Annotated in this window: 213 protein-coding genes, 2 tRNA genes and 2 pseudogenes (1 of these 217 running past the window's edge); 106 read left to right on the top strand and 111 right to left on the bottom strand. The window is 61.7% G+C overall.

What is annotated here, in order from left to right; all coding sequences use genetic code 11:
* On the bottom strand, positions 1–407 hold the 5' end (the start) of the coding sequence (locus AF337_RS34275; RefSeq protein WP_049735626.1) for an FAD-dependent oxidoreductase. The gene continues 1,096 nt to the left of window position 1, outside the view; only the first 407 of its 1,503 coding nucleotides appear in the window; it begins with the start codon at positions 405–407; its stop codon lies beyond the left edge, outside the window.
* A gap of 44 nt (positions 408–451) precedes the next feature.
* Between AF337_RS34275 and AF337_RS34270 the strand changes: the two genes are divergently transcribed.
* Positions 452–964: a MarR family winged helix-turn-helix transcriptional regulator gene (locus tag AF337_RS34270; protein WP_049735559.1), complete on the top strand. Its 513-nt coding sequence runs from the start codon at positions 452–454 to the stop codon at positions 962–964.
* 23 nt (positions 965–987) lie between these two features.
* Here the strand turns inward: AF337_RS34270 and AF337_RS34265 are convergent, their stop codons facing one another.
* From AF337_RS34265 to AF337_RS34235, 7 genes are all read right to left on the bottom strand, one after another.
* The gene (locus tag AF337_RS34265; protein ID WP_049735558.1) at positions 988–1,377 is read right to left on the bottom strand and encodes a RidA family protein; all 390 of its coding nucleotides are present in this window, start codon (positions 1,375–1,377) and stop codon (positions 988–990) included.
* A gap of 38 nt (positions 1,378–1,415) precedes the next feature.
* Positions 1,416–1,997, bottom strand: a complete 582-nt coding sequence (locus AF337_RS34260; RefSeq protein ID WP_049735557.1) for an NAD(P)H-dependent oxidoreductase — start codon at positions 1,995–1,997, stop codon at positions 1,416–1,418.
* Positions 1,997–3,403, bottom strand: coding sequence for an FAD-binding oxidoreductase (locus tag AF337_RS34255; protein ID WP_049735556.1), 1,407 nt, complete (start codon positions 3,401–3,403; stop codon positions 1,997–1,999). Before AF337_RS34255 ends, AF337_RS34260 begins: the two co-directional genes overlap by 1 nt.
* 1 nt (position 3,404) lies before the next feature.
* The gene (locus tag AF337_RS34250) at positions 3,405–4,718 is read right to left on the bottom strand and encodes a cytosine deaminase (RefSeq protein WP_049735555.1); all 1,314 of its coding nucleotides are present in this window, start codon (positions 4,716–4,718) and stop codon (positions 3,405–3,407) included.
* Positions 4,718–5,566: an ABC transporter permease gene (locus tag AF337_RS34245; protein ID WP_049735554.1), complete on the bottom strand. Its 849-nt coding sequence runs from the start codon at positions 5,564–5,566 to the stop codon at positions 4,718–4,720. Before AF337_RS34245 ends, AF337_RS34250 begins: the two co-directional genes overlap by 1 nt.
* Positions 5,566–6,390, bottom strand: a complete 825-nt coding sequence (locus AF337_RS34240) for an ABC transporter ATP-binding protein (protein WP_049735553.1) — start codon at positions 6,388–6,390, stop codon at positions 5,566–5,568. Before AF337_RS34240 ends, AF337_RS34245 begins: the two co-directional genes overlap by 1 nt.
* Positions 6,391–6,462: 72 nt before the next feature.
* Positions 6,463–7,479 (bottom strand): ABC transporter substrate-binding protein, encoded by a 1,017-nt coding sequence (locus AF337_RS34235; protein WP_049735552.1) that lies wholly within the window; start codon positions 7,477–7,479, stop codon positions 6,463–6,465.
* Between the two features lie 181 nt (positions 7,480–7,660).
* On the opposite strand from AF337_RS34235, the gene AF337_RS34230 reads away from it, so the two are divergent.
* Positions 7,661–8,611 (top strand): LysR family transcriptional regulator, encoded by a 951-nt coding sequence (locus AF337_RS34230; protein WP_049735551.1) that lies wholly within the window; start codon positions 7,661–7,663, stop codon positions 8,609–8,611.
* Between the two features lie 10 nt (positions 8,612–8,621).
* Here AF337_RS34230 and AF337_RS34225 read toward each other — a convergent pair whose 3' ends face one another.
* Positions 8,622–9,419 (bottom strand): creatininase family protein, encoded by a 798-nt coding sequence (locus AF337_RS34225; RefSeq protein ID WP_049735550.1) that lies wholly within the window; start codon positions 9,417–9,419, stop codon positions 8,622–8,624.
* 242 nt (positions 9,420–9,661) lie between these two features.
* Here AF337_RS34225 and AF337_RS34220 point away from each other — a divergent pair, with 242 nt between their 5' ends.
* A complete protein-coding gene (locus tag AF337_RS34220) occupies positions 9,662–10,141 on the top strand; it encodes a DUF2938 domain-containing protein (RefSeq protein WP_049735549.1) in 480 nt (159 codons plus the stop codon).
* A gap of 172 nt (positions 10,142–10,313) precedes the next feature.
* Here the strand turns inward: AF337_RS34220 and AF337_RS34215 are convergent, their stop codons facing one another.
* The 3 genes from AF337_RS34215 to AF337_RS34205 are packed head-to-tail and all read right to left on the bottom strand — an operon-like array spanning position 10,314 to position 13,307.
* Positions 10,314–10,955 carry a ThuA domain-containing protein gene (locus AF337_RS34215; protein WP_049735548.1) on the bottom strand — a complete coding sequence of 214 codons (642 nt, stop codon included), beginning with the start codon at positions 10,953–10,955 and terminating at the stop codon, positions 10,314–10,316.
* 17 nt (positions 10,956–10,972) lie between these two features.
* Positions 10,973–12,073 carry a Gfo/Idh/MocA family protein gene (locus tag AF337_RS34210; protein WP_049735547.1) on the bottom strand — a complete coding sequence of 367 codons (1,101 nt, stop codon included), beginning with the start codon at positions 12,071–12,073 and terminating at the stop codon, positions 10,973–10,975.
* A gap of 34 nt (positions 12,074–12,107) precedes the next feature.
* Entirely contained in the window at positions 12,108–13,307 is a 1,200-nt protein-coding gene (locus tag AF337_RS34205) for an ROK family transcriptional regulator (protein WP_049735546.1), read from the bottom strand.
* A 198-nt stretch (positions 13,308–13,505) separates the two neighbouring features.
* Between AF337_RS34205 and AF337_RS34200 the strand changes: the two genes are divergently transcribed.
* From AF337_RS34200 to AF337_RS34185, 4 genes are all read left to right on the top strand, one after another.
* Positions 13,506–14,810, top strand: coding sequence for an extracellular solute-binding protein (locus AF337_RS34200; protein WP_049735545.1), 1,305 nt, complete (start codon positions 13,506–13,508; stop codon positions 14,808–14,810).
* 79 nt (positions 14,811–14,889) lie between these two features.
* Entirely contained in the window at positions 14,890–15,828 is a 939-nt protein-coding gene (locus AF337_RS34195) for a carbohydrate ABC transporter permease (protein ID WP_049735544.1), read from the top strand.
* On the top strand, positions 15,821–16,669 hold the full coding sequence (locus AF337_RS34190; protein WP_049735543.1) for a carbohydrate ABC transporter permease: 849 nt from the start codon (positions 15,821–15,823) through the stop codon (positions 16,667–16,669). The genes AF337_RS34195 and AF337_RS34190 overlap by 8 nt, the downstream gene beginning before the upstream one ends.
* 23 nt (positions 16,670–16,692) lie before the next feature.
* Positions 16,693–17,766, top strand: coding sequence for an ABC transporter ATP-binding protein (locus tag AF337_RS34185; protein WP_049735542.1), 1,074 nt, complete (start codon positions 16,693–16,695; stop codon positions 17,764–17,766).
* A 385-nt stretch (positions 17,767–18,151) separates the two neighbouring features.
* On the opposite strand, the gene kdgD is transcribed toward AF337_RS34185, so the two are convergent.
* The 3 genes from kdgD to AF337_RS34170 form a co-directional block, all read right to left on the bottom strand.
* Entirely contained in the window at positions 18,152–19,078 is a 927-nt protein-coding gene (kdgD, locus tag AF337_RS34180; RefSeq protein WP_049735541.1) for a 5-dehydro-4-deoxyglucarate dehydratase, read from the bottom strand.
* A gap of 37 nt (positions 19,079–19,115) precedes the next feature.
* Positions 19,116–20,090: a mannonate dehydratase gene (locus AF337_RS34175; RefSeq protein ID WP_049735540.1), complete on the bottom strand. Its 975-nt coding sequence runs from the start codon at positions 20,088–20,090 to the stop codon at positions 19,116–19,118.
* A gap of 65 nt (positions 20,091–20,155) precedes the next feature.
* Entirely contained in the window at positions 20,156–20,866 is a 711-nt protein-coding gene (locus tag AF337_RS34170) for a FadR/GntR family transcriptional regulator (RefSeq protein WP_049735539.1), read from the bottom strand.
* Positions 20,867–21,000: 134 nt separating this feature from the next.
* Between AF337_RS34170 and AF337_RS34165 the strand changes: the two genes are divergently transcribed.
* From AF337_RS34165 to AF337_RS34145, 5 genes are read left to right on the top strand one after another with little or no spacing between them, the layout of a single operon-like run.
* Entirely contained in the window at positions 21,001–22,596 is a 1,596-nt protein-coding gene (locus AF337_RS34165) for an ABC transporter substrate-binding protein (RefSeq protein ID WP_049735538.1), read from the top strand.
* A 21-nt stretch (positions 22,597–22,617) separates the two neighbouring features.
* Entirely contained in the window at positions 22,618–23,646 is a 1,029-nt protein-coding gene (locus AF337_RS34160; RefSeq protein WP_049735537.1) for an ABC transporter permease, read from the top strand.
* Positions 23,643–24,545: an ABC transporter permease gene (locus AF337_RS34155; RefSeq protein WP_049735536.1), complete on the top strand. Its 903-nt coding sequence runs from the start codon at positions 23,643–23,645 to the stop codon at positions 24,543–24,545. The genes AF337_RS34160 and AF337_RS34155 overlap by 4 nt, the downstream gene beginning before the upstream one ends.
* A gap of 1 nt (position 24,546) precedes the next feature.
* On the top strand, positions 24,547–25,392 hold the full coding sequence (locus AF337_RS34150) for an ABC transporter ATP-binding protein (protein WP_049735535.1): 846 nt from the start codon (positions 24,547–24,549) through the stop codon (positions 25,390–25,392).
* Complete coding sequence (locus tag AF337_RS34145; protein ID WP_049735534.1) at positions 25,389–26,132, top strand: ABC transporter ATP-binding protein; 744 nt, start codon at positions 25,389–25,391, stop codon at positions 26,130–26,132. The genes AF337_RS34150 and AF337_RS34145 overlap by 4 nt, the downstream gene beginning before the upstream one ends.
* Here AF337_RS34145 and AF337_RS34140 read toward each other — a convergent pair.
* Entirely contained in the window at positions 26,119–27,177 is a 1,059-nt protein-coding gene (locus tag AF337_RS34140) for a LacI family DNA-binding transcriptional regulator (protein WP_049735533.1), read from the bottom strand. The two genes, AF337_RS34145 and AF337_RS34140, sit on opposite strands and share 14 nt — an antisense overlap.
* A 186-nt stretch (positions 27,178–27,363) precedes the next feature.
* Here AF337_RS34140 and AF337_RS34135 point away from each other — a divergent pair, with 186 nt between their 5' ends.
* The 5 genes from AF337_RS34135 (at position 27,364) to AF337_RS34115 (ending at position 34,513) form a co-directional block, all read left to right on the top strand.
* A complete protein-coding gene (locus AF337_RS34135; protein ID WP_049735532.1) occupies positions 27,364–29,883 on the top strand; it encodes a hypothetical protein in 2,520 nt (839 codons plus the stop codon).
* Between the two features lie 169 nt (positions 29,884–30,052).
* Positions 30,053–31,312: an ABC transporter substrate-binding protein gene (locus tag AF337_RS34130; RefSeq protein WP_049735531.1), complete on the top strand. Its 1,260-nt coding sequence runs from the start codon at positions 30,053–30,055 to the stop codon at positions 31,310–31,312.
* A gap of 11 nt (positions 31,313–31,323) precedes the next feature.
* Positions 31,324–32,361, top strand: a complete 1,038-nt coding sequence (locus tag AF337_RS34125) for a carbohydrate ABC transporter permease (protein WP_049735530.1) — start codon at positions 31,324–31,326, stop codon at positions 32,359–32,361.
* Positions 32,358–33,407, top strand: coding sequence for a carbohydrate ABC transporter permease (locus AF337_RS34120; protein WP_049735529.1), 1,050 nt, complete (start codon positions 32,358–32,360; stop codon positions 33,405–33,407). The genes AF337_RS34125 and AF337_RS34120 overlap by 4 nt, the downstream gene beginning before the upstream one ends.
* Positions 33,296–34,513, top strand: coding sequence for an ABC transporter ATP-binding protein (locus AF337_RS34115; protein WP_425287914.1), 1,218 nt, complete (start codon positions 33,296–33,298; stop codon positions 34,511–34,513). The genes AF337_RS34120 and AF337_RS34115 overlap by 112 nt, the downstream gene beginning before the upstream one ends.
* Before the next feature lie 62 nt (positions 34,514–34,575).
* Here the strand turns inward: AF337_RS34115 and AF337_RS41310 are convergent, their stop codons facing one another.
* Positions 34,576–34,758 carry a hypothetical protein gene (locus AF337_RS41310; protein ID WP_071086825.1) on the bottom strand — a complete coding sequence of 61 codons (183 nt, stop codon included), beginning with the start codon at positions 34,756–34,758 and terminating at the stop codon, positions 34,576–34,578.
* Positions 34,759–35,132: 374 nt separating this feature from the next.
* On the opposite strand from AF337_RS41310, the gene AF337_RS34105 reads away from it, so the two are divergent.
* The 6 genes from AF337_RS34105 (at position 35,133) to AF337_RS34080 (ending at position 40,144) form a co-directional block, all read left to right on the top strand.
* Positions 35,133–35,342 (top strand): hypothetical protein, encoded by a 210-nt coding sequence (locus AF337_RS34105; protein WP_003586528.1) that lies wholly within the window; start codon positions 35,133–35,135, stop codon positions 35,340–35,342.
* Between the two features lie 8 nt (positions 35,343–35,350).
* The gene (locus AF337_RS34100; RefSeq protein ID WP_049735526.1) at positions 35,351–35,725 is read left to right on the top strand and encodes a GFA family protein; all 375 of its coding nucleotides are present in this window, start codon (positions 35,351–35,353) and stop codon (positions 35,723–35,725) included.
* 157 nt (positions 35,726–35,882) lie between these two features.
* Positions 35,883–37,178, top strand: coding sequence for an efflux RND transporter periplasmic adaptor subunit (locus AF337_RS34095; RefSeq protein ID WP_049735525.1), 1,296 nt, complete (start codon positions 35,883–35,885; stop codon positions 37,176–37,178).
* 12 nt (positions 37,179–37,190) lie between these two features.
* Complete coding sequence (locus AF337_RS34090) at positions 37,191–37,907, top strand: ABC transporter ATP-binding protein (protein WP_049735524.1); 717 nt, start codon at positions 37,191–37,193, stop codon at positions 37,905–37,907.
* Positions 37,897–39,099 (top strand): ABC transporter permease, encoded by a 1,203-nt coding sequence (locus AF337_RS34085; protein WP_049735523.1) that lies wholly within the window; start codon positions 37,897–37,899, stop codon positions 39,097–39,099. Before AF337_RS34090 ends, AF337_RS34085 begins: the two co-directional genes overlap by 11 nt.
* A gap of 430 nt (positions 39,100–39,529) precedes the next feature.
* Complete coding sequence (locus AF337_RS34080; RefSeq protein ID WP_049735522.1) at positions 39,530–40,144, top strand: GntR family transcriptional regulator; 615 nt, start codon at positions 39,530–39,532, stop codon at positions 40,142–40,144.
* Positions 40,145–40,195: 51 nt separating this feature from the next.
* Here the strand turns inward: AF337_RS34080 and AF337_RS34075 are convergent, their stop codons facing one another.
* Entirely contained in the window at positions 40,196–41,008 is an 813-nt protein-coding gene (locus AF337_RS34075; protein WP_049735521.1) for a ferredoxin--NADP reductase, read from the bottom strand.
* 359 nt (positions 41,009–41,367) lie between these two features.
* Between AF337_RS34075 and pcsA the strand changes: the two genes are divergently transcribed.
* The 14 genes from pcsA to AF337_RS34005 all read left to right on the top strand — a co-directional run bounded on the left by pcsA (position 41,368) and on the right by AF337_RS34005 (position 57,733).
* Complete coding sequence (pcsA, locus tag AF337_RS34070) at positions 41,368–42,096, top strand: phosphatidylcholine synthase (protein WP_049735520.1); 729 nt, start codon at positions 41,368–41,370, stop codon at positions 42,094–42,096.
* A gap of 10 nt (positions 42,097–42,106) precedes the next feature.
* A complete protein-coding gene (locus AF337_RS34065) occupies positions 42,107–43,087 on the top strand; it encodes a quinone oxidoreductase family protein (protein WP_049735519.1) in 981 nt (326 codons plus the stop codon).
* A 39-nt stretch (positions 43,088–43,126) separates the two neighbouring features.
* The gene (locus tag AF337_RS34060; RefSeq protein ID WP_049735518.1) at positions 43,127–44,695 is read left to right on the top strand and encodes an ABC transporter ATP-binding protein; all 1,569 of its coding nucleotides are present in this window, start codon (positions 43,127–43,129) and stop codon (positions 44,693–44,695) included.
* Between the two features lie 11 nt (positions 44,696–44,706).
* Entirely contained in the window at positions 44,707–45,789 is a 1,083-nt protein-coding gene (locus AF337_RS34055; RefSeq protein WP_049735517.1) for an ABC transporter permease, read from the top strand.
* Positions 45,786–46,706: an ABC transporter permease gene (locus AF337_RS34050; protein WP_049735516.1), complete on the top strand. Its 921-nt coding sequence runs from the start codon at positions 45,786–45,788 to the stop codon at positions 46,704–46,706. The genes AF337_RS34055 and AF337_RS34050 overlap by 4 nt, the downstream gene beginning before the upstream one ends.
* 54 nt (positions 46,707–46,760) lie before the next feature.
* Positions 46,761–47,837, top strand: coding sequence for a BMP family ABC transporter substrate-binding protein (locus tag AF337_RS34045; protein ID WP_049735515.1), 1,077 nt, complete (start codon positions 46,761–46,763; stop codon positions 47,835–47,837).
* 144 nt (positions 47,838–47,981) lie between these two features.
* Entirely contained in the window at positions 47,982–48,944 is a 963-nt protein-coding gene (gene ytfQ / locus AF337_RS34040) for a galactofuranose ABC transporter, galactofuranose-binding protein YtfQ (RefSeq protein WP_049735514.1), read from the top strand.
* Between the two features lie 184 nt (positions 48,945–49,128).
* Entirely contained in the window at positions 49,129–50,652 is a 1,524-nt protein-coding gene (gene ytfR / locus AF337_RS34035) for a galactofuranose ABC transporter, ATP-binding protein YtfR (RefSeq protein ID WP_049735513.1), read from the top strand.
* Positions 50,649–51,662, top strand: a complete 1,014-nt coding sequence (locus AF337_RS34030; RefSeq protein ID WP_049735512.1) for an ABC transporter permease — start codon at positions 50,649–50,651, stop codon at positions 51,660–51,662. Before ytfR ends, AF337_RS34030 begins: the two co-directional genes overlap by 4 nt.
* Complete coding sequence (gene yjfF / locus AF337_RS34025) at positions 51,659–52,627, top strand: galactofuranose ABC transporter, permease protein YjfF (protein ID WP_049735511.1); 969 nt, start codon at positions 51,659–51,661, stop codon at positions 52,625–52,627. Before AF337_RS34030 ends, yjfF begins: the two co-directional genes overlap by 4 nt.
* Before the next feature lie 16 nt (positions 52,628–52,643).
* Positions 52,644–53,420, top strand: coding sequence for a FadR/GntR family transcriptional regulator (locus AF337_RS34020; protein WP_049735510.1), 777 nt, complete (start codon positions 52,644–52,646; stop codon positions 53,418–53,420).
* Positions 53,421–53,594: 174 nt separating this feature from the next.
* A complete protein-coding gene (gene glmU, locus AF337_RS34015; protein WP_049735509.1) occupies positions 53,595–54,956 on the top strand; it encodes a bifunctional UDP-N-acetylglucosamine diphosphorylase/glucosamine-1-phosphate N-acetyltransferase GlmU in 1,362 nt (453 codons plus the stop codon).
* A 108-nt stretch (positions 54,957–55,064) separates the two neighbouring features.
* A complete protein-coding gene (glmS, locus tag AF337_RS34010) occupies positions 55,065–56,891 on the top strand; it encodes a glutamine--fructose-6-phosphate transaminase (isomerizing) (protein WP_049735508.1) in 1,827 nt (608 codons plus the stop codon).
* 134 nt (positions 56,892–57,025) lie between these two features.
* A complete protein-coding gene (locus tag AF337_RS34005) occupies positions 57,026–57,733 on the top strand; it encodes a DUF502 domain-containing protein (protein WP_049735507.1) in 708 nt (235 codons plus the stop codon).
* Here the strand turns inward: AF337_RS34005 and recG are convergent.
* Positions 57,730–59,835, bottom strand: coding sequence for an ATP-dependent DNA helicase RecG (gene recG / locus AF337_RS34000; RefSeq protein ID WP_049735506.1), 2,106 nt, complete (start codon positions 59,833–59,835; stop codon positions 57,730–57,732). The genes AF337_RS34005 and recG overlap by 4 nt on opposite strands.
* A gap of 92 nt (positions 59,836–59,927) precedes the next feature.
* On the opposite strand from recG, the gene AF337_RS33995 reads away from it, so the two are divergent.
* From AF337_RS33995 to AF337_RS33985, 3 genes are all read left to right on the top strand, one after another.
* Positions 59,928–60,233, top strand: coding sequence for an FAD assembly factor SdhE (locus tag AF337_RS33995; protein ID WP_049735505.1), 306 nt, complete (start codon positions 59,928–59,930; stop codon positions 60,231–60,233).
* Positions 60,230–63,733, top strand: a complete 3,504-nt coding sequence (gene mfd, locus AF337_RS33990) for a transcription-repair coupling factor (RefSeq protein WP_049735504.1) — start codon at positions 60,230–60,232, stop codon at positions 63,731–63,733. The genes AF337_RS33995 and mfd overlap by 4 nt, the downstream gene beginning before the upstream one ends.
* Before the next feature lie 77 nt (positions 63,734–63,810).
* Entirely contained in the window at positions 63,811–64,278 is a 468-nt protein-coding gene (locus AF337_RS33985; protein WP_049735503.1) for an OsmC family protein, read from the top strand.
* A 32-nt stretch (positions 64,279–64,310) separates the two neighbouring features.
* Here the strand turns inward: AF337_RS33985 and AF337_RS33980 are convergent, their stop codons facing one another.
* Complete coding sequence (locus AF337_RS33980; protein ID WP_049735502.1) at positions 64,311–64,982, bottom strand: DsbA family oxidoreductase; 672 nt, start codon at positions 64,980–64,982, stop codon at positions 64,311–64,313.
* A gap of 65 nt (positions 64,983–65,047) precedes the next feature.
* Entirely contained in the window at positions 65,048–66,850 is a 1,803-nt protein-coding gene (locus AF337_RS33975; protein ID WP_049735501.1) for an extracellular solute-binding protein, read from the bottom strand.
* 283 nt (positions 66,851–67,133) lie between these two features.
* Between AF337_RS33975 and AF337_RS33970 the strand changes: the two genes are divergently transcribed.
* The gene (locus tag AF337_RS33970; protein WP_049735500.1) at positions 67,134–67,793 is read left to right on the top strand and encodes an invasion associated locus B family protein; all 660 of its coding nucleotides are present in this window, start codon (positions 67,134–67,136) and stop codon (positions 67,791–67,793) included.
* 335 nt (positions 67,794–68,128) lie between these two features.
* Here AF337_RS33970 and hspQ read toward each other — a convergent pair whose 3' ends face one another.
* The 3 genes from hspQ to AF337_RS33955 all read right to left on the bottom strand — a co-directional run bounded on the left by hspQ (position 68,129) and on the right by AF337_RS33955 (position 70,444).
* Entirely contained in the window at positions 68,129–68,458 is a 330-nt protein-coding gene (gene hspQ / locus AF337_RS33965) for a heat shock protein HspQ (protein ID WP_003539613.1), read from the bottom strand.
* 158 nt (positions 68,459–68,616) lie between these two features.
* Positions 68,617–70,026 carry a type I glutamate--ammonia ligase gene (gene glnA, locus AF337_RS33960; RefSeq protein ID WP_003559365.1) on the bottom strand — a complete coding sequence of 470 codons (1,410 nt, stop codon included), beginning with the start codon at positions 70,024–70,026 and terminating at the stop codon, positions 68,617–68,619.
* 79 nt (positions 70,027–70,105) lie between these two features.
* The gene (locus tag AF337_RS33955; protein WP_003539626.1) at positions 70,106–70,444 is read right to left on the bottom strand and encodes a P-II family nitrogen regulator; all 339 of its coding nucleotides are present in this window, start codon (positions 70,442–70,444) and stop codon (positions 70,106–70,108) included.
* Between the two features lie 343 nt (positions 70,445–70,787).
* Between AF337_RS33955 and AF337_RS33950 the strand changes: the two genes are divergently transcribed.
* On the top strand, positions 70,788–72,260 hold the full coding sequence (locus AF337_RS33950; RefSeq protein ID WP_049735499.1) for a bifunctional ADP-dependent NAD(P)H-hydrate dehydratase/NAD(P)H-hydrate epimerase: 1,473 nt from the start codon (positions 70,788–70,790) through the stop codon (positions 72,258–72,260).
* 6 nt (positions 72,261–72,266) lie between these two features.
* Here the strand turns inward: AF337_RS33950 and AF337_RS33945 are convergent, their stop codons facing one another.
* From AF337_RS33945 to uvrA, 3 genes are all read right to left on the bottom strand, one after another.
* Complete coding sequence (locus AF337_RS33945; RefSeq protein WP_049735498.1) at positions 72,267–73,073, bottom strand: DUF72 domain-containing protein; 807 nt, start codon at positions 73,071–73,073, stop codon at positions 72,267–72,269.
* Positions 73,074–73,164: 91 nt separating this feature from the next.
* Entirely contained in the window at positions 73,165–73,644 is a 480-nt protein-coding gene (locus AF337_RS33940) for a GNAT family N-acetyltransferase (protein WP_049735497.1), read from the bottom strand.
* The gene (gene uvrA, locus AF337_RS33935; protein ID WP_049735496.1) at positions 73,641–76,562 is read right to left on the bottom strand and encodes an excinuclease ABC subunit UvrA; all 2,922 of its coding nucleotides are present in this window, start codon (positions 76,560–76,562) and stop codon (positions 73,641–73,643) included. The genes AF337_RS33940 and uvrA overlap by 4 nt, the downstream gene beginning before the upstream one ends.
* Before the next feature lie 283 nt (positions 76,563–76,845).
* Here uvrA and AF337_RS33930 point away from each other — a divergent pair, with 283 nt between their 5' ends.
* Together AF337_RS33930 and AF337_RS33925 are read left to right on the top strand one after the other, a co-directional pair.
* Positions 76,846–77,355 carry a single-stranded DNA-binding protein gene (locus AF337_RS33930; protein WP_049735495.1) on the top strand — a complete coding sequence of 170 codons (510 nt, stop codon included), beginning with the start codon at positions 76,846–76,848 and terminating at the stop codon, positions 77,353–77,355.
* Positions 77,356–77,575: 220 nt separating this feature from the next.
* Entirely contained in the window at positions 77,576–78,142 is a 567-nt protein-coding gene (locus AF337_RS33925) for a DUF2569 family protein (protein WP_049735494.1), read from the top strand.
* A gap of 134 nt (positions 78,143–78,276) precedes the next feature.
* Here AF337_RS33925 and AF337_RS33920 read toward each other — a convergent pair whose 3' ends face one another.
* Positions 78,277–78,924: a MarC family protein gene (locus AF337_RS33920; RefSeq protein ID WP_049735493.1), complete on the bottom strand. Its 648-nt coding sequence runs from the start codon at positions 78,922–78,924 to the stop codon at positions 78,277–78,279.
* A gap of 248 nt (positions 78,925–79,172) precedes the next feature.
* Here AF337_RS33920 and gyrA point away from each other — a divergent pair, with 248 nt between their 5' ends.
* Complete coding sequence (gyrA, locus tag AF337_RS33915; protein WP_049735492.1) at positions 79,173–81,995, top strand: DNA gyrase subunit A; 2,823 nt, start codon at positions 79,173–79,175, stop codon at positions 81,993–81,995.
* 164 nt (positions 81,996–82,159) lie between these two features.
* Here gyrA and AF337_RS46150 read toward each other — a convergent pair whose 3' ends face one another.
* The 3 genes from AF337_RS46150 to AF337_RS46365 form a co-directional block, all read right to left on the bottom strand.
* Positions 82,160–82,294 (bottom strand): hypothetical protein, encoded by a 135-nt coding sequence (locus AF337_RS46150; protein WP_018445350.1) that lies wholly within the window; start codon positions 82,292–82,294, stop codon positions 82,160–82,162.
* A 36-nt stretch (positions 82,295–82,330) separates the two neighbouring features.
* Complete coding sequence (locus tag AF337_RS43875; protein WP_003586478.1) at positions 82,331–82,486, bottom strand: hypothetical protein; 156 nt, start codon at positions 82,484–82,486, stop codon at positions 82,331–82,333.
* A 142-nt stretch (positions 82,487–82,628) separates the two neighbouring features.
* Entirely contained in the window at positions 82,629–82,910 is a 282-nt protein-coding gene (locus AF337_RS46365; RefSeq protein ID WP_049735491.1) for a hypothetical protein, read from the bottom strand.
* A 90-nt stretch (positions 82,911–83,000) separates the two neighbouring features.
* Here AF337_RS46365 and coaD point away from each other — a divergent pair, with 90 nt between their 5' ends.
* The 5 genes from coaD to tgt all read left to right on the top strand — a co-directional run bounded on the left by coaD (position 83,001) and on the right by tgt (position 87,007).
* Complete coding sequence (coaD, locus tag AF337_RS33905) at positions 83,001–83,495, top strand: pantetheine-phosphate adenylyltransferase (RefSeq protein ID WP_049735490.1); 495 nt, start codon at positions 83,001–83,003, stop codon at positions 83,493–83,495.
* A gap of 58 nt (positions 83,496–83,553) precedes the next feature.
* Positions 83,554–84,126 carry a peptidylprolyl isomerase gene (locus tag AF337_RS33900; RefSeq protein WP_049735489.1) on the top strand — a complete coding sequence of 191 codons (573 nt, stop codon included), beginning with the start codon at positions 83,554–83,556 and terminating at the stop codon, positions 84,124–84,126.
* 28 nt (positions 84,127–84,154) lie between these two features.
* Entirely contained in the window at positions 84,155–84,664 is a 510-nt protein-coding gene (locus tag AF337_RS33895; RefSeq protein WP_003573154.1) for a peptidylprolyl isomerase, read from the top strand.
* Between the two features lie 76 nt (positions 84,665–84,740).
* Complete coding sequence (queA, locus tag AF337_RS33890; protein WP_049735488.1) at positions 84,741–85,880, top strand: tRNA preQ1(34) S-adenosylmethionine ribosyltransferase-isomerase QueA; 1,140 nt, start codon at positions 84,741–84,743, stop codon at positions 85,878–85,880.
* On the top strand, positions 85,877–87,007 hold the full coding sequence (gene tgt / locus AF337_RS33885) for a tRNA guanosine(34) transglycosylase Tgt (RefSeq protein WP_049735487.1): 1,131 nt from the start codon (positions 85,877–85,879) through the stop codon (positions 87,005–87,007). The genes queA and tgt overlap by 4 nt, the downstream gene beginning before the upstream one ends.
* On the opposite strand, the gene AF337_RS33880 is transcribed toward tgt, so the two are convergent.
* The 9 genes from AF337_RS33880 to AF337_RS33840 all read right to left on the bottom strand — a co-directional run bounded on the left by AF337_RS33880 (position 87,008) and on the right by AF337_RS33840 (position 96,420).
* Positions 87,008–87,436 (bottom strand): DUF4864 domain-containing protein, encoded by a 429-nt coding sequence (locus AF337_RS33880; protein WP_049735486.1) that lies wholly within the window; start codon positions 87,434–87,436, stop codon positions 87,008–87,010.
* An 80-nt stretch (positions 87,437–87,516) separates the two neighbouring features.
* Positions 87,517–88,782: a beta-ketoacyl-ACP synthase II gene (gene fabF / locus AF337_RS33875; protein WP_049735485.1), complete on the bottom strand. Its 1,266-nt coding sequence runs from the start codon at positions 88,780–88,782 to the stop codon at positions 87,517–87,519.
* Between the two features lie 13 nt (positions 88,783–88,795).
* Positions 88,796–89,302, bottom strand: coding sequence for a winged helix-turn-helix transcriptional regulator (locus tag AF337_RS33870; RefSeq protein WP_049735484.1), 507 nt, complete (start codon positions 89,300–89,302; stop codon positions 88,796–88,798).
* Positions 89,303–89,340: 38 nt separating this feature from the next.
* Positions 89,341–89,895: an NUDIX hydrolase gene (locus tag AF337_RS33865; RefSeq protein WP_049735483.1), complete on the bottom strand. Its 555-nt coding sequence runs from the start codon at positions 89,893–89,895 to the stop codon at positions 89,341–89,343.
* A 130-nt stretch (positions 89,896–90,025) separates the two neighbouring features.
* Complete coding sequence (locus AF337_RS33860) at positions 90,026–90,847, bottom strand: inositol monophosphatase family protein (RefSeq protein ID WP_049735482.1); 822 nt, start codon at positions 90,845–90,847, stop codon at positions 90,026–90,028.
* A 58-nt stretch (positions 90,848–90,905) separates the two neighbouring features.
* The gene (locus AF337_RS33855; RefSeq protein ID WP_049735481.1) at positions 90,906–91,967 is read right to left on the bottom strand and encodes an ABC transporter ATP-binding protein; all 1,062 of its coding nucleotides are present in this window, start codon (positions 91,965–91,967) and stop codon (positions 90,906–90,908) included.
* Complete coding sequence (locus tag AF337_RS33850) at positions 91,964–94,195, bottom strand: ABC transporter permease (protein WP_049735480.1); 2,232 nt, start codon at positions 94,193–94,195, stop codon at positions 91,964–91,966. Before AF337_RS33850 ends, AF337_RS33855 begins: the two co-directional genes overlap by 4 nt.
* A gap of 89 nt (positions 94,196–94,284) precedes the next feature.
* On the bottom strand, positions 94,285–95,310 hold the full coding sequence (locus AF337_RS33845; protein WP_049735479.1) for an ABC transporter substrate-binding protein: 1,026 nt from the start codon (positions 95,308–95,310) through the stop codon (positions 94,285–94,287).
* Positions 95,311–95,427: 117 nt separating this feature from the next.
* On the bottom strand, positions 95,428–96,420 hold the full coding sequence (locus AF337_RS33840; RefSeq protein WP_049735478.1) for an ABC transporter substrate-binding protein: 993 nt from the start codon (positions 96,418–96,420) through the stop codon (positions 95,428–95,430).
* Positions 96,421–96,655: 235 nt separating this feature from the next.
* Here AF337_RS33840 and AF337_RS33835 point away from each other — a divergent pair, with 235 nt between their 5' ends.
* Both AF337_RS33835 and AF337_RS33830 read left to right on the top strand, forming a co-directional pair.
* A complete protein-coding gene (locus tag AF337_RS33835; RefSeq protein ID WP_049735477.1) occupies positions 96,656–97,396 on the top strand; it encodes a response regulator transcription factor in 741 nt (246 codons plus the stop codon).
* Positions 97,393–99,477: an ATP-binding protein gene (locus AF337_RS33830; RefSeq protein ID WP_049735476.1), complete on the top strand. Its 2,085-nt coding sequence runs from the start codon at positions 97,393–97,395 to the stop codon at positions 99,475–99,477. The genes AF337_RS33835 and AF337_RS33830 overlap by 4 nt, the downstream gene beginning before the upstream one ends.
* Here the strand turns inward: AF337_RS33830 and AF337_RS33825 are convergent.
* The 3 genes from AF337_RS33825 to AF337_RS46600 form a co-directional block, all read right to left on the bottom strand.
* Positions 99,474–99,767 (bottom strand): hypothetical protein, encoded by a 294-nt coding sequence (locus AF337_RS33825; protein ID WP_049735475.1) that lies wholly within the window; start codon positions 99,765–99,767, stop codon positions 99,474–99,476. The genes AF337_RS33830 and AF337_RS33825 overlap by 4 nt on opposite strands.
* Before the next feature lie 127 nt (positions 99,768–99,894).
* Positions 99,895–101,349 (bottom strand): calcium-binding protein, encoded by a 1,455-nt coding sequence (locus AF337_RS33820; protein ID WP_425287913.1) that lies wholly within the window; start codon positions 101,347–101,349, stop codon positions 99,895–99,897.
* On the bottom strand, positions 101,334–102,020 hold the full coding sequence (locus AF337_RS46600) for a hypothetical protein (RefSeq protein WP_425287912.1): 687 nt from the start codon (positions 102,018–102,020) through the stop codon (positions 101,334–101,336). The genes AF337_RS33820 and AF337_RS46600 overlap by 16 nt, the downstream gene beginning before the upstream one ends.
* A 241-nt stretch (positions 102,021–102,261) precedes the next feature.
* Between AF337_RS46600 and AF337_RS45880 the strand changes: the two genes are divergently transcribed.
* On the top strand, positions 102,262–102,573 hold the full coding sequence (locus tag AF337_RS45880) for a hypothetical protein (protein ID WP_244471364.1): 312 nt from the start codon (positions 102,262–102,264) through the stop codon (positions 102,571–102,573).
* A 16-nt stretch (positions 102,574–102,589) separates the two neighbouring features.
* On the opposite strand, the gene AF337_RS33810 is transcribed toward AF337_RS45880, so the two are convergent.
* Positions 102,590–102,775 (bottom strand): hypothetical protein, encoded by a 186-nt coding sequence (locus tag AF337_RS33810; RefSeq protein WP_049735473.1) that lies wholly within the window; start codon positions 102,773–102,775, stop codon positions 102,590–102,592.
* Positions 102,776–102,983: 208 nt separating this feature from the next.
* Here AF337_RS33810 and AF337_RS33805 point away from each other — a divergent pair, with 208 nt between their 5' ends.
* From AF337_RS33805 to AF337_RS33780, 6 genes are all read left to right on the top strand, one after another.
* Positions 102,984–103,379: a hypothetical protein gene (locus AF337_RS33805; protein ID WP_049735472.1), complete on the top strand. Its 396-nt coding sequence runs from the start codon at positions 102,984–102,986 to the stop codon at positions 103,377–103,379.
* 199 nt (positions 103,380–103,578) lie between these two features.
* Entirely contained in the window at positions 103,579–104,409 is an 831-nt protein-coding gene (locus AF337_RS33800; protein ID WP_049735471.1) for a metallophosphoesterase family protein, read from the top strand.
* Positions 104,406–105,611, top strand: coding sequence for an ABC transporter ATP-binding protein (locus AF337_RS33795; RefSeq protein WP_049735470.1), 1,206 nt, complete (start codon positions 104,406–104,408; stop codon positions 105,609–105,611). Before AF337_RS33800 ends, AF337_RS33795 begins: the two co-directional genes overlap by 4 nt.
* A complete protein-coding gene (locus AF337_RS33790) occupies positions 105,604–106,527 on the top strand; it encodes a carbohydrate ABC transporter permease (protein WP_049735469.1) in 924 nt (307 codons plus the stop codon). Before AF337_RS33795 ends, AF337_RS33790 begins: the two co-directional genes overlap by 8 nt.
* A complete protein-coding gene (locus AF337_RS33785) occupies positions 106,524–107,360 on the top strand; it encodes a carbohydrate ABC transporter permease (protein ID WP_049735468.1) in 837 nt (278 codons plus the stop codon). The genes AF337_RS33790 and AF337_RS33785 overlap by 4 nt, the downstream gene beginning before the upstream one ends.
* A gap of 25 nt (positions 107,361–107,385) precedes the next feature.
* On the top strand, positions 107,386–108,651 hold the full coding sequence (locus AF337_RS33780; RefSeq protein WP_049735467.1) for an ABC transporter substrate-binding protein: 1,266 nt from the start codon (positions 107,386–107,388) through the stop codon (positions 108,649–108,651).
* Between the two features lie 70 nt (positions 108,652–108,721).
* Here the strand turns inward: AF337_RS33780 and AF337_RS33775 are convergent, their stop codons facing one another.
* Complete coding sequence (locus tag AF337_RS33775; protein WP_049735466.1) at positions 108,722–109,702, bottom strand: substrate-binding domain-containing protein; 981 nt, start codon at positions 109,700–109,702, stop codon at positions 108,722–108,724.
* Between the two features lie 196 nt (positions 109,703–109,898).
* Here AF337_RS33775 and AF337_RS33770 point away from each other — a divergent pair, with 196 nt between their 5' ends.
* The gene (locus tag AF337_RS33770; protein ID WP_049735625.1) at positions 109,899–112,742 is read left to right on the top strand and encodes a M16 family metallopeptidase; all 2,844 of its coding nucleotides are present in this window, start codon (positions 109,899–109,901) and stop codon (positions 112,740–112,742) included.
* A 33-nt stretch (positions 112,743–112,775) separates the two neighbouring features.
* Here AF337_RS33770 and AF337_RS41300 read toward each other — a convergent pair.
* A pseudogene (locus tag AF337_RS41300) lies at positions 112,776–112,982 on the bottom strand (GNAT family N-acetyltransferase); the annotation flags it as partial.
* Positions 112,983–113,178: 196 nt separating this feature from the next.
* Between AF337_RS41300 and AF337_RS33765 the strand changes: the two are divergent.
* Positions 113,179–114,090, top strand: coding sequence for an agmatinase (locus AF337_RS33765; RefSeq protein WP_049735624.1), 912 nt, complete (start codon positions 113,179–113,181; stop codon positions 114,088–114,090).
* Positions 114,091–114,138: 48 nt separating this feature from the next.
* Here the strand turns inward: AF337_RS33765 and plsY are convergent, their stop codons facing one another.
* From plsY to AF337_RS33740, 5 genes and pseudogenes are all read right to left on the bottom strand, one after another.
* On the bottom strand, positions 114,139–114,798 hold the full coding sequence (gene plsY, locus AF337_RS33760) for a glycerol-3-phosphate 1-O-acyltransferase PlsY (protein ID WP_049735465.1): 660 nt from the start codon (positions 114,796–114,798) through the stop codon (positions 114,139–114,141).
* 40 nt (positions 114,799–114,838) lie between these two features.
* A pseudogene (locus AF337_RS33755) lies at positions 114,839–116,046 on the bottom strand (MFS transporter).
* Positions 116,043–117,146, bottom strand: a complete 1,104-nt coding sequence (locus tag AF337_RS33750) for a flavin monoamine oxidase family protein (protein ID WP_049735464.1) — start codon at positions 117,144–117,146, stop codon at positions 116,043–116,045. The pseudogene AF337_RS33755 and the gene AF337_RS33750 overlap by 4 nt, the downstream one beginning before the upstream one ends.
* Positions 117,143–117,847, bottom strand: a complete 705-nt coding sequence (locus tag AF337_RS33745) for a cupin domain-containing protein (protein ID WP_049735463.1) — start codon at positions 117,845–117,847, stop codon at positions 117,143–117,145. Before AF337_RS33745 ends, AF337_RS33750 begins: the two co-directional genes overlap by 4 nt.
* Before the next feature lie 2 nt (positions 117,848–117,849).
* Positions 117,850–118,593, bottom strand: a complete 744-nt coding sequence (locus AF337_RS33740) for an SDR family oxidoreductase (protein WP_049735462.1) — start codon at positions 118,591–118,593, stop codon at positions 117,850–117,852.
* Positions 118,594–118,696: 103 nt separating this feature from the next.
* On the opposite strand from AF337_RS33740, the gene AF337_RS33735 reads away from it, so the two are divergent.
* Positions 118,697–119,602, top strand: coding sequence for a LysR substrate-binding domain-containing protein (locus AF337_RS33735; RefSeq protein WP_049735623.1), 906 nt, complete (start codon positions 118,697–118,699; stop codon positions 119,600–119,602).
* 38 nt (positions 119,603–119,640) lie between these two features.
* Here the strand turns inward: AF337_RS33735 and AF337_RS33730 are convergent, their stop codons facing one another.
* The 6 genes from AF337_RS33730 to AF337_RS33705 all read right to left on the bottom strand — a co-directional run bounded on the left by AF337_RS33730 (position 119,641) and on the right by AF337_RS33705 (position 126,820).
* A complete protein-coding gene (locus tag AF337_RS33730; protein ID WP_049735461.1) occupies positions 119,641–120,321 on the bottom strand; it encodes a peroxiredoxin-like family protein in 681 nt (226 codons plus the stop codon).
* A 73-nt stretch (positions 120,322–120,394) separates the two neighbouring features.
* Positions 120,395–123,640 carry an adenylate/guanylate cyclase domain-containing protein gene (locus tag AF337_RS33725; RefSeq protein ID WP_049735460.1) on the bottom strand — a complete coding sequence of 1,082 codons (3,246 nt, stop codon included), beginning with the start codon at positions 123,638–123,640 and terminating at the stop codon, positions 120,395–120,397.
* Between the two features lie 182 nt (positions 123,641–123,822).
* Entirely contained in the window at positions 123,823–124,626 is an 804-nt protein-coding gene (locus AF337_RS33720) for an ABC transporter ATP-binding protein (protein ID WP_049735459.1), read from the bottom strand.
* Positions 124,627–124,638: 12 nt separating this feature from the next.
* On the bottom strand, positions 124,639–125,337 hold the full coding sequence (locus tag AF337_RS33715) for an ABC transporter permease (protein ID WP_049735458.1): 699 nt from the start codon (positions 125,335–125,337) through the stop codon (positions 124,639–124,641).
* Positions 125,337–126,062, bottom strand: coding sequence for an ABC transporter permease (locus AF337_RS33710; RefSeq protein WP_049735457.1), 726 nt, complete (start codon positions 126,060–126,062; stop codon positions 125,337–125,339). The genes AF337_RS33715 and AF337_RS33710 overlap by 1 nt, the downstream gene beginning before the upstream one ends.
* A gap of 32 nt (positions 126,063–126,094) precedes the next feature.
* Positions 126,095–126,820, bottom strand: a complete 726-nt coding sequence (locus AF337_RS33705; RefSeq protein WP_049735456.1) for a GntR family transcriptional regulator — start codon at positions 126,818–126,820, stop codon at positions 126,095–126,097.
* Between the two features lie 151 nt (positions 126,821–126,971).
* Here AF337_RS33705 and speB point away from each other — a divergent pair, with 151 nt between their 5' ends.
* From speB to AF337_RS33680, 5 genes are all read left to right on the top strand, one after another.
* A complete protein-coding gene (gene speB / locus AF337_RS33700; RefSeq protein WP_049735455.1) occupies positions 126,972–128,018 on the top strand; it encodes an agmatinase in 1,047 nt (348 codons plus the stop codon).
* 75 nt (positions 128,019–128,093) lie between these two features.
* Positions 128,094–128,936 (top strand): lysine/arginine/ornithine ABC transporter substrate-binding protein, encoded by an 843-nt coding sequence (locus tag AF337_RS33695; RefSeq protein ID WP_049735454.1) that lies wholly within the window; start codon positions 128,094–128,096, stop codon positions 128,934–128,936.
* A gap of 122 nt (positions 128,937–129,058) precedes the next feature.
* Positions 129,059–130,441, top strand: coding sequence for an aspartate aminotransferase family protein (locus AF337_RS33690; RefSeq protein ID WP_049735453.1), 1,383 nt, complete (start codon positions 129,059–129,061; stop codon positions 130,439–130,441).
* 17 nt (positions 130,442–130,458) lie between these two features.
* Positions 130,459–132,051: a gamma-glutamyltransferase gene (gene ggt / locus AF337_RS33685; protein WP_049735452.1), complete on the top strand. Its 1,593-nt coding sequence runs from the start codon at positions 130,459–130,461 to the stop codon at positions 132,049–132,051.
* A gap of 17 nt (positions 132,052–132,068) precedes the next feature.
* Positions 132,069–133,502, top strand: a complete 1,434-nt coding sequence (locus tag AF337_RS33680) for an NAD-dependent succinate-semialdehyde dehydrogenase (RefSeq protein ID WP_049735451.1) — start codon at positions 132,069–132,071, stop codon at positions 133,500–133,502.
* Positions 133,503–133,510: 8 nt separating this feature from the next.
* On the opposite strand, the gene AF337_RS33675 is transcribed toward AF337_RS33680, so the two are convergent.
* Positions 133,511–135,769, bottom strand: a complete 2,259-nt coding sequence (locus AF337_RS33675; protein WP_049735450.1) for a bifunctional diguanylate cyclase/phosphodiesterase — start codon at positions 135,767–135,769, stop codon at positions 133,511–133,513.
* A gap of 417 nt (positions 135,770–136,186) precedes the next feature.
* On the bottom strand, positions 136,187–138,337 hold the full coding sequence (locus AF337_RS33665) for a mechanosensitive ion channel family protein (RefSeq protein WP_049735448.1): 2,151 nt from the start codon (positions 138,335–138,337) through the stop codon (positions 136,187–136,189).
* A 299-nt stretch (positions 138,338–138,636) separates the two neighbouring features.
* On the opposite strand from AF337_RS33665, the gene AF337_RS33660 reads away from it, so the two are divergent.
* The gene (locus tag AF337_RS33660; protein ID WP_049735447.1) at positions 138,637–139,158 is read left to right on the top strand and encodes a PAS domain-containing protein; all 522 of its coding nucleotides are present in this window, start codon (positions 138,637–138,639) and stop codon (positions 139,156–139,158) included.
* A gap of 67 nt (positions 139,159–139,225) precedes the next feature.
* Here AF337_RS33660 and AF337_RS33655 read toward each other — a convergent pair whose 3' ends face one another.
* Both AF337_RS33655 and AF337_RS33650 read right to left on the bottom strand, forming a co-directional pair.
* The gene (locus tag AF337_RS33655) at positions 139,226–139,603 is read right to left on the bottom strand and encodes a hypothetical protein (protein WP_049735446.1); all 378 of its coding nucleotides are present in this window, start codon (positions 139,601–139,603) and stop codon (positions 139,226–139,228) included.
* Positions 139,604–139,680: 77 nt separating this feature from the next.
* Positions 139,681–140,334, bottom strand: a complete 654-nt coding sequence (locus AF337_RS33650) for a hypothetical protein (RefSeq protein WP_049735445.1) — start codon at positions 140,332–140,334, stop codon at positions 139,681–139,683.
* A 284-nt stretch (positions 140,335–140,618) separates the two neighbouring features.
* On the opposite strand from AF337_RS33650, the gene AF337_RS33645 reads away from it, so the two are divergent.
* Positions 140,619–141,224: a TerC family protein gene (locus AF337_RS33645; protein ID WP_049735444.1), complete on the top strand. Its 606-nt coding sequence runs from the start codon at positions 140,619–140,621 to the stop codon at positions 141,222–141,224.
* A gap of 35 nt (positions 141,225–141,259) precedes the next feature.
* On the opposite strand, the gene AF337_RS33640 is transcribed toward AF337_RS33645, so the two are convergent.
* Genes AF337_RS33640 through metG form a run of 3 tightly spaced genes read right to left on the bottom strand, consistent with a single transcriptional unit; the run spans position 141,260 to position 144,426 of the window.
* Entirely contained in the window at positions 141,260–142,084 is an 825-nt protein-coding gene (locus tag AF337_RS33640) for an MBL fold metallo-hydrolase (RefSeq protein ID WP_049735443.1), read from the bottom strand.
* Positions 142,085–142,088: 4 nt separating this feature from the next.
* A complete protein-coding gene (locus AF337_RS33635; RefSeq protein WP_049735442.1) occupies positions 142,089–142,871 on the bottom strand; it encodes a TatD family hydrolase in 783 nt (260 codons plus the stop codon).
* A gap of 4 nt (positions 142,872–142,875) precedes the next feature.
* Positions 142,876–144,426: a methionine--tRNA ligase gene (gene metG / locus AF337_RS33630; protein ID WP_049735441.1), complete on the bottom strand. Its 1,551-nt coding sequence runs from the start codon at positions 144,424–144,426 to the stop codon at positions 142,876–142,878.
* 235 nt (positions 144,427–144,661) lie between these two features.
* Between metG and AF337_RS33625 the strand changes: the two genes are divergently transcribed.
* A complete protein-coding gene (locus AF337_RS33625; protein WP_049735440.1) occupies positions 144,662–145,450 on the top strand; it encodes a sulfite exporter TauE/SafE family protein in 789 nt (262 codons plus the stop codon).
* A gap of 10 nt (positions 145,451–145,460) precedes the next feature.
* Here the strand turns inward: AF337_RS33625 and AF337_RS33620 are convergent, their stop codons facing one another.
* The 5 genes from AF337_RS33620 to AF337_RS33600 form a co-directional block, all read right to left on the bottom strand.
* Entirely contained in the window at positions 145,461–146,486 is a 1,026-nt protein-coding gene (locus tag AF337_RS33620; RefSeq protein ID WP_049735439.1) for a DNA polymerase III subunit delta', read from the bottom strand.
* 24 nt (positions 146,487–146,510) lie between these two features.
* Positions 146,511–147,191, bottom strand: coding sequence for a dTMP kinase (tmk, locus tag AF337_RS33615; RefSeq protein WP_049735438.1), 681 nt, complete (start codon positions 147,189–147,191; stop codon positions 146,511–146,513).
* 132 nt (positions 147,192–147,323) lie between these two features.
* A complete protein-coding gene (locus AF337_RS33610) occupies positions 147,324–148,571 on the bottom strand; it encodes a D-alanyl-D-alanine carboxypeptidase family protein (RefSeq protein WP_425287911.1) in 1,248 nt (415 codons plus the stop codon).
* Positions 148,572–148,645: 74 nt separating this feature from the next.
* Positions 148,646–149,740, bottom strand: coding sequence for a septal ring lytic transglycosylase RlpA family protein (locus tag AF337_RS33605; protein ID WP_049735437.1), 1,095 nt, complete (start codon positions 149,738–149,740; stop codon positions 148,646–148,648).
* A gap of 465 nt (positions 149,741–150,205) precedes the next feature.
* Positions 150,206–150,532, bottom strand: coding sequence for a GYD domain-containing protein (locus tag AF337_RS33600; protein WP_049735436.1), 327 nt, complete (start codon positions 150,530–150,532; stop codon positions 150,206–150,208).
* Positions 150,533–150,793: 261 nt separating this feature from the next.
* On the opposite strand from AF337_RS33600, the gene AF337_RS33595 reads away from it, so the two are divergent.
* A tRNA-Ser gene (locus AF337_RS33595) sits at positions 150,794–150,883 on the top strand.
* A 445-nt stretch (positions 150,884–151,328) separates the two neighbouring features.
* Here AF337_RS33595 and AF337_RS33585 read toward each other — a convergent pair.
* Both AF337_RS33585 and AF337_RS43465 read right to left on the bottom strand, forming a co-directional pair.
* Positions 151,329–151,949: a hypothetical protein gene (locus AF337_RS33585; RefSeq protein ID WP_049735434.1), complete on the bottom strand. Its 621-nt coding sequence runs from the start codon at positions 151,947–151,949 to the stop codon at positions 151,329–151,331.
* Between the two features lie 629 nt (positions 151,950–152,578).
* A complete protein-coding gene (locus tag AF337_RS43465) occupies positions 152,579–152,719 on the bottom strand; it encodes a hypothetical protein (RefSeq protein ID WP_160320414.1) in 141 nt (46 codons plus the stop codon).
* Between the two features lie 69 nt (positions 152,720–152,788).
* Here AF337_RS43465 and AF337_RS33580 point away from each other — a divergent pair, with 69 nt between their 5' ends.
* Positions 152,789–153,382: a hypothetical protein gene (locus AF337_RS33580; protein ID WP_244471362.1), complete on the top strand. Its 594-nt coding sequence runs from the start codon at positions 152,789–152,791 to the stop codon at positions 153,380–153,382.
* Positions 153,383–153,424: 42 nt separating this feature from the next.
* On the opposite strand, the gene AF337_RS33575 is transcribed toward AF337_RS33580, so the two are convergent.
* Positions 153,425–154,852 (bottom strand): MFS transporter, encoded by a 1,428-nt coding sequence (locus tag AF337_RS33575; protein ID WP_049735620.1) that lies wholly within the window; start codon positions 154,850–154,852, stop codon positions 153,425–153,427.
* Positions 154,853–154,986: 134 nt separating this feature from the next.
* Between AF337_RS33575 and AF337_RS33570 the strand changes: the two genes are divergently transcribed.
* On the top strand, positions 154,987–155,880 hold the full coding sequence (locus tag AF337_RS33570; RefSeq protein WP_049735433.1) for a LysR family transcriptional regulator: 894 nt from the start codon (positions 154,987–154,989) through the stop codon (positions 155,878–155,880).
* A gap of 117 nt (positions 155,881–155,997) precedes the next feature.
* Complete coding sequence (locus AF337_RS33565) at positions 155,998–156,222, top strand: alkylphosphonate utilization protein (RefSeq protein ID WP_010035073.1); 225 nt, start codon at positions 155,998–156,000, stop codon at positions 156,220–156,222.
* Here AF337_RS33565 and AF337_RS33560 read toward each other — a convergent pair.
* The 3 genes from AF337_RS33560 to AF337_RS33550 all read right to left on the bottom strand — a co-directional run bounded on the left by AF337_RS33560 (position 156,209) and on the right by AF337_RS33550 (position 158,633).
* The gene (locus tag AF337_RS33560; RefSeq protein WP_049735432.1) at positions 156,209–157,051 is read right to left on the bottom strand and encodes a transglutaminase-like domain-containing protein; all 843 of its coding nucleotides are present in this window, start codon (positions 157,049–157,051) and stop codon (positions 156,209–156,211) included. The genes AF337_RS33565 and AF337_RS33560 overlap by 14 nt on opposite strands.
* Before the next feature lie 110 nt (positions 157,052–157,161).
* A complete protein-coding gene (locus AF337_RS33555) occupies positions 157,162–158,034 on the bottom strand; it encodes a transglutaminase family protein (RefSeq protein ID WP_049735431.1) in 873 nt (290 codons plus the stop codon).
* Between the two features lie 443 nt (positions 158,035–158,477).
* Positions 158,478–158,633 (bottom strand): hypothetical protein, encoded by a 156-nt coding sequence (locus AF337_RS33550; RefSeq protein WP_003573054.1) that lies wholly within the window; start codon positions 158,631–158,633, stop codon positions 158,478–158,480.
* A 695-nt stretch (positions 158,634–159,328) separates the two neighbouring features.
* On the opposite strand from AF337_RS33550, the gene AF337_RS33545 reads away from it, so the two are divergent.
* A complete protein-coding gene (locus AF337_RS33545) occupies positions 159,329–159,583 on the top strand; it encodes a GlsB/YeaQ/YmgE family stress response membrane protein (protein ID WP_049735430.1) in 255 nt (84 codons plus the stop codon).
* A gap of 76 nt (positions 159,584–159,659) precedes the next feature.
* On the opposite strand, the gene AF337_RS33540 is transcribed toward AF337_RS33545, so the two are convergent.
* Positions 159,660–159,941 (bottom strand): hypothetical protein, encoded by a 282-nt coding sequence (locus AF337_RS33540; RefSeq protein WP_003573046.1) that lies wholly within the window; start codon positions 159,939–159,941, stop codon positions 159,660–159,662.
* Between the two features lie 219 nt (positions 159,942–160,160).
* On the opposite strand from AF337_RS33540, the gene AF337_RS33535 reads away from it, so the two are divergent.
* Genes AF337_RS33535 through AF337_RS33515 form a run of 5 tightly spaced genes read left to right on the top strand, consistent with a single transcriptional unit; the run spans position 160,161 to position 165,619 of the window.
* Positions 160,161–162,053, top strand: coding sequence for a peptidylprolyl isomerase (locus tag AF337_RS33535; RefSeq protein ID WP_049735429.1), 1,893 nt, complete (start codon positions 160,161–160,163; stop codon positions 162,051–162,053).
* Between the two features lie 8 nt (positions 162,054–162,061).
* Complete coding sequence (trpD, locus tag AF337_RS33530) at positions 162,062–163,078, top strand: anthranilate phosphoribosyltransferase (protein WP_049735428.1); 1,017 nt, start codon at positions 162,062–162,064, stop codon at positions 163,076–163,078.
* A gap of 9 nt (positions 163,079–163,087) precedes the next feature.
* Positions 163,088–163,900, top strand: a complete 813-nt coding sequence (trpC, locus tag AF337_RS33525) for an indole-3-glycerol phosphate synthase TrpC (protein ID WP_049735427.1) — start codon at positions 163,088–163,090, stop codon at positions 163,898–163,900.
* A 1-nt stretch (position 163,901) separates the two neighbouring features.
* Positions 163,902–164,399 carry a cyclic pyranopterin monophosphate synthase MoaC gene (moaC, locus tag AF337_RS33520; RefSeq protein ID WP_049735426.1) on the top strand — a complete coding sequence of 166 codons (498 nt, stop codon included), beginning with the start codon at positions 163,902–163,904 and terminating at the stop codon, positions 164,397–164,399.
* A complete protein-coding gene (locus tag AF337_RS33515) occupies positions 164,396–165,619 on the top strand; it encodes a molybdopterin molybdotransferase MoeA (RefSeq protein ID WP_049735425.1) in 1,224 nt (407 codons plus the stop codon). The genes moaC and AF337_RS33515 overlap by 4 nt, the downstream gene beginning before the upstream one ends.
* An 18-nt stretch (positions 165,620–165,637) precedes the next feature.
* Here the strand turns inward: AF337_RS33515 and AF337_RS33510 are convergent, their stop codons facing one another.
* The 5 genes from AF337_RS33510 to AF337_RS33490 all read right to left on the bottom strand — a co-directional run bounded on the left by AF337_RS33510 (position 165,638) and on the right by AF337_RS33490 (position 172,198).
* On the bottom strand, positions 165,638–166,297 hold the full coding sequence (locus tag AF337_RS33510) for a class I SAM-dependent methyltransferase (RefSeq protein ID WP_049735424.1): 660 nt from the start codon (positions 166,295–166,297) through the stop codon (positions 165,638–165,640).
* A 150-nt stretch (positions 166,298–166,447) separates the two neighbouring features.
* Positions 166,448–168,448, bottom strand: a complete 2,001-nt coding sequence (locus AF337_RS33505) for a DEAD/DEAH box helicase (protein ID WP_049735619.1) — start codon at positions 168,446–168,448, stop codon at positions 166,448–166,450.
* Positions 168,449–168,547: 99 nt separating this feature from the next.
* Entirely contained in the window at positions 168,548–170,404 is a 1,857-nt protein-coding gene (locus tag AF337_RS33500) for a CHASE2 domain-containing protein (protein ID WP_049735423.1), read from the bottom strand.
* Positions 170,405–170,408: 4 nt separating this feature from the next.
* Positions 170,409–170,927: a FecR domain-containing protein gene (locus AF337_RS33495; protein ID WP_049735618.1), complete on the bottom strand. Its 519-nt coding sequence runs from the start codon at positions 170,925–170,927 to the stop codon at positions 170,409–170,411.
* Positions 170,928–171,052: 125 nt separating this feature from the next.
* Positions 171,053–172,198 carry a citrate synthase gene (locus AF337_RS33490; RefSeq protein ID WP_049735422.1) on the bottom strand — a complete coding sequence of 382 codons (1,146 nt, stop codon included), beginning with the start codon at positions 172,196–172,198 and terminating at the stop codon, positions 171,053–171,055.
* 83 nt (positions 172,199–172,281) lie between these two features.
* On the opposite strand from AF337_RS33490, the gene AF337_RS33485 reads away from it, so the two are divergent.
* Positions 172,282–173,370 (top strand): citrate synthase/methylcitrate synthase, encoded by a 1,089-nt coding sequence (locus tag AF337_RS33485; protein WP_049735421.1) that lies wholly within the window; start codon positions 172,282–172,284, stop codon positions 173,368–173,370.
* Positions 173,371–173,494: 124 nt separating this feature from the next.
* Here the strand turns inward: AF337_RS33485 and AF337_RS33480 are convergent, their stop codons facing one another.
* The 3 genes from AF337_RS33480 to AF337_RS33470 form a co-directional block, all read right to left on the bottom strand.
* The gene (locus AF337_RS33480; RefSeq protein WP_049735420.1) at positions 173,495–174,406 is read right to left on the bottom strand and encodes a formylglycine-generating enzyme family protein; all 912 of its coding nucleotides are present in this window, start codon (positions 174,404–174,406) and stop codon (positions 173,495–173,497) included.
* Positions 174,407–174,570: 164 nt separating this feature from the next.
* Entirely contained in the window at positions 174,571–175,575 is a 1,005-nt protein-coding gene (locus AF337_RS33475; RefSeq protein WP_049735419.1) for an HAD family hydrolase, read from the bottom strand.
* 85 nt (positions 175,576–175,660) lie between these two features.
* Complete coding sequence (locus AF337_RS33470; RefSeq protein ID WP_082336899.1) at positions 175,661–177,295, bottom strand: arylsulfatase; 1,635 nt, start codon at positions 177,293–177,295, stop codon at positions 175,661–175,663.
* Positions 177,296–177,798: 503 nt separating this feature from the next.
* Here AF337_RS33470 and AF337_RS33465 point away from each other — a divergent pair.
* Positions 177,799–178,776, top strand: coding sequence for an AraC family transcriptional regulator (locus AF337_RS33465; protein WP_160320413.1), 978 nt, complete (start codon positions 177,799–177,801; stop codon positions 178,774–178,776).
* A gap of 248 nt (positions 178,777–179,024) precedes the next feature.
* Here AF337_RS33465 and AF337_RS33460 read toward each other — a convergent pair whose 3' ends face one another.
* The 4 genes from AF337_RS33460 to AF337_RS33445 form a co-directional block, all read right to left on the bottom strand.
* Positions 179,025–180,653 (bottom strand): CTP synthase, encoded by a 1,629-nt coding sequence (locus tag AF337_RS33460; protein ID WP_012557733.1) that lies wholly within the window; start codon positions 180,651–180,653, stop codon positions 179,025–179,027.
* Positions 180,654–180,797: 144 nt separating this feature from the next.
* Positions 180,798–181,346 carry a preprotein translocase subunit SecG gene (secG, locus tag AF337_RS33455; RefSeq protein WP_049735416.1) on the bottom strand — a complete coding sequence of 183 codons (549 nt, stop codon included), beginning with the start codon at positions 181,344–181,346 and terminating at the stop codon, positions 180,798–180,800.
* 140 nt (positions 181,347–181,486) lie between these two features.
* On the bottom strand, positions 181,487–182,257 hold the full coding sequence (gene tpiA / locus AF337_RS33450; protein WP_049735415.1) for a triose-phosphate isomerase: 771 nt from the start codon (positions 182,255–182,257) through the stop codon (positions 181,487–181,489).
* Positions 182,258–182,382: 125 nt separating this feature from the next.
* Positions 182,383–183,282 (bottom strand): phospholipase, encoded by a 900-nt coding sequence (locus AF337_RS33445; protein ID WP_049735414.1) that lies wholly within the window; start codon positions 183,280–183,282, stop codon positions 182,383–182,385.
* Between the two features lie 219 nt (positions 183,283–183,501).
* Between AF337_RS33445 and parE the strand changes: the two genes are divergently transcribed.
* The 3 genes from parE (at position 183,502) to AF337_RS33430 (ending at position 188,256) form a co-directional block, all read left to right on the top strand.
* Positions 183,502–185,607, top strand: a complete 2,106-nt coding sequence (gene parE, locus AF337_RS33440; RefSeq protein WP_049735413.1) for a DNA topoisomerase IV subunit B — start codon at positions 183,502–183,504, stop codon at positions 185,605–185,607.
* 197 nt (positions 185,608–185,804) lie between these two features.
* A complete protein-coding gene (locus tag AF337_RS33435; RefSeq protein WP_049735412.1) occupies positions 185,805–186,944 on the top strand; it encodes an esterase-like activity of phytase family protein in 1,140 nt (379 codons plus the stop codon).
* Positions 186,945–187,059: 115 nt separating this feature from the next.
* A complete protein-coding gene (locus AF337_RS33430) occupies positions 187,060–188,256 on the top strand; it encodes an AI-2E family transporter (protein WP_049735411.1) in 1,197 nt (398 codons plus the stop codon).
* Between the two features lie 42 nt (positions 188,257–188,298).
* Here the strand turns inward: AF337_RS33430 and AF337_RS33425 are convergent, their stop codons facing one another.
* Positions 188,299–188,757, bottom strand: a complete 459-nt coding sequence (locus AF337_RS33425) for a GNAT family N-acetyltransferase (RefSeq protein ID WP_049735410.1) — start codon at positions 188,755–188,757, stop codon at positions 188,299–188,301.
* 126 nt (positions 188,758–188,883) lie between these two features.
* Between AF337_RS33425 and AF337_RS33420 the strand changes: the two genes are divergently transcribed.
* Positions 188,884–189,294: a hypothetical protein gene (locus AF337_RS33420; protein ID WP_049735409.1), complete on the top strand. Its 411-nt coding sequence runs from the start codon at positions 188,884–188,886 to the stop codon at positions 189,292–189,294.
* A gap of 19 nt (positions 189,295–189,313) precedes the next feature.
* Here AF337_RS33420 and AF337_RS41295 read toward each other — a convergent pair whose 3' ends face one another.
* From AF337_RS41295 to AF337_RS33395, 5 genes are all read right to left on the bottom strand, one after another.
* Positions 189,314–189,550 (bottom strand): type II toxin-antitoxin system RelE/ParE family toxin, encoded by a 237-nt coding sequence (locus AF337_RS41295; protein WP_244471370.1) that lies wholly within the window; start codon positions 189,548–189,550, stop codon positions 189,314–189,316.
* Positions 189,551–189,603: 53 nt separating this feature from the next.
* A complete protein-coding gene (locus tag AF337_RS33410; protein ID WP_049735407.1) occupies positions 189,604–189,912 on the bottom strand; it encodes a type II toxin-antitoxin system RelB/DinJ family antitoxin in 309 nt (102 codons plus the stop codon).
* Between the two features lie 108 nt (positions 189,913–190,020).
* Entirely contained in the window at positions 190,021–191,166 is a 1,146-nt protein-coding gene (locus tag AF337_RS33405; protein ID WP_049735406.1) for a DUF2336 domain-containing protein, read from the bottom strand.
* Between the two features lie 106 nt (positions 191,167–191,272).
* Positions 191,273–191,884, bottom strand: coding sequence for a flavin reductase family protein (locus AF337_RS33400; protein ID WP_049735405.1), 612 nt, complete (start codon positions 191,882–191,884; stop codon positions 191,273–191,275).
* Positions 191,884–192,468 carry a nitroreductase family protein gene (locus tag AF337_RS33395; protein WP_049735404.1) on the bottom strand — a complete coding sequence of 195 codons (585 nt, stop codon included), beginning with the start codon at positions 192,466–192,468 and terminating at the stop codon, positions 191,884–191,886. The genes AF337_RS33400 and AF337_RS33395 overlap by 1 nt, the downstream gene beginning before the upstream one ends.
* 113 nt (positions 192,469–192,581) lie before the next feature.
* Between AF337_RS33395 and AF337_RS33390 the strand changes: the two genes are divergently transcribed.
* A complete protein-coding gene (locus AF337_RS33390) occupies positions 192,582–193,682 on the top strand; it encodes a hypothetical protein (protein WP_049735617.1) in 1,101 nt (366 codons plus the stop codon).
* A gap of 255 nt (positions 193,683–193,937) precedes the next feature.
* Here the strand turns inward: AF337_RS33390 and thrS are convergent, their stop codons facing one another.
* The 5 genes from thrS to AF337_RS33365 all read right to left on the bottom strand — a co-directional run bounded on the left by thrS (position 193,938) and on the right by AF337_RS33365 (position 200,191).
* On the bottom strand, positions 193,938–195,944 hold the full coding sequence (thrS, locus tag AF337_RS33385; protein WP_049735403.1) for a threonine--tRNA ligase: 2,007 nt from the start codon (positions 195,942–195,944) through the stop codon (positions 193,938–193,940).
* 140 nt (positions 195,945–196,084) lie between these two features.
* Entirely contained in the window at positions 196,085–198,685 is a 2,601-nt protein-coding gene (locus AF337_RS33380; protein WP_049735402.1) for a tetratricopeptide repeat protein, read from the bottom strand.
* 116 nt (positions 198,686–198,801) lie between these two features.
* Positions 198,802–199,329, bottom strand: coding sequence for a DUF1697 domain-containing protein (locus AF337_RS33375; RefSeq protein ID WP_049735401.1), 528 nt, complete (start codon positions 199,327–199,329; stop codon positions 198,802–198,804).
* A 5-nt stretch (positions 199,330–199,334) separates the two neighbouring features.
* On the bottom strand, positions 199,335–199,739 hold the full coding sequence (yidD, locus tag AF337_RS33370; RefSeq protein WP_049735400.1) for a membrane protein insertion efficiency factor YidD: 405 nt from the start codon (positions 199,737–199,739) through the stop codon (positions 199,335–199,337).
* Positions 199,740–199,744: 5 nt separating this feature from the next.
* Positions 199,745–200,191: an iron-sulfur cluster assembly scaffold protein gene (locus AF337_RS33365; protein ID WP_049735399.1), complete on the bottom strand. Its 447-nt coding sequence runs from the start codon at positions 200,189–200,191 to the stop codon at positions 199,745–199,747.
* Positions 200,192–200,501: 310 nt separating this feature from the next.
* On the opposite strand from AF337_RS33365, the gene folE reads away from it, so the two are divergent.
* The 3 genes from folE to AF337_RS33350 all read left to right on the top strand — a co-directional run bounded on the left by folE (position 200,502) and on the right by AF337_RS33350 (position 202,686).
* Positions 200,502–201,116 (top strand): GTP cyclohydrolase I FolE, encoded by a 615-nt coding sequence (folE, locus tag AF337_RS33360; RefSeq protein ID WP_049735398.1) that lies wholly within the window; start codon positions 200,502–200,504, stop codon positions 201,114–201,116.
* A gap of 25 nt (positions 201,117–201,141) precedes the next feature.
* A complete protein-coding gene (gene hisI, locus AF337_RS33355; protein ID WP_049735397.1) occupies positions 201,142–201,594 on the top strand; it encodes a phosphoribosyl-AMP cyclohydrolase in 453 nt (150 codons plus the stop codon).
* A 129-nt stretch (positions 201,595–201,723) separates the two neighbouring features.
* Positions 201,724–202,686 (top strand): patatin-like phospholipase family protein, encoded by a 963-nt coding sequence (locus AF337_RS33350; protein ID WP_049735396.1) that lies wholly within the window; start codon positions 201,724–201,726, stop codon positions 202,684–202,686.
* A gap of 78 nt (positions 202,687–202,764) precedes the next feature.
* Here the strand turns inward: AF337_RS33350 and AF337_RS33345 are convergent, their stop codons facing one another.
* A complete protein-coding gene (locus AF337_RS33345; RefSeq protein ID WP_049735395.1) occupies positions 202,765–203,199 on the bottom strand; it encodes a CBS domain-containing protein in 435 nt (144 codons plus the stop codon).
* A 91-nt stretch (positions 203,200–203,290) separates the two neighbouring features.
* On the bottom strand, positions 203,291–204,082 hold the full coding sequence (locus AF337_RS33340; protein ID WP_049735394.1) for a rhomboid family intramembrane serine protease: 792 nt from the start codon (positions 204,080–204,082) through the stop codon (positions 203,291–203,293).
* Between the two features lie 292 nt (positions 204,083–204,374).
* Between AF337_RS33340 and AF337_RS33335 the strand changes: the two genes are divergently transcribed.
* From AF337_RS33335 to pip, 3 genes are all read left to right on the top strand, one after another.
* Entirely contained in the window at positions 204,375–204,992 is a 618-nt protein-coding gene (locus tag AF337_RS33335) for a PAS domain-containing protein (RefSeq protein WP_049735393.1), read from the top strand.
* A gap of 123 nt (positions 204,993–205,115) precedes the next feature.
* Positions 205,116–205,727 carry a PilZ domain-containing protein gene (locus AF337_RS33330; protein WP_049735392.1) on the top strand — a complete coding sequence of 204 codons (612 nt, stop codon included), beginning with the start codon at positions 205,116–205,118 and terminating at the stop codon, positions 205,725–205,727.
* Between the two features lie 203 nt (positions 205,728–205,930).
* Complete coding sequence (gene pip, locus AF337_RS33325) at positions 205,931–206,905, top strand: prolyl aminopeptidase (protein WP_049735391.1); 975 nt, start codon at positions 205,931–205,933, stop codon at positions 206,903–206,905.
* A 121-nt stretch (positions 206,906–207,026) separates the two neighbouring features.
* Here the strand turns inward: pip and AF337_RS42955 are convergent, their stop codons facing one another.
* Positions 207,027–207,242 carry a hypothetical protein gene (locus AF337_RS42955; protein ID WP_152971323.1) on the bottom strand — a complete coding sequence of 72 codons (216 nt, stop codon included), beginning with the start codon at positions 207,240–207,242 and terminating at the stop codon, positions 207,027–207,029.
* 28 nt (positions 207,243–207,270) lie between these two features.
* Here AF337_RS42955 and AF337_RS33320 point away from each other — a divergent pair, with 28 nt between their 5' ends.
* The 4 genes from AF337_RS33320 to AF337_RS33305 all read left to right on the top strand — a co-directional run bounded on the left by AF337_RS33320 (position 207,271) and on the right by AF337_RS33305 (position 210,975).
* Complete coding sequence (locus AF337_RS33320; RefSeq protein ID WP_049735390.1) at positions 207,271–207,876, top strand: transglutaminase-like cysteine peptidase; 606 nt, start codon at positions 207,271–207,273, stop codon at positions 207,874–207,876.
* Positions 207,877–208,089: 213 nt separating this feature from the next.
* A complete protein-coding gene (locus AF337_RS33315) occupies positions 208,090–208,875 on the top strand; it encodes a hypothetical protein (protein ID WP_049735389.1) in 786 nt (261 codons plus the stop codon).
* 136 nt (positions 208,876–209,011) lie between these two features.
* Entirely contained in the window at positions 209,012–210,586 is a 1,575-nt protein-coding gene (locus tag AF337_RS33310; RefSeq protein WP_049735388.1) for a D-alanyl-D-alanine carboxypeptidase, read from the top strand.
* Positions 210,587–210,699: 113 nt separating this feature from the next.
* Positions 210,700–210,975: a hypothetical protein gene (locus AF337_RS33305; RefSeq protein ID WP_003586322.1), complete on the top strand. Its 276-nt coding sequence runs from the start codon at positions 210,700–210,702 to the stop codon at positions 210,973–210,975.
* Between the two features lie 48 nt (positions 210,976–211,023).
* On the opposite strand, the gene AF337_RS33300 is transcribed toward AF337_RS33305, so the two are convergent.
* The 5 genes from AF337_RS33300 to AF337_RS33280 form a co-directional block, all read right to left on the bottom strand.
* On the bottom strand, positions 211,024–211,461 hold the full coding sequence (locus AF337_RS33300; RefSeq protein ID WP_049735616.1) for a DUF1489 family protein: 438 nt from the start codon (positions 211,459–211,461) through the stop codon (positions 211,024–211,026).
* Positions 211,462–211,644: 183 nt separating this feature from the next.
* Positions 211,645–213,048 carry an L-serine ammonia-lyase gene (locus AF337_RS33295; protein WP_049735387.1) on the bottom strand — a complete coding sequence of 468 codons (1,404 nt, stop codon included), beginning with the start codon at positions 213,046–213,048 and terminating at the stop codon, positions 211,645–211,647.
* Positions 213,049–213,455: 407 nt separating this feature from the next.
* Complete coding sequence (locus tag AF337_RS33290) at positions 213,456–213,866, bottom strand: YybH family protein (RefSeq protein ID WP_049735615.1); 411 nt, start codon at positions 213,864–213,866, stop codon at positions 213,456–213,458.
* A 257-nt stretch (positions 213,867–214,123) separates the two neighbouring features.
* Entirely contained in the window at positions 214,124–214,717 is a 594-nt protein-coding gene (locus tag AF337_RS33285) for an NADPH-dependent F420 reductase (protein WP_049735386.1), read from the bottom strand.
* Between the two features lie 57 nt (positions 214,718–214,774).
* Complete coding sequence (locus AF337_RS33280; protein ID WP_049735385.1) at positions 214,775–215,215, bottom strand: Rrf2 family transcriptional regulator; 441 nt, start codon at positions 215,213–215,215, stop codon at positions 214,775–214,777.
* A gap of 134 nt (positions 215,216–215,349) precedes the next feature.
* Here AF337_RS33280 and AF337_RS33275 point away from each other — a divergent pair, with 134 nt between their 5' ends.
* A complete protein-coding gene (locus AF337_RS33275) occupies positions 215,350–216,114 on the top strand; it encodes a DUF599 domain-containing protein (protein WP_049735384.1) in 765 nt (254 codons plus the stop codon).
* Entirely contained in the window at positions 216,114–217,124 is a 1,011-nt protein-coding gene (locus AF337_RS33270) for a heparan-alpha-glucosaminide N-acetyltransferase (RefSeq protein ID WP_049735383.1), read from the top strand. The genes AF337_RS33275 and AF337_RS33270 overlap by 1 nt, the downstream gene beginning before the upstream one ends.
* Here AF337_RS33270 and AF337_RS33265 read toward each other — a convergent pair whose 3' ends face one another.
* Positions 217,125–217,517: a MerR family transcriptional regulator gene (locus AF337_RS33265; protein ID WP_049735382.1), complete on the bottom strand. Its 393-nt coding sequence runs from the start codon at positions 217,515–217,517 to the stop codon at positions 217,125–217,127.
* 64 nt (positions 217,518–217,581) lie between these two features.
* A complete protein-coding gene (gene mgtE / locus AF337_RS33260; RefSeq protein ID WP_049735381.1) occupies positions 217,582–218,997 on the bottom strand; it encodes a magnesium transporter in 1,416 nt (471 codons plus the stop codon).
* Between the two features lie 242 nt (positions 218,998–219,239).
* On the opposite strand from mgtE, the gene AF337_RS33255 reads away from it, so the two are divergent.
* The 3 genes from AF337_RS33255 to AF337_RS33245 all read left to right on the top strand — a co-directional run bounded on the left by AF337_RS33255 (position 219,240) and on the right by AF337_RS33245 (position 221,056).
* Positions 219,240–219,734, top strand: coding sequence for a peptide deformylase (locus AF337_RS33255; protein ID WP_049735380.1), 495 nt, complete (start codon positions 219,240–219,242; stop codon positions 219,732–219,734).
* Positions 219,735–219,836: 102 nt separating this feature from the next.
* On the top strand, positions 219,837–220,367 hold the full coding sequence (locus AF337_RS33250) for a BON domain-containing protein (protein WP_049735379.1): 531 nt from the start codon (positions 219,837–219,839) through the stop codon (positions 220,365–220,367).
* 323 nt (positions 220,368–220,690) lie between these two features.
* Positions 220,691–221,056: a hypothetical protein gene (locus tag AF337_RS33245; RefSeq protein ID WP_049735378.1), complete on the top strand. Its 366-nt coding sequence runs from the start codon at positions 220,691–220,693 to the stop codon at positions 221,054–221,056.
* Between the two features lie 56 nt (positions 221,057–221,112).
* Here the strand turns inward: AF337_RS33245 and AF337_RS33240 are convergent, their stop codons facing one another.
* Entirely contained in the window at positions 221,113–221,757 is a 645-nt protein-coding gene (locus AF337_RS33240; protein ID WP_049735377.1) for a methyltransferase family protein, read from the bottom strand.
* Positions 221,758–221,913: 156 nt separating this feature from the next.
* The gene (lipB, locus tag AF337_RS33235; RefSeq protein WP_049735376.1) at positions 221,914–222,633 is read right to left on the bottom strand and encodes a lipoyl(octanoyl) transferase LipB; all 720 of its coding nucleotides are present in this window, start codon (positions 222,631–222,633) and stop codon (positions 221,914–221,916) included.
* A 182-nt stretch (positions 222,634–222,815) separates the two neighbouring features.
* Here lipB and AF337_RS33230 point away from each other — a divergent pair.
* The 4 genes from AF337_RS33230 (at position 222,816) to AF337_RS33215 (ending at position 226,858) form a co-directional block, all read left to right on the top strand.
* Positions 222,816–222,900, top strand: a tRNA-Leu gene (locus AF337_RS33230).
* 128 nt (positions 222,901–223,028) lie between these two features.
* The gene (locus AF337_RS33225; RefSeq protein WP_049735375.1) at positions 223,029–223,955 is read left to right on the top strand and encodes a DMT family transporter; all 927 of its coding nucleotides are present in this window, start codon (positions 223,029–223,031) and stop codon (positions 223,953–223,955) included.
* 97 nt (positions 223,956–224,052) lie between these two features.
* Complete coding sequence (locus AF337_RS33220) at positions 224,053–224,757, top strand: hypothetical protein (RefSeq protein ID WP_049735374.1); 705 nt, start codon at positions 224,053–224,055, stop codon at positions 224,755–224,757.
* A 91-nt stretch (positions 224,758–224,848) separates the two neighbouring features.
* On the top strand, positions 224,849–226,858 hold the full coding sequence (locus AF337_RS33215) for an acetyl-CoA carboxylase biotin carboxylase subunit (RefSeq protein ID WP_049735373.1): 2,010 nt from the start codon (positions 224,849–224,851) through the stop codon (positions 226,856–226,858).
* The last annotated feature ends 145 nt before the right edge of the window (positions 226,859–227,003 follow it).

Genomic DNA, 227,003 nt, shown 5'->3' with positions numbered 1-227,003 from the left:
ATGAGTTCACATCCGAAATCCGGGCGGTGCCCGAGTTCGAGCAGACGCTCGCGCATCACGCCCTCGGTCAGGAACTGCGGCACCATCAGCGGAAAATGGTAGGGTTCGGCGGGCGTCGGCTCCGCGCGCAGGACGGCGTCGGATTCACTGACGCTTCCATCGTCGCGATATTCCCGCTGCCGGGGATAGGCGCCGCCGAGCGCGACGATCCGGTCGAGGATGCCGAGATCCTCGAAGACCTCCTGCGTTCTTGGTTGGATGCCCTTGCCGCGCGATCCGCGGAACGGGTCGTTCAATTTCTCGATCAGGCGAAAGCTGACGCCGCGCCGCGCCAGCTCGATCGCCAGCGTCAGGCCGGCAGCACCAGCTCCTGATATCAGCACGTCGACTGCAGAATTCTGTGTCATCGTCATCTCCATATGTGTATTATGCACATAATTGGAGAATCGATATGGCGTCAAGAAAAAATGTGCAAAATACACATATGTCGGAGAAGCTGCGCGAGTTGCATGGGGCGTTGATCGAGATCGTCAGCGTCATGAACCGTCCGCAGCGCGACGAGCAGATGGTGCGCGAGGCGGGGATTTCGCTCGATCGCGCGCTGTTTCCGCTGCTGGTCACGGTGGAACGCCTCGGCCCGATCGGCGTGGTCGAGCTCGCCGACCGTGCCGGGCGCGACTACACCACCGTCAGCCGTCAGGTCGCCAAGCTCGAAAGCCTCGATCTGGTGGAGCGGCGCGGAAGTGCCGCCGACCGCCGCGTGCGCGAGGCGGTCATCAGCCCGAAAGGCAAGGCGATGACCGACCGCATCGACCTGGCGCGCGAAAGGGTCGGCCGCGCCATCTTCGAGCGCTGGGACGAGCACGACTTCAATGAGCTGGTGCGGCTGATGCGGAAGTTTGCGGAGGATATCGGCGATGATGCCGGCGGCGAGGTGGGAGAATCCCGGGGAGAGGGCGGCTGACGAGGGCGCGTCCCTGGCTCTCTTCAGCAAAACAGTTTGGCGGCGGTGACTTCCACTTCCACGAGGAATTCGGGGCGGGTGAAGCCGCTGACGATGATCAGCGTCGAGGCCGGCTTCGGATCGAGTGTATAGCGATCCCGCATGGCCATATAGGCGGGGAAATCCTCGCGCTTCGTCACAAAGCCTGAGATGCGGATGACGTCGGCAAAACTCATTTCCGCCTCGGCGAGAATTGCCTTGATGGCCTCGAAGCAAAGTTCTGCTTGCGCGCCGATATCCCCCGGCACTTTCTCGTCGAGACCGATGCCGAGCTGGCCGGAGGTCACGAGCAGCGAGGCGCCCGCCGGCACCAGCAGCCCGTGATTGTAATTTCCGAATGGACGGCGGACAGACGGGGGATTGAAAATCTTCATAGGCCTTTCCTAGGGTACAGCGAGGAAGATGCGGGCTCTCAAAACCGCTCCATCGCCGTCTTCACCTTCTCCAAAAAACTGGCCCGGCTTTCCGGCGTGCAATTGTTCATGTCGTAATGGGCAAGAAAGGTGACCGGCCGCAGCGGATTGATCTGCGCCCTCAGCACACGCTTGACGATTTTCTTCGGCGGGTTGCCGGCCGCGAAGGCGCGAAACGGCGTCGCGCCATATGTCAGCACGGCCGCGAGTTTCCTGATGTGGCGCAGCCGCGATTCCACCTTGCCGTCGACCAGTTCGAAGGAGACGCCGGGAAGCCAGACGCGGTCAAAATAGCCCTTCAGGATCGCCGGGAAGCCGAAATTCCAGATCGGCGTCACCAGCACTAGCGCTTCGGCCTGCTTCAGCCGATCGACATAAGATTTCACCAGCTCGGTATTGCCGGGATAATCGTGATAGGCGAGCCGGTCGTCTCGGGAGAGCACCGGATCGAAATTCTCGGCATAGAGATCGCACGCATCCACCTCGTGACCGGCCTCTTCCAGGCTTTCCAGCGTCTGTTTGTAGAGCGCCTTGCCGTAGCTTTCCTCGACCGGATGCGAGTGAAGAACGAGAACTCTCATCAGGCCTCCATGACGCTCGCCAGCCCCGGGAAGAGATAATTCTTGCCGGCATTGAAATCGAAATCGGGATTTTCCCAGGCGATCATCTTGCCGGGGTTCAACAGCCCCCTCGGGTCCGTTTCCTGTTTGAAGGCGAGGTGTACCTTGTCGGTGCGCTTCATGCCGCCTTCCTCTAGCGTGTAACGATGCGGATTGAAGATCGGGCAGCCGTGATCCTGGTGGATCTTGATGATCTCCTCGAGGCGCTCCTCCGTGCTATAGCGCACCAGCGGCAGGCCGGAGCATTGGATCTGCCCGTCGAACCTGATGAATTCGAGATGTCCAGGCACTTCGTCGCCGAAGATCTCGACCATCTTGGCGACCTTGGCGACGTGATCCGGGCCTGGATACTGAACCTGCAGATAGGTGAAGCCGGGATCGACCTTCAGCGCACGCAGCGTCGTGTGGTTCCAGGCAAGCTCGTAGGCATGCGGAATACCTTTCATGCTTTCGACCGTGTCGGAGCGGAAGATGATCTCGCCCTTGTGGGCGGCTGAAAAGGCGAGGAAGGCATCCATCGAATGCGGCGCGATCATCAGCACCACCACCGACTGGCCCTTGCGGATATAGGGTTTGTGGCGGGTGAAATAGTCGTGCGGGATCGGTGCCGCGATCGGGGCGATTTCCTTGACGAGGATGCCGTTGCATTTGGCCAGCGCATCGGAGAAGCGCACCGATGCCATGAAGTCGTCATGGCCGACAAGCACGTCGACCCAATCATAGGCAGGGGCGAGCGGCATTTCGATTTCGGTGATGATGCCGTTGGTGCCGTAGGCATGGCTCACCTTCTGCAGATCCCAGCCGGTCAGGTCGAGCACGCGCGGCTCGGCCTCCATGGTGACGACGCGCAGACGCAGAATATTGCCGAGATCGCGCAGTCCGCCCCAGGTGATCGAACCGACGCCGCCGGAGCCGCCGGCGACGAAGCCGCCGACCGTTGCCGTCTGCGCCGTCGACGGGTGGAAACGCAGTTCCTGGCCCGAATGCGCCTTGGTCTGCTTGTCGAGCTGAGCAATGACGATGCCCGGTTCACAGACCACCCGGCCGGGATGGATCTCCTTGATCCTGTTCATGGCGGCAAGGTTCAGCACAATCCCGCCGGAAAGCGGCATGGCCTGGCCGTAATTGCCGGTGCCGGCGCCGCGCGGCGTTACCGGCACGCCATGCGCGAAGGCGACCTTCAGCGTCCGGATGACCTCGTCCTCGTTTTTCGGCGTGACGACGAGATCGGCCGTCACATTGTCGAGCTGCGCCTTCAGGATCGGCGAATACCAGTAAAAATCGCGGCTCTTCTGGCGCACCAGCGCCGGATTGTCCTCGATGGCGATGCCCTCGAGTTCTTTTTTGATCGTTTGATAATCCGGCATGTCAGGCTCCAACGATGTTATCGAGTTCACGGTAATCCGGCAGGCTGCGGTCGATTACCTTGCCGCGGCGAAGCACGACGCGGTCGGACTGTGGACGGGAGAGAAATTCACTCCAGCGGCGGGCGCTGAAGAGCACGAGATCGGCCAGGGCGCCGGCGGCAATGCGCCCCTTGTCGGGCCGGCCGAGAATATCGGCAGGCGAGGTGGTGACGACGCGGGCCGCCGTGTCCAGCGGGTGATCGAGATGCAGTATGCGGACAGCTTCACGCAACACCTCGACCGGGTCGAGATCGCCATAGGCATAGAAGGGATCGCGCGTATTGTCGGAGGCCACCGCCGTCGCAACGCCGGCCGCTGCCAGTTCCTTGAACAGGGTGACGCCGCGCCAGCGCGGGGTCCGGCCGGGATATCGGTCCTGCAGATAGAGGTTGCACATCGGCAGCGAGACAATGGAGAGGCCGGCCTTTGCGACGATGTCGACCGTGCGTTTTGCCGTCTCCTCGTCCTGCCTGGCGAGCGAGCAGCAATGGCCCGCCGTCACCTTGCCGTCGAACCGGTTGCGCAGCACGGCTTGCGCGATCGCCTTCAGCGTCTCGGCGGCGGGATCGTCGCTTTCGTCGACATGAAGATCGACGTCGAGGCCGTTGTCGGCGGCAGCCCTGAAAAGTAGATCGAGCTGGCTGTCGAGATCGGGATTCATCCGGGTGACGCCGCCGATCAGCCCGCCTTTTTCGCGCACGACGGCGACCAGCTCGGCGAAATAGGCCGCGTCCACCATGTTTTCCAGCGGGAAGAGCGCCACCGCCTGCAGCGCGATCCTGTCTTTCCAGGCCTCGCGCATCTCGGCGAAAACCTCGAAGGAAATCCGGTGCTGAGGCGCCAGCGAATCGAGATGCGTGCGGATCAGGCTGGTGCCGTGCGCATAGGCCGAACGCAGTGAGAATTCCATGCGCTTGCCGACATCCGCCGTCGACCAGTACGCCTCCCGGTCCGTCCGCACAGCGTCCAGGGCGCCGATGAAGGTGCCGTCGGGATTGGCGTTGCGCGGCCAGATATGGCCCTTGTCGAGATGAGTGTGCATATCGGTGAAGCAGGGCCAGACCATGCCGTCCTTCAGATCGGACCGCGGCAATTCCACTGGTGCTGCACCCGCCGGCAGCAGCGCGGAGATGACACCATCGGCGATGACGATATCCGCCTTGACCAGCCCCTCGATCGCCGGCGCGTCAAATCCCTCGACGGCGACGGCAGGCAGCGTCGCATTGCTCAGCACGAAGCGGCCGGCATTGGGCGGCGAAATGAACGAATAGGTCATCAGTTTTCCCGTTTCAGGCTGCTCTCATGCCAACGGTGCAGGGCGAGCCAGGAAATGAACGAGGTGACGGCGAAGATCGCCACGCCAAGCAGGGAGAGCATCAGCAGCGCGGCGAAGAGGCGCGGAATGTTGAGCCGGTACTGTGCTTCGAGCAGCCGGAAGGCAAGGCCGGAGCCGGCGCCCGCCGAGCCGGCCGCAAATTCTGCGACGACGGCGGCAATCAGCGCCAGGCCGCCGCCGATCCTGAGGCCCGTCATGAAATAGGGCTGGGCGGCAGGCAGCTTGAGGAAGAGCAGCGTCTGCCAGCGCGAGGCGCCGTAAAGCTCGAAGAGATTGATGAGATTGTGGTCGACGCTCTTCAGCCCCTGAACCATATTCGAAAGGATCGGGAAGAAGGCGACGAGGAAGGCGCAGATCAGCAGCGCCACCTGGGTCGACGGCGCATAAATCAGGATCAGCGGCGAGATCGCCACCACAGGCGTCACCTGCAGGATGACGGCAAGCGGATAGAAGGCAAGCTCGATCCAGCGCGACTGCACCAGGAAGATCGCAAAGCCGACGCCGCCGACAAGGGCCAGCATCAGCGACAGCAAGGTGATCTTGGTGGTGACCCAAAGCGCTGGGGCAAGCGTATCCCAGTCCGTCACGAAAGCGTTTGCGACGGCGGCCGGACCCGGCAGGATATAGGGCGGCACGCCTGAGAGCTTCACATAGGCGTACCAGATCAGGACCAGCAGGCCGATAACGAGGAAGGGGACGGCGATGCGCAGCGCGAGATCGCGGCGTCTTGCGCCTGCGGCATTTACAGCAAGATGAAGGATCTGCGGCGTATCCGTTTCGTCACGCATCAATGCTCTCCCGCCGCGTTGATTGCCCCGATCAGCGAAAGGGAGACCGTCTCACAAGCCTTCCGGTATTCTTCCGAGGTGCGGTAATGCTCGTCGCGTTCCAGGCTGGTGGTCAGCGGAACATCGGCATGCACACGGCCGGGCCTTGCCTTCATCACCACGATGCGGTTCGAAAGATAGGCGGACTCATAGACCGAATGGGTGACGAAGATGACGGTGATGCCTGTCGTCTTCCAGAGCCGCAACACGTCGTCGTTCAGCTTCTGGCGGGTGATTTCGTCAAGTGCGGCGAAGGGCTCATCCATCAAAAGCAGCTTCGGTTTGGTCACCAGCGCGCGGGCGATCGAGACGCGCATCTTCATGCCGCCGGAAAGTTCGCGTGGATAGGCTTTGGCGAAATCCTGGAGGCCGACGGTGGTCAGCGCCTGCATGATCCCTTCATGCGCTGCCGCCTTCGAAACCCGCCTCAATCTCAGCGGCAGGTGGACATTGTCGAACACGTTCTTCCACGGCATCAGCGTCGGCTCCTGGAAGACGAAGCCGATATCGCCCTCCGGCAGGCCCCTGGAGTTGATGCGCGAACTCGGCCAGTCGATCGCCCCCGACGTCACGTCGCCAAGGCCGGCGATGATGCGCAGCGCCGTCGACTTGCCGCAGCCCGAAGGGCCGAGCAGGCTGACGAACTCGCCGCTTTCGACCGTAAGCGACATATCGGAAAGGGCGACGGTGCCGCTGGAAAAGACCTTCGAGACCGATTGCATCACGACCAGCGGCCGCTTGCGCGTCTCGTGCGGAGATAAGGCCTGGGCTTTTGCTAACGGCATTGCCTGTCTCATTCACCAGGGGAGGATGTGGTCCGCCACCTCAAGCGGACCATCGGACGACGTCGGAGGGGCTTACTTCTTCATCGCCATTCCCGTGCTCTTGCAAACGAATTTCGTCGTGAAGGCTTTGCTGTAGTCTGTCTCCGGCTTGAACACCTTGATATCAACCATCTCGTCGAAGAACGCTTTGTAATGTGCGTCGGTGATGCAGCCGATGCCCTTGTCCAGGCTGTCGCCGGATTCGATGATGCCGTATTCCTTCATCTTGGCGATCGAGTAGGCGATCTGGCCATCCGTCATTTCAGGATTGTCCTTCTTGATCAGCTCGTTCGCCTTGCTGTTGTCGCCGTAGAGGTAGTTGTACCAGCCCTCGATCGAGGCATCGACGAAACGTTGGACGACATCCGGTTTGCTGTCGATCATCGTCTGCGTGGTGGTGATCATCGTCGAATAGGGCGAATAGCCGTTGTCGGCGAGCAGGAAGACCTTCGGTTCGAAGCCGGCCTGCTTCTGGATCTCGTAGGGCTCGGAGGTGAGATAGCCCTGCTGGGCGGATTGCTTGTCGGCAAGGAAGGGAGCGGGGCTGAAATTATAAGGCTTGTACTGCTCGTCCTTGAAGCCCTTGAAGTTCGCCTTCATCCATTCGAAATAGGTGAGGTAACCGTCCTTGCCGAGAAACAGCGTCTTGAGCTTGGCAAGATCTTCGAATTTGTCGATCCCGGCGTCGGGGTGTGCGATCAGGACCTGCGGATCCTTCTGGAAGATCGCCGCGACATCGACGAGCGGGATGCCCTGTTCGACAGCCGAGATCTCGCCCTGCGGCCCACCCATGTAGAAATCGATCTTGCCGGAGATCAGCAGCGCGCTATTGGCCGCGTTCGGGCCACCCTGCACGATCGTGACGTCGAGGCCGTGTTTCGCATAGGTGCCGTCGGCGACTGCCTGGTAGAAGCCGCCGTGCTCGGCCTGCGCCAGCCAGTTCGTTCCGTAGCTTACCTTGTCGGCCGCATGCGCCGCGCCGGCAGCGGCGAGCGCGCCACCGAGACCCAGGAGAGCGGAAAAGACCGTATTCTTCAGTGCATTGGGCATGATCAGCGTTCCCCTTTTGAGTTCGCAACGCCTGTGATGACGTCGGATTTTCTTCATTGGAGCGATTGCTTTGCTCTTTGAAAAGCATCAAATTTCGTGCGCAACGATGCCTTTTTGGCATCTCAACGGCAGCCTGTGCCTAATTTGTGCGTCTGCTTTATTTTCATGCAACGAGGTTGCGATGCTGCACTCCCGAAAGCTCATCTACATCAACGAGATCGCCCGCACCGGTTCGATCCGCAAGGCGGCGGCGCGGCTGAATGTGGCGTCATCGGCGATCAACCGCCAGATTCTCGCACTGGAGGAGGAAATGGGTGCGCCGCTTTTCGAGCGGCTGCCGCGCGGCCTGCGGCTGACGGCAGCCGGCGAACTCTGCATCGAACATATTCGCGAAGTGCTGAAGAATTACGAGCGGCTGGAGGGGCGCATCCGCAGCCTGAAGATGCAGCAGGCCGGTAAGGTCCGCATCGTTACCACGGTTGGGCTTGCCGCGGGCCCGCTGCCTGACATCATCGCTCGGTTCCAGGCGGAGCATCCGCGCGTCTTCATGCAGCTGCGCAATGACGCGGGCACGATGACGGTCAATCCGGTGCTGTCGGGTGAGGTGGATATCGGCCTCGGCTTCAACATTCCGGCGACGCCGGGCATCCGGACGCTTGGCAGTTTCGACATCCCGATCGGCGTGGTGCTGCCGCCCGGCCATCACCTGATCGGTTCAGGCCCGATCAATCTGGCCGATATCGTCCAGGAGCGCCTGGTGCTGGCCCAGCAGGGCACCAGCCTGCGTGATGTGATCAATCTCGCCTTGGCGCGCCTCGACGTGCATGTCGAGCCGGTGCTTGAGACCAACGCATCCGAGATGCTGAAGAAGCTGGTCAAATCGGGGGCGGGGCTGACGATACTGAACCCGCTCGACGTCATCACCGAATGCCGGCAGGGCGAGCTCGTCTTCCGGGCGATCGCCGAACCGCATGCGCGCCAGCAGCCGATGAAGCTTTTTGCCCGCGCCCGCGCGCCGCTCGATTCCGCCACCAGCCTGTTCGTCGAATATCTGCTCGCCGAACTTGCCGGTCTCGTGCAGGAACTGCAGGCCAAAGGTCATATCGCGATGGAAAAGCCTGTCGGCCCTTAGATCGCCGGCGTTATCGTGAATAGAGGCTGGAAAGCGGATAGCGCTTCAGGTCGGACAGCAACTCGATGAAGCCCTTAACCTGATGGCGGCAGATCGCTTCGCCTTTCTCCACCGTTCCGCGCGAGGCGTCGCCAACGACGCCGTGCGGATTGAGGTCGTGGGCGATCCAGGCGAGCGAATGCGGCGGCAGCGGCTGGATATATCTCGATTGTCCGCGCATCCATTCGGCCTTGGAGGTGAAATTCTGCGCCTTGTCCATCCGCACCAGATCGGGGCGGAAATGGAGCATCAGCGAGGTCTCGACCTCGCCGCCATGGATGCCGTATTTTAACTCGTCTTCGCTGATCATGCCGTCGGGATGACCGAAGCGGCCCCATTGCGTCGAGATCACGGCCATCTGATAGCGAACGCGCAACTCGCGCGCGACGATGCTCATGATGTCGACATTGCCGCCATGCGAATTGACGATGACCAACTTGCGGATGCCGGCTTCGGCAACCTTGGCGCCGATCGCCGTCCAGACGGGAATGAGCAGCTCAGCACCGAGCGACAGCGTTCCCGGCCCGTAAATATGTTCGTTCGCCTTGCCGATCTCCTGCGTCGGCAGAACCAGGAAATCGAGGTCGTCGGGCTTCTGTTTCCGCAGTTCGGCCAGCATGCCGTTGGCGATCGCCACATCGGTCGCGATCGGCAGGTGCGGGCCGTGCTGTTCGGTCGAGGCGATCGGCAGGATGGCAATGGTCGCGTCGGGCGAAAGTCCGGCGAAATCGGAGCTGTTCAGTTCGTTCCAGTAAAATGGCATTGCCATCGCCGCGCCTCTCTTTGCCGTTTTGACAGTGAGTAGGAAATATCGCTGCACGCGAAAAGCATCAATTTGCGCCCGCACCGATGCCTTTTTGCGGATGATACAGCGATGCCGGCCGTGCAAAGGGCAGGGGGCCACCATTGCATGAGCTGGATGCGGCCAGGAATTCACTGAAGCCATTGCGCCGACGCGTCTGCAATGGTTTGCTGCCCCCTCTGCAATTCAACGCTCTCCGGTGATTCCCAATGTTCGATATTCTGTGGCGCGGCCTGGCGATCGGCGCCGGCGCAACCATCCTGATGGACCTCTGGGCGATCGTGCTCACCAAGTTTTTCGGTCAGACGGCGCCCAACTGGGCCCCGGTCGGCCGCTGGTTCTGGCATCTCCGCCGCGGCAAGGTCTTTCACGACAGCATCGCCGATGCCGAGCCCTATGAGCATGAACTGGCGCTCGGCTGGATCACCCATTACGCCGTCGGCATTCTCTATGGCGTGATCTTTGCGCTCATCATGGGGCAGGGCTGGCTTGCCGCTCCGACATTTCTGCCTGCCTGGATCTTCGGCATCGTCACCGTCGGGGCAGGGTGGTTCCTGCTGCAGCCGGGCCTCGGCATCGGCTGGGCGGCCTCCAAACATCCGACACCGAACAAGGTCCGGTGCTTCAATCTGCTGGCGCATACGGTGTTTGCATTGGGGCTTTACGGGACGGCGTTGATTCTGCGCTGAGATTGCGGCCTGCCCCTCATCCGCCTGCCTGCACCTTCTCCCCGCGCGCGGGGCGAAGGGGATATGCCGCGACCTCTCCGTTCCCCGCAGCCTCTCGCAGGGCACGTCCCCTCTCCCCGTTTTACGGGGAGAGGGTTAGGGTGAGGGGCATCTTTGGGGTCCAATTTTGCCCCTACCGCGCCGCCCAATTGGCGCCGCGGCGGAAAATCGTCTTCATCTCCGGCACGTCGAATTCCTTGGCCTGGTGGCCGAGCGAGGAATAGAAGACGCGGCCCTTGCCGTATTTGCGCTTCCAGACGACGGGCATGACGACGCCGTCGATCCAGTAGGCGTGCTCGCCGGTGAATTTGGTCGTCGCCAGAACCTCGTTCGAGGGGTCGACATGCATGTAATATTGCTCCGAAGTATAGGGGAAATCGGCAATACCCTCCATCAGCGGATCGTCAGGCCGGGTAATGTTGACGGTATAGTCGATGATGTTGCCCGGGTGGGCCACCCACTGGCCGCCGATGATGAACTGGTAGTCGACGGAGTCGCGGAAGGCATCGCCCGCGCCGCCGTGATAACCGGCGATGCCGACGCCGCTCTCGATGGCGGCGGCGAGGTTCTTGACCTCCTCCTTCTCGATCTTCGACATCGTCATGATCGGCACGACGAGGCTGAGATCGTGGACGGAAGGGTCGGCAAGCGCCTCGGTGCCGTGTTCGAGATAGACCTTGAAGCCGTCCTCCTCGAGCATGGTCTTGATGACTTCGGCACATTCCTGCGGCTCGTGGCCACTCCAGCCGCCCCAGACGATCAGTGCTTCACGCATAGTCTTTCCTCCTGAATTTATTTCGCCAGCCGTCCGTCGACGATGGATTGGGACAGAGGGGCAGGGCGCTCCACCGCCATTGAGATGGCCACCGTCCTGCCTGTCGCAGACGCCGTGTGGAACGCTTCCATGACCTCGAGCACATGCAGCGCCAGGTCGCCATTGGCGCGATGCGGCCGGTTGGAGCGGAGCGCATGCGCCATGTCGGCGACGCCGAGCGAGCGGTAATTGCCATCGGCATAGGGAGATGTGAGCGGCTGATCCTCGAATTGGCCGCCCTTCCGCAGATATTCGACAGGGCCTTCGAATTTGTTGGGATCGGGCACGATCAGGGTGCCCTCGGTGCCGTAGACCTCGAGCGGCACATGTTTGTGGCCGGCGACATCGAAGCTCATGGCGATCTGAACGACGGCGCCGCTCGCAAATGCCATCATCCCGGCGACATGGGTCGGCACATGCACGGGAATGCGCTCGCCGTTGCGCGGCTCGCTGGTGATCAACCGTTCGGCGCGCGGCGTCGTCGCAAAGCCCGCCACTTGAGCGACCGGCCCGAGAAGATTGACGAGATCGGTGATGTAATAGGGACCCATGTCGAGCATCGGCCCGCCGCCGACTTCGTAATAGAAGGCCGGGTTCGGATGCCAGCGCTCATGGCCCGGGCACATGAAGCTCGCCGAGCCGCCGACCGGCTGGCCGATGACGCCCTGATCAATCAGCGCACGCGCCGTCTGATGGCCGCCGCCGAGAAAGGTGTCGGGGGCAGCACCGATGCGGAGATTTCTGGCCTTGGCCGCCTCGGCCAATTTTTTCCCTTCTGCGAAATTAATCCCGAGCGGTTTTTCCGAATAGGTATGTTTGCCGGCCTCGAGCGCCTGCAGCGCCACTGCGACATGGGCCTTGGGGATCGTCAGATTGACGATGATCTCGACCTTCGGGTCGGCAAACAGCTCCTCGACCGTTTTGGCCGGAACGTTGAATTCCTTAGCCTTGGCTTCCGCCAGTTCCCGGTTGAGGTCGGCGACGCCGCGGATATCGAGAATGGGAAAGGATGCCATCGCCCTGAGATAGGCGCCCGAAATATTGCCGCATCCAATGATGCCGATACCAACTCTTTCCATGAGTTCCTCCATCTGATCGTGATTGTGACGCCCGTCAGAGCGCCGGCCCGGTCGTGCTCCAGGGCGATTCGTAGAGTTCGTAGAGCGCCACGGCAGCCGCACCCTGCGCCCAGAAGTCGTCGCTCGAATCGTCGAAGACGAGTTCGCTCACCCCCTTCAGCGAAGGCGGAATGGCGAGCGCATAGGCATCGCGCAGGCTGTTCAGGAATGGCTCGCCGAGCGCGAGACTCGATCCCACCAGGATGACGCGCGGTGGCGCAAACAGCGTGACGATATTGGCGATGGTCAGCCCCACCGCTTCGCCGGCGCGGATGGCGGCGCCGATCAGCCGGTCGTCATCGGCCTTGATCAGCGCCTGGGCATGGGTCATGCCGCGCCCGAGACGGATCGCTTCGGCAAAACGCCCGTCGGCCTGCTGTTCGCCGAGAATGGCGCTTTCGCCGGCCTGGCTGAAGAGCCGCACGACGCCGCTCGGCCCCATGCCGAGCACCAGGTCACCGAGATTATGGCTGAGGCCGCCGGCGCCGCGGAACAGGCGGTTGCCGTGCAGCACGCCGAGCCCCAGCGTCTGTTCCAACGAAATCAACACCATATCCTCGAGATCGCGCGCCCTCCCGAACCAGTGATGGCCGAGCGTGATGGCATGCGCGTCGCTTTCGACAATGGTCGGCGTCGACAGCCGCGTCGACATCTCGGCGGCGAAATCGACATTGGTGTCGCGGAAGATCGGGCTGCTTCTGATGTAACCGGTGCGGTGCTCGATGACCCCGGGAAAACCGAGGCAGACGCTGTCGACATCCTCAAGCGACAGCCCGGCATCGACGACGCAACGCCTGACCCCGTCCTCGACCAGATCGGCGATGACACCGATCGGCTGCCGGTCGAGGCGGATTGGCAAGGCGAGCTTCGACAGCACGTCGCCGCGGAAATTGGTGAGGACGAAGACCATCCGGTTCGCCGCAATCTTGCCGCCGACGACGCGGGCGGCGTCGGGATTTAGCTCGAGTGCCACGCGCGGCCGTCCGCGCACCGCCTCGTTACGGATGTCGCCTTCGTGGCGCGGCAGGATCAGCCCGTCGTCGAGCAGCGAAGCAGTAATGGCGGAAACGGTGGTTGTGGAAAGTTCGGTGCGTTCGCTGATCTCGATGCGCGAGATCGGACCATGGCGCCGGATGGTATCAAGCACGTTCAAGCGATTGATCGCGCGCATCAATTCTGGATCTGCGGTCTTCATGAAAAACTAGCCGGCATCGTTCGTTGGGCGGAACCCAATATTTTTAACGGGTTACGAAATAAATAGCAGGCAATCCCGTGAGGCTGTCAAGCGCTTTTGGGAAAAATAGCGGCAATTGGGTTGACATCCGGCGAAAGCTCCGTTGAATTAATCCGCATTGGGGAAAAATTGTGAGGATAGGTCCCCTGGGAGGAAATCATGAATTTTATGCTGAAGAACGCCGCTTTCGGCGGCAGGTGCATCGTATCCATGGCCGCGGCAGCCGGCATGTTGCTGGCAGGAGCCGGTGCTGCCTCGGCGACGACGGTGGTCAAGTGGCTGCATCTTGAGCTCGACCCGAAAAACGTCGCGGCTTGGGAAGACATCGTCAAGAAATACGAAGCCCAGCATCCCGACGTCGATATCCAGATGCAGTTCCTCGAAAACGAGGCTTTCAAGGCCAAGCTTCCCACGCTGCTGCAATCCGACGACGTGCCGGATTTCTTTTTCAGTTGGGGCGGCGGCGTGTTGAAGCAGCAGTCCGAGACCGGCGCGCTGCAGGATGTGACGGCAGCCCTCGATGCCGATGGCGGCAAGCTGCGCAAGGCCTATACCCCGGCTTCGGTCGATGGCCTGACCTTTGAGGGCAAGACCTGGGCCATTCCCTACAAGGTCGGTCTGGTCAGCTTTTTCTACAACAAGGCGCTATTCGCCAAGGCTGGCGTCAAGGCCGAAGACATCAAGAGCTGGACCGATTTTCTCGCCACAGTGAAGAAGATCAAGGCGGCCGGCATCGTGCCGATTGCCGGCGGCGGCGGCGAGAAATGGCCGATCCATTTTTACTGGAGCTATCTCGTCATGCGCGAAGGCGGCCAGAAGGTCTTCGAAGCGGCCAAGAACGGCGAGGGCGAAGGTTTCCTCGATCCCGCCATCATCAAAGCCGGTGACGACCTCGCCGAACTCGGCAAGCTCGAACCTTTCCAGCCCGGCTATCTCGGCGCGACCTGGCCGCAGACGCTCGGTGTCTTCGGCGACGGCAAGGCGGCGATGATCCTCGGCTTTGAAGCCACCGAGGCCAACCAGCGCAAGAATGCCGGCGACGGCAAGGGCCTGGCGCCCGACAATATCGGCCGTTTTGTCTTCCCGACCGTTGATGGCGGCGCCGGCAAGCCGACCGATACGCTCGGCGGTCTGAACGGCTGGGCCGTCACCAAGAAGGCTTCCAAGGAGGCGATCGATTTCCTCGCCTTCCTGACCAGCGCCGAGAACGAGCGGGCGATGGCCAAATCAGGCATGTTGCTTCCCGTTGCCGTCGGCGCCGATGACGGCGTCGTCAACCCGCTGCTTTCCGAATCGGCGAAACAGCTTGCCGGTTCGACCTGGCATCAGAACTTCTTCGACCAGGATCTCGGTGCGGCGGTCGGCCGTGTCGTCAACGACGTCTCGGTGGAAATCGTCTCCGGACAGATGAATTCCAAGGACGGCGCCCAGATGATCCAGGACGCTTTCGAGCTGGAACAATAACCAGCGCCCGCAGAGCTTTCCCGGCGCTCCCGATCAAGCGGAGCGCCGGCATTGCTGCCGACGAACGAAAGCAGGACCCATGGCCAATATTTCAGTTCCATCGATAACGACTTCCGCACGGCCGGCCCGAAGAGCGGCAAACAGCAGGAGCTCGGTCGCCCATGACCGGCTGAAGGTGCTCTTGCTCTTTCTGCCGCCGGCGCTGCTGCTCTTCACGCTTTTCGTCATCATGCCGATGGGCGAGGCGGCCTGGTACAGCCTCTACAAGTGGAACGGCTACGGCACGCCGACCGAATTCATCGCGCTCCGCAATTTCCAGGTTCTGTTCCGCAATGCGGCTTTCACCCAGGCGCTGCTCAATAACGGCCTGATTATCGTCATCTCGATCTGCATCCAGGTGCCGCTCGCCATCTGGCTTGCCACCATGCTCGCCCACCGCATTCCCGGCGTCGTCGGCTACCGCCTGATCTTCTTCCTGCCCTATGTACTGGCAGACGTTGCCGCCGGCCTGATCTGGCGCTTCGTCTATGACGGCGATTACGGGTTGTTTGCCGCCATTTCCAACTTCTTCGGCTTCGCCAATCCTTACGTGCTCGCCGACAAGGATGTGGCGATCTACGCCGTGCTCGGCGTCATCGTCTGGAAATATTTCGGCTTTCACATGATGCTGTTCATCGCCGGTCTGCAATCGGTCGACAAGAGCGTGCTCGAGGCGGCCGAAATCGACGGCGCCACCGGCTGGCAGAAGTTCCGCTACGTCACGCTGCCGCTGCTCGGCTCGACCTTGCGCCTGTCGATCTTCTTCGCCGTCGTCGGGTCGCTGCAGCTCTTCGACATGATCATGCCGCTGACCGGCGGCGGCCCGTCCAATTCGACGCAGACGATGGTCACCTTCCTCTACACCTATGGCGTCATGCGCATGCAGGTCGGTCTCGGCAGCGCCGTCGGCGTCGTGCTCTTCATCATCTGCGTCACGCTCGCCTTCGGTTACAAAAGGATCTTCATGCGCCATGACTGATATGAGCTCTTCCATCCGCATGCGCACCTCGACACGCATCTATCTCTATGTGTCGCTGAGCCTGATCGCCGCGATCGTGCTGATCCCGCTGCTGACGACGGCGCTTGGCGGCTTCAAGACGCTGGGCGACCTGCGCACCAATCCCTTCGGTCTGCCGACGGAGTGGCAGTGGGCGAATTATACCGACATCCTCTTCGGCGAACGCTACTGGCTGCAGATCGGCAATTCGCTGATCATTGCGGCGCTCACCGTGCTCCTGACGCTGATCGTCTCGTCGATGGCCGCCTTCGCCTTCGCCCATGTCCGCTTCTTCGGATCGTCCTTCCTGCTCAACTATTTCCTGCTCGGGCTGATGTTTCCGGCGGCGACCGCGATCCTGCCGCTGTTCATCCGCATCCGCGATCTCGGCCTGCTGAACACCTATTGGGGTGTGGTGCTGCCGCAGGTGGCCTTCGGCCTCGGCATGAGCATCCTTTTGTTTAGAAACTACTTTCGCAACCTTCCGGAAGAATTGTTTCAGGCGGCCTTCGTCGACGGCTGCGGTTATATGAGATTCTTCTGGCATATCTCGCTGCCGCTTTCGCGCCCGATCGTCGCCACCGTCAGCATCATCTCCTTCGTCGGCAGCTGGAACAGCTACATCCTGCCGCTGATCATGCTGAACTCGGAATCCAAATATCCCTGGCCGCTCGGCATCATGGTCTATCGCGGCGAATACGGCACGGAGTGGCAGCTAGTGCTGGCCTTCATCACGCTCACCATCCTGCCGACGATCATCGTCTTTTTCGTCGCCCAGCGGCACATCATCGCTGGCTTGACCGCCGGCGCCGTCAAGTCCTGAGCCCAACCCTTGGAGCTGCAATCATGGCATCCGTTTCACTGCACGATGTAACTAAGGCCTATGGCGCCGTTGACGTCATCCACGGCATTTCGCTTCATATCGAGGATGGGGAATTCGTCGCCCTCGTCGGCCCCTCCGGCTGCGGAAAATCGACGCTGCTGCGGATGATCGCCGGCCTCGAGGAGATCACCGACGGCGAGATCGCGATCGGCGGCAATATCGTCAACGCCATGACGCCGCGCGAGCGCAACATCGCCATGGTCTTCCAGTCCTATGCGCTCTATCCGCATATGACGGTCGCCGAAAACATGGGTTTCAACCTGAAGCTCGCCGGCGTCGCCAAGCCGCAGATCGAGATCCGCGTCGCCGAGGCCGCCCGCATGCTCGATCTCGCCCAGCTGCTCGACCGCAAGCCGGCCCAGCTTTCCGGCGGCCAGCGCCAGCGCGTCGCCATGGGCCGCGCCGTCGTGCGCAATCCGGCCGTCTTCCTGTTCGACGAGCCGCTCTCCAACCTCGATGCGAAACTCCGCGTGCAGATGCGCTCGGAGATCAAGACGCTGCACCAGAAGGTGAAGACGACCTCGATCTATGTCACCCATGACCAGATCGAAGCGATGACGCTCGCCGACCGCATCGTCGTGCTCAACCAGGGCAGGGTGGAGCAGCAGGGTACGCCGCTCGAACTTTACCGGAAGCCCGCCAATCTCTTCGTCGCCGCCTTCATCGGCTCGCCGGCGATGAATATGCTGGAGGGCACGGTGGAGGGTCAAAACGGCGAACCGGCCGCTCGCCTTGAAGACGGCACGGCAATCCGCATCGCGCCCGACCGCAGGGTCAGGCGCGGCCAGGCTGTCACCATCGGCCTGCGCCCCGAACATCTCGTTCCCGGCCTGTCGGCCGGCACGCCGCTCGCCGGCCGCACCATGCTGGTGGAACCCACAGGCGCCCAGACCCATGTCGTCTTCGATCTCGCCGGACAGCAGGTGACGGCGATCGTCGACGGCGAATACCCCGCCCGCTACGGCGCCGTGTTCGAGGCAAGCATCGCCAGCGACCAGGTGCATGTCTTCGACCGCGGCAGCGGGGTGGCGCTGTAGGCGCGGTTTAGTCTGCTAGAGCCTTTCCTGGTTAGATTGAAGCATTCTGTTGGCTCAAACGGAGTCGGATGGTCGACCGGCCGGCGCGCGTCGTAGCCCAGCTCTACGGCCAAGCCGGCCGGTCGATCAGCCGGCCCGTTTCAGCCAACCCAAAGGGCCGGGCATCTTTCCGCCAGGATCAGAGGCGATCGGCTCGGACGTACCAAGGGGTATGCCCTTCGCCAATCGCCTCTGCCCTGACGAAAACCTGCTCCGGCAGAATGCTTCAATCTAACCAGGAAAGGCTCTAGGGAACGGAGAGGGTGCGGCGCATCCTCTTCTCCCCGAGGGGAGAAGAGGGAATCGAGAGGGCGCAGCAGGCATTCCCGCGGTCCTCGGTCGGCGATTACTCCGCGGCGATCCGTTCGACACCGTTGGCCTGCACGATCTTCTCCAGCAGCGTCAGTTCCTCCTGGGTCAGATCCGTCAGCGGCGGACGAACCGGGCCGGGGTTCTGGCCGAGGACGCGCAGGCCCGCCTTGATGATCGAGACGGCATAGCCCTTCTTGCGGTTGCGCAGGGCGACGAAGGGGAAGAAGAAGCTCTTCAGGATCTCGTCGACGGTTGCTTGGTCGCCGGTGCGCAAGGCGCCGTAAAAGCGCTGGGCCAGCGCCGGCACGAAGTTGAAGACGGCCGAGGAATAGGTGGTTACGCCGGCGGCGAAATAGGCTTGGGCGTAGACTTCATGGGTCGGCATGCCGCCGACATAGACGAGACGGTCGCCAAGCAGAGTGGTGATCTCGATCACCTTGTCGACATCGCCGACGCCGTCCTTGAAACCGATCAGGTTCGGGCATTCCTCGGCGAGCCGCGCGATGCTTTCGGCCGTCAGGACGGCGTTGTCGCGGTTATAGACGATGACGCCGATGCCGACCGATTGGCACACCGCCTTGACATGGGCGACGAGGCCGGCCTGTTCGGCAAACATCAGGTAGGGCGGCAAAAGCAGCAGCCCGTCGGCGCCCGCCTTTTCGGCCGCCTTGGCGATTTCGATGGCGAGCGACGTGCCGTAGCCGGTGCCCGAGATGATCGGCGTCTTGCCGGCCGAGGCCTTGGCAGCGTGGACGACCTGCGGAATCTCGGCCGGATTGAGGGAGAAGAACTCCCCCGTGCCGCCAGCGGCAAACAGTGCGGCGGCATCATACCCCGAAAGCCATTCGACATGACGGCGGTACTTCGCCTCGTCGAATGTGAGCTGATCGTCGAAATGCGTCACAGGAAACGAGAGGAGACCACTACCGACGGCCTTCTTCAATTCAATCGGGTTCATCATGAAAGTCCTGTTCCTTAGCTGTTGGAAATTGGCCGTCTCAGGCGCTTTCGAGCGTCTGCAGAAGGGCAGCGATATAGCCGTAGCAGTAGGCAAAAGCGGTGGCGGAAGGGTCCTTGCCGCTGACGGTCGGCACGTGGTCGGGCATCAGCATGTATTTGAAGCCGACTTCCTTGTAGATCCTGGCCGAGCGGACCATGTCCATGTCGCCCTCGTCGGGGAAGGTCTCCATGAAGGAGAGCTTGCCGCCGCGGATGTTGCGGAAGTGAACATTGAAGATCTTGTTGCGCTCGCCGAACCAGCGAATGACGTCGTCGATCTCCTTGCCGGGATTTTCCAGCATCTCGCCGATCGAGCCCTGGCAGAAGTTGAGGCCGTGATAGGGGTTTTCCCGCATCAGCACGAATTTCTTCAGGCCTTCGACGGTGCCGAGCACGCGGGTTACGCCGCGAAAGCCCGGCGGCGTATAGGGATCGTGCGGATGGCAGGCGAGCCTGACGCGGTTGCTTGCAGCGACCGGCACGACGCGTTCGAGGAAATAGTCGATCCGTTCCCAATTTTCGTCTTCGGAGAGCACCCCGGCAAGACCGGGCGCGGCTTGCTGATCGGTCTTGTCCCAGCGGAAGCTGGCATTCATCGAGCCGCCGCGTCCCGGTTCATCGGGCGTGCGGGGAATGCCGATCAGGTTGAGATTATATTTGACCGCCGGAATGCCGGCCGCCGCGGTATCTTCGATCAGCTTGCAGACGGCGTCGATCTGCCTGTCGCGCTCGGGGCCGGCAAGCAATATATCCGGATAGGACGCTTTCTCGATCGGCTGCGAGGGCAGGGGCAGCTGGATCATGTCGAGGATCAGGCCGAAGCTTTCGACCTTGTCGCGATGGCGCTCGAGGTCGGAAAGCGTCCAACTGCTCGGTTCTCCCGGCGGGTCGGCGTTGATATGCTTCACACCCAGTTGCGCGAAGATGCGATAATCGTCGTCGTCCCGCGCGGCGACCTGTGTTCCCAGATACATTTGAGTCTCTTTCGAAATTACACAATGTCATATGACATAATATGAATTTTGAAGAGAGTCGAGCCCTATTGCTGCTCGGCGAGCATCCGGTAGCGGCGTTGGCTCGCCATCATATGCGCGCGCATCGCCTGGCGGGCGCGATCCGGATCCTGATCGGCGATGGCCGAGAGGATTTCGACATGTTCGGCATAGACCTTCTGCAGGTAGTCGCGGTCATTGGCTTCGGGCAGCGTCGGAAACTGGCCGCGGGGGATTGATTTGGGGCCGAATTGGCGCAGGACATCGACATAGAATCGGTTGTTGGTGGCGGCGGCGATCGCCATATGGAAGGCGTAATCCGCCTCCACCGTTTGCTGTCCGGTTTCGATCAGGTTCGCCATACGGCGGTTGGCCTCACGGATGGCGGCTTCCTGCTCGGCGGTGCGGCGATAGGCGGCAATCGCCGCTGCTTCACCCTCGGCCGCCATGCGAAACTCCAGCAATTCAAGGGTTTCGGGAATGCTTTTGATTTCCACCGGCGTCAACGGCAGCACCGATTGAGATTTCGGATCCGCGACAAACACCCCTTTGCCCTGGATCGGTTTGACGAAGCCGGCCGACCTCAGATCGGCGATCGCCTCGCGCACCACGGTGCGGCTGACGCCGAAGGTCGCTTCAAGCTGCGGCTCGGTCGGCAGCTGATCGCCGACGCGCAGCTTGCCCGTCTCGATCTGCGCCCGCAGCTGATCGATGACCTGCTGCGCCAGTCTTTCTCGCCCACGGCTGAGTGTCGTCATTTTTTCATTCCCCAATCCCTTTGCACTCAAGTCTCCCGCTCGGGCCTTGTCAACCGTATCAGACTTCGATAGATCATAATACGACATACGGGCGACATAATATGTCTTCTATAGTAATCCACGGAGGAGTGACAATGAAGCATTTTTCTAAAGGCCTGTTCGTCGGCGCCGTTTTCGGCGCCCTCACGATAGCAGCACCGCAGTTGCAGGCTGCGACGCCGCAGGACCAGCTGGTGATCGGGACGTCGCTGGCGCAGGTTCTGTCCCTCGATCCGCAACAGGCGACCGAAGGCAAAGCCGTCGAGATCATGTCGAATCTTTACGATCGGCTGGTCGCCAGCACGGCTGATGGTAAGATCCTTCCGCAGCTGGCGGAAAGCTGGAAGGTCGACGACAAGGGCATCACCTTCACGCTGCGCAAGGCCAATTTCGCCTCCGGCAACCCGGTCACCTCGAAGGACGTCGTCTATTCGCTGGCGCGGCTGTTGAAGATGGATCAGGCCGCAGCCGCCAACCTTAAGCGCGTCGGCTACGACAAGAACAATGTCGATAAGCTCGTCAAGGCTGTCGACGACCAGACGGTGCGCATCGATCTTTCCGACCAGGTGACGGCGGAGCTTCTGCTCTACCGGCTGACGACGACCACCACCAGCGTAGTCGACAGCGTCGAGGTCGAAAGCCACGCTGTCGATAATGACTACGGCAATGCCTGGATGCGGACGCATTCGGCCGGTTCCGGTCCGTTCACCCTCAACCGCTGGTCTCCGAACGAACTGGTCATTCTCGACGCCAACAAGGCCTATATGACCGGCGCGCCGAAGATGAAGCGCGTCATCGTTCGCCATGTGCCGGAAAGCCAGGTCGAGCGGCTGATGCTGGAGCGCGGCGATATCGATATTGCCAGTGCGCTCACGGCCTCCGATCTCGCGACATTCCAGGCCAAGCAGGGCTTCGCCATCCAACGTATTCCGACAGGCGGCTTCTACGTGCTGTCGATGAATGCCGGCAACCAGTACCTCTCCAACCCCAAGGTCCGCGAGGCAATTGCCTACGGCATCGACTACAAGGGCATCGAGAAGACGATCATGGGTCCTTACGGACGGGCGAGAACCGTTCCCGTTCCGGAGAACTTCGAATATGCGATCCCGAGCCCGGATTGGCAGCTCAACGTCGAAAAGTCCAAGCAGCTGCTGAGCGAGGCGGGTTTCAAGGACGGCTTCTCGCTGACGCTGAAGACCATTGCGCAAACGCCGCGCATCGATCTTGCCACCGCCATCCAGGCATCACTTGCCCAGGTGGGCATCAAGATCGACATCCAGCAGGGCAACGGCTCGGAAATCATCGCCGCCCATCGCGCCCGGGATTTCGACCTGCTGATCCCGCAGACCAGCGCCTACATGCCGAACGTGCTCGGCTCTATGGAGCAGTTTTCCTCCAATCCGGACAATTCGAAAGAGGCCAACAATGCCGGCAATTTCGTCTGGCGCTCGGCCTGGGACATTCCCGAGCTGACAGCCCTGACCGCAAAGGCATCGATGGAACCGGACGCCAAGAAGCGCGGCGAACTCTACGTTCAGATGCAGAAGCTGTTCGTCGAACAGAAGCCGGCGGTGCTGCCGATGTTCGAGCGCTTTGAGCCGATCGTGCTGACCGGCAGGGTCCAGGGATATGTCGGACATCCGTCTCAAATGACGCGTCTCGAGAACGTGACCAAGGTCGAAACCCAGTAAGACTCGAGAGGGCAGCCGATCATGAAGGAACTCTCCGTAGCCGAATTCGGCCGACGCCTGGCGCATTTGCTGGTCAGCCTGTTCATTCTCCTCTGCGTCACCTTCGTGATCGGCCGCGTTCTGCCCACCGATCCGGTCGGCGCGATCGTCGGTGAACTCGCCGATCCCGCCGCCTATGCGGCGATGCGGGCCCGCCTCGGGCTCGATCTGCCGATCTACCAGCAGTTTTTCCTCTATCTGAACGGGCTGGCGCATGGTGATTTCGGCACTGCCGTGCTCACCGGCAATCCGGTCTCGTCGGACCTCGCTCAGGCGTTTCCGGCGACATTCGAACTGGCGACGCTGGCGGTGATCATCTCGACATTCGTCGGCGTGCCGCTCGGCCTGGTCGCGGCTTTGTTTCGCGACAGCTTCATCGACAAGATAGCCCGGGTGGTGGCGCTCGTCGGGCATTCGATCCCCGTCTTCTGGTTCGGCATCGTCGGGCTCGTCATCTTCTATGCCGGCCTCAACTGGGTCGGCGGACCTGGAAGGATCGATGTCTTCTACGAAGGCCTCGTCACGCCGCAGACCGGCCTGCTGCTGATCGACAGCCTGCTGCAGGGCGAGACGGAAATCTTCTGGAATGCACTTGGCCACATCATTCTGCCGGCCATCATCCTCGCCTATGCGGCGATGGCCTATATCACCCGCATGACACGCAGCTTCACCCTGGAGCAGTTGAGCCAGGACTATGTCATCGCGGCCCGCGCCATGGGTGTCAGCCCTTTCGGCACGATCTGGCGTCACGTGCTGCCGAATATTGCGGTGCAGCTGATCACCATCCTCGCCATTTCCTATGGCGGGCTGCTTGAAGGCGCCGTCGTCACCGAGATCGTCTTCTCCTGGCCGGGCATCGGCCAATACATGACGAACGCCCTCATGATCGGCGACATGAACGCCATCGTGGCCGGCACCATCATCGTGGGATTCATCTTCATGCTGTTAAACTTCCTCGCCGACGTCGCTTACGCCGTCTTCGATCCGCGCATGCGGGAGGCGGCCCGATGAGCGACGCTATCCACGCCGACATTCAGATCCGCCCGCCAAGCGTGTCGACCCGCGTTGCGGCTTCGTTTGCGCGCGCCGGCCGCAAATTGGCGGCCGAGCCGCTCGGCCTTGCCGGCTTCGTCATCCTCGGCTTGCTCTGCCTGATCGCGATCTTCGCACCGCTTCTGGCGCCTTATGATCCGGTCGTGCAGTCGCTCGGCGATGCCCTGCAGGCCCCGAGCCTGGCGCATTGGGCCGGCACCGACGAATTCGGCCGCGACATTCTGAGCCGCCTGATCTTCGGCACGCGCATCACCATCCAGACCGTGCTGTCGATCTCGCTGATCGTCGGGCCGATCGGCCTGCTGATCGGTGTCGTCGCCGGCTTCTTCGGCGGGCGCACCGATGCGCTGCTGATGCGCGCCACCGATATCGTCCTGTCCTTCCCGTCGCTGATCCTGGCGCTGGCTTTTGCGGCAGCACTCGGCGCCGGCCTGACCACGGCAATCATCGCCATCTCGCTGACCGCATGGCCGCCGATTGCGAGACTCGCGCGCGCCGAGGCGCTTGTCGTCAGAAACGCCGACTATGTCGTCGCCGCCCGCCTTTACGGCGCTTCGCCGATCCGCATCCTTCTCCTCTATATCGCGCCGATGTGCGTTCCCTCGGTGATCGTTCGCCTGACCCTCAACATGGCCGGCATCATCCTGACGGCGGCCTCACTCGGTTTCCTCGGCCTCGGCGCGCAGCCGCCGGCGCCGGAATGGGGCGCGATGATCTCCAACGGCCGGAAATTCATGCTGGATTACTGGTGGGTCGCCGTCATGCCGGGTATCGCCATCCTTCTCACCAGCCTTGCCTTCAACATCGCCGGAGATGCTCTGCGCGACATTCTGGATCCCCGCCATGCCAGATCGTGAAATGAATGATCGTGATCTTCAACCCGTTCTCTCCGTCAAAGGATTGAGCGTCCGCTTCGGGCGCGGCGCCGTGCCCGCCGTCTCCAATGTCAGTTTCGACGTCGGGCGCGAAAGGGTCGGCATCGTCGGAGAATCCGGTTCCGGCAAATCGACGACGGGCCGCGCCATCATGCGGCTGCTGCCGCCGGCAGCGGTCGTCACCGCCGAACGCCTGGACCTCGGTGGCGATCCGTTGCTATCCAAGAGCGAGCGGCAGATGGGCGCGCTTCGCGGCAAGGACATCGCGCTGATCATGCAGGATCCGCGTTATTCGCTGAATCCGGTGCTCTCGATCGGCAAGCAGATCGCCGAGGCTGCACGTCTTCACCTCGGCCTTGGCAAGGCCCAAGCGCTCGATGCCGCCCGCGCCATGCTGGAGCGTGTGCGCATCAGTGATCCGGACCGGGTTATGGCGCTTTATCCCCACCAGATATCCGGCGGCATGGGCCAGCGCGTGATGATCGCGATGATGTTGCTGGCGCGGCCGAAGCTTGTCATTGCCGACGAACCGACTTCGGCGCTCGATGTCAGCGTCCGCAAGGACGTGCTGTTGCTGCTCGATGAACTGGTGCGCGAGAACAATTCCGGCCTGCTGCTGATCAGCCACGACATCCGCATGGTGGCGGCTTTCTGCGAGCGCATCATCGTCATGTATGCCGGCCGCATCGTCGAGACGCTCAGCAGCCTCGAAGAGGCCCGCCATCCCTATACCCGCGGGCTGATAGCCGCGCTGCCCGACCCGAAGAACCCGGTTCGCCGGCTGGCCGTTCTCGACAGGGCAAAACTCGATCTGGAGACGGCGCAATGATCAACGTTCGCGACCTCGATGTCGTCTTTGCCTCCGGCAAATCCAGCAACCATGTCGTCAAAGGCATCAGTTTTGAGGTCAGGCAGGGGGAGACGCTCGGCATTGTCGGCGAATCCGGCTGCGGCAAATCGACGGTGCTGCGTTGCCTTGCCGGAATGGAGGCCGGCTGGACCGGGCAGATCGAGCTTGGCGGCAGACCGATTGGCAAGCATCGCTCCCGCGAGGAGCTGAAATTTGCCCAGATGGTCTTTCAGGATCCCTACGGCTCCCTGCATCCGCGTCATCGCATCGGCACCGCGCTCGCCGAGCCGCTGCGCGCCATGCGTCATTCGGAGATCTGGTCGAAGGTCGAAAAGGCCTTGATCCAGGTCGGCCTGCCGGCAAGCTTCGCCAATCGTTTCCCGCATGAGCTTTCCGGCGGCCAGCGGCAGCGCGTGGCGATCGCCCGGGCGCTGATCCTGGCGCCGCCGATCCTGCTGCTCGACGAGCCGACATCGGCGCTCGACGTCTCCGTTCAGGCCGAAATCCTCAACCTGCTGGCCGATCAGCGCGAGGAAAAGGGGCTGACCTATCTGCTCGTCAGCCACGACCTCGCGGTTATCGCCCATATGTGTGACCGGGTGCTGATCATGAAGAACGGCGGCTTTGTCGACGAACTGACCAAACAGGATCTGCAGGCCGGCATCACCCATGATGCCTATGCACGCGAACTGTTCGAAGCGAGCTTCATCGAGGCCTGATATTTCCCGCTGTTGCGCCGCTGACCACCGCCACACTACCCCTTTCGACGAGATGGCAGGAAAGCTCCACACGCCGCCGCGGCGTGGCCAGGCCGAGCATCATGTCGCGCAAGAGATCGAGCGCGGTGGCGCCGAGTTCGCGCATCGGAATATGCACGGTCGACAGTGGCGGATTGAGAAAGGCCGATTGCGGCAGGTCGTCGATGCCCATGACGGAGATGTCCTGCGGCACGGCATAACCCATCGCCTGCAATCCGCGTACGGCGCCGCTGGCAAGGCTGTCGCCCGCCGTCAGGATACCGGTAAAGGAAAGGCCTTTGTCGCGGACGAGGCGGGTGATCGCCTCGGCGCCCAATTCCGGCAGCCAGTCGTCGACCTCGAGCACCAGATCGGCATCGGCCTTCAGCCCGTGATGCTGCAGGGCATCGCGCCAGCCCTCCAGGCGCCGCTCGATCGTTCGCCGTCCCGGCCGCAGCATGAACAGGATGCGTTCGTGCCCGGCCTGGATCAGGTGCTCGGCGGCGATGAAGGCGGCCGAACGGTTGCAGGGCGTCACGCTGGAAAGCCGCATATAGGGATCGTCGCTATTGACGAGCACCACGGGCTTTCCGAGACCGGCGGCGGCGGCCAGCATATCTTCCTCGTCGACGGTCAGGATCAGCATGCCGCCGAAGCTTGGATCATCCCGCATCTCGGCTATGACACGGGCTTCGTCGGCCTTGTCGGCGACCGGACGCATCGCCATCTCGATGCCGAGAGCGGCCGCGCGCGCATTCAATCCTTCGAGCACATAGAGCGTGAACTGGTTGCGGACATAATCGATCATCGCCGCGCCGGAGGCGACGAGCATGACCTTCTTGCCGGCGACGCTGGCCGGCAGGGCGTAGCTGACCGCACTTGCCGTTTCCAGCACCAGCTTGCGAATCTCGGGCCTCACACCCTTTTCGCCGGCGAGCGCCCGCGACACCGTGCTGATCGAGACGCCGCATCGGGCGGCGATATCGTCGAGACGCGTGCGCCTGCCTTTTTTCTCCTCCGCCACCATGTCGTTCTCCTCGCTCCCATGCCTTTATGCAAAAATCTTTCAGATTGCGCAAACGGAATGCCTATGCACAATTGGCCAAGAGGAGTCCGCGACAAGCGACAGAGCAGGGAGGCTTTGAAGATGCGGTTTGACGGCCAGTCCACGCGTCGGTGTTTCCGACATCTCGCGGCTCGAACGAGCTGAAGCATGACCGCTGAGAAATCCCATCTTCGCCGCGCCACCGGCAAGCAGAGCCCGATCGTCTATTGGCAGCTCGGCCACCTCTCGCAGGCGCGCTACGACGTCGCCGACCGGCCGATGGAAGGCAGGATGGATCCGTTTTTCTTCGTCACCAAGACGAAGAACTTCATCCCGCACGAATATCCCTGCCGCACCGAATTCAAAAAATCCTTCTCCGCCCAAAGACCGCAACCGACCGCCGAATTCGAGGCGGTCCGGTGGTGGCTGCCCTTTGCCTCGCCGCGTGTCGATCTCTCCGGCTTCTGGTTTCGCCCGACCCGCATCGGCTGCTGGGCGCGCACCTTCCTCGATGCCGGCTCGACCGGACCTGCCAGACTTCGCCTGTCGACCTGCGGCGGCGCGATCCTCTTCGTCAATGGCCGCGAGCAGGGCTTCATGGCGCCCTATGAGCGCAATCTGGAAGCCCAGCAGCTTTTCGAGGTCGAACTTTCGGCGGGCCTCAACGAGATCCGCATCTATTTCGACGATCTCGCCGAGCGCGACGCCCGCTTCTATTTCCAGCTGGATTACCTCGACGGGCCGGAGGTCGAAACATCGGTTCCGGTTCCGATCGCCGCTGATGCTGCGGATGGCCTGGAGGCGATCCTCGAAGGCATGCGCTTCGACCGCACCGCCTATCTCGGCGAAGACGTGACGATCCTGTTTCCCGCGCCGCTGCCGGTGGCGTTGACCTGCCATGTCGAGATCGAGGGCGACTTCATGTCGGTCGAGCGCTTCGATTATGACTTCGCGTTGGAGAAGGGCGCGACCAGGCTCGAACTCGGTACCTCGGCTGAAATGCCCGCCGATTTCCGCCATTTTCGCATCACCTTCAAAACAGGTGACCTTTCCGTCGGCCGCACCCTCGGTGTCGAGATCTGTCATCCCCAGCGCCAGGGGCCGGCACCGGCTGCGCTGGAAGACCGCGTCACCGAGGCGCTCGCCGAAGTCGCCGCCCATTCCGAGCCCGATACGGTCTGCGCTTTCGCGCGCCTCGCCTTGGGGCAGGGCGGCGAGCAGACCGAGGTGATGATCTCGGCGATGCTGCCCGTCATCGAGGATTGTCACGACTGCGCCGATTTCGTGCTGGTGCCGCTGCTGTTTGCCTATACCCGCTGGAGCGATCTGCTGTCGCAAGATCTGCGGCAGAGGATCGAGCATGCGGTTCTCAACTACCGCTACTGGATGGATGAGCCGGGCAACGACGTTCAGTGGTATTTTTCCGAAAACCACGCGCTGCTCTTCCACACCGCCGCCTATCTCGGCGGCAGGCTTTTCCCCAATTCCGTCTTCGTCCGCTCCGGCCGCACCGGCGCGGAGCAGATGAAGGTCGGCGAAGAGCGTGTCCGCGCCTGGCTCGATCATTTCGAGCGCTGGGAAATGGCCGAGTGGAATTCCGTTCCCTATTTCCCGATCGACCTCAAGGGCCTGACGGCGCTTGCGGCCTGCGCACCTGAGGAGACGATCCGCGCCCGGGCGAATGCCAGCATCGTCCGCCTGATGGAGATCGTCGCCCGCTCGGCCCATCACGGCATGCTGACCGGCAGCCAGGGCCGCTCCTATGAACACACGCTACGCCCCGGCCGCTCGGTCGAGCTGTCTGGTATCGCCCGGCTGCTCTGGGGCCGCGGCTGGTATGGCCGGCGCGTCCACGCTTTGCCGCAGCTTGCCGTCTGCATCCGCGATCACGGCCTGCAGTTCCCCAAGGCGCTTGCCGCGATTGCCGCGCATGACGCCGACGATGCGCAGGAGTGGACCTTTTCGCAAGGCGAAAACCGTTTTGCCGCCCTCTATCACTACAAGACACGCGATACCGCCCTCGGCACCATCGCCCATTATCGCCCCGGTGCCTGGGGATATCAGGAGACGGTGCTGCACTTGCGGCTCGGCGACCGGCCGGAAGCGCAGGTCTGGATCAACCATCCCGGCGAAACCATCCAGTTCGGTTACGGCCGGCCGAGTTTCTGGGGCGGCTGCGGAACGCTGCCGCGCGTCCATCAATATCGCGATCTCGCCATCCTCGATTTCGATATCCACGAGGGTCAGCCGGATTTCACCCATGCCTGGTTCCCGCTCGAAGCCTTCGACGACACGATGATCGAGGGCAATGTGGCGCTCGCCCGTTCCGGCAATGGCCTTGCGATGCTGATCGGCAACGGGCCGTTGGAGCCGGTGAAGCATGGCCCGACGACGGACGTCCAACTGCGCCTCGCCGGCCGCAAGGGCCGCTGGATCGTCCGTCTCTCCGATCGCGGGCGCGAAGGCGGCCTTGACGGCATGCGGGCACGTTTCGCTACGCTGGCAGCTAACCGCGGCAATGACGGCGCATTGATCGTCATCGATCCGGATTATGGCCAGCTCGTCTTCGAAGAGGACGGCACCGTGCGCGCCGAAGGCCGTATTCTTCGGCCGTCGGACTGGTCGGTGCGGGGAGACGCGGTACATCTTGAGATACCAGGCAGGCAGCTTCGACGCGCCGCTTCGTAGACGACGTGCCCGGGCAGGTGGAGGACCGACCGGGCCTACTGCATAATTCCTTAAATCGGAATCGATTTAGGGATAAAATTATGCAGCAATTCAAAGTGTTACAGCGTCCTTTGCGCGTCTGAAAAGACGCGCGGCGCTGTAGGACTTCATCGGTCAAGAGGAGGAGAAAATGACCAGAATGAAATCGATCGGCGCGGCCTTTGCCGCGGTTCTTTTGAGTTCCGTTGCCGCCCATGCCGGCGACGTGCGCATCATGTGGTATTCCGACGGCGGCGAAGGCGCTGTCGTCAAGGACCTGCTGGCGCGCTTCTCCAAGGCCAATCCCGATGTCAACGTCATCCTCGACGAGGTCTCCTACGACGTCGTCAAGGAACAGCTGCCGGTGCAGCTCGAAGCCGGGAAGGGGCCTGACATCGCCCGCGTCACCAATCTGAAGGCGCAGGCCCAGCACTGGCTCGATCTTCGCCCGCTGCTCGCCGATGCGAAATATTGGGACGACAATTTCGGCGCCCAGGCCGACTGGATGCGCCCCGACGGCTCGAACGCCATCACCGGCTTCATGACGCAGCTGACCCTGACCGGCGGCTTCGTCAACAAGACGCTGTTCGAGCAGGCCGGCGTCGAAATCCCCGGCCCGAAAGCCACCTGGGATGATTGGGCGGCGGCCGCCAGGAAGGTCGCCGACAGCCAGAAGGTCTTCGCCATGGCGATCGACCGCTCCGGCCACCGCGTCTCCGGCCCGAATATCTCATACGGCGCCAACTACATCGCCGCCGACGGCAAGCCGGCGCCGATCGATCAGGGCGCCAAGGAGTTCCTCAGCCGCTTCGTCAAGTGGAACGAGGACGGCACGATCAACAAGGATGTCTGGGTCAGTGCTGCCGGCACCACCTATCGCGCCGCCGCCGAAGACTTCATCAATGGCGGCCTTGCCTATTATTATTCGGGCAGCTGGCAGATCTCGGCCTTCGCCCAAAAGATCGGCGACAGTTTCGACTGGGTCATGGCGGGAAGCCCCTGCGGCACGGCCGCCTGCACCGGCTTGCAGGGCGGCGCCGGTCTCGTTGCCGTCAAATACACCAAGAACCCCAAGGATGTCGCCAAGGTGATGGATTACCTGGCGAGCGCCGACGCGCAGAAGGAATTTGCCGAGCGCAGCCTGTTTATTCCGGCGCATAAGGGCGTCGCCTCAGGCCAGATGGACTTCAAGACCGACAATCCGCATGTGCAGGCGGCGCTGAAGGCCTTCGTCGCGGCGGCCGGTGAGACGGCGGCGCCGGCGATGAAGCTGCCGGGCTGGAAGTGGTCGGACGCCTATTACAGCGCCATCGTTGCCCGCATCAGCCAGGTGATCGCCGGCGAAATGAAGCTCGACGACGCCTATGCCCGCATCGACGAGGACATCAAGGCCAAGGTCGGCGCCAACTGACGGACGTAGAGATGGCGGAGAAGACGGTTTCTTCCGAACCACCGGCAAAAGCCGGTCTGCGGCAGGCGCTCTCGGCACCTATCCGGCTCCTGATGGGGATCGTCGATATTCCCATGCGCGCCTGGCAGAAGCTGACGGGGCTGACCGGCATGGCGGGCGTCTTCCTGGCGCCCAACATGCTGATCTTCACCGTCTTCGTGCTGCTGCCGCTGGTCATCAACTTCATCTATTCGACGACGAGCGGCGGCGCCATCTTCCTGCCGAACAGAACCTATGTCGGCGCCGAGCAGTACCGCATCCTGTTCGATTGCGACTCCTACCTCGATCCCTCGACCTGCGCGGCCGACACCTTCTGGGCGGCCGTGCGCAACACCGCCGTCTTCGTCGTCTTCCAGGTGACGGCAATGCTGATCGCCGCACTGGCGACGGCTTTGATCCTCAACCGCGAGCTTTCCAATCGCGGCTTCTGGCGCGCCGTGTTCTTCTTTCCGGTGCTGCTGTCGCCCGTCGTCGTCGGCCTGATCTGGAAGTGGATCCTGCAGCGCCAGGGCCTGCTGAACTACGCGCTGAGCCCTTTCGGCTTCGAACCCTTCTCCTGGCTCAGCGATCGTTTCTGGGCCTTCTTCTTCGCCGTCTTCGTCTCGGTCTGGGCGCATATGGGCTTCTACGCGCTGATCCTGCTTGCCGGCCTGAAGGCGATCCCGCGGGATCTCTATGAGGCGGCGGCGATGGACAAGGCGAGCCCCACCCGCATCTTCCGGCGCATCACCCTGCCGCTCCTGATGCCGAACCTCATCGTCGTCCTGGTGCTGGCGCTGATCCGCGCTGTGCAGATCTTCGACGAGGTCTTTGTTCTCACTGGCGGCGGCCCGGGCACCAGCACCATGTACATCACCCAGTATATTTACGAGACCGGCTTTGCCAGTTCGCTGCGCAATCCGGGGCTTGCCTCGGCCGCCTCGATCCTGATGGGCATCGTGCTCGTCATTCTGACACTGATTCAGCTCGCCGCCAGCAGCCGCAACGAGAAGAAGGGAACACGCCAATGAGCGCTGTCGGCTCGTTCCTGCTGCGCCGCCGCGGCCGCGGCTGGCATTGGACGGACGTCGTCACCTGGATCTGGCTGATCTCGGGCGTCTTCCTGATGTTCGGCCCGGCCGTCTGGCTGGTTTTCTCCTCCTTCAAGACGCCGGCCGCCCTTGCCGAGTTCCCTCCGTCCTTGCTGCCCTATGTCACCGAACAGGCCGTCGTGCCGGGCTATGACAAGCCGCTGCCGCTCTATAACGTCACCATGCCGGATGGCAGCAGCCGCGTGCTCGCCGAAGTCCGCCGCATCGGCATCATCGGCCAGATGGTCGATCCGAAACAGCCTGGCGAAATCGTCAAGGCGAACATCAAGGATCGCACCCCGGTGCGCAAGGTCGAATTCGCCGCCGCCAATTACACCGAACCGTTCCAGCGTTTCGATTTCTTCCTGTTCCTGCGCAACTCCGTCTTCGTGACTGTCGTGGCGACGGCGATCACGCTGCTCGTCAATTCCATGGCCGCCTTCGCGCTGTCGAAATACCAGTTCCCCGGCCGCACCGCCGTCATGCTGATGATCCTGGCGACGCTGATGGTGCCGCTCTCGGTCATCGTCGTGCCGCTTTATTCCGTCATCGGCACCCTGAATCTCTTCGACAGCCTCTGGGGCGTCATCCTGCCGACGGTCGCCACCCCGACAGGCGTGTTCCTGCTGCGCCAATATATGCTGACCATCCCCGACGAGCTGATCGACGCCGCGCGCATGGACAAGGCCAGCGAATGGCAGATCTACTGGCGCATCATCCTGCCGCTGTCGGCGCCGGCGCTGGCGGTGCTGGCGATCTTCTCGGTCGTCTGGCGCTGGAACGACTTTCTCTGGCCGCTGATCGTGCTGTCGCGCAAGGAACTCTATACGCTGCAGGTCGGCCTCAACGTCTATGCCGGCGAGCTTAATGTGCAATGGCACTATATCCTCGCCATGACCGTCGTTTCGATGATCCCCGTCGTGCTGATCTTCGTCTTCCTGCAGCGCTTCATCACCACAGGCATCGCCGGCTCGGGCCTGAAATAGGCCAGGCTAAAAATACAGGAGAGTGCATGAGCGGGCTCGAGCTCAGGAACATCGTCAAGAATTTCGGCGCCGTCGAGGTCATCCGCGATGTCTCGCTTGAGGTCGAGGACGGCGAGTTCGTCGCCTTCGTCGGTCCGTCCGGCTGCGGGAAGTCGACGCTGCTGCGCCTGATCGCCGGCCTCGACAAGCCGACAGGCGGCAGCATCGCCATCGACGGCAAGGATGTCACCGAGATCGGCGCCGCCGACCGCGGCCTCGCCATGGTCTTCCAGTCCTATGCGCTTTATCCGCATATGAGCGTCAGGGAAAACCTGGCCTTTGGGCTCGAGAATACCAAAGTGGCCAAGGCCGAGATCGAAGCGCGCATCACCGACGCCGCCCGCATGCTGGAGATCGAGCCCTTCCTGCAGCGCCGTCCCGGCCAGCTCTCCGGCGGCCAGCGCCAGCGCGTCGCGATCGGCCGCGCCATTGTCCGCCGCCCGGATGCCTTCCTGCTCGACGAGCCATTGTCCAATCTCGACGCAGAGTTGAGAGTGAGCATGCGCGCCGAACTCGCCGCCCTTCACGCCCGCCTGAAGGCGACGATGATCTACGTCACCCATGATCAGGTCGAGGCGATGACGCTGGCAAACCGCATCGTGGTGCTGAGAGGCGGCCGGATCGAGCAGGTGGGAACGCCGCTGGAACTTTACAACAGGCCGGCCAACCGCTTCGTCGCCGGCTTCATCGGCGCCCCGCATATGAATTTCCTGGAAGGCGCGATTATCGGCCATGACGGCGATCTCACCGAGGTCGAAACCGTCGGCGGCCATCGTCTTTCCGTTATTGCCCGGGATTCACGCCCGATCGGCGAGAGGGTCAGCATCGGCATTCGCCCGCAGCACATCACCCTTGCCGATGGGACTGACGCTCGCAAGCTGGATACCCGCATCCTCCTCGTCGAGGAACTGGGCTCGGAGACCGTGGTCCACGCCGACGCATCGGGCAAGAAGCTGATCGCCGTCTTTGCCGGCCAGCAACGGATGAAATCTGGCGACAGCCTGCCGCTCCATCTCGATCCCGCCGTGCTGCACCTCTTCGGCGAGGATGGCCGGCGTCTGTCTTGAGAAGCCGAAAAAAGCCCGCGCCGGAATGGAGGCGCGGGCCGAATTTTCATATCAAGACAGCTTTAGTGGCTGTTCTTGTGGCTCTGTTGACCAGCTTTTACATGCTGTTCATGGCTGCCGCCGCGGGATCCGCTGGACTGCGCGTCGCGGCCACCTGAAGAGGAGCTGCGGGCATTGGCGTCGTTCTTGTGACTCTGCTGCCCGGCTTTGACGTGCTGTTCATGGGTTCCACCTTGGTTTGCCATCCGGTTCTCCTTCGGTTTGAACGAGGCCACGTCGACCTCGAGGGGAAAAACCTCGCTCCGGCGCAGGTGTTCCAAATTTTAATATTTCGTGATCTCATTTCGGAAAACAGGATGAGGAAGCGGACCGGGCGGGTAGGGAGCTCGCCTGCCGTTTCGTTGGCCATCGGGAGAAAGTGGAAAAATCCCGATGTTCTCCAGCACCGCCGCGTCCGCTTGGCGCGGCCCGCTACCTCGATTCGACAATGCGTCTAGCGGCAGGAAGGTTCCGCAATCAGCCCGATCGACCCATGCCGGAAGCCCGCTCCAGCCCTTCGGCTCTTTCCAATCGACCCCATCGCTCTAACTTAAAGCGCAGGGAATGAAAGGAGAAACCCATGACCGACGCACCGAATACGGCGACCCCGGCGCGAAGAGTGTTGCGTGGCCGCCCCTACAGCATTGGCGAATTTGCCAGGAAATACCGGTTGGATGACAAGGAGGCAAAACGCCTCTACGACAAGTTTGGCCCCTCCGCCACTGAACTCGATCTGTTGATGGCGGCAAAGCGGCGCCCGCCGGGGCTGCCCACCAGTCTCGACGCCTGACGGTCGCTATGCGGATCCGCACCGGAAGCTGCCTGTGCGGGGCGGTCGCCTATCGCGTCGAAGGCGAGCCGCTTCGCGTCGGCCTTTGCCACTGCGCCGATTGCCGCAAATCGAGCGGCTCCGCCTTCGTCTTCTTCGCGGTCTGGCCGCGCCTGGTTTTTTCCCACAGCGGCGAGATCGCCACTTTCTCCGGCCGCAGCTTCTGCCCCGCCTGCGGCAGCAGGCTTTTCTGCCTGCAGGAGGAGGCCGCGGAAATCCGTCTCGGCTCGCTCGACAGCCCGCCGAGCGACCTTGTCCCGGATCATGAAGTCTGGATCAAGCGGCGCGAACCCTGGCTGCACCAGCTGCCGGGCGCCGGCCAATATGCCGAGGATGCCGACTGACGAGTGTCCCGCACCAAAACTTGACTTTTCTTACCAATATTTCATTTCCCCCATCCGCAATTCCGTGCCACTTCGGCGGCAACGCTAATGCCCGGTTCATCTGCGCTGTGATTATTTTACTGCGGGTCAAGGCAGGCACTGACTGATCGAGGATGACATGAACGATACCGGAACCGGCAAGAAGACCGGGGCAGAGACAGGCGGCGCGTCCGACCTTGCAGCGGTGCTCGCCGCATCGGGACGGCAGGGCAGGCGCAGCCGCTGGCGCGGGCGGCTGTTCATCCTGTTGATCCTCGTTGCTGCTGCAGCCGGCGCCGCCTATTTCTATATGGGCCGCGGGCAAAGCGAAGTGAGCTATGCCACCCAGCCGGCAAAACGCGGCGATCTGACGGTGCTCGTCACCGCCACCGGCTCGGTGCAGCCGACCGAGCAGGTGGATATATCGAGCGAGCTTTCCGGCACGGTCCGCGACGTCAATGTCGATTACAACAGCACGATCAAAGCGGGCGACGTGCTGGCGCTGCTCGACACCAACAAGCTCGAGGCCGATGTGAAGAGTTCGCGCGCCAAGCTGAATTCGGCCAAGGCGAATGTCGCCAAGGCCAATGCCGATCTGCAGTCGGCAAGCACCTCGCTTGAGCGGCTGAAGAGCCTGGTCAGGAGCAATGTCTCCACCCAGCAGAGCCTCGATGACGCCACCTACAAATATGATTCCGCCGTCGCCGCCAAACAGATCAACGAAGCCGAGGTGCTCGCTTCGGAAGCCGACCTGCAGTTGGCCGAGGTCAATCTCGCCAAGGCAAAGATCGTCTCGCCGATCGACGGCGTGATCCTCACCCGCGCCGTCAATCCGGGCGCCACCGTCGCAGCCTCGCTTTCGGCGCCAATCCTGTTCACCATCGCCGGCGACCTGAAGAAGATGGAGCTGCAGGTCGATGTCGATGAGGCCGATGTCGGCCAGATCGCCGTCGGCCAGAAGGCGAAATTTTCAGTCGACGCCTATCCCGACCGGAGTTTTCCCGCCGAGATCGAGCAGATCCGCTTCGCCTCTGAGGTGGTCAACAACGTCGTGACCTATAAGGCGGTCCTCTCCGTCGACAATGCCGACCTGCTGCTGCGTCCCGGCATGACGGCGACCGCCGACGTCACCGTCGAGGCCGTCAAGGATACGCTGATGGTGCCGAACACGGCGCTGCGCTATGCGCCCCCGCAGGCGGGACGGCGCGGCCGCGGTATTTTCGGCATCTTCGGCCCGCCACGCCAGCGCGGCGGCGGCAATTCCGGCCAGGCGCTGACGGGCGCCGAGCGCCGCGTCTGGGTGCTGCGCGGCGACCGGCCCACACCCGTCGTCATCCAGGTCGGCTCATCCGACGGCCAGTTCACCCAGGTCGTCTCCGGTGACCTCAAGGAAGGTGACGCATTGGTGACCGACGCCACGACGCGCGCGAATTAGGCGGAGGGACGGATGGCAAGCCCGCCGCTCATCGAATTCAGGCAGGTCTCGAAAGTCTACGGCGAGGGCGAGGCGGCGATCCGCGCGCTCGACCATGTCGACCTTGCAATCAACGCCCATGAATTCGTCGCGATCATGGGGCCGTCGGGCTCCGGCAAGTCGACGGCGATGAACATCCTCGGCTGCCTCGACGTGCCGACATCAGGCGACTACATCTTCGAAGGCATTCCGACCAGCGGCTTCGACCGAAGCCAGCTGACGCTGTTGCGCCGCCATATGCTCGGCTTCGTCTTCCAGGGCTTCAACCTGCTGTCGCGCACGTCAGCGGTCGAGAACGTCGAACTGCCGCTGATTTATCGCGGCATGGCGGTGCGCGAGCGCCGCGAACGGGCGCGCGAAGCCCTGGCGCTGGTCGGCCTCTCCGGCCGCGAACATCACAAGACCCAGGAACTATCGGGCGGCCAGCAGCAGCGCGTCGCCATCGCCCGCGCCATCGTCACTGAACCGGCGCTGCTGCTGGCCGACGAACCCACAGGCAATCTCGACACGAAAACCAGCGTCGAGATCATGGATCTGATGACCCGGCTGAACCGCGAGCAGGGCATCACCATCGTCATGGTCACGCATGAGCCCGATATCGCCGCCTATGCGCAGCGGCTGCTCAGGTTCGTCGACGGCAAGCTGGAGACCGAGGTCGAGCATCGCAGGAGGGCGGATCATGTTCTTTGAGACGCTGAAGCTGGCTCTGCGCGCCATCAGCCGCAACATGCTGCGTTCCTTCCTCACCGTGCTCGGCGTCGTCATCGGCGTTGCCGCCGTCATCGCGCTGGTAACGATCGGCAACGGCACGACCGCACAGGTCTCGACCGAACTGTCGCGGCTCGGCACCAATATGCTGTTCGTCCGCCCCGGCCAGTTCGGTCCCGGCCGGGCGAGCTCCGAGGCCAAGCGCTTCAGCGTCAAGGACGTCGCCGCCATCCGCGACCAGATCAGTGGCTTGAGGGCGGTGGCGCCGCTCAACCAGTCGACAGCGACGGTGATATCCGGCGGCCAGAACCATTCGACCAGCGTCTCCGGCACCACCAACGACTATTTCGTCGCCCAGGACTGGAACCTGGCGCTCGGCCGCACGTTCACCCCCGCCGAGGAGCGCGGCCAGTCCCGCTGCATCATCGGCGAGACGGTGCGCTCGCAGCTCTTCGGCGCCGCCGACCCGATCGGCCAGCAGATCCGCGTCGGCAAGGTCTCATGCCCTGTTATCGGCGTGCTCGCCAAGCGTGGCCAGTCCGGCATGGGGACCGATCAGGACGATGTCGTCATCATGCCGGTCAAGGTGTTCCAGCGGCGCATCAGCGGCAACAGCAACGTGCCGCAGATCATCATCTCGGCGCGCGACGGCGTCTCCACGGCCAAGGTGCAGTCCGATGTCGAAGATCTTCTGCGCGAGCGCCGCAAGATCATCCCCGGCCGCCAGGACGACTTCAACGTCAACGATATGACCCAGATCGCCGAGGCGATGACCGGCACGACGACGCTGCTGACCGGCCTGCTCGGCGCCGTCGCCGCCATCAGCCTGCTCGTCGGCGGCATCGGCATCATGAACATCATGCTGGTTTCCGTCACCGAACGAACCCGCGAAATCGGCATTCGCCTGGCGATCGGCGCGCTCGAAAACCAGGTGCTCACCCAGTTTCTGGTCGAAGCCGTGGCGCTCTCGCTCTTCGGCGGCATCACCGGCATCGCGCTCGGCCTCAGCCTCGGTCTGGTGGCCGTGACTTTCCTGAAAGTCCCCTTCGTCTTCAGCCCGATGATGGTCGCCGTCGCCTTCCTCTTCTCCGCCGCAATCGGCATGATCTTCGGCTATTTCCCGGCGAGACGGGCAGCGCAGCTGAATCCCATTGAGGCGCTGCGGCATGAGTGATGCAAGATAAAGGCGTTGTTTCAAAGCGCGCGATGTCTCTCTTTTACGCCGGGTGAGTTTGGGAGGAACGCCAACCCGTCCTCCGTCTTCCTCGGCCTTGAGCCGAGGATCCATGCCACGACTGCTGGCAGATGCGGCGTGGATGCTCGGCTCAGGGCCGAGCATGACGGAGAGTGGGGCTAAAGTCGCCGGAGATAGCTCACTCCACCAGACTTAGTCTCATATCCGACCCTACCGCTCCCAATCTTCCCGCGGCGGCCTCGGAGGATGGGGCGGCGAAATGAGTTCTTTCGTGGTGTAGACGCCTAAAGTCCCCGATCCCACACCGCTGTTATCTCTTTGTCTCTATTCTGATATTCAATGCCGACTTGTCTTCGGTTTTTGACCGTGCCACTATGTGATATATCAGGTACAGTCATTGGACTCCAGCATGCAGACGTCACAGAGCCATCTTGCCTATCTCGCGCTGGAACATCTGATCGTCACGCTGGCGCTGAAGCCCGGGGCGCTGGTCACCGAAAAGCAGCTGATCGATATGGCGGGCCATGGGCGGACGCCGGTGCGCGAGGCGATCCAGAAGCTTGCCTGGCAGGGGCTGATCCGGGTGAAGCCGCGTGTCGGGCTGCAGGTGGCGGAGATCGCGCCACAGGATCACGGCAATGTCATGCAGGTGCGGCGCGAGCTGGAGCCGATTGCAGCGAGCCTTGCCGCCGAACATGCGACCGATGAACAGCGCGTCCGCCTCGGCGACTGCGCCCGGGCGATGGAGGAATGCGCCGTGACCGGCGATCTCGCCGGCTTCTTCGCCGCCGACAAGGCTTTCGACGAAATTCTCGAGGATGCCTGCCCGAACGGCTTCATCATGGCGGCACTCGGCCCGGTGCAGACGCATGCGCGTCGCCTCTGGTACTCGACGGCAAGCCCGGAGCGCATGGACCGCGCCGTCGCCCTGCATGTCGCCGTCATCCGCGCCATCCATCAGGGCAGGGCGGGTGAGGCGCGCGCCAGCATGGCGGCGCTGATCGACTATCTCGCCCGCACATGAAAACGGCCCCGTTTCCGGAGCCGCTGTCAGGTCTGATTTTCGGGGAAAACGTCAGCCGACGAAAGCGCGCTCGATGACGAATTCGGCGGGCTTGCTGTTGGCGCCTTCGTCGAGGCCGGCCTTTTCGAGCAGCTCCTTGGTGTCCTTCAGCATGGCCGAGGAACCGCAGATCATGCCGCGGTCGATTGACGGGTCGAGCGGCGGTACGCCGAGATCGGTAAACATCTTGCCGGAGGAAATCAGGTCGGTGATGCGGCCGCGATAGGCGAAGTCTTCGCGTGTGACGGTCGCATAATGGCGCAGCTTGTCGCCGACCACTTCCTTCAGCAGTTCGTCATTCCGGATTTCTTCGACGAGGTCGAAGCCGTATTTCAGCTCGGCGACATCGCGCGTCGTATGGGTGAGGATGACTTCCTCGAACTTTTCATAGGTCTCGGGATCGCGGATCAGGCTGGCGAAAGGCGCAATGCCCGTTCCCGTCGAGAACATGTAGAGACGACGGCCGGGCGTCAGCGCATCAAGCACCAGTGTGCCCGTCGGCTTCTTGCGCATCAGCACTTGGTCGCCGGGCTTGATTGCCTGCAGATGCGAGGTGAGCGGGCCGTCCGGCACCTTGATCGAGAAGAATTCAAGCTCTTCGGCCCAGGCGGGGCTGGCGATCGAATAGGCGCGGAAAACCGGCTTGCCCTCGACCATCAGGCCGATCATCGCGAATTCGCCCGAACGGAAACGGAAGCCCTGCGGCCGGGTCATCGTGAAGCGGAAGAGCCGGTCGGTGTAATGCGTCACGGAAAGCACCGTCTCGGCGTAGACGCCGGCGGGGATGGACGAGGCGAAGTCTTCGGTCTTTGCAGGCGCGTTCATTGCGGTAGCGGATCCCGTTTTCGTCGGATGAACTGTCGGATGCGAGGCAGATATTACATATCGGGCTCGAATTAAAGGCATTCCATTCCACGCAGTGCTCCTGAAGAGAAATATGCGTGTCATGGTCAGGATTCAATGGCCAACCAGGGGGGCGGTGGGCAATGTCGTATTTCCGCTGGCGAAGCCCGGCAAAGGATGCATATTAGGGCGGCGTGCCTGGACTGCAGGCCGGTTTTCGGCAAAAACGGTGCGACAACAAAGACCTACGGCGTCGGGACCCGATTCAGAAAGAGGGGGCCGGCGATGGTTGGCGAAGAACATGCTTGCCGGGGCGAGCGCGATAGGGCGGTCGGGGGAATATGAAGATTTTTAAGTATAAGCGTGTTCCTTACGCGGAGATGCGCGCCTTTTCCGTCCATATCCTGACGGCCTCCGGCTCCTTCCTTGCCTTTCTCGGCGTCGTTGCCGCCGCCGAGCACCGCTTCATCGACATGTTCTGGTGGCTGGGCCTGGCGCTTCTCGTCGACGGGATAGACGGGCCGATCGCCCGCAAGGTGCGCGTCAAGGAAGTACTGCCGAACTGGTCTGGCGATACGCTCGACAATATCATCGATTACGTCACCTATGTGCTGCTGCCGGCTTTCGCGCTCTATCAGAGCGGCATGATCGGCGAGCCCTGGTCCTTCGTCGCCGCCGGCATGATCGTCGTTTCCAGCGCCATCTATTATGCCGATATGGGCATGAAGACCGACGAGTATTTCTTCTCCGGCTTTCCCGTCGTCTGGAACATGATCGTTTTCACCCTGTTCGTCATCGATGCCAGCGCGACGACGGCGCTCGCCGTCGTGACGATTTCGGTGGTGCTGACCTTCCTGCCGATCAATTTCCTGCACCCGGTCCGCGTCAAAAGGCTGCGCCCGCTCAATCTCGGCGTCTTTTTTCTGTGGTCGGCGCTGGGCATTTTTTCGCTGCTGATGCACTTCGACACACCGGAATGGGCGCTCATTCTCTTCATCGTGACCGGGCTCTATCTTTACGTCATCGGCGCGGTGCTGCAATTCTTCCCCGCTCTCGGACGCGAAGCTTGAGGACAGGCAAATGACGAAGACACAGGCGGTTTCATTCTCGAGGACCGGCGGACCGGAGGTTTTCGACTATGTCGAACTCGATCTGCCGCCGCCCGCAACCGGCGAGGTGCAGATCCGCCAGGCGGCAGTCGGCCTTAATTTCATCGATGTCTATTTCCGCAACGGCACCTACAAGGCGCCGCATCTGCCCTTCGTTACCGGCAAGGAGGGCGCCGGCACCGTCACGGCGGTCGGCCCCGGCGTTGCGGATTTCAAGATCGGCGACCGTGTCGCCTATGCCAGCGCCGACGGCGCCTATAGCGTCGAGCGCAATATCGAGACGCGCCATCTGGTGCATGTGCCTGATGGCATCGAGCTCGAAACGGCAGCGGCGATGATGCTGAAGGGAATGACCGCCGAATATCTCTTGAACCGCACCTTCAAGGTGGGGCCTGAGACGGTCCTTTTGTTCCATGCCGCCGCCGGCGGTGTCGGGCTGATCGCCGGACAATGGGCAAAGGCGCTCGGCGCCACCGTCATCGGCACGGCAGGCTCTGAAGACAAGGTCGCGCTGGCGCTCGCCCATGGCTATGACCATGTGATCAACTACAAGAGCGAAGACTTCGCCGTCCGGGTCCGCGAGATCACCTCAGGCAAGGGCGTCGATGTCGTCTATGATTCGATTGGCCGCGATACTTTTCCACAGTCGCTCGATTGCCTGAAGCCGCGCGGCCTTTTTGCCTCTTTCGGCCAATCCTCCGGGCCGATCGAGAATTTCACCCTTGCCGCGCTGGCGCAGAAGGGCTCGCTGTTTGCGACGCGGCCGACGCTCTTCACCTACATCGCCGCACGCCAGGAGCTGATCGATAGCGCTAAGACGCTATTTGATGTTGTGCAAAGCAACAAAGTGCGTATCAATGTCAATCAAACCTATCCGCTGCGTGAGGTTGGGCGGGCTCACGCGGATCTGGAAACAAGAAAAACAACAGGAACGACGCTGCTGATTCCATGAGATCCGAACGGACCGATCGGCAGAAGAAATGAGGGGAACGTGTCGCCATTGAATGTGCCGGAACCCGGCGCGTTATTATCCGTCCAGAAGCTGACGAAGTTTTTCGGTGGCTTTGCCGCCTGCAATGAAATCGATCTCGATATTGCGCCGGGCGAAATTCACGCGCTTCTCGGCGAAAATGGCGCAGGCAAATCCACCCTGGTCAAGATGCTGTTCGGCGTTCTGGAGCCGACGCACGGGCATATCCTCTGGCAGGGCAAGCCGGTTTCGATCACCTCGCCGGGCGAGGCCCGCAAACACGGCATCGGCATGGTCTTCCAGCATTTTTCGCTGTTCGAGGCGCTGACCGTCGCCGAAAATATCGCCCTGTCGCTCGATGACGCCATCCCGATCGACAGGATCGCCGAGGAGGCGAGGGCGCTGTCGCAAGCCTACGGCCTGCCGCTCGACCCGCATGCCCATGTCGCCGATCTCTCGGTCGGCGAACGCCAGCGCATCGAGATCGTCCGTGCGCTGCTGCAGAACCCGAAGCTGATCATTCTCGATGAGCCGACCTCGGTGCTGACGCCGCAGGAGGCCGACAGGCTGTTCGAAACGCTGTTCAAGCTGCGGGCCGAAGGCCGTTCGGTTCTTTATATCAGCCACCGCCTGGAAGAGGTGCAGCGCATCTGCGACCGCGCCACCGTGCTGCGTCATGGCCGCGTCACCGGCGCCTGCGATCCAAAGCAGGAGACGCCCGCTTCGCTTGCCCGCATGATGGTCGGCAGCGAGGTGGCGACCGTCACCCATCCAGAGCGCTCGGACAAGGGCGAGGTGCAGCTTGCCGTTGCCAACCTTTCCGTCACAGCCCGTACGCCATTCGCCATGCCGCTCCGCGATGTCTCCATGGCGGTGCGCGCTGGCGAAATCCTTGCCATCGCCGGTGTCGCCGGCAACGGCCAGAGCGAGCTTTTCGATGCGCTGTCGGGTGAATATCCGGTCGCGTCGGCCGAAGCGATCGTCATCCGTAAGAAGCCGGTGGGTACCGAGGGCATCACCGCCCGCCGCCTGCTCGGCGCCGGTTTCGTGCCGGAGGAACGGCATGGCCATGCCGCCGTTTCCGCCATGAAACTCTCCGACAATCTGGTGCTCGCCCGCAGCCAGTCGGATCGCAAGGCCTTTCTTGGCCTGCTCGGCATCATCCGCCAAGGTGCGGTGAAATCCGCGGCGCGGCGCATTTCCGAGGCGATGGATGTCCGCAAGAGCGGCGACGATCCGGCCGCCGGCTCGCTTTCCGGCGGCAATCTGCAAAAATTCATCGTCGGCCGAGAACTCGATCGCCAGCCGGCCGTGCTCGTCGTCAACCAGCCGACCTGGGGCGTCGATGCCGGGGCTGCAAGCCGCATCCGCCAGGCGCTGGTCGATCTCGCAAAGGCCGGCTCCGCCGTCGTTGTCATCAGCCAGGATCTCGACGAGATCTTCGAAGTGGCGACCGATATCGCCGTCATCTCCGAGGGACGGCTTTCCAGGCCCTATCCGGCCGGCGAACTGACGCGCGAAAGGATCGGCCTGCTGATGGGCGGCCTGCACGAAACCGGCTCTGCCTCGGAGACGCCCTATGCGCATTGAAGAGACAGCCCATGCGCATTGAACTCGAAAAACGCCCCGACGTCTCGAAGCTCTTCGCCTTCGTCTCGCCGCTGCTGGCGCTTGCCCTGACGCTTGCCTTCGGCGCCATCATGTTCGCCATGCTCGGCAAGGATCCTGTGGAGGCGCTGGACGCCTTCTTCGTCGAGCCGCTGCTCGAGGTCTGGTCGCTGCACGAATTGGCGATCAAGGCCGCACCGCTGATCCTGATCGCCGTCGGCCTTGCCGTCTGCTATCGCTCGAACAATTGGAATATCGGCGCCGAAGGCCAGTTCACCATCGGCGCCATCACCGGCTCCTATCTGCCGATCGTCTTCTACGACTGGCATTCGCCGCTGGTGCTGCCGCTGATGCTGCTCTGGGGAGCTCTTGGCGGCGCGCTGTTTGCCGCCATTCCGGCGCTGTTGAAGGCGCATTTCAACACCAACGAGATCCTGACATCGCTGATGCTGGTCTATATCGCCCAGCTCTTCCTCGACTGGCTGATCCGCGGCGCCTGGCGCGATCCGAAGGGCTTCAACTTTCCGGTCTCGCGCGATTTCGCCCCTGAGGCGGTGCTGCCGGCGATCTGGGAAGAATCGGGCCGAGCCCATTGGGCTTTCATCTTCGCTCTCATTGCGGCCGTCGGCGTCTGGTTCATGCTGCGCTACACGCTGAAAGGCTTCGAGATCGTCGTGCTCGGCCAGTCGGAACGGGCAGGGCGCTTTGCCGGTTTCTCCTCGAAGAAGATGATCTGGTTCAGCTTCCTCTTCTCCGGAGCCCTTGCCGGCCTTGCCGGAATAGCCGAGGTTTCCGGCTCGATCGGCCATCTGCAGCCGGCGATCTCGCCGGGCTACGGCTTCACCGCTATCATCGTCGCCTTCCTCGGCCGCCTCAATCCGCTCGGCATCATCGCCTCTGGCCTGGTCTTGGCGCTGACTTATCTCGGCGGCGAGGCCGCACAACTGTCGCTCGGCGTTTCCGACAAGGTCACCCGCGTCTTCCAGGGGCTGCTGCTGTTCTTCGTGCTCTCCTGCGACACGCTGATCTATTACAAAATCCGCATCGTCTGGTCGCGGGTCAGGGGCGCGGCATGAGCATCTTCGAAGCCATTCTGCTGACGGTCATCACCGCCTCGACGCCGCTCGTCATCGCAGCGCTGGGCGAACTGGTGACGGAGCGCTCCGGTGTTCTCAATCTCGGTGTCGAAGGCATGATGATCATGGGCGCGGTTGCCGCTTTTGCCGGCGCCCAGATCTCCGGCTCGCCCTATGTCGGCATCGTCTGCGGCATAGCGGCAGGCGCGCTTTTCTCGCTGCTGTTTGCCTTCCTGACGCTGACGCTGGTGGCAAACCAGGTGGCGACGGGACTGGCGCTCACCCTTCTCGGCCTCGGCGCGTCCGGCATGCTCGGCGAGGCTTATGTCAGCGTTCCCGGCATCCGGCTGGGAGAGATCGTCATTCCGGTCCTGTCGGATCTTCCGGTCATCGGCCATATTCTCTTCCGGCAGGACCTGATCTTCTATCTGTCGATTGCGCTTGTAGTGGGCGTCAGCTGGTTCCTGTTCCGCAGCCGGGCCGGGCTGAAGCTGAGGGCAATCGGCGACAGTCACGCTTCGGCCCATGCGCTCGGCATTCAGGTCATCCGCACGCGCTATCTGGCGGTGATGTTCGGCGGCGCCTGCGCCGGTCTTGCCGGCGCCCAGCTGTCGCTCGTCTACACCCCGCAATGGGCCGAGAACATGTCGGCGGGGCGCGGCTGGATCACGCTGGCGCTGGTGGTCTTCGCCTCCTGGCGGCCGTGGCGGGTGTTTGCCGGCGGTTATCTCTTCGGCGCGGTCACCATCCTGCAGCTGCACGCCCAGGCCTTCGGTCTCGGCATTCCCTCGCAGTTCCTCTCGATGCTGCCCTATGCCGCGACTATTGTGGTTCTCATCATCATTTCTCATAATCGGCGCACGACGTTGATCAATACGCCCGCCTCGCTCGGAAAGGCCTTCGTGCCGGAGCGATAAAGCAACACGATAAAGACGGGTTTCCGCAATAACTTCAAACCAACAGGGGTTCCCATGAAGAAATACGCATTGACACTCGCCGCCTCGGCCGCCGCCGTGATCGGCATCTCGTCGGCCGCTCAAGCCGCCGATAAGACGAAGGTCTGCTTCGTCTATGTCGGTTCGCACACCGATGGCGGTTATTCGCAGGCCCACGATCTCGGCCGCCAGCAGGTCCAGGCCGAATTCGGCGACAAGATCGAAACGCCTTACCTCGAAAACGTGCCGGAAGGCCCGGATGCCGAGCGCGCCATCGAGCGCCTTGCCCGTTCCGGCTGCAAACTGATCTTCACAACGTCCTTCGGCTTCATGGATGCGACGGTGAAGGTCGCCGCCAAGTTCCCGAAGGTGAAGTTCGAGCACGGCACAGGCTACAAGTCCGGCCCGAACCTCGCGACCTACAATTCGCGCTTCTATGAAGGCCGCTACATCCTCGGCCAGATCGCCGCCAAGACCTCGAAGAATCACGGCGCCGCCTATATCGCCTCCTTCCCGATTCCCGAAGTGGTGATGGGCATCAACTCCTTCGAGCAGGGTGCCAAGTCGGTCGATCCGAGCTTCAAGCTGAAGGTCATCTGGGTCAACACCTGGTTCGACCCCGGCAAGGAAGCCGATGCCGCCAAGGCGATGGTCGACCAGGGCGTCGACGTCTTGACCCAGCACACCGATACGACAGCGCCGATGCAGGTTGCCGAAGAACGCGGCATCCATGCCTTCGGTCAGGCATCCGACATGATCGCGGCAGGCCCCAAGGCGCAGCTGACGGCGATCGTCGATACCTGGGGCACCTACTACTCCAAGCGCGTCCACGCGCTTCTCGACGGCACCTGGAAGTCCGAGCAGAGCTGGGACGGCCTGAAGGACGGCATCCTGAAGATGGCGCCCTATACCAACATGCTTGACGACGTGAAGAAGATGGCCGAGGAAACCGAAGCCAAGATCAAATCAGGCGAGCTGCATCCCTTCACCGGCCCGATCAACAAGCAGGACGGCACCCCCTGGCTGAAGGCCGGCGAAAAGGCGGATGACGGCACGCTGCTCGGCATGAATTTCTATGTCGAAGGCGTCGACGACAAGCTGCCGGCGCAATAAGCCGCATTTCAAATCGCAGCTGCGAAGGGCGCCCCTTGTGGGCGCTCTTTTTTTGCTGCAGTGCATGCAAAGATTCCGATTTACAAAAGTAATACTATATGATTTTTTGACCCTGCGCCGCGAGACGCGGCTTGGGAGGAAATCATGAAATTGAAGACTGCACTTTTGAGTGCCACGATTCTTGCTGCCTGCATGTTCGGTTCGGCTTCCGCCGGCGGATTGACCGTCGGTTTCTCGCAGATCGGCTCGGAATCGGGCTGGCGCGCGGCTGAAACGACCGTCACTAAGGAACAGGCCAAGAAGCGCGGCATCGATCTGAAGTTTGCCGATGCGCAGCAGAAGCAGGAAAATCAGATCAAGGCACTGCGCTCCTTCATTGCTCAGGGCGTCGATGCCATTCTCATTGCTCCGGTCGTCGAAACCGGCTGGGACGACGTTCTCAAGGAAGCCAAGGAAGCCAAGATTCCGGTCATCCTTCTCGACCGCACCATCAAGGCTCCTGATGATCTCTACCTGACGGCTGTGACCTCGGACCTCGTCCATGAAGGCAAGGTCGCCGGCGACTTCCTGGTCAAGACTGTCGGCGACAAGAAGTGCAACGTCGTCGAGCTGCAGGGCACGACCGGTTCGTCGCCGGCCATCGCCCGCAAGAAGGGCTTCGAAGAAGCTCTTGCCGGCCACGACAACCTCAAGATCGTTCGCAGCCAGACCGGTGACTTCACCCGCACCAAGGGCAAGGAAGTCATGGAAAGCTTCCTGAAGGCTGAAAATGGCGGTAAGGACATCTGCGCACTCTACGCCCATAATGACGACATGGCCGTCGGCGCAATCCAGGCGATCAAGGAAGCCGGCCTGAAGCCCGGCAAGGATATCCTCGTCGTCTCCATCGACGCCGTTCCCGATATCTTCAAGGCGATGTCCGAAGGTGAAAGCAATGCCACGGTCGAGCTGACGCCGAATATGGCAGGCCCGGCCTTCGATGCCCTCGATGCCTACCTGAAGGACAAGAAGGCTCCGGCAAAGTGGATCCAGACAGAGTCCAAGCTCTACACCCCTGCCGACGAGCCGATGAAGGTCTACGAAGAGAAGAAGGGTCAGGGCTACTGATCTGATTTGACACCGCTGCATAACCCTCAAATCGGGATCGATTTGAGGGTGAAAGATGCAGCATTAAGCGCTGTAGAACCGCACCGGCCCGTCATGGACCGGTGCGGAACTGCCTTGCCGCCTTGGGACGTCATGTCCGGCCGCGGCGCGGCTTTTGCCGTCAATATCAGGAAAACACACCCTTATGATTCACGATTTCGAGAACGTTCTCGCAGCTTCCGGAATATCGAAATTCTTTCCCGGCGCAGTGGCGTTGGACAAGGTCGATTTCTCGCTGCGCAAGGGCGAGGTACACGCGCTGCTGGGCGAAAACGGTGCCGGCAAATCGACACTGATCAAATGCCTCACCGGCGCCTATCATCGTGACGAGGGCAGCCTGACGCTCGACGGCCAGGAAATCAATCCGGCCAATACGCTCGCCGCCCAGAAGCTCGGCATCGGCACGGTCTACCAGGAGGTCAACCTGCTGGCCAATCTGAGCGTCGCCGAAAATCTCTTTCTCGGACGCCAGCCAAGGCGTTTCGGCATGACCGACGTGCGCGCGATGAACCGCAAGGCGCGCGAACTTCTCGCCGGCTACGGCATCGATATCGACGTCACCGCCGAACTTGGCCGCTTCTCCGTCGCCGTCCAGCAGGTGGTCGCCATCGCCCGCGCCGTCGATCTTTCCGGCAAAGTGCTGATATTGGACGAGCCGACGGCAAGCCTCGACAACCAGGAAGTGGCACTGCTCTTCCGCATCATTGAGGATCTGAAGAAGCGCGGCCTCGGCATTGTTTTCATTACTCATTTCCTAGAGCAAGTCTATTCGATCAGCGACCGGATTACCGTGCTGCGCAACGGCAAGCTCGTCGGCACCCGCGACGTCGCCGATCTGCCGCGCCAGGGCCTGATCGCCATGATGCTCGGTCGCGAGTTGGCGCATGTCGAGGAGACGGTGCGGGAACACAGCCTTGCCGCCGGCGAGGTCCGCTATCGCTTTTCGGGTTACGGCAAACGCGGCAAGGTCAAGCCCTTTGATCTCGACGTGCGCGCCGGCGAGGTAGTCGGCGTTGCCGGGCTGCTCGGCTCCGGCCGCACTGAAACTGCCGAACTTCTCTTCGGCGTCGAACATGCCGACAGTGGCAGCGCCACGATCGACGGCCAGCCGGTCACGCTTTCGAGCCCGCGCGCCGCAATCGAAAAGGGCTTCGGCTTCTGCCCCGAGGACCGCAAGACCGACGGCATCGTCGGCGACCTGTCGATCCGGGAGAACATTGCCTTGGCGCTGCAGGCCCGCCGCGGCTGGACCCGGCCGCTGTCGCGCGCCGAGCAGAATGCGCTTGCCGACCGCTACATCAAGGCGCTCGACATCCGCACCACCGATCGCGAAAAGCCGATCCGGCTGCTCTCCGGCGGCAACCAGCAGAAGGCGATCCTCGCCCGCTGGCTGGCGACCAATCCGAAGTTTCTGATCCTCGACGAGCCGACTCGCGGCATCGATGTCGGCGCCCATGCCGAGATCATCAAGCTCATCGAACAGCTCTGCGCCGAGGGCATGTCGCTGATCGTGATTTCCTCGGAACTTGAAGAGCTTGTCGCCTATAGTTCACGTGTCATCGTCCTTCGCGACAGGCAGCATATCGCAGAACTCACCGGCGAACGTATCACCGCCGCCGGCATCGTCGATGCCATCGCGGCCGCCGAACACAAGATGGAGGATGCATGAGGTCCTCGCTGAATGCGCTGGCTTATCGCCTGGCGCCGCAATTGATCGCGCTCGTTGTCATTCTTTTGTTGAATTTCATAACGTCGCCGCAGTTTTTTAATGTCGTTGTTCAGAATGACCGGCTCTATGGCAGCCTGATCGATGTGCTGAATCGCGGCGCGCCGGTGGCGCTGCTGGCGATCGGCATGACGCTGGTGATTGCCACCAAGGGCATCGACCTGTCCGTCGGCGCCGTTATCGCCATTTGCGGCGCCGTCGCCGCTTCGTCGATTGTCTCCGGAAATTCAGTTGGTTACACCATTGTCCTGACACTGGCGATCGGCATTGCCTGCGGCGTCTGGAACGGTTTCCTGGTGGCGGTCCTCAATATCCAGCCGATCATCGCCACGCTGGTGCTGATGGTCGCCGGCCGCGGCATCGCCCAGCTCATCACCGAAGGCGCCATCCTCACCTTCAACGATGACGGGCTGACCTTCTTCGGCAGCGGTTCCATGGCTCTTCTGCCGATGCCCGTGGTCATCTGGCTGCTCGTCGGTCTGCTCGTCATCCTGCTTGTCCGCCGCACGGCGCTCGGCATGCTGATCGAGGCCGTCGGCATCAACCGCCGCGCCAGCACGCTCTCGGGCATTCAGACGCCGGTGCTGCTGATGGCCGTCTATATGCTGAGCGGTCTCTGCGCCTCGATCGCGGGCATCATCGTCGCCGCCGACATCAAGGGCGCCGATGCCAACAATGCCGGCCTCTGGCTGGAACTCGACGCCATCCTCGCGGTCGTCGTCGGCGGCAATTCGCTGCTCGGCGGCCGCTTCAGCATCCTCGGATCGCTGATCGGAGCGATGATCATCCAGGCTGTCAATACCGGCATCCTGTCCTCCGGCTTCCCGCCCGAATTCAACCTGATCATCAAGGCGGTCATCATTATCGTCATCCTCGTCATCCAGTCGCCGGCGGTGCAGTCGCTCGCCATCTTCGCCAGCCGCCGGCAGGGCGGAAGGGAGCCGCCGAAATGAACTCCAAATACCTGCCGCTGCTGGCGACCATCGTCATCTTCGTGCTCGCCTATGCCGGCTGCACGCTGCAATATCCGAACATGCTGTCGACCCGCGTCATCGGCAATCTTCTGACCGACAACGCCTTCCTCGGCATCGCCGCCGTCGGCATGACCTTCGTCATCATCTCGGGCGGCATCGATCTGTCGATCGGTTCGATCATCGCCTTCACCGGCGTTTTCCTCGCGGTGATCCTGCAGAAGACCTCGATGCATCCGCTGCTGGCCTTCGCGCTGGTTCTGGTCATCACCACCGCCTTCGGCGCGGTCATGGGCGCAATCATCCACTATCTGGAAATGCCGGCCTTCATCGTCACGCTCGCCGGCATGTTCCTGGCGCGCGGCATGGCCTTCGTGCTTTCGATCGACAGCATCCCGATCGACCACGAATATTATTCGACGCTGACGAGCCTCTATTGGCGGCTGCCCGGAGGCGGCCGGCTGACGCTGATCGGCGGCATCATGCTTCTGGTCTTTGCCGTCGGCATTTTCATCGCCCAGCGCACCCGCTTCGGCACCAATGTCTATGCGCTCGGCGGCGGCCCGCAGACGGCGCGGCTGATGGGCGTGCCTGTGGGACGCACGACGATCCAGATTTATGCGCTGTCGGGCTTTCTGGCAGGCCTATCCGGGATCGTTTTTTCGCTGTACACCTCTGCCGGATATTCTCTTGCAGCAGTCGGCGTCGAACTCGATGCCATCGCGGCGGTCGTCATCGGGGGGACGCTGCTGACCGGAGGAGCGGGATTCGTGGCGGGAACCTTGATCGGTATCCTGATCCAGGGGCTCATTCAGACTTACATCACCTTCGACGGCACGCTGTCGAGCTGGTGGACCAAGATCCTGATTGGCCTTCTGCTGTTTGCATTCATCCTGATGCAGAAAGCCATCCTGTTCGTTTCCAGTCTGAACAAGAGGTACGCCTGAAGGGGAGAGGGATCGCTTGCGCAACACATTGGAAGAGACACGTAAGACGGGGCGCAGAACCCGGACGAGCCACGCGCAGGTGGTCGACGAACTCGGCAAGGCGATCGTCGCCGGCACCTATCCCGTCGGCTCGATCCTGCCTGGTGATACCGAACTGGCGCAGCGCTTCAAGGTGTCCCGCACCGTCTTGCGCGAGACGATGAAGACGCTGGCCGCCAAGGGCATGGTCGTCGCCAAGGCGCGGGTCGGCACGCGTGTGACCGGGAAGAACCTGTGGAACATGTTCGACAGCGAGATCATCGCCTGGCACTTCGACAATGGCGTGACGGAAGAGTTCCTGCTGCAGCTCTACGATATCCGTCTTGCCGTCGAACCCTTCGCCGCCGGTCTCGTCGCCGAACGGGCGAATGCCGAGGATATCGAGACGCTGCGTGCACTGGCGCTCGATATGGCGGCGAGCGGCCATACCGCCGACAGCCTGGCACTTGCCGACCTTCGCTTCCACCTGGCGATCGCCGAAGCCTCGCACAATCCCTTCATGCGCACGCTCGGCAGCCTCATCGAGGCGGCCCTCGTCGGCATGTTCCGCATGAGCACGCCGCCCACCGAAAACGGCTTCGCCAATATTGCCGACACTCATATGCGCATCGTCGATGCGATCGTTTCCGGTGACAGCCTTGCTGCGCGCCGCGCCATGGAGCTCGTCATCCTGGACGGCCGCCACCATGTGCACGAGGCCTTCGCCGCCGTCGGTTCGGAGACCGTCATCGTGTCGATTTCGACCGAAATTTAACACCCGCAAAGGCTTTGCTGATCTGAGGGCACCGCGCGTCTTTTCGGGCGCGCAAAGCACGCTGCAAGACTTTCAATCCACCCGACATGCTTTCCGAAAATCGATTCCGATTTCAGGAATTATGCAGTATGAGGCAACAAAGCCGCCTCATGGCGCGGATTCGCGGAGCAGATCATGGAACGTACTTGTCTTGCCGTCATCCTTGCCGCCGGTGACAGCACGCGGATGAAATCCTCGAAATCGAAGGTGCTGCATCCGGTCGCCGGACGGCCGATGATCGCCCATGTGGTCGAGGCAGTCGCCTCCGCCGGCATTTCCTCGGTCGCGCTCGTCGTCGGCCGCGATGCCGAGGAGGTGGCAAAGGCTGCAACGATTACCGGCGTCGGCATCGAAGCCTGCCTGCAGAAAGAGCGGCTCGGCACCGGCCATGCGGTACTGGCTGCCCGCGAAGCGATCGGCAAAGGTTATGACGATATCCTCGTCACCTATGGCGACGTGCCGTTGCAGACCGACGGGCCGCTGAAGGCGGCCCGCCAGGGCCTTGCCGACGGCAGCGATATCGTCGTCATCGGCTTCCACACCGATCGCCCCACCGGCTACGGTCGCCTACTCGTCAAGGACGGCGAACTCATCGCCATCCGCGAGGAAAAGGACGCGACCGATGCCGAGCGCACCGTGACCTGGTGCAACAGCGGGCTGATGGCGATCAACGGCCGCAAGGCGCTCGATCTGCTCTCGCGCATCGGCAACGCCAACGCCAAGGGCGAATTCTATCTGACCGATCTCGTCGAGATCGCCCGCTCACTCGGTGGCCGCGTCACCGCTGTCGATGCCCCTGAAATCGAGATGACCGGCTGCAACACCCGGGCCGAACTCGCCGTCATCGAGCGCTTCTGGCAGGAGCGCTGCCGCCACCAGATGATGCTTTCGGGCGTTACCATGATTGCGCCGGAAACGGTCTTTCTCTCCTACGACACCGTCATCGGCCAGGATGCGCTGATCGAGCCGAACGTCGTCTTCGGCCCCGGCGCGGTGATCGACAGCGGCGCCGTCATCCATGCCTTCTCGCATATCGAAGGCGCCCATGTCAGCCAGGGTGCGACCGTCGGCCCCTTCGCGCGGCTGCGGCCGGGTGCCGATCTCGGCAATGGGTCGAAGGTCGGCAATTTCTGTGAGGTGAAGAACGGCCGGATCGGCGAGGGCGCCAAGGTCAACCATCTCACCTATATCGGCGATGCCGTCGTCGGCGCCGGCAGCAATATCGGCGCCGGCACGATCACCTGCAACTATGACGGCGTCAACAAGGCCGAGACGGTGATCGGCGAAAACGCCTTCATCGGCTCCAACTCCTCGCTGGTCGCCCCGGTGACGATCGGCGACGGTGCCTATATCGGCTCCGGCAGCGTCATCACCGTCGACGTGCCGGCCGATGCGCTGGCGCTCGGCCGGGCTCGGCAGGAGATCAAGCCAGGCCGCGCCACACTGCTGCGCGAGCGCGCACTCGCGATCAAGGCGGCGAAGAAGGCCAAGGCTTGAACGGTTTTGCGTAACCGGCGGAAATTGAAAGTGACCGCCGAGGCCATTGAGAAATAAGCGGAAATCAGTAGGACTGGCCTCGTTATCGAAGCCTTATGGGGATGTTATATGTGCGGTATTGTGGGGATCGTCGGAACGCAGCCTGTAGCCGGGCGCCTGGTCGATGCGCTGAAGCGTCTCGAATATCGCGGCTATGATTCCGCCGGCGTCGCCACCATTCATGAGGGGGTGATGGATCGCCGCCGCGCTGAGGGAAAGCTGTTCAATCTGGAAAAGCGCCTCGACTCCGAGCCGCTGCCAGGCCTGGTCGGCATTGCCCATACGCGCTGGGCGACCCACGGTGTTCCCAACGAAACCAATGCCCATCCGCATTTTGTCGAAGGTGTTGCCGTCGTCCATAACGGCATCATCGAGAACTTCTCCGAGCTGCGCGACGAATTGACCGCGAGGGGCGCGGTCTTCGAAACCCAGACCGATACCGAAGTCGTCGCCCAGCTGATGGCGAAATACCTGCGCGAGGGCCTGGAGCCGCGCGCCGCCATGCTGCAGATGCTGAACCGCTTGACCGGCGCCTATGCGCTCGCCGTCATGCTGAAGGCCGATCCCGGCACGATCATGGCCGCCCGTTCCGGGCCGCCGCTTGCCGTCGGCTACGGCCGCGGCGAGATGTTCCTCGGTTCGGATGCGATTGCGCTCTCGCCCTTCACCAACGAGATCACCTATCTCTCCGACGGCGATTGCGCCATCATCACCCGCGACAGCGTCGCCGTCATCGATTTCGCCGGTAAGCCGGTCAAGCGCGCCCGCCAGATCTCGCAGGCGACTGCCTATGTCGTCGATAAGGGCAATCACCGCCATTTCATGGAAAAGGAAATCTACGAGCAGCCGGAGGTCATCTCCCACGCGCTCAGCCATTACGTCGATTTCGCCGAGAACACGATCGGCGCCAATGCCGCCGCGATCGATTTCAAGGCGGCGACCGGTCTGGCGATCTCGGCCTGCGGAACCGCCTATCTCGCCGGCCTTGTCGGCAAATACTGGTTCGAGCGTTATGCCCGCCTGCCTGTGGAGATCGACGTCGCCTCCGAATTCCGTTACCGCGAAATGCCGCTGTCGCCGTCGCAGGCGGCACTGTTCATCTCACAATCAGGCGAGACCGCCGATACGCTGGCATCGCTGCGCTATTGCCGGGAGAACGGCCTGAAGATCGGCGCGGTCGTCAATGTCCGCGAATCGACGATCGCCCGCGAATCCGACGCGGTCTTCCCGATCATGGCCGGCCCGGAAATCGGCGTCGCCTCGACCAAGGCCTTCACCTGCCAGCTGGCCGTGCTGGCATCGCTGGCGATCGGCGCCGGCAAGGCGCGCGGCACGGTCAGCGCCGAGGAGGAAAGGGCGCTGGTGCGTCACCTCGCCGAAATGCCGCGCATCATGAGCCGGGTGCTGAACCTCATCCAGCCGCAGATGGAAAGCCTGTCGCGCGAACTGTCGAAATGCAAGGACGTGCTCTATCTCGGCCGCGGCACCAGCTTCCCGCTCGCCATGGAAGGCGCGCTGAAGCTCAAGGAAATTTCCTATATTCACGCCGAAGGTTATGCCGCCGGCGAATTGAAGCACGGGCCGATCGCGCTGATTGACGAGAACATGCCGGTGATTGTCATCGCTCCTTACGATCGTTTCTTCGAAAAGACCGTCTCCAATATGCAGGAGGTCGCAGCCCGCGGCGGCCGCATCATCTTCATCACCGACGAGGCGGGGGCGGCGGCCTCGAAACTGCCGACCATGGCGACGATCACTCTGCCTGTGGTCGACGAAATCATCGCGCCGATGATCTTCTCGCTGCCGATCCAGCTGCTCGCTTATCACACCGCCGTCTTCATGGGCACCGACGTCGATCAGCCGCGCAATCTGGCGAAATCCGTGACCGTGGAATAAGCCCGCGACGACCCGATCTTCGCGCCGAAACATATTGTGCGACGCCCCGAATTCTGGCAGTTTTACCAGGCGGACAAGGGGGAAAGGCCGGCGTTCCGGCCTGTCCAGGACCGAGATGGAGCTCATCAGGAGAGATGACCGACAACACCCCCAGAATGCCGGTCGCGACCCGGCTGAGGAATAATTTTCTCGCAGGCCTGATCATCTGCGCGCCGATCGCCATTACCATCTGGCTGACCTGGACCTTCATCCACTGGTCGGACAGCTGGGTCAGGCCCTATATTCCGGCGCGCTGGAATCCGGAAAGCTATCTCAATTTCGCCATTCCCGGTTTCGGCCTGCTGATCGCCGTCGTGCTGATCACCGTCGTCGGCTTTCTCGGCAAGAACCTGATCGGCCAGAGCATCGTCCGTTTCGGTGAATCAGTCGTCCAGCGCATGCCCCTGGTGCGCACGATCTACAGAAGCGTGAAGCAGATTTTCGAAACCGTTCTGAAGGAGCAGGCGAACTCCTTCAAGAAGGTCGGCCTCATCGAATATCCCGGTCCCGGCCTCTGGGCGCTGGTCTTCATCGCCACCGATGCCAAGGGAGAGATCGCGTCGAAGTTCAACGCCATGGGCCAGGACATGGTGGCCGTCTTCCTGCCGCCGACGCCGGTGCCGACGGCCGGTTTCCTCGTCTTCGTCCCCCGCGAAAAGATCGTCCTGCTCGACATGAGCCCGGAAGACGCCGCCAAGTTCCTGATTTCGGGCGGTCTCGTCGCCCCCGGACACACGCCGTCCGAGCCGAAGCAGAAGCATCTGCCGCGGCCGAAGCCGGTGGCGGTTTCAAAGGCCGACTAACCGGCTCTCAGGAATCGAATCGCCTCATCGCGACGGAAGAGATAGAGCAGGGTGCGGATCGCCTGTCCTCTTTCGCTGGTCAGCTCCGGATCCCGCTCGATGAGATAGGCCGCATCCTTGCGGGCGATTTCCAGCAGGTCGGCATGCGCCTCGAGGCTGGCGATACGAAAGCCCGGCGTGCCGGATTGGCGGGTGCCGAGCAGCTCGCCTTCGCCGCGCAGTTTCAGGTCTTCCTCGGCGATGCGAAAGCCGTCCTCCGTCTCGCGCATGATCGACAGCCTGGCATGGCCGGTTTCGCCGAGCGGCCCCTTATAGAGCAGGATGCAGGTCGAGGCCTCGTCGCCGCGCCCGACGCGGCCGCGCAGCTGATGCAATTGCGCCAGGCCGAAGCGCTCGGCATGTTCGATCACCATGATCGTCGCATCCGGCACGTCGACGCCGACCTCGACGACAGTGGTGGCGACGAGAAGGCGGGTCTCGCCGTTCTTGAACGCCATCATCGCCGCGTCTTTTTCGGGCCCGCTCATCCGGCCGTGGATGAGGCCGATATCGGGGCCGAGGGCGGAGACCAGCGTGGCATGCCGCTCCTCGGCCGACATCAAGTCGAGCTCTTCGGACTCTTCGACCAGCGGGCAGATCCAGTAGGCTTTCTTGCCCTCGGCAAGCGCGCCCTGCAGCCGCCCGACGATTTCACCGGTGCGTTCCATCGGCACGGTGATCGTCTGGATCGGCTTGCGGCCGGCCGGCTTCTCGGTGAGCTTGGACACGTCCATATCGCCGAAGGCGGCAAGCACGAGCGTGCGCGGGATCGGCGTCGCCGTCATCACCAGCATGTGCGGCGAGATGCCCTTGGCGGTCAGCCTCAGGCGCTGATGCACGCCGAAACGGTGCTGTTCGTCGACGACGGCCAGCATCAGCTTGGCGTAGGAGACGCTGTCCTGGAACAGCGCATGCGTGCCGATGATGATCTGTGCCGCACCCGAGGCGATGCGCTCGAGAATCTCCTCTCGCTCACGCCCCTTGGTGCGGCCGGTCAGCACCTCGATGCCGAGACCGGCGGAGGCGGCGAATTTCGAGATCGTCGCGTGGTGCTGGCGCGCCAGGATTTCGGTCGGCGCCATCAGCACCGCCTGGCCGCCGCTCTCGATCACCGCCGCCATCGCCATCAGCGCCACCAGCGTCTTGCCGGAGCCGACATCGCCCTGCAGCAGCCGCAACATGCGCTCGGCCCCGGCCATGTCCTTCAAAACCTCGGCGATCGCCTCGTTCTGGCTTGATGTGAGCGAAAAGGGCAGGGACTTCAGGATCTTGCCGCTGATTTCCCCAGTCGCAAGCACCGGCTGGCCGGCCACCTTGCGCAGCCTCTGCCGCACCAGGCTCAGCGAAAGCTGGCCGGCGAGGAATTCGTCATAGGCAAGCCGCCGCCGCGCAGGGGCCTGTGGGTCGATATCGGCGGGGTCGCGCGGCTCGTGCAGCATATGAAAACTGTCGCGAATCGCCGGCAGGCCCTGTTTCTGCGCCAGCGCCAGATCGATCCATTCCGGCAGCTCGGGAAAACGCGGCAGGGCGCCGTCGATGATCTTGCGCAATGTCTTCGGCGAAAGTCCTGCCGTCAGCGGATAGATCGGCTCGACCAGCGGCAGGTTCTCCGCCTCATCGGCCCTGACGATATAATCTGGATGCACCATCGAGGCGCGGCCGTTGAACCAATCGACCTTGCCGCTGACCGTCACCTCGGCATCGACAGGCAGCTGCTTTTCCAGCCAGGCGGCCTGACCGCGGAAAAAGACCAGCGTCAGCTCGCCGGTCTCGTCATGCAGGAAGACGCGATAGGGGACATTGCTCTTGCCGCGCGGCGGTACTTGGTGCCGGTCGACGCGCGCGGTGATCGTCACGATCGCGCCCTGCGGCGCGCGGGCGATGCCCGGCTGGTTGCGCCGATCGATCAGCGAAAAGGGCGCATGGAAGATGAGGTCGATGACCCGGCAATCTTCCGGCGTCTCGCGCCCGAGCAGCTTGACCAGCAGTTCGGCGATCTTCGGGCCGACGCCCGGAAGGCCCGAAATGGGGGAAAACAAAGGATCGAGAATGGCGGGGCGCATGCGGCCAAAATGCGATGAACAATGCGGCCTTGGCAAGGCTGACAAGCCGCTTTCCAGGGTCTATAGAGGCGCATCAACAGGAAGGTAATGCCATGACAGGTGTCACGCTCACCAGTGCCGGTCTCGACCCGCGCCGCCGCCGGATCCTTTTCCGCTGCTGGCACCGCGGCATCCGCGAGATGGATCTGGTCTTCGGCCAGTTCGCCGAAGCCGAGATCGCGACGCTTTCGGAAGCCGAGCTCGACGAATTCGAGACGATCATGGCTGAGGAAGACAATGATCTGGTGCGCTGGATCATGGGAACATGGCCTGTGCCTGAGCGTTTCCAGACACCGATCTTTGCCCGCCTTGCCGCCTATACGCCCGATTTCGACAAGCCCCTCAGGACGCCGGAATGATCCCTGGTTTTGATGCGAAGAAGCTTGCGGCCATTGCCGAGCCGCTGACGATCGGCAATGTGCCTGTCGGCCTCGAACCGCTGCTGCTCGCCGAACTCGCCCGCGCGGGAGAGCCGGTCGCCTATGTCCTATCCGATGGCCACCGCATGGCCGATCTCGAGCAGATGCTGGGCTTCGTCGCCCCCGACATTCCGGTTCTGACCCTGCCGGCCTGGGACTGTCTGCCCTATGACCGCGTTTCGCCGAGCGCCGATACCTCGGCCCGCCGGCTGGCCGCGCTCGGCGGCCTCATTGCCCACCGGAAGAAGCCGCATGCGGCCATCGTGCTCGTCACCGCCAATGCCATGCTGCAGAAGGTGGCGCCGCAGGATGTCATCGAAAGCCTGAGCTTTTCGGCTCGTCCCGGCAACCAGCTGCGCATGGACGATCTCGCCGGCCGCCTGGAGCGCAACGGCTTCGACCGCGTCGCGACCGTTCGCGAAGTCGGCGAATATGCCGTGCGCGGCGGCATTCTCGACGTCTTCGTGCCGGGTTCGGAAGAGCCTGTCCGCCTCGATTTCTTCGGCGATACGCTGGAATCGATCCGCAGCTTCGATCCGGCGAGCCAGCGCACCACGGGCCAAGTGCGCTCGCTCGATCTCAATCCGATGAGCGAGGTGACGCTGACGCCCGATACGATCAGCCGCTTCCGCAAGAATTACCTCTCGGCGTTCGGCGCGACGACACGCGATGACGCGCTCTATCTCGCCGTCTCCGAAGGCCGCCGTTATCCGGGCATGGAACACTGGCTGCCGCTCTTCTACGAGAAGCTCGACACCGTCTTCGATTATCTCAGCGGCTTCCGTGTTGTCACCGACCATACGGTGCGTGAGGCAGCCGAGGAGCGCTCCAAGCTGGTTTTCGACTATTACGACGCCCGCCTGAATTCCGGTCAGCCGGCCAAGGGCCAGATGGCGCAGGGCACGCCCTACAAGCCGGTGACGCCGGGTCAGCTCTATCTCGACAGCAAGCTTTTCGCCAAAACCCTCGACGCGCTCGCGGCGATCCGCATCAGCCCCTTCAACGAGATCGAGGGTGAGGCGAGGCGGGTCGTCAATATCGACGCCCGCCAGGGCCAGCGCTGGGCCCGCTCGAATGCCGAGGGCGGCGGCGATGCCGAACGCATCAACATCTTCGACGTCGTCGTCAAGCATATCGCCGACCGCCGCGCCGGCGGAGCGAAAGTGCTGGTCACCGCCTGGACGGAAGGTTCGCTGGAGCGCCTGCTGCAGGTGCTGAATGAACACGGCCTGGAAAAGGTGAAGCCGGTCGAGGCGCTGAAAGATGTCGGCGCGCTGGGCAAAGGCGAGGCGGCAGCCGCTGTGCTCAATCTCGAATCCGGTTTCGAGGCGGGCGATCTCGTCGTCATCGGCGAGCAGGATATCCTCGGCGACCGCATGGTGCGCCGCTCCAAGCGCCGCAAGCGCGCCGCCGATTTCATCGCCGAGGTTGCCGGCCTCGATGAGGGCTCGATCGTCGTCCACGCCGAACACGGCATCGGTCGCTTCATCGGGCTGAAGACCATCGAGGCGGCAGGCGCCCCGCATGCCTGCCTCGAACTGCAGTATGCCGACGAGGCCAAGCTCTTCCTGCCGGTCGAAAACATCGATCTTCTCTCGCGCTACGGCGGCGAGGGCACCGAGGCCCAGCTCGACAAGCTCGGCGGCGGCGCCTGGCAGATGCGCAAGGCCAAGCTCAAGAAGCGCCTGCTCGACATGGCCGATGCCCTGATCCGCATCGCCGCCGAGCGGCTGACGCGCCACGCGCCGATGCTGACGACGCCGGATGGCCTTTACGACGAATTTGCCGCCCGCTTCCCCTATGATGAGACCGAGGACCAGGATAACGCCATCGACGCGGTACGCTCCGATCTCGGCGCCGGTCGGCCGATGGACCGCCTCGTCTGCGGCGACGTCGGCTTCGGCAAGACCGAAGTGGCGCTGCGCGCCGCCTTCGTCGCCGCGATGAACGGCGTCCAGGTTGCCATCGTCGTGCCGACGACCTTGCTTGCCCGCCAGCATTTCAAGACCTTTTCCGAGCGCTTCCGCGGCCTGCCGGTGCGCGTCCAGCAGGCCTCCCGTCTTGTCGGGGCCAAAGAGCTGGCGCTGACCAAGAAGGAGGTGGCGGAGGGGAAGACCGATATCGTCGTCGGCACCCATGCGCTGCTCGGCGCTGGCATCAAATTCGCCAATCTTGGCCTGCTCGTTATCGACGAGGAGCAGCATTTCGGCGTCAAGCACAAGGAGCGGCTGAAGGAGCTGAAGAGCGATGTGCACGTTCTGACGCTGTCGGCCACACCGATCCCGCGCACGCTGCAGCTTGCCATGACCGGCGTGCGCGAATTGTCGCTGATCACCACGCCGCCTGTCGATCGCATGGCCGTGCGCACCTTCATCTCGCCCTTTGACAGCCTGGTTATCCGCGAGACGCTGATGCGCGAGCACTATCGCGGCGGCCAGAGTTTTTACGTCTGCCCGAGGCTCGCCGATCTCGCCGATGTGCACGCCTTCCTGCAGTCGGATGTGCCGGAGCTGAAGGTCGCCGTCGCCCATGGCCAGATGCCGGCCGGCGAACTCGAAGACATCATGAACGCCTTCTATGAAGGCCGTTACGACGTGCTGTTGTCCACAACCATCGTCGAATCCGGCCTCGATGTTCCCACGGCCAACACGCTGATCGTCCACCGCGCCGATATGTTCGGCCTTGCCCAGCTCTACCAGTTGCGCGGCCGCGTCGGCCGCTCGAAGGTGCGCGCTTTCGCGCTCTTCACCCTGCCTGTCAATAAGGTGCTGACGGCGACGGCCGACCGCCGGCTGAAGGTGCTGCAGTCGCTGGATACGCTCGGCGCCGGCTTCCAACTGGCAAGTCACGATCTCGATATCCGCGGCGCCGGCAACCTGCTCGGCGAAGAGCAGTCGGGCCACATCAAGGAAGTCGGCTTCGAACTCTATCAGCAGATGCTGGAAGAGGCGGTCGCCGAGGTCAAGGGTGTAGACGAAATCCACGACACCGGCTGGTCGCCGCAAATCTCCGTCGGCACGACGGTGATGATTCCTGAGGGCTACGTTCCCGATCTGCATCTGCGCATGGCGCTCTACCGCCGTCTCGGCGAGATCACCGAACTCAAGGAGATCGACGGCTTCGGCGCCGAGATGATCGACCGTTTCGGGCCGATGCCGATCGAGGTCCAGCATCTCCTGAAGATCGTCTACATCAAGTCGCTCTGCCGCACCGCCAATGTCGAAAAGCTCGATGCCGGCCCGAAGGGCGTCGTCGTGCAGTTCCGCAACAAGGAATTCCCCAACCCGGCAAATCTCGTCGGTTATATCGGCAGGCAGGGCACGATGGCGAAGATCCGCCCCGACCACAGCCTGTTCCTGACCCGCGACCTGCCGACCCCGGAAAAACGCCTGCAGGGCGCCGCCGTGATCATGACGCAGTTGGCCGAGATGGCGAAATAGAAGCAGTTCCAGCAAAAGTGCGAAGCGGTTTTGCGTCCGGAATGCGTGAGGAACAAAGAGATCGGAAGGAGACGGGCATGGCGACATACGGCGCAACGATCGCCTGGGAGCGGAACGGCGAGACCTTCACCGACAATCGTTACAGTCGCGCCCACCGCTGGGGCTTCGACGGCGGCATTGAGTTGCGCGCATCCTCGTCAGCCCACGTCGTTCCGCTGCCTTACTCTGTCGAGGATGCCATCGATCCGGAAGAGGCCTTCGTTGCCTCGCTCTCCAGCTGCCACATGCTCTGGTTCCTCTCGATCGCGGCAAAGCAGCGATTCTGCGTCGACAGCTACACCGATGCCGCCGAGGGCATTATGGAGAAGAATACCGACGGCCGCCTCGCCATGACCGTCGTGACGCTGCGGCCGCATGTCGTCTTCTCCGGCGACAAGCAGCCCTCGCTAAGCGAGCTCGAAAGCCTGCATCATCGCGCCCACGACGAATGTTTCATCGCCAATTCGGTAAAGACCGAGGTGCGCTGCATTCCGGTCCTGGGATGAAGCAAAGGCCGTTGCCCGGCCATTGCCGCCTGCTAGTTGAGTCCGGATCGCGCCTCGGCCTTCGCCTTGGCGATATCGCGCAGCGCGTTGGCCAGCACGTCGGGCGTCTGGGCGCCGCTGACGGCATATTGCTGGTCGAAGATGAAAAACGGCACGCCGCTGACGCCCATCTCCTGCGCCGCCTTGATCTCCGCGACGATCAGATCGCGATCGGCATCGGAGGCAAGCAGCGAAGCGATGACCGAGCGGTCTAGGCCGGCCTTTTCGGCAATATCGAGCAGCACCGCATGGTCGCCGACATTGCGGCCTTCCTCGAAATTCGCCTTGAACAGCGCGTCGACGGCCTTGTCCTGCTTCTCGCGGCCTTCGATCATCGCCCAGTGGATCAGTCGATGCGCATCGAGTGTGTTCGGCCCGATCTTGATCGCCTCGAAATCGAAGGCGATGCCCACCTCGCGGCCGAGATCGGTGAGCATCTTATGGGCCTGCGCTACGCGCTCCTCGCCGCCGAGCTTCTGCGCCAGCGCCTTCTTCTGGTCGACGCCCTCCTTGGGGTAATCGGGATTGAGCCGGTACGGCCGCCAGTTGATATCGACGCCGATTTCGTCCTGCACTTCGGCGATGGCGAGTTCCAGCCGCGCCTTGCCGAGATAGCACCAGGGGCAGACGACATCCGAGACGACGTCGATAGTGATACGTTCCATGATGATCTTCCTTATTCCATGCGCCTCAGAACGGAGACGTTTCAGCCGGCCCGATTCGGCTCTTCTTATTGCACGCTCGTATCCCACCATACCGGCAGCTGGTAGCCGTAAAGCGGCACCGTGTCGGGACGGCCGATGCGCTTGCTGCGCGCCACCCATTGCTGGCCGATATGATAGAGCGGCAGCACGTAATGGCTGGACAGCAGCAGTCGGTCATAGGAACGCACCGCCGCGATGAAGTCCTCGGTCGAGCGCGCCCTCAGCAGATGGTCAATCAGCGTGTCGAGATCGGGATCGTTGGCGCCGGCAAAGGTGTCGTTACCCTCCTTTGTGCGCAGAGCCGAAGACCAGCGACCGAGCTGCTCTATTCCAGGCGACAGCGTGGACACATAGGCTTTGATGATCATGTCGTAATCACGGCTGTTGGTTCGGCTCTGATATTGCGAATCGTCGACGGTGCGGATCGAAACAGTAATCCCGATCGTTTGCAGTGAACGCTGATAGGCAATGGCGAGTTTCTCCTGATCGGCATTCTGGGTCAGGATTTCGAAGGCGAGCTGATGACCCGAGGCGTCTATCATCTTGCCACCCTGGATGGTATAGCCGCCCTGTTTCAACAGTTCGACCGCCTGCCTCAGCACATTGCGGTCGCGGCCGGAACCGTCAGTGACCGGCAACTTATAGGTTCCGTCGAGAATCGTGGGCGCAATTTTGTCCTTGATCGGCCCGAGCAGGGCAATTTCCCTCTCATCGGCGGGAACGCCGAAGCTCGAAAGCTCGGAATTCTGCCAGAAGCTCTGGGTGCGCTTATAGGCGCCGGAATAAAGGTTCTTGTTCGCCCATTCGAAATCGAACACCAGTGACAGGCCCTCGCGCACCTTCGAGTCGGCGAAGATCGGCCGGCGCGTGTTGAACACGAAGCCGAGCATGCCGCTTGGGAGTTTCGGCGTAAACACATCCTTGATCACGGCCCCGGAGGTGGCGGCGGGGAAATCATAGGCATTGGCCCAATGGCCGGGATTACCGTCCGGGTAGATATCGATATCACCCTTCTTGAAGGCTTCGAACAATGTCGTGTCCTGCAGGAAATACTGGACGGTGATCGTGTCGTAATTGTCGGTGCCGACCTTGGCGGGAATGTCCTTGCCCCAGTAATTCGGATCACGCTCATAGGTGATGCTCTCACCGGGTTTCACCGTCTTCACCTTGTAGGGACCGGAACCGAGCGGCGGCGTCAGCGATGTGCGGTCGAAGGTTTCCGGATCGACCGCATGTTTCGGCAGCACCGGGAAAAGGCCCAAGATCAGCGGCGTCTCGCGGTTAGCCTGGTCGTTGAAGGTCAAGCGCACGCTATGCTCGCCCACCTTTTCTATCTTGGCGACGGTTTTCAGGGGGGTCGTGTAACGCGGCAGGCCCTTGTCGCGCATCAGTTCGAAGGTGAATATCACGTCTTCGGGCGTCACCGGCTGGCCATCGGCCCATTTCGCCTTCGGATTGAGGTTGAACTGGATGAAGCTCCTGGCGTCGTCCCATTCCACAGTCTCGGCCAGCAGGCCGTAAAGCGTGAAAGGCTCATCCCTGGAGCGCTGCATCAGCGAATCGTAGACGAGATTGCCATATTCCGGATCCCACATGCCGCGCGCCGTCGTGCGATTACTCTTTACGATGAACGGATTGAGGCTGTCGAAGGTGCCGACGACGCCATAGGTGATCTTGCCGCCCTTTTTTACGTCAGGATTGACGTAAGGAAAGTGCTTGTAATCAGCCGGCAAGGCTGGCGCGCCACGCGTCGCAATGCCGTACAGCGGCTCGGCGGCGGCAGCGCCGCACAGCAGCGAGAGGACGAGGGGGACGACGATCCGGAGCATTCGGCAATCCTTGCGACCACGAAAACGGGCATGATTCACCGCGGAGATTATCATGGGGTCGAGCGATTCCAACACGAAGCGGCGATTTCTTTGGCATCGCGACGAAATGCTCGTCAAATTGCCAAAGAAATGCTGGATATCTTGAACGCTGCGATGTAACAGGTGAACCCGAAGTTTCGGGGTCATGCATTTGCCTTATTTTTTTAAGAGGTGGGTGCCGAACGACCCGAGGTTGGGGCGGCAAGTCGCTGTCCTGAACGGATATCAGGAGACGGAATTCGTTATGATGTTCAAGTCTGAAAAGAAAATGCGGGCAGCGCTGTCCGTTCTGGCAGTGATGTTCGGCGCCGCTTCGGCTCCGGTCTCCTCCTTCGCCCAGGAAGCGGCAGCTCCTGCCGATGGCCAGGCACAGGCCGCCGGTGCGCCGAGGCTCGGCTGGTACAAAACCTGCAGCAAGCAGGAAGACAACGACATCTGTGTTGTCCAGAACCTGATCCTCGCCAATGGCGGCCAGCTCGTCACTGCCGTTGGCCTGATCTCGGTCTCCGGCAAGATCAACCGCAAGCTCCTGCAGGTCTCGGTTCCGACAGCTCGCCTGATCCCCCCGGGCGTCATCATGCAGATCGACGGCGGCAAGGGCCAGAAACTCGACTACGCCGTCTGCCTGCCGGACAAGTGCACCGCCGAAGTCCCGCTAACCGATGCGATGATCGCCAGCCTCAAGAAGGGCAGCGACGTGATCTTGACCTCGATCAACTTCCGCCGCGCCCCGAACCCGATCAAGATTTCGCTCGAAGGCTTCACCGGCGCTTATGACGGCGAACCGGTTTCCGAATCGAAACTCGCTGAAAGCCAGCGCAGCCTGCAGGAAGGCATGCAGAAGAAGGCCGAAGAAGCCCGCAAGAAGCTGGAAGACGCCCAGAAGGCAGCCAAGGCGCAGTAATCCTGCCGCCATCTTGAATTGGAAACCCGGCTTCAGGCCGCGGGTTTTTTATTGATGGGTCTCTGTCTCTCCTCGGCTTTGCGCCGTGGCCCGGTTTACGCCCCGGATTTGCCCCTCACCGTAACCCTCTCCCCGTTTTGACGGGGAGAGGGGACGTGCCACGCAGGATGTCGGCGAGGGACGGAGAGGTCGCGGCATATCCCCTTCGCCCCGTTTACGGGGAGAAGGTGGCGGCAGCCGGATGAGGGGCTCCCCAGCGAAAGGCTGCATTTGCACCAACAGAAAAGGCCTCGCTGGGAGAGGCGAGGCCTTGTTCATGCTGTGAATCAACCGATCTAGTGGGCGAAGCTCATCTTGGGTTTGAACTGCCCTGACGGGGCCTGATCGAAAATCTGGTAGATCTGTGGGTTGCGAAGCGGCGTGCCGCTTTCGTCGTTCATCAGGTTCTGCTCGGAGACATAAGCGACATATTCGCTTTCGTCATTTTCGGCGAGCAGATGATAGAAGGGCTGGTCTCTGCTCGGGCGCACCTCGGCCGGAATGGAGTTCCACCATTCCTCCGTATTCGCGAACTCCGGATCAACGTCGAAGATGACGCCGCGAAACGGGAAAACCTTGTGCCGGACCACTTCGCCGATACTGAATTTTGCTACTCTTTCTTTCATGGTACGACTTCCTTTCATCACCAAATTTGGTGATTGGTGCCGCGCAAATCAAGAATTTTGCGCAAGCGCGTCACATGAACGTCATATCCTCCTGCTGGCGTCCATGACCCTGGGAGGGGAAAGCCCCGGCAGACCGGGACTTTCCGTGTTCCGGCTGATCAGGCCGAATAGTACATGTCGTATTCGACAGGATGCGGCGTCATTTCGAAACGCATCACCTCTGCCATCTTCAGCTCGATGAAGGCATCGATCTGGTCGTCGTCGAACACGCCGCCGGCCGTCAGGAACTTGCGGTCCTTGTCGAGGCTTTCCAGCGCTTCACGCAGTGAACCGCAGACGGTCGGGATCTTTTTCAGTTCCTTCGGCGGCAGGTCGTAGAGATCCTTGTCCATGGCCTTGCCGGGATGGATCTTGTTCTTGATGCCGTCGAGGCCGGCCATCAGCATGGCGGCGAAGGCGAGATAGGGGTTGGCAGTCGGATCCGGGAAACGGACTTCGACGCGTTTTGCCTTCGGATTGGTGCCGAACGGAATACGGCAGGAGGCCGAGCGGTTGCGCGCCGAATAGGCAAGCAGAACCGGCGCCTCATAGCCCGGGACGAGACGCTTGTAGGAGTTCGTCGACGGATTGGTGAAAGCGTTGATCGCCTTGGCATGCTTGATGATGCCGCCGATGTAGTAGAGGCAGCTCTCGGAGAGGCCGGCATATTCGTCGCCGGCAAAGGTCGGCTTGCCGCCCTTCCAGATCGACTGGTGCACATGCATGCCCGAGCCGTTGTCGCCGAAGATCGGCTTCGGCATGAAGGTCGCCGTCTTACCATAGGCATTGGCCACCTGATGCACGACATATTTGTAGATCTGCATCTTGTCGGCGTTGCGCACCAGTGTATCGAACTTGATGCCGAGTTCGTGCTGGGCGGCGGCGACTTCATGGTGATGCTTTTCGACGACGACGCCCATTTCGGAGAGAACCGTCAGCATTTCCGAACGCATGTCCTGGGCACTGTCGACGGGCGGAACCGGGAAATAGCCGCCCTTGACGCGCGGGCGATGGCCGAGGTTGCCGGTTTCGTAATCGGTGTCGTCGTTCGACGGCAGCTCGGTCGAATCGAGCTTGAAGCCGGTATTGTAGGGATCGGCCTTGTACTTGACGTCGTCGAAGACGAAGAATTCGGCTTCCGGGCCGACGAAGATCGTGTCGCCGATGCCGGATGCCTTGAGATAGGCTTCGGCCTTCTTGGCGGTGCCGCGCGGATCGCGGTTGTAAGCCTCGCCGGAAACCGGATCGAGAATATCGCAGACGATGACCATGGTCGACTGAGCGAAGAACGGGTCCATATGCACCGTCTCGGTATCGGGCATCAGCACCATGTCGGACTCGTTGATGGCCTTCCAGCCGCCGATCGAGGAGCCGTCGAACATCACGCCGTCAGCGAACATGTCCTCGTCGACGCAGACAACGTCCATCGTCACATGCTGCAGCTTGCCCTTCGGGTCGGTGAAGCGCAGATCGACGAACTTCACGTCGTTTTCCTTGATCTGCTTCAGAATTTCGCTTGCGGTCGCCATTAAATACCTTCCTCCGATTTACGATAACAATACATGGCTGCGCTGACCGTATCGAACTTTGCGCGCTTGGCAAAGTGGGTCAGATGGCGTCGATGCCGGTCTCGCCGGTGCGGATACGGATAACCTCTTCGACGTTGGAAACGAAGATTTTTCCGTCGCCGATACGGCCGGTCTGCGCCGCCTTGCGGATCGCGTCGATGACGGCCTCCGCGTTTTCGTCGGCCAGTACGACTTCGACTTTCACCTTCGGCAGGAAATCGACGACGTATTCAGCTCCGCGGTAAAGTTCCGTGTGACCCTTCTGACGGCCGAAGCCCTTGGCTTCTGTGACCGTGATACCTTGCAGCCCGACTTCCTGAAGAGCTTCCTTCACTTCGTCCAGCTTGAAAGGCTTAATGATCGCTTCGATCTTTTTCATGAGAAAATGTCTCTCCGCTTCTCCCGTTATGGCAGGAATTTTCCCGCTCGCCGGATATGATGCAGATATCGTGCCAGTTTGAAATCCATCTTCTTAAAAAAATTCGCGGATTTCGCCGAAACCGCTGCATTTGTGGAGATTCTGATGTCGGTTTGGTGACAAATCAGCCGGAAAACTCTGTCGTTTGATCAAAATCATATCGAAAATCGAAAAAAACCCATGTTTAAGGAGTCGCGCAACTATGTCTCGGTGGGATGAAAATGTAGGCAAATGCACAAAATAGGTTCTTTTCTTTGATCTTTCCGGCGGTTGTTTTTTAGGCGTTTTTTGATTGAATAGGCCAATGAGTCACCCGCTATCCGACCTTCTTCTCACGCCTGCCGAGATGGCTGCGGTCGACGCTGCCGCTGCCGCCTCCGGCATCGATTCCTTCGCCTTGATGGAAAGGGCAGGTGCCGCGGCCGCGGCGGCCGCCCTGCGCCTTCATCCCGAAGCTTTGCGCTTCGTCGTGCTCTGCGGGCCCGGCAATAATGGCGGCGATGCCTATGTCGCTGCAAGGCATCTGCAGGAGAGCGGGGCTCTGGTGGCGCTCTTCCATCTCAGCGATCCCGCCAGGCTGAAGGGCGATGCGGCCCGCGCGAAAGCCGGATGCACGCTGCGGGGGGAACAGCTCCACTTCTATAGTCCCGAAAGCGGCGACGTCGTCATTGACGGCCTGTTCGGTGCGGGGCTTAGCCGTGAGGTACCGACCGATGTCCGCACGGTGATCGAGCGGGTCGCCGAGGCGGGTCTTCCCGTGCTTGCCGTCGATCTGCCCTCCGGCCTGGATGGCCGCACCGGCCGGGTGATGGGGGCTGCCTTCCGCGCCTGCAACACCATCACCTTCATGACCCGCAAGCCCGGCCATCTGCTGATGCCGGGCAGGGAGCTTTGCGGTGAGTTGGAGGTCTTCGATATCGGCATTCCCGCCCGCATCATCCGGGCCGAAGCATCCGGCACGGTCGCCGAGAACGGGCCGGATGCCTGGAAAGCCGCGCTGCCCGCCGAGCAGCTGGAAACCCACAAATACAAGCGCGGCCATCTGGTCGTCTTCTCAGGCGAGGCGGACAAGACGGGGGCCGCGCGCATGTCGGCGACCTCGGGCCTGAAGGCGGGCGCCGGCCTGGTGACGATTGCAGCGCCGCGCGCGGCGATGGCTGCCAATGCTGCGCATCTCACCGCCATCATGCTGCATGCGATCGAGGACGAGGCCGACCTTAAAGACTGGCTCGCCGACAAGCGGCTGCAGACCTTCGTTCTCGGCCCCGGTTTCGGCATCGGCGTCAGGGCGCGCGCTTTCGTCTCGGCCCTTGCCGAGCGCCATCTCGTGCTCGATGCCGACGGCATTTCCTCGTTCAAGGACGATCCGCAGCAGCTTTTCGATCTTTTCCAAGGTGAGCCGAGGCTGGTGCTGACGCCGCACGAGGGCGAATTTTCGCGACTCTTTCCTGATATCGGCGGCGACGATGCGCTGGGGAAGGTGGATAAGGCCCTGACCGCGGCCCGCCGCGCCAATGCCGCGATCGTCTACAAAGGCGCCGATACCGTCATCGCCGCGCCGAACGGCCGCGCGCTGATCAACACCAACGCTCCCACCTGGCTTGCCACTGCCGGTTCCGGCGACGTGCTCGCCGGCATCATCGGTGGATTGCTCGCCCAGGGCCTGCCGGCCTTCGAGGCCGCGGCTGCCGGCGTCTGGCTGCACGGAGAGGCAGGGCAACGCGCCGGCAAGGGCTTGACGGCGGAAGAGCTCGCGCTGGCGGTACTGCCGCTTTAGCTCGACTTATCGCTGGAGCAATTTCTGCAGGGCGATCGCCCCATGCGGCGCGTTCACCTTGCCCTCATGGATCATGAAGGCGAAGACGTCGCGCGGCTCGGCCTTGACCTTGCGCCCCTCATCGATCAGCGGCAGATCGTCGGGAACCTTGCCTTCGGCCCAGGTCTCGAGCCGGTCCGCCCAGGCCTTCAAGTCCTTGTCCAGATAGCAGGTTGCAATATCGTCCGATCCTTTCTGCAGCCTGGCATAGACGAAATCGGCCGTCACGTCGGCGATCATCGGATATTCGAAATGTTCGGCGCAGACCGGCGCCACGCCGTATTTCGCCAGCAGCGCCACGAATTCCGGCACCTTGAAGGAATCGTGCCGGACCTCGACCACATGGCGCAGCGCCAGCCCGTCCTGCTTTGCCGGCAACAGCTTCAGGAAGGCCTCGAAATCGTCCGGATCGAACTTCTTCGTCGGCGCGAACTGCCAGAGCAGCGGCCCGAGATGATCGCCGAGTTCGCTGATTCCCGATGACAGGAACCGCTCCATCGATTCCCCGGCTTCGGCCAGCACCCGCCGATTGGTGACGAAGCGCGTTGCCTTCAGTGAAAAGATGAAGCCGTCGGGCACGTCGGCTGCCCATTTGGCAAAGACCGCCGGCTTCTGGGTGCTGTAATAGGTGCCGTTGACCTCGATGACCTTCAGTTGGCGGCTGGCATAATTCAGCTCGTCCTTCTGTTTCAGGTCATCGGGAAAGAAATGCCCGCGCCAGGGCTCGAAGGTCCAGCCGCCGATGCCGGTGCGGATAGTGCCGGATTTCGTCATGTCGTCCTCCCGGTTCGCAGCCATTCAGGCTGCATCAATCTCTTTCGTCATGTCGCCTAGAACAGGATGAATCTTGTTCTAAATCAGAGTATTAGAGCATGATGTCGTCCGAAAACCGTTCACACTTTTCGGCATCATGCTCTAGCATCCATCCTGGCCGATAAGGGTTCGGCCGGCGACCCGTTTCCTGAAACCCGAAGGCGCGATAGAGGGCGATGTTCCGCTCCATCAGCGCATTGGTGTAGAGCCGGATCTCAGGCTGCGCCCATTCGCGCGCCTTGCGCTCCAGCCAGTTGAGCATCGCCAGACCATGCCCGGCACCCTGAAAGGCCGGCGAGACCGCGATGCTGAACAGCATGAGGTGATCCGAATGCCGTTCGACGACCATGAGCGCGGTTATTTCGCCGCCGATCTCGCGCAGCCAGACCTCGCCGCGTTCGATGCGTGGCGCGTAATCTTCCGTCACCGGGATCGGCGGAGCACCGAAGAGCTCGGTATAGGGGCGATAGGCGGCTGCCGTCAGCGTCACGACCCTTTCCAGATCATCGGGCGACGCTGGCCTCATCGTCATTCTGCCGCAGCCGCCCTCTTGGCCGGCCGCCGCTCCAGCAATTCCTTGAGGAACTGTCCGGTATAGGACCGCTTCTCCTTGACGATCGTCTCGGGCGTGCCGAAAGCCACGATCTCGCCGCCGCCATCGCCGCCTTCGGGTCCGAAATCGAGCACCCAGTCGGCGGTCTTGATGACTTCGAGATTGTGCTCGATCACCACAACCGAATTGCCCTGATTGACCAGCTCATGCAGCATCTCGAGCAGCTTGGCGACGTCGTGGAAATGCAGGCCGGTCGTCGGCTCGTCGAGAATATAGAGCGTGCGACCGGTCGAGCGTTTCGACAGTTCCTTGGCGAGCTTGACGCGCTGCGCCTCGCCGCCGGAAAGCGTGTTGGCCTGCTGGCCGACCTTGATGTAACCGAGGCCGACATCCTTCAGCGATTGCAGCTTGTCGCGCACGGCCGGTACTGCCGCGAAGAAATCGACGCCTTCCTCCACCGTCATGTCGAGCACGTCGGCGATCGACTTCTGCTTGAAGGTGACGTCGAGCGTCTCTCTATTATAGCGCTTGCCGTGGCAGACGTCGCAGGTGACGTAGACATCGGGCAGGAAGTGCATCTCGATCTTGATGACGCCGTCGCCCTGGCAGGCCTCGCAACGCCCGCCCTTGACGTTGAAGGAGAAGCGGCCCGGCTGGTAGCCGCGCGCCTTGGCTTCCGGCAGGCCGGCGAACCAGTCGCGGATCGGCGTGAAGGCGCCGGTATAGGTCGCCGGGTTCGAGCGCGGCGTGCGGCCGATCGGCGACTGGTCGATATCGATCACCTTGTCGATATGCTCGAAGCCGTCGATGCGGTCGTGATCGGCCGGGTTTTCGCGCGCGCCCATCACCCGCCTAGCCGCTGATTTATACAGCGTCTCGATCAGGAAGGTGGATTTGCCGCCGCCGGAGACGCCGGTCACCGCCGTAAAGACGCCGAGCGGGATCGAGGCCGTGACGTTCTTCAGGTTGTTGCCGCGCGCGCCGACCACCTTGATTTCGCGGCCCTTCTTCTGCTTGCGGCGCTCGTTTGGAACGGGAACGCCCAGTTCGCCTGAGAGATATTTTCCGGTCAGCGACTGCGGATTGTCCATGATGTCCTGCGGCGTGCCGTGGGCAATGACCTGGCCGCCGTGAATGCCGGCGGCGGGGCCGATATCTACCACGTCGTCGGCCGTCATGATCGCATCCTCGTCATGTTCGACGACGATGACGGTGTTGCCGATGTCGCGCAGGTGCTTCAGCGTGTCGAGCAGCCGGGCATTGTCGCGCTGATGCAGGCCGATCGACGGCTCGTCGAGCACGTAGAGCACGCCGGTCAGCCCCGAGCCGATCTGCGAGGCCAGCCGGATGCGCTGGCTTTCGCCGCCCGACAGCGTGCCGGAATTGCGCGACAGGCTGAGATATTCCAGGCCGACATCGTTGAGGAAACGCAGCCGGTCGCGGATTTCCTTGAGGATGCGCACGGCAATCTCGTTCTGCTTGGCATTGAAGCCGGCCGGCAGCGTCTCGAACCAGTCGCGGGCGACGCGGATCGACATGCCGGTGACTTCGCCGATATGCAGCGTGCTTATCTTCACCGCTAAGGCCTCCGGCTTCAGGCGGAAGCCGTTGCAGGACGGGCAGGGGGCCGCCGACATGAAGCGCTCGATATCCTCGCGCGCCCAGGCGGAATCAGTCTCCTTCCAGCGCCGCTCAAGATTGGTGATGATGCCTTCGAAATTCTTCTGCGTTGTATAGGAGCGGGCGCCGTCGGCATAATGGAATTCGATCTTGTCGTCGGTGCCGTTGAGGATGACATCCTTGGCCTCGTCGGAAAGATCGTTCCAGCGCGTCCCGAGCTTGAAGCCGTAATGTTTGCCGAGCGCCTCAAGCGTCTGGTTGTAGTAGGGCGAAGTCGACTTGGCCCAGGGGGCGATCGCCCCGTCGCGCAGCGTCCGTTCGGGCTCCGGCACGATCAGATCCGGATCGATTTTCTGCTGGGCGCCGAGGCCGTCGCAGGTCGGGCAGGCGCCGAAGGGATTGTTGAAGGAGAACAGTCGCGGCTCGATCTCCGGAATGGTGAAGCCGGAAACCGGGCAGGCGAATTTTTCCGAAAACAGCACGCGCTCATGCGTCTCGTTCAGCGACTTGTTGGCCGAGCCGCCGGCCGAAGTCTCTTCCGGCGGCAGCGGCTTGTCGGCGAATTCGGCGACAGCTAGCCCGTCGGCGAGCTTCAGGCAGGTTTCCAGACTGTCGGCCAGGCGGGCCGAGACATCCGAGCGCACGACGATGCGGTCGACCACCACGTCGATATCGTGCTTGTATTTCTTATCGAGCACCGGCGCCTCGGCGATCTCGTAGAACTGGCCGTCGACCTTGACGCGCTGGAAGCCCTTCTTCATCAGCTCCGCCAGTTCCTTCTTGTATTCGCCCTTGCGCCCGCGCACGAGCGGCGCGAGAATATAAAGACGGGTGCCTTCGCCGAAATCGAGGATGCGGTCGACCATCTGACTGACGGTCTGGCTCTCGATCGGCAGGCCGGTCGCCGGCGAATAGGGAACGCCGACACGGGCAAAGAGCAGGCGCATATAGTCGTAAATCTCGGTGACGGTGCCGACAGTCGAGCGCGGATTGCGCGAGGTGGTCTTCTGTTCGATCGAGATCGCCGGCGACAGCCCGTCGATCTGGTCGACGTCGGGCTTCTGCATCATTTCGAGGAACTGCCGGGCATAGGCCGACAGGCTCTCGACATAACGGCGCTGGCCCTCGGCATAGATCGTGTCGAAGGCAAGCGAGGACTTGCCGGAGCCCGAAAGCCCGGTCATGACGATCAGCTTGTTGCGCGGCAGATCGAGATCGATGCCCTTGAGATTATGCTCGCGCGCGCCGCGGATGGAGATCGTCTTCAGTTCGCTCATCGTCTCAGCTTTGGTCCTTTGGGATAACAGCCCTTATTTAGTGATGCCGACCGGCGAGTCGAGGCTGAATGTCAACTAGGGTCAAGGTTTTCGATTCTGTTGACAGGATCATACGGATAAACTAGAACAAATAAAGAACAAAATTCCTGATGAATGCATGCGGCTTTCTGATGGGATAAACATGTGGATGAACGACCGTTTACGCGCATCGGCGGTCCGCGATGGTTTAAGGTGCGCTGATCGATTAACGCCGCCGGGCAGGGCGGCAGGCAGGGTGTGAAGCATGGCTGGTAGTGTAAACAAGGTAATTCTGATTGGAAACGTCGGTGCGGACCCGGAAATCCGCCGCACGCAGGATGGCCGGCCGATCGCCAATCTCCGTATCGCGACCTCGGAGACCTGGCGCGACCGCAATTCCGGCGAGCGCCGTGAAAAGACCGAATGGCACACGGTCGTCGTCTTCAACGAGGGCCTATGCAAGGTCGTCGAGCAATATGTGAAGAAGGGCGCCAAGCTCTATATCGAAGGCCAGCTTCAGACCCGCAAATGGCAGGACCAGCAGGGCCAGGACCGCTACTCGACGGAAGTGGTGCTGCAGGGCTTCGGTTCGACGCTGACCATGCTCGACGGCCGCGGTGAAGGCGGCGGTGCAAGCTCCGGCGGCGGTCGTGGCGGCAGCAGCAACAATGATTATGGCGACGACTACGGCGCCCCGGCTCCCTCATCATCGCCAAGCCGCGGCGGTGGCGGCGGCAACTTCTCGCGCGATCTCGACGACGACATCCCGTTCTAAAGAGAATTGTGCGAACCCTGGCGGATCAGCATTGGAAGAACGGATTGAAATTGTCCGACTTCCTTGCTCGGGCTCGGTCGGCGAGACGCCAAGTGGTCTTTTGCGAGATTCATTCCAGATGCTCTGCGAATAAAAGCGGGTGATCGGCCAGAACTGGTGTCGGGGATGAACGGAGCCGCTTTATGCAGGCGGAGATTTCAGGCTTTCGGGGGATTTGCTGATGGGATCGTTTTCTATTTGGCATTGGCTGATTGTTTTTCTATTTTTCGGAGTGCCAATTTACTTTGCTGTTAGATCAGCCAGGAGAACAACAGACCCAGTCAACGGCCCGTCGGGTTTCGGTGGGTGGCTTCTGCTTTTAGCAATAGCAGAGGTCATAGGACTACTTAAAATACTGGGAGCTGTTGCGAAGTCGATAGAAAATTACGCTGAATATGATGGTGGCGGAGGAGGCCAACTGGTGTTTATTGGCGAGGCCGCCTTGAACTTTGCGCTTATGGCGATTCAAGTAGTGGTAATCTGGTTTATGTTTAAAAAGGACAGAATATTTCCGAAGTTGTTCTTCTATCAGTGGATAGCTATCCCAGTCGCCCTCGTACTCGATATTGCCTTCGTTTCCACCGTCCTAGGAGTCGGTGTTAATCAACTTCTGACAGCCGAGGTTGTTGCCCCGAGCGTATTTTCGATCATCTTCACCGGCCTGTGGGTGTGGTACTTGTCCAAATCGGTAAGGGTTCGGAACACATTTATCCAGCAAGTCCGCACTCGGAGCGAGATATTTTCGTAGAAGGCGACGATTTGATTCTCCCATTCAGTCTATACGCCGTGTTCTGATTTTCCGTTCTGACCGGTGGACCTGCGTGGCAGTACTTCGGAGCAGGATGTTCGAAGACGGCGTCAATGCTCTCGTTGATTTTCCGATCAATGCGGCGTCGCGCTGATCAGATTGAGGGCCGCTTTCGCGCCGTCGACGACGAATTGCACCGCAAGGGCGGCGAGGATGACGCCGAGGAGCCGTGTCAGGATCGCCCGGCCGGTGACGCCGAGGAAACGGTCGAGCCGTTCGGCAATCAGCAGCATCAGGAAGGTCAGCAGCAGATTGGCGGCGATGACGGCGATCAGCTGGGCTTTTTCGACGGAGGTCGGCAGCGTGCCGGCAAGCAGGATCGTCGCGGAGATCGCACCGGGACCGGCGATCAGCGGCAAGGCGAGCGGAAAGACGGCGATATTTTCGATATGATCCTTGGTGACGGCCGCCTCGGTGGCCTTCTCCTTGCGCTCCTGGCGCCGTTCGAACACCATCTCGAAGGCAATCCAGAAGAGCAGCAGGCCGCCGGCGATGCGGAAGGCGCCGATCGAAATGCCGAGCACGCCGAGCACGCCGGCCCCGAACAGCGCGAAGACGGCGAGGATGATGAAGGCGATGGTCGAGCCGCGCAGCGCCACCTGCGTGCGCTGGGCGCGGCTCATGCCGGTCGTCAGCCCCAGGAAGATCGGGGCCAGCCCCGGCGGATCGATGGTGACGATGAGCGTCGTGAAGGCGTTGATCAATAGGTCGGCGCTTGCCATCGTCTCTCGAGAACCCCATATAGTTGCGTGGTTTTTATGCGTGGTTTTATGATTGTGAAGCCGGTATTCCGATTTGGCAAATATCCCGCGGCGGCCCGCGGCGGATTTCTCCGGTTCGGCCGCGCAACTTACATGTTTTACCCTCTTTAAGCCGCAAAAGCCTGTTCAAAACGCCGCGTGAAATTGGCGCGGGAACGGGCTTTCCGCTATAAATCTTCAAGTGATTCTAGAAGAGATCGTGATCTGTTTTGACTGAGCAAACACCCCCCGGCGGCGGGAAGCTCCCGCCAGGCATCGAGCCCATCTCCATCATGGAGGAAATGCAGCGGTCGTATCTCGATTACGCCATGAGCGTCATCGTCAGCCGCGCGCTGCCCGACGTGCGCGACGGCCTGAAGCCCGTGCACCGGCGCATCCTTTACGGCATGTCCGAGCTCGGCATCGACTGGAACAAGAAATACGTCAAATGCGCCCGCGTCACCGGTGACGTGATGGGTAAATACCATCCGCACGGCAATTCGGCGATCTATGATGCGCTGGCCCGCATGGCCCAGCCCTGGTCGCTGCGTCTGCCGCTGATCGATGGCCAGGGCAATTTCGGCTCGGTCGACGGTGATCCGCCGGCGGCCGAACGTTACACCGAATGCCGCCTCGAAAAGGCTGCCCATTCGCTGCTCGACGATCTCGACAAGGAAACTGTCGATTTCCGCGACAACTACGACGGCACGCTCTCCGAGCCGGTCGTGGTGCCGGCCAAATTCCCGAATCTGCTCGTCAACGGCGCCGGCGGCATCGCCGTCGGCATGGCGACCAACATTCCGCCGCACAACCTGTCGGAAGTCATCGACGGCTGCATCGCGCTGATCAACGATCCGGCCATCGAACTGCCGGAACTGATGCAGATCATTCCCGGCCCCGACTTCCCGACGGGTGCGAAGATCCTCGGCCGTGCCGGCATTCGCTCGGCTTATGAGACCGGCCGTGGTTCGGTCATCATGCGCGGCGTTGCGGCCATCGAGCCGATGCGCGGCGACCGCGAGCAGATCATCATCACCGAGATTCCCTACCAGGTGAACAAGGCGACGATGATCGAGAAGATGGCCGAGCTGGTGCGCGACAAGCGCATCGAAGGCATCTCCGATCTGCGCGACGAATCCGACCGCCAGGGTTATCGCGTCGTCGTCGAACTGAAGCGCGACGCCAATGCCGAGGTCATCCTCAACCAGCTTTATCGTTATACGCCGCTGCAGACCTCTTTCGGTTGCAACATGGTGGCGCTGAATGGCGGCAAGCCGGAGCAACTGACCCTGCTCGACATGCTGCGCGCTTTCGTCTCCTTCCGTGAAGAAGTCGTTAGCCGGAGAACGAAATTCCTGCTGCGCAAGGCGCGTGACCGCGCCCATGTGTTGGTCGGCCTCGCCATTGCCGTCGCCAATATCGATGAAGTCATCCGCGTCATCCGTCAGGCGCCCGATCCGCAGTCGGCCCGCGAAGAACTGATGACCCGCCGCTGGCCGGCCGAAGATGTCGAAAGCCTGATCCGTCTGATCGACGATCCGCGCCACCGCATCAACGAGGACCTGACTTACAACCTCTCCGAAGAGCAGGCCCGCGCCATCCTCGAACTGCGCCTTGCCCGTTTGACGGCTCTTGGCCGTGACGAAATCGGCGACGAACTCAATAAGATCGGCGAGGAAATCAAGGATTACCTCGATATCCTCTCTTCGCGCGTCCGCATCCAGACCATCGTCAAGGATGAGCTTACTGCCGTGCGCGACGAATTCGGTACGCCGCGCCGCACCGAGATCGTCGATGGCGGCCTCGAAATGGACGACGAGGATCTGATTGCCCGCGAGGACATGGTCGTCACCGTTTCGCATCTCGGCTATATCAAGCGCGTGCCGCTGACCACCTACCGCGCCCAGCGCCGCGGCGGCAAGGGTCGCTCCGGCATGACCACCCGCGACGAAGATTTTGTTAGCCGGCTATTCGTTGTCAACACCCATACGCCGGTCCTTTTCTTCTCCTCACGTGGCATCGTCTACAAGGAAAAGGTCTGGCGCCTGCCGATCGGCACGCCGACCTCGCGCGGCAAGGCGCTGATCAACATGCTGCCGCTCGCCCCCGGCGAACGCATCACCACCATCCTGCCCTTGCCCGAGGACGAGGAGAGCTGGGACAATCTCGACGTCATGTTCTCGACGACGCGCGGCACGGTTCGCCGCAACAAGCTGTCGGATTTCGTCCAGGTCAACCGCAACGGCAAGATCGCCATGAAACTCGAGGAGGAGGGCGATGAGATCCTCTCCGTCGAGACCTGCACGGAGAATGACGATGTGTTGCTGACGACGGCGCTCGGCCAGTGCATCCGCTTCTCCGTCGACGACGTCCGCGTTTTTGCCGGCCGCAACTCGATCGGCGTGCGCGGCATCAGCCTTGCCGGCGGCGACCGCATCATCTCGATGACCATCGTCCGCCATGTCAACGCCGAGCCGTGGGAGCGTGCCGCTTACCTGAAGCGCGCCGCCAACGACCGCCGCCTGACCACGGGTGAGGCCGAGGAGATCGCGCTGGTCGGCGAGGAGGTCACCGAGGAGGGACAGCTCTCCGACGAGCGTTACGAAGAGCTGAAGCAGCTCGAGCAGTACGTTCTCACCGTCTCCGAAAAAGGCTTCGGCAAGCGTTCGTCGTCCTACGATTTCCGCATCTCCGGCCGCGGCGGCAAGGGCATCCGCGCCACCGACACGTCGAAGACCGGCGAGATCGGCGAACTGGTCGCGGCCTTCCCCATCGAGGACGGCGATCAGATCATGCTGGTTTCCGATGGCGGCCAGCTGATCCGCGTACCGGTCGGCGGCATCCGCATCGCCAGCCGCGCCACCAAGGGCGTCACCATCTTCTCGACGGCCAAGGACGAGAAGGTCGTCTCGGTCGAGCGTATCAGCGAGCCTGAGGAGGATGAGGCGGAGGAGACTGTCGAGACCGCCGAAGGCGCCGCAGCGACCGGCGAAGCGGCTGCCGGTGAGGCGCCGGCTGCCGATGGCGATCCGGCCGGGCCGGCCGAGGAATGATCAGGTGAACGGGGCGGCTTCGGGCCGCCCTTTTCTTTAGCAGTCGCGGTTGTCTTTACCGGGGGCAAAGAAAAAGCCGGACGCTGGGTGCATCCGGCTTTGAAAGGCCTTGGCAGCGGAAGGGGGCCGCTCAAGGTGGGGAAGGAGTTGGAAAAGGAGGAAAGTCAGAACGCTCTATGTTTTTCGTTCAGCGCCTTGACCTCTTCACCTTCGCGCCGCAGCGCTGATATCGTCGAGGCTACAGACACTATGAACATGACGCTGATAAGGGCGGTGAGCACTGTCAAGATCGTGAACATAGGCATTCCTTTCCTGGGGAGTTGCGTTCTCGCCCCTCAGTACTGGCCCAGTACGGCCGTCCGGGCCGAAGCATAGGGACCATAAACCTTGGACGTATCAATCTTCTGATCATAGAGAGCGACAGTTGCGGTCAGCATGCCCGTGACCATTACCATCCAGAGCACGTTAATCATCGTAATCTTGCCGGGCATCTTTAGTCCTTCCTGCCGCGATAATCGCATCTATGTGTCGGTTGAATGAACGCATCCGTTTTAAAATGGTTCCGCCGGATGTTGAGGCGGTGTTTACCAATGCCGATCTGAAGCCTCCTTGAATGTCTCGTTCATCTGGCGTTCAGATTCGAACGTCGTTTTTCTTTTCCCGCAGACGGCCCTGGGCGCGCACGATCGCCGCATGTTCGGCAAGCTCCGGCCGCACCCAGCTCACCTCGTAGCGATCGGCGAAATAGCCATAGGCCATCTCGGCGGCAAGCGAGGAAATAACGGCAAGTGCAACGAGCACGATCAGCATGGAAGTGGTCTTTCGGGGAGCGCCAAATGCCGGAATGGCATCGGCTGTCTTGATGATTTGAGTTAAGCAGATCCCGTCTGAAACCGCCTTGAACGGGCCGTTCATCCGCCGTTCAACCGTCCGGGACGATTGGCCAAATCACTTGCGGCAAGGCGGCATCCGTGACAAAAGGCGTCAAACCAACGGTCGGGCCAGATGACGACAGCTTTTTATCCCGGGTCCTTCGACCCGATCACCAATGGGCATGTGGATGTTCTAGTCCAGGCGCTGAACGTCGCCCAAAGGGTGATCGTCGCGATCGGCATCCATCCCGGCAAGGCGCCGCTCTTTTCCTTCGAGGAGAGAGCCGAGCTGATCCGCCTTTCGCTGGCCGAAGCGCTGCCCGGCAAGACCGGCGACATCGACGTCGTCGCCTTCGACAATCTGGTCGTCGATGCCGCCCGCGCCCATGGCGCCACGCTTCTGATCCGCGGTCTTCGCGACGGCACAGATCTTGATTACGAAATGCAGATGGCCGGCATGAACAGAACGATGGCGCCAGATATCCAGACCATCTTTTTGCCGGCAGGCACGGCCTCGCGGCCCATTACCGCCACATTGGTCCGCCAGATCGCCGCCATGGGCGGCGATGTCAGCGCCTTCGTGCCGGCCGCCGTCTTGCAAGCCCTCACATCCAAGCGCCCAGACTGACAAGTACGAAGTCTGGCAAGCGCAAAGACCAGGCGAAACCCGCCGCAATGGAGCCCATATGAAACTCTTTTATCTCGCATTTGCCGGCGTGTTGTATCTCGCCTCCTTCGCGGGGGACGCCTTCGCCCAGTCGGCCGATCACTATCTCACCATAGAGCTGAAGAACGGCCCCGTCGTCATCCAGTTGATGCCTGAGGTGGCGCCGAAGCATGTCGCCCAGATCGAGGCGCTGGCCAAGAAGGGCGAATACGACAACGTCGCCTTCCACCGCGTCATCGACGGCTTCATGGCCCAGACCGGCGACGTCAAATACGGCAATATGGAAAAGGGTTTCGATGCGAGCCTCGCCGGCACCGGCTCTTCCGACATGCCGGATATCCCGGCCGAGTTTTCCAAGACCCCGTTCGTGCGCGGCACCGTCGGCATGGCCCGTTCGCAGGATCCGAATTCCGCCAATTCGCAGTTCTTCATCATGTTCGATGACGGCTCCTTCCTTAACGGCCAGTACACCGTCGTCGGCAAGGTCGTTTCCGGCATGGAAAATGTCGACAAGATCAAGCGTGGCGAAGGTCAGAACGGCGAAGTCAAAAGTCCCGACCGGATGATCAAGGTCACCCTGGGCAAGAAGTAAGTTACGAGAGCAACAAGAGGAGAAGGCAATGGCCGAGATCAAGGATCCCGAAAACACCATCATTCTGGAAACCACCAAGGGCAAGGTTGTCATTCAGCTTCTGCCGCAGGTCGCCCCGGAGCATGTCGCTCGCATCAAGGAACTGGCCCGCGAGAAGGCCTATGACGGCGTCGTTTTCCACCGCGTCATTCAGGATTTCATGGCCCAGACGGGCGATGTCGAATTCGGCAAGAAGGGCTCGGAAACTTTCAATCCCGGCCGCGCCGGCATGGGCGGCTCCTCCAAGCCGGATCTGAAGGCTGAATTCTCCGCGACCACCCATACGCGCGGCACCTGCTCGATGGCCCGTTCGCAGAACCCGAACTCGGCCAATTCGCAGTTCTTCATCTGCTTCACCGACGCGCCCTGGCTGAACAAGCAGTATTCCGTCTGGGGCCAGGTCATCGAAGGCATGGACAACGTCGACAAGATCAAGCGCGGCGAGCCGGTTTCCGATCCGGACTCGATCGTCTCGATGCGGGTTGCCGCCGACGTCTGATTGTGATTTCTGCTGAAACCCGCTCTTGCGCGTCAACCGCGTGGGGGCGGGTTTCGCTTTGCCCGAAAGTGCCGTTATGCGCGTAGACCTTTTCGATTTCGATCTGCCGGATGAACGCATCGCGTTGCGGCCCGCCGAGCCGCGCGACAGCGCCCGTCTGCTCGTCGTCAATCCCCACGCGAAAAGCGGGCCCCACGCGAAAAGCGGGCCTCATGCTGAAGGCGTGCCGCATGCGGAAAGCGTGCTCTCCGATCATCGCGTCGGCGATCTGCCTTCCTTCCTGCGGGCCGGCGATGCGCTCGTCTTCAACGATACCAAGGTCATTCCCGCCCAGCTCGAAGGCATCCGCCACCGCGACGGGGCCGGCGGCCAGCAGGTGTCGGCAACGCTGCATATGCGCATCGGCCCCAGCCGCTGGAAGGCCTTCGCCAAACCCGGCAAGCGCATCAAGGAGGGCGACCGCATCGCCTTCGGTCATTCGGGCGAAAGCTGCTTCCTTGGCTCGCTCGATGCCACCGTCGAGGAAAAGGGCGATGCCGGGGAAGTGACGCTCGCCTTCGATCTCGCAGGCCCGGCGCTCGACGAGGCAATCGCCGCCGTCGGCCATATTCCGCTGCCGCCCTATATCGCCGCCAAGCGGCCCGAGGACGAGCGCGACCGCGCCGATTACCAGACGATCTACGCACGCGAGGAGGGCGCCGTCGCCGCCCCCACCGCCGGCCTGCACTTCACGCCTGATCTGTTTGCGGCGCTGGATAAGGCCGGCATCGAACGCCATTTCGTCACGCTGCATGTCGGTGCCGGCACCTTCCTGCCCGTGAAGGCCGACGATACCGACGATCACAAGATGCACCTCGAAAGCGGCTATGTCAGTGGTGAAATCGCCGCCCGGCTGAATGCCGTCAAGGCAAGGGGCGGGCGTATCGTCTGCGTCGGCACGACTTCGCTGCGGCTGATCGAAAGTGCGGCCGGGGAAAGCGGGGAGATCAAGCCCTGGGCCGGCGCCACTGGTATCTTCATCACGCCCGGCTACCGCTTCAAGGCAGTCGACATGCTGATGACCAATTTCCACCTGCCGCGCTCGACGCTGTTCATGCTGGTCTCGGCTTTTGCCGGCTTCGAGACTATGCATGCGGCCTATGAACACGCCATTTCGACAGGCTACCGCTTCTACTCCTACGGAGACGCGAGCCTTCTTTTCCGGAAAGACAAATGACAGAGAACTTCCAATTCACGTTGAAGAAGACTGATGCGGGCGCGCGCCTCGGCGAAATTTCCATGCCGCGCGGCACCATCCGCACGCCGGCCTTCATGCCGGTGGGCACCGTCGGCACCGTCAAGGCGATGTATCTCGACCAGGTGCGCGAGACCGGCGCCGACATCATCCTTGGCAATACCTATCATCTGATGCTGCGCCCGAGTGCCGAGCGCGTCGCCCGCCTCGGCGGCCTGCACAAGCTGATCCGCTGGGAGCACCCGATCCTGACGGATTCCGGCGGTTTTCAGGTCATGTCGCTCTCCGGCCTGCGCAAGCTCGACGAGCAGGGCGTCACCTTCAAGTCGCATGTCGACGGCAGCCTGCACCATATGTCGCCGGAGCGCTCCATCGAGATCCAGGGGCTGCTCGGCTCCGACATCCAGATGCAGCTCGACGAATGCGTGGCGCTGCCGGCCGAGCCGAAGGAGATCGAGCGCGCCATGGAAATGTCGCTGCGCTGGGCCGAGCGCTGCCGGGTCGCCTTCGGCGAGCAGCCGGGAAAAGCGATGTTCGGCATCGTCCAGGGCGGCGATATCCCGGCGCTGCGTATCCGCTCGGCTGAGGCGCTGAGCCAGCTTGGCCTCAAGGGTTATGCGGTCGGCGGCCTTGCCGTCGGCGAACCGCAGGACGTCATGCTGCGGATGCTGGAAACGACGCTGCCGGTGCTGCCGCTGGAAAAGCCGCGCTACCTCATGGGCGTCGGCACGCCTGACGATATGCTGAAATCGGTCGCCCGCGGCATCGACATGTTCGACTGCGTCATGCCGACCCGCTCCGGCCGCCACGGCCTGGCCTTTACCCGCCGCGGCAAGGTCAACATCCGCAATGCCCGCCATGCCGAGGATATGCGCCCGCTCGACGAACAGTCGAACTGCCCGGCCTCGCGCGATTATTCCCGCGCCTATCTGCACCATCTCGTCCGCGCCAACGAGGCGCTCGGCGGCATGCTGCTTTCCTGGCACAATCTCGCCTATTACCAGGAACTGATGCAGGGCATCCGCAAGGCGATCGCCGAAGGCCGCTTCGCCGATTTCATGGCGGAAACGATGGAGGAATGGGCGAGAGGCGACCTCGCACCCGTTTGATCAAATACCCTTGCTGTCCGCATCCGGCATGATCTGCACGCCGTTGATCCGGTAGCTGCCGTCCGGCTGGCGGGTGATCTGGTAGATCGCCGTCCAGTCCTTGCCGTCGCGGCCGGAGATCAGCACCTCGTGATAGATCAGCGCGCCGTTGTCGATCGAGCGGCTGCGGCCGAAGGCGTAGTTGCCGGGGTGATAGACCGGCTCGTAGCTCTTCTTCACCATGGCGAAGAACAGGTTCTTGTCGGGATACATCGCCCTGATGCCGGGAGCGGCGAATGAATAGGCCGTTTCCGCATCCTCATTGAGGAAGGCTTTGATCTGGTCCTCGATCATCGTCCGTGTGGCGTCGATCGGATCTTCGGCCCGGGCCGAGACAGGGGAGAGGAGGGACGCGGCACACAGAATGACAACTGCGAAGAAGGCGCGCATGGGGATCTCCGGCTCTATCGGGGGAAAAGATCCCGATAGAGCGGAAGTGTAGGCCATTTCCAGCGCAAGAAAAGCGGCCTTTACGACCAGCGGCGGAAGAGGGCGCTGGCATTCACGCCGCCGAAGCCGAAACCGTTGGTGATGGCATAGTCCATCGCCAGCGGCCGCGCCGCCTTGCCGACGATATCGATGCCGACGGCATCAGGATCGGCCTCGTCAAGGTTGCGGGTCGGCGGCGCGATCTGGTCGCGCAACGCCAGGATGGTGAAGATCGCCTCCAGCCCGCCGGCCGCCCCCAGCAGATGGCCGGTCGCCGATTTCGTCGCGCTGACGGCAATGCCGCCATCCCGGCCGAAGACCGTGGCGATCGCCGCGATCTCGCCTTTGTCACCGACCGGTGTCGAGGTCGCATGTGCGTTCAGGTGCTTGACCTCGGACGCCGGGATCTTGGCCTGCCGGAGCGCTGCCTCGATCGCCCGGCGCGCGCCGTCGCCGTCTTCGGGGCCTGAGGTCATGTGGTAGGCGTCCGCTGCCGTGCCGTAGCCGACGAGTTCGGCAAGCGGCGTCGCCCCGCGGGCAAGCGCATGTTCGAGTGTTTCGATGACCAGAATGCCGGCGCCTTCGCCCATGACGAAACCGTCGCGCGCCGTGTCGAAAGGCCGCGAGGCCAGCTCCGGCGTCTCGTTGAAGCCGGTGGAAAGAGCACGCGCAGCGGCAAAGCCGCCGAGGCTCACCTTGTCGATGCAGGCTTCGGCGCCGCCGCAGATCGCCACATCCGCTTCGCCGGAACGGATCAGCCGCGCCGCATCGCCGATCGCCTGGACGCTGGCAGCACAGGCCGTCACCGGCGCGCCGAGCGGCCCCTTGAAGCCGTAGCGGATGCTGACCTGACCTGCGGCGAGATTGACGAGGAAGGAGGGCACTGTGAAGGGCGACAGTCGCCGCACGCCGCGCGCCTCACCGATCCGGACCGCCTCGGCGATCGCTGGGAAGCCGCCGACGCCCGAGGCGATGATCGTTGCCGTGCGTTCGCGTTTGCCTTCGTCTGTGGGCATCCAGCCGGCCTGCTTCACCGCTTCCTCCGTCGCCGCCATGGCGAACTGGATGAAGCGGTCCATCTTCTTCTGGTCCTTGGGCGGGATGTAACGGTCGGGGTCGAAGCCGGCCTCGACATCCGAGGCAATGCCGGGAACGATGCCGCCGACCTTGGCCGAGAGTTCGCCGACAACATCCTCCGAGAGCACCCTCAGACCTGAAGCGCCACCGAGGAGGCGTTTCCAGGCTGGCTCGACGCCGGTGCCGAGTGGCGAGACAAGTCCCATGCCGGTGACAACAATGCGGTCCATGATATTTTCCTCTCTATGCGTCGATGCCGAGATACCAGGCGCGCATGCGGGCGATCCGCGCGCGCACCTCGTCATCGGCTGCGGGGCCTGGAAGCAGGCTGGTGTTTTCGGGTGTCACTTGTTCACCGGTCCGTGCGTCGACCAGCACCGTTTGGCGCTCTCTGCCCGAAGCGGCGTCGCCGAGCAGAAAGGCGAGATCTTCCGCCGGCATATGCCGGCTTCCCCAGGAAAACAGCGTCATCAGCACCGGAAAGAAATCGCGGCCCTTGTCCGTCAGCCGATATTCGTAGCGGGCAGGGCGCTGCTGGTAGAGCCGCCGTTCGAACAGCCCCTGATCCGTCAGCTGTTTCAGCCGCCGTGTCAGGATGTTCGGCGCCACGCCGAGGCTCTTCTGAAATTCGTCGAAGCGCGACAGCCCCTGAAAGGCGTCGCGCAGGATCAGGATGCTCCACCAGTCGCCGACGCTGTCGAGCGCGCGCGCCGCCGGGCATTTGAATTGGCTGAAGCTTGTTCGCTGCATGATGATAGTCACTACAGCGGTGACTATCATCATGCAAGTTACTTGTCGGAGGTGACGGCCTTCAGCGAGGGTCGCTTTGTGCGCCCGCGAACTTCAAACTCGACGAGCAGCGACTTGAGTTCGACCTCACGAACGCGCCGTGCCGCTTCATCAGGGCTGACCCACTCGAGAATACGCTGGCCTTGCTCCTTGAAGTCGCCGCTGATCTCTATGACCTCAACCTGAAACAAATCGACGATGCAGGGGGCGACGTCGCCATTGTCGAGTTCTTTCAGATAGGTGTAGCGGCCGACCGGTTTTTTCCTCACCGTCCCCCGCACGCCTGCTTCCTCCCAGGCTTCGATCGCTGCCGCTTCAAACGGCTTCTTCCCTTTCATCGGCCATCCTTTCGGAATGACCCAGCGCGCACTCTCGCGCGATGTGATCACCAGGATTTCGATCCCCGGTCCGTCATTGGCGTGGCGGAAGCAAATCGCGCCGTATTGTTGGCGGAATGCCCCCGAAAACAGCTTGGCAGGAACGGCGGCGAGCTGTCGCAGCAATGGCTGAGACTTGTCTGGTCGAGGCTTGCTGCGTTTTTTCGGAGTCTTCATGGCAATTGAGGATTGTTGAATTTGCTGATTCTTCACCCGCATGAGCGTGTTCATGGCAGATTATGACAATCAGTTGTAGGCGCAACCATCCGCCGTTGTCAGCCGCGCGCTCGCCGCCACGTAGCCTGCTCTACAATCCGATCCTATTGCCGTCGCGCAGATTGTGAATCGCCAACAATTCAGCATACGCGGAAACATTGCTCGCAAGGACGGGATGCCCCTTGAACAAATCTTCCCCCTCGGTCGGAAAGGGCAGGTACGCACCGCCGGCTTCTTTGACCAGGCAATAGCCCGCCATGCAGTCCCAAGCCCGCATGTGAGGTTCATAGTAGCCGACAAGACGCCCTGCAGCCACATAGGCAAGCATGAGCGCTCCGGAGCCGTTTCGAATGAACGTGCCGCCGCTGGCAAGCAAGGCTGTTATGATGGAGCCGACAACGTCCGGAGCGACGTACGTATTGCAGCCGATACCCGTCATGGCGTTCTGTATCGTGCGGGAGGGATCGAGCAAAAGCATCTCACCGTTCAAACTCGCTCCGAGGCCGACGGCTGCGGCATAAAGCTCATTCGCACAGGGCGCTTGGATCACGCCGATGACCGGGACGCCTTTGTGGAGGAGAGCGATCGAAACGCACCAGGTGGGCATGCCATTGACGAAGGGCGCGGTGCCGTCGATTGGATCGACAACCCAGGTGTAGCCGGAGCTTCCCGCTTGATGGCCGAACTCCTCGCCGAGGAAACCGTCCTCGGGAATTGCTGCCGCAACCCGCTCGCGCAGAAAGGTCTCGACGTTCCGGTCCGCGATCGAAACGACATCCTGAAGATCGCGCTTTGTCTCGATCACAAGCGTCTCGCGCTTATTGAAATAGTCGAGCGCCAAAGCACCGGCCTCCGCAGCAAGGGATTTGGCCAGGGTGAAGCGTCGCTCCAGGTCGGTCTCATGCATCGTCATATTGCTATCCTTTATTCGCATTCCAAATGTTTCAGGCCCAAATGTTCAGGCCCAATGTTCAGGCATTGATCAGCGCGATGCCACGGTTCTCGAACCCGAGTGTGACATCGCTCGCAGGCGGCAGGTTTCTTTCGACGGCATGATCGATGATGAAGAGCGTTCCGACATCGGTCTCGACTTCATATTCGACATGTCCGCCGAGATAGGCACTGTGGAGGACGCGTCCCGCCAGGCCCTGCCGGCCGGCTGCCGCTATGGTAATCGATCCGGGCCTCACAGCGAGTTTTGCCATGCCGAGCTTTGCGTTACGGCCCGGCAAACGATGGTCCACACCGGCCACGCGGATAAGCGCCTCCGTACCTTCGACGCCGATCACCTCGCAAGGGATGACATTGGCCTCGCCCATGAAATCGGCGATGAAGGACGATGCCGGCGCTTCATAGAGCTCGCGCGGCGTCCCGGACTGGGCGATCTCGCCATCCTTCATGACGATGATGCGGTCGGACACCGCCAGAGCCTCATCCTGGTCATGGGTGACATAAACGGCGGTGAAGCCGAGCCGTTGCTGAAGTTCGCGGATCTCCGTGCGCACCCGGCGGCGCAGGCGTGCATCGAGGTTGGAGAGCGGTTCGTCGAGCAGCAGCACCTGCGGCTCGAGCACCAGCGCGCGGGCAACCGCGACGCGTTGCTGCTGGCCGCCGGAAAGCTCGGCCGGCAGGCGATGGCCCATGCCCGCAAGGCCGACGAGCTTCAATCCTTCCTCGGCCTTTTCCCGCGCTTCCTTCTTGCCGAGGCCCGACGACTGCAGTCCGTAGGCGACATTATCGAGCGAAGTCATATGCGGAAACAGGGCATAGGACTGAAACACCATCGAGACATCGCGCTCGTTGGCAGGCAGCATGGTAACGTCAGCACCGCCGATCAGGATGCGTCCGGATGTCGGATGCTCGAGCCCGGCCAGCATGCGCAGCGTGGTGGTCTTGCCGCAGCCGGATGGGCCGAGCAAGGTTACCAGTGTGCCTGGATCGATGGTGAGGGAAAGGTCGGGAATGGCCGTAAATGCACCGAAAGACTTGCGGACATTCTGGAAGGTGACGGAACCGGGTTTGACGGTGATCATGCGGTTTTCTCCTGACCGAGAGGAACAGAGGGAGCTGAGCTGGCGCCGGCGACGCGATTTTCGCGGCGTAGGCGGCGCTCGCCGACGACGAGCTGGAAGCCGGCGATGACGATGCTCATCACCACGATCAGCATGGATGAATAGGCGATTGCCACGCCGTACTCGCCATTCTCGACGAGACCGACGATGTAGGACGTGGCCATGTTGTATTCCGCGCTGACGAGGAAAATGACGGCGCTGATCGAGGTTATGGCGCGAACGAAGGAGTAGACCAGCGCAGCGGTGATGGCGGGCCGCAGCAATGGCAGGATCACCTTGCGGATCGTGCGGAAACTGTCCGCACGCAAAGTCAGCGACGCCTCGTCCAGGCTCTTGTCGAGCTGGCTCATCGCCGCGATCCCACCGCGAACGCCGACCGGCATATTGCGGAAGACGAAACAGAGGATGAGGATCAGCGCCGAGCCGGTCATCTCTACCGGAGGCAGGTTGAAGGCCATGATATAGCTGACGCCGATGACCGTGCCGGGAATGGCGAAGCTCATCATCAGGGCGAATTCGAAGACGTTCCGCCCGACGAATTTCTGCCGTACGATGATGTAGGCGGTGAGCAGGCCCACCGCAGCGGTCAGGGGCGCGGAGACGAGCGCGATTTCCATCGTCGTCCAGAAGGAGTTCCACGCCACGCCGGTCCAGGCGATCCCGCCATTGTCGAAGCCGATCGAGAAGGCGCGAACGTAATGGTCGAGCGTCAGCGAGTTGTCGAGGCCCCAGGTTTTCACGAAGCCGCCGATCAGGATCATTCCATAAACGACGACGGTGAAAATCATCCACGGAACGACCACCGCATGCACGGCAATGGAAAGGCCGCGCGGCAACGCGATATGAGCGCCGCTGTCGCCCTTGCCGGTGACCGTGGCAAAGCTCTTGCCCGATAGCCAGAGGCGCTGAGCGAGGAATGCCGAGAGCGTGAAGCAGAGGAGCACGATGGCAAGAACAGCCGCGCGCGACGGATCGTTCTGCGATCCGACGACCGCAAAGAAGATTTCAGTCGAAAGCACGCCATGCGTGCCGCCGAGCACCAGCGGATTGCCGAAATCGGCCATGCTCTCGATGAAGCCGATCAGGAAGGCGTTGGCGAGCCCCGGCTTCATCAGCGGCAGGGAGACGCGCCAGAACGTGCGCCAGCGACCGGCCCGCAGGGTCTGTGATGCCTCCTCCATCGAGGGACTGACACCTTCGACGACGCCGATGAGGACGAGGAAGGCGATCGGCGTAAAGGAGAGCACCTGGGCGATCCAGATGCCGGTGAGCCCATAGAGCCAGCGGCCCGGCTCGATACCCAAAAGGCTGGACAAGGTCTCGGTGATGACCCCGGCGCGGCCGAACAGAAGCGTCAGCGCCAGGCCGATGACGAAGGGCGGTGTGATGATCGGCAGCACCGTCAGCAGGCGCAGTCCCTTTTTGAACGGAAAGCGCGTGCGCGTCGCCACCAGCGCAAAGCCGAGGCCGAGCAGGGTCGAGGCGGAGGCAGTCATCAGGGCGAGAAGAAGTGTGCGCCAGGCAACGCCGCAACGTTCTTCGCCCGCTATGCAGCCCAGGCTCCAAATGCCGGGATCCTGAATGTTGCGTATCAGACCGTCCGGATTGAAGGAGCCGTCGAAGTCCTGCACCGAAGCGATGAACATGCTGCCGATCGGGTAGAAAACGAAGACGGTGACCAGAAACGCAAGAATGCAAATCGAGGCGACGATGAAGGCATCTCCCTTCATCACCCCGCGTTCGGCCAGTCCGAACGCAAAGAGGAGAACGAAAACGAGCGCCATGAGTACCGCGCCGGCACCCATCGAAGGCTGTCCCTCGGACAACATGCCGAACAGTTTTTCACTGATTGCCCAGGTCCAACCGGAAAAGCCGATCGCCAATCCCTGCAGAGACATGAAGACGAGACCGACGGCGCCGATAAAGGCGAGCAGGGTTCCTCGCCGCATCGGATCGCGCACCAGACGCGCCGAACAGCCGAGCAGAAAGAGCAGGACCACGCCGGCAAGCCAAGTTCTTCCATACTGCAGGATTTGCAGCAGTCCTGGCGCCGTATCGGCGGAGAACGGAAAGGCAGACAGCCACTTGAATCCGAAGAAGCCGCCCTCGATGCGATACCACGGGAGCAGGATGAGGGCCGCCGCCCCCAGGCCAAGGACGATGTCCAATCGGCGATTGCCACGTCTCATTGGCATACCTCGCTTATTTCACGTTGATGAAAGGGGAGAATGGATCGGCACCCCGGATCCGTCCGGGATGCCGTGCCATTCATCGATCTTCAGTTGGCAATGGCGCCAACTTCCCGGTCCCAGCGCTCCAGCAAGGCCTTGCGCTTTGCCGGATCGCCATAGGTCTTGAAGTCGTAGTCGATCAGCTTGATGTCCTCGAACTTCGGAGCTTCCTTCGGCACCTCCGCCGATTTGTTCGACGGCAGCTGGAAGGACTTGGCATCCTTCATGCGCGACTGAACTTCGGGCCGCAGCGCCCAGTCGTACCAGATCTTGGCGTTGTCGAGATTGCGGGCGCCTTTGATGATCGACATGGAGCCGATTTCATAGCCGGTGCCCTCGCATGGCGCGACCGACTTGACCGGAAAACCTTCGGCAGTCTGGGCGACGGCGTCGTGCATGAAGACGATACCGAGGGCCGTTTCGCCCCGCGCCGCCGCCTTGACCGGAGCCGATCCGGACTTGGTGTATTGCGAGATGTTGGCGTTCAGCTTTTTCAGATAGTCGATGGCCTGGTCTTCGCCCATGATCTGCACCAGCGAAGCGAGTGCCGTATAGGCCGTGCCCGACGAGTTCGGATTGGCGATCTGGATTTCGCCCTTCAATTCCGGCGCCAGGAGATCGGCCCAGCAGCGGGGCTCCTTGTAACCCTTGGTCTTGAAGATCTCGGTGTTGTAACCCCAGCCGAGCGCACCGGCGTAGACGCCGACCGTCTTGAAGCCGGTGCTCTCCGCCTGCTTTTTGGCCCAATCCTGCAACTGGTCGAGCATTGGCGACTTGTATTCCAGCGTCAGGTTTTCCGATGCTGCCTGGACATGCGGATCACCGGTGCCGGCCCACCAGATGTCGGTCTTCGGGTTGCGAGCCTCGGCGCGTATCTTGGCATAGGTCTCGCCCGACGACAGGCGCACCATATTGACCTTGATGTCGTGAGCCTTTTGGAAGTCGCCCTGCATCTGCTCGCAGATGACAACATCGGCCGAGCAGATGAGGTTGAGCTCGCCGGCGGCCTGGACCGAACCGGCAGCCAGCGCCGTTCCGGCAAAGAGAAGGGTGGAAAGAACTGTCAGTCGCATGGGTATCCTCCTGTTGCTTGCGTCTGAGAGGGGGTGGGGCAGCGACACAAGCGCTGCCCGTCGCGGCGCGTCGATCGCACCGTGTTGTCAAGTGTCGGATGGAAGTCGGATCCCGGCCTATTGGGTCGGGGAGATCTCGGTGTCGAAACGGGTCAACAGCCGACTTCGCTCGTCGGGTAAACCGAATGTTGCAAAGTCATAATCCACCATCTTGATCATGGTGATGTCGGGCGCGGCCGGCGGCAGCGCCGCTTTGGCGTTCGACGGAACCTGGTTCTGGCCGGCTGCGGCGCCCGTCGCCTGACCTTCGGGACTGAGGGCGAAATCGACGAATGCCTGGGCGGCCCTGGCATTGCGGCTACCCTTGACGATGCTGACCGCACCGATTTCGTAACCCGTTCCTTCGCAGGGCGCGACGATGACCAGCGGCGCGCCCGCTTCCTTCAGCGTCACCGCGTCATGCATGAACGAGATGCCGATCAGGATTTCACCCCGGGCGGCAGCCTTTACCGGCGCCGCGCCGGACCGGGTATACTCGACAATGTTGCGGTTAAGGGCGGCCATATACCGGAACGCTTCCTCTTCGCCGAGAAGCTGCACGAGCGTCGCCAGCATTGTGAAAGCCGTTCCGGAGGAATTCGGATTGCCGGACTGGATATGGCCGCGATAGGCCTCTTTCGTCAGGTCCTGCCAGCAGGTCGGGGCCGGAAGCTTCAGCGCTGCGAGCAGATCGGAATTGTAGGCGAAACCCAAAGCCCCCGCATATATGGCGGCCGAACGTGAGCCGGACATGGCAAAGAAGTTCTGCGCCCAAGGCAGCATATCGTGTTCATGGTCGGGCTGGTATCGATCGAGCAGATCCTCTGCGGCAGCCTGTAGATGGGCATCACCCGTTCCACCCCACCAGACATCCACCGTTGGATGTGATTTCTCGGCACGGATCTGATCGAGTATGTCACCCGTGCTCTTGCGAACCATCGAGATATCGATATCCGCGCGGGCTTCGAACGCTTTTTCCATGGCCATGCACCAGGCTTCGTCGACGCCGCACAGGACGTTCAATCGCGCCTCGGTCAGGCCCTGGCTTGCGCCGCACAGCCAGAAAGCCATGCCCGCAGCAAAAGCGGTCAATATTCTCACGCAAGCCTCCCTTGGAACCTCCCGTTCCAATCTCCACAGCCAGCATGTCAGATCTTCACGTCACCGCAATCGAAGAATGGTTACCGATTTTTCAACGCCGAGCCGAACGATATTACATTCATTACAAATGTGACAAACCTCATCATCAGCAAGTCTTTGAACATTGGCGTCGGCGTGCCTATGATGACGGCGGGAGGATCAAGCGGTGCTGAATCAGAAGGTTCGAATTCTGATCGTCGAGGACGATCCGGATATGGCGGAACTTATTTCCGATCTCGTCGAGGCCGAGGGATGGATTCCGACCTGCGCGGGATCCGCCGAGGAGGCAACCGATATCCTGGCGCGAGAGCAGATGCATCTGGTGCTTGTCGACCATAACCTGCCGCGTACATCAGGCCGAGCTTTCGCCCAGAAACTGAGGTCGGAGGCCAATATCGGCATTGTCATGGTGACGGCAGCCGGCAGTGCCGCCGATCGCGTCCTCGGCCTGGAAACCGCTGCGGATGATTATGTCGTCAAGCCGTTCGAACCGATCGAACTGACGGCCCGCATCAAAGCTGTCTTACGGCGAACCGTGCCGTCGCTGAAACAGGAAAAGGAGAGCGAGCGGGAGCACGAACGTCCCTCTCTGCAGCTTGGCGATTGGGCTATCGACCTGATGGGCCGGCAAGCCGTCTGCCTCGCGGACCGCAGCAAAACGCTGACGACGGCCGAATTCGCCCTGCTTGAAATCCTTGCGCAGACCCCCAACCAGCCGGTGAGCCGGGCGCAGATCCTCGATCGGCTTGGCTCGGAAAGCGATCGCTACATCGACCGCAACGTCGACGTCCTGGTCTTGCGGCTCCGGCGGAAAATCGAACGTAATCCCGACCTCCCGCGCCATATCAAGACACGACGCGGAAAGGGCTATGTCCTGCACACCGGCGATGGCGAGCCGTCCGCGTGATCAGCCGCTCTTTTCTGTCATCGATTGCCTTTCGCCTGCCGTTCGCGATTGCCTTCATCTGCTTCCTGGTCTTCAGTCTTTCAGCGATCGCGATCTACGGGCTGCAGCGCGCCCGTGACGAAATGGCAGCCTACGGCCTGCAGGCCTTCACGAGCCTCGCCAAGGCCTCGCTCGTTTCCCGACAAGTATCCGACCTGGTGTCGAGCGCCCCCTTCCTGATGAACTCGACCTCGCCTTACCGGGTGGCGAGCGAGAGCCGCGATGTCGTGCTGCAGGTCGACAGCCTGCTCAAGACGGCCGAGCCTCACGGAGCAGACCAGGCTGTCCGCGGCTTTGCGAGCACGAGGATGGTTGAGCTTCTCGATCTTATCAGGATACAGACGCTTGTGCTTGCCAGGGATGCCGACGCTGCCCAGAACCACAAGGCCGAAGCTGCCGCGGCGCTGGGGGAGGTGGCGACCGGGAGAGGCATCGTCGATCAGGATCTGCGCCGTCAAGTGAATGGAATCGTGCAAGCGGCTTCCACGTCCGACAGTCTTTTCCAGCTCGGCGAACTTCGCAGGCGATACGTGGCATATACAACGGCCGCGCAGGGGAGAACCGTGGCCGCCGAGCTTCAGCCGTATGAGCGTGTGTTCGAAGCTCAGACACGATACCTCTTGAACATGTTCGCGATCCGGGCGGCGGTCGCAAAGCTGCATGCCGTCTCCCGCGACCTCTCTCATGCAACGGAGACGCAAAGTGATGCTGTTGCACGCCAGCTGAACGACGATCTGCTTTCGACCTCCGATGCTTTGAGCCGGCTGCTGGTCACCGTAGGCTTGGCTTTCCTGCTCGTGCTCGTCATGGCAATTTTCTCCATCCGGTCGGTCATGCGCGTGTCACGGGGCATCGTGGCGCTGTCGAACGGCATGAATGCGCTCGCCAAGGGCGAAAACGAAGTGGGTCCGCCAGCCTACCGTGGAAATGAAACCGAGCTTGTGCGTCTGCTGGAGGCCTTTCGCGCCTTCAAGGACAGCGTGGATCGTGTCTCTCGATTGAGACGCACGGCAGAAGCCGCCGCTCGCACCATCCGTTCAACCTTTCGCAACATGAACGAGGGGATTGCGCTTTTCGACAAGACGGGGCGACCGATCACCATGAACAGGCGGATCATCGAACTGTTCGGCCATTCGGGTTCCGCGCGCAAATTGCCGCTGCGCCGGTTTGTCGAGCCCGTGCCGGAGATTGATCCCGCCTTGCTGCCCTCCGATCCGGAGCGCGGCACCCTGTTGGAACGTGCAGTCGTCCGCCATCGGACCGGTGACCAGCGGGTCATCGAGATCTCCATGTCACGACAGCCGGAGGGCGGCATCGTTCTTCTGGCACGCGACGTAACGCTGATGGATCGGCAGGAGGCGGAAGCGGCAAAAGTTCAGCGACTGGACGGCATCATGCGTATGACGCATCAGGTGAGCCACGAGGTGGGCAACATGATCGGCATCATCACCGGCAGCCTCGGCCTCCTCGAGCGTGAAACCGGCTTCAATGATCGGCAGAAACGCAACATTGCGCGGATTCGCAAGGCTGCCGAGCGAGGGCGGTCGCTGGCCGGCAGCATGCTGTCGATCGGCAGCCCGCAGCCGTTCTATCCAAGCCCGGTTGATGTCGCCAGTCTCCTTCGCGGGATGGCCGATATCCTGGAGATCGCTGTCGGTGCAAAATGCCATATCAAGCTGGAACTGGATGCCCACCTGCCGGTCGTATCGCTCGACGCGGCCCTCTTGGAACAGTCCGTTCTGAACCTCTGTCTCAACGCTTCGGCGGCGATGCCGACGGGAGGCGTCATCGTTATCGGCGCGACGGCAACCAGAGAAATATTGCTGATTTCGGTGACCGACAGCGGCATAGGCATGAGCCCGGAGGTGGTAGACAAAGCTTTCGAGCCCTATTTCACCACACGAGGCGTCCACGGTGGAGCAGGGCTTGGTCTGGCCATGGTTTACGGCTTTGTCCGTCAGAGCGGTGGGGAGGCATCCATCTATTCCTCTCCCGGGCACGGAACGACCGTTAAGCTCAGCTTCCCCACAGATTTGCGCTAGTTCGCATCGCCGCCGAAAAACCGGGCGAGCAGGATGCCGGTGACGAGCATGCCGGCAGCGACGAAGATCGTATCACCCGGCGTGCCGATATAGAGCGGCCCGATATTGGCAAACAGCAGAAAGGCAATCAGGAAATTCGCCCAGCCCCAGACGACATTCGCTGTCGGCGAACCGGGATTTGCGAATGGAGTGCGAAAACGCCGGCCGCTGACGCCGTTGACGAAATGCGGGATGCCGTTGGTCAGAAATGCGGCGGCGATGAAATGGGTGATATAGGCGATCCAGGGCAAGGGGTTCTCCGGTGCTGCGAGTGGCGTTAGCGGAGGAATGTGGCCGGCAATGTCATGCCGGCAAGAGGAGCCTGGAAAAGCACGTGGTGCGGCAGTCCGCCGCCTGAGTGCGGCGGGTCTGGCCGGGTCAGATCAGCACGAAATCTTTGAAGTGCAGCGCCGCGGCATTGCCGAGATCCGCGATAGGGATTGCCGTGCCCGCCGCACTTCCATCCGCGTCAAAGGAGAGAATGCCGCTCGCCTGATCGTAGATCAGCTTGTCATCGGCCTCGAGCGCTTTCGTGCCGAGAACGAAATTCTCATCCGAAAATGCGGATAGGCTGAGCGCAGCGAAAATCGAATGGTCGAGCAGCAGCTTGTCGCCTGCCGCGGAGGAGAAATCCCGGATCTTGTCGACGCTGACATTGTCGGGTTTCACATCGAAGACGAAGCTATCGGCTCCGCCGCCGCCGGTCAGTATGTCTGCGCCGGCTTTGCCGAACAGCTTGTCGTTGCCGAGCCCGCCGACCAGCTGGTCGGCGCCTTTGCCGCCATTGATCGTATTGCTGCCGTCATTGCCGGTGAGGATGTTGGCCGTGTTGTTGCCTGTCGCGCTGAGATTGGCTGTTCCGGTCAAGGTGAGATTCTCGATCGTGCCGGCCGCGCGCTTCGTATCGGCCAGGCTGAAGGAGGTCGAAGCCTTGACGGTGTCCTTGCCGGACGCGTCCGTTTCATCGGCAACATCGCCCGCATTGTCGATCACATAGGTGTCATTGCCGGCACGCCCCGACATATGGTCGGCTCCTGTGCTGCCGTCGAGGATATTGTTGCCGGAATTGCCGACGAGCGTGTTCGCCAGGCCATTTCCGGTGCCGTTCAGATTGGCGGCGCCGGTCAGCGTCAGGTTTTCGACGTTGCCGATCGTATGCGTCGTATCCTTGAGGCTGAAGCTGATCGACGAAATCACGGTATCGGTTCCGCCGCCCCGGCTTTCGTCGACAATTTGAGTAGAGCTGCTCACGGTGAATATGTCGTCGCCCGTGCCGCCATAGAGATGGCCGGTGGCCGGCGGCGGCGTGCTGGCGGTGCCGCCACCGATGTCGATGATAACGGGATGGTCGGCGATCTCCACCGTCAGGGACGACACATTGCTGAGGCTCTTGATCGCGGTCGTCCCGCTCAACGGATCGAAAACCTTCACAGAGCCGAAGGAGGCCCCGAGATTGACCTTGACGCCTGTCGTCGCCGCCTGGATGGCCGTGTCGGTGGACTGGTTCCAGATATCGGGCTCGTTCCAGATGATGATCTGGTAGCTTCCGTCGGATTTCTCGGTAAGCAGGCTGCGGGCCGAGGATGGCATGCCGTCGATCGAGTAGTTGAGGGTCCCTGCGCTGAAGCTCGCCTTCGCAGCATTGTCGTCCGCCAGTATTTCCGTCAGATTGTGGATCCCCGTCGCAGCCGGCTTGGCGGAATAGTCGAGATGAAAAAGGCCGAAATGCTTTTCCTGATTGGCGCCCTGCGGATCGGAATAGGCGTCCAGCAGTTCGTAGATGAAGGTCTGCTTCGATCCCAGTGCCGCGCCGTCCATCAGCGTGTTGAGCACGAGTTTGCCTGCGTCGCTTCGCTGACGCCTTCCCAGCCGCCATTGGTGTCGGCGGTGAGCGAGGTGTGGTAACCGGTCTCGGTGATAACAAGCGGCTTGCCCGGATCGGCGGCGCGCTGAACGCCGGCTTCCCGGGAAAGCCACTGGAATGGCTGGTCGCCATCCTTCGCATAGGTGTGGATCGTCGTGTAATCCGAGGCGGAAGCGACCGTATATCCGGTGAAGCCGAGCACCGGGATGTTCTTCAGCAAGGGATCGGCATTGACGGCGGCATAGAGGTCCTTCTGATAGGCGACCGCTGCCGCCTGGCCGCTGAGGCCGTGATAGCTGACCGGCCAGTTGTTCACCTCGTTCGGCCCTTCGATGCCGACGATCGACCCCGGATGAACCTCAACGAAGGCATGCAGCCGCTGCGCCACCGTGGCGGGGTCGACTTCGCGCTGGGCGCTGAAGACGAATTGCACGCCGGCTTCGGCGGCATCGCCAAGATGGGTTTGACCGTTCGGGTCGGAAGCGGAATTGGGGGCGTGATCGCGAACCGTATCAAGGCCAAGATAGTCTAAAGCCTTAACAACGCCCCCCACATTGGAATATTTTCCGTCGGTGTAATCGATGTGCGTATCAATTCCGAAGGAGCGAATAATATCGTTTATTCTAACGGCTTGAGCCATGGTCTTCTCCCGGTTTACGACGGAATCGACTATGGGAATATATCCCCATTTGCTGTCGCCGATTCGATTTAGAGGAGGGCCGTGCAGGTGCTTGCCCGTTAACCATGATATGTTGTTCCGAATGTGGCCAGGTATCGGGCAGCAATTCGTGCGATGAGATCATCGATCTTTGCTTGCATTTTTCCGGTGGTCCGCCCAGATCATGCCTGAGTGAGACTGGCCGATGCATCTGGGGAATCCGATGACCGTCAATGTTCAGTTCCGGTTTCGCAACGGCCTGCCGTCGATGGCTCAAGGCCCGTCTTCGCGGCAGTTGCGACGAGCAGGGCCGCCCCTCGACCGATTGGGCATCGATGCTCCCTTCGACGACGGCTACTGGCTGCGCAGCGAACGGCTAGGGGGGATGGCCTTTGGTAGGAGGTCTTCAATACCGACGCCGGCGAAATATGGGGGCTGGAACATCGGCAATCGCGGCGAGAAGATCAGAGCCACAGCAGGAGCGCTGAACGCCGTATTGCCTGCGTCAGGTGTGTTGGTCTTCCGCAGGCTGTGATGGGAGGCGGGAGCGGTCAGGCAAAGCCGAGCGGCAGCTTGTCCAGTTTCCTGTCGGCGCCGTAGTCGCGCTCATGTGGCGAGCGGCGGCGGCCGTCGCGGCTGGAAAGATCGATCCGGTTTTCGGCAAAGACCCCATCGGGATAGGTACCGGTATCATGGCAATCGGCGTCGATCTTGCGAGCAAGGATTTTCAGGATCATCGGGGTTCCTCCGCGGCGCACCATCAACACTCGGAAAGGCCGCTTCGTTCCCTTTATAAATTCTGAATTATTAATAAATTAACCATAAGCGTCAACGAAAGGCCCAGCGGTTGCCAACGTTCGGGCACGCTCGTCAGCGCTGAAGGGCCTTGCCATGGAACTCACGGAGCGTGATTGCCGTTGATATCGATAAACACAGGAGGTTTCCATGCAGTTGATCGATACGCGAGTGACACAGGCCGGTGACGTCTTCACCGTCGAGTTCCTGGGCGAGGGAGGGGAATCGATCTCCGTCAGGATCGACAACTCTCATGGCGAACTTGACCACTCCACGGCCGTCGACCACGCCAAGGTGATGATGGTCCAGTTGACCAGCTTTCCGGGCGGGGAGGCGGATGGCAGCATCAACCGTTACGATGCCTTGAGCAACGGCAATTTCGACGAAGGCAGCAAGGGCCTGATCGGCCAGCCGAGCGCGCGTTCGAGCCATGACAGCCAAACGCTGGAGGAGGAACTCAACGAAGGTCTTGAGGACTCGTTTCCGGCAAGCGACCCCGTCTCGGCCACGATATCGTCCATTCCCGCCAACGCGCGACGGCACTGATCGCACTGCGTCCTGAATTTCAAATGCCGGCAAAGGCTGCCCGTTCCCCCGGGCAGCTTTCTTGTTGCATGACAATTGGATGTCAAAACTGAGAAACAGCTGAAAACATCAGATGTCTGATTGACATGGGAGCCTTCTAGAGAGGGCCCGAGAAGGGAGTGCGCAGGACGCGCTTCCCAGGTCTCGGAGACGCGCACCCATGAAAATCATTCAGATCACCGACACCCATTTCAGTCCCAACAAGCCGCATTTCAACGGCAACTGGGCGCCGCTTCTGACCTGGATCGAGGAGACCGGCGCCGACTTGATCGTTCATACCGGCGATCTCACCGTCGACGGCGCCGACAAGGATGAGGACATCACCTTCTCTATGGATCTGATGCGCCAGGTGTCGATCCCGATGCTGATCGTTCCCGGCAATCACGATGTCGGTCACCTCAAGGGATCGGACCAGCCCGTCAATGCCGAGCGGCTGGCCCGCTGGCGCAGTCTTGCCGGTGACGATCGCTGGCTGGAGGATGCTGCCGGCTGGCGTTTCATCGGCTTGAATTCGCTGCTGCTCGGCCATGAAGATGAGGAGGAAGAGGCCCAGTTCGAATGGCTCGCCAAGGCCCTCGAAGACAGGGCAGGGCGGCGCGTGGCGCTTTTCGCCCACAAGCCGCTGTTCGTCGATGCGCCTGAAGAAGGCGACACCGGCTATTGGAGCGTTCGCCCGGCTCAGCGCCGGCGCCTCTATGATCTGATCTCAGCCCATGACGTGGCGCTGTTTGCGAGCGGCCACCTTCACTGGGCCTGGCAGGGCCGCTTCGACAATACCCAGCTGACCTGGGGGCCGTCAGCTGCTTTCATCATCGACAAGATGGAGCGGCAGATGCCGGGCGAGCGCCTGATCGGCGCCGTCGTCCACGAGTTCGATACAGCGGTCGAAAGCGAGATCGTCGCCGTTCCCGGCATGACCGCACATGTGCTCGACGATGTCGTGCTCGAGGTCTATCCGCAGGCGGTCAAGCCGCGCGAGGCCGTCGAATGAGCGCGCTCTCGCTTCGCGGCATTACCAAGGCTTTCGGCGGCAACCAGATCCTCAATGGCGTCAGCCTCGATGTCGAGGCCGGCGAATTCATCGCTCTGGTCGGCCCTTCCGGCTGCGGCAAGAGCACGCTGCTGCGCGTCCTTGCCGGCCTCGACCATGCCGATAGCGGCGAGATCCTGATCGGCGGCCGGGATATGTCCGGCGTGGCGGCGGCTGACCGCAATATCGCCATGGTCTTTCAGTCCTACGCGCTCTATCCGCATCTGACGGCCTCCGAGAATATCGCCGTGCCGCTGGCGATGCGCCGGCTGTCGAGACTGGAACGGCTGCCTTTTATCGGATCGCTGATACCGGGCCAGCGCGCCACGCGTGCGGCGATTGCCCGCGACGTCAGGGAAATGGCGAAATCGCTGAAGATCGACCATCTGCTCGACCGCAAACCCGGCCAGATGTCGGGCGGCCAGCGTCAGCGCGTGGCGCTCGCCCGCGCCATGGTGCGCCAGCCGAGCGTCTTCCTGATGGACGAGCCGCTCTCCAACCTCGACGCCAATCTGCGCGTCCATGCCCGCGGCGAGATCGTCGACCTGCATCGGCGCGCCGGCGTGCCGACGCTTTATGTCACCCATGACCAGGCGGAAGCGCTGTCGATGGCCGACCGCGTCGCCGTGATGATGGGCGGCCGGTTGCTGCAGATCGCCAGCCCCGAGGTCATCTACGACGATCCGGCCCATATAGAGGTCGCCCGCTTCATCGGCCAGCCACGCATCAATCTGTTGCCGGCGGCGGCCGAAGGCGGCGTCATTGCTTTCGGCGGCTTGCGCCTGACACTTGAAAATGCACCCGACAGGAAGATGCCGGTCACGCTCGCCATCCGTCCCGAATTCGTCTTTCTGTCCAGGAACCGGCAAGACGGCCTTGCCGCCCATATCCAACGCGTCGAGTTTCTGGGATCCGAGGTCATTCTGCATTGCCGTCTCGATGCGGTCGGCGAGACTATTGTCGCCAAGGTACAACCGTCCGACGCCTCCGGCCTTACATCAGGTGATGCCGTGGGGCTTCGATTGTCGCCCGGCCACACGCTGATCTTTACCGAGGACGGCAGCCGGCTGGCCGGCAGCGTGGCAGCGGCTGATGCCGGGCTCAGCTCCGCTGATGCCGGCCCCGCTACTAGCGATGCCGCACGGGAGAGGGCGCATGGCTAGCGTCGTCTCCATGGCCGTGCCGCATGATTCCGCCGCTGCGCATCGGCGCAGCGAGGCCCGCATCGCCTGGATGCTGGTGCTGCCGGCGATAACACTGCTGTTTCTCTTCGTGCTCTTGCCGGTCGCCGCTGTCGTTGTGCTTGGCTTTACCGATTTCGAACTCGGCTACGGCAAGTTCCGTTTCGTCGGCTTGGAGAACTATGCGCACCTGATCACCGACCGCACCTTTCGCAAATCGCTGTGGAACACGACGGTCTATACGGCGATCGTGGCACCGGTCTCGATCCTGCTCGGCCTCGGCATCGCCATGCTGATCGAGAGCGAGACCGCGGCCCGCAGTTTCTTCCGCACCGCCTATTTCCTGCCGGTCGCCTCGCTGATCGTCGCCATGGCGACCGTCTGGCAATATATGTTCCACCCGACGATCGGTCCGATCAATGCCTTGCTGGCGCTTGCGGGATTGCCCGGCCCGAACTGGCTGGGCAGCTCCGGCACGGTGCTGTACAGCCTGTCGATCATTGGCGTCTGGCAATCGGCCGGCTTCAATATGGTGCTGTTCCTCGCCGGGCTGACGGCGATCCCGCGTGAGCTTTACGCGGCAGCCGAAGTGGACGGCGCCAGATCTTCCTTCGATCGCTTCCTCCTGGTGACCTGGCCGATGCTCGGGCCAACGACGCTCTTCGTCATCACCATCAGCATCACCAATGCGGTCAAGGTCTTCGAGACTGTGAAGACGCTGACCGAGGGCGGCCCCAACAAGGCGTCTGAGGTGCTGCTCTTCACGATCTACCAGGAAGGCTTCGTCTATCTGCGCGTCGGCTATGCCTCGGCGATGACGGTGGTGTTTCTGCTGATCCTCGTGGTGCTGATGTTCCTGCAGTACCGCATCCTCGACCGCCGGGTGCATTACACATGATGACGAGCGCTTTTTCCCTCGGCAGGGTCATCCGCCTGAGCCTGCTTTCCCTCGGTGCGATCATTTTCCTCGCACCTTACATCTTCATGATCTCGGCAGCCGGCAAGACGCAGAGCGACATCTTCACCTCGTCGCTGTCGCTGATTCCGGCGCATCTCGCCTATATCGAGAATTTCGCCAAGGCCTTGAGCCGGGTGCCGATGGCGCGGCTCCTGTGGAACGGCGTCGTCGTCTGCGGGCTGATTTTCTTCTTCCAGGTGCTGGTGGCGGTCCCTTGCGCCTACGCCATGGCCAAGCTGCGCTTCGGCGCGGCGCGGGCCATGATGGTGCTGGTCATGCTCGGCCTTCTCGTGCCGATCCACGCGACCGCGCTGCCGCTTTATGTCGCCTTCGACCGCGCCGCTCTGCTCAACAGTTATGCCGCTCTCGTCGCGCCTTTCACCATTTCGGTCTTCGCGATCTTCATGTTCCTGCAGTTCTTCCGCGCCGTGCCCGATGATCTCATTCATGCCGCCCGTCTCGACGGCATGTCGGAATTCGGCATCGTCGCCCGCGTCATCGTGCCGAATGCCTGGCCTGCGGTCACCGCCTTCGCCATCTTCTCGGTCGTCGCCCATTGGAACGATCTTTACTGGCCGCTGATCGTCATCAGCAAGCAGGACTATGCCACGCCGCCGCTCGGGCTGATGTATTTCCGCGCCGCCGAGGCCGGCGACGATTACGGCGCGCTGATGGCGGCGACCCTGATCATTACCCTTCCTCTCGTCGCCGCCTTCCTGCTTGCGCAGAAGCGTTTCGTCGAGGGCATCACCATGACCGGTCTCAAAGGCTGACCGGCTTCAACCAGGAGAACGAGCGATGAAACATATCACCCAGCTTCTCGCCGCAGCGGCCGTATCGATGGCAATCGCGCTTCCCGCGCATGCCGAGACGACGCTGACGGTTCATTACCCGATGCCGGGTTTCTTCAAGGACGTGATGGACACGATCTCGAAGAAGTTCATGGCGGAAAATCCCGATATCAAGATCCAGTTCGCCAGCCCCTCGGCGACCTATGAAGAAGGCATCCAGACGATCCTTCGCCAGGTCGGCACCAGCGAAATGCCCGATATCACCTTCATCGGCTTGAACCGCCTGCGCATGCTCGACGAACGCGATGTCGCCGTCGACCTTGGCCCGCTCGTCAAGAAAGACGGCAACATGGCCGAGCAGGGCTTCTCCGACACCATCCTCAAGCTCGCCCAGGTCAAGGGCAAGCAGGTGGGTCTCGCTTTCGCCACCTCCAACCCGATCATGTATTACAACGCCGATCTCGTGAAGGCGGCCGGCGGCAATCCCGACAATCCGCCGAAGACCTGGGATGAGGTCATCGCGCTCGGCGGCAAGATCAAGGCGCTCGGCAACGGCGTCGACGGCATCGATTTCCGCTGGCAGGGCGACGACTGGATGTTTTCGGCTCTGCTCTTCGGCGCCGGCGGCAAGATGCTGAGCGACGACGAAAGCAAGGTCGCCTTCAACGGTCCGGAAGGTCAGAAGGCCGTCGAGGTCCTGCACCGTCTGGTCACCGAAGGCGGCATGCCCGTCTTCACGAAGCCCGCCGGCGAACAGGCTTTCGCGGCGGGCAAGGTCGGTTTCGAGTTCCAGACCACAGGCGCGCTGCGCAACACCATCAAGAATGTCGGCAATAAGTTCGATCTGCGCACCGCCAAGATCCCGTTGATCGATCCGGTGAACGGCCATCTTCCCACCGGCGGCAACGCCGTTGTCATCCTGACGCATGACGCCGCCAAGCAGGATGCCGCCTGGAAGTTCGCCAAATTCGCCGCCGGCCCTTATGGCGCCTCGGTCGTTGTGCCCGGCACCGGTTATGTCCCGAACAACGAGCTTGCCGCCAAGTCGCCCGAATATCTCGGTGACTTCTACAAGCAGAACCCGCTGTTCCAGGCAGGCCTCAGCCAGATGCCGGTCATGATCCCCTGGCATGCCTTCCCCGGCTCGAACGGCGTCAAGGTCACCCAGACGATCGTCGACAATCTCTCGCGCATCGTCGACCAGTCGGCCGAGCCGAAGGAAGCGCTCGACGACGCAGCCGCCGATGTCGAAGGGATGCTGCCGCGCAGCTGACGCCTTCCTCAGCAGGAATAGAACAGGAGCCACCGCGCCGAACGCGGTGGCTCACTAGATTCGGAGGGCTTCAGATGGCCCGCACCGTACCGCCGCGGCGCAGCGTATAGGCGACATCGAGGTGGCGGGCAGGGGCGGCATTCTCCGCCATGTCGAGCAGCAGCGAGGCGGCCGTCGCCCCCATGCTGGCATCCGGCATTTCGATCGTCGTCAGTGGCGGATCGATCAGCCGGCCGATGGCGATGCCGTCGAAGCCGGCGACCGACACATCCCTGGGCACCGACAGCCCCTCGCGCTTCAGCGCGCCGATGACGCCGAGCGCCAGAAGGTCGTTGGAGGCGATGATCGCCGTCGGCGCAAGTGAGGTCATCGTTGTGCCGAGATCGAGCTGGTCATAACCGCCGACGAAGGGGATCTGCATGGCATCGAGCGGTGTCAGCCCGCTCTCGGCCATGGCGTCGAGATAGCCCTTGTAGCGAAGGCGCGCACGGTCGGAAGCGGCGAAATTGCCGGAAAGAAAGAGAATACGGCGATGGCCCATCCCGATCAGGAAGGTCGCGATCTCGCGGCCCGCGCCGCGATTGTCGGCGGTGACGGCCGCCGGAAACTGCGCGGTCGGCAGGTTGTTGAGCAGCACGGTCGGCGGCAGCCTGGCAAGCAGCGCCTCACTGGTCGACGGATCGCAGACAGTGAGAATCAGCCCGGTCGGCCGGTCGTTCAGGAGTGCCGCGACGGCATCGGCCTCGCGCGCCGGATCGTAATTCGACTGGGCGATCAACACGCCATGGCCCGCCACCAGCATACGGTTTTGAATGCTCGACAGCGACGAGGCAAAGACCGGATTGGTGATGCTTGGAATCAGCACGCCGATAACCGGCCGGCGCCCAAGCCGCCCAGCGGACGGGCCGGCGGGGCGATAGCCGAGTTCTGCGGCCGCACGGCGCACCTTGCGCACCATCAGGTCGCTCGCCGGTCCGTTGCGGTTGAGAACCCGGCTTGCCGTCGCCAGCGAACATCCGGCCCGGAATGCGACCTGCTGCAATGTCGCCATCGAAAACGCCTCCTGGTGACAGATAAGGCGCAATCCCTTAGGAGGCTTCGATGACATTGGTCTGACATTGCGTAAAGCGGCTGGCCAGAGTTTTCGCTTTCCGTCCATTCACACATGGAAGTTGAAGAAAAATGCAACCTGTGGAATAGTCGCATCAGTGCCTTTCACCCTTTTCATGCTGATCTCCCGGACAAGAATGTCTCACAAAATGGAATGCTCCGCCGCCTGGCGGTTTCTCGCGACGGTCGCTCTTGTCGCAAGCTTCGCGTCGTCGGCTTATGCGGGCACCCTGTCCACGTCCTGGCCACAGACGCAAAGCGACATTCAGGCCGACTCCAACGTCCATTTCGGCACACTTGCCAACGGCATGCGGTTTGCGATCATGCGCAATGCCACGCCGCCCGGGCAGGCCGCGATCCGCTTTCGCATCGGCTCCGGCTCACTCGAGGAAAACGACAATCAGCAGGGCCTAGCGCATTTTCTCGAGCACATGGCCTTCAAGGGTTCGACGCATGTCCCCGAAGGGGAGATGATCCGCATCCTGCAGCGCAAGGGCCTGGCCTTTGGGCCTGATACCAACGCCCATACCTCTTATGATGAGACGGTCTACGCACTCGATCTTCCAGAGGTCGATGCCGACACGGTTTCGACGGGCCTGATGCTGATGCGGGAGACGGCAAGCGAACTGAGCCTTGATGCCGGAGCTTTCGATCGCGAACGCGGCGTCATCCTGTCGGAGGAGCGGCTGCGCGATACGCCGCAATATCGCGCGGGGCTCGGAATCATGAATTCCTTGCTCGCCGGCCGCCGCGCGACCATCCGCGTCCCGATCGGCAAAACCGACATTATCAGCAATGCGCCTGTGGACCTCGTCCGTGATTATTACCGGGCCAATTACCGGCCCGATCGGGCAACGTTGATGGTGGTGGGCGATATCGACCCGGCTGCCATGGAAGCCCAAGTCCGGCAGCACTTCGGCGACTGGACGGCCGTAGGTCCGACGCCTGTAAAACCGGATCCTGGCACATTGGCGACGAAAGGCGAAAGCGCCGACGTCCTCGCTGTTCCCGGCGGCATGACCAGTGTACAGATCGCCTGGACGCGTCCTTATGACGCCGCGCCTGATACATTTGCCAAGCGCCGCACGCAGCTTATCGAAGATCTCGGCCTGTTGGTGCTCAAACGCCGGGTGAGCACCATTGCCAGCAAGGCGGATGCCCCTTTCATCAGCGCGGGCGCCGGCTCCCAGGATCTTCTTGATTCCGCACATATCGTCCTGATCGTGGCGAATTCCGAGCCGGATAAATGGCAGGCGGCGCTCACGGCCATCGACCAGGAACAGCGGCGTATCGAGGAGTTCGGCGTTGCGCAGGCAGAGATCGATCGTGAAATCCTCGAATATCGCTCGTTCCTCCAGGCTGCTGCGGCCGGAGCCGCGACGCGAACGACCACCGACATCGCTTCCATGCTGGCCAGCAGCGTCGATGACAATCAGGTCTTCACGTCGCCCGCCGAAGACCTTTCGCTGTTCGAGACGATCACGAAGGGCATCACGGCGGCCGAGGTCAATCAGGCGCTGCGGCATGCTTTCTCCGGCAACGGTCCGCAGGTCGTGCTGCAGACAGCCCAATCACCGCAGGGGGGAGCCGACGCGGTTCGGCAAGCCTATGATGCTTCAAAGGCCGTTGCCGTCTCGGCGCCATCCAGTGCAGCCGACATCGCCTGGCCCTACACCCATTTCGGCGAGCCGGGCGCCGTGGTCGAACGCCGCACCGTCGACGATCTCGGCCTGACCATGGTGCGTTTTTCCAACGGCGTGCGCCTTACCGTCAAACCCACCAAGCTGCGCGCCAACGAAGTGCTGGTGCGCGAAGATATCGGCCACGGCCGGCTGGACCTGCCGCAGGACCGTCCCGCTCCGATCTGGGCATCTCCGGCCGTCGCGCTGTCCGGCGTGAAGGCCATGGACTATCAGGATATCCAGAAAGCGCTGACGGCCAACATCGTCGGCATCGACTTCTCGGTCGGCGACGGTTCCTTCAAGTTCGACGGTCGCACCCGGACTGAGGATCTTGCGACGCAATTGCAGCTGATGACGGCATACACCTCCGATCCCGCCTACCGCCCTGAGGCATTCAAGCGGGTGCAGCAGGCCTATTTGAGTGGCCTCGATCAGTATCAGGCGACCCCTGGCGGCGTTGTCAGCCGTGATTTCGGAGGTCTCGTGCATTCCGGCGATCCGCGCTGGACCTTCCCCGATCGCGCCCAATTGTCCGCCGCCAAGCCGGAAGATTTCGAGGCGGTGTTCAGGCCTGTGGTTTCCGACGGCCCGATCGATGTCACCATCGTCGGCGACGTCACGGTGGACGACGCTATCCGGATAACAGCTGAAACCTTTGGCGCTTTGCCGCCGCGGCCGGAGGCAGCGCTGAGCAAGGATTGGGGTGACGTGCGTTTTCCCGCGGCGAGCAAGACACCCGTTTTGCTGACCCATAGCGGCAGGGCGGATAACGCTGCCGCCGCCTTCGGGGCTCCGATCGGCGATTTGCTCTCCGATCTGCCGCGGTCCTTCACCGCCAATATCGCCACCCAGATTTTCCAGAACAGGCTGATCGACCAGTTTCGTATTGCGGAAGGCGCAAGTTATGTCCTGGAGGGTGACGCGAACCTGTCACCGGAAATCCCCGGCTATGGCTACGCATTTTTCTACGTCGAGACGGAGCCGGCAAAGATCGCGCGCTTCTACGCACTTGTCGACGAGATCGCCAATAACCTGCGGTCGCAGGATGTCTCTCCAGACGAGTTCGCCCGCGCCCGGGGACCGATCATCGAGACGCTGAAACATCAGCGGCAGAGCAACGAATACTGGATCGAATATCTGCGCGGCGCTCAGACGGATTCGCGCCGTTTAGACCGGATACGCGACAATCTCAGCGGCTACGAAAGGGTCACCGCCGACGATATCCGCGCCTTTGCCAAGACTTATTTCAGCCCGGAAAGATTCTGGAAGTTCGAAGTGCTGCCGGCGGCGGTAAGATAGCCGCTTTGCCCCCCGGCGCCGTCGTGTGATCGCTCAGGAACGGCGTTTGACCAGGCACATATTCATCTCCGAGCGCAGCGTGAAGCCGAGCGCTCGGTAGAGGGAAATGGCGGACGTGTTTGCCGCACGGGCATGCAGATAGGCCGTGTCGCCGCCGGATGCGATTTCGCCGGCAACGAAGCGGAAGAGCAGGGTACCCAGGCCTCGCCCTTGGAAATCGGGATGGGTGCAGAGAGCTGTTCGAGAATCCGCCCGTCGAGATAGCCCAGCCGATGTCCGCGTCAGGCCGCATGTTTTCGGGACCCTAGAACCCTTCGGCTCAAGAGGATGAATTCCGCGGGATATGGCGAGCGCCGTAATTAAGCCCTCCCAAAAAGTTCTCAAAAATTTCCAAAGGGACTAAACAGGTCGGGATCGAATGCAGGAACTTCAGGAAATGACCGCCTCGTCTTCGTTTCTCGGCCTTCCCAATCGCCTCGCCGATGGGCGTTTGCCCCGCGCGGTGATTTTCGCTGCCGCCCATGGCAGCAACTATCCCGGCAAGGACAGCAGCGGTCATGCCTTGGCCGCCGGCGCCATCCGTGCTGCAAGCCAGGACGATGCCCCGCTCGTCGAGCACTGGGATTTTGATCTCGGCGGGCCGCTGTTCGGCGGCAAAGCGATCTCATGCATCGATGCCGGCGACGTCGAGACCACCATGCACGACAATATCGGCAACCGGGCCCGGATCGAGGCGAAGACGCTTGAGATCCTGGCATTGCCGGCCATACCGATCCTGCTCGGCGGCGATTGTTCCGTGACCATTCCCTTCCTGGCCGGCTTTGCGGCGCAAGGGCCGGTCTGGGTGCTGCAGATCGACGCCCATATCGACTGGCGCGACGAGGTCCATGGCGAACACCACGGCTATTCAAGCCCGATGCGCCGGGCGAGCGAGATGCCGCATGTCGCCGGCATGGTGCAAGTCGGCCTGCGCAGCGTCGGCAGCGCCCGCACCACCGAGATCGAAGCGGCGCAGCGCTATGGCAGCCGTTTCGTCACCGCTCGCGAGGTTCATGGCCAAGGCGTCGGCGCCGCCCTCCAGCATATTCCGGAAGGAGCGCAGGTCGTCGTCACCCTTGATTGCGACAGCATCGATCCCGGCATCATGCCGGGTGTGGCGGCGCGTACCCCTGGTGGCCTCACCTACACTGAGGTGATCGACCTGATCGCCGGCCTCGGCAAGCGGGCGAGGATTGCGGGATTCGACCTTGTCGAACTCTATCCTCCCGCCGACATTGATGGCCTGTCGGCGCTCACCGCCGCGCGGCTTCTCGTCAATGCGATCGGCGCCATCGTCCGGCAGGCATGAATCCAGCTTCTTGTTGCGAGCCGTTCACGATTTCGTTGTGCTTTCGATTTAGGCGGTATTGCCCAGACGCGGCTCTGTCCCGGCCAGCAGCCGCCGAACATTGGCGCGGTGGCGCACAATCACGTAAACGCCGCCTGCGATCACCAGCAATCGGTAGGGAAGCGGTTGCTCCAGACAAAAGACCAGGGCCATGGCCGCCAACGCCGCCAGCATGGAACTCAGGGAAACAATCCGGGAGATAGCCAGCGCAACGGCGAAAACCGTTGCCGCCCCCAAACCCACGGGCCATGACATCGCCAGCAACACGCCGAGCCCTGTCGCAACCGACTTGCCTCCGGCAAAATTGAGCCAGACCGACCGGCTATGCCCTAACAACACGGCAAGTCCCGCCAGGCAGACAGCCCAGGACGCCGAGCTTTGCAGATCCGCCGCCATCGGCGCCGTGCCTGACGAGACTGGCGAGAGCCAGGGGTAAAACCAGCGGGCAAAGACGATTGCTCCCACGCCTTTCTGCACATCGACCAGAAACACCATCGACGCCGGCCATTTGCCGAGCGTTCGCAATACGTTCGTTGCTCCGGTGGATTTGGAGCCATGCTCCCGGATATCTATGCCCTTGAGCAATTTGCCCGCCAGATAGCCCGTGGGTATGGAACCGAAGAGATAGGCGATCGCCAATCCAACCGTAGCCGCTATCCAGAAAACCATGTGTGTCACCTCGACGATCTATGTTTTGAAGAGCGTCCGCCTATATCGCGATGGGCCGCGCCGCCCGCCAGACCAGCGGCACCAGCACCAGGGCGACCGCCGGAAGCACGATCCAGTTGATTGTCTCCCAGCCGGAGCTGTGGAGAAGCGATCCGGCGGAGAAGGAGGCGCAGGCGACCGTACCAAAGACCACGAAGTCGTTTGCACCCTGCACTTGCTGCGTTCCGCCGGCGTATGGCAGTCGGCCACCATGGCGGTCGCACCGATGAAGCCGAAGTTCCAGCCGATCCCGAGCAGAACCAGCGAAAGCCAGAAATGGGAAATATCGAAGCCGGCGAGCGCGACGGCCGCCGAACTGCCGATGAGGAGGAGACCGACGGCCGCGACCCGCTCCTTGCCGAAGCGCACCATCAGCCGGCCGGTGACGAAGCTCGGGGCATACATGGCGAGGATATGCCATTGGATGCCCAATGCCGCCTGGTCGATCGAATGACCATGCCCGACCATCGCGATCGGCGACGCGGTCATCACGAAGGTCATCAGCCCGTAGGACACAACGCCGGTTGCGATGGCGAGGAGATAGCGCGGCGATGTCAGTATCTGGGCAAGGGGCCGCTCCGGGGTGCTTGCCGATGCATCAGCCGTCGGCGGCGTCGATGTGCGAAGCATGAGCAGCACCGGAAACGCCAGGGCAGCGAGAAACGCCTGGCTGAGGAAGCTCCCGGCGAAGGGAGTCCCCGGCAGCGCGTCGCGCGTCCAGATGACGAGTTGCGGCCCGATGATTGCGGCGATCAGGCCGCCAACCATGACACGGGCGATCGCCTTATGGCTCTGCGCCGCGGTGGCGTTGTCGGTCGCGGCGAACCGATAGCTCTGGACGTAAGAGGAATAGAAGCCTGCGAGGCAGGTGCCGAGACAGAAGACCGGAAAGCTGGAGAGCACGATCCCCAGCGCAGCGATCAGGCCGGAAACCATGCCGATCACCGAGCCCAGCAGATATCCGGGCTTGCGTCCGAACCGACGCATCACCCAGGCGGCAGGCAGGGTCCCGAGTGCCAGCCCAAGGCTGAGAAGGCTGACAGGAAGCGTGACCAGATCGGGATCGGTCGACAGATGCTGTCCGACCAGACCGCCGAGCGAGATGATGATCGGAGCGTTGGCGCCACCGAAGGCCTGCGCAACGGTGAGCACCCAGGAGTTGCGCTTTGCGGCTGCCGGGTCGGCCGAGGTTTGATGCATGACGTTCATCTGGAATCCATCTTCGACAGGATGTCGGCGACCGCGCGACCGGCAGCGACGACTGCCCCGGCGAGATAACCAGGTTCGGAAGGGCTTGTCTCGCTGCCGGCCAGGATGAGGCGGTCCTTCCACAAGCCAGACACCCATTGCGAATTCCCCGGCAGCGGATGGCCGCCACCGATACGATCGGCGGCGGTGGCTGTCAGCGGATCGGCTGCCCAGTCCTTCAACAGAACAGCCCGAGGCTTGAGAGCGGCGGGACCGAACAATTTGGAGAGCTGTGCCAGGCAGGCTTGTTTCAACATCTCTTCGCCGAGTGCTGCGCGCTGATCGGCGCCGACACCTGGGAAGCCGAAAAGGGCGGCCTTGCCCGAGGCGGTCGTCGCGTCATGGATTTCCACCAGCGGTCCCACCATGCTCTGCGCGGTGCCTGATAACCCGGCCGTTCGCCAGAAGGCTTCGTCGTAGACGGCGAAGAACTTGGCGTGCGGAGCCATCCACGTGGCGGTATCGCGCCACCGGGCAACGGTGCCGGGATCCTGTTCCGGACTGAAGCTTACGGTCGCTTCCAGCAGCCGGGGCGGGAGGGCGGCCACAACCTGCTCCGCCTGGAAGATCTCGAAATTTCCCTGGCCGCTTTTAACCGTCAGCTCGATCCCCGTGTCGGACAGGGCCATCGCCGTCACCGCCGTATCGCGGAGGACCCGGCCGGCGGGTATGTCGCACGCCAATGCGCGCACGGCCGATGCCGTGCCGCCGGAAAGCCGCATCGACTGCTGCTCCACCATCGTGGGCTGATAGCGCTGCGGCCTCTCCCGGGACATCCTTTCGATGATCACATCGCCCTCGCTGTTCTGCGCGAAGCAATGGAGGCCCAGTTCGCCGATCAGCGTCTCCATCGGCGGCTGCATCTGCGGCCAATACCAGGACGGGCCGAGGTCGAAGCCGTCTTCCGCCGGCAAGCCGGTTTCATCTGCCGTCAGAATGCGGCCGCCCAGCCGATCCCGCGCTTCGAGAACGATCACATCGACACCCGAAGCGTGGAGCGCGCGTGCCGCATAAAGACCGGCAAGGCCGGCACCGACGACGGCTACTCTGCATGCTTTCATCTCGCCTGTCCTCCATCGTCTGCCTGGTCGAAGCTGCAGACTTCGTCGTGAAGGAGAGGGGCCGACTTGTACCAGACCTTTGCGCCACGATCTCCCACCCGTGCGCGGAATGCTTGTCCCGCGGGAAGGCGCAACCAGCTCCAGCGTTCAAGTGTGTCGCCCGCCTGGGTCAGGCAGCCGTCGATCACCAGGAGTTCAAGTCCTCGCGGGTTGGCGAATTCGATGTCGGCATGCGCCTGCCAGTCCTCGAGCATCACACGCTCGTCCGCTCCATCGAAGAGGGTCGTTGCCGACGTGGCTGCGTCGCCGAGGCCGCCGCTCCCGCCCTCGCCGGGCAGGCGGACGATCCGTTCCCGGTCGCCTTGCTTGAATTGCCAGAGCTTGACGAGGATCACGCATCCGTCCGCACTTCCGGGTGCATGCCCCGTTCCGGGAGGATTTCGAACGTAGCTGCCGGTGGGGAAATCGCCGCTCTCATCCTGAAAGACGCCGTCCAGAACGAAGAACTCTTCGCCGCCCGGATGTTCGTGATGCGGGAACCGGCTGCCCGCCGCATAGCGCACGATCGAGGTGGCGCGGGCTTTTTCACCGCCGATGCGAAACAGCATACGCCGATCCACGCCTTTCGTGGGGCTCGGCATCCATTCGAGCCGCCCGGCATGGACGAGGGCGCGCTGGGAGAGGTCGTCGTTGAGCAACATGGTCAAAGTTCCGATCTGCCGCCATCGACGACGATCTCCGCACCGAGCATATAGCTCGACGTATCGCTGGCAAGGAAGCAGACAGCGGCGGCGATCTCCTCCGGCCTGCCCAAGCGCCCTATCGGCACCTGTGCGCCGACCCGCTCGGCATAGGCGCGGAACTCTTCCTCGGTCTGGTTCTTTCCGCGGTGAATGGGTGTCTCGATCGAGCCGGGGCTGACGGCGTTCACCCGGATCTTCCGGTCGATCAGTTCGGCCGACATCGTCCGCGCGAAGGAGCGAACGGCCGCCTTGGAAGCGGAAAGGACCGCCCGTCCAGGCGTGCCGACCTGGTTCAGCCAGGAGGTGTTGAGAATGATCGAACCGCCCTCGCGCATCAGCGGCAGGACAGCCTGCACCGTGAAGAAGACGCCCTTCACGTTCGCATCCATGATCTTGTCGTAGGTCTCTTCCTCCGCGGTCGCGAGCGGCGTGCCGAGCGCCACGCCGGCATTTGCGAAAAGAATGTCCAGCGCCCCGAACGCATCCTGAAGCTCCGTTCGTATGCGCTTCAGATCGTCCAGTAAGGACATGTCGGCACGGATCGCCACGACACCGCCGCCCAAATCATCCACGGCGCGATCGAGCTTTTCCTGCGATCGACCGGTAATCGCCACCCGCGCGCCGCCATCGCGCAATTGCCTTGCCGCCGCGAGACCGATCCCGCTCGAGCCGCCTGTGATCAACGCCGTCTTTCCCTGAAACATCACTCGCAAACCTCTCGTCTTTGCTCCAGGGTAGCGCAGGAGATTGCTTTGGCGAGGAAAACCGGCCATACCGCAAAGAAAGAAAAACTTTGTCGTGGGTGAGATGAGAGACCTGACCAGATTGAAGTCGCTGCAGGCGCTGGAGGCTTCCGCGAGACATGGCAGCTTCGTCGGAGCGGCAGCCGAGCTGGATGTCACGCCTCCTGCCGTCGGCCAGCTGGTCCGGTCGCTGGAGGATTGGGTCGGCTATCCGCTGTTTCGAAGAGGCCGTTCCGGCGCCGAAAGGCTGACGCCTGTCGACGAGGCGAAGGACGCGCTGGATGACATCGCCGAAGGGCTCGATCTTCTCGAAACCGGGCTGAGGAAGCTTCGCGGCAGGAAAGCCCGGTCGGTCGTGGTGGTCACGGCGTCCCAGGCGCTGGTTGCCAACTGGCTGCTGGCAAGATTGGACGACTTCTCGACGAGCTACCCGGCGATCGATGTCCGGCTTGATGTGTCGGACAGGGTCGTCGATCTCGCCCAAGGCGAGGCCGATATCGGCATACGCTGCGGTCTTGGTTCCTGGAAGGGTGTGAAATCGACCTTCCTCATGAGCGAAGAGATTATCGCGGTTTGCCACAATCGGTTGCTCCAGGCGGATCGGGAGGTGACCGCCGGCTGGATCGTCGAACAGACGCTGATCCATGACGGCACGCCGCATCCGGGTGGCGACTTCCCGGCATGGGCGGAATGGCTGGCCAGATCCGGCGCAAACCAGGTTCCGACAGACCGCGGGCTGAAGATCAATTCCACGGCGGCAGTGATCCAGGCTGCCGTCGCGGCGAGGGGCGTCGCCCTCGTGCGCAAGGCGCTCGTGGCGCAGGAACTCGACAGCGGCCGGCTGGTCCATCTGTTGCCGGATGTTCGCTGGCCTGTGAAGTGCGCGTATTACATCGTCGCAGCGCCAAAGGCGCTGCGACGGCAGGAGGTCGCAGCTTTTCACGATTGGCTGGCCTCGCGTCAGGGATAAGTCCCGAGGAGTGATCCCTGAACGCAAGATCGCTGGCGTCAAACAGCCATATTCGACGCTGCCGACATCACTTCCCGAGGCGCGGGAACGCCGAACATATGACGGCCGGCCTCCTCGACCTCGGTGAAACACCAGCGGATGACGCCGTCCCGATCGAGCAGGAATTCGCCAACAAGCTGGCCTTCGCCGGTAGCGATCATCTGCTTATCGTCCTCGGTGAATTCATAGTCATCCGCCTTGTCGAGAAATTCCATCGCCGCCATTGGGTTCATGGGCTCTGGAAGCTCGCCCGGCATATCGACGCGCATCGACATCACCGCATTCATGCTGACCTTATGCGGCCAGTCGTTCTCGGCTTCGGTGAACTGGAGCTGCGGCAGGCCGAAGGCCCTGTGCGATACCCGTTCCGGGTCGGAGGCCGCCAGCAGATTGGGAAGCGGATGATAGCGGAAATAGAGGCGGGCGCGCTCGATTGGGGTATTCACGACAGTCAGGCTGTCGATGCCTTTTTCCTGCAATGCATCGGTGAGTTCGGCCATGGCGGCGATCTGCCGGCGGCAGAAGGGGCAATGCAGTCCGCGGAACAACCCGACGAACACCGGTTTCTGGCCGCGGAAATCGTCGATGGCGATCTTGCCCTGGCGGGTAATCGCATCCAGCACCACGTTCGGCGCGCGATCTCCAGGCTGTAATGGTCTTTCCGAGTGGTTCTCCTGCATGTTTAGTTCCTCCCTTTATCTATCTGACTTGATTGGACTAACCGATCTTCAGAAGTTTGCACCATGAGGAAGGTCAGTCGAGAAACGGCAAAACGACGAGTGTGCCTGGATCGAGGTTGTGGCGGATGCACACATCCTGCGCCAGCGTGAAATACCGTTCCGCCTCGTCCATGTCGTCATGTTCGAGGCTCAGTGTCGCCAAGCCATCATAGCACGGAAAGAGCAGTTGCGGTTCGTCAATTTCCTTCGCAACCTCAAGGGCTTCCTCGTAATACTTACGAGCTAGCTTCGGCTGCCCGTGGCATTGATGAATCTGCCCGAGGACGATCAACGGCACGGACAGATGGTCGCGTTGATCGAGCGCCCGGTCGATTTCCACGGCCTTCTCCGCCGCCGGCACACCCTCGGCCGCGCAGCGATCGGTAAAGGTGCAGCAGGACACCGCGAGATTGGCGAGAAGGCGTGCCTGGAAGCCGAGATCGCCGATCCGGGTGGCGACCTCCAGCCCGCGCCGGCAGATCTTGATGGCGTTGGCTGGATCGACGATGGTGTAGAGAACGCCGAGATTGGAATAGGCGCGGCACGCCGCACTCTGCAGATCGGCCTTCTCGGCGACCGAAAGACTGCGCTCGACTTCCTGTACGGCATCGCGGCGGCGCCCGAGCCGCGCCAGCGCCGCACCCTTGGTGTTCAGCGCCTCGGCCATCGCGCGCGCGGCCTCCCGCCCGGCCTCGGTTGTTCCGTCTACCGGCAGCGTCTGCAGGCGTTGCAGCGCCTGTGTCGCCCACTCCGCGGCGGCGGCCTGGTCGCCCATGCGGAAGGCCAGATGGCCGCGCTCCTGCAGGAGATGCGCGTGTTCGACCGGCGCATCGATCGTCGCGATCAACGCTTCGGCCGCGGCGCAATGGGTCTCCGCCTGGTCGCGGCGCCCCGCGTCGAGATGCAGGCGGCCGGTCTTTCGCAGGATCCTTGCCGCGGCGATCCGATCGTCTTTGGTGCGGTGGATCGCCAGCGCCCGCTGATAATGGCTCAGGGCGGCATCGCGCCGGCCGGCGGGACCGCAGAGATCGCCAAGACGCTCCATCAGCGCCAGTTGCTCCGGCGTTACCTCCGGCGCGTCTGCGAAGGCGGCAAGGGCCTGATGGTAGAGGCGCATGGCATCGTCATTGGCGTAGGTCTTGCGCGCCAGATCGCCCGCCGCCATCAGATAGCCGGCGCCCTTGGCCTTTTCGGTGGTCAGGCTGAAGTGATGGCCGAGCTGCGTCAGATGCTCGGCCCTGTCGGGCGCCGCGCCGTATTGGCGTTCCAGAACCCGGCCGATCCTGAAATGAAGCTCCATGCGCCGCTGCAGCAGCAGATTATGGTAGATGACGTCGTGCATCAGCGTCTGGCTGAAGCGATAGCCCGGCGACCCGCCGGCATCCGGCCCGCGCAATTCCTCGATGATATTGGCATCGCAGAGATAATCCAGCGCCGCATCGACGGCGGCCGGGTCGGAAGTGACGGTGCGGAGCAGGGCGGTGTCGAACTTCGGCCCGACGACCGCCGCCTCCTGCGCCAAGCGTCTGATCTCCTGCGGCAGGCGATCGACGCGGGCAAGCAACAGCGCCTGCAGATTGACCGGGATATCGACATCGGTGTCGTCGGCCGCGACATGCCAGCGGTGGCCGTCATGGTGCAGCGTGCCCATGTCGATCAATCCGCGAAGGATTTCTTCGATGAAAAGCGGATTGCCGCCGGCGCGGTCGAGGATGCGTTTGCGCATCGCGACCGGCAGCTTGCCATGACCCTCGCCAAAAAAGGCAGCGAGCAGCTTCTGCCCATCGGCCGCAAACAGCGGGTCAAGACGTTGCACGGTGACGTTGACGCGATCGGAGTTCAGCGGGTCGGTCTGCGATGTCGGCCGGTAGATCGTAAGCAGCATCAGCCGGCTGCGTTCCAGCCGATCCATCATGAAGCGGAGCACTTCCAGCGAGGCGGCGTCCGCCCAGTGCAGATCCTCGATGACGAGCAGCAGAGGGCCTTGCGCCAGCCGCCGCTCGAAGACGGTGCGCACCGCATAAAAGATCTGCCGCCGCAACTGTTCCGGCTCGATGTGCCGTAACGCCCCATCGGGATCGCCGAGGCCGAGCACATGCAGAAAGAGCGGCAGAAGCCCCTCGACATCCTCTTGGCTGAGATCGAGAGCGCGGAATCCGGTTGTCAGCAGTTGCCGCGTCCTGTCGAGATCATCCCGCTCGCCGATGCCGTAAGCGCTGCGCACGACTGCGGCGAGCGTGCCATAGGACTGTTCGCCGAGCGGAGAGCAGGTGGCTTTGCGGATGGCAAGGCCCGGGAAACGGCCCGCGTCGCCGGCGGTTCCGACGAATTCGGCGACCAGCCGCGATTTACCGATCCCGGCTTCGCCGATCAGGCGGACGAGTTGTGCCGCGCCGCCGCAGGCGAGATCGAGGCAGGTCAGCAGCCGCGACAACTCGGCATCCCGTCCGATCATCGGTGCCTGAAGGCCGAAACTTTCGAGACCGCGCGCCGTATGCGGCGCTTCCAGCAACCCTGCCAGCCGATGGACTAGGACGTTTCCGCTTTTGCCGCGCAGCGTCTGCGCGCCGAGACTGTCGAAGGCAAAGGCATGGCGGGTGAGGCGATAGGTCAGCGGCCCGACGAGGATATCGTTTTCTCCGGCCATCGACTGCAGCCGCTGGGCGGTGTTCACCGTGTCGCCGGTGACCGAATAGGATTTGGTGCTGACCGCGCCGAAACCGCCGGTGACGACAGGTCCGCTATTGATGCCGATATGCAGACGCAACGGCACGCCGGCGCGGGGCTGCCAGCGCTCGCCGACCTCGGTCGCCCGACGGATCATATCGAGCGCGGCACTGAGCGCCCGGACCGGATCGTCCTCATGGGCAACCGGCGCACCGAACAGCGCCAGCAGCGCATCGCCGACGAACTTGTCGACGAAGCCGCCATAAGCCTCGACCGCCTGCGTCATCTCTTCGAACAATTCGTTCTGCAGCACCCGCATGATTTCGGGGTCGATCTGCTCGCTCAGCGTCGTGAAGCCGCAGAGATCGGCAAAGAGCACCGTCACCGGCCGCCGGTCAGCATCGCTGTCTGATTGGTGCGGTATCACCTCGATGCTTGGCTTCGGCGCAGGCTGGGCTTTGCCCGAGATCGACGCGCCGCATTTGGGGCAAAAGGCAAAATCGGGCTGACAGGGATTGCCGCAAGCGGCGCAGGAGAGGGGCTGCCTTGCCCCGCACCGCGGGCAGAAGGCAAAACCGCTCTGAATATCGAAACCGCAGCCGGCGCACTCCATCGCACGCGTCCCACGAAAGCCCGATATGTGGCGGCTATCCCGGCCGCACCGGCGGGCCTCAAAACTGAGGGCTAGCATGAACCTGTTGCTCCGTGCCCGCAAGCATCAAACAGGCGGGCGGAACGACGATCTCCGTCAGAATCCCCGGTCTCCCTGAGATCCGCGCCGGAGGTCAAACGACGTCACCTCGTCCCCGCAAGAAACTGCCGAAATCGTTCAGATTTCGGATGCGTGAAAAGCTCGGCAGGTGCCCCCGTTTCTTCGACGACACCCTTGTGAAGAAACACCACTTTGCTGGACACGTCCCGCGCGAAGGCCATTTCATGGGTTACAACAAGCATGGTCCTGCCTTCCTCAGCAAGAGAACGCATGACCTTGAGCACTTCGCCGACAAGTTCGGGATCAAGCGCGGAGGTCGGTTCGTCAAACAGCATTACCCTCGGCCGCTGTGCAAGTGCGCGAGCGATCGCGGCTCGTTGCTGCTGCCCGCCGGACAGGTGCGCGGGATAAAAGTTTCGCTTGTCCGCGATACCGACACGTTCGAGCAGAGCCTCAGCTTCCGCGATACATTCCGCGCGGTTGCGTTTCTGCACGTGTACCGGCGCTTCGATCACGTTCTCCAGGATGGTCATATGCGACCAAAGGTTGAAACTCTGGAATACCATGCCGATGTGTTCGCGCATCCGGTCGACTTGCCTGCGGTCAGCCGGCTCGGTTCTATGCCCGGCTTTCTTCAGAGCATACATCTCGCCGCCGATGCGAATTTCTCCGCTGTCGGGGACTTCGAGCATATTGAGACATCTGAGCATCGTCGATTTTCCGGAGCCGGATGAACCGAGAATGGAAACTACCTCTCCTTCATGTGCTTCGAGAGAGACTCCCTTCAAGACTTCCAATGGGCCAAAGCATTTGCGAAGATCCTTGACCGAAACGGCAGCGCTTTTGTCTTTGTTGTCGCTGGCCAAAACTGTTCCCCTGTCAGACATGCGCACTCCCGTTTAAGATTGCAGCCGCATACGCGTATGAGGCGAAAGCCAGAAATCGACCATCATGAGTATCCGTGTGACGACGAAAATGATCGTAAGGTAGAGCGCGCCTGCGACGACGAAGATCTCGAAAGCGCGGAAGCTGTCGGCGATCAATTTTCCAGCCAGGCCGGTGACTTCCATGATCGTGATGACAGACGCGAGTGCCGTTGCTTTGATCATCAGGATGATCTCGTTGCCATAAGCAGGCAGCGCATGCCTGATGGCAATCGGCAGAATGATCCGTCTGAACAAGAGAATGCCCGACATGCCACAGGCGCGCGCCGCCTCGATTTCCTGAATGGAGACGGCCCGCAGGCCGCCACGGAAAATCTCGCTGCAATAGGCGGCGGTGTTCAAAGTGAGCGCCAGCACCGCGCACCAGTAGGGTTCGCGAAAGAACCCCCAGACGCCGAGGTCCTGCAGCTCATGCCGGAATTGGCCAAGGCCATAGTAGATCAGGAACATCTGGACGAGCAGGGGCGACCCTCTGAACACGAAGACGTAAGCATTGGTGACGGTTCGACCCGCTGCGCCGCCTGTGACGGCCAGGAGCGAGATCGCAAGCGCCAGGATGCTTCCTGCCAAGATTGATGTAACGGCAAGCTCAAGGGTTAGCGGCAAACCGCTCAGAAGCGTGAGAAACGTATCCCACAGGAAGCCCGTATCCATTACAACGCCCCCCTTATGCCCTGGGTGGTTCGAGCTTCCATGCGTCTGAACAGGATTGACGAGAACCAGGTGATGACAAGATAGAGAACAACCGCCATCAGGTAGAACTCGAAGGGCCGACGGGTCGATCCGGCAGCAATTTGCGATTGGCGCAGGAGTTCGACGAGACCCGTGACGGAGACCAATGCCGATTCCTTCAGCACCAGTTGCCAGGTGTTTCCGAGACCCGGAATAGCGTAACGCAGGACGAGCGGGGCGACGATGCGCCTGAATTTCGGCCATGGCCGCATGCCGACGGCGCTGGCGGCTTCGATTTCGCCGCGTGCAACCGATCTGTAGGCTCCGCGAAATACCTCAGCCTGATAGGCCGCCGACACCACGCCGAGCGCCAGGGTTCCGGTTAGAAACGCCGGCATTCCGATGAACCCTTGATAGCCGAACAGCCCGCCGACGGATCCCAGGAATGCGCTGCCGCCGAAATAGAAAAGATAGATGACCAGAAGGTCCGGAACGCCGCGCAGAACGGTGGTGTAACAGTCCGCAAGCCAGCGAATGGCCATATGGCGGGACAATTGCATGAAGGTGATCATCGTACCGATCACCGTTCCGGCCAGAAAACCGCAGACGGATACGCCGATTGTCATGGCGGCTGCAGTGAGAAGGAGCCAACCCCACCCCGTCTGCCCGAAGCCGACGAGAGCCAGGTAACTGTCGATAGGTGCCATGCGGGGCCTCTTGGTGAAAGATCGGAGTTGCGTCAGTCGGCTGCGCGCCGATGCGCCCAGATGCGCTGGAGCTTCGACATGTTTTTGAGCGAGCTTTGCACATGCGCTCTTGCTGCGGCGGCCGCCGCCTCCCGGTCGCGTGCACAGATGGCGTCTGCGATCGCCCGGTGTTCGTCGAGATCCGTGTGCTCCAGGTCCACCCAGAGAACTTCGAGCCAAAGAGCCAGGCGAAGCTGCTGATAAACTTGATCCGTCACCCTCACGAGGGCCTCGTTTCGGGTCGATTCCACGATGACCCGATGGATGTATAGTCCAAGATCCAGGTTGCGGGCCGCGTCAGACGGCGTCTTGTTCGTCGTATCCTTCAGTTCAACCATCTGGGCGATGACGTCTCGGAGCCGGTCGAGGTCTTCTTCGCTCGCCACCTCGCAGGCGAGTTGCGCCGCGCAAACGTCGAGCGCTTCGCGAACGACCAGCAGATTGCAGAACTTGGTGACGTCGAGATCGGTCACCGTATAACCGAAATTCCGCTGACCGACGATAAGCCCTTCTTCTTCCAGCTTCATCAGCGCTTCACGCAGCGGTGTTCGGCTGACGCCGAAGCGCTTGGCGAGCGTCACTTCCGAAAGCCGCTCGGAGGGGCGAAGTTGGCCGGTGAGGATCAGGTCCTTCAATTGCGAATAGGTGCTCTCACGCAGTGATCCCCGCTGTTCCGTTTTTGTCGGTGCCAATCGATTCCCCTTCCGTCTCTGGTCCATTCACCCCTCGGTGAACGACACCATAACTTTTTCCCTCTTGCTCGATCAAGCGGAATACGATTATGTATACAATCTTGGCTACAACAATCAATCGTCTTTTCGCCGGCTTTCAAAAGCCACCCGCGATCTGGTCTCAACATCTGGAGGTCCAATGCCGGAGATTCTCAGTCTGGACGAGCTGCGAGAGCGCTTTTCGAACGCTTCAGGCGGGGAGATGTTCGATCCGGAGTTTCGCAAGGTGGCCGACCTGGTCTTCGGCGAGGGCGATCGTCGCCAGGCGCCTTACTGCGGCGTCCCGACATTGCTGAAGGCCCCGTATTGTCCGGACGCTGCCCCCAATTTTGCTGATGTGGATATCGCGCTTTTCGGTATTCCGATGGATCTCGGGGTGACAAACCGATCTGGTGCGCGGTTCGGGCCACGAGCCGTACGCAATGTCGACCGGGTTGGCCCTTACGATCATGTCTTGCGGACCGTCCCGACTGCCCATGCACGTGTCGCTGATGTCGGCGATGTCCCGTTCAAAAGCCGCTTCGATCTTGCCGCATCCCATGACGATATCGAGGAATTTGTCGGCGACTTGATAAGGGCGGGGGTCGTGCCCTTGGCCGTCGGCGGCGACCACTCGGTCGGCCTTCCCATCCTCAGGGCCGTTGGCAGGGATCGTCCTGTGGGGATGATCCACATCGACGCCCATTGCGACACGGGCGGTTCGTTCGAAGGATGCAAATTCCACCATGGCGGACCCTTTCGCCAGGCGGTTCTGGACGGTGTGCTTGATCCCAGGCGGACGATCCAGATCGGAATTCGCGGCAATTCCGAATATCTGTGGGAATTCTCGTACGCGTCCGGCATGACCGTCATTCATGCGGAAGAGGTCGGCGATCTCGGCATCAGCGCCGTCATCGCCAAGGCGAGAGAGATCGTCGGAACGGGACCGACCTATGTCAGCTTCGACGTCGATTCTCTCGATCCCGCATTTGCGCCAGGCACAGGAACGCCCGAAGTCGGCGGCCTGACCTCGGCCCAGGCGCTAGGCATTCTGCGTGGTCTTATCGGCTTGAACATTGTCGGCGGCGACGTTGTCGAGATCGCTCCGCAATACGACCCGACGTCGAATACGGCGCAAATTGCCGCTCAGGTTTTGTTCGAACTCCTCTGCCTTGCGGCCGAGGCAATCAAGGTTCGCGCGTCCTAGCAAATGGACGTCGCGGAGTCTGCAACCGCCTTGCTCGGGAAAAGGGCAGGGCGCACCAAAAAAGGGGAATAAGACATGCGAGTATCAAAACTTTTGCTGACGTCCGCCCTCATCGGCGTCATCTCGGTCGGCGCTGCCGCTGCGCAGACGAAGCCAACCGAAATCACCATTGCGACCGAGGGCGCATACGAGCCCTGGAATTTTACCGGTCCCGACGGCAAGCTCGCCGGGTTCGAGATCGATCTCGCCAATGACCTTTGCGCCCGCATGAAGGTGAAATGCACCATCGTCGCCCAAGACTGGGACGGGCTCATTCCATCGCTCAATGCCAAGAAGTTCGATGCCATCATGGCCTCGATGATCGTGACCGAAAAGCGCCTTGCGGTCATCTCCTTCAGCAAGCCCTATGCCCCGACCGCCGCCGCCTTCATGGTCGAGAAAACCGGCCCTCTCGCCGATCTGCCGGGGACGGGGACGACGGTTGACCTCGCCGCTGATAAGGCGAAGGTCGAGCAGGAATTGCAGCCGCTTCGGGACGCCCTCAAAGGCAAGGCCGTGGGCGCCCAGGTATCGACGGCGAACGCAGCCTTTCTCGACACCTATTTCAAGGGTGTTGTCGATCCAAGAGAATACAAGACCGTCGAGCAGCATGATCTGGACCTCCAGGCCGGTCGAATCGACGCCGTCGTTGCCCAGAAAACCTCGTTGACTGCAACGCTCGGCAAGGACGACTTCAAAGACTACAAGATCGCCGGCCCGACCTTCAAAGGCGGAGTCTTTGGACAGGGGATCGCGGCAGGCATCCGTAAGGACGATACGGTGTTGAAGTCGATGTTCGACGCGGCGATCGAAGCGGCGGAAGCCGACGGCACGATCAACAAGCTGGCGCAGAAGTGGATCAAAACATCCCTTGATTGATTAAGCGGCAAAGCTCCCTCGGCAGCAATTGGCAGCCGGTGTACCGAGTAGGTCGCACCGGCTGACCGGCGCAGCTTCGCCAGGCGCCGCCATTGAAATAGACCCACATTTGGAGAACCTCTGTGACCATCCTTCTCAACTCCGTCGAATCCCGCGACGCTGCGTTTGTTCTTCATCCCTATACCAACGCTTCGCAGCATCTGAAGGACGGCCCGCTGGTGATCACCAGAGGCGAGGGGATCCATATCGTGGACAGCGAAGGCAACAAATACATCGAAGGTCTTGGCGGGCTGTTCTGCGCGTCGCTCGGCTTTAGCGAACAACGTCTGGTAGACGCGGCGACCCGCCAGATGAAAGAGCTGCCCTTCTATCACAGCTTCGGCGGCAAAACGCATGAGACAGCGGTCGAGCTTGCCGAACGGCTCATTCAGCTTTCACCGGTTCCGATGTCGAAAGTATTCTTCGCCAATTCGGGTTCCGAGGCCAACGACACGGCCATGAAGCTTGTCTGGTACTATCACAATGCCATCGGCAGGCCGGAAAAGAAGAAGATCATCTCACGCATGCGGGCTTACCACGGCGTGACCATTGCTTCGGCGAGCCTGACCGGGTTGCCGAACAATCACCGCGATTTCGATCTGCCGATTGATCGGGTGCTGCATACCGATTGCCCGGAGTTTTATCGCTATGGCCGCCCGGGCGAAACGGAGGAGGAATTTGCGACGCGCTGTGCCAACGCGCTTGAACAGATGATCCTCGACGAGGGACCGGAAACCATCGGCGCATTCTTCGCCGAGCCCTTGATGGCATCCGGCGGCTGTATCGTTCCGCCACCGACCTATTACGAGAAGATCCAGGCGATCCTCAAGAAATATGACGTGCTGCTGATCGCCGACGAAGTCATCTGCGGCTTTGGCAGGCTCGGCACGATGTTCGGCTCGGAAAGCTTCGGGCTTCAGCCGGATATGATCGTCATGGCAAAGCAGCTTTCGGCAGCCTACCAGCCGATTTCCGCCCTGATGATCAATGAAAAGATCCATTCCGCTGTCGTTGCCGAGAGCGAGAAAATTGGAACATTCGGCCATGGTTTCACCTATAGCGGCCATCCTGTTGCGACCGCCGTCGCTTTGGAAACCTTGAAAATCTATGAGGAGCGCGACATTGTCGGCCACGTCAGGGACGTCGCCCCGGTATTCCAGCGGCGATTGAACGAACTTGGCGAGCATCCGCTCGTCGGTAACGCCCGCGGTCGCGGGCTCATCGGGACTCTCGAACTGGTTCGCAACAAGGAAACGAAAGAGCAGTTCAAGCCAGGGGACGGCATTGCCATTTACGCAGGCAAGCAGGCCCAGGTGCACGGCGTCATCACGCGCGCCCTTGGCGACAACTACTCGCTTTGCCCGCCGCTTATCATCACCGAGGCACAGATCCACGATTTGTTCGACCGCTCCACCCGTGCGTTGGATGATACCTATACGTGGGCGAGGGCAACCGGCCTCTACTGAGCGAAGGAAGCGACGATATGCGAAACTTCGAAATACCGGGAAGATCGATAGCGGTCGGCCGCAACGGCATGGCAGCGACATCGCACCCGATGGCGACTTTGACAGCGATCGAGATCCTGAAAGCCGGCGGCAAGGCCATCGACGCGGCCGTCGGCGCCTGTGCCGTCCAATGTGTCGTCGAGGCCGGATCCACCGGCATAGGCGGCGATTGTTTTGCGCTGCTGGCGTCGAATGGAAATGATGATGTCCTTGCCTATAACGGCTCGGGACGGACGCCGGCGGCGGCGCATTTTACCTGGTTTCAGGAAAACGGCATCAGTTCGATCGAGCGGTCATCGCCGCATGCGGTGACTGTTCCTGGGGCGGTGGACGCCTGGATCCGCCTCGTTGCCGATCACGGCAGGATGCCGCTGTCCGAAATACTTGCGCCGGCAATTGCACTGGCGCGCGACGGCTATGCGATCACGCCACGGGTTGCCGCCGACATTTCCAACCAACGTGACTTGCTGCTGCGCGATCCATCAACCCGTCGCCTTTTCCTGATCGATGATCAGGCTCCGCCGGTCGGATCGGTTCAACATCAACCGGAATTGGCGCAGACGCTGGAAACGATCGCAACGTCGGGCCATGACGGCTTCTATCGTGGTCCGGTGGCAGCCGACATGGTGACACGGCTCAATTCCCTTGGCGGCCTCCATACAGTTGAGGATTTTGCCTCAGCCGCCGGCGAATATGTGAAGCCGGTCAGCGCGACATACCGCGGATGGACGGTGCATGAATGCCCGCCGAACGGGCAGGGCATCGTCGCTCTGATGATCCTGAAGATCTTGGAGCGTTTTGAACGCAAAGGCGATCCGCTTGGCGTGGACAATCTGCACATCGAAGTCGAGGCCACGCGGCTGGCTTATGCGGCTCGTGATCGATGGGTCGCCGACATGGCCGCCTCAGACGTTCCGGTCGACTTCCTGTTATCCGATGAACTCGCCGACAGCCTTGCCGCCAGGATCGACCTGAATACCATCGCCGATGCCGGGGCGGTCATCGATGGCGTCGAGCATGCGGACACCGTCTACATTTCGGTTGTCGACAAGGACCGAAATGTCGCCAGCTTCATCAACTCGATCTTCCATTCCTACGGAAGCGGATTGATGGCGCCGACTTCCGGCGTGTTGTTCCACAATCGCGGGCAGAGCTTCAGTATGAAGCAGGGGCATCCGAATGCGATGGGGCCGCGCAAAAGGCCCATGCACACGATTATCCCGGGTCTGGTCACCCGCAATGGCAAAAGCGTCTTGTCGTTCGGTGTGATGGGTGGGCACTATCAGGCGATGGGCCACGCCCACTTCCTCTCCAAGCTGTTCGATTTCAATCTGGACATACAAAGTGCGATTGATCTGCCTCGGCTCTTTCCGCTTCCCGGCACGACATCAATCGAAACCGAGGCGCTTCTGCGAGCCGCGATCGGGCGCGATCTCGAAGCTCGCGGCTTCAAGGTCGTCGCACCGAATTGGGCGATCGGCGGCGCCCAGGCGATCTGGATAGACGATCAAAACAACACGCTGCTGGGCGCCTCTGACCATCGAAAGGATGGTTGCGCGCTCGGTTACTAGAGGCGGTGGAGAACTGAATGTCGGCATATCCGAATAGCCAACTTTATATCAATGGCCGCTGGAGGCAGGGTTCAAACGACGATCTGGCCGTCGTCAATCCGGCCTCGGGCGAAGTCATCAGCCGTGTTTCCAATGCCGGCGCCGCTGATCTCGACGACGCGCTTTCGGCCGCCGCTGCCGGGTTTGAGCAGTGGCGGCGCATAAGTGCGTTCGAGCGGGCAAAGCTGATGCATGAGGCGGCGGAGATCCTGCGGCAGCGCTCCGCAACGATCTCTCGAATAATGACATTGGAACAAGGCAAACCGCTCACCGAGTCCAAGGCAGAGGCCGCCGCGGCTGCCGACATCATAGACTGGTTTGCCGAGGAAGCTCGCCGTGCCTACGGCCGGCTCATTCCGCCACGAGCGACCAATGTCAGGCAGATGGTGATCAAGGAGCCTGTCGGCCCGGTGGCGGCCTTCAGTCCCTGGAATTTTCCATTGAACCAGGCGGTACGGAAAGTTTCGGCGGCCCTTGCAGCCGGCTGCTCGATTATACTGAAGGGGCCGGAGGAGACGCCGGCGAGTTGCGCTGAACTTGTTCGCGCCTTTGCCGATGCGGGCCTGCCAGCGGGTGTCCTCAACCTGGTTTTCGGAATTCCGGCCGATATTTCAAATCACCTGATCCCGCACCCGATTATCCGGAAAATCTCCTTCACCGGATCGACCGCCGTCGGAAAGCAGCTGGCCTCGCTCGCCGGCGCCCATATGAAGCGCGTCACGATGGAACTCGGCGGCCACGCGCCGGCGCTCGTTTTCGATGATGCCGATATCGATCTTGCGGTCAGACTGTTGGCTGGTGCCAAGTTTCGAAATGCCGGCCAGGTCTGCGTGGCTCCCACGCGTTTCCTCATCCAGGAACGCGTCTTTGAAAAATTCCTCGACGGCTTCGTCAAGGCGGCCGAGGCAGTGAATGTCGGCGACGGATTGAGCGACGGCATAACCATGGGGCCGCTTGCCAACGCGAGACGGGTCGAAGCGATGGAAGCGCTGGCCGCCGACGCGGTGATGCGTGGGGCGAAGGTCGCAACCGGCGGCAAAAGGATCGGCAATCTCGGCAACTTCTTCCAGCCGACAGTTCTAACCGACGTTCCGCAAGATGCGCGCGTGATGAACGAAGAACCCTTCGGTCCGATGGCGATCGTCAGCGCATTTTCGGACTACGGTTCCGCCATTGCGGAAGCCAATCGCTTGCCATACGGGCTGGCGGCCTACGCCTATACGACCTCGGCAAAGACCAGCGCGGGCCTTGCTCGCGATATCGAGAGTGGCATGCTGTCGATCAATCATCATGGACTGGCGCTGCCGGAACTGCCCTTCGGAGGCATAAAAGATTCCGGCTACGGTTCGGAAGGAGGCTCCGAAGCGATAGAGAATTATTTCAATACGAAGCTCGTAACCGAGGCCGCCTGAAGAGGCAATCAGCCTGCCTCTGCCGTTCCCTTGTCTTTCATGCGGCAAAATTCGATCAACTGCTCCGACGTCATCGGTCGCGCCAGAGCATAGCCTTGCAGCAAATGGCAACCAAGATCCTTCAGGATCTTGGTGTGCTCCATCGTCTCGACGCCTTCGGCGACGATGTCGATATTCTGTGACCGACCGATTTCGATAATCGAGGAAACCAGGCGGCGTTGAGATGGAGAGGCTATGATCGGCTTGATAATTTCGCGGTCGATCTTCAGTCGTCGCGGCTCAAATCGAAGCAGGCTGATGATGCTGGCATGTTCCGTGCCGAAATCGTCAATCTCGATTTCAATGCCAAGCTCTTTGATCATCGGAATGATGTCATTGAGCGCTGGTTGAAGCTCGTCGAAGGAAATTGTCTCCAGCAGCTCGAAACACAGGCGACCCCGCGATACGGGAAGCTCGGACAGTTCGGCAAGCAGATTCGCCTGCGCCAATCGGCGCGCCGATATATTGACTGAGACACGCGGGATCTGCATTCCCAGGCTGTCCCATCGTGTCAGCTCGAACAGGGCCTTCTGCAGGATCAGCCTGTCCATGTCGCCGCTCCGCCCCAGCCTTTCCGCGGCGTCGAGAAAATTGGTCGGGCCGAGCAGACCTTTTCGCGGGTGATCCCAGCGGGCGAGGGCCTCGACGCCTGCAATAGCCAGGGTGTCTGCATTGAACTGCGGTTGGAAGAATGCAACGAGTTCATCGCGGTCGAGCGCCTGATTGAACTCATCCGCCAATTCTTTTGAATGGATTGCGGCGCTGCGAAGCTCTTCGGTGAAGACGGCCGCGCGGCCGCGACCCGCCTTCTTCGCCTCATATAGAGCCAGATCGGCGTTTAGAAGCAGTTGACCCAGATCCCGCCCGCGAGCACGTTCAGTCTCCCAAGCGACCCCGACGCTTGCTCCGACCACATACTCCGCCCCATCGATAAGGATGGGCTGCTGGAGCGCGTCGACAATCTGTTTGGCCAATTCGGTTGCTTCAGGCTCGGGATTGGTGCTCCACCGGGCGAAGATGAACTCGTCTCCACCGATCCGAGCCGCGACGTCGTTCGCGCCGGTCAAATCGGCGAGGCGCGAAGCCGTTATTTGCAGGACCATGTCACCGCCGGCATGCCCCTTCGTATCGTTGATCTCTTTAAATCGGTCGAGGTCGATATGAATGAGGATCAGACAGTCTTGTCCACCGGGCCTCTCAGGTTGCGAGATCATCTGGTCGACAAACCGGCGGTTCGCAAGCCCAGTCAGGGCGTCGTGCAACGACAGATATTCCAGCCTTTGCCGCGCTCGAACGAGCTTCTTCTTGTGAAGGCGAAGCTTCTCGATTGTTCTTTGGCGTGACTTGGTCAGGAAACCGACCCAAATGATCGGCGCAACGACACATAAGGCCAACAGGCTTGCATAGAACTCAAAAATGCCGATCCCGTTATTTTGGCCCCATCCGCGCTTGGGCACTGCGACGAAAGTCCACCGGCCATACGTCATATCGACGGATGTCACGACCGGCTGCTTCGAAAAGGTTTCCAGATTTCCGAGAAAAACCTGTTTGGGCGAGTTGGGCTCCGGCACGGTGCTGATGGCAATCTCGAGCTCGGTCGATCCAAGGCCGCTATCGTTATAGAGCCTTGGGATATCTACGATTCCGGAGAGCAGACCCCAGAAGATCTGGCTGTTTCCGTCATTGATATAAATCGGGCACCTGACGACGAAAGCAGTTCCGCCTTGGACGAGCTCCACCGGGCCTGTCAGAACGATATTGTGAGTGTTGCGCGCCAGCATCGCGGCAGCCCGTTGTTTCTCATTCTTTCGATAGTCGAGCCCGATGGCCTTTTCGTTTCCCTTTTCCGGATAAACCCACTTGACCACCATGTCGGGCGCCGCAGCGAAGCTGCGCAATTGTGAATCGGGCTGCAGGATCTGCGCGGCAAGTTTGGAAAAACCGTTTTGGTCCATTGCCGGGTCGACTGCGATGCCAGCCGCCAGCCCTTGCAGCAGCTTCACATTGCTATTGAGGTTCGTCTGAAGCCGAGACGATATTGTGCCAAGCTCGCCGGCAACAATCGAGCGTTCCTCAGCCAGCGATCGCTCCAGCCGCCAGTTCGTTGCGACCCAGACGACGATGACTGCGATAATTGCCGCAAATATTGCCGGAGCAAATGCGCTCGCATGGCTGGCTGCGGAAGCAGCGAGGCCACGTATTATCTTGGGATTTCTTCGAAACGTCATCAGGTTTCCGGCGTGGATGGGTACGCCGGCATCCTTGCACAGTTTCTTTAAGGCAACGCTAAACCGGCCAGCCTGCGAGAAAAGCCGATGCGGTCCGGATGTCGCCAGGACCTTGCGTTTGACAAGCCGGTACAGGCGAGGGCAATCGCCGATGGTCAGTTGGAGATTGCGTCGGCACAAGGACGCCTGCCTGTGGAGTCCGATACGCAAACCGATCGCTCGTCATCGCTCCATCGAGAACGCGGGGAGAGTGACATTCCAACTTTGCAGAAACAGGACACTTCAACTTTGCGCCTACAACAAAAGATCACATAAGATAGATTATGGAACATAAACATGTCATTTGATTGCAAAGGCATACTGCCGTCCCGCCTATAGCCCTACTCTTTTAAAGCGGAAATTTTCCCTGTGGCGCGGCTATTCCTGAGGCGTTGGGATGACTTTGGATGGCTTTTGCAGTTCCGCCGCGGCGGCTGAAGCCGTTGCATCTCCCGTCCCGCTGGAAACATGAACCGTCGGAGTTGCAAACTGGATTCCTTTTTCCGCGAATGTCTTCTTGAGCATGGCGAGTGCCTTTCGGCGAACGCCGAATTGTTCGCCGGGTTTGGCCATGAACTTCAGCCGAATTTGCACACCGTAATCGGCCATCTGCTCAATTCCCTGCATTTTCAAGGGCTCGATGATATTCGGCCCGAGTTCGGCATCCTCCAGAAGCTCGACGCCGATGCGCTTGATCGTCTTGCGGACCTCTTCTAGATCGCTGTCATAGTTCAGGGTAAGCGTGATGATGTCGATCACCCAGTCGCGGCTGAGGTTCTGCACCGCGCCGAGTTCGCCGAAGGGAACGATGGTGACCGGACCGCGATGGTGCCGCAGGCGGATCGACCGCAGCGAGAAACCTTCGACCGTCCCTTTGTATTTCGCGGCCTGAATGTACTCACCGATGCGAAAGGCATCGTCGAACAGATAAAAAACGCCGGAGATGATGTCCTTGACGAGTGTTTGCGCACCGAAGCCGACGGCAATGCCGACGACGCCGGCGCCCGCCAGCAGCGGTCCGATCTGAATGCCGACCGCATCCAGGATCATCAGGAAGCCGACAGCCCCGATCGCCAGAAACAACACATTGCGAAGGATGGGAAGCAGCGTGTTCAATCGCTGACGTCGGCGTGTGTCGGCTCCGTCCTGATGGCCCGCCTGCGCACTTCTCGACGCCAGTGCCATCTGGCTGTCGATCAGCGTGCTTGCGAGCTTCCAGATGACGTCGGTCACCAGCAGCACGATAACGATGCGGATTCCCGCGCGGATCAAACGTGTGGTCACAGTCTCGGCCGCGGCAAGATCACTGAGATTGACATTCCACGAACGGGCAATAAGCAGCGCGGCGACCACGATGAGCCCGTTGCGCAGCGTTTGCATGATGACAACAGACCATCCGACGATGGCGGGATCTTCGACAACGCGCTCGCCGCCGGAGCGTATGATGCGACCAATGATATCGCGAGCCACGGAAACGGTCAGCGGCAGAAGCGTCATGACGATCAATGTCCAGAATGCTCCGCGCAGCCCGGACACCCATAACAGCCACGATAGCACGATGCTCGCGCTGAAGCCGACACAGACCAGCCGGTTCACCGGCGGCCCATCAGAACGAAAATGCCGCAGCCAGATCATGGCGATCAGCGTGATTGAAATGACACCGAGCCACGCCGCGGTAAAGAGGTCGACCAGGATGGGAGAAGCCCCGATGGTCTGGAACACCTCGATGATGGCCCAGCCAGCCGCCAGCACGGCGACGATTGCGAGGAGCCAGCGGTACCAGAACCAGGCAAGCGAGGTGACAAGCGTCAAAAGTCGCATATGCGGCAGCCGGGCGCCGGGCGCGATGACAATGCGGCCCACAAGCACGCCGAGGCGCACCATCAGCGCCGCGGACAGCAGAATGAGCGCAATATCGCGAAAGACGGCAGGCCATGGAAAGAGGATAAACGCGCCGAGGCTTCCGATCAGATAACCGACCAATGCGAGAAGTCCCATTGCAAGTCGGCTCGCATGCAGCTTGATCCGCTGGCGGACAGTGTCGGCAGGGGCGGTCAGCACAAAATGAAGAAGCCCTCGCCCGGACCACCAGGCAAGGCGTTGAGCAGCGAATCCGCCTGCGACGAAGAGTGTCACCGCCAAGATCAGGCCGACGGGATCGATGTGATTATCCGCTTGGAAGGTCCGGACCGCCGCCCGGATCTGCCCAGGAAGGGTCGGGATTGCATCGACGAGTGTCAGCAACCTCAGGCGCAAATCCTGTAATGCGGTGGCAATCGACGGCGGCGGCGCCTCTTGTGGGGCCGCCGCCGGCTCCGCCGGTTCCTGATTGCCGGGAACGATCCGATTGACCAATGCGCGTCCGGAATCATCGTTCGGCAATTCGATGATAACCCGGATTGGTGCCGACGGATTGGGCGATTCGGCCGCTGAAATAGAATGTACGCTCCAGATCAGAAGCGTCGAAAATACAGCCGTGAGGAATATGGAGATTTTGCGGAGGGCATGACGGTCGTCGTTGATGCGCATGTACCCGTGGTCCCCCAAAAGTTGTCGTCGCTATTGCCGGCCGATAAAGCGTTGCACTTTGTGAAGGGTCGCACGATCAACGTCAATCGACGACTGTCTGGCGAACGCAGACAGAATCCCTGCCGCCACGCTCCCTGCCCGCATCGCCTCAATGGGCGTGAAGATCAACAACGTCGATATTGCGTCCGGTCGAAACGAGACTAAGATCTGAGGGCGAAATGGTCGATCGCCCTGTCATTCATCGAGAGCCGGGTGACGGGGACAACCGGCGGCTTTGGCGCTCAGACTGGGGATGCGAAATGAACCTTGTCAACGGAGTTTTTGGAACGCCCGAATTTCTGTCCGAGGAGCCCGGTATCTTCACGTGGGATTTGGCGACCGACACGGTTTACGCGGATTCGGCGCTGGCAAAGCTGTTTGGGCTTGATCCGGCGCAGACCATTGCGGGGCTGCCGATCATAAAATATCTCGACCGGATTCACCCGGAGGACAAGCCAGCCGTGGCCAAGGCGATTTCAGACTCGGTGATCACGGGAGATCCCTATCGCCATGACTACCGGGTATTTGATCGAAACGGGCAAGTGGTAGCCGTGGCTGCCTTCGGCCGCTGCTTCAGGGATGAAGCCGGAAATCCGTCGCACTATGCGGGCATTGTATTTCCGACGAATGATCAGAGCCAGCAAGACGAACTGTCGGCTCACTGCAGAGCGGCATTGAAAATTGCGCAGTCGTCCGGCCTGCAGACGACGGCCGATGCGCTTGAAGCAATTCTGAAAGAGCTTGCCCCGCCGATGCCTTCCGACATCGCGCCGGTTCATTGATTTCCTCCCACGCAGTGGGATCGATGCGCCTTATCCGCACCGCTGCCTTCGGTTCCCAGTCAGCCGGTCACCGCCGTCTCGCCTCGGAGAGATGACCGGCATATCCGGCAAACATGACCCCCAGCGGAACATTTCGAACCAGCCTGGCGGCAATGAAGGTTGCGCAGATTGCTGCGGCAAGCTTCGCCCAGGGATAGCTGCCCAGTTGAACATGGGCGCTTGCATCGACCGATGCGGCCTTGGCCTTCAGCGCCGCCTCCGCGTCCTCGCGCAGCATGCCTATCCGAGCCTTCAGCAGCCTTAGCTCCTGCTGCAGGGCGTTCAGATCCTGGTCGGCTTTTTCACGCGCGGTCTCCATGGCGGCATCGGCAAAAGGCGGTTCACCGTCCGCGATCAGTTCATCGGGGTCGGGAAGGCGGCCGTCGCGATTGATGGATGATTGCATGGACATATCCTCGAACAACAAGAGAGATGAGATGAAGGCCCGGCATCGTGGCCAGGCCCCCATTGCACGTCAGCCGATCAGTGGTCGCGCCGGAAACTCTGGCTCTGCCGAGATCCGCCTTGCGACTGGCTCTGCGATTGGCGATTGGCATCGTCCGATGGCGAAGCGTCGCCGGCGCTATAGGTGTAGGCGCTTCCATGCGTGGTGTCCCGCGTCGCCACGGGTCGCGTATCGTCGAATGCGCTTTCGGACACGGCGAGGTCTTCGGACGCTTTGCCGCCGGAGGATTGGCCAACAAAACCGGTATTGGATGCGCCTTGCTGCCTGTCCTCCGACGACCAGAGGTCTGCCCGTTCATCCATATCGATGCTGCCCTCGTCGTCCAGAATATCGTGGACGGTCTCATAGAGCGCGTCATCGATATTATTGACCTGGACGAGGAAACCGCCTCGCCGCAGCCCCTCTGCGTAAACAGCCCGATCCTCATCGGGGAAGAAGAAGTCGGCCAGCGCGTCGAAGAAGCCGCTGCGGTCGTCGCTCATCGTGCCGGCGGGTTTTCCATCCGCCTCATATCCCGGCATCAACCGGATTCTCGCGACCGGCACGCCGGCGTCTTCGAGACGGGAGACGGCGGATTCGGCTTGCGATCGGCTGTCGAAAAATGCGGTGAGGCTGCTGCCCCCTGTCGGGCCCGAGAAGGCCGGATTGGTATCGTTGTAAATGCTGCTCATGGGAATCTCCTCTCGATGCATAGACCCACGCCGTCGACGCCGGCTGGTTTCCTGATCAGAAAAACAGGTGGACGAGAGGAATGTTCCAAGCCAATGCGCGGGAGGTATCGGCGGCATCAGCCGCACTGCCCGCCCCGGCATTCGCAGCTCTCCGACATCGAAATGAGGAACGTTTGGGCATCGAGGATCGTTGTCTGGCGCCACCGCAATTCAAAGCACTGTAGCGGTTGACGGCAAACCTTCGAGACGCTAGCACGGCTTTTGACGCATTGGGGATATTTCATATGGACATCTTTACGGCAGCCGGTCTGACGGCTTTGCTGCAGGTCATTGCTATCGACCTCGTTCTAGCCGGCGACAACGCGGTGGTGATCGGTCTTGCAGCTGCCGGGCTTGAGGCCACGCAGCGCCGAAAGGCGATCATTGTCGGAATAGCGGCCGCGACCGTCCTGCGTATTCTCTTTGCCAGCGTTGCGGTCTATCTGCTCGCGATCGTCGGTCTGCTGCTGGCCGGCGGACTTCTGCTCCTCTGGGTTTGCTGGAAGATGTGGCGTGAGCTTCGCGCCGGCCATGGCGAGAACCACGAAGCGGGGGGCGCCGAAGGCGCGCCGAAAAAGACCTTTTTCCAGGCGGCGACCCAGATCGTCATCGCCGACGTCTCTATGTCGCTCGACAACGTGCTCGCCGTTGCCGGTGCCGCGCGCGAACATCCGAACGTGCTGATCATCGGCCTTGCCCTGTCGATCGCGCTGATGGGCATCGCCGCCAACCTGATCGCCCGGTTGCTCCACGACCATCGCTGGATCGCCTATGTCGGCTTGCTGATCATCCTCTATGTCTCGCTTGACATGATCTATCGCGGCGCCGTCGAGGTTATGCCCTACATGTAGTGATTTCGGGCCTGATCATGCTCTGGGGCCGGGGCTCAAGCCCCGATCCTGACCTCGGTTTCGAAACTCATCTGATCATAGGCCGGCACCACATGGTCCGGCGTCTCAGCCATCACCGCGTCGTAATCGAGCGGCGTGTGCATATGCGTGAGGATCGCCCGTTTCGGCTTCAGCCGGCCGATCCAGTCGAGCGACTGTTCCAGCGATAGATGGCTCGGATGATAGGTATATTGCAGCGCGTCGATAATCAGCACATCGAGATTCTGAAGCTTGTCGACGGTCTGCGGCGGGAAGTCGCTGATATCGCTGCAATAAGCCACATCGCCGATCCGAAAGCCGAGCGAATTTATATCGCCGTGCTGCTGGATATGCGGATGAAACCGTATCTTGCCGCCGGGACCGCGGACTTCGACGGGCTCGTCGAGGTTTTCGATGACAACAGGCAGCACGATCGGCGGATAATTGCTGCCCGGCGGTGTCTCCAGGCAATAGCCGAAGGCTTCCCGCAGCCTGTCCATCGTATATTGGTCGGCAAAGATCGGCACCCGGCGGCGGGTGTTGTGAAAATAGCCGCGCAGATCGTCGATGCCATGAATATGATCGGCATGGGGATGGCTGTAGAGCACGGCATCGACATGGTCGGCCCCTGCCCTGATCATCTGCTCGCGAAAATCCGGTCCGGTGTCGATAACGACGGTGGTGACGCCGCCATCCGGCGCAAATTGCTGCACCATGAAGGCAGCGCGGGTGCGCCGGTTCTTCGGATTGCCGGGATTGCAGGCGCCCCAGTCGCCGGTAATGCGCGGCACGCCGGGTGACGATGAACAGCCGAGAATGGTGAAGCGCCGCCGGTAGAGCACGCTCTCAGACCCTCGGCATCTTCGTAAACAGGCGCAATGCGTTCTCCGTCGTGATCCGCGCGACCTCTGCGTAGGAAAGGCCGATCGTCTCAGCGAGCACCTCGGCGGTGTTGACGACATAAGACGGTTCGTTGCGCTTGCCGCGCCAGCGCTTCGGCGCCAGATACGGCGCGTCCGTTTCCACCAGCAGCCGATCCCGAGGGATCGTCTTGGCGATCTCGCGCAGCTCTTCCGACTTCGGGAAAGTCAGGATGCCAGAAAAGGAGATATAGCCGCCGAGTTCGACGCCGGTTCGCGCCAGTTCCGGACCGGCCGAGAAGCAGTGCAGGATGAAGGGGAAGGCCCCCTTCCCCGTTTCCTCGGTCAGGATTGCTGCCATGTCCTCATCGGCGCTGCGGCTGTGGATGACGAGCGGCAGCTGCGTGGCGCGCGCTGCCGCAATATGGCGGCGGAAGCCGGTCTGCTGGTCCTCGGGCGTCTGCGTATCGTAGAAATAATCGAGACCCGCCTCGCCGATCGCCACCACCTTCTCATGGGCGTTGGCAAGGCGCACCAGCTCTTCCGTCTGGATATCCAGCTCTTCGTCGGCATTGTTCGGATGCGTACCGACCGAGCAGAACACCGAGGGATATTTCTCGGTGATTTCAAGCAGCCCGTCGAGCTTGCGCACCCGCGTCGAGATCGTCACCATCTGCTTGACGCCGGCCTGATGGGCGCGCGCGACGATCTCGTCGCGCTCCGCCTCGAAGTCGGCAAAATCGAGATGGCAATGCGTATCGATCAGCACGGCCTCAAGCCTCCGGAGCCACGTAGCGGGGGAAGACCGGCGTCGGCGCCTCGAGCGGCGTTCCGGCAACGAGACGGCCGGCTTGCCCCAGAGCGGCGAAATCGCGCTTGTCATCGGATGCCGCGACCAGATCGAGCAGCTTGCCCGCTGAATCAGGCATGAACGGCTGCAGCAGAATGGCGATCTGGCGCACGACTTCGGCTGTCACGTAAAGCACCGTGCCCATACGCTCGGGATCGGTCTTCTTCAGCGCCCATGGCGCCTGGCCGGCGAAATAACGGTCGGTCTCGGAAACGACCGAGATGATCGAGGCGAGCGCCCGGTGAATCTGCTGCTTGCCCATGTCCTCGCGTGTCGAGGCATGCAACGCGTCGGCCTGCGCCAGCATGGCCTTGTCCTCGTCGGTCAGTGGCCCGCATTCCGGGATCTTGCCGTCGCAATTCTTCACGATCATCGACAGCGAGCGGCTGGCAAGATTGCCGATGCCGTTGGCGAGGTCGGAATTGATGCGGATGCCGATCGCCTCTTCGCTATAGCTACCGTCCTGGCCGAAGGACACTTCGCGCAGGAAGAAGTAGCGCACCTGGTCGAGGCCGAAATGGTTCACCAGGTTGACGGGATCGACGACATTGCCGAGCGACTTCGACATCTTCTCGCCCTTGTTGAGCAGGAAGCCGTGGGCAAAGACCCGCTTCGGCAGCGGCAGCTTTGCCGACATCAGGAAGGCCGGCCAGTAGACAGCATGGAAACGGATGATGTCCTTGCCGATGATGTGCACATCGGCCGGCCAGTATTTCGCCCGCGGGCCGTTCCTGTCCTCGATGTAGCCGGTGGCGGTGATGTAGTTGGTCAGCGCGTCGACCCAGACATACATGACATGGGCGGGATCGTTCGGCACCTTGATGCCCCAGTCGAAGGTCGTGCGCGAGACCGAGAGGTCCTTCAGGCCCGACTTGACGAAAGAGATCACCTCGTTGCGGCGCTCGGCCGGACCGATGAAATCGGGGTTCGCCTCGTAATGGGCAAGCAGCTTTTCCTGGTATTCGGAGAGTTTGAAGAAATAGCTTGCCTCTTCAACCCACTCGACCGGCGTACCCTGCGGCCCGTAGCGCACGCCGTCGGCGCGCAGCTCCGTCTCGTTTTCCTGATAATATGCTTCATCGCGCACCGAATACCAGCCGGCATAGCTGTCCTTGTAGATGTCGCCATTCTCGGCCATCAGGTTCCAGATGTTGCGCGACGTCTCGTGATGGCGTTCCTGCGTGGTGCGGATGAAGTCGTCGTTAGAGGCGTTCAGCAGCTTGGCCATCGCCTGGAATTCGCCGGAGTTGCGGTCGGCAAGCGCCTGGGCGGTAATCCCCTCCGCGCGTGCCGTTTGCTGCATCTTCTGGCCGTGTTCGTCGGTGCCGGTCAGGAAGAACACATCCCTGCCGTCCAGGCGCTGGTAGCGCGCCATCGCATCCGTCGCGATCAGCTCATAGGCATGGCCGATATGCGGCTTGCCGTTGGGATAGGAAATCGCGGTGGTGATGTAGAAGGGTGTCTTGTCTGTCATGGCGGCCAATGTCCGGCTAACTCTATAAAAATGGTCAGCCGCTCTTAGCGCATGTCACCGTCAAGCGAAACATCAAGTTTTACCGCCGTCGATGATTTCCGGGACACGGGCGGCGGTGAACTTGACTCAGCTTCTGCCGCAATCTACCCGTCATGGAAAAGAGGGCGGGACAGAACGAAGTGCCAGTTTTCATCTATCCGGACTGTCGTGGCCACGCGCCGTCGGAGGCGCTCGATTGACGTTTGAGCCGCTCTATTCGCTTTCGGGCCTGTTTGTCGGCGCGCTCGTCGGCATCACAGGTGTTGGCGGCGGTTCGCTGATGACGCCGCTGCTGGTGCTGCTCTTCGGCGTCCATCCCGCAACCGCCGTCGGCACCGATCTTCTCTATGCGGCAATCACCAAGACCGCCGGCACCGCCGTTCACGGCATGCACGGGCGCGTCAACTGGAAGATCGTCGGCGGTCTCGCCATAGGCAGCGTGCCGGCCGCCTTGCTGATGCTGTGGCTGCTGGCAGGCGTCGATCGCAAAAGCATCGGCGTGACCAATACGATCACCACGGCGCTCGGCTGGCTTCTCGTCATGACCGCGATCATGCTGGTCTTCCGAGGCCCGATACTCGAGCTGGCGCGCCGCGCCATCGGCGACCGCACGCCGCCGCAGCCGAGAACCATCCTCGCCCTTACCGTCATTCTCGGATTCCTGCTCGGCGTTCTCGTCACCCTGACCTCGGTCGGTGCAGGCGCCTTGGGGGTGACGATCCTGCTGGTCCTTTATCCCAGGCTCGATGTGCGCGAGATCGTCGGCTCCGATATCGTCCATGCGGTGCCGCTGACCCTGATCGGCGGCACGGGCTACTGGCTGATCGGTGAAATCGACTGGCCGATGCTGTTTGCCCTGCTCATCGGCTCCATCCCCGGCATCATCATCGGCAGCCTGCTGGCGCCGAGGCTGCACGAACGCACCATCCGTATCGTTCTTGCCGTCACACTCGCCGTCGTCGCAGGCAAGCTGCTGACCGGCTGAACGCAGCACACTAGAAGCCCGGCTGCTTGATATCGGCGAGAATGCTGATGATCGTCTGTTTGCGGTCGAGGTTATAGGCATCCGAAATGGTCAGCCGCTCGGTGATCTCGGAATAGAGCCGCGCCAGCCGTTCCGCAGCCGTGATCTTCCCCTCGCCTGCCGCTGCGCGCGCCCGGCTCATGATGTCGTCGCCGACATGGCTGACGAAGAAATCGAAGATCGTGTCGCTTTCCCTGCCCGAAAGCGCGTCGGCCAGCCGATGCATCGCCTTGCGGGCCGTCGCTCCTTCGGCCGACAGCATCTCGTCATAGGCGGCGATGATCTCGCCGCCGCCGTAATTCAACAGTTTCAGCGCCTCGCCGACGCTGCCCTTGGCAGCCGAAAGCACCGCCCCGCCTTCGCCGGATATGCCGAGATGGGCAAGCGCCGCCATCAGCACATCGTCGGCAAGCGGCGCCAGTTTCAGCGGCAGGCAGCGCGAGCGGATCGTCGGCAGCAATCGTCCCGGCGCATGCGAGAGCACCAGGAACAGCGCCCGCTTCGGCGGCTCTTCCAGGATTTTGAGGATGGCGTTGGCCGCATTGCGGTTCATGTCGTCGGCCGGATCGATGATAACGATCCGCCAATTGCCGGTGCCCGAGGTCTGCGAGAAGAATTTGCCGGCGCGGCGAACCTCGTCGACGGTGATCGCCGACTTCACCTTGCCGGTCTTTTCATCCACCGGACGGGCGAGATGCAGGAGATTGTGCGAGGCGCCTGAAGTGATCTGCCGGCTGACGGATGAGGCAGGATCCGGATCGCCGATCGTCTCCGGCGCCGTGGCAGGATCGGGATGCGAGAGCACGTGATTGGCGAAACGGAAGGCGAGCGTCGCCTTGCCGATGCCCTCGGGCCCCTCTATCAGGATGGCGTGGTGTCCCTTGCCGGAGCGGTAGGAGTGCGCAAGGAAGGCCTCCGCCTCCTCATGGCCGAACAGCCTGGTATTTTCCCCCGGCCAGATGGCGCCGTCGAGCAGTCCGGGCCTTTCTTCACTCATGATGGGCGTCACTCATAACGGGCTTCACTCATGATGGGCGGCTTCCCGCATGCGAGCACGGTCCGCAGGCGACATCAGCTGCTGCACGATCGCCTCGATCTCGGCGGCGATCGCCTCCTCGCTCTGCATGGCGTTGATCACGTGACAGCGCTCCGGCTCGCGAGCGGCGATATCGAGAAAGGCTTCGCGGCGTTTCTCGTGGGTTTCGAGCCGCTCTTTCTCGAAGCGGTCGGGAGCGTCGGCGGCGGCGCGCTTCTGCGCCCGCTCCAGCCCGATCTTGGCGGGGATATCGAGAATCACGGTGCAATCCGGTATCACGCCGTTGATGGCGATGCGCTGCAGCGTCTCGATGAAATCCGGCTCAAGATTGCCGGTGATGCCCTGGTAGACGCGGGAGGAGTCAATAAAGCGGTCGCAGAGCACGATCTTGCCGACCGCCAGTGCGGGCCGGATCACCTCTTCGACGTGGTCGTTGCGCGCCGCCGCAAAGAGGATCGCCTCCATCCGCGTGCCGAAGGCTTCGGCAGCCCCCGACAACAGCACGTGGCGCACGGCCTCGGCACCCGGCGATCCGCCCGGTTCCCGCGTCACCAGCACATCGTGACCTTCGCCCTTCAGTGCCTCGGCGAGGCGGCGAATCTGCGTGGATTTCCCAGCGCCCTCCCCGCCTTCAAACGTAACGAACAATCCCGCACCGGATGACAATGACAACTTCCCGCATTCCAGGCGCCGCACGCGCCTTGCTTCTTCTATCTATCCGAAGACAGCAGGAAGGAAAACCTTTCGCCGCGGCGACAAATTCACCTTTCCCGGCAAATTGCATCGCAGCGCCGGCATTCAGCCGGGCGCGGACTTGTCCCAGAGCCAGGAGAAGAATAGCGATTCGCCGAGTTCCAGCATGGCGTCAACAGCCCGGCTGCTGAGCGAGCCCTCGCCGACCGCCCCCACGGTATAGAGCGGCACTTCCCTGAGCAGGCGGCTGCCCGCGAAAATCCTGAGCGTGCCTGCCTGGGTATCCGGCTGCACCGGCGCCGTCAGCGGCCAGCGATAGACGATACGCGCCGACAGCCGGTCGGGATTGCTGATCGGAATATAAACACTGACCGGCGCTTTGGCCACGAGATCGACGGTGCGCACCGTGCCGCCATAGACGCTGGCGGCTCCAATCACTTCCTTGTCGGCGAAGATCTGCCGGTTCTCGAAGGCCGTCAGCCCCCATTCGAGTACCCGCTTGGCCTCCTCCGTCCGCTCCTTGTCGGAAGCGATGCCGGCAAGCGCCAAAAACAGCCGCCTGCCGTCGCGCTCGACCGACGCGACGATCGAATAACCCTCGCCCTCGGTAAATCCGGTGGCCAGACCGTCGGCGCCGAGATCGAGCCCGAGCAGCGGATTGCGGTTGCGCTGGAAGATCTTGTTCCACTCGAAATCCGGCTGCGCGAAATAGGGATAGAGGTTCGGATAGGTCTGCTGCAGGGCCGTGGCCAACGTCACCATCTCGCGCACCGTCACCTTGCTCTTTCCATCGGGAAGGCCGGTGGAATTGCCGAACTCGGCCGTCTCCATGCCGAGCTCACGGGCGCGCCGTGTCATCGACTCGGCAAATTGGTGCTCGCTTCCAGCCATGCCTTCGGCCAGGATGATGCAGCTGTCATTGGCGCCCTGGATGGCGATGCCCTTGATCAGATCCTCGACGCGCACGCGCGATTTAAGGCTGGCAAACATCGTCGCCGTCCTCGACGGAGCGCCGCCGGTCCGCCAGGCATACTCGGAAACGGGATATTCGGTATCGAAGGTGATCTGGCCCTTCGTCACCGCCTCGAAGACGAGATCCATCGTCATCAGCTTGGCGAGCGAAGCCGGCGAAAAGCCCTGGTCCTCGTTCTTAGCGAGAAGCACGGTGCCGGTGGCGGCCTCGATCATGTAGGCCTGCGCCGCTTTAGTGGCGAAACCGGCGGCCCCGCTATCGGCTGCAAGCGCCCCTGTGGTCAACGGCATCAGGCATGCCAGAGCAATTCCAGCAAAAGTGCGCAGCGGTTTTGCGTCCGGAATTGCGGCGAAACAAAGGCGAAGCATAGGCTTCAGCATCAAGAGTTTCCATCGATCGAGCGGCGTGTGGTCGGGAGGTTAGAGCGAGAGGAAATCCGATGCAATTGCCGCGCTCAGCGCGCGGCGAATTTAGCCTGTTGGCGCTTGGCCGAAGCAAGGATCGACTCCTGCGTCAGCCCGTCATTGCGCACCATCACCGCGTCGAAGGCGAGATCGACGGTCACCGTCTTCACGTCTTCGTTCTGGTAACCGAGCGCGAGCGAGCCCAGCGGCCGCTCATAAGGCATGGGACCAATCTCCGGCAGCACGACCATCTGGCCGAAGGCCTGCGGGGCATTGTTGGCGGACGGTGCCGGCGGCGCCACCAGGACATGGGCGCCCGGAGCAGGAGCGGCTGCCGCATTATAGCGTGCGCTCGGCGTCGAGCCGGCATAGGAAGTCGCCGACATCGGCACCGGCACGTTGGCCGGCGTTTCGTAATCTTCCGAACTCTGCAGCTGGTCGCGGGTGATCTTGCGGCTATTGGAGGCGACCATCACACCGGTCGCGATCTGGCCTTCCGGATTGACGCTGGGAATGCGGCTGCCCTTGGGCGCGTAGGAGGCCATCAGATAGGGCATGTCGTGTCCGTCCATGCGGGCGCGACCGACATATTGCACGCGCACCTTGCCAGTGCCGCTGTGCTGCAGATCCAGCATGTCGGCCGTCTTGTTCGAAAGGTCGATAATACGGCCTTCGTGATAGGGGCCGCGATCGTTGACGCGCACGATGACAGAGGAACCACTTTCGAGATTGGTGACACGCGCATAGCTCGGCAATGGGAAGGTCGGATGCGCCGCGGAAAGATGCATCTGGTCGTAGACTTCGCCGTTCGCCGTCAGGCGGCCATGAAAGGCCGAGCCGTACCAGGAGGCGACGCCGACCTTGTTATAGGCGAAGTCTTCCTTCGGATAATACCACTTGCCCTTCACCTCGTAAGGATTGCCGACGATATAACGGCCACCGCCCTTGGGGATATTGTTGCCGGTGGCGACCCGCGGGCTCGCCTTGACGCCATATTCGGATTCGGAGAAATATTCTTTGCCGTGGGCTTTCTTCTTCGGCACCGCTTGCGTCGTGCCGCACGCCGCAACCGTCGCACACATCGCCGACACAGCCAGCCACCGTGCTGTCGTTGCGAAAGACACCGCCCCGTATCCCAATTTCATATGTCCCACGCCGCTCAAAGATCGTTATGGTTAAGGAACTTTGCCCCATACTGGGCCAATACGCCTTATCCCCGCCCGCCTAACGAGACTTTAATCTTGCGAAGTTCGTGGCAAATTTACGAACGATTTCGCTGCGATAGCGACAATTCTAATGATTATGGTTTATAAATCACTAACGCGGGTCCAACCGCCCTGCCCTGCCGCTGCCGCAAAGAGGCCTGAAATTCCCGTGCCGATGCGAGGCATATGGTAAACATTCGGCCGCTTCAAAACGCCCGAAAAGCTCCCTATTGAAACGCCAACGCCACGGCTCCACGGCGTTTACAGCTAACTTGCTTCAGTCGCCCATCGGACCCAACGCAACGCGGATCATGTAGTGATACTTCGATCCCCTGGGGGAACGAAATCTCCGCCACGGGATCCGACGGGCGCTAAAACAGGATGATCTTAGTCCAGGCCGGCGCCCTATGCTGCCGGTGGGCGATACCGAACCGACTTCGCCTTCCCCAAGGCTTCGATCGTATCCTCGACGCTGAGCAGGACAGTGGTTTCCATGGAACTGACTGCTCCTCCCGCCCCGATAGCAAGCGCGACAGCCGCCATCGAGACGTTATCGGGCGCCTCCCACAGGTTCCAACCATCATGCTCGCCAAAGGCATACCAGAACCCATGGAGCTTGCCGCCCACCGATTCAATGTAGCGACGGGCCGCCTCCCGGCGATCCTCGGGGTTGTCGATCATGCGCGCCCATGTTTCGGGCGTGTAGCTGAAGCGCGTGAGATACATGGCCATGGTTTTTTCCTCCGCCAGAACAATACAGTAAACGCTCAAGCCGGAAGGAACGCCACTCATTTCCAATGTACGGAACGGGCAAAGACCTATGCGCCGGAACTGCAATCGGCGCGGATGCCGACAAATGCTGCCGGGCACGTTGACGCTGCTACCAAAGCTGCTAAAAAGCCAGCCATCGAGTGATTGGATGGCAAACCGGAAGCAATGGCCGGTTCGTAGAAATCAACGCAATGTGGATTTCTGAAACCTTCTCAATCAGATGGAAGAGTGTCCGAGTGGTTTAAGGAACCGGTCTTGAAAACCGGCGTGCGGGAAACCGTACCGTGGGTTCGAATCCCACCTCTTCCGCCATAACGATTTGAACTATAACGTTTTTTCCAAGACATTAAGGCGCCACCTCCGGCCTGACCGCAGAACTGTGCTTTTGCTGCTGTTGCCCGTTATTGCGGAGGTGCAATAGACGTCGGCGCCGAGTAGGCCGGTGTTCAGCGCTTGCCTGTTCGCGGTTGCGCTCCAGCCGAATGATACGTTGAAGCCAGGCGCCGATCTTGACAGCGGTGCGGGTGGGGGCCGTCCACCAGCGCAACGACGCGTTTTCATCGTGGCCAACGAATAGCATTGCCTTCGCCTTCGACCAGATGCTGGCGCCATCGATAGGACACTTCAGGCGTTGCATCGCTCGGTTGATCGTCCTTTTCCGGTTCTCCGTTGGTCGCGTCGCGAAAGCCGGAACAAGTGCTTGGGTCTCCGCATCGTAGTAAGCGGTGTGCTGTTCGCACTTAGGTGAGAAGGCCGATTAGTCGCTATTGTTTGCCAGCAATAAGATTATGGGATCCATACTGTACCGCGCCCGGGTGAACCCTCGCCAGTCCGCCATCATATCCAGGGAGGGCGCATCTGAAGCAATTTTGTTGAGATTCTCTTGGGTGCAGTCGATGGGATATAGCCCTTCCGAAAGCCTTCGCCACGTGCATTCGCAATCAAGTTCGATTTCGCTAAGCGCTGTCACATATTCTGAAATTGAGGACGCCAACATGTTGCCTGGCTCCAATTGGCCGTGCTGTCCGAAGTAGAACTGCTTTCCGATATTATTGAGCCCGTTTTTGATCGTTGCGTTCGGTGTGAGCATCGTCGCGACCATCGCGACCTGCAGGCAGTGATATCCGCCACATTGGTGGTGCAACGCGATCCATTCGCGGTCATTCGTAAGCGGTGGAACGCTTTGCAAGAATGCCAAGACGGGCACCACATGTATGGCCCGCCGCTCTTCCTCCTCTGTCGGAAATTGGTGTAGCGAGACGACGTCGTCGCGGAAAAAGAGATCGCCTGTGTTCGAAAAGAGGTTAGACGGCAGGCTGCGCACCGGAACTTTTCCTTTATCGCGAAAGCCCGACAACACCTCTTCCGTAACAATCATAGCATCGACCTCACACCATCATACCTGAACCAATACGTTGAGCAAAACCTCTGGCACGCGTAGCCAACTGCCGCAAGTGAACCACAGCGTCGTCGGGAGCGCTCGCTACCTGGTACTGAAATTCCAAGGTAAAAGTTCATCAATTCGGCGCTGTTTGTGGCCGTTGACGGTCTTGGCCCACGAGGCTTTCTCAAGGCCCGGCGAGGCCAAGAGAAAAGGCGAAACCCGGACCAATACGAAGCATAATTATTGTCTCCTCAAGAATTTTGAACTCCGCGAGTAAGACATACCAGCTATGACTACCTATGAAGGATTCCGTGAGGTCACGCCATGCCATCCGTATCGGCAGCTGAAGTCGCCGCACGCGCTTATGAAAGCAGCGAGTAGACCCAGATGCCGATAGAACCCCAGAAGATGACCGGCGCAAGTATCATCCCCGCAATGATAACCTTCGTCACAGCAAAAGCTCCGAAATTTCACTCATCCCGCGAATCTATTGCACCGACCGAAGGGTTGGTATGGGGTATGAAGTCCGGGATTGATCGGACTTTTGTCTGAGATTCGATCGCTTATCGCATATTCTAAATCGGACCGCCGGCATCAATGGATGCTTGCTGCTACACCTCCGCCTATTGTGGGCCGGACCAGCCGAAAGCGTTCAGTCGCTCGATGAAGCGTCCCTTCTGAACGTGGCGTTCAAAGATCGAATGCAGGCGGCGGGCGAAGTCGGGGGTGTCGCCGTTCTTCGCGGCGATCGTCTTCAAGTCCATGAGGAAGTGGCTGCCGGGATTTCATCGTGGACGATGGCTCAAGTCTGCGTTCCGCCTTGATGAGACCAGATGCAGCACGCCGGCAGTTTCGAAGATTCGAAACGCCTCGGCAAGGGTCAGCCCGGAATAGAGCCGCCACCATTTGCCTATGTGCCGATATTCCCGATCCATTGTTTCTTGCGCTCGATATCCTCGACCCATATTTTCGGTGCCGGACTGTATCCCACGAACCAGACGGGCCAGAATGGCAAACCACCGAAAGGCGAGCAGTGCGATGAAATTGGGTGGCAGCCACGGAAATGGCTCGAGAAAAAGACCAAGCGGGGTATCCGCGGCTACCCCATCGGTACGATCGCCTACTATGGTCCGGACAACCGCCGCGCCACCAAGGCGGCCGTCAGTATTATCCCGGCGCCGCATGCGGAGCCGGTCGATCTGCGCCGATGGTTTGCCGAAACCGGCGATCTCAGAACAGACGACGCCGTTGTCGCTGAGATCGCGGCATTCCTGCGCGACAATGACGTGAAATCGGTGGCGGCGATGGATGGAATCTTTGGCTGCCCTCACGAAGAGGGAATCGACTATCCGGTCGGCGAGGCTTGTCCGGCTTGCTCCTATTGGAACGGGCGAAACCGCTTCACAGGTAAGCTTGAGGCAGATTGAATTCCCGACGGCTTGTGCTCGATAGATCCGGCCCGAGCGCGGTCATGCTCCTTCGGACTTGGTTCGGCGCCGGTAGGCCCCGCCCGCGATGGTGAGCGCGACGGCGATCAATGCGGCTGCGACGCCGAAGGTGATCTGCATGCCTGAATGCACGGCTTCGGGAGGCGCCGCGGCGATCTCGGATGCTGCCGATCCGTACGCAAACACGGCCCCCATGACGGATGCGCCGGTAATCAGCCCGAGATTGCGCGACAGGTTGAGCATGCCGGAGATGACGCCGCGTTGGTCGGGGTGCACATCCGCCATGACGGCTGTATTGTTGGCCGCCTGGAACAGTTGATAACCTGATGTCAGCATGGCGATGCCGGCGATGTAGCCGGCAATTCCGGGCAGCACGGCGAGAGCGCTGGAGCCGGCGGCCATGGCGACAAGCCCTGCGGCAATCACGAAGGGCGCGTCCAGGCGATCGACCAGGCGACCGGCCGGGACACCGCTGAGGATGGAAATCACCGGACCGATCGACATGACGGCTCCAACCAGCACTTCGCCGAGCCCGAGCGCACGCGAGAGATAGAAAGGCGCGACCACCAGCGTCGCCATCATCACAGTCGAAACGAGCGCGTTCATTGCCAGGCTGGCCGTGAGCACGCGATTGCGGAACACCGGCAACTCGATCAACGGCGATGCGATTCTCGCCTCGGTGAAGACGAAGAGACCGGCGCCGAAGACGGCTGTGAGCAGCAGGGCGAGGTTCAACAGGCCAAAGCGGCCGTGCCCGATCGTCATCACCAGCGCATAGGCCGAAAGCGTCAGGGCAAGCAGCAGCGTGCCCACTGCATCGAAGCCGGCCGGATCCTTCTTCCGTGCGCCGATATCATCAGGCAGGTAACGATAGGCGAGAACGAAGGTCGTAAGGCCGAGCGGCACGTTGACGAGGAATATCGCCGGCCAACCGAAACAGGCGATCAGCAGGCCGCCGAGCGACGGCCCAAGAGCGGTGCCGATCGCCGACATCGTTCCGAGCAGCCCCATGGCGCTCCCGGTCCTCGCCTTCAGCACCGCTGCACCGACAAAGGCCATGGTCAGCGCCATCATGATCGCTGCGCCCAGACCCTGCAGCGCGCGCGCCGCAATCATCAGCCATAGCGTCGGCGCAAGGCTGCAGAGGACCGAGGCCAGCGTGAACAGCAGGATGCCGCCGAGCAGCAGCCGTCGCCGGCCGGTGACATCGCCGAGCCGCCCGACGCTGACGATCAGGGTGGTAATGGCAAGGAGATAGGCGAGCACGATCCACTGCACGTCCTGGAAGGCGGCGTCGAAGCCCCGCGCCAGGCTTGGCAGACCGACATTGGCGATGCTGGTGCCGAGCGATGGTAGCAGCATGGAAAGAGAAAGGCTGGCGAGTGCCCAGCGGACGGAATAGGGTCGTTCGGCGACGGCCTCGCCTGGTTCTGCAATGATCGGTTTCACTGTTGACTCCGTTTTCTCGCTCCCGAAACGGAGCCGCCGGAAAACATAAGCCTCCGACTGGAATGGCGGAACGCGCAGCATTTGCATTCTATTCGTGCGTTGGACGCCATATGAAGCCATGTTATATCGGATGCATGTCGACACCCGATCTCAACCTGCTCGCCACCCTGGATGTGCTGCTTGCCGAAGGCAGCGTGGCCCGCGCCGCCCAAAGGCTGCGGCTCAGCCCGTCGGCAATGAGCCGGGCGCTGGCGCGACTGCGCGAGACGACGGGCGATCCGCTGCTGGTGCGCGCCGGCCGCGGCCTCGTACCCACGCCCCGGGCACTCGAACTGCGCGAGCGGGTCGGCCGGATCGTCGAGGATGCGCAAGCGGTGCTGCGCCCCGCCGAAGCGCTTGATCTCAAGCGCTTGGTACGAACGTTCACCCTGCGCGCCAGCGAGGGTTTCGCCGAGAGCTTCGGACCCGATCTTATCGCCCGCCTCAGCGGGCAAGCGCCCGGCGTGCGGCTGCGCTTCGTGCCGAAGCCGGATAAGGACAGCGCCCCATTGCGCGACGGAAGCGTCGACCTGGAAACCGGCGTCGTCGGCGAAACGATGGGACCGGAGGTGCGGGCGCAGGCCTTGTTCCGCGACCGGTTCATCGGCGTCGTGCGCATCGGGCATCCGCTCTGCCAGGGCGAAATCACGCCCGCCCGATATGCGGCCGGCCGGCACATCGCCGTCTCGCGGCGCGGGCTCGACAAGGGACCGATCGACGAAGCTCTGAATGCGCTCGGGCTGGAACGGCAGATTGCCACCATCGTCGGCGGATTTTCCACGGCCCTGGCGCTCGCCCGCGCCTCGGATCTGATAGCCTGTGTTCCGGAACGACACACGGGCGCATTGCGCCACGGAATGCACAGTTTTCCCCTGCCCGTTCCGATCCCTGAGATCACCCTTTCCTTGCTCTGGCATCCGCGGATGGATGCCGATCCGGCCCATCGCTGGCTGCGCGGCTGCGTTCGGGACGCCTGCGCGGCGACGTGATCGAGGGGCCGCGGAGGACTGCGGGCGGAAGTTCGATCCGTTCGTCATGGTTGACTATCCCGTGTCGACGTGATTTTCCCGCCGAAGATCATCAGGCGAATTTATGAGGGGAACATCATGGCCGACGACATCATCGTAAAGGACAGCAATGGAAGCCAGCTTCACGACGGCGATTCCGTGACGCTGATCAAGGACCTCAAGGTCAAGGGAACTTCCGAGACGCTGAAGCGTGGAACATTGGTCAAGGGCATTCGCCTGACCGACAATCCCGGCGAGATCGAGTGCAACACCAAGCAGGTCAAAGGCCTGGTGCTGAAGACGGAATTCCTCAAGAAGGCATAGGACCGGCCTCCCCCGTCGCCGCCTGCGGCACTTCTTCGGTGATGACCTCGAAGCGGGTAAGCGTAGCCGGCCCGAAGGCCGTCGACATTGCGACGTCGGTGGCGTCGCGGCCGGTTCCCATCAGGATTCGGCCGATGCGCGGCGTGTTGTGACGGGCATCGACCGTATGCCAGTGACCGCCGAGAAAGACCTCGAACCAGGCGCTGAAATCCATCGGATTGGGATCGATCGGAACGCCGATATCGCCGAGATAGCCGGTGCAATAGCGGGCTGGGATATTCATGCATCGGCACAGCGCGATGGCGAGATGGGCAAAGTCGCGGCAGACGCCTGCCTTGTCGACGAAGCCGCCATGCGCGGTCCGGAGAAGGTCCGCCTTCAGGTAGTCGAAGGTGATGTGGTCGTGGACGAAATCGCAGATCGCCTGGACGCGCGCCCAGCCGAGCGGCGTCGACGAGAAGGTTGCCCAGGCGAAATCGGCAAGCCTGTCGGTGTCGCAATAGCGGCTGCCGAGCAGGAAGACGAGAACCTCGTCCGGCAGGTCGTTGATCGCGTGCTGGACGGCGTCGTCGGGAACGACATCGGGTTGGCCACTGTCGTAAATCTCGAACGCGGTGGAGATCGTCGTCACGCCAGCCGGGGCGACGATCCGGCTGCAGGCATTGCCGAAACCATCGGTATATTCCCAGGTCTCGATCGGCCGGTCGAATGTCAGGACCTGCTCGCTGAGAAGATCGGCGCGGCGCGAAGGATGAATGTTGAGAGCGAGCAGCATCGGCGTCGGCTGTATGCATTCATAGCCCAGATGAAACCCGGCGCGTATTTTCATGGTGGCGTCCTCGCGTCCCGCACAGATGGCGTGACTATGCAACGTCGATCGTCCTGCCCGGTTCCCGCAGACGCGATTGTCGCCGCGCCCAAACCTCGGGAAGTCCAACGTCACTTCGTGGTGACGTTGACCTGCACTGTCATGCTGTCGAAATCCGTCCCGTCGCCATCATAGCTGCCGCTTAACGGGACCGCCTGGCGCGGATCGCGGGCGACGGCGACACGAATGAGATCGCGGTTGCCGACGATCCCGTTGGTCGGGTCGAATTCCGCCCAGCCGGCGCCGGGAAGATAAACCTGACACCAGGCATGGGTGGAACCGCCGCCGAGCACAGTGGAGCCGTCCCGGTCGGGAACATAGACATAGCCAGTGACGAACCGCGCCGCGAGGCCGAGGACGCGTGCCGCCTCCATCATCAGCAGCGCGAAATCCCGGCAGGTGCCGGAGCGAAGCTGCAAAGTCTGCAGCGGCGTCTGCGTTCCATGCTCCATCCGACGCGCATAGACGAAGCTTTCGCGAATGGCGTAACAGAGCGTCATCAGCATATGTCCGGTCTCCGTCGGACGCCCCTGGCGCACGAACCGGCGCGCCCAGCGTCCGACCTCGTCGCCCGGGTCGGGATAGTGGCGCTGCATCGCCGGCGTCAGATCGGCAATCTCGTCCTTGTCGTAGGAGAACGGATAGGTCAGGGCCTGATCGTCCACCTTGAGGTCGAGGGCAACCTGGGGCGTATGATCGAGCGTGATCCAGGTTTCGAAACGAAGCTCGGACGCCGGCCTCGAAATATCGATGAGCGCCACGCAATTGCCGAAAACATCGTGGATCCAGCGCACATGACTTTCCTCAGGATATATCGTCAACGACGCCTCGATCAGCCGCTGGTCAAAACTGTCGCGCGGCCGGAACATCAAACGATGCTCGCCGAAATCGACATCCCTGACGTAACGATAGGACGTGATGTGGCGGACGGAGAATATCGTCATAGGCCGCCATTCCTCCGCGTGAGACGCGCCCGTCCCGCTTCCCGCTTATCCCGATTTCTTGTCATATAAGCACATTCGAAAGATTGTTATTCTGCATCAACCGATCGACGGCAGAGCCGTCCAACCTAAGAGGATAAAATGCATATCATCTGGGACGTTCTGACGCTTATGCTGACAATCGGCTCGCTCTATGGCGGTCGCGAATATCGGATTATTCGCGCCCGTGCCCGCGCCCAGAACTGGGGCAACTTCTGATCCGATTCCGAAGCCTGATCGTATAGGCTGCTGCCGGAACGGCGGCGGATACGTCGAATGACGTAAAGCCACACGCTTTAGGAAATGCTTCATTAGCAGAGACGGCGTCTATCCGTCCATTCCTCCTGTTATTGCGAGCCCGCCTCACCCCAGGCGGGCTTTTTTCGCGGTGAGTCTTCTCACGTTCCTTACTTCTTGGCGCCGGCGGAAAGCACCCGATGCGTCGCATTGTCCATGGCGTGGCTCGCCTCTTGTCCATCCTTCTTCAGCCCGTATGCGGTGTTGCCGCAGCCGGAAAGTGTGAGCAGGCAGATGCAGGCGACGGCGATTGCGGCTTTTGACATCAAGTTCCCCCGGATGGATTGGCGATAAGGGAAAGATGATGCATTCCCCGGCAAAATCAATCCACCGGCGTTCAGCGCGAACGGCATAGGGAACTCTATGGCGCGACCGGCGTTTATGGAAGCCAGCCAACCGAGGTACCATGACATGGATTATCAGATTGCCTTCGCTGCGACCGTTGCGACAGCGTCCTTCCTCGTCTTCATGCTCGTTGTTCACCGGACGTAGAGGTGCCGGTCGCCAATCACCTTCCGCCAGTCACCTTCCACAAACCGCCGAGACAGGGCCGAGCGCATCAACACGCGTCCTCGCCCGTGCACTCAGAAATAACAAACGATAAATCTTTCAAGTTCTACAAGTACTCCGACGTAAATAGATGTATTAAACTTTAACTAAATGCCATACTTAACTATTCATTAACAATATACTTGCGCGCCGTTCTCTTCCGCTTATGCTTCATGCAAAGGGGAGAAGAACAATGTTTACGAAAAGCCTAATCATGCCGTTGGGATTCGCAATGCTTGCCATTGCCGGCCTGTTGTTCCAGATTGCTTCCTACGCGTTGCACTCGCCCGTGACCATGCTGCAGCCGTAAGTCACATAAGTTGTTGAACCGGCAGGCAATCTCGTAACTGGGAGTGGAACTTCCTTTCGTTTCGTGCATTCTGTGACTCGTTTTGCCAGGAGGGAGATAACCATGGAAAACGCAGGCGTGGGTTGGATTGCAGCCATCATCATCGGTGGCGTCGCCGGATGGCTGGCGGAAAAAGCCATGAGCAGCAACATGGGTTTGCTCATGAACATATTGCTCGGCATCGTCGGCGCCATCGTCGCCAACTGGATCCTGGGTCTGTTGCACATCCAGCCGCTGGCCGGTTGGCTGGGTTATCTGATCACCGGCTTCGTCGGTGCCTGCATTCTGATTTTCGTCGGCCGCGCCATTCGCCGCTGATCGCCGCTGATGCAGCAGACACAATTAAAAGCCGGGCGCGCTTCGCGTCCGGCTTTTCTCTTTCCCCAATTGTCTGTCAGCGGCGGCTCAGCAGGCCAAAAACATAGGCGATGCCTGCCGTCACCGCGAGCGCCATGAGCGGCTCTTCACGAACCTTGTCGCGCAACTGTTCCGTCATCAGCGACGCCTCGTCGGTAACCGCCGACTTTGCTCCCTGCCCGAGCGCGACCACGCTTTCCGTCAGCCGGGAGAGATCGTTGCGAAGGGCTGCGACCTGCGCCGACAGGTCGTCTGCTGCCATATCAGCCTTGACGCGCGCAGCGGTGGATTCGGCGGAAGCGGTTTTCAATTCAGCCATGGTCTGCTCCTGTTGCATGGGATGCCGCTTCAACGAAATGACGGCCCGAAAGGTTCCGCCGCAACCGATCTTTTGTTGGCCGCAAAGCCGCCGCGGATAAGCGGCGCGCTTGTGCAGCTTTTCGCGCGACAAACCCTTCATTTCCTGTCGGGTTTGTTTTAAGGAACGTCGAATGTCCGCCCGCGCGCGGCTCAATGATACTGCGAGGTTTGCGTTTCCATGTTCCATATCCTGAGAAGAGCTGCTCAGACCTGGGTTGCCAAGCTGCTCCTGCTTCTCCTCGTCGTCTCCTTCGGCGCCTGGGGCGTGTCGCATCAGCTCTTGTCGGGCGGCAACAGCACCACGGTCGTGACCGTCGGCGATCAGCATGTGGACGTCAACGAATTCCACCTCGCTTATCAGCGCCAGGTGGCAAGCCTCGGCCAGCAATTCGGCATGCGTCTCACCCCGGAACAGGCCCGCGCCTTCGGCGTCGAGCAGCAGGTGCTCGCCCAACTCGTTGCCGGCGCCTCGCTCGACCAACTCGCCGAAGACATGAACCTCGGCCTGTCCGAAGACCGCCTCGCCCAGCTGATCGCCGACGATCCGGCTTTCAAGGCCGTCAACGGCAAGTTCGACCGCGAGCTCTTCGTCTCGCGCCTGCGCAATGCCAATATCCGCCAGGACGATTACATCAAGGAGCGCAGCAAGGTCGCCGTCCGCAGCCAGCTCGTCGATGCCATTTCGAACGGCTTCACCGCCCCGAAGACGCTGATCGACGCTCTGAAGCTCTATGGCAATGAAAACCGCAGCATCGACTATCTGCTGCTCACCAACGCCAATATCGAACCGATCAAGGCACCTGCCGACGACGTGCTGGCGACGTGGTTCGACGGCGTCAAGCAGCGATACCAGGCGCCTGAGTACCGCAAGCTTGTCTATCTCTCGCTGCAGCCCGCCGATATCGCCGACGCCGCGACCGTCACGGACGACCAGATCCACGAAGCCTTCGACAAGAGCAAGGATACCTACCGCACGCCGGAAAGCCGCACCATCGAACAGCTGAGCTTTGCCAGCAAGGATCTTGCCGTCGCCGCCGAAACGGCGCTGAAGGGCGGTACCAGCTTCGACCAGCTGGTCTCCGACCAGGGCAAGACGGCAAGCGACGTACTGCTCGGCGAATTCACCAAGGACAAGGTTCCCGACCAGGCCGTTGCCGATGCGGCCTTCGCAGTTTCGAAGGATGGCGGCACGACACCTGTCGTCGATGGCTCCTTCGGCTCCGTCATCCTGCGCATCACCAACATCAAGCCGGAAACCACCCGGAATTTCGACGAGGTGAAGGAGGACATCCGCAAGCAGCTGGCGCTTTCCAATGCCTCGCAGGAAGTGATCAATGTTCATGACCGCATCGAGGATCTGCGCGCCGGCGGCGCCACGCTGGAGGATATCGCCGGCCAGCTGAAGCTGAAGGCCGTCAACGTCGACGCCGTCGATATGACCGGCGCCGACAAGGACGGCAAAGAGGTCAAGGATATTCCCGTCAAGCAGCAGCTGCTCGCCGAGGCCTTCAAGACCGAGGTCGGCGTCGATGCGTCGCCGCTGCCGATCGGCAATGACGGCTATGTCTGGTTCAACGTCCGCGAAATTACCCCGACCCGCGAGCGCCCGGTCACCGAGGTCCGCGAAAAGGCGGTCGAGGACTGGACGGCGGAACAGCAGAAGGCCGAACTCGCCAAGAAAGCCGAAGCATTGAAGGTTGAAGCCGCCAAGGGCACCGCGCTTGCCGATATTGCAGCGCCGCTCGGCATCGCCGTCGAAAGCAAGAGCGGCGTCACCCGCTCCACCGATGATCCGGTGCTTGGCCGCGCCGGCGTCACCGCCGCCTTCTCCGGCCCGATCGATGCGGTCGCGAGCGCCGTCGGCGCCGATCCCTCGACGCAGATCCTGATGAAGGTCACCGAGGTCAACAGCGAGCCGACCAGCGACGCGCTGAACAACCGCGATGCCCAGATCACTGCCATGGCCAATGCCGCCGGCGACGATATTCTCGATCAGATGGTCAACCTGCTGCAGACGCAGTACGGCGCGCAGATCAACCAGACACTCGCTGAACAGGCGACGCTTCGCTAGGAGGCCTTATGACCGATCTGAAGCCGTTCCTGGCCAAGGCCGCAAGCCGCGAGCCGCTGACGCGTGACGAGGCGCGCGCCGCCTTCGACATCCTCATGTCGGGCCAGGCGACGCCCTCGCAGATCGGCGGCTTCCTGATGGCGCTGCGCGTGCGCGGCGAAACCGTCGACGAGATCGTCGGCGCCGTCACCGCGATGCGCTCGAAGATGCTGACCGTCGAAGCGCCGGCCGATGCGATCGACATCGTCGGCACCGGTGGCGATGCCAGCGGCACCTACAATATCTCGACGCTGGCGGCGCTGATCGTTGCCGGCGCCGGCGTCCCCGTCGCAAAACACGGCAACCGGGCGCTGAGCTCGAAATCGGGCGCGGCGGACAATCTCGCCGCACTCGGCGTCAAGCTCGATGTCGGTCCCGAGGTCATCTCCCGCTGCATCGCTGAGGCCGGCGTCGGCTTCATGTTCGCCCAGCTTCATCATTCCGCCATGCGCCATGTCGGCCCCTCCCGCGTCGAACTCGGCACCCGCACCATTTTCAACCTGTTGGGGCCCCTTTCCAGTCCGGCCGGCGTCCGCCGCCAGCTGCTCGGCGTCTTCTCTCCGCAATGGCTGGTGCCGCTTGCCGAAGTCATGCGCGATCTCGGCTCCGAATGCGTCTGGGTGGTTCATGGCGACGGCCTCGACGAAATCACCACGACCGGTATCACCCAGGTTGCCGCGCTCGAAGACGGCAAGATTCGCACTTTCGAGCTGTCGCCGGCCGATTTCGGCGTCAGCCCTTGCGTGCTCGCCGACATCAAGGGCGGCGACGGTGTTGCCAATGCCGCAGCACTTCGCGAGGTGCTCAGCGGCGCGAAGAACGCCTATCGCGATATTTCGCTCGCCAATTCTGCGGCCTCGCTCGTCATCGCCGGCAAGGTCGAAACCATTCGCGACGGCATGACGCTTGCGGCACAGTCGCTCGATAGCGGCGCCACCGCGCTCGCCCTCGACAAACTCATCGCCGTTTCCAACGATATCGACTAGGATTGCCCGATGACCGATATCCTGAAGAAGATCGAACTTTACAAGCGCGAGGAGATCGCCGCCGCCAAGGCTGCGGTGCCGCTTGCCGACCTGAAGGCGATGCAGGCCGGCCAGTCCGCGCCTCGCGGTTTTTACAACGCGCTCACGGCCAAGCGTAACGCCGGCCATTTCGGTCTGATCGCCGAAATCAAGAAGGCAAGCCCGTCCAAGGGGCTGATCCGCCCGGATTTCGATCCGCCGGCGCTGGCAAAGGCCTATGAAGCCGGTGGCGCGGCATGCCTTTCCGTGCTGACCGACACGCCGAGCTTTCAGGGCGCGCCGGAATTTTTGACGGCGGCGCGGGCCGCCTGCGCGCTGCCCGCTTTGCGCAAGGATTTCATGTTCGAGACCTACCAGGTGCATGAGGCGCGCGCCTGGGGAGCTGACTGCATTCTGCTCATCATGGCGTCGCTGAGCGACGATGATGCGGAGCGGCTGCAGGACGAAGCTTTCTCGCTCGGCATGGACGTGCTGGTCGAGGTCCACGACGCCGAGGAGATGGAGCGGGCGCTAAAACTGTCCTCGCCTCTCATCGGCATCAACAACCGCAATCTGCGCACCTTCGAGGTCAGCCTGACAGTCAGCGAGACGCTTGCTTCAATGGTTCCGGCAGACAGGCTCCTCATCGGCGAAAGCGGCATCTTCACCCATGCCGATTGCAAGCGCCTGCAGGTCGTCGATATCAGCACCTTCCTTGTCGGCGAAAGCCTGATGCGAAAGGATGACGTGACGGCCGCCACCCACGCGCTGCTCTTCGGCGAAACCGCCATCGCGGCCGAATGATATGAGCGGCGGAAAGCCCGGCCTCACCCATATCGATGCCTCAGGCGAGGCGCATATGGTCGATGTTTCCGACAAGGCCGAGACGGTGCGCATCGCCACGGCCGAGGGCCATGTGAAGATGGCGGCGGAAACGCTGGCGCTGATCCGCCAAGGCAATGCCAAGAAGGGCGATGTGATCGGCACCGCCCGCCTTGCCGGCATCATGGCGGCCAAACGCACCGCCGATCTCATCCCGCTCTGCCATCCGCTGATGCTGACCAAGGTCACGTTAGAGATCGAGGAAGACGCCGCCCTGCCCGGCCTGCGGGTCACGGCAACCGCAAAGCTGACCGGCAAGACCGGTGTCGAGATGGAGGCGCTGACCGCCGTCTCGGTCGCCTGCCTTACGATCTACGACATGGCCAAGGCCGCCGACAAGGCAATGGAGATCGGCGGCATCCGGCTGCTGGAAAAATCCGGTGGCAAATCAGGCGATTTCCGTCATCCGGAGGCGAGATGAACCTTCTCCCGGTCACCGAGGCCCTGAGCCGACTGCTCTCCCGCGCAAGGCCAGTCGCGGTATCGGAAACGTTGCCGCTCGCCGAGGTTGAAGGCCGCGTGCTGGCCGTCGATCTCAAGGCCGGGATAACCCAACCGCCCTTCGATGCCTCGGCCATGGATGGTTATGCGCTGCGCCGTGACGATGCGCCGGAGCCGGGCGCCGTACTGAAGGTCATCGGCACATCTTCAGCCGGCCATGCCTTTGAAGCAAGCGTCGGCAAGGGCGAGGCCGTCCGCATCTTCACCGGCGCACCGGTTCCGTCAGGCGCCGACAGCGTCCTGCTACAGGAGGATGCCGAGAAGATCGAAGGCGGCATCCGCACCAATTTCCCGGTTCGGCTGGGCCAGCATGTGCGTCCCCGCGGCCAGGATTTTGCCGAAGGCGAAACCGTGCTGTCGGCCGGCAGCGTGCTGGATTTCTCGCGGCTGACGGTTGCTGCCGGCATGAACCGGCCCGATGTCGAGGTCCTCAAACGCCCGCTGATCGCCATCCTCGCAACCGGCGACGAACTGCTGCCGCCCGGAAGCACGCCCGGCCCTTCGCAGATCATCGCATCCAATACGTTCGGTATCGCAGCCCTTGCCCACAAAGCCGGCGCCGACGTGCTCGATCTCGGCATCGTGCCTGATGATAAGACCAGGATCACGGCGGCGATCGACGCGGCGCGAGACGCCAAGGCCGACGTCATCGTCACACTCGGCGGCGCTTCGGTCGGCGACCATGACCTGGTGCAGGCAACGCTGATCGAGGCCGGCATGCAGCTGGACTTCTGGCGTATCGCCATGCGCCCCGGCAAACCGCTGATGGTCGGCAGCTTCGGCGAGACCCATGTGCTCGGCCTGCCCGGCAATCCGGTCTCGAGCTTGGTCTGCGCCCTGTTGTTCCTGGAGCCGCTGATCCGTAAACTCGCTTCCCTGCCGCCGGTGCAGCGCGAGGCAATGGTGGAGGCAGCCGTGACGCTACGCGCCAACGACCACCGCCAGGACTATATCAGGTCGAAACTCTCGAAATCCGCCGCCGGAAACTGGCTGGCCGAACCCTTCGGCAAACAGGATTCCTCGATGATGAAGATCTTCGCGCAAGCCGATTGCCTCATCATTCGCCCGCCGCATGCGCCGGAGCTACCGGCCGGAGCGCCCTGCCCGGTCATGCTGTTGCGGCCGGATCTTCTGGTATAGCTCAGGCTGTCACCTGTTTCAGGAAAGGGAAAAAACGCCCGCCTGCACCACCCCGTCGCTGACCCCTGCGCCGAAATCCGCAACCGCATGCGTCGCGATTCGCTGAAGTGCGCCCTGCGGCAGGTAGGCGCGATGGGGATCGCCAATCAGCACCTCGATGCCGGAGGCCTGGCAACGCCGCAGGAAAGCCAGCATTCGCAATGCAAGCGCGGAATCGTAAAACAGGTCGCCGACAACGAGGAGATCAGTCGCCTCCGGCGGCGGTGCCTCGATGATATCGGCGGCGACGGCTAGGATGTTCACGCCGTTCACTGCGGCGTTGAGGCCGATTGCCGTGATTGCGTTGGCATCGACATCGACCGCCGTGACCGCGGTAGCTCCGGCCTTGGCCGCCGCAATGGCGACGAGCCCGGAGCCGGCGCCGAGATCGACGACGCGGCGGCCGGCGACCACTTCCGGCCGGTCGAGCAGGTGACGGGCAAGCACGGCGCCACCGGCCCAGGGATAGGCCCAGTAGGGCGCTGGATCGGCTTCTCCGCGGCCGGCAAGCCGCCAGAGCCCGCTCGCAGGGCCCGCCGTATGAAGAAGGATTTCGGGAATGGTGGGAACGGGTGAAATCGGCAGATGGACCTGGATGAAGGCGGCCGGATCGGGACGCGGCGGTCCGGAACGTTTCATCGTCGTCATGCTCCCTGTCCCCGCTATAAAATCCAACGATTCAATAGATCTTCATGGCGAGATGCGGCATGCCGGTGTCGAGACATTCCGCTTGCCGGCCAACAGTCAGATAAAGCCCGCCGCCTGAACCGGCGAAGGGCTGTGGCGAAATCAGCCGGGCTTCTTCTTCGAAAACTTGTTCTTCGGCCCGGCGCCGCCCTTGCCCTCGTATTTCGGGCGTTCGGATTTGGCGCCTTCGGATTTCCCGCCTTCGAATTTTGGCTTGTCGTATTTTGGCTTGTCGAACTTCGGCTTATCTGATCTCGGACCATCGAAGCCGGGCTTGCCCGGTTTCTTACTCCAGGGCTTGCTATCCTGCTTTTGCGGGCCGCTATTGTCGGCCGCAGCATATCCGCCGCCCGCACCCTTGCCGAACTTGTTCTTCGGGCGTTCGTCGCGGAACGTGTCGCCCGACCGTTCGTCACGCGACGACTTGCCGGCGTAGGGCTTCGGCGACGGCGCCCTGCTGAAATCCGGCGTGCCGGAAAGCCTGGTCACGCGAATGCCGCGTTCGAGCGCCTTGTTCGGCCCGATCGCCGCCAGGAAGCTTTCGGCACTCGCTGCCGCGATCTCCACAAAGGTTTCCTCGGGCTGCATCTTGATCGCGCCGATCTCGCGCTTGGTCACGTTGCCGTTGCGGCAGAGCATCGGGATCAGCCAGCGCGGCTCGGCATTCTGCTTTCGCCCAACCGAGACGGAGAACCAGACACTGGCGCCGAAATCCTCGCGCGGTCCCTTCTGCGCCGGCTCGTAGGGCTCGGCATTATCCCGGCGCTTGCGGCTGCCCCCGTCCTGCACGGTGACCTCGATCAGATCCTCCGGCGCCGAATGATTGGTGCGGTAAAGACGCAGGAAAGCGGCGGCGAGCTTTTCGGCACCGTGGCTGGAAAGCAGCTGCTGCACCAGCCCCTGTTCTTCCTCTTGCGGCGCGTCGCTGAAGATCGGATCGGCGAGCAGCCGCTCGTCGTCGCGCTCATTTACCTCTTCGGCGGACGGCGGCCGTGCCCAGGCGGCCGAAATACCGGCATTCTCGAGCAGGCGCTCGGCCTTGCGCCGCGCATTCAGCGGCACGATCATGGCGCTGATACCCTTGCGCCCGGCCCGGCCGGTGCGGCCGCTGCGGTGCAGCAGCGTTTCCGGATTGGTCGGCAGGTCGGCATGGATGACGAGATCGAGGCCCGGCAGGTCGATGCCGCGGGCAGCAACGTCGGTCGCAATACAGACGCGGGCGCGCCCGTCGCGCATCGCCTGAAGTGCATGGCTGCGTTCGTTCTGCGTCAGCTCGCCGGAAAGCGCCACGACGGCAAAATTGCGGTTGTTGAAACGCGACGTGAGATGATTGACAGCAGCGCGCGTCGAACAGAAGACGATGGCGTTGGTCGCCTCGTAATAGCGCAGCACGTTGATGATCGCGTTCTCGCGGTCGCTCGGGGCGACCATCAGCGCGCGATATTCGATGTCGATATGCTGCTTTTCCTCGGCCGCGGTGCTGATGCGCACGGCGTTGCGCTGGTAGCTCTTGGCAAGCTTGGCGATCGCGGCCGGCACCGTTGCCGAAAACATCAGCGTCCGGCGCTCGTCCGGCGCCGAATCGAGAATGAATTCCAGGTCTTCGCGGAAGCCGAGATCGAGCATCTCGTCGGCTTCGTCGAGCACGGCGGCCTTCAGTTCCGACATGTCGAGCGCCCTGCGGCGGATATGGTCGCAGAGGCGGCCGGGCGTGCCGACGACGATATGGGCGCCGCGTTCGAGCGAACGGCGTTCGCTGCGGATGTCCATGCCGCCGACGCAGCTGGCGATCACCGCGCCGGTCATCTCATAGAGCCATTCGAGCTCACGCTTCACCTGCAGGGCAAGTTCGCGCGTCGGGGCGATGACAAGCGCAAGCGGCGCGCCGGCATTGCCGAAGCGCTCCCCGCCCTCGAGCAGCGTCGGCGCCAGCGCCAGGCCGAAGGCGACGGTCTTGCCGGAGCCGGTCTGGGCCGAAACCAGCGCGTCGGAGGCGGCGAGATCAGGATCGAGCATCGCCTTCTGGACCGGGGTGAGTTCGGCGTAACCGCGCTTCTGCAACGCCTTGGCGATCGCCGGAACGACGCCGTTGAATTCTGTCATGGGTTTCGATCTTTCGGAGCTGTCAGGCGCGAAATGCGCCATGGCCGGAGCCAGCCGGCGGGGTATTTGCGCCGTTCCTAGCCGCTCCCGCGGCGATTGTCAAAGCGTGCGGCTGCGCCACAGCCAGGCGTCGATATGGCTTGCCCGGCCGCGCAGCGTCGTTTCCAACGGCCCCTCCATCCGGCCGGCCTGCAGCAGCGCGCTGTCGGGGCCTGCGGCGCGGACGATTTCGGCACTCAGCGCCAGCTCGACGCCATTGTGGGCGGCCACCTCCATCAGCCGGCTGCCGACATTGATGGTGTCGCCCGCCGCTGTGATCTGCTGCCGGTCGCCGGTCCCAAGACGCGAGGCGACGATCGGCCCGCAATGGGCGCCGACCTTGAAGCCGATCTTCTTCTCGGCAAAGCCCGCATGCGCCTGAAGCCAGCCTCGGGTGCGCTCGCACAGGCTGACGGCGCAGGCTGCCGCCCGGGCGGCATCATCATCGGCTGGCTCCGGCAGTCCGAACAGGATCATCGCCCCGTCGCCCATGAAGCTGGTGATGGCGCCGCCGTGCGCGCGCGCCTCCTCGTCGATCAGTTCGAAGAAACCGCTCAGCACCTCGCTGACCTTGACCGGTCCGAGCTTTTCACTGAGGCCGGTGAAACCCGAGAGATCGATGAAGATGACAGCGGCGTTCTGGCGCACCGGCCGGGCGAGGAAATTCGGATCGCGCGCCAGCCACTCGCCGAGGCCGGGCGCCTCGATGCGCTGCAGCAGCGCGCTCTGCTCGGCGAAATGGCGGGCGCGGCCGCGATCGAGCCAGAGTTCGGCCGCACCGAAGATCAGCGCCGGCGGCAGCGCTGCGGCGATCGGCAGCGCCGCGCTCAGCCAGTAGCCATGCGCGAAGGCCGACAGATTGAGCACTGCCCAGACGATCAGCGTCAGTACGATGATGAGATAGCCCGCGGCACTCCGCCGCCAGGCGATGAACGCAACGAGCACAAGCGGCAGCCCGACGGCGGTGCCGGCGTCGATCAGGCGTATCCTGTGGTCGCGCACCATGCCGTCGCCGCTGACGAGATGCGTGATCGCCGTCGACATCACCTCGACACCAGGCATGACGGGGTCGAACGGCGTCGGGAAGACGTCGCCGCCGCCGGTGACCGTCGAACCGATGACGACGATGCGGCCGGCAACGGCATCGCCAGAAAGCTTGCCATCCAGCGCATCAGTAGCGCTTGATGTGGCGATGCTGCCATGCCCGCCATAGAAGGTCACCGGCAGGCGCTGGCCGATATCGGTGGGAATGCGCAGTTTTCCGAGCATGATGGCGCCAGGTTCGATGCTGGGATCGACGCCGAGCGCCACCGAAGCGGCGCGCAGCGGAAAGGCCGGATCCAGCCGATCCGCGCCGCGCGAAATCAGCGGGATGAAGCGCGGCGTGCCGGTCTGGTCGGTTGCGACATTGACGATGCCGACCGCGGCCGCCTCGGTAAAGCGAGGAAGCGGCAACAGAAGCTGGTTTGCCTCGGGGATAGCGGCAAGCGGATCGTTCGCCCCATCGGCGACCTCCTGGCTGCTCCTGGCAAAGGTGGCCGCGGCGGCGATCACGCTCGGCCCTTGGGCAAGGGCGGCAGCCAGCGCCGCGTCGCTCTCCTCCGGCCCCGGATCGACGAGCAGAATGTCGAGCGCCAGCGCCTTCGGCTTCAAGGCAGTGATTGCGCCGACGAGGCGCGCAAGCGTGGCCCGATCAAGAGGATAGCCGTGGGTGGCGGCGGTGCGGTCGTCGATTGCAACGATCGAGACGACAGGCGGCGGCGTCTTTGCCCCGATGACGACGCTGCGGATATCGGCAAGCGACGCCTCCATCCGATCGAGAAGACCGCTTCCGCCATTGAGATTGGCATGACCCAGCGCCGCCCCCCAAAGACCGGCGAGCAGCAGCGCAATCACCGTCTGCAGGCGATGGTTCATGGATTTATTGGCCGAGGCGAGCAAGCAGGGCGGCGGCGCGCGGCGCCGGCCAGCGACGCACGACGAGCGATTCGGTCCCGCCGCTGACGTCGACGCCCTCGCCCGGCGACAGCACAACCTGCTCGCCAGCAGGCCGGCGGACCGCGACGCTGCCCCTGACGACCAGCACCGAGGTCTTGCCGGCCGCGACGTCGACTGCCCATTGCGTGCCGCGCACCGCAGCGATCGCCTGCGGCGTCACCACCTGGAAACCGCCGGCGTGCTGGCTGCTGTCGACATCGACGAGGATCGCCTTGCGCCGCAGCGACGCCGAATCGGGGCTGCCGTCACGGTTGCGGTCGGTAAGGCTGAAGGATGCGCCGGCCTCGGCCTTAATCTTTACCCCGCCGGGACACGTGAACACCTGGCGGGCGCTGGCGTCACGCGCGATTGTGCAGCCGGCAGATTGCGCAAAGGCCGCCCCATTCGGAATGAGGCCGACAGCGAGTGCGGCGGCAAGCAGGCTGCGAAAGGTCATATTCATGGAAAGCCCCCATGACCGTGCGGACAGCGTTTTCGAAAGCGCCCGCCAACCGTCTTCTTCCATGTCGGGCATGATAGCCGAAATCGGGTATTTCCCTAGGCAAAAAAAGCAAACCGGTGCGCTCGTTAAGCGCTGCCGCTCACTTCGGGCGCCGGTCCGGCATAACGCGCCCGCGGCCGGATCAATTCGCCGCTGTCGATCTGCTCCATCGCATGCGCCAGCCAGCCGGCGGAACGGGCAAGCGAGAACATGATGATCGGCGCCTCCCGCGGCAGATCGAACGCGGCGGCCATTGCGGCAAGCGCGAAATCGACATTGACCCTGTCGCCGACCATCTCCTCGCCGATTTCCCTGAGTTCGGCAAACGGCTGTGGCAGGGGAAAATGCGAAAGCAGTGTGAGAGCCCTGATATCACCGTCGGGATAGAGCGGATGGCCGAAGGCCGACAGGCGATGGCCCTGGGCAAGCGTACGGCGGATCGCCTGCTCGGCGCCAAGGCTGGCCGCGGCCTCGATCAAGGTATCGACGCCCTGCCAGGCGGCGCCATGCAGCGGCCCGGTCAGCGTCGCCAGACCGGACAGCACGGCGGCCGAAAGGGTAGCACCCGCCGATGCCGTGACCCGTGCCGCAAAGGTCGAGGCGTTGAGTTCGTGATCGGCAAGCAGCACCAGCGCCCGGCGCAGGCAATCGGCAGCATCCGGCCGCTGCCAGCTTTCCGCAAGCCGCAGATGCAGAGGCCAATCCGAAGGCCCCGGCGCCAGTGCATCGGCGACCGTGGAGAGCACCCCGCTTGCTTCCCTGCGAAGGGCTGCCTGCGAGCGGCCGAGCGACGGCAGATCCGATGTCACCCGCCCAGCCAGCGCCAGGAATGCGGCCTGAAGCGATGGAGCCGCATGCCCTGTTGCGGTGACGGAGGCGAATGCTTCCGCACCGTTCCAGAGCAATACCGCTGTCTGCTCCAGCGTCGCCGCCTCGGCGAAATCGGCCGCGTTTCGTCCGCGGTAGAAAAGCCGTCCATTGATGATGGTGGAGATCGCCGAGGACAGCACCGGGTCGCCCCAGCGGATCGTCTCGGCGGCAACCGTTTCAGCCTTGCGCCGGCCGGCATGGCGTTCGGCCAGCCGCTGCACATCGGTCGCCTGGTAGAGGCTGCGGCGCGGGTCGGCGGGATCGGGTTTGGCGCGAATGCGCCCGCGGCTGACATTAGCATAGAGCGTCTGCGGCTTGGTCTTCAGCGCCTGCAGCGCTTCCTCGGCGGTCAGCCACGGCATCGGAGCCTCATATTGATCAATTGCATCAAGATTGACGTCAATGAGACTAGGTCGGATCATCGCAGTGGTAAAGGAGAACCAACATGAAAAATGGCTTGGAAGACGTCATTGCCGCCGAAACGCAGCTCTCGGATGTCGATGGCGAAGCGGGGCGGCTGATCATCCGCGGCGTCTCGCTGGACCATCTGGTCGCAGACTGCAGCTATGAAGGTGTCGCCGCATTGCTGCTCGACGGGCTGATGGAGCGGAGCTTCGATCAAGCGCAATTGCGCGAATGGCTGGCGAAAGCACGAGCCGGGATTTTCCACCATGTCGGGACCGCCGATACCTCCCTGCTGGCGCTGCCGCCGGTCGATGCGATGCGGGCGCTGATCGCCCGGCTGCCCGATGGCGAGGATTTTGATACCGCGCTGAGCCTTCTCGCGGCGCCTGCGGTCTTCCTGCCGGCGGTTCTGCGCCTGCAGCGCGGAGAAAAACCGATCACGCCCGACGCGGCGCTGTCGCAGGCGGCCGATGTCCTGCGCATGCTGACCGGACAATTACCGACCAGGGAGCAGACGGCGGCGCTCGATACCTATCTCGTGACGATCTCCGACCACGGCCTCAATGCCTCGACTTTCGCATCGCGCGTCATCGCCTCGACACAGGCCGGCCTGACCTCCTCGGTGCTGGCGGCGCTGAGCGCGCTGAAGGGACCGCTGCATGGCGGGGCGCCCGGGCCGGTGCTCGACATGCTGGACGCGATCGGAACCGCTGAGAATGCCGAGCCATGGATTGGCGAAGCGCTTGATCGCGGCGAAAGGCTGATGGGCTTCGGCCACCGCATCTACCGCGTCCGCGATCCGCGCGCCGATGCGCTGAAAGGCGCGCTGAAGCCGCTGATTGCGTCAGGACAGGTCGACAGCGCCCGCGGCGCGCTGGCTGAAGCCGTGGAAGCTGCCGCCTTGGCGATCCTGAAGGCGCGCAAGCCGAACCGGCCGCTCGACGTCAATGTCGAATTTTATACCGCGCTGCTGCTGGAAACGCTCGGCTTCCCGCGTGAGACCTTCACCGGCGTCTTCGCGATCGGCCGCACCGTCGGTTGGCTGGCGCATGCCCGCGAACAGGCGCTCGACGGTCGGCTGATTCGCCCACGCTCGGTCTATATCGGCCCGCTGCCGGCCGCGGCCTGAAGACTGAAATGGGCGGCGGGGCATGTCCCTGCCGCCCGGAGGTTGCTGCATGTCATCAGTACCGATGCCGACCAACAGCCGGCACCTCTTTGAATTCTGAATGCCGCATACACGGCCATCACTCTCAGCTCTCCGGCCGCACGATGCAGCGAAATCCAAGATGCGAGATAGAGGTGTCGATGGCCTGCGCCATCCGTGCTGCGGGCCGGTAACGTCGGCAGTAGTTAGGCGCGCAAAGATGCGAACCGCCCTTGGTGACCTTGCGCGGAATCCTCATGTTCGGTTGGAGTTGGTCGTAGCTCCCCTCGCGCTCGCCACCGCGCGGGTTGGCTGCGGTGCAGCAAGGACTCTCGATCCGGCCGTGATCCTGATACCAGTCGGTCGTCCATTGCCAGACATTGCCTGCCATATCGTACAGTCCATAGCCGTTGGCCGGGAACGAGCCGACCGGCGCGGTATATTCGAAGCCGTCCGCCGAGGTGTTCCGGTACGGGAAGTCTCCTTGCCAGATATTGGCCATGTGATTGCCTCCTGGAGTCAACTCGTCGCCCCAGACGTATTCGGCGCCGTCAAGACCGCCCCGAGCGGCAAACTCCCATTCCGCTTCGCTCGGCAGCTCCTTGCCTGCCCATTTGGCATAGGCCACGACATCGTCGTAGGCCACGTGCACGACGGGGTGGTCGCCAAGCTTCCTGATGGAACTCGCCGAACCACGTGGATGGCGCCAGTTGGCGCCGCGGACATAGACCCACCAGTTGTAGTGGTCGTGCATATCGACGGGTGCTGAAGGCTTCTTGAACATGATCGAAGAAGGCGCCAGCATCTCTGGCTTGGCGCCCGGATAGTTCGCTGGGTCGGCCGGTTTCTCAGCGAGCGTCACGTAGCCTGTCGCCGAAACGAAGCGCCCGAAGTCAAGGTTGGTGACGGTGAAGCGATCCATCCAGAAGCCGTCGACTCGCACCCGGTGCGCCGGGGCCTCCTCCGGATAGGCCCTATCCGAGCCCATCAGAAACTCTCCGCCAGGAATCCAGACCATGCCGGGAAACGGCGGTGTGCCGAGCGGTCGAGGAGCTGCCGTTGGGTTCGAGACCTGCGTTTCGGTTCTCGTTACGCTACTCATTGCTCAGCTCTTGCGACCTGCCGGCAGCGGGCCGGATTCGCCCGTTTTCGAAGAAGCAACTCGTTGGATTGATGATCGCTTCATTTTTCAAAACCGAATACCTTTTTCCAATCCTTCTTCATATCGACGACCGTCCAGCCATTGGCCGCGGCCTGGTCCAGCCCTTCGTCAAGCCTACCAATGCTTGACTGGCGATCATAGGCCCATTCACGCTCGCCGTCGGTGTGGTGAACATAAAGACAGAAGCGGAGGCCGGACCCTGTGCACGTCCATTGCAGCATCTGCAAGTCGCCGTCCGAGTTTCCGAAGGCAGCAATCGGTCGACGACCGATATGCCGCTGGATGCCGACAGGCTTGCCAGCCTTGTCATCGACAAAATCGACCCCCGGCTCCTTCATCAGCACCGGTCTGCCATCGCGGGTCTCGAATTTGGTCTTGCCGGCGCTGCCGACAACTTGCTCAGGCGGGACTCCATACGTGTCCTCCGCAAAGGCGCGGACGAATTCGATACCGCCGCCCGTGACGATGAAGGTCTTGAAGCCACTCGATCGCAGGAACGCGAGCAGTTCCAGCATCGGCTGATAGGTCATTTCGGTATATTGACGCTGGGTTTTCGGGTGCCGCGCTCTAGCAAGCCAATCCTTTACGATGCTGTTGAACTCTTCCGTGGTCATATCTGAATGCGTTGCCGCAACCAATTCGACAATCGCATGCTCGCCACCTGCGAGGGCACTCTTGACATCCCCTTTCAGAAGGGAGGCAAAGGGCTCCTTGTCTTTCCATTCCGGATGCTGCGGTGCGAGCGCCTTTGCGCGGTCAATGGCGAACAAAACCTGGAAATAGAGCGGCTGTTCAGCCCAAAGGGTGCCGTCATTGTCGAACACCGCGATGCGCTCCTCCGGCACGACATAGTCTGGCCCACCTTCTGCCGTTACCCCTGCAACGAAATCGAGGATCGCCTGCTTCGACGCGCCGTCGTTCCATGATGGCAGCAGATCAGTCTGCGCCGCTGCCGGAGATGCCAAGGCCGCAAAGCTGACCCAGATTGGGATCAGAAGCGCAAAAATGCGGAGGAACGATTCCATTGGACCTCTCCATGTTAAGAAGAGACGACCGGCTCAACTGGTTGGGCTATCGACCCGCCGCCGCTTACGAATCCAGGAAGCTGCGCTAGTTACCACCCCCCGCCGCTGCGCCCTGCATATTTTCCATCACCTGGTCGATCGAGAAACTTCCGGGCTTCTGCCTGGGTGGGAACTCCTTGAACGTTTCCAAGAACTTGGCGACATAGGCTTGCGCCGGCACCACTACAAACAGGTGCTCCACACGCCAGCGTTCATAATCCATGCCCTCATGGTCGGCCGTCTCGAATGGATCGGAGCGAAGATTGAAGAGCTTGGGAAGGCGCAGCGGCACAAAAGGCTCTTGCCAGACATTGAGGCCCTCTTCGCGTTGTTCGGCGAAGACGATCTTCCACTGCTGATAACGAAGGCCAACAAGCGAACCATCGTCGACGAAATAGATGAATTCCTTGCGCGGGTCCTCTCCTTTCCCGGAGAGGTAGTCGGTAATGTTGTAGCCGTCGAGGTGCACTTTGAAGGTCTTGGCACCGGCCGTGTGACCCTTGAGGAGCTTCTCCTTGATCTCCGGTTCGCCGGCCGCGGCCAGGAGAGTGGGTATCCAATCTTCATGCGCCACGATGTCATTATAGACAGTCCCGGGCTGGATCACCCCCGGCCAGCGAACCATGGCCGGAACCCGGTAGCCGCCCTCCCAATTGGTGTTCTTTTCCCCGCGGAACGGTGATTGGCCACCATCCGGCCATGTAAACTTCTCGGCGCCGTTGTCGGTCGAATACATGACGATCGTGTTTTCCGACAGGCCGAGATCATCAAGCGCCTTGAGCATCTCACCAACCTGGGCGTCGTGCTCGACCATCCCGTCCGGATATATCCCAAGGCCGGTCTTGCCCTGGCTCTCGGCCTTGAGCCGCGTCCAGATATGCATCCGGGTCGAGTTCCACCACAGGAAGAACGGCTTGTCCTGTTCCTTGGCGCGCTTCAGGAAACCAATCGCGGCATCGGTGACCTCCTGGTCGATCGTCTCCATGCGCTTCCTGGTGAGCGGGCCGGTATTCTCGATGCGGCCGTCCGCATAGGAATGGAGGACTCCCCGTGGGCCGAATTTTTCCCGGAAGGCCGGGTCTTTGGGATAGTCCGGATTCTCAGGTTCGTCCTCCGCATTGAGGTGGTAGAGAGAGCCGAAGAACTCGTCAAAGCCGTGGGCGGTCGGGAGATGTTCATCGAGGTCGCCGAGATGGTTCTTGCCGAACTGTCCGGTCATGTAGCCGAGCGGCTTGAGCAGATCCGCGAGTGACGGATCTTCCGCCTGCATTCCCTCCTTGGCCCCCGGCAGGCCGACCTTCAACAATCCCGTGCGGTATGGCGACTGACCGGTGATGAACGCCGCCCTTCCCGCGGTGCAGCTCTGTTGACCATAATAATCGGTGAAGAGCCCACCCTCGTTCGCGACCCTGTCGATATTCGGCGTCTTGTAGCCCATCATACCCTGGTTGTAGGCGCTGATGTTCCAATAGCCGATGTCGTCACCCCACAGGATCAGGATGTTCGGCGGTCTGGTTGCGGTCTGGGCCTTTGCCGGCGTACTCAGACTGCTCAGCACACTCGAAGATAGTGCTGAAGCGCCAAGCAGCGAGACACCGCTCAGCAACAGATCGCGACGCCTCAACCCCGGTTGAGTTTGATGTTTCCGTCCTGTGATATCTGCTGGAACTTCCTTGCTCATGGCGCGCTCCTCCTTCGACGCGTTGAAATTCGTCGACGTGCGCCGGACGCGTCCAACGCAGCTACGTTCGATGCACACCTTGCCCGCCGCTTACCCGCCGGAGCTACTCAGGGAGTGCAATGCTCGGCCCTAAAACGCAAAAATTGCGTGAATTAATTGCCTGGCAATTGGGAACTCGGTCATAGAGGCAAGCGCACAGGTCTAGGAAACATCTGTATGAAGCCAGGCTGCTGGGCGATTCAGACGAGGATTGTGAGCACTGCGCCAAGCGATCGATACATCGCCTCCGGGAGCGGAAAACGCCCTATCTTCGAGACCGGCCCAGTCCAACAAAAGCAGTAGGTCGTCACGTCTGGGGGGTCGACAACCATTCGCGCGCGAAGCATTGTTCCCGAAGCCGCAATGTTGCGCTACTCTGCGGGTGCAGAATTTAGCCCAAAACTGCAGGGCCGAAATTTGCTGTTGTGAGAGGCTGTGCTATGCCCCACGCTCGGAAAGATCCGTTGCGCCGATTTTCGGCTGTCCGAACCCGCGACATTGGTGAGCTTCGCCAGCGTCTGTCGGGTATGTTCTCGGTCCGGTCACTCGATATAGGCCGCGTAGCGCAGCAGGATTTCGAGGGACACCTCAATCACTGCGAGCTGCACGATGTCGGGCTGAGCTTTGCTCGATACGGTTCTTCGATTGAGGCATCCCTTTCGCATGGGGATTTTTATCTTCAAGGCTTTCCACTTCGAGGGGATGGCAGTTTTGTCGTCGACGGCTCAGAGACGACCGTCTCCCGCCGTCGTGGTTTGGTAACAGGGGTGGGCGCCGAGGTGCGACTTAGGTACTCACCGGACTTCGAGCATTTGATCGTGAGGATCAAGCCGCAAGCATTGATCAGGAAGCTCAGCGCGTTAATCGGCCGCCCTGTCGATCCACCGTTGACGATGGTGACCGACATAGCACCGGATTCCCAGGCTTCTGCCGCCCAGTTCCGCCTGCTGGAGTTTGTGATCGGAGAGCTCGACCGCGAAGACGCTTCGCTTCCGCCGCTCGTCCTGGCCGAACTTGAGCAAGCGCTCCTCGTCGCCTTCCTTTGCAGCAACCACCATAATTATAGTCACCTACTCAACAAGCAGCCCCTCGCATCGGCGCCGTGGCAAGTGCGCAGGGTGGAGGAATATATCCGGCAGAACTGGGATCAGCCGCTGACCATCGAGGCTCTGGCTCTGGTTGCAAACGCAAGCGTTCGCAGTCTCTTTTATGCTTTCAAGAAGGGTCGCGGTGTCTCTCCGATGACTTTCGTCAAGCAGGTTCGCATGCGTAACGCCAAGGCGATGCTGGCGAGCCCGAGTTCAACAACGAGTGTAACGTCGGTCGCCTACGCCTGCGGGTTTAGCAATCTCGGGCACTTCGCCAGATACTATTACAGCACTTTCGGCGAGCACCCATCCGATACGCTCAGGAAGGCGTTCCGCGACTCCGGCCCCCATTAGGCGCGACCAGCTTCGGTGGCTTGGAACGACACTGTCGCACAGATGACCACACTCACCGGGAAAGTTTCGGGGATCCGTGTGCAAGGAGGCAGTGGATTCAATGGACCGTCATTTCGCCGGAAAAACTTTGTCTTCGGCATCGCAGACAGTGGCCCAGATGATCCGTGGGGCTATGCCGGCAAAATAGAGCACCACAGGTACTTGCCCAGATCGCGCTTGAAATCGCGCGATCTGGATCGTCATTGCGGTTAGACGAGGCGGCTCTGTTCCGTTGCCGCTTCGATGAAGCTGGCAAACAGCGGATGCGGGTCGAGCGGCCGGCTCTTCAGTTCCGGGTGATACTGCACACCGATGAACCACGGATGATCGGGATATTCGATCGTCTCCGGCAGCACGCCATCCGGCGACATGCCGGAGAAGACGAGGCCGCAGCTCTCGAGTCGGTCCTTATAGTCGACATTGACCTCGTAGCGGTGGCGGTGACGCTCGGAAATATCGGTGGAACCGTAGATATCCGAGATCTTCGTGCCCTTCTTCAGCGCTGCCTTATAGGCGCCGAGACGCATCGTGCCGCCGAGATCGCCGGCTGCCGTGCGCTTCTGCAGCTCGTTGCCCTTGACCCATTCGGTCATCAGGCCGACCACCGGCTCCTTGGTCGGGCCGAATTCGGTCGAGGAAGCGCCGGACACGTCGGCGAGATTGCGCGCCGCCTCGATGACCGCCATCTGCATGCCGAAGCAGATGCCGAAATACGGCACCTTGCGTTCGCGGGCGAAGCGGGCGGCGTGGATCTTGCCTTCCGAACCGCGTTCGCCGAAGCCGCCGGGCACGAGGATGCCGTGGACCTTTTCCAGATAGGGCGCCGGATCTTCCTTTTCGAAGACCTCGGACTCGATCCATTCGAGCTTGACCTTGACGCGATTGGCGATGCCGCCGTGATGCAGCGCCTCGATCAGCGATTTATAGGCATCCTTGAGGCCGGTATATTTGCCGACGATCGCGATCGTCACCTCGCCCTCAGGCGTGCGGATGCGGTTGCAGACCTCTTCCCAGGGGTCGAGACGCGGCTTCGGCGCCGGCTCGATGCCGAAGGCTGCGAGCACCTCGTCATCCAGGCCTTCCTTGTGGTAGGCGATCGGCACATCGTAGATGTTGGCGACGTCGAGCGCCTGAATGACGGCCGACGGGCGCACGTTGCAGAACAGCGACAGCTTGCGGCGCTCGGCTTCCGGAATTTCGCGGTCGGCGCGCACCAACAGGATATCGGGATGAATGCCGAGCGCCTGCAGTTCCTTGACCGAATGCTGGGTCGGCTTGGTCTTGAGTTCGCCGGCTGCCGGAATATAGGGCATCAGCGTCAGGTGGACGTAGACGGCCGTGCCGCGCGGCAGGTCGTTGCCGAGCTGGCGGATCGCCTCCATGAACGGCATCGCCTCGATGTCGCCGACCGTGCCGCCGATCTCGCAGATGACGAAGTCGTAATCGTCATTGCCCTCGATGACGAAATCCTTGATCTCGTTGGTGACGTGCGGGATGACCTGCACCGTCGCGCCGAGATAGTCGCCGCGCCGTTCCTTGTCGATGATGTTCTTGTAGATGCGGCCGGTGGTGATGTTGTCGGTCTTGGTCGCCGAACGCCCCGTGAAGCGTTCGTAGTGGCCGAGATCGAGATCGGTTTCCGCGCCGTCGTCGGTGACGAAGACCTCGCCGTGCTGGGTCGGGCTCATCGTGCCCGGGTCCACGTTCAGATAGGGGTCGAGCTTGCGAAGCCGCACCCGATATCCACGGGCCTGCAGCAACGCTCCGAGAGCCGCGGCCGCAATTCCTTTTCCGAGGGAGGAAACCACGCCGCCAGTGATGAATACGTATCGCGCCATGGGATTCACCGGATACCTTTTCAAAAACGATTCCACCAGCCCCAAAAATTCTTTTCCGGAATTTTCGAAGCGTGGCGAAGGAATCTGAACAAAAGAAAACCGGCAGACCCGAGGGCCTGCCGGCGGTTTATGTCGAAGACCGGTTTACTGTCCCGTCGGGACGCCGGCGGGCTGAGCCGGTGCCGGCGCGGCCGGAGTTGCGGGCGCTGCCGGGGCAGTCGCTGAAGGTTCGGTGGCAGCCGGAGCCTGAGCCGCCGGAGCGGTCGTTGCCGGAACCGCACTGGCCGGAGCAGTCGCTGCCGGAGCTTGAGCGGCGGGAGCCTGCGGTGCGGGCGTCGCAGCGCCGCTGCTCGGAACGCCGTTGCCGGCAGGCTGGCTGGCCGGAGCCTGCGCGCCGCCGCCGAGCGAATCGAGAATGCCGTTGCCCTGGCCGCCCGTTGCCGGAATGCGGTCGAGAATATCGCTCGGACGGCCTTCGTAACGGGTCAGAATGCCGAGGCCGAGCGAGGTGATGAAGAACAGGGTCGCAAGGATCGCGGTCGTGCGCGTCAGCGCATTGGCCGTGCCGCGCGCCGACATGAAGCCGGAACCGCCGCCAATGCCGAGGCCGCCGCCTTCAGAGCGCTGGATGAGCACGACGCCGACAAGGGCGAGCACGATCATGAGATGAATGACAATCAATACGGTCTGCATGGGTCCAGTCCTGCCCGCCTGGAGACGGACAAAGTTAAGAATTCTGGCGGCTCTTTACATGAGGCTTTCATCTATTCCAAGCCCTTCGGCCCGGAATAAGCCCCGGGATAAACGAATAACCCGGGAATAAAAACAATGCCTCAGGCGAGCAGCGCCTCATAGGCACGGTAGATGGCGAGGAAGTCGGTCGCTTTCAAGCTCGCCCCACCGATCAGCGCGCCGTCGACATTGGCGATGCCCATCAGCTCGCCGGCATTGGCCGGTTTGACCGAGCCGCCATAGAGAAGACGCATCTTGCGGCCTTCACCGCCGAAGCGGGCCACGAGTTCGGCACGCATGAAGGCATGCGCCTTTTCGACATCGCCCGCCGTCGGCGTCACTCCGGTGCCGATCGCCCAGATCGGCTCATAGGCGATCACGGTGTTCTCGGCGGTGGCGGCGTCCGGAACCGAGGCGGAAAGCTGACGCTTGATGACGTCGAGCGCCTGGCCTGTGCGGCGCTCATCGGCCGTTTCGCCGATGCAGATGATCGCCGTCAGCCCGGCGGCGAAGGCAGCCTCCGCCTTGGCGCGGACCAGGTGATCCGTTTCGGCATGGTCGGTGCGCCGCTCGGAGTGGCCGACGATGACATAAGTGCCGAAACAATCGGCAATCATCTCGGCCGAGATGTCGCCGGTATGCGCACCCGACGGGTTCTGATGGCAATCCTGAGCGCCGATCGCCAGCGGGCTGTCGGTGCAGAGCGCCGTTGCCACGTAGAGCAGCGTCGCCGGCGGGCAGATCAGCGCTTCGACCTTGTCGGCAAGCGGCGAGGAAACGCCCTCGGCGATCGCCTTGATCTGATCCAGGGAGGCACGCATGCCATTCATTTTCCAGTTTCCCGCCACAAGCGGGCGCACGTCAGGTGTCATGCCAGCCTTCCAAATTCTGCGTAGGCCTTGGGCCATATCAAAAGCGCGCGGTAAAGAAAAGCATCATGCCCTTGACGTAAGGGGAATCTCGGCGATCCCGCCTATATTTCTCCGAAATTCAACTGCTAGCCGGCAAGAATCCAATTCAAGACCCGGCGCCAGTCGATCATCCGGATCGGCGTCCCGTGATTGCCGGTCTGAAATAACGTGAAGTGCGTCGGATATTTGGCCTTGTGCAGGCTTTCGAACAGCGCCTGCTGTGTGCTGGCGGCATAGACCGGGTCGCGGCTGCCATGGGCGAACCAGAGCGGCAGCTTCGCTTTGTAGAAGGCGCTCCTGGTGAAATCGGGATCGGTGACGCCGCTCATGACAAGCATGCCCTTCAGCCGCTTGACGCTGCCTTCGTCGCGGGCAATGCCCCAGCAGACCTGGCTGCCCATCGAGGCGCAGGACAGGATGATCGGCCGGCCGGGCGATTGGGCGCTGGCATAGCGGATCAGGCCGGCGATTGCCGCAACGCCGTTGCTGTCGAAACTCCTGACCGTCGGCGAATAATAGACGCCGCCATTGCCGGCGACGAGGTTCTTCAGCCGGTTGAAATTGCCGCCGAAGCTGTAGTCGTTGGCGCCCAGCCGGCGGTCACCGTCGCGGCCATGGATGAAAATCACCGTGAAGGCGGCATTCTGGACCTGTCCCACCCTGGTGACATCGAGCCTGACGCCGTCGAGAGACAGGGTCTCGTCGACTTGGGCCTGGCGGATGCCGAGCGCCACATATTTCTGCTGCACCCGCTTTTGCGGGATCTGGTCGCGGCCGTTGATATCGCGCATCTCGTCATAGTCGATGACCTCGAAGGCGCCGTCATCGCCCGTCTGCAAGATGGCCTGCTGCGAAAACAGATCGTCCTTGAACGGCGGCAGCGCGTCGCCCGCCCTCGCCGGCCCGACAGCCAACAAAAGAGCCGCGGACAGGAAAAAGGCCGCAATTGCAGTGATGATGGTGCAATGACTTGTGGACATTCGCATTCGGATGGTTCCTGAAGCCTGCCGCCGCTTGCCATTCCGCGCCCGGCAACGCAAATCATGTGTGAAAAGCCGCCAAAACTGGCGGTGTCGCGTATAGAGGTGCTTTCTGGCAAAATCTGCCTGATTCGCAAACGTGACATGAAATGCGGTGATTTTGGGTCGGCGGCGGATGCAAGCCCCAAGCCTGACCCAAGACAGGATGAAGATCTGAACGGCTCCATGGACGATAGCAACGACCTCTTTTCCGGAATGCCCCTCTCTGAAAAACGCGAGGAGGCGCAGAAGCCTGCGGCCGAACGGCCAGCGGTGACGGCTGCGCCCGCCGCTGCCCCGCCTGCTGCTGGAGCCCCCTCTGCTGGAGCCTCTGCGCGCCCGGCACCCGCCGCGTCAAACGCCGATGAATACGGCGCCTCGTCGATCCGCGTCCTCGAAGGCCTCGAGCCGGTGCGCATGCGCCCGGGCATGTATATCGGCGGCACCGATGAAAAGGCGCTGCATCACCTCTTTGCTGAAGTCATCGACAACGCGATGGACGAAGCGGTCGCCGGACACGCCAATTTCATCGAGGTCTATCTTGACCTCGAGGGTTACCTCACCGTCTCCGACAATGGCCGCGGCATCCCGGTCGAGAACCATCCGCAGGTGCCGGGCAAGTCGACGCTCGAAGTCATCATGACCAAGCTGCATGCCGGCGGAAAATTCGACGGCAAGGCCTATGAGACCTCGGGCGGCCTGCACGGCGTCGGCGTCTCGGTCGTCAACGCGCTCTCCGACGACCTCGAAGTTGAGGTGGCGCGCAACCGCAAGCTCTACCGCCAGCGCTTCTCCCGCGGCTTGCCGCAAGGCGGCCTGGAAGAATTGGGCGACGTCCACAATCGCCGCGGTACCCGCGTGCGCTTCCACCCCGACCCCCAGATCTTCGGGGATCACATGAAGTTCGACGCCGCCCGGGTGTTCCGGATGGCGCGCTCGAAGGCCTATCTGTTCGGCGGTGTCGAAATCCGCTGGAGCTGCGAGCCGGGCGTCTTGCCCGAAGGTTCAGAGGTGCCTGACAAGGCGGTCTTCCATTTCCCCGGCGGCCTGAAGGATTACCTGCAGGCGACGATGGGCAAGGAGTTCACCGTCACCCGCGAGATCTTCGCCGGCAAGACCGAGAAAACCAGCGGCCACGGCTCGATGGAATGGGCGATCACCTGGTACGGCGGCGATCCGCAGGTGCATTCCTATTGCAACACCATCCCGACTCCTGAAGGCGGCACGCATGAGGCCGGCCTGCGCATCGCGCTGACCAAGGGCCTGAAGGCCTATGCCGAGCTGACGCAGAACAAGCGCGCCGCGCAGATCACCACCGATGACGTGATGATCTCGGCCGTCGGCATGCTGTCGGTCTTCATCCGCGAGCCGGAATTCGTCGGCCAGACCAAGGACAAGCTTGCGACCGTCGAGGCCCAGCGCATCGTCGAGAACGCGCTGCGCGATCCCTTCGACCATTACCTTGCCGATAACCCGAATGAGTCGGCCAAGCTGCTCGACTGGGTGATCGAGCGCGCCGAGGAGCGCCTGCGCCGCCGCAAGGAAAAGGAAGTCAACCGCAAGACCGCGGTGCGCAAGCTGCGCCTGCCCGGCAAGCTTGCCGATTGTTCGCAGAACACCGCCGAAGGCGCCGAACTCTTCATCGTCGAGGGCGATTCGGCAGGCGGTTCGGCCAAGCAGGCGCGCAACCGCGCCAATCAGGCGATCCTGCCGCTGCGCGGCAAGATCCTCAACGTCGCCAGCGCCGGCCGCGAAAAACTCGGCGCCAATCAGCAGCTCGCCGATCTCATCCAGGCGCTCGGCTGCGGCACCCGCTCGAAATACCGCGACGAAGACCTGCGCTACGAACGCATCATCGTCATGACCGATGCCGACGTCGACGGCGCCCATATCGCCTCGCTGCTGATCACCTTCTTCTATCAGGAGATGCCGGAGCTGGTGCGCGGCGGCCACCTCTTCCTCGCCGTGCCGCCGCTCTACAAGATCACCCAAGGGGCCAAATCCGCCTATGCCCGCGACGACAATCATCGCGCCGAGCTCATGCAGACGGAGTTCAAGGGCAAGGCCAAGGTCGAGATCAGCCGCTTCAAAGGTCTCGGCGAGATGATGCCCGCCCAGCTCAAGGAAACCACGATGGATCCGTCCAAACGCACCCTGCTGAAGGTGCTGATCGACGAGGTGGATTTCGAGGGCACCCGCAGCGCCGTCGACGACCTGATGGGCACCAAGCCGGAAGCCCGCTTCCGCTTCATCCAGGAACGCGCGGCCTTCGCTGAAAACCTCGATATTTAAGACATATACGGCGCCGAACTGGAATAGATACCGTTCGGCGCGACGCGCTTTAGCATTTCAGATTTCACGGAACTGACGAAGAACGGTAACGACTCCGTCAAACAACCGGCGCATGAAGCGGTCGGCGTGCGGCCTTCTCCTGAGAAGAGCGGCTGCGCCGGTTCGAACCGTTTTTCAACCCATTGCCGGATTTTGCCATGACCAAGCGTTTTCTCGCGGCTGCCGCTTTCGTTTTCCTGTCCAGCACCGTCACCGCCAGCGCCACAGATATTGGGGCCAGCTTCGAAACGGCCTGCCCCTTCGGCGATTGCGCCGCCGGCATTTCGCTCTCCTATCTCGGTGAATTTGTCATCCCCACCGGCCATATGGAAAACGACGTCGAATTCGGCGGCATTTCCGGCCTCGATTTTGATGCCGCCACCGGCCACTATCTCGCCATCAGCGACGACCGCTCGGAAAGGGCACCTGCCCGCTTCTATGAACTCGATGTGGATGTCGATGACTCGGGCCTCAAGGGCGTCTCCATCGTCAAGCAGACTACGCTGAAGGATAAGAACGGCGAGCCCTTCGCCGCGAGAACCGTCGATCCGGAATCGATCCGCCTCGGCAAGGACGGCATCTATTGGGGCAGCGAAGGCGACGGCAAGGCGCTGCTGCCGCCCTTCATCCGCGTCACGGCTGCGGACGGCTCCTTCCTGCGCGAATTCAAGCTGCCGGAAGGCTTTACTCCCACAGCCGACAAGTCGACCGGCATTCGCGACAACCTCGCCTTTGAGGATCTGGCCGTGGCACCCTCGGGCGATGTCTTCGTCGGCGTCGAAGCCGCCCTCTATCAGGACGGCCCCAACCCCTCGCTGACTAAGGGCAGCCTGTCGCGCATCATCCGTTATGACGGTGCAACCGGCCAACCGAAGGCTCAGTACGTCTATCCGGTTTCACCGATCCCGCAGGCCGCCGCCAAACCCGACGGCGGCAACGATAACGGCATGTCGGAATTGCTCGCACTTGACGATCACCGCCTGCTCGCCGTCGAGCGCAGCTATGCCCAGGGCTACGGCAACACCATCAAGATCATGATGATGGATCTGGCCGGTGCCACTGACGTATCCGCCATCGCTTCGCTCGCCAAAACCGACCAGCGCGTCGTCCCCGCCCGCAAGAGCCAGGTCCTTGATTTGAGAGCAATCGGGCTCGTCCCCGACAATATCGAGGCGATGTCGCTGGGCAAAGCCAAGGACGGCACCGACGTGCTCATTCTCGGTTCCGACAACAATTTCTCGACCGCCCAGAAGACGCAATTCTACGCCTTCAAGCTTCTCAAGCGTCCGCAGCAGTAAGACGCGCGGTCTGACGGCCGAATAGCGACGCTTTGTATACGCTTTCGGGGTGCGGACCTTGAAACAGCCGGGTCGATGGCCCATAACCAGAGGACAAGAAAAAGAAGAGGCGCGTGTGGGTGTGTTCGACCGTCAGAAAAGCAATCATGAACCGCGATGGCTCGGCTCGTCGGCGCCGACACGCACACCGCTGATTCCCTCCATCTCGGCGGCCCGCTGGCTGCTGGTTCTGATCGTCGCGGCCGGCGTCTACTTCTTCTACGGTTTCCTCGTGCCGGTGCTGGCAGCGCTGGTCATCGGCTTCGCCAGCTGGCCGCTCTACCGTAAGCTTCTTGCCCGCGTCGGCGGCAATACGACGGTTGCCGCGACCATCGCCATCATCATGATCGTCACCTTCCTGGTCATCCCGATCGGGCTTGCGGTCACTTATACGACAGGTGAAGTGCGCACCTGGGTTGCCTGGGCAATCCACGCCAACCGCGCCGGAGCCCCGACACCGGCCTGGATCGTCGCGCTGCCTTGGGCCGGCGCCTATCTCGATGAAGTCTGGACCAAATATATCGGCAGCCCCGGCGCCCTGGGCGAGGTCATCCAGGCGGTCAGCGGCGCCAATATCGGCAATATCTACCGTGCCGTGCTTGCGGCCGGCGGCGGCGCCTTCCACCTCCTGCTGACGCTGCTCTTCATGCTGATCGCGCTGTTCTTCGTCTATCGCGACGGTTTTTCCTTCTCCAAGCAGATCGACATGCTCGGCGAGCGCATACTGCCGAACCGCTGGGAGCGTATTTCCCGCGTCGTGCCGGCGACGATCAGCTCCACCGTCATGGGCATGACGCTGATTGCGATCGGCGAAGGCATCGTGCTCGGGCTTGCCTATTGGATTGCCGGCGTGCCGTCACCGGTAACCCTCGGCGTGCTGACGGGCGTGATGGCGCTAATCCCGGGCGGCGCGCCGCTCTCCTTCACGCTGGTCTCGATCTATCTGCTGGCCAGCGGCTCGCATGTCGCCGGTATCGGTCTCTTCGTCTGGGGTACGGTCGAACTCTTCATCGTCGACAAAACTCTGCGGCCGAAGCTCGTCGGCGGTCCGATCAAGCTGCCTTTCCTGCCGACTTTCTTCGGGCTTGTCGGCGGCGTCAAGACAATGGGCTTCCTCGGCCTCTTCATCGGCCCGGTGCTGATGGCGTTGATCGTCGCCATCTGGCGCGAATGGATCCACGAGGCCCGCAGCGCCGATAAGGGCGAAACGGGACCGCAGGTTCTCATCGACGAGCAAGCCCCACCGGCAATCCCCCGTATTGCCGAAGGCTGAAAAGGCCCTATTGCCGAAGGCTGAACCGGCCTTTGCAGACCGTCATCCCAGCCGCTTTTCCATGAACAGGCTGAGCGGGTCCGGCAGATAGCTGCCGAAAGGCTCGATGTCCCGGTAACCGTATTTGCGGTAGAGCGCGATCGCCTCGGGCTGGTAGATGCCGGTTTCGAGCCGGATTGCCGACAGCTGCTTCTCCCCAGCGATCGCTTCGATCGCATGCATCAGGCCGCTGGCAATCCTCAGGCCCCTCGCCTCGGGATCGACGAACATGCGCTTGATTTCGGCGGTGCCGTCGCCAGCCTCGACGAGCGCGCAGCAGCCGACGATCGCATCGCCGTTGCGCGCGACCAGGAAGCTCACTGACGGCTTTTCCAGCAAGGAAAGGTCGACCAGATGGTTGCTCTCTGGGGGATAGAGCGACTGCGCATAGGCATCGGAAAGATCGAGAAGGCGGATGACGCCGTCCTGACGCGGCGGCTCCAGGGCGATGGTGACGGACATGCTGCTTCTTTCTGCCGGGCAGGCACAATTATCCCGAGATGACCAAGAGTTAATGCCCTTGCCTTCATTCGGTTGGAATTGCGCCCTCTAAGACGATGACATGCTCAATAGCCAAGGAGACAGAATATGCAAGCGGTGCTGATCGCGATGACCATTCTCGGTTGCGACGATTCTATCAGCAAGTGCACCTATATCGCGACCGTGGACAAGCGCTGGGAGACGGTTGCCGCCTGCGATGCCGAAGCCGAACGCCGGCTGAAAACCTATGCCAATGTCAGCTATCCCTCGGTGATCGCGGTCTGCGAGGCACCGAAAGCGCTCGCCGCCGCCGAGCCGCCGAAACCGGCGCCCGTACCGCCGGCCGCACCCGAAGTCGCCGAGCAGCATCCGCAGGGACTGCGTGGTTTTGCCGACGACATTGCTGGAAAGGTCCGCGACCATCTGCCCTCCGGCAGGAGCGTCAAGGACACGCTCGCCAAACCGGTGCATTTCGTCTCCGCCAGCTACTCCTGGGTGGTGACGCGGCTCGCCGATTGAGCAGAGCGCGGCCGCAAACTCATTCAGTTGAAATGTCGCCAGGCCAAACCTGGGCGCCGTGGAGGACGCGAAGGATCCGGATTCGGTCCTCCTGCACGACGTATGCGGCGATATAGGGCGTGCCTGGGATGACCAACTCCCGCGTACCTGCGATCCGTCCCGGTCTTCCGCTTTCCGGAAATTCGACGAGGCGACGAACGGCAAAAACGATTTTCTGGTCGACATGGACTGCCGCCCTTGGATTCTCGATCTCGATTTATGTGAAAATATTATCTCGGTCGGATAAGGCGTACCTGGCCCAGACAAGCCTCACGATCCAGCTACCTGGCTCTTCCGCATTGCGGCCGCGCGCCTCTTCTCGAAGCTAGCCTCGACCTCGGCATCATCAACATCGGCTCGCGTGTCATTGAGAGCTTCAAGGACCTTTCCACGAAACCATGTGTCATAAGCGTCGCTGTTGCTGATAAGTTCGAGCGGCAGAGCCCCCTCATTCGCGGTGCGGGTCAATAAAATGCGGACGACATCCGAGACTGTCAGGCCCATATCTTCCAGAACAGCCGTAGCGCGATCCTTGACGGCAGCATCTATGCGAGTTTGGACGAGCGCGTTTGATGCCATGCGGGGTCTCCTTGGATATGCTTCAATGTAATGCAATTGAATGACATATGCCAGCCAGGATCAATCTTATCCCAGCAGGGGGACGAGCAGTGCGAGCGATTTTTGAATTTATGCAGCCGCTAGCGCCGCATAGACGCGGGCCGATTGCCGCTGTTCGGCGACACAAAGCTTTTCCACCATATCGAGCAGTTCACCGACCGCGCCATGGGCGCCGTCGTGGTGACGAAATTTTTCGAGAAGCCGGCCACAGACGGTACCGAGCACGCTGCCCGGTGCTTTCCTGGCGGCCTCGCGCCACAGCATCGTCGCCTCGACGAAGATCACACTGATGTCCCTGGGCAGACCGGCGGACTCGTAGAGCGCGCGCACGGCATGCATGCGTCCGGTCGCCAGGATCGAGCGCACCCGGCGCTCACCGCACCCCGTCAGATTGACGATCGCTCCGGCGAAGAAATCCACCTTGCCGGCGCAGAGCGCATGCATCAGGAAGGACGGCGTCAGCCGGCCGTTGAGGCGCAGATGTTCGACGAGGTCGGGTATCTCGCGCGGCGCGATGTCGCCGGCGATCGAAACGACAGCGGCCTCGGTCGCCTCGCGGCTGATGCGCTGCAGCCGCTGCAGGCCGATCGCTGCCTGGGCGAGCGGCAGCCCGACCAGCGCATTGCTGACATGCTGGGTCAGCAGCTGGCGGGCATCGGCAGGAAGATCGCTGCGCTCGAGAAGCAGGTTGCGGATGTCGCAGCCGTCGCCGAGCCGCTCGGCGATACGTTTCAGGGATTGGCCGGAGATTGCCGCACCGTCGTTTTCGAGCAGGCAGAGCAGCTCTTCCTCCTCGCCGACCTCCGCAAGCGCTGCGCAAACCGGGCGTGTCACATGCGCTCTCGCCGCGATCAGCATGCGGGTGGCGCCATTGCCGCGCGCGGCGAGATCAACGAGATCGGCATCGCCCAACAGCGGCGAACAGGTCACCGCATGGCAGGCGACCTCAGGCTGGTCTTCGGCGAGCGAAAGGACCAGGCTGCGCGGCGCATCGGGTGACCAGGCGATCGCCTCGGCAAGCGCCAGCCGCACGCGCGGCGACGGATCGTCGAGCAGAAAGGTCATCGCCATCTCGGCCGCCGCCCGTTCGTCCACCGTCATCTCGGACTGCAGATAGGCCCGCCCGAGCGCGTTTGCGGCCCGGGCCCGGTCACCGGTCTTGGCCGTTTCGATCCAACGAAGGAAAGCTTCTACGATCACGCGACGCCCCAGCACTTGAACGCGATTCCCTCGCGTTTCATTCAATGCTGCGACGGTAGCGGCAAAAGGTTTAAGATTGGTTCACCATATTTCTTAAGCCTTTATATGCCTTGCGGCCGATCTAAACCTTCGGCAGGTGCGGCCGCATCATCTCGAAAACATCGCTGCCTTCGCTGTAATCCATGTAGCCCATACGGGCCAAAGGCCGAGCGATCGACATGTCGAGACGGCCATCCCTGACGATCGCCTCGTCAATGCGGATGCCGACCACCTCACCGAAGACGAGGACGTTTTCCGACGGTGTGCCCGACAGCGTCTTCGGCTCGATGATCTCGGTGACCCTGCATTCGAGCACCGCGAAAGCCTCGCCGACATAGGGCGCGTCGATGAGCTCGGCCTGCTTCGGCGTCAGCCCGGCGAAAGCAAATTCGCTCTCGCCATAGGGCAGCGCCGCCGAGGAAAGGTTCATCTTCTCGGCGAGATCGCGACCCACGAAATTGCAGGTGAAGACGCCGGTCTGGGCCGCGTTGCGCTGGCTGTCCTTGCGCCCTGCGGACGAAAACATCACCAGCTTCGGGCGGTCGGCAACGGCATTGAAGAAGGAATAGGGGGCGAGGTTGATCGAACCGTCCCTGCCCTTGCTGCCGATCCAGCCGATCGGGCGCGGCGACACGATCGCCTTGAACGGATCATGCGCCAGCCCGTGCCGGTTCTCGTCGGTGGTGTAAAACATCAGTTCTCCCCGCCGACCCAGGTCACGGTATCGGCAAGCTCCGGCCGCGGCCGCTCGATGGCCGGAAACGTCGTCGAGCCGATGTGGATGAAGCCCGCCACCTTTTCGTCGGGCCCGACGCCGAGCAGCGGATAGGCGCGCTCGTCATAGGCGAACCATTCCGTCAGCCAGTTGGCGACATAACCGCTGGCATTGGCGGCGAGGATGACGTTGAAGCAAAGCGCGCCGGCCGACATCAACTGCTCCCATTCCGGGATCTTGATATGCGGTCCTGCCTTGCTGACGACGGCAACCACCACCGGCGCACGGGTGAAACGGGCGCGCTCGACCTGGATCATCTCTTCGGAAAGCTCGGGTTTCGTCTGAAGTGCCAAGGTCAGAAGCTCTTCGCCGAGGCGGGCGCGCTCATCTCCGCGATAGACGATGAAGCGCCATGGCGCGATCTTGCCGTGATCGGGAACACGCGAGGCAAGACGCAGGATTTCCTCGATTTCGGCCTTCTCCGGGCCTGGTTCGCACATCTGGAACGCGGGGATGGAGCGGCGCACGGCGAGGTAGTCGATCAGCTTGATATCGGATTTCATGCGGGAGAAACTCTCATTTTTATGCTGCTGCAATGGGCGGGTCTTGAATTTGCCATCGCGTTGGTCTTGAAGTGGCCTTTGCGATTTCAGAAGTCAATCGGTTCACGAAACAGATGTTTGGCATTTCGCCTTTTGCACGCATCGGCCTTGCCATTGCCCTGACGATCCTGACGCCTCCAGGCGCCGGCGCTCAGGATGCCTTCAAGGAGTTCAAACAGCTTGAATCGACGTCGAAGATGCCGAAGCTCGATGCTTTCATCGCACCGGGTGCTGCGGCCGAAGGGGTCAAGCTGCGCGACGTGCCGATGGAAGCCAAGCTGACGGCGGACGGCACGCCGGTCGAAGAGGGCCTCTCCTGGTATGTCTTCAGCCCGATCGCCGGAGCCGACGGCAAGCTGCCGCTGATTGCCAGCGCCAAGGGCGGACCCGCTGCCTTCCAGCTCGCTCCCGGCGATTATTTCGTCAACGTCTCTTTCGGCCGCGCCGGCGTCACCAAGAAACTGACCGTGCCCGCTGACGGCGAGGTCGACAAGCAGGTGATGGTGCTCGATGCCGGCGGCCTGCTGCTCAATGCCGTCTCCGGCACCGATGCCCGCATCCGCCCCGACCAGTTGAGCTTCTCGATCTATTCCTCGGAAGTGCGCGACGACGGCGAGCGCGGCCTCGTCGTGGCCGATGTCTCGCCGAACACCGTCGTCCGTCTCAATGCCGGCACCTATCACATCGTTTCCGAATATGGCAGCGTCAATGCCGTCATCCGCGCCGATATCCAGGTCGAAGCCGGCAAGCTGACCGAAGCGACGATCCAGCATCGCGCCGCGCAGGTCACCTTCAAGCTGGTCTCCGATGCCGGCGGCGAGGCGATCGCCGATACGGCATGGTCGATCCTGACAGCGGCCGGCGACAGCGTCGGCGAAAGCGTCAGCGCCTTCCCGACCATGGTTCTCGCCGAAGGCGGATATTCCGCCGTCGCCCGCAACAAGGACAAGATCTACCAGCGCGATTTCACCGTCGTCGCCGGCAGGAATACCGATGTCGAGGTTCTGATGAAGGACCAGCAGCCGCAGCCGCCGGTGAACGACGCGGCCCGCACGGTGCAGCAAGTGCCTGTCGGCACGCCGCCGCCGCCAGGCGTCCAGCCGGCTCCGGTGGCGCCACTCCCGTCCTACGAACAGCTCGCGCCGCAAGGCGGCGACGACTCCAGTCTCGATTGATTGTACCGCAAGCGGTCTCGGCTCAGCCGGGACGGGCGCGCTTCGGCAGCACCGCTGACATGAGAGGCTCATGATAGCGCCGCTGACCGTCCAGACAGGAAGCGTTCCGAGCGCGCGTTCCATCTTTGGCATGGGAAATTCTTTGAAGCGCATTGCAGCGTGTTTATTCGCTGCATGATCGTGACGGCAATATCGCGGCCTTTGATCAGATTTCCGACAGCGCCGTAGCCCGGCGCTGTCGGATAGAGGCGTTTATCAGGCCGCCCTGGCTTTCCTTGCTTCGGCCTTGCGACGGACGTCTGGCGGCGTCGCTTCCAAGGCAAGGCTGTCGACGGCGGCGTCGAGCCCCATCGAAACCTGGTCCTGGCTGCCGAGGCGGCGGATATTGACCGTGCGCTCCTCGGCTTCCTTCCTGCCGCAGACGATGATGACAGGCACCTTGGTGACCGAATGTTCGCGGACCTTGTAGTTGATCTTCTCGTTGCGGAAATCGGTCTCGACGTTGAGACCGGCCTCGCGCAGCGCCTCGGCCACTTCAAGCCCGTAAGCGTCGGCTTCCGAAGTGATCGTCGCGACCACCACCTGCAGTGGCGACACCCAGAGCGGCAGATGGCCGGCGAAGTTTTCGATCAGGATACCGAGGAAGCGTTCCATCGAGCCGCAGATGGCGCGATGGATCATCACCGGCTGCGTCTTTTCGGAGTTGCTGTCGATATAGAAGGCGCCGAATCGCTCAGGCAGGTTGAAATCGACCTGCGTCGTGCCGCACTGCCATTCGCGACCGATCGCATCCTTCAGCGTATATTCGAACTTCGGCCCGTAGAAGGCGCCCTCGCCCGGCAGAATGCCGGTCTTGATGCGGCCCTCGGACTGCGCCTCGATTGTATTCAGCACGTCGGTCATTACGGCTTCGGCGCGATCCCAGAGTGCGTCGGAACCGACGCGCTTTTCCGGCCGGGTGGAAAGTTTGACGACGATTTCCTTGAAGCCGAAATCTTCGTAGACCGACAGGATCAGATCGTTGATCTTCAGGCATTCGGCGGCCATCTGCTCGTCGGTGCAGAAGATGTGCGCGTCGTCCTGCGTGAAACCGCGCACGCGCATCAGCCCATGCAGCGCGCCCGAAGGCTCGTAGCGATGCACCAGACCGAATTCGGCCAGACGGATCGGCAGTTCGCGATAGGACTTCAGCCCGTGCTTGAAGATCTGCACGTGGCCGGGGCAGTTCATCGGCTTCAGCGCAAAGACGCGATTATCGGCTTCCTTGTCTTCCGGATGCGTCATCGCATGCGCCGATTTCACAGCGAACATGTTTTCCTGATACCAGCCCCAGTGACCCGAGGTTTCCCAGAGCGCGGTATCGAGTACCTGCGGCGCGTTGACCTCTTCATAATCGACCGCGAGCCGGCGACGCATATAGGAGACGAGCGCCTGGAAGATGCGCCAGCCCTTGCCATGCCAGAAGACGACGCCCGGGCCTTCCTCCTGGAAATGGAACAGATCCATTTCGCGGCCGAGCTTGCGATGGTCGCGCTTTTCGGCTTCCGCCAGCATGTGCAGGTAGTTGTCGAGATCGGCCTGGTCGGCCCATGCCGTGCCGTAGATGCGGGACAACATGGCGTTGTTGCTGTCGCCGCGCCAATAAGCGCCGGCAACCTTCATCAGCTTGAAGGCCGTGCCCACCTGGCCGGTAGAGGCCATATGCGGGCCGCGGCAAAGGTCGAACCACTCTCCCTGATTGTAAATCTTCAGATCCTGGCCAGCCGGGATGGCGTCGACGAGCTCGACCTTGTACTGCTCGCCCTTGGCGGCAAAGACTTCCTTGGCTTTCTCGCGCGACCAGATCTGCTTGGTGAAGGGCGCATTGCGGGCAATGATCTCCTTCATTTTCTTCTCGATCTTCGGCAGATCGTCGGGCGTGAAGGGCTCGTTCTTGGCGAAGTCGTAATAGAAGCCGTTTTCGATGACCGGGCCGATCGTCACCTGCGTGCCGGGCCAGAGCTCCTGCACGGCTTCAGCCATGACGTGCGCAGCATCATGCCGGATGAGCTCCAGCGCGCGGCCGTCCTTGCGGGTGATGATCTCGATCCTGCCATCGGTGACGGCATCGGAAAGATCCTGCACGGCGCCGTCGAGCGCAATGGCGACTGCGCTCTTGGCGAGCGACTTGGAAATGGATTCGGCGACATCCCTGCCGGTTGCGCCAGCCGGAAAGCTGCGCACGGAACCATCGGGAAATGTCAGGGAAATGGCTTCAGACATCGAAATTCTCCTTGTCCAGTCCCGCCAACGAATGCGGGTGGTTGAAACGCAAGCGCCTCCGTTCTTTGGATGCGCCGCCGCCTGATACTCAGATTTGCGGCGCTAGTAAAGGAGAAGCGAGGCGAAACGAAACACAGCGCCTATCCGCCATAGCTTCCCGCATAGCTCTTGAGAGCCGATTTCAAGGGTTGATCGATTTCATCGTCGATAGACCCATCGTAAAGGCCGCGCCGTGACAGGCTCCTCTTTAGCGCTGTGCGGGTGAAAGGCGAAAAAGCCTTCAACTCATCGGTAATCTGCCTGTCGCCCTGCTGGATCGCGAGAAGGATGTTCTCGGCCGCATTGTCGGAGCTGAAGGTCGCATCGTAAGCATAGGCAAGTCGATAGGCGGCTCTTCGGTAGCCCGCGTCAGCGGCTCGGAGATACCATTTGATGGCTTCTTGCCGGTTGACAGCAATTCCGAGGCCATCGTCGTAGAAACGCCCGAGCGCGAACATGCCGCCGGCCGAATTCAGCTCGGCGGATTTCTTGTAATATTGGAATGCGATAGCCTGGTCTTGATCCTTGCCGTTCTCGTAATACCACGCAAGATTAAGAGCGCCGGCCGCAGATCCCGCATCGGCCGCCTTCTGAAACCAGTTGCGGGCGATGGTCTGGTCCTCTTTGGTGCCAATGCCGTTCTGGTAGTAATAGCCGACGGCGTTCATCGCTTCAGGATATTGCTTGAAGGCCGCCATCATGAACCAGCTGAGCGCCTTGGAGCGATCAATAGGCACGCCCTGCCCATATTCGTACATATCGCCCAGGGAGTATTGGGCTTTCGCATTTCCATAGGCCCCGGCCTTCGTCAGCCATTCCAGAGCCTTGCCGAAATCCTTCAGGTTTCCATCCGCTCCTCGATAGAGAGTCCCGAGCCTGTACATCGCGTCGGCAGATTTCTTGTTCGCCGCGGCTTCGTACCACTCGATCGCTTTCGCATAGTCGCGAACGACCCCATCGCCATCCTCATATTTGATGCCGAGCAGGATCATCGCCGTGGCGTTATCAGCGGCCGCGCCTTTTTCCAGATAGTCGATCGACTTGCCGTCGTCTCGTGGCAGATTGGCATCATTGGCGTACATTTCGCCAAGCTCGGCGAAGGCCTCGATATATCCGTTCTCCGCAGCGGCCTTGAACCAGTGTACGGCTTCTCTCGAATCCTGAGCAGTACCTTCGCCTCTTTCATACATAAGCCCAACACAATATTGGGCCTTGGCCGAACCACTTTCGGCGGCCTTGAAATACCAGGCAAAGGATTTTTTGGCGTCGACAGTCGTACCCGTACCGTCATAGGAACGGTCCGCGACTTCAAGATATGCGTCCTCATCTCCTTCGTTGGCCGCCTTCTGGAACCATTCGAAAGCTTTCACCGCATCCTTCGGAAGACCGCTGCCGTTTTCATAACCGTAGGCAAGGATCCGCATGGCATAGGTGTCGCCCGAAGCAGCCGACTTCTCGAGCCACTTAACACCGTTTTCGACGTCGCGAGGACCACCCGTTCCCATATAGAGCGATTGGCCGAAATGTCGGGCACCGCTTGAATCTCCGAGTTCGGCAGATTTTTCATACCAGATGCGGGCTTCGCCTTCGTCTGCCGGCGCACCTTTACCCTGCTCATATATACTGCCCACATCCGCCATGGCACGGGCATCTCCGCGAGAGGCGGCTTCTTTCATCCAGTACATGGCTTGGTCATAGCGCGGATCGGGCATGTTCAGGAAAAGCCCAGCCTTGCCGCGATAGGCAGCGATTATCCGTTGCGTAATTGCCTGATCCAGCAGGGCCTCTGCCTTCGCGAAGTCTCGCTCCGTTTCCTTGCCCGCGATGTAAACGTCTGCCAGCGTCCTCATCGCGCTGCCGTCGCCAAGCACCACGGCTTTCTCGAGGAGATCGAGCGCCGTCTTTTTCTGCGCCTTGTCCCCATCTTTCAGATAAAATCGAGCAAGGGTCCTCATCCCATCGGCGGAGCCTCTCCGCACCAGATCGTCCAGCATGGTAACAGCGCGTTCGGCGTTCTTTTCCGTTCCAATACCTCTTGTGTAAAGGAATGCGATGTCCGTTATCGCTCTCTCATCGCCCTTTTGTGCTGCGGCTGAAAGCAATTCGAAAGCTCGCTCGGCGTCGACCGAAACACCGACCCCATCCAGATACATCCAGGAAAGCGATCTCTTGGCCGGAACATAGCCCAGCCGTTCTGCAAGTTCGAAATAGGACCGCGCCATGACGAAGTCCTGCGGAACTCCCCATCCCAGCTTATACATCTCTCCGAGATAATCGGCGGAGCGCGGATCGTTTGCTTCTCTTGCCTTCCTCAGCCAGGACAGCGCGGTATTGAAATCGCGCTCACGTCCGAAACCGTAAGCAGATGCCGCCGCCAGATAATCCATGGAGGGAGCGTGCCCCTGGGCCGCCAATTCCTCGAATCCGGCAAGTGCCGGCTCATATTGCTGAAGATTGAACTTGCTGGCGAGCCAGAAATAACGGGCGTCGATGGAGCTTGGTTCTGCCTCCAAATAGGCTTCGCAAGCGGCAAGCGCATCCCGCCAGTAAGCGAGATTGTTGATTTCTACTTCATCACGCGCCAGATGGCGGCACCTGGCGCCGGATGTAAGGTCCGCGCCACTCGCCCAGGTTATGGGAGAATTGACAATGGAGACAACGAGAAGAAGTGACGCGGTTGCGAGATAAGTGAAAAACTTCATTTGCGCGGATTTTCAAAACCAGGAGAGGAAATACACAGATATCCGCGACTTATTCAACTGCAAGTGCATTTTTCAACTCGCGGTGAAAACTTTCAAAGACCGTGCTCTTCCTGCATCTAGAACAGCATGTCCGTCAGGCCGCACACCGTGTTCCAATTGCGCATCGTCCCGATGCCGAGCCGCTTGGTCGTCAGTGCCGAAAGCAATTTGGATTGGCTGGGTTTGCCGGCGAAATCGATCCAGAGATCGCCGCCGACGATGGCGATGCGCTGTCCCTCCGTCATCAGCGGTTTCAGCGCCTCCACCTTCTCAGGATCGACCGGCAGCCTCATCACCCGGACAATGACCTGGTCGCCGCTGCCGTCCCTGAAAGGATTGGTGCCGCAAAGCGCCATCCAGGTGCAGTCGCTGCGCACGATGATATCGACATGTTTGCCGAATTTCTCTTCGAACCCCTCTTCCAGCGCGACCTCGAGTTCGTGCGGCCTGACGTCGTCGGCCTCGAAAACCAGATTGCCGGTGGAAACCAGGGTGCGCGGCTCGCGATAGCCAAGCTCTTTGGCAAGCGCGCGCAGATCTTCCATGATGACGCGGCGGTCGGGCGTCAGGACGATGCTGTGCAGAAGTGCGACGAACATGCCCATGGCCCTCACTCTCTCTTGCGTCCGAGGAAGAAATACCGCCACGGCGTCCACCAGCGGAATTTGTCGTCCAGCATCTCCGGCACCCGGTCGAGGCCGCTGGTGCCGCCGGGGCCGCAGCGGCCGACGCGAAACAGCGTCATCCAGCCGCCGGCCCACAGGCCGTGACGGGCGATCGACTCGTAGCCATATTCGGAGCAGGTCGGGATATGGCGGCAGGAATTGCCGACAAAGCCGGAAAGCGTCAACTGGTAGAGACGGATGAACCCCATGCCGAGCAGACGGTCGGGAGTCTTACGGAACGGACCGGTATAATTGCGGGAAATACGTGCGGCCTTTTCACGCGGCTTGTCGGGCCCGGCGGCGCCACCGTCGTCCTCATCGCCTGCCTGCAGCGCGCAGAACTCGCACATCTCAGTTACGCCTCGACAAACTCAGCCCGATTCGCCTCGATCTGCCCGATCGCATCGACGACCGCATCGAAGGTCAGCATCGTCGAAGCATGGCGGGCCTTGTAGTCCCGCACCGGCAGCAGATAGCGCATGTCCTCGAACCGTCCCTCGGGCCCGGCTCCATCCGCCTTCAACATGGCGAGCATATCCTGGCGTGCCTGGCGCAATTCGCCCGATGTCGCGCCGACGACATGGCGCGCCATGATCGAGGACGAGGCCTGGCCGAGGGCGCAGGCCTTCACGTCATGGGCAAAACCGGTGACGGTATCGCCGTCCATTTTCAGCCAGATCCTGACCTTCGAACCGCACAGCTTCGAATAGGCCTGGGCGCTCGCATCGGCATCCGCCAATGTGCCGGTCAACGGAATATTGCCGGCGAATTCGAGGATCTTGCTGTTGTAGATGTCGTCCATGTTGGATTTCCGCTCCAAAATCGCTGCGGATCGGCCTCAATAAGGGCTGTTATTGTTATTGAAACAAAAAACACACCGTGTCATCTGAGGATACTTACATACGATGGCCGTCTTCCTATATGTATGTCGTTCGAAGGCCATTAAAATGCAATGGCCTCGTGTAAGTTTGATTGGGAAACCGTGCCGGACAGGTGTTGAATGCACCTCGAAAGCCCCGGAGCCTGCCAAAGGTGCATGAATTCCCGCATGGGATTGACCAGTGGCGATTCCGACAGATGGGTCCGCGGTGCGGACCAGGAGACCATTGTTCATGGACGCCATCGTTAAGAACTTTCCGCAGACGAACCGCGATTCCGATCGCCCCTCCCAGCAGGAGGCGGAGGAAGCCGTTCGCGTCCTGCTGCGCTGGGCCGGTGAGAACCCGGCGCGCGAAGGCCTGATCGAAACGCCGGCCCGTGTCGTCAAATCGTACCGCGAGCTTTTTTCCGGTTACGACATGGCGCCGGAAGACGTGCTCGGCCGCACTTTCGAGGAGGTCGCCGGCTACGACGACATGGTCCTCGTCAAGGACATTCCGTTCTTCTCGCATTGCGAACACCATATGGTGCCGATCATCGGCAAGGCGCACGTCGCCTACATGCCTGATGGCCGTGTGCTCGGCCTGTCGAAGATTGCCCGTGTCGTCGAGATCTATGGCCGCCGCCTGCAGACGCAGGAAACGATGACGGCGCAGATCGCCCGGGCGATCGACGATACGCTCAACCCACGTGGTGTCGCCGTGATGATCGAGGCCGAACATATGTGCATGGCGATGCGCGGCGTTCAGAAGCAGGGCTCGACCACCTTGACGACGACGTTTACGGGTACGTTCAAGACCGAGCCGGCCGATCAGGCCCGTTTCATGACCATGGTGCGGAGCCGCTGATACCGGCTCCCTCAGGAGGGCCGCGATGAGTCAACTGATCTTCAATCAACCATCCGAAGACAAGTCGGCCTTGGAAGACGCCGGCGATTTCACGCCGCGATTCGACGACCGCGGCCTGATCACCGCGATCGTCACCGACGCCGGCGATGGCGAACTGCTGATGGTGGCGCATATGAACGCCCAGGCGCTGGCGCTTACCATCCAGACCGGCACGGCCCATTATTTCAGCCGTTCGCGCGGCAAGATATGGAAGAAGGGCGAGACCTCGGGCAATCTCCAGACGGTCAAGGAAATCCGCACCGATTGCGATCAGGACGCCATCTGGCTGAAGGTCGAGGTCGCCGGCCATGATGCCACCTGTCACACCGGCCGCCGCTCCTGCTTCTATCGCACGATCACGCTTCAAGACGGGAAGCCGATGCTCGATATCGTCGACGACGAGCGTCATTTCGATCCGCAGGACGTTTACGGAAAATAGGCTCGGAAACAGAGTCGGAATTTCCCGGCATCTGCTCCTTATTGCGCCAGAAGTCGCCTCTATATACCATTTGGAAACTGATCGGGCACACTATCGAAACCCAAGTGTTCTGCTGGGAGGGAGAGCGCCATGCTGAGCTGGAATTTGCATCGTCAAAGCTCCGAAGGCGAGGGTTCCGGTTCCGGCATGTCGACCACGATCGAGACGATCCCGCCTCCAGCTCCCGTCAAAAGAATCAAGATCGCACTCGCACTTGGCGGTGGAGCGGCCCGCGGCTGGGCCCATATCGGCGTGCTGCGCGCCCTTGACGAGGCAAAAATCGAGATCGGCATGATTGCCGGCACTTCGATCGGCGCGCTGGTCGGCGGCTGCTATCTCGCCGGCAAACTCGATGAACTCGAAACTTTCGCCCGCTCGCTGACGATGCGGCGCATCGCAAGTCTCCTCGATCTCACCATCGGCGGCAGCGGCCTGTTCGGCGGCATGCGGCTAACCAAGCGCATGCAGGAACATCTCGAAGGCCTGAACGTCGAAGATCTCGACCGGCCGTTCGTCGCCGTCGCCGCCGAGGTCAATACCGGCCATGAGGTCTGGATCGCCAATGGTTCGCTGATTACGGCGCTGCGCGCCTCCTATGCCCTGCCCGGTATTTTCGAGCCGGTACGCAGCAATCACCGCACGCTGGTCGACGGCGCGCTGGTCAATCCCGTTCCCGTCTCCGTTTGCCGCGCCTACGAGCAGCCGCTGGTCGTCGCCGTCAATCTCAATTACGATCTCTATGGCCGCTCGGCCGTCGTCCGGCACAATGCCAGCCTCTCGCCCCAGGAAGTGCAGAAGCAGGAAGAGGCGCCCTATGCCCGTCTCGGCATGACCGGCGTCATGGTGCAGGCCTTCAACATCATCCAGGATAGGATCGCCCGCGCCCGCCTTGCCGGCGACCCGCCGGATATTTCGCTGCAGCCGCGTCTGAGCTATATCGGCCTTTCCGAATTCCACCGCGCCGGCGAGGCGATCGAACGCGGCTACGAGGAAGCGAGAGCCAGGCTCCCCGAAATCAAACGCATGCAGGAAATCTACGCCAGCCAGCCCTGACGCCCAGCCCCTTACACTTTGCCCAGAAGCGCGTCAGCGTTTTGGGGCAACGATCAGCCAAACGCGCCGGGGAAAACCTCAGCCCGCGATATAGGCCTTGATTTCCTCGGTCTCGCGCTCGACTTCGGCGATGCGCGATTTCACTACGTCACCGATCGAGATGATGCCGGCAAGCTTGCCGTTGCTTTCCACCGGCACGTGGCGGAAACGGCGGCTGGTCATCAGCTCCATCAGCTCGTTGACGGTCGTCTCTTCATGGCAGCGGTAGACCTTCGCGGTCATCACCTGGGCCAGCGACTGGTCGAGGCCGTCCTTGCCATATTTGGCGATGGCATGCACGAGATCGCGCTCGGTAAACATGCCGGAAATCCGGTTCTCCATGCCGACGACAACGATAGCGCCGATCTTTTTCTTGCTAAGGATGACCGCCGCTTCGGCGACGGTGGTATTCGGCCCGGCGGTAAATACGTCCCTGCCCTTCAGGTCGAGAATTGCTTTGACTGAACTGGTCATTCGAACCTCCTATGTCCGTGAAACACTTGTCACAGGCATCCGCGGCGGTTTCTCCCCCCATCGCGGATAGGTCGATGGTGCACTGACCGGCTCAGGATTGCAACACATCCTTCTGCGTATCGGCGGCTTCCGTGACAGGTGGGCGCGGCGCCCGGTCGAACAGCGAAAACAGCAGGAAACCGAAGACGAAACCGCCGATATGGGCGTCCCAGGCAATGGCCTGATCGCTGTCGCCGACGAGCGGGATGCCGACGGCGATCAGGGCGTTGCCGACCAGCCAGAGCAGCATGAAAATGACGACGGTGCGGCTCCGCAGCGCCTCGACGATGGAAAGCCGGGCATTGAGATGCGCAGGCAGCATCGGCCGCCGTTCGGCCGGAAAGGCGAATCGGCAGGCAGCCCCCATCAGCCCGGAGATGACGCCCGACGCGCCGATCAAAAGCGTCACATCCCCCCAGTTCAGGACCGCGTGCAGGGCCGCCGACGCGATGGCTGAGAAAAGCCAGAAGAGCACGAAACGCAGCGTCCCGATGCGGCGCACGACCGGCGCGCCGAAGGCCATCAACCAGAAGCCGTTGAAGACGATATGCTGGACGCTGCCATGCAGCAGCGAATAGGTGACGGGCGTCCAGAACAGCTCCGGCCCCTGCTGCGACAGCGGAATTACATAGCGGGCGGGCACGAAGCCGAAGGTGAAGAACAGCCAGCTCAGCGCATCGTCGGAGAGCACGAGTTCCTGCACCGCATAGATGACGACAAGCAGGCAAAGGCTGAAGAACAGCGCCGGCGGAAGGTTGAAGACCGGCTCGCGCGGCGGTTTTGCCGGCGGCTGGACCTCGAAAGGTTCGGGCGCCTTATGCGGCTCGACCGTCTGCTCATTCATTTCACTATCGCCTCGTTGAGGCCACAGCCATACAGGAGCACCTGTCAAAAAAAAAGCCGTCCGAAGTGCCGGACGGCATACCGGGATCTCCAGGAAAGACCTTGGCCCGGGCAGGTTGTGCTGAACTTCGAAAGTCGAAGCGATGGCGCGACAGTGTCACGATAGGCGCCGCACCTCAACCGAAACCCTTTCTTAACCTTAACCGCCCCGAGTTGGCATGAAATCCGCAAGGTAGAGCCTGTAGGGCAATGAGTGCCCGAAAATGATCCGGAATGGGACAGGTTGGTGAAAAATGCGTGTGCAAACGACCATCGAAATTTTTGACTATTGGAACCGTATCCGCGGCGCAGCCGATGCGCCGCTGAAATCGCAGGTCGAACCCTCCGCCGTCCCCCATTTACTTCAAAGCCTGTTCATCCTTGAGATCCGCGAGGAAGGCGACATCGGCTTCCGGCTCGCCGGCACCCGCATCTGCGATCTGTTCGGGCGGGATCTGCGCGGCGCACGTTTCTCCTCACTCTGGGCAAACGGCCAGCACGCCGACATCGAACGCACGGCGATGGGCGTCATGGACCACGCCATGCCGACCCTGTTCAACGCCACCGGCTACAGCACTGTCGGACATCAGGCCTCCTTCGAGATCATCATGATGCCGCTGCGCTCGCCGGGCGGCGTCTGTGACCGGCTGCTCGGCGCGATCGCACCCACGGCGGCCGCGAGCTGGCTGGAGATCGTACCGCTCGAATTCCTGGCGCTCGACCGCAGCCGTCTGCTGCCCGGAAAATTCGGCAATGCTGAAGCCGCTGAGCTGCGCCCGATCAACGAAATCGTCGCCGGCAGAAGCGCCGGTTTCGGCCAGGTCATGCGCCGCATGGTGTCGCAGCTGCTGACGAGTGCGGAGGCGCGCTGACAGTCCCGTTTCAGGACATCGGGCATACTCGTTTTCGGCTATATGAGAATGAGGCAAAACAACCTTCTGTTAATGGATTGCGGGTAATGATCGGTCTCTCAGATTTCATAAAGAAGCCTTTTGATGCACTCGTTCCAGCCAGCTCAGACGCAAAGACCTGCGCCGCGCCCTGAACAGGGCGTTTTTCAGCGTGTGCCCATCAATATGCAGGGCCGGCTGATGCTTGCGAACTACGAGGAGTTCGAATGCATGGTGATCGACATGTCGCCCGGCGACATGTACGTCACCTGCCTTGGCCGTCCCCGCGCCAACGAACGGGTCGTCGCCTATATCGACCATCTCGGCCGCGTCGAAGGCTATGTCCAGACGATCGATGGCCGCGGCTTCACCATGTCGATCAATGCCACCGAGCGGAAGCGGGAGAAGCTCGCCGCCCAGCTCACCTGGCTTGCCAACAAACATGAACTCGGCCTGCCGGAAGATCGTCGCCATGACCGTCTGACGCCGCGCGATACAAATACCGAACTGACGCTCGAGGACGGTACGCGTTATACGTGCCGGATCATGGACCTTTCGCTGTCGGGCGCCGCCGTCGATGTCGAGATGCGCCCCTCGATCGGAACCGCGGTGCGGCTCGGCAACATGCGCGGCCGCGTCGTGCGCCATTTCGTCGAAGGTGTGGCGATCGAATTCCTGTCGATTCAGTCCCGCGAGACGCTGCGCGAATTCCTCTAAGAGACCGCGGCTGACGGTGCCGCGAAGTGCTTGCCGGGCGCGCACCCGGTCGGGTCGCGTTGAAAAGCCCCGGTTTCACGGCAGGAGATCTGCCTGCGGCAACGAATCCGGCTTCGGAAAGCAGGCGCCAAATCTTGTCGCAAGTCGTTCCAACCATTCAGCTATAGATATTATGAGTAGAACAACCTGCGACAGGCAGAACGATGTCAGCTCTCTATCCGGAAATCGAACCCCATGATCATGGCCTGCTCGACACCGGCGACGGCAACCTGATCTACTGGGAGGCCTGCGGCAATCCGGCGGGCCGGCCGGCGCTGGTACTGCACGGCGGGCCGGGCTCCGGCTGTTCGACGACGGCGCGGCGCCTTTTCGATCCCGACGCCTACCGAATCATTCTGTTCGACCAGCGCAATTGCGGCCGCAGCCTGCCGAGCGCCGCCGATCGCAAAACCGATCTCTCCCTCAACACCACCTGGCATCTCGTCGGCGATATCGAGCGGCTGCGGGTCTTCTTCGGTATCGACACCTGGCTCGTTTTCGGCAATTCCTGGGGCTCGACGCTGGCGCTCGCCTATGCCGAAACCCATCCGCAGCGTGTCGCCGCGATCGTCCTATCGGGCGTGACCACCACGAGGCGCTCGGAAATCGACTGGCTCTGTCGCGGCATGGCGCCGCTCTTTCCTGAGGAATGGCACCGTTTCCGCGAGGCGGCTTTTTCAGGCGGCCAGGGACAAGATCAGGATATGGTTGCCGCCTATCATCGTCTGCTCAACCATCCCGACTCAGAGACGCGGCTGAAAGCGGCCCGCGACTGGCATGATTGGGAGGCGGCCTCGATCCTGCTCGCCGATCCTGAAGGGTTGCCGCGCCGCTGGGCCGATCCGGCCTATCTGCTGACGCGTGCCCGCATCATCACCCACTATTTCGTCAACGGCGCCTGGTTGGAGGACGGCCAGCTTTTGAACAACGCCGGGCGGCTGACAGGCATCCCGGCGATCCTGCTGCAGGGGCGGCTCGATATCGAGGCGCCGCTCGTCACCGCCTGGGAACTGGCCCGCGCCTGGCCGCAAAGCGAGCTGCAAATCCTTCCGTATGCGGCCCATTCCACGGCAAATCCCGATATGAGCGCCGCGATCGTCGCCGCCACCGATCAATTTCGCGATTTCCAGCAAAAATAATTTTACCGCCGAAAACTGAAATCCGAACGATCGTCTGCTTTTGACCGGGCCGAATCGCCCGATTCCGGCTGCATTGCCAGCCCATCGCGCGGCGCCGAACCGCGGCCGGCCTTTATCCGGCTCAGCGAAAATCCTTAACGCCCAGGCGGAAATGCAAGCTTTTCCCAGTCGAAAGCCTTGCTGCGGCAGGTACAATTTTAATCGATTTCGAGACAAATGCGCGTCGAATTTTACGCGCATTCGAGATTGTTTTTAGCCAGATTTTATCGGCATTTGAATCAACTAAGCCTTTAATTCTATTGCGTAATTTTCCGTGAGATAAAAACGTACGTGTCATTGTCGCCTCAACTTACGGGGAGACGGCTATGACAACTGCAAACATCTGGAAAGGCGGCCTTCTGGCCGGTGCTCTCATGACGGCGATGGCGGGTTCGGGACAGGCGATGCCCGCCAGCATGGCCCTGGCGGGCAATGCCAGCCCGCCGATCGGGCATTATGAATTCTGCAAGGCGAATCCGACGGAATGCGTCTTTGCCGGCGGCGATGCCGGGCCGGCCATCCTCACCGAGGATCGCTGGAAGGAAATTCTCAAGGTCAACTACACCGTCAACTCGACGATCCAGCCGGAGACGGATGAACAGATTTACGGCGTCGAAGAGCGCTGGGCCTATCCGACAACCGTCGGCGACTGCGAGGATTATGTGCTGCTGAAGCGCAAGATGCTGATCGAAGACGGCTTCTCGCCATCCGACACGCTGATCACCGTCGTGCTGCAGCCGAACGGCGAAGGCCATGCCGTGCTGACTGTTCGTACCGATCACGGCGACTTCATCCTCGACAACATGCGCAACAAGGTGCTGCTGTGGTCGGATACCGAATACACCTACCTGAAGCGTCAGTCCGCCGACAATCCGGCCCGCTGGTCGAAGCTCCAGGACGGCCGCGCTGTCGCGGTCGGTAGCGTCAAGTAAGAACAGCCTGTCGGCTGCAGCCTGCGGCCCGGTCAGTCCCCGTATCCCGTCCCGACCGGTGCCCAAGAGCCGTTCCCGCTGTCCCGGGAACGGCTCGTCCCTTTTCGGGACAGGCTTCGTCCCCAGGCGACCCACGCCCCTGAAATCTTAGCGAATTATTAACCGTGCCGGTCTGATCATGCCGATCAGATTCATCATCGGCACCGGCGGCTCATGTTCCTCCTGCGGCGGACCGAAATACGAAGCACCGCCATGAGCAACGCCGCGCACAGCGCACCCGACGAGCAGCCGCTTTTTTCCATGGGCTTTCTCCTCCGCACGATGGCGGTGATCGCCATCCTTGCGGTCCTGACCGTCGCCATCAGTATCGGCGGCCGCTGGTTCGGCCGGCATATTTCGCTTGCCGGCAACACCGACAGCACGGTCGAAATCACGCTGGCCATCGGCCGCGACACCGTGAAACTCCCCGAGAATGCCATCCGCTTCCCCAGTCAAAGGCATGACGGTGCGGCCGAGCGTGTCGATCTCTACCTCGCCTGGCCCGAGATGCAGGGCTACGGCAAGGAAAACCACCTTCGATTCGACGATATCGGCCAATCCTCCGGTCTGATCTTTCTGCAGATTACCCAGAGCACCATGTCGCGCGACATGTCCGGACGGCTGGAGCCGATCTATTCGCACCTGCTCGAAGGCCCGGCCGAGCCCTTCCGCGACAGCCTGACGCTGCACCGTCTTCGCGCCGACGCGGGTTACGGCGACGAGGTACTGCTGACGGCGCCCGTCAAAAACGGGCCGGATTACGTCGTGCGCTGCATCTTGCCGTCTGTCCCGGACAGGGCGGCAAGCGGGGATTGTCAGCGTGATATCAAGGTCGGCAGAGATCTTAGTGTTCTCTACCGCTTCTCAAGCAGCCATTTGAATGACTGGCAACATATTGATGCCGCTATCCGCACCTTTGTGGAAGCGCGTCTTATGAACCGTTCTGCGACAAGTCCCTAAAATGCTCCCCTGCCAGCGAAATAAACGATTCATCATAAACGGATTGGTAACGCCCAATCAGTAAATTCCAAAGACGGGCTGTGCTGCGGGAGGCGTGCCGTCCCAGTGCCGAATATCCGAATGCCAAATAACTGAAATGCAAGCGAAGAGTGGAATAGTGTCAAGGTCAGTCTCCTCCGTATCACCGTCCCGATCCGGCAGCTTTTTTGCAAAGCTCATGGCGATCCTTTCGGTGGCCCTCACGGTCGTCCTGGTCGATTCGGTCAGTGCCGAAGCGGAAGCGGCGAATTCGAAATATGCGGGCATCGTCGTCGACGCCAAGACCGGCAACGTTCTCTACAGCGAGAATGCCGACCGGCTGCAATACCCCGCCTCGCTGACCAAGATGATGACCATCTACATGACCTTCGAGGCGCTGGAGCAGGGCCGCATCCGCTTGGATACGCCGGTTCCCTTCTCCGCCCATGCGGCAGCCCAGGCGCCGACCAAGCTCGGCGTTCGTGCCGGCGGCACGATCACCGTCGAACAGGGCATCCTCGGCCTCGTCACCCTGTCGGCCAATGACGCGGCAACCGCGCTCGGTGAAATGCTCGGCGGCGGCAGCGAGGATCGCTTTGCCCAGCTGATGACCGCCAAGGCGCATGCGCTCGGCATGACGCGCACCACCTATCGCAACGCCAACGGCCTGCCGAACACGGCGCAGATGACGACGGCGCGCGATCAGGCCCGTCTCGGCATCGCCCTTCGCCAGCATTTCCCGCAATATTACGGCTATTTCTCCACCCGTGCCTTCAAGTTCGGCACCCGCACGATCCGCAGCCACAACCGCCTGGTCGGTTCGGTGCGAGGCGTCGACGGCATCAAGACCGGATATACCCGCGCCGCCGGCTTCAATCTGGTGAGCTCGGTGCAGGTGGACGGCAAGTCGATCGTCGGTGTCGTGCTCGGCGGCGCCTCGACACCCGCCCGCGACGCCCAGATGCGCAACCTGATCGCCACCTACCTGCCGAAGGCATCGAGCCGCGGCGGATCGTCGGCACTGATCGCCCAGGCGGCCCCTGCCCCTGAGATGATCGTGACGCCTGCTCCGGTCATGCCGCAGAAGGTCCAGCCGCAAGTGGCAAAGACGATCACCGCAGCACAGCCGCCGGTTTCCGCAGCCGCTGCCGATCTCAGCCTGCCGCATAAGGGCCCGCTGCCGGATGCGCGCTATCAGGCTGCCGAGACCGAGGTCGCCTATGCCGAGACCGCTCAGCCGAAATCCGACAATCCGCTGGTAGCCCAGCCGATGCCGGCGCCGACCAAGGTCAAGACCACGACCTTCAAGCAGCAGGCATCGCTCTCCGCGCCGAAGCCGGCACCCGCTTCCATGCGGCCGGAACAGGCCGATACGGCGGTCGACAACGTCACCACTGCTTCGACCACCCCTGCCCCGGCCAGCGCCGCTTCAACCGACAATGGCCCGAGCGGCTGGGTCGTGCAGGTCGGCGTCTCGCCGAGCCGGCAGATGGCGATGGATCTTCTGGAGAGCGCCAAGACCAAGGGCGGCAAGGCGCTGGCCTCGGCAAAGCCCTTCGCCGTCGCCTATGCGGCCGGCGGTGACCAGCTTTACCGCGCCCGCTTTGGCGGTTTCGACGACCAGCGCGATGCTGTCAATGCCTGCAAGGCCTTGAAGAAGGCCGGTATCAAGTGCTGGGCGGCTGCCCAATGAGCTATTCGGTGCTGCCTGCAAGATGGCCGGCGGCATCGGTAACGGCCGGAATCGGTGTTTGCGTTTCCGGCCATCGTTCTTGAACTCGATCAGTATGGCGTACGGGGAAAACAATGGCGATCAATGAGAATGTTCCGGGAATGCCTTCAGACCGCCGCATGGCGGCCAAGGGACGTTCGTCGCTGCATCCGTTGCACGAGGCGGCGATGCGGCTGGCCGAGATCGGCCTGCAGCGGCCGAAGGCGAAGTCTCCGAAGACCCGCGACCTCATCAACCTGCTGCTTTGCCATGGTGCCCGCGCCTGGCGCTATTCCCAGCCCGAAGCCCGCATCCATCTGCATGTAACCTCGCCTGACGGCAGCGCGCCGGTGCAGCTGCGCCTGCGCTGAAGCTTGGTGCCGCCGCCCGGAACCGAACGCGTTTTGGGGCGGCAGAGGTTAAAGCAGGCCAAGATCCGTCAGCTCGCGGCGAAGGTCCGCGGGCATTTCGACGATGCCGGCGCCAAGGCTCATCAGGTCGCGCGGCACGTCGTCCTCTGTGTAATAACGCCAGCCCTGGAAGGGACGCTTCGGCTGCACGGCCGTCTCGATGACCTCCGGGCCGAGCATCAGGCGGCAACGCGAGATGCCCTCGCCGTCGGTGAAGGTCTCGATGCCGAGCAGCTTCTGCCGCGCCTGCACCTGCCCCTTGATCACCCAATAGAGCGAGCCGCCATCGAGCAGCTCCTCCATGCGCTTCGGCACCATGCGCGTCGTGTGCACCGAATGCGGCTCGAGCCCGGCGGCGATGGCGCTGAGCGAGCGTTCCGCCACCCATTCGCGCAGATCGTCTATCGAGTCGGCGCCAACACAGAGTTTGATGAGATGCAATGCCATGCCGCCGTTGAAATCCTTTTGGCGGCAGGCGTCAAGCATCTAAAGCATTCCAGGAGAAGCGCGAAGCGGTTTTCCCAGGCAAAGCGCGAAGCGCTTTTGCCGGGAATTGCGTAAAAACAAAAACTTAGAGCGGTTTTGCGCTTCCGTGAAGCGCTGATCCGCTCTAAGGGCGCGTCCACAAAGTCAGCATTCGACGACATTGACGGCAAGGCCGCCCGTGGAGGTTTCCTTGTATTTCTCGCTCATGTCGTGGCCGGTCTGGCGCATCGTCTCGATACAGGCATCGAGCGGCACGAAATGCTGGCCGTCGCCCTTGACCGCCAGGGATGCCGCAGTGACCGCCTTGACGGCGCCGAGCGCGTTGCGCTCGATGCAGGGAACCTGCACGAGGCCGGCGACCGGATCGCAGGTCATACCGAGATGATGTTCGAGCGCGATCTCGGCGGCGTTTTCGATCTGCTCCGCCGTGCCGCCCATGACGGCGGCAAGGCCTGCGGCCGCCATCGCCGCGGCCGAGCCGACCTCGCCCTGACAGCCGACTTCGGCGCCCGAGATCGAGGCATTGTGCTTGATGATGCCGCCGATCGCCGCGGCCGTCAGCAGATAATCGCGGATGCCGTCCTGGTCCCAGTCTTCGTGGAAATGCTCGTAATAGCGGATCGTCGCCGGAATCACCCCGGCCGCCCCGTTGGTCGGCGCCGTGACGACGCGCCCGCCGGCGGCATTCTCCTCATTGACGGCCATCGCATAGACGCTCAGCCAGTCGTTGGCGAGCAGCGGGTTGACGCGGTTGCTGCGCCACTCCTCTTCCAGCTTGTCGTGAATCCGGCGGGCGCGGCGCTTGACATTGAGGCCGCCCGGCATGATGCCCTCGACCTTGAGGCCGCGCTCGATACAGGAGCGCATCGCCTCCCAGATGCGGTCGAGCCCCTGATCGAGCTCCTCGCGCGAGCGCTGGCTCTCCTCGTTCGCCCGCTTCATCTGGGCGATCGACAGCCCGGAGCGCTCCGCCATGTCGAGCATCTGCCTGGCGGTCGCGAAGGGATAGGGCACGCGCGTGCCGCCGGCCGCATTCTTCCTCGCCCGCATCTGTTCCAGCTCGGTGTCGGTGACGACGAAGCCACCGCCAACCGAATAATAGACGCGCTTGATGAGCAGCCGGCCGTCCCGGTCAAAGGCGGAAAAGACCATGCCGTTGGCATGGCCTGGCAGCGGCTGCTTCTTGTCGAAGATCAGATCAGTCTTCGGCTGGAACTGATAGGCGGGATGTCCCTCGGGCGTGATGCGGCCGGTACGTTCGACCGTATCGATGATGCCGTCCATCCTGTCGGGATCGACGCTGTCGGGCGCCTCGCCCATCAGGCCGAGAATAACGGCCCTGCCCGTGCCGTGGCCGATGCCGGTATGGGCGAGCGAGCCGTGCAGGCTGACCTTGATCGCGACGACCTGCGCACCCGTGGACGGGCGCGGCCATTCGTCCGACAGAATCAGCGCGAGAAACCGGTTGGCGGCCGACATCGGACCCATCGTGTGCGAGCTCGACGGCCCGACACCGATCTTGAAGACATCGAATACCGAGAGAAACATGAATGTGCCTTCTGATTACGAGGATGCAAGCTTAAGCGACGCCGGTTTTCAATCCGTGCGGGTCACCGACATCGCATGCAGCCGGTGCGACATTCCTCTTGAACAGCAGAACGATACATCCGTAAGAACGCCTAAGCCGCGTCTAACACTCTTCCATTGAACCAGCAGCTACGCAAGGCGTGGTGCCGCTTCGACTCCACTGCCCCTCTACCTCTTGACAGCCCCATTCTCGATGACAAGTCATGTCCGCTGCCACGAAAACGGTCTCCTGTTCGTTTGCATTGCTCAAAACGTCAGTCCATCGAAGACCAGCCAGATTGGACAAAGGCTTCAGGCCAATCCGCACTAACCTACTCCATCCAAACAACTTCAATTCCACCTATGTCATCGCCGTGTCAGCGCGCTGCTCAGGCTGTAGGACTAGTCTTTGTAGTGCAATATCGCGCAATCTGCCACGCTCCACTAGCCGATTTGCGTAGTAGGAACAGCTCCTCGTATGTCGCGGGCGTGACATCGCCGGTCGCCTTGATGGTCTCGGTGCCCTTGGTGGCGCTCCGGACGAAAGCCCAGTCGGCGCTGGTTTGCACGACCTCCTTGATTTCATAGGTCATGTCGAATCCGACTTTCTCGAAGACGCCGGGATAGACCATGGCGAGCCTGTCCTTGCCCACTGCCGCCGGCCTGCCGGGAGCCATCAATACGCCGTCATCGGCGTATGTCGCTGTGACGGCGGCGACGTCGGCGCGATTGAACGCGGTCAAGTAGGAAACAGCGGTCGCTTCAACAGCGGCCAGTTCTTCATTAAATACTTCGCTCATCACCATTCCCTCAAATGCCGTGCTCCAAAGCATGGCGCATCACTGTTCAGCTTAAATTCGGCAAGCAGTTGCTTTAAGGATCGAACCTCGTTTGCAAGACCACGGCTTATCGCCATTGTCTCTTCAACCATTACCTCCGGAGATAGTCGTATTGATGTTTTCCGTTATGGATCTGAAGCCGATAGGCGCCAGTTCGTCGATAAAAATAGGAGCCGGCTGCAGAAGTCGCCCGGCTCCTGATGTTGCCTCAATGCTTATCAGCGTTTGAGGATGAGGTTCAGGCCCTGCAGGCTTTCACCGAACTGCTGTAGCCGCCCGCCTTCCTGAATTCGGCCAAGATCGACTGCCGCGTAGCCAAGTCGGCTGACAAGGGCAGCGACCGACTTTCGTGCCTCGGCATCATCGCCGGACACGAAGATAACCCTTCGGCCTTCCGCCTCGCCCGGATCTTCAGCGAGGGTCGCGGCAGGTAGAGTGTTAAAGGCCTTCACGACGCGCGCATTTGGCAAAATCTCGGCTACGATGTCCGATGAAAGTTTACCGTTTAGCTCTGTTGGACTGAAATCACTGAAGTCGATTGCGTTGGTCGCATCGATCACCGTGCGGCCGGACCAGTCGATCTTGTCCGCAAGCTCGGGCACTGTCGTGTACAGGACGGCTAAGATGATAGTGTCGGCCTGCAATGCTTCCGGCAAATCGACAGCCCGGACATGAGGACCAAGCTTTCGGGCCAGTTCCCGCAACGAGGATGCGCCGCGGCTGTTGGTGATCGCCACGTCAATTCCGTTGGCGGCGAAACGCCGCGCTAGAACCGACCCGATGGCGCCCGACCCGATGATAGAGATAGCCATAGTTACTTCCTTTCAAAAATGTGTGTAATTGACACAATTACAATTTTCGCGAATAAATTAACTAGGGATTCTGAAATCACCTCGTTGCGCAATTTCCGCTGCTATGTCCGCCACTGTCACGCATGCCAACTCTGCTTCGAGAGCGGCTTGCGCCTTATCCAAGGTTGGACGCAGCACGTTTTGGATGTTTCGCCCAACCACGCAGACGCTGTTTGGTGGCGAGCGATGCATGGAAAACAATTCGCTGTCCTCGACCGCGCGATAAACATCCAACAACGCAATGTGGGACGGCTTGCGAGCCAGCAATGCCCCACCGCCAGCGCCGAGCTGCGCGGTGGTGAAACCTGCATCGGCCAGCCCCGACAACAAAGACCTGATAACGGTCGGATTTGTATTCGCACTGAACGCCAGATCCTCCGAACGCACGGGCCGTCCCTCGTTGATCGCCAAGATCGCGAGAGTATGGACGGCGACGACGAAGCGAGTACTGGTAGGCAAGGTCCATCCTTTCGTTAGTGCGTTAGCGACTTACATACAGATCCGAGTGATATGTCAAGGTACTCGTCGGAGTCATTGCAGCATTTCGATGCATATGTAAGGTGGCCGCACTTCATGCGGAGACTGAATCACTGATGACGACGGCGGACTATATCGCTCTGGCCTTCTTTGCCTGTGTCTGGATGGGCTATTCCTGGCTGCTGAAGGGCCGCACCTTTTTCGGTCGCACAAGCCTCACCCATGCGATGACCGAGCGGCGGCGCGAGTGGATCTACAATTCGCTGCGCCGCGACCTGAAGATGATCGACACGCAGATCATGGCCGGCCTGCAGAACGGCACCGCCTTCTTCGCCTCGACGTCGATCTTCGCGATAGGCAGTTGCTTCGCCTTGCTGGGCGCCACCGAAAAGGTCGATGCGGTCTTCGCCGACCTGCCCTTCGTCTTCCATGGCGGCCACGGCGCCTTCGAGATGAAGGTCGGCGGACTGGCGGCACTCTTCGGCTATGCCTTCTTCAAATTCGGCTGGTCCTATCGGCTGTTCAACTACTGCACCATCCTGTTCGGCTCGATCCCGATGCTGCGCGACGCCGAGGGCGACATGATCGCCGCCGAGCGAGCAGCCGAACGCGTCATCCGCATGAATGTCATTGCCGGCAGCAATTTCAACGAGGGCCTCAGGGCGATCTTCCTGTCGATCGGCTATCTCGGCTGGTTCATCAACCCCTATGTCTTCATGACGACGACAGCGATCGTCATCTTCGTGCTGGCGCGGCGGCAGTTCTTTTCGCAGGCGCGGCTGGCGATCATGGATGCCGGTCCGTCATCGAATCTCCACCTTTCCGCTCTCCGCCGCGACATGCCGTCGAGCGACGGACGTGATTTGCCCGAGGGACTGTGATGACATTGCCTGCAATCGAAACCGATGCGGCGGCAAGACCGCCGCGCATCGGCCTGTTGGACACGGCGCGCGGTGTCGCGCTGATCGCCATGGCCAGCTACCATTTCAGCTGGGATATGGAGTTCATGGGTTATCTCGCGCCGGGTACGGCCGAGACAGGCTGGCTGAAGATCTATGCCCGGGCGATCGCCACGACCTTTCTCTTCATCGTCGGCATCAGCCTGGTGCTGTCGAGCAAGCCGGAGATCCGCTGGCCGTCCTTCTGGAAGCGTTTCGGCATGATTGCCGCAGCGGCCGCTGCGATCTCGATCGCGACGCGCATCGCGATGCCGAACGAGTGGATCTATTTCGGCATCCTGCATTGCATCGCGGTGCTGACGCTGATCGGCATCGTCTTTTTGAGGCTGCCGCTCGCCTTCACGCTGATCGCCACGCTGGCGCTCCTTGCCGCCTGGCTTACCGACAATTTCGGCACGCCCGGCCTGCTGCGGTCATCCTTCTTCGATCCGAGATATCTGGCCTGGATCGGGCTGGCCGCGATGCCGGAACGGTCGAATGATTATGTGCCGCTATTTCCCTGGGCAGCGCCGTTTTTCGCGGGACTGAGTTTTGCCTCGATCGCCGTCAGAACCAAGCTGCTGCATCGGCTTGCCGCTATCGGCACCGGTTCCTGGTGGCCGGCAAAGCTCGGCCGCCACAGCCTTGCCTTCTACCTCGTTCACCAGCCGGTGCTGATCGGCATCGCTTACGGGCTTTCCCTTCTCGTCCCGCCGCCGAAACCGGATCCGGCCGAAACTTACCTAAAGCAATGCAACTCCACTTGCGTCATGCAACAGGGCGAATCGCTTTGCCGCAGCTTTTGCCAGTGCACGCTGGAGAAATTGCAGGCCCAAAGCCTGTTAATTCCGCTGCAGGCGAACGAGATCGACGTCGAGAAGGATGAGCGGATCCAGATGATCGCCGGCGAATGCAGCGCCGAGGTCGAGCCTGCGCCACAGCCGCAGCAATGATCAGGTGGTGACGCCGATTTCGGCGAGGCGGCCGAGGCAGGCCTCTTCGATATTGTCGAGTTCCACCAGCGTGTCGTCGATATCCTTGCGCTTCTGACGCAGGTCATCGCGCTTCTCGTCGACGCGCTTCATCAGCAGCTTCAACTGACCGAGTTCGCCCGGCGGCTCCTTGTAGACCTGGATGATCTCGCGGATTTCCGCAATGGTGAAGCCGATGCGCCGGCCGCGCAGGATTTCCGCGATAAGCCGTCGGTCGGCCTGGCGGAAGAGACGGGTGCGCCCTCGCCGTTCCGGATGGATCAGTCCCTCGTCCTCGTAGAAGCGGAGCGTGCGCGTCGAGACACCGAATTCGCGCGTCAACTCCGTTATGCTATAAAACTTGTTCACCAGCATGTGTTCCCCGTCATGAACCGGCAATAATATTGACTTTTACGTAATAGTCAATTTTGACGGCCGGTCAAATGCCGAACCACCATGTGGCGATGCCGAGAAAAGCGAAGAAGCCGGTACAGTCGGTCACCGTCGTCACGAAGACCGACGAGGCGATCGCCGGGTCGGCGCCCACCTTGTCGAGCAGCAGCGGCAGCAGGATGCCGGCAAGGGCCGCTGCCATCAGATTGATGATCATCGCCGCCGCGATCACCCCGCCGAGCTGATAGTCGTGGAACCAGGTGCCGGCGATCAAGCCCATGATCGTCGCGAAGACGATGCCGTTGAGGATGCCGACACCCGCCTCCCTGCGGATGATGCGGCCGGCATTGTAGATGTCGAGATCGCGGGTGGCGAGCGCCCGCACCGTCACCGTCATCGTCTGCGTGCCGGCATTGCCGCCCATCGAGGCGACGATCGGCATCAGCACCGCAAGGGCGATCATCTTCTCGATCGAGGCGTCGAACAGGCCGATGACGCTGGCCGACAGCATTGCCGTGGCGAGATTGATCAAAAGCCAGAGGAAACGCGAGCGCGCCGTCGACAGCACATTGTCCGACAGCTCTTCGTCACCGACGCCGCCAAGGCGCTTGATGTCCTCGTCCGCCTCCTCATGGATGACGTCGACGACGTCGTCGATGGTCAGCACGCCGACCAGCCGGCCGTTCTCGTCGACGACGGCGGCCGAGAGAAGGTCGTACTGCTCGAAGAGTTGGGCGGCCTCCTCCTGGTCCATCTCGGCCGGCACCGGATGGTTGGTCTCGCGCATGATCTGCTCGATCTTCGTCTGCCGTTTGGTGCGCAGGATCTGGTCGAGATCCACGGCGCCGAGCAGCTTGAAGGTCGGATCGATGACGAAGATCTGCGAGAAGGAATAGGGAAGATCCTCCTCGTCGCGCATGTAATCGATCGTCTGTCCCACAGTCCAGAACGGCGGCACGGCGACGAATTCCGTCTGCATGCGGCGACCGGCCGAGCTTTCGGGATAGTCGAGCGCCCGGCGCAGCCGCACCCGCTCGGTAAACGGCAGTTGCGCCAGGATTTCTTCCCGGTCTTCCTTGTCGAGATCTTCGAGAATGTAGACGGCGTCGTCCGAATCGAGATCGCCGATCGCGGCGGCAATCTGCTCGTTCGGCATCTGGTCGACGATCTCGCGGCGGATCGCCTCGTCGACTTCGGTCAGCGCCGTCATGTCGAAATCGTCGCCGAGCAGGCGCACCAGCGCCAGGCGCTGATCCGGCTGGATCGCTTCCAGCAGGTCGCCTATTTCGGATTCATGCAGGCGGGCAACGTTCTGGCGCAGGAACAGCGTGTCGCGGTCGGCGATCGCGGCGCCGACCAGCGCCAGGAAATCGCTGCGGACATTGCCGTCCTCGTCGTAGATATCGGCTCCCTCGTCGTCGGGACGCCTGCGGATGCGGTCTTCCCCATCGGTCGTCGTCATCTGCCGCCCTCGCATCTGGTTCGAATTTCAACGACTACAGCGCCACATTCGCGAATGTCGGCGGAAAACATATTGTCAACAAGCAGATAAGCAAATCCCCGCGCGAGGTTCCCGCGGTCGGAATTCATGGTTCCTGCTAGCCCAAAGCATCCCTGCCGTAAAGCCGCAAACCTGCCTCTTGATGACAATGCCCGCGGCCGGCGATAGTTTCGCCATGCATCCGAGCCGAGGAACACCGCCCCATGCCAATTCGCCCGATCCTGCGCTATCCGCATCCTGGTCTGAAGACCGTCTGCGCGCCGGTGACAGTCTTCGATTCGTCGCTTGCCGGGCTTGCCGACGACCTGCTGGCGACGATGCGCGCCGCTCCCGGCGTCGGCATCACCGCCGCTCATATCGGCGTCTTCAGCCGTGTGACGGTGCTGGAACTCGACAAGACCGACGGCGTGCGGCTCTACGTCAACCCGGAGATCACCTGGTTCTCGAAGGAGACGATGACCCATGCCGAAGGCAGCGTCTCGATGCCGGGAGCAACCGACGAGATCACGCGCCCGCGCTCGATCCGCTTCCGCTATCAGGACGCCGAGGGCAACATGCACGAGGACGTCGCCGAAGATTTTCTCGCCATCTGCATCCAGCACGAGGTCGACCAGCTCGACGGCATTTTCTGGCTGCAGCGCCTCTCGCGGCTGAAACGCGACCGTCTCGTCAAAAAATGGGAGAAAGTGCAAGCCTGACGATCAGGGCCGACAAATCGGCCTCCCGCGCCGAACCATTCGCCATTGCCGGCGTTTCCCGCAAAGAAACCCAGCGATTTCCCGCAAAAAGGAGCGACTGCAATGGCAAGGATCGGTGACAAGCCCCCGATTTCACGCGAAGGTCCCAAGCCTTTTGATGAAAAGGCAGAGCTTTCCCGTGAAGAAGATTATCGCGACCTCGAGGAACGCAATCTCGACGACGGCTGGCCGTACGCCGACGGCACCGGCGCCGACCCGGCCAACCGCCCCTATGGCGAGACGGCCGCAAATTTCGACAGCGACCCCAACAGAGGCTTCCGGATCGACGGCACGGATGAAGACGGCAATGAGAACCGTCTGAAGGACTCGCTGCGGGCCGACACCATCGACCGCGATGAAAGCGACGAACTCGAAGCACGGGTGAACGATCATCTCGAAGCTATTCCCGAGGTCGACATCAACAGCATCGAGGTTCATGCAGACGGACACGTCATCACCCTGGAAGGTTCGGTGGAGACGATCGGCATTGCCCGCAAGGTCGAACTCAGTGCGCTTTCGGTCGACGGCGTCCGCCATGTCCGCAACAGACTGCAGCTGACCGGCGTCGACGCGCATATCCCGAACGAAGACTGATCAGGCATCAGAAACGATAGTCGGCGGAGGGCGGCAATGCCTTCCGTCGCCGCGGTCTGTCCTTTGCAACATTACCAAAAGTTAACAATTACAGATTGCATCGCAATGTGTGTTCGGCGATGCGGTATTTTATGATTTTGCTTAGGCGGCTGGCGTAACGCGAACGTCAATTTCGGTGACAACACTGTGATTTCATTTGGACAAAAGGTCGCGGCTGCGCCGCCGTTCCATCACAAAATTGCCTGAATTGCGGCGCGAACTTGGATGCGCCAGGGGTTGGTTTTATGTTGTGAAATTCAACAGCAGATTGAGGAGATAAACCCATGCGCATCAAATTTGCCCTTGCCGCGTCCCTGTTCGCCGTCAGCCTTGCAGGCGCCGCCTTCGCCCAGCCGACCTATTCGGACGACTATACCAACGATAGCGACGGCTTCTCACCGAGCCCGATGGCCAAACCCGCCCCTGTTCGCTACACGAACCGTAAGGCCCCGGCCTATTCCAGCGACTACACCAACGACAGCGACGGCTTCGCCCCGAGCGCCATGGCCGCCCCTGCCGTCGACAAGACCGCCACGGCGAGCATCGCTCCCCTGCCCCCATGCCATAGCATGATTGGCCCGAAGGGCTCTCACACCAAGGGTGCCGACAGCGGCGCCTCCCGTACCGAAGCGTGCCGCGCCACGCATTGATCCAACGAGAAGGGGCCGGAAAATCGGCCCCTTCCTGTTAATCCGCTTCCATTGCCTCAGAACACGAATGGAACGAGCCGGTAACGGGTCCTGGCCATGAAGGCGGTATAGGCGGGATCCTCTTTGAGCAGACGTTCCTCCGCCAGAAGGCGCAGACATTGCGCGGCAAGAGCCGTCACATAAATGGCGAAATTCAAGATCGCCGGATTGGCCAGGAAAAAGCTGACATGCGTCATCAAATAGCCCGCATACATCGGGTGGCGGACAAACCTGTAGGGGCCGCCGATCTTGACGCCACGATTGGCCGGCACCAGACCGAAGCTTCGCCGCAATACCAGCTTTGCCGATATTTGCAGGATGAAGCCGAGGCACATCACTACTCCACAGAGCCAAAGCGGTACAAGCGGCTCCAACGTCGTTGGCGAGACGAGCAGTGGGAAGAGCGTGCCGATGGCGGTGACAGTCCAGTCATAGACCCGTAGGGACGCATTCCTCGTCGGTCGGCGGGTCAGGATCAGAAAGGCGGCGGCTCCTTCCGAAACGATCAGCAGGCCATCGATGATCGCCCTGTTTCCCTGCATCTGGGGCAAGATACGCATGACGATCGCAACGAATAAATAGCAGATCAGGACCTTTTCGACGATATCCAGAACGAAATGGATATCGAGAAACGACCAGTTTGCCGCTGCTTTTTTTTTCATATTCCGCAAGACTTCCACATCATAAGATGTTGCAAGCTATATCTGCGTTGTCGATAATTATGGGTTAAGGCGTTCGCTCATATCTGAGGGAGCGGCGGTTGTTGCTTTGCCGATTCTGACTGCAGAGCGCCGCAGCAATGACAGGCCGGATCGGCGTCAGCTTTCGCGCACCGTTTCACCGAAAACCGCCTCGAAGGCGGTGCGCAGCCGGATATCGACATCGGCCATCATCACCGGCAAGCCGAGATCGACCAGGCTGGTCACGCCATAGGCCGAGATCCCGCAGGGCACGATGCCGCCGAAATGATCGAGATCGGGATCGACGTTGAGCGACAGTCCGTGGAAGGTCACCCATTTCCGCAGCCTGATGCCGAGGGCGGCGATTTTGTCCTCGGCCATCGTTCCATCGGCAAGCAATGGCTTTTCCGGCCGCCGCACCCAGACGCCGACGCGATCTTCACGCCGCTCGCCACGCACATTCATCATGTCGAGCGTGCGGATGACGACGTCCTCGAGGGCGGCGACGAAGGCGCGCACGTCCTGGCGCCTGCGTTTCAGGTCGAGCATGACATAGGCGACGCGCTGGCCGGGTCCATGATAGGTATATTCACCGCCGCGCCCCGTCGCAAAGACCGGGAAACGGTCAGGCTGGACGAGATCCCCGGCATTGGCGCTGGTACCGGCGGTATAGAGCGGCGGATGTTCGACGAGCCAGACGAGCTCGTCGCCGCCGTCTGATATCACCGCCACCTCGCGCTCCATCGTCTCCACCGCCTCCTCATAGGCAACGAGGCCGTCGGCGATGCGCCAGCGCACCGGGCGGGTACCAGGATTCGGGAGCATGGAGAATTCGAGATCGGTGCGCAGCATGGCCATTCCTTGCCGCTCTCCCCGAAATGCCTGATAAAAAGGGGCGGCAGGGGACCTATATGGACCCGTTTCAGGGCCAATTCAAATGCTGTGACCGGTTTTGAAAAAAACTGTCACATCGCCCTTGTGCACCCCAAATCCTTTTGCTACATGCTGCCCCGCCGACGCAAATCGGCACCTACCACGATGCGGTCGTGGCGGAATTGGTAGACGCGCAGCGTTGAGGTCGCTGTGGGGCAACCCGTGGAAGTTCGAGTCTTCTCGACCGCACCATCTCCCTTCAGGGAAACGCTTTCGAAGCGACGATTTCGATTTCTCCTCGACGCTATTTGCGGTTGCTCGGCTTGATCGGCCGGCCGTCGCATGGTTGATGGCGTCATCCCCGTCACGAATCGGCCGCCATGTCAGAGCATCCAGCCCATCAAAACTCCCTGCAGGGCATGGCGATCATGTCCGGCGCCATGCTGATCCTGCCGACCATGGATGCCATCGCCAAATATATGGCGACCTTCGAGGCGATGTCGCCGGGTCAGGTAACCTTCTACCGATTCTTCTTCCAGATCGCCTGCACCCTGCCGATTCTCCTCGGCCTTTTCGGACTGAAGGCGCTTTCGGCCAAGCGGCCATGGATGAACCTGCTGCGCGGCGTGCTGCATGGCGCCGCCAGCCTGCTTTTTTTCGTTGCCGTCAAATACATGCCGCTTGCCGACGTCTTCGCCATCTATTTCGTCGAGCCCTTCATGCTGACGGCCATGTCGGCGCTGTTCCTCGGGGAGAAGGTCGGTTGGCGGCGCTGGATGGCGATCGTCGTCGGTTTCGGCGGCGCGATGATCGTCATTCAGCCGAGTTACGAAATATTCGGCCTAAAGGCGCTGCTGCCGGTCGCCTGCGCCTTTCTGTTCTCACTCTATCTTTTCCTCAACCGCGCCATCGGCGAGGCCGATTCGCCGCTGACTATGCAGACGATGGCCGGCATCGGCGGAACGGTTTTCATGGCCGCCGCCCTTCTCGTCGGCAGCGGTTCCGGCAATGCCGATTTCGCCGTCTCCCTGCCCGGCTCCGGCCTTGGTCTTGTCCTGCTTCTCGCGCTGGGTTCGATCTCCGGATATGCGCATATGCTGATCGTCCGGGCTTTCCGGCTCGCGCCGCTGTCGCTGCTTGCGCCGTTCCAATATTTCGAGATCATCTCGGCGACCGTTCTCGGCTATGCGCTGTTCAACGATTTCCCGAACTTTTCCAAATGGGTCGGCATCTTCATCATCGTCGCATCGGGCCTGTTCATCATCTGGCGCGAGCGGCTGCAGGCACGATCGCTAAAATCCTCCTGATCCCGGGAAGATGGGATTAACTCCGCTTCTTGAGGGATCGTCAATTCGCAGACGGTAAAACTGTACCCGGCTTCATGATGAAGCCTGGAGCTAAAACATGAGCGAATTCCGTCTCGCTTTCCCGGCCTGTGTGGTGGCCGGCAAGCATCGGCTGACAGCCGAAGATATAGTCCTGTTGCGCAAACATGCTTTCCCGGAGGGAATCCGGACATCCGACGATGTCGTGGCGATGTTGGCGCTCAACAATTCCTGCCCTGAAAAATGCGCCGCCTGGAACATCTTCTTCGTCGAGCAACTCGCCGGCTTCATCGTCCATTACACCTATCCGCAAGGCTCGCTCGACGAAATCAACGTCGCCTGGATCATGCGCATGTTCACGACCGATGGTGTCGTCAACTCGGCGCTGGAACTCGAGCTCATTCTCCATGTGATGGAGCTTTCGGCCGATGTCCCGGGTAAATTGCGAGCGCTGGCACTGGATCAGCTACGCCTGGCGATCACCGACAATATCGGTGGCTACAAGCTGTCGCGCGCCGTCGATCGCCGGGGCATTACCCGCCAGGATGTCGATTTCGCCATGCGCATCTTCAGAAGCGTCGCTGAAGGCGGTGTCATCCCCGTCTCCGCGGTCGAATACGGCGTGCTCCAGCAGATCGATCAGGCGACGCTGCCCGGCGCCAATCACCCGCATTGGGCCGGCATCATGGCTGCCGCCGAGCTGCGCGACTATGCCGAGCCGCGGCGCAGCCGCTGGCTGCGCATCGTCGACGAGGAACCCGTCTCGGAAGCGGCCGTCGCCTGAAGCTCCTCAAGCCTGCCACTCCTCAAGCATGATTGTGCGTTCCGGTGTTTTGTGCGTAAAACTCCGGAACGCATTTCTGGGTGGAGTCTCGATGTTCAAGAAAATCCTGATCGCGAATCGCGGCGAAATCGCCTGCCGCGTGATCAAGACTGCGCGCCGCATGGGCATTTCGACCGTCGCGGTCTATTCGGATGCGGACCGGGACGCGCTGCATGTCGAGATGGCCGACGAGGCCGTGCATATCGGCCCTGCCGCCGCCTCAGAGAGTTACCTGGTTGCCGAAAAGATCATCGCCGCCTGCAAGGCGACCGGCGCCGAGGCGGTGCATCCCGGTTATGGCTTCCTGTCCGAGCGCGCCTCCTTCTGCGCCGAGCTGGAAAAACAGGGCATCGTCTTCATCGGCCCGAAGCCGAAGGCCATCATGGCGATGGGCGACAAGATCGAATCGAAAAAATTCGCCAATGCCGCCGGCGTATCCACCGTGCCAGGCCATCTCGGCGTCATCGAGGATGCCGCCCATGCGGAAGTGATATCGGGCGGCATCGGTTATCCCGTCATGATCAAGGCATCGGCCGGCGGCGGCGGCAAGGGCATGCGCATCGCCTGGAATGAGGCGGAGGTGCGCGACGGTTTCGAGCGCGCCCGCTCCGAGGCGAATAGCTCCTTCGGCGACGACCGCGTCTTCATCGAGAAATTCATCGTCGAGCCGCGCCACATCGAGATCCAGGTGCTGGCCGATGCGCATGGCAAGGTCGTCTATCTCGGCGAACGCGAATGCTCGATCCAGCGGCGGAACCAGAAAGTGGCGGAAGAGGCGCCCTCGCCCTTCCTCGACGAAAAAACCCGCAAGGCGATGGGCGAACAATCGGTGGCGCTGGCCAGAGCCGTCGATTACCAGAGCGCCGGCACCGTCGAATTCATCGTCGACCGCGACCGCAACTTCTATTTCCTCGAAATGAACACCCGCCTGCAGGTCGAACATCCCGTCACCGAACTGGTCACCGGCATCGATCTCGTCGAGCAGATGATCCGTGTCGCCGCGGGCGAGCCGCTTGCCCTCGCCCAGGACGATATCAGGCTCGACGGCTGGGCGATCGAAAGCCGGCTCTATGCAGAAGACCCCTACCGCAACTTCCTGCCCTCGATCGGCCGCCTGACGCGCTACCGCCCGCCGGCCGAAGGCCGCACCGGCAATGTCGTGGTCCGCAACGATACCGGCGTTTTCGAGGGCGCCGAGATCTCGATGTATTACGATCCGATGATCGCCAAACTCTGCACCTGGGCGCCGACGCGGCTGGAGGCGATCGAGGCCATGGGCCGGGCGCTCGACGGCTTCGTCGTCGATGGCATCGAGCACAATGTCCCGTTCCTGTCGGCGCTGATGAAACATCCGCGCTGGCGCGAGGGCCGGCTTTCCACGGGCTTCATTTCAGAGGAATATCCCGACGGCTTCGCGCCGATGAAACCGGACAGGACGGAAGAGGCTGTGCTGGCTGCCATTGCGCTATCCGCCTGCCTGATCGAGGCGAACCGGCGCGAGCGTTTCGCCGATCGCTTGCGCGCCGCATCGGGCGCACTGCGCGAGCACTGGGTGGTCAAAACAGGCGACAGCCATGTCTCCGTCCGATTGCTCGACGGCCTCGTCACCATCCCCTTCGATATGGAGATGGCGATGGAGGGCGAAAACATCAGCGTTGTCACCGATTGGAGACCCGGTGATCCCGTCTGGAGCGGCAAGGTCGGCGGCCGGGATATCACCGCACAGATCCGCCCCGTGCTCAATGGGCTGCGCATCGACTGGCAGGGGCTTTCGGTGACGGCCAAAGTCTTTTCGCCGCGTCATGCCGAACTCGAACGGCTGATGCCGGTGAAGCTGCCGCCCGATACCTCCAAGCTGCTGCTCTGCCCGATGCCCGGCCTCGTCGTGTCCATCGCAGTCGCCGAGGGCCAGGAGGTCAAGGCGGGTGAGACGCTTGCGATCGTCGAGGCGATGAAGATGGAAAACGTGCTGCGCGCCGACCGCGATCTCATCGTTTCGAAGATCAATGCCGCGGCCGGCGAAAGCCTGGCCGTCGATGCCGTGATCATGGAATTCGCCTGAGAGCAAAAGACCGCCGGGCCGTTTTCGCTTGAGCGCGGCTTGCTGGCCATGCCAAGGTCAGCCCCAATAAAATTGTCAGGGAGATTGTGAAAATGGACGTTCGCGCCGCCGTAGCCGTTCAGGCCGGAAAACCGCTCGAAGTGAT

The sequence above is a fragment of the Rhizobium ecuadorense genome, assembly GCF_001187535.1.
GTDB lineage: Bacteria > Pseudomonadota > Alphaproteobacteria > Rhizobiales > Rhizobiaceae > Rhizobium > Rhizobium ecuadorense.
The sequence above is the reverse complement of the archived record's forward strand: the minus strand, read 5'-3'. Positions and strand labels throughout refer to the sequence as shown.

What these genes read in the sequence shown, in the direction of transcription:
- AF337_RS33705 (WP_049735456.1), bottom strand. Translation starts at nt 126,820, where the DNA reads ATGGACCAGAGACGGAAGGGGAATCGATTGGCACCGACAAAAACGGAA.
- AF337_RS33920 (WP_049735493.1), bottom strand. Translation starts at nt 78,924, where the DNA reads ATGGCAAGCGCCGACCTATTGATCAACGCCTTCACGACGCTCATCGTC.
- AF337_RS33545 (WP_049735430.1), top strand. Translation starts at nt 159,329, where the DNA reads ATGGAAAACGCAGGCGTGGGTTGGATTGCAGCCATCATCATCGGTGGC.
- hisI (WP_049735397.1), top strand. Translation starts at nt 201,142, where the DNA reads ATGAGTCAACTGATCTTCAATCAACCATCCGAAGACAAGTCGGCCTTG.
- AF337_RS34250 (WP_049735555.1), bottom strand. Translation starts at nt 4,718, where the DNA reads ATGACCTATTCGTTCATTTCGCCGCCCAATGCCGGCCGCTTCGTGCTG.
- AF337_RS33950 (WP_049735499.1), top strand. Translation starts at nt 70,788, where the DNA reads ATGAGTCACCCGCTATCCGACCTTCTTCTCACGCCTGCCGAGATGGCT.
- parE (WP_049735413.1), top strand. Translation starts at nt 183,502, where the DNA reads ATGGACGATAGCAACGACCTCTTTTCCGGAATGCCCCTCTCTGAAAAA.
- AF337_RS33805 (WP_049735472.1), top strand. Translation starts at nt 102,984, where the DNA reads ATGCAGTTGATCGATACGCGAGTGACACAGGCCGGTGACGTCTTCACC.
- AF337_RS33245 (WP_049735378.1), top strand. Translation starts at nt 220,691, where the DNA reads ATGCGCATCAAATTTGCCCTTGCCGCGTCCCTGTTCGCCGTCAGCCTT.
- AF337_RS33290 (WP_049735615.1), bottom strand. Translation starts at nt 213,866, where the DNA reads ATGAGCGAAGTATTTAATGAAGAACTGGCCGCTGTTGAAGCGACCGCT.
- AF337_RS33540 (WP_003573046.1), bottom strand. Translation starts at nt 159,941, where the DNA reads ATGGCTGAATTGAAAACCGCTTCCGCCGAATCCACCGCTGCGCGCGTC.
- tpiA (WP_049735415.1), bottom strand. Translation starts at nt 182,257, where the DNA reads ATGACACCTGACGTGCGCCCGCTTGTGGCGGGAAACTGGAAAATGAAT.
- AF337_RS34215 (WP_049735548.1), bottom strand. Translation starts at nt 10,955, where the DNA reads ATGCGTGAAGCACTGATCGTCTGGGGCGGCTGGAGTGGCCACGAGCCG.
- AF337_RS33425 (WP_049735410.1), bottom strand. Translation starts at nt 188,757, where the DNA reads ATGTCCGTCACCATCGCCCTGGAGCCGCCGCGTCAGGACGGCGTCATC.
- AF337_RS33725 (WP_049735460.1), bottom strand. Translation starts at nt 123,640, where the DNA reads ATGGAGTGCGCCGGCTGCGGTTTCGATATTCAGAGCGGTTTTGCCTTC.
- AF337_RS34140 (WP_049735533.1), bottom strand. Translation starts at nt 27,177, where the DNA reads ATGGTGGCGGAGGAGAAAAAAGGCAGGCGCACGCGTCTCGACGATATC.
- moaC (WP_049735426.1), top strand. Translation starts at nt 163,902, where the DNA reads ATGAGCGGCGGAAAGCCCGGCCTCACCCATATCGATGCCTCAGGCGAG.
- AF337_RS33510 (WP_049735424.1), bottom strand. Translation starts at nt 166,297, where the DNA reads ATGAAACGTTCCGGACCGCCGCGTCCCGATCCGGCCGCCTTCATCCAG.
- AF337_RS33715 (WP_049735458.1), bottom strand. Translation starts at nt 125,337, where the DNA reads ATGGATACGGGCTTCCTGTGGGATACGTTTCTCACGCTTCTGAGCGGT.
- AF337_RS33870 (WP_049735484.1), bottom strand. Translation starts at nt 89,302, where the DNA reads ATGCAGCGAACAAGCTTCAGCCAATTCAAATGCCCGGCGGCGCGCGCG.
- AF337_RS33930 (WP_049735495.1), top strand. Translation starts at nt 76,846, where the DNA reads ATGGCTGGTAGTGTAAACAAGGTAATTCTGATTGGAAACGTCGGTGCG.
- AF337_RS34265 (WP_049735558.1), bottom strand. Translation starts at nt 1,377, where the DNA reads ATGAAGATTTTCAATCCCCCGTCTGTCCGCCGTCCATTCGGAAATTAC.
- AF337_RS34135 (WP_049735532.1), top strand. Translation starts at nt 27,364, where the DNA reads ATGACCGCTGAGAAATCCCATCTTCGCCGCGCCACCGGCAAGCAGAGC.
- AF337_RS34075 (WP_049735521.1), bottom strand. Translation starts at nt 41,008, where the DNA reads ATGAACGCGCCTGCAAAGACCGAAGACTTCGCCTCGTCCATCCCCGCC.
- AF337_RS34145 (WP_049735534.1), top strand. Translation starts at nt 25,389, where the DNA reads ATGATCAACGTTCGCGACCTCGATGTCGTCTTTGCCTCCGGCAAATCC.
- AF337_RS33720 (WP_049735459.1), bottom strand. Translation starts at nt 124,626, where the DNA reads ATGTCTGACAGGGGAACAGTTTTGGCCAGCGACAACAAAGACAAAAGC.
- AF337_RS33485 (WP_049735421.1), top strand. Translation starts at nt 172,282, where the DNA reads ATGAAAAATGGCTTGGAAGACGTCATTGCCGCCGAAACGCAGCTCTCG.
- AF337_RS33650 (WP_049735445.1), bottom strand. Translation starts at nt 140,334, where the DNA reads ATGAGCAGCATTTACAACGATACCAATCCGGCCTTCTCGGGCCCGACA.
- AF337_RS34125 (WP_049735530.1), top strand. Translation starts at nt 31,324, where the DNA reads ATGGCGGAGAAGACGGTTTCTTCCGAACCACCGGCAAAAGCCGGTCTG.
- AF337_RS34190 (WP_049735543.1), top strand. Translation starts at nt 15,821, where the DNA reads ATGACTGATATGAGCTCTTCCATCCGCATGCGCACCTCGACACGCATC.
- AF337_RS33500 (WP_049735423.1), bottom strand. Translation starts at nt 170,404, where the DNA reads ATGAACCATCGCCTGCAGACGGTGATTGCGCTGCTGCTCGCCGGTCTT.
- AF337_RS33940 (WP_049735497.1), bottom strand. Translation starts at nt 73,644, where the DNA reads ATGACGATGAGGCCAGCGTCGCCCGATGATCTGGAAAGGGTCGTGACG.
- AF337_RS33285 (WP_049735386.1), bottom strand. Translation starts at nt 214,717, where the DNA reads ATGGCTATCTCTATCATCGGGTCGGGCGCCATCGGGTCGGTTCTAGCG.
- AF337_RS33475 (WP_049735419.1), bottom strand. Translation starts at nt 175,575, where the DNA reads ATGGAATCGTTCCTCCGCATTTTTGCGCTTCTGATCCCAATCTGGGTC.
- AF337_RS42955 (WP_152971323.1), bottom strand. Translation starts at nt 207,242, where the DNA reads ATGACACGTACGTTTTTATCTCACGGAAAATTACGCAATAGAATTAAA.
- AF337_RS33840 (WP_049735478.1), bottom strand. Translation starts at nt 96,420, where the DNA reads ATGGCTTTCTGGCTGTGCGGCGCAAGCCAGGGCCTGACCGAGGCGCGA.
- AF337_RS33410 (WP_049735407.1), bottom strand. Translation starts at nt 189,912, where the DNA reads ATGGCATCAAACGCGCTCGTCCAAACTCGCATAGATGCTGCCGTCAAG.
- ytfR (WP_049735513.1), top strand. Translation starts at nt 49,129, where the DNA reads ATGATTCACGATTTCGAGAACGTTCTCGCAGCTTCCGGAATATCGAAA.
- AF337_RS33675 (WP_049735450.1), bottom strand. Translation starts at nt 135,769, where the DNA reads ATGACGTTTCGAAGAAATCCCAAGATAATACGTGGCCTCGCTGCTTCC.
- AF337_RS33255 (WP_049735380.1), top strand. Translation starts at nt 219,240, where the DNA reads ATGCCAATTCGCCCGATCCTGCGCTATCCGCATCCTGGTCTGAAGACC.
- AF337_RS33955 (WP_003539626.1), bottom strand. Translation starts at nt 70,444, where the DNA reads ATGAAAAAGATCGAAGCGATCATTAAGCCTTTCAAGCTGGACGAAGTG.
- AF337_RS34105 (WP_003586528.1), top strand. Translation starts at nt 35,133, where the DNA reads ATGACCGACGCACCGAATACGGCGACCCCGGCGCGAAGAGTGTTGCGT.
- AF337_RS33215 (WP_049735373.1), top strand. Translation starts at nt 224,849, where the DNA reads ATGTTCAAGAAAATCCTGATCGCGAATCGCGGCGAAATCGCCTGCCGC.
- AF337_RS34090 (WP_049735524.1), top strand. Translation starts at nt 37,191, where the DNA reads ATGGCAAGCCCGCCGCTCATCGAATTCAGGCAGGTCTCGAAAGTCTAC.
- AF337_RS34220 (WP_049735549.1), top strand. Translation starts at nt 9,662, where the DNA reads ATGTTCGATATTCTGTGGCGCGGCCTGGCGATCGGCGCCGGCGCAACC.
- AF337_RS33555 (WP_049735431.1), bottom strand. Translation starts at nt 158,034, where the DNA reads ATGACGATATTCTCCGTCCGCCACATCACGTCCTATCGTTACGTCAGG.
- AF337_RS33515 (WP_049735425.1), top strand. Translation starts at nt 164,396, where the DNA reads ATGAACCTTCTCCCGGTCACCGAGGCCCTGAGCCGACTGCTCTCCCGC.
- trpC (WP_049735427.1), top strand. Translation starts at nt 163,088, where the DNA reads ATGACCGATATCCTGAAGAAGATCGAACTTTACAAGCGCGAGGAGATC.
- AF337_RS33375 (WP_049735401.1), bottom strand. Translation starts at nt 199,329, where the DNA reads ATGGGCATGTTCGTCGCACTTCTGCACAGCATCGTCCTGACGCCCGAC.
- AF337_RS34100 (WP_049735526.1), top strand. Translation starts at nt 35,351, where the DNA reads ATGCGGATCCGCACCGGAAGCTGCCTGTGCGGGGCGGTCGCCTATCGC.
- AF337_RS34130 (WP_049735531.1), top strand. Translation starts at nt 30,053, where the DNA reads ATGACCAGAATGAAATCGATCGGCGCGGCCTTTGCCGCGGTTCTTTTG.
- fabF (WP_049735485.1), bottom strand. Translation starts at nt 88,782, where the DNA reads ATGGACCGCATTGTTGTCACCGGCATGGGACTTGTCTCGCCACTCGGC.
- AF337_RS33995 (WP_049735505.1), top strand. Translation starts at nt 59,928, where the DNA reads ATGACAGGTGTCACGCTCACCAGTGCCGGTCTCGACCCGCGCCGCCGC.
- trpD (WP_049735428.1), top strand. Translation starts at nt 162,062, where the DNA reads ATGACCGATCTGAAGCCGTTCCTGGCCAAGGCCGCAAGCCGCGAGCCG.
- AF337_RS34260 (WP_049735557.1), bottom strand. Translation starts at nt 1,997, where the DNA reads ATGAGAGTTCTCGTTCTTCACTCGCATCCGGTCGAGGAAAGCTACGGC.
- AF337_RS33730 (WP_049735461.1), bottom strand. Translation starts at nt 120,321, where the DNA reads ATGCAGGAGAACCACTCGGAAAGACCATTACAGCCTGGAGATCGCGCG.
- AF337_RS33565 (WP_010035073.1), top strand. Translation starts at nt 155,998, where the DNA reads ATGGCCGACGACATCATCGTAAAGGACAGCAATGGAAGCCAGCTTCAC.
- pip (WP_049735391.1), top strand. Translation starts at nt 205,931, where the DNA reads ATGTCAGCTCTCTATCCGGAAATCGAACCCCATGATCATGGCCTGCTC.
- AF337_RS33740 (WP_049735462.1), bottom strand. Translation starts at nt 118,593, where the DNA reads ATGTTTCAGGGAAAGACGGCGTTGATCACAGGCGGCTCGAGCGGGATC.
- AF337_RS33395 (WP_049735404.1), bottom strand. Translation starts at nt 192,468, where the DNA reads ATGAAATCCGATATCAAGCTGATCGACTACCTCGCCGTGCGCCGCTCC.
- AF337_RS33750 (WP_049735464.1), bottom strand. Translation starts at nt 117,146, where the DNA reads ATGAAAGCATGCAGAGTAGCCGTCGTCGGTGCCGGCCTTGCCGGTCTT.
- AF337_RS33320 (WP_049735390.1), top strand. Translation starts at nt 207,271, where the DNA reads ATGACAACTGCAAACATCTGGAAAGGCGGCCTTCTGGCCGGTGCTCTC.
- AF337_RS33945 (WP_049735498.1), bottom strand. Translation starts at nt 73,073, where the DNA reads ATGACGAAATCCGGCACTATCCGCACCGGCATCGGCGGCTGGACCTTC.
- AF337_RS33335 (WP_049735393.1), top strand. Translation starts at nt 204,375, where the DNA reads ATGCGTGTGCAAACGACCATCGAAATTTTTGACTATTGGAACCGTATC.
- AF337_RS34210 (WP_049735547.1), bottom strand. Translation starts at nt 12,073, where the DNA reads ATGGAAAGAGTTGGTATCGGCATCATTGGATGCGGCAATATTTCGGGC.
- glmS (WP_049735508.1), top strand. Translation starts at nt 55,065, where the DNA reads ATGTGCGGTATTGTGGGGATCGTCGGAACGCAGCCTGTAGCCGGGCGC.
- AF337_RS33580 (WP_244471362.1), top strand. Translation starts at nt 152,789, where the DNA reads ATGCAGCACGCCGGCAGTTTCGAAGATTCGAAACGCCTCGGCAAGGGT.
- AF337_RS43465 (WP_160320414.1), bottom strand. Translation starts at nt 152,719, where the DNA reads ATGGACTTGAAGACGATCGCCGCGAAGAACGGCGACACCCCCGACTTC.
- AF337_RS33900 (WP_049735489.1), top strand. Translation starts at nt 83,554, where the DNA reads ATGAAACTCTTTTATCTCGCATTTGCCGGCGTGTTGTATCTCGCCTCC.
- uvrA (WP_049735496.1), bottom strand. Translation starts at nt 76,562, where the DNA reads ATGAGCGAACTGAAGACGATCTCCATCCGCGGCGCGCGCGAGCATAAT.
- AF337_RS34150 (WP_049735535.1), top strand. Translation starts at nt 24,547, where the DNA reads ATGAATGATCGTGATCTTCAACCCGTTCTCTCCGTCAAAGGATTGAGC.
- AF337_RS34270 (WP_049735559.1), top strand. Translation starts at nt 452, where the DNA reads ATGGCGTCAAGAAAAAATGTGCAAAATACACATATGTCGGAGAAGCTG.
- AF337_RS33860 (WP_049735482.1), bottom strand. Translation starts at nt 90,847, where the DNA reads ATGACGATGCATGAGACCGACCTGGAGCGACGCTTCACCCTGGCCAAA.
- AF337_RS41310 (WP_071086825.1), bottom strand. Translation starts at nt 34,758, where the DNA reads ATGGCAAACCAAGGTGGAACCCATGAACAGCACGTCAAAGCCGGGCAG.
- AF337_RS33790 (WP_049735469.1), top strand. Translation starts at nt 105,604, where the DNA reads ATGGCTAGCGTCGTCTCCATGGCCGTGCCGCATGATTCCGCCGCTGCG.
- AF337_RS43875 (WP_003586478.1), bottom strand. Translation starts at nt 82,486, where the DNA reads ATGCCCGGCAAGATTACGATGATTAACGTGCTCTGGATGGTAATGGTC.
- AF337_RS34080 (WP_049735522.1), top strand. Translation starts at nt 39,530, where the DNA reads ATGCAGACGTCACAGAGCCATCTTGCCTATCTCGCGCTGGAACATCTG.
- coaD (WP_049735490.1), top strand. Translation starts at nt 83,001, where the DNA reads ATGACGACAGCTTTTTATCCCGGGTCCTTCGACCCGATCACCAATGGG.
- AF337_RS33315 (WP_049735389.1), top strand. Translation starts at nt 208,090, where the DNA reads ATGTTCCTCCTGCGGCGGACCGAAATACGAAGCACCGCCATGAGCAAC.
- AF337_RS33775 (WP_049735466.1), bottom strand. Translation starts at nt 109,702, where the DNA reads ATGGCGACATTGCAGCAGGTCGCATTCCGGGCCGGATGTTCGCTGGCG.
- yjfF (WP_049735511.1), top strand. Translation starts at nt 51,659, where the DNA reads ATGAACTCCAAATACCTGCCGCTGCTGGCGACCATCGTCATCTTCGTG.
- AF337_RS33390 (WP_049735617.1), top strand. Translation starts at nt 192,582, where the DNA reads ATGTTTGGCATTTCGCCTTTTGCACGCATCGGCCTTGCCATTGCCCTG.
- AF337_RS33785 (WP_049735468.1), top strand. Translation starts at nt 106,524, where the DNA reads ATGATGACGAGCGCTTTTTCCCTCGGCAGGGTCATCCGCCTGAGCCTG.
- glmU (WP_049735509.1), top strand. Translation starts at nt 53,595, where the DNA reads ATGGAACGTACTTGTCTTGCCGTCATCCTTGCCGCCGGTGACAGCACG.
- AF337_RS34165 (WP_049735538.1), top strand. Translation starts at nt 21,001, where the DNA reads ATGAAGCATTTTTCTAAAGGCCTGTTCGTCGGCGCCGTTTTCGGCGCC.
- AF337_RS34205 (WP_049735546.1), bottom strand. Translation starts at nt 13,307, where the DNA reads ATGAAGACCGCAGATCCAGAATTGATGCGCGCGATCAATCGCTTGAAC.
- AF337_RS33745 (WP_049735463.1), bottom strand. Translation starts at nt 117,847, where the DNA reads ATGTTGCTCAACGACGACCTCTCCCAGCGCGCCCTCGTCCATGCCGGG.
- AF337_RS33600 (WP_049735436.1), bottom strand. Translation starts at nt 150,532, where the DNA reads ATGGCCATGTATCTCACGCGCTTCAGCTACACGCCCGAAACATGGGCG.
- AF337_RS46600 (WP_425287912.1), bottom strand. Translation starts at nt 102,020, where the DNA reads ATGGCTCAAGCCGTTAGAATAAACGATATTATTCGCTCCTTCGGAATT.
- AF337_RS34230 (WP_049735551.1), top strand. Translation starts at nt 7,661, where the DNA reads ATGCTGCACTCCCGAAAGCTCATCTACATCAACGAGATCGCCCGCACC.
- AF337_RS33470 (WP_082336899.1), bottom strand. Translation starts at nt 177,295, where the DNA reads ATGAGCAAGGAAGTTCCAGCAGATATCACAGGACGGAAACATCAAACT.
- AF337_RS33505 (WP_049735619.1), bottom strand. Translation starts at nt 168,448, where the DNA reads ATGACAGAATTCAACGGCGTCGTTCCGGCGATCGCCAAGGCGTTGCAG.
- AF337_RS34155 (WP_049735536.1), top strand. Translation starts at nt 23,643, where the DNA reads ATGAGCGACGCTATCCACGCCGACATTCAGATCCGCCCGCCAAGCGTG.
- kdgD (WP_049735541.1), bottom strand. Translation starts at nt 19,078, where the DNA reads ATGATGAACCCGATTGAATTGAAGAAGGCCGTCGGTAGTGGTCTCCTC.
- AF337_RS33250 (WP_049735379.1), top strand. Translation starts at nt 219,837, where the DNA reads ATGGCAAGGATCGGTGACAAGCCCCCGATTTCACGCGAAGGTCCCAAG.
- AF337_RS33765 (WP_049735624.1), top strand. Translation starts at nt 113,179, where the DNA reads ATGACCGCCTCGTCTTCGTTTCTCGGCCTTCCCAATCGCCTCGCCGAT.
- AF337_RS33605 (WP_049735437.1), bottom strand. Translation starts at nt 149,740, where the DNA reads ATGAAATTGGGATACGGGGCGGTGTCTTTCGCAACGACAGCACGGTGG.
- AF337_RS33665 (WP_049735448.1), bottom strand. Translation starts at nt 138,337, where the DNA reads ATGCGCATCAACGACGACCGTCATGCCCTCCGCAAAATCTCCATATTC.
- secG (WP_049735416.1), bottom strand. Translation starts at nt 181,346, where the DNA reads ATGCAGACCGTATTGATTGTCATTCATCTCATGATCGTGCTCGCCCTT.
- AF337_RS46365 (WP_049735491.1), bottom strand. Translation starts at nt 82,910, where the DNA reads ATGAACGGCCCGTTCAAGGCGGTTTCAGACGGGATCTGCTTAACTCAA.
- ytfQ (WP_049735514.1), top strand. Translation starts at nt 47,982, where the DNA reads ATGAAATTGAAGACTGCACTTTTGAGTGCCACGATTCTTGCTGCCTGC.
- AF337_RS34055 (WP_049735517.1), top strand. Translation starts at nt 44,707, where the DNA reads ATGCGCATTGAACTCGAAAAACGCCCCGACGTCTCGAAGCTCTTCGCC.
- AF337_RS34085 (WP_049735523.1), top strand. Translation starts at nt 37,897, where the DNA reads ATGTTCTTTGAGACGCTGAAGCTGGCTCTGCGCGCCATCAGCCGCAAC.
- AF337_RS33795 (WP_049735470.1), top strand. Translation starts at nt 104,406, where the DNA reads ATGAGCGCGCTCTCGCTTCGCGGCATTACCAAGGCTTTCGGCGGCAAC.
- AF337_RS33610 (WP_425287911.1), bottom strand. Translation starts at nt 148,571, where the DNA reads ATGCTGAAGCCTATGCTTCGCCTTTGTTTCGCCGCAATTCCGGACGCA.
- AF337_RS33380 (WP_049735402.1), bottom strand. Translation starts at nt 198,685, where the DNA reads ATGAAGTTTTTCACTTATCTCGCAACCGCGTCACTTCTTCTCGTTGTC.
- AF337_RS34225 (WP_049735550.1), bottom strand. Translation starts at nt 9,419, where the DNA reads ATGGCAATGCCATTTTACTGGAACGAACTGAACAGCTCCGATTTCGCC.
- AF337_RS33710 (WP_049735457.1), bottom strand. Translation starts at nt 126,062, where the DNA reads ATGGCACCTATCGACAGTTACCTGGCTCTCGTCGGCTTCGGGCAGACG.
- AF337_RS33850 (WP_049735480.1), bottom strand. Translation starts at nt 94,195, where the DNA reads ATGAGACGTGGCAATCGCCGATTGGACATCGTCCTTGGCCTGGGGGCG.
- AF337_RS33365 (WP_049735399.1), bottom strand. Translation starts at nt 200,191, where the DNA reads ATGGACGACATCTACAACAGCAAGATCCTCGAATTCGCCGGCAATATT.
- AF337_RS34005 (WP_049735507.1), top strand. Translation starts at nt 57,026, where the DNA reads ATGACCGACAACACCCCCAGAATGCCGGTCGCGACCCGGCTGAGGAAT.
- AF337_RS33570 (WP_049735433.1), top strand. Translation starts at nt 154,987, where the DNA reads ATGTCGACACCCGATCTCAACCTGCTCGCCACCCTGGATGTGCTGCTT.
- AF337_RS33895 (WP_003573154.1), top strand. Translation starts at nt 84,155, where the DNA reads ATGGCCGAGATCAAGGATCCCGAAAACACCATCATTCTGGAAACCACC.
- AF337_RS45880 (WP_244471364.1), top strand. Translation starts at nt 102,262, where the DNA reads ATGACCGTCAATGTTCAGTTCCGGTTTCGCAACGGCCTGCCGTCGATG.
- AF337_RS33865 (WP_049735483.1), bottom strand. Translation starts at nt 89,895, where the DNA reads ATGAAGACTCCGAAAAAACGCAGCAAGCCTCGACCAGACAAGTCTCAG.
- AF337_RS33270 (WP_049735383.1), top strand. Translation starts at nt 216,114, where the DNA reads ATGACATTGCCTGCAATCGAAACCGATGCGGCGGCAAGACCGCCGCGC.
- AF337_RS33925 (WP_049735494.1), top strand. Translation starts at nt 77,576, where the DNA reads ATGGGATCGTTTTCTATTTGGCATTGGCTGATTGTTTTTCTATTTTTC.
- AF337_RS33400 (WP_049735405.1), bottom strand. Translation starts at nt 191,884, where the DNA reads ATGTTTTACACCACCGACGAGAACCGGCACGGGCTGGCGCATGATCCG.
- plsY (WP_049735465.1), bottom strand. Translation starts at nt 114,798, where the DNA reads ATGGTTTTCTGGATAGCGGCTACGGTTGGATTGGCGATCGCCTATCTC.
- AF337_RS33880 (WP_049735486.1), bottom strand. Translation starts at nt 87,436, where the DNA reads ATGCGCGCCTTCTTCGCAGTTGTCATTCTGTGTGCCGCGTCCCTCCTC.
- AF337_RS33855 (WP_049735481.1), bottom strand. Translation starts at nt 91,967, where the DNA reads ATGATCACCGTCAAACCCGGTTCCGTCACCTTCCAGAATGTCCGCAAG.
- hspQ (WP_003539613.1), bottom strand. Translation starts at nt 68,458, where the DNA reads ATGAAAGAAAGAGTAGCAAAATTCAGTATCGGCGAAGTGGTCCGGCAC.
- AF337_RS34050 (WP_049735516.1), top strand. Translation starts at nt 45,786, where the DNA reads ATGAGCATCTTCGAAGCCATTCTGCTGACGGTCATCACCGCCTCGACG.
- mgtE (WP_049735381.1), bottom strand. Translation starts at nt 218,997, where the DNA reads ATGACGACGACCGATGGGGAAGACCGCATCCGCAGGCGTCCCGACGAC.
- AF337_RS33985 (WP_049735503.1), top strand. Translation starts at nt 63,811, where the DNA reads ATGGCGACATACGGCGCAACGATCGCCTGGGAGCGGAACGGCGAGACC.
- AF337_RS34095 (WP_049735525.1), top strand. Translation starts at nt 35,883, where the DNA reads ATGAACGATACCGGAACCGGCAAGAAGACCGGGGCAGAGACAGGCGGC.
- AF337_RS33770 (WP_049735625.1), top strand. Translation starts at nt 109,899, where the DNA reads ATGTCTCACAAAATGGAATGCTCCGCCGCCTGGCGGTTTCTCGCGACG.
- AF337_RS33345 (WP_049735395.1), bottom strand. Translation starts at nt 203,199, where the DNA reads ATGACCAGTTCAGTCAAAGCAATTCTCGACCTGAAGGGCAGGGACGTA.
- AF337_RS34115 (WP_425287914.1), top strand. Translation starts at nt 33,296, where the DNA reads ATGGCACTATATCCTCGCCATGACCGTCGTTTCGATGATCCCCGTCGT.
- AF337_RS33810 (WP_049735473.1), bottom strand. Translation starts at nt 102,775, where the DNA reads ATGATCCTGAAAATCCTTGCTCGCAAGATCGACGCCGATTGCCATGAT.
- glnA (WP_003559365.1), bottom strand. Translation starts at nt 70,026, where the DNA reads ATGGCGACCGCAAGCGAAATTCTGAAGCAGATCAAGGAAAACGACGTG.
- AF337_RS34120 (WP_049735529.1), top strand. Translation starts at nt 32,358, where the DNA reads ATGAGCGCTGTCGGCTCGTTCCTGCTGCGCCGCCGCGGCCGCGGCTGG.
- AF337_RS33645 (WP_049735444.1), top strand. Translation starts at nt 140,619, where the DNA reads ATGGACATCTTTACGGCAGCCGGTCTGACGGCTTTGCTGCAGGTCATT.
- AF337_RS34240 (WP_049735553.1), bottom strand. Translation starts at nt 6,390, where the DNA reads ATGCCGTTAGCAAAAGCCCAGGCCTTATCTCCGCACGAGACGCGCAAG.
- AF337_RS33780 (WP_049735467.1), top strand. Translation starts at nt 107,386, where the DNA reads ATGAAACATATCACCCAGCTTCTCGCCGCAGCGGCCGTATCGATGGCA.
- AF337_RS34065 (WP_049735519.1), top strand. Translation starts at nt 42,107, where the DNA reads ATGACGAAGACACAGGCGGTTTCATTCTCGAGGACCGGCGGACCGGAG.
- recG (WP_049735506.1), bottom strand. Translation starts at nt 59,835, where the DNA reads ATGCGCCCCGCCATTCTCGATCCTTTGTTTTCCCCCATTTCGGGCCTT.
- AF337_RS33220 (WP_049735374.1), top strand. Translation starts at nt 224,053, where the DNA reads ATGAGCGAATTCCGTCTCGCTTTCCCGGCCTGTGTGGTGGCCGGCAAG.
- AF337_RS33340 (WP_049735394.1), bottom strand. Translation starts at nt 204,082, where the DNA reads ATGAATGAGCAGACGGTCGAGCCGCATAAGGCGCCCGAACCTTTCGAG.
- AF337_RS33300 (WP_049735616.1), bottom strand. Translation starts at nt 211,461, where the DNA reads ATGGCATTGCATCTCATCAAACTCTGTGTTGGCGCCGACTCGATAGAC.
- AF337_RS34170 (WP_049735539.1), bottom strand. Translation starts at nt 20,866, where the DNA reads ATGACGACACTCAGCCGTGGGCGAGAAAGACTGGCGCAGCAGGTCATC.
- AF337_RS33970 (WP_049735500.1), top strand. Translation starts at nt 67,134, where the DNA reads ATGATGTTCAAGTCTGAAAAGAAAATGCGGGCAGCGCTGTCCGTTCTG.
- ggt (WP_049735452.1), top strand. Translation starts at nt 130,459, where the DNA reads ATGCGAAACTTCGAAATACCGGGAAGATCGATAGCGGTCGGCCGCAAC.
- AF337_RS33435 (WP_049735412.1), top strand. Translation starts at nt 185,805, where the DNA reads ATGACCAAGCGTTTTCTCGCGGCTGCCGCTTTCGTTTTCCTGTCCAGC.
- folE (WP_049735398.1), top strand. Translation starts at nt 200,502, where the DNA reads ATGGACGCCATCGTTAAGAACTTTCCGCAGACGAACCGCGATTCCGAT.
- AF337_RS34245 (WP_049735554.1), bottom strand. Translation starts at nt 5,566, where the DNA reads ATGCGTGACGAAACGGATACGCCGCAGATCCTTCATCTTGCTGTAAAT.
- AF337_RS34200 (WP_049735545.1), top strand. Translation starts at nt 13,506, where the DNA reads ATGAATTTTATGCTGAAGAACGCCGCTTTCGGCGGCAGGTGCATCGTA.
- lipB (WP_049735376.1), bottom strand. Translation starts at nt 222,633, where the DNA reads ATGGCCATGCTGCGCACCGATCTCGAATTCTCCATGCTCCCGAATCCT.
- AF337_RS34185 (WP_049735542.1), top strand. Translation starts at nt 16,693, where the DNA reads ATGGCATCCGTTTCACTGCACGATGTAACTAAGGCCTATGGCGCCGTT.
- AF337_RS33330 (WP_049735392.1), top strand. Translation starts at nt 205,116, where the DNA reads ATGCACTCGTTCCAGCCAGCTCAGACGCAAAGACCTGCGCCGCGCCCT.
- AF337_RS33495 (WP_049735618.1), bottom strand. Translation starts at nt 170,927, where the DNA reads ATGAATATGACCTTTCGCAGCCTGCTTGCCGCCGCACTCGCTGTCGGC.
- AF337_RS33735 (WP_049735623.1), top strand. Translation starts at nt 118,697, where the DNA reads ATGAGAGACCTGACCAGATTGAAGTCGCTGCAGGCGCTGGAGGCTTCC.
- AF337_RS33585 (WP_049735434.1), bottom strand. Translation starts at nt 151,949, where the DNA reads ATGATTGTTACGGAAGAGGTGTTGTCGGGCTTTCGCGATAAAGGAAAA.
- AF337_RS34030 (WP_049735512.1), top strand. Translation starts at nt 50,649, where the DNA reads ATGAGGTCCTCGCTGAATGCGCTGGCTTATCGCCTGGCGCCGCAATTG.
- AF337_RS34175 (WP_049735540.1), bottom strand. Translation starts at nt 20,090, where the DNA reads ATGTATCTGGGAACACAGGTCGCCGCGCGGGACGACGACGATTATCGC.
- AF337_RS33560 (WP_049735432.1), bottom strand. Translation starts at nt 157,051, where the DNA reads ATGAAAATACGCGCCGGGTTTCATCTGGGCTATGAATGCATACAGCCG.
- AF337_RS33620 (WP_049735439.1), bottom strand. Translation starts at nt 146,486, where the DNA reads ATGAGTGAAGAAAGGCCCGGACTGCTCGACGGCGCCATCTGGCCGGGG.
- AF337_RS33445 (WP_049735414.1), bottom strand. Translation starts at nt 183,282, where the DNA reads ATGCGAATGTCCACAAGTCATTGCACCATCATCACTGCAATTGCGGCC.
- tgt (WP_049735487.1), top strand. Translation starts at nt 85,877, where the DNA reads ATGACAGAGAACTTCCAATTCACGTTGAAGAAGACTGATGCGGGCGCG.
- AF337_RS33655 (WP_049735446.1), bottom strand. Translation starts at nt 139,603, where the DNA reads ATGCAATCATCCATCAATCGCGACGGCCGCCTTCCCGACCCCGATGAA.
- AF337_RS33265 (WP_049735382.1), bottom strand. Translation starts at nt 217,517, where the DNA reads ATGCTGGTGAACAAGTTTTATAGCATAACGGAGTTGACGCGCGAATTC.
- AF337_RS33350 (WP_049735396.1), top strand. Translation starts at nt 201,724, where the DNA reads ATGCTGAGCTGGAATTTGCATCGTCAAAGCTCCGAAGGCGAGGGTTCC.
- AF337_RS33240 (WP_049735377.1), bottom strand. Translation starts at nt 221,757, where the DNA reads ATGAAAAAAAAAGCAGCGGCAAACTGGTCGTTTCTCGATATCCATTTC.
- yidD (WP_049735400.1), bottom strand. Translation starts at nt 199,739, where the DNA reads ATGTGCGAGTTCTGCGCGCTGCAGGCAGGCGATGAGGACGACGGTGGC.
- AF337_RS33275 (WP_049735384.1), top strand. Translation starts at nt 215,350, where the DNA reads ATGACGACGGCGGACTATATCGCTCTGGCCTTCTTTGCCTGTGTCTGG.
- AF337_RS33535 (WP_049735429.1), top strand. Translation starts at nt 160,161, where the DNA reads ATGTTCCATATCCTGAGAAGAGCTGCTCAGACCTGGGTTGCCAAGCTG.
- thrS (WP_049735403.1), bottom strand. Translation starts at nt 195,944, where the DNA reads ATGTCTGAAGCCATTTCCCTGACATTTCCCGATGGTTCCGTGCGCAGC.
- pcsA (WP_049735520.1), top strand. Translation starts at nt 41,368, where the DNA reads ATGAAGATTTTTAAGTATAAGCGTGTTCCTTACGCGGAGATGCGCGCC.
- AF337_RS33490 (WP_049735422.1), bottom strand. Translation starts at nt 172,198, where the DNA reads ATGCCGTGGCTGACCGCCGAGGAAGCGCTGCAGGCGCTGAAGACCAAG.
- AF337_RS34195 (WP_049735544.1), top strand. Translation starts at nt 14,890, where the DNA reads ATGGCCAATATTTCAGTTCCATCGATAACGACTTCCGCACGGCCGGCC.
- AF337_RS34255 (WP_049735556.1), bottom strand. Translation starts at nt 3,403, where the DNA reads ATGCCGGATTATCAAACGATCAAAAAAGAACTCGAGGGCATCGCCATC.
- AF337_RS33295 (WP_049735387.1), bottom strand. Translation starts at nt 213,048, where the DNA reads ATGTTTCTCTCGGTATTCGATGTCTTCAAGATCGGTGTCGGGCCGTCG.
- AF337_RS33420 (WP_049735409.1), top strand. Translation starts at nt 188,884, where the DNA reads ATGCAAGCGGTGCTGATCGCGATGACCATTCTCGGTTGCGACGATTCT.
- AF337_RS33800 (WP_049735471.1), top strand. Translation starts at nt 103,579, where the DNA reads ATGAAAATCATTCAGATCACCGACACCCATTTCAGTCCCAACAAGCCG.
- AF337_RS33660 (WP_049735447.1), top strand. Translation starts at nt 138,637, where the DNA reads ATGAACCTTGTCAACGGAGTTTTTGGAACGCCCGAATTTCTGTCCGAG.
- AF337_RS33225 (WP_049735375.1), top strand. Translation starts at nt 223,029, where the DNA reads ATGTCAGAGCATCCAGCCCATCAAAACTCCCTGCAGGGCATGGCGATC.
- queA (WP_049735488.1), top strand. Translation starts at nt 84,741, where the DNA reads ATGCGCGTAGACCTTTTCGATTTCGATCTGCCGGATGAACGCATCGCG.
- AF337_RS33480 (WP_049735420.1), bottom strand. Translation starts at nt 174,406, where the DNA reads ATGGTCTGGATTCCTGGCGGAGAGTTTCTGATGGGCTCGGATAGGGCC.
- mfd (WP_049735504.1), top strand. Translation starts at nt 60,230, where the DNA reads ATGATCCCTGGTTTTGATGCGAAGAAGCTTGCGGCCATTGCCGAGCCG.
- AF337_RS34160 (WP_049735537.1), top strand. Translation starts at nt 22,618, where the DNA reads ATGAAGGAACTCTCCGTAGCCGAATTCGGCCGACGCCTGGCGCATTTG.
- AF337_RS34045 (WP_049735515.1), top strand. Translation starts at nt 46,761, where the DNA reads ATGAAGAAATACGCATTGACACTCGCCGCCTCGGCCGCCGCCGTGATC.
- AF337_RS34235 (WP_049735552.1), bottom strand. Translation starts at nt 7,479, where the DNA reads ATGCCCAATGCACTGAAGAATACGGTCTTTTCCGCTCTCCTGGGTCTC.
- AF337_RS46150 (WP_018445350.1), bottom strand. Translation starts at nt 82,294, where the DNA reads ATGTTCACGATCTTGACAGTGCTCACCGCCCTTATCAGCGTCATGTTC.
- AF337_RS33695 (WP_049735454.1), top strand. Translation starts at nt 128,094, where the DNA reads ATGCGAGTATCAAAACTTTTGCTGACGTCCGCCCTCATCGGCGTCATC.
- AF337_RS33550 (WP_003573054.1), bottom strand. Translation starts at nt 158,633, where the DNA reads ATGTCAAAAGCCGCAATCGCCGTCGCCTGCATCTGCCTGCTCACACTT.
- metG (WP_049735441.1), bottom strand. Translation starts at nt 144,426, where the DNA reads ATGACAGACAAGACACCCTTCTACATCACCACCGCGATTTCCTATCCC.
- AF337_RS33310 (WP_049735388.1), top strand. Translation starts at nt 209,012, where the DNA reads ATGCAAGCGAAGAGTGGAATAGTGTCAAGGTCAGTCTCCTCCGTATCA.
- AF337_RS33680 (WP_049735451.1), top strand. Translation starts at nt 132,069, where the DNA reads ATGTCGGCATATCCGAATAGCCAACTTTATATCAATGGCCGCTGGAGG.
- AF337_RS33975 (WP_049735501.1), bottom strand. Translation starts at nt 66,850, where the DNA reads ATGCTCCGGATCGTCGTCCCCCTCGTCCTCTCGCTGCTGTGCGGCGCT.
- AF337_RS33980 (WP_049735502.1), bottom strand. Translation starts at nt 64,982, where the DNA reads ATGGAACGTATCACTATCGACGTCGTCTCGGATGTCGTCTGCCCCTGG.
- AF337_RS33845 (WP_049735479.1), bottom strand. Translation starts at nt 95,310, where the DNA reads ATGCGACTGACAGTTCTTTCCACCCTTCTCTTTGCCGGAACGGCGCTG.
- AF337_RS33305 (WP_003586322.1), top strand. Translation starts at nt 210,700, where the DNA reads ATGGCGATCAATGAGAATGTTCCGGGAATGCCTTCAGACCGCCGCATG.
- AF337_RS33460 (WP_012557733.1), bottom strand. Translation starts at nt 180,653, where the DNA reads ATGGCGCGATACGTATTCATCACTGGCGGCGTGGTTTCCTCCCTCGGA.
- speB (WP_049735455.1), top strand. Translation starts at nt 126,972, where the DNA reads ATGCCGGAGATTCTCAGTCTGGACGAGCTGCGAGAGCGCTTTTCGAAC.